The 230,686-nt window shown below is 68.3% G+C and carries 213 protein-coding genes and 1 pseudogene (1 of these 214 cut by a window edge); 79 read left to right on the top strand and 135 right to left on the bottom strand.

Annotation, left to right across the window (positions count from 1 at the left end; all coding sequences use genetic code 11):
• On the bottom strand, positions 1-259 hold the beginning of the coding sequence (gene pyrR, locus EV643_RS16730; RefSeq protein WP_202869580.1) for a bifunctional pyr operon transcriptional regulator/uracil phosphoribosyltransferase PyrR. 374 nt of this gene lie to the left of the window's left edge; the window shows 259 of its 633 coding nt (coding positions 1-259); the start codon lies at positions 257-259; its stop codon lies beyond the left edge, outside the window.
• Between the two features lie 204 nt (positions 260-463).
• On the opposite strand from pyrR, the gene bldD reads away from it, so the two are divergent.
• Entirely contained in the window at positions 464-982 is a 519-nt protein-coding gene (gene bldD, locus EV643_RS16725; protein WP_133800995.1) for a transcriptional regulator BldD, read from the top strand.
• A gap of 177 nt (positions 983-1,159) precedes the next feature.
• On the opposite strand, the gene nusB is transcribed toward bldD, so the two are convergent.
• Entirely contained in the window at positions 1,160-1,570 is a 411-nt protein-coding gene (gene nusB, locus EV643_RS16720; RefSeq protein WP_133800994.1) for a transcription antitermination factor NusB, read from the bottom strand.
• Between the two features lie 21 nt (positions 1,571-1,591).
• Complete coding sequence (efp, locus tag EV643_RS16715; protein ID WP_133800993.1) at positions 1,592-2,155, bottom strand: elongation factor P; 564 nt, start codon at positions 2,153-2,155, stop codon at positions 1,592-1,594.
• 134 nt (positions 2,156-2,289) lie between these two features.
• Here efp and EV643_RS16710 point away from each other — a divergent pair, with 134 nt between their 5' ends.
• Entirely contained in the window at positions 2,290-3,072 is a 783-nt protein-coding gene (locus EV643_RS16710; RefSeq protein WP_133800992.1) for a hypothetical protein, read from the top strand.
• 3 nt (positions 3,073-3,075) lie between these two features.
• On the opposite strand, the gene fxlM is transcribed toward EV643_RS16710, so the two are convergent.
• Complete coding sequence (gene fxlM / locus EV643_RS16705) at positions 3,076-4,290, bottom strand: methyltransferase, FxLD system (protein ID WP_133800991.1); 1,215 nt, start codon at positions 4,288-4,290, stop codon at positions 3,076-3,078.
• A gap of 4 nt (positions 4,291-4,294) precedes the next feature.
• Complete coding sequence (locus EV643_RS16700) at positions 4,295-4,792, bottom strand: MarR family winged helix-turn-helix transcriptional regulator (RefSeq protein WP_133800990.1); 498 nt, start codon at positions 4,790-4,792, stop codon at positions 4,295-4,297.
• Between the two features lie 45 nt (positions 4,793-4,837).
• Between EV643_RS16700 and EV643_RS16695 the strand changes: the two genes are divergently transcribed.
• Positions 4,838-5,752 (top strand): EamA family transporter, encoded by a 915-nt coding sequence (locus tag EV643_RS16695; RefSeq protein ID WP_133800989.1) that lies wholly within the window; start codon positions 4,838-4,840, stop codon positions 5,750-5,752.
• A 153-nt stretch (positions 5,753-5,905) separates the two neighbouring features.
• Here the strand turns inward: EV643_RS16695 and EV643_RS16690 are convergent, their stop codons facing one another.
• The 5 genes from EV643_RS16690 to aroC all read right to left on the bottom strand — a co-directional run bounded on the left by EV643_RS16690 (position 5,906) and on the right by aroC (position 10,035).
• A complete protein-coding gene (locus EV643_RS16690) occupies positions 5,906-6,574 on the bottom strand; it encodes a response regulator transcription factor (RefSeq protein ID WP_238165624.1) in 669 nt (222 codons plus the stop codon).
• A 192-nt stretch (positions 6,575-6,766) separates the two neighbouring features.
• Positions 6,767-7,213, bottom strand: a complete 447-nt coding sequence (gene aroQ / locus EV643_RS16685) for a type II 3-dehydroquinate dehydratase (RefSeq protein ID WP_133801141.1) — start codon at positions 7,211-7,213, stop codon at positions 6,767-6,769.
• A gap of 25 nt (positions 7,214-7,238) precedes the next feature.
• Positions 7,239-8,339 (bottom strand): 3-dehydroquinate synthase, encoded by a 1,101-nt coding sequence (gene aroB, locus EV643_RS16680; protein ID WP_133800988.1) that lies wholly within the window; start codon positions 8,337-8,339, stop codon positions 7,239-7,241.
• Positions 8,336-8,836, bottom strand: coding sequence for a shikimate kinase (locus EV643_RS16675; RefSeq protein ID WP_133800987.1), 501 nt, complete (start codon positions 8,834-8,836; stop codon positions 8,336-8,338). Before EV643_RS16675 ends, aroB begins: the two co-directional genes overlap by 4 nt.
• A complete protein-coding gene (gene aroC / locus EV643_RS16670) occupies positions 8,833-10,035 on the bottom strand; it encodes a chorismate synthase (RefSeq protein ID WP_133800986.1) in 1,203 nt (400 codons plus the stop codon). Before aroC ends, EV643_RS16675 begins: the two co-directional genes overlap by 4 nt.
• A gap of 215 nt (positions 10,036-10,250) precedes the next feature.
• Between aroC and EV643_RS16665 the strand changes: the two genes are divergently transcribed.
• Complete coding sequence (locus EV643_RS16665) at positions 10,251-11,405, top strand: ADP-ribosylglycohydrolase family protein (protein ID WP_133800985.1); 1,155 nt, start codon at positions 10,251-10,253, stop codon at positions 11,403-11,405.
• A 10-nt stretch (positions 11,406-11,415) separates the two neighbouring features.
• On the opposite strand, the gene EV643_RS16660 is transcribed toward EV643_RS16665, so the two are convergent.
• From EV643_RS16660 to EV643_RS16625, 8 genes are read right to left on the bottom strand one after another with little or no spacing between them, the layout of a single operon-like run.
• The gene (locus EV643_RS16660) at positions 11,416-12,105 is read right to left on the bottom strand and encodes a prepilin peptidase (protein WP_238165623.1); all 690 of its coding nucleotides are present in this window, start codon (positions 12,103-12,105) and stop codon (positions 11,416-11,418) included.
• A 5-nt stretch (positions 12,106-12,110) separates the two neighbouring features.
• Positions 12,111-13,145, bottom strand: a complete 1,035-nt coding sequence (locus EV643_RS16655) for a DUF2330 domain-containing protein (RefSeq protein WP_133800983.1) — start codon at positions 13,143-13,145, stop codon at positions 12,111-12,113.
• A gap of 45 nt (positions 13,146-13,190) precedes the next feature.
• Positions 13,191-14,030: a shikimate dehydrogenase gene (locus tag EV643_RS16650; protein WP_133800982.1), complete on the bottom strand. Its 840-nt coding sequence runs from the start codon at positions 14,028-14,030 to the stop codon at positions 13,191-13,193.
• A 1-nt stretch (position 14,031) separates the two neighbouring features.
• Positions 14,032-15,228: an endolytic transglycosylase MltG gene (gene mltG, locus EV643_RS16645; RefSeq protein ID WP_133800981.1), complete on the bottom strand. Its 1,197-nt coding sequence runs from the start codon at positions 15,226-15,228 to the stop codon at positions 14,032-14,034.
• Positions 15,225-15,683, bottom strand: coding sequence for a Holliday junction resolvase RuvX (ruvX, locus tag EV643_RS16640; RefSeq protein ID WP_133800980.1), 459 nt, complete (start codon positions 15,681-15,683; stop codon positions 15,225-15,227). The genes mltG and ruvX overlap by 4 nt, the downstream gene beginning before the upstream one ends.
• A gap of 1 nt (position 15,684) precedes the next feature.
• Positions 15,685-18,354 carry an alanine--tRNA ligase gene (alaS, locus tag EV643_RS16635; protein ID WP_133800979.1) on the bottom strand — a complete coding sequence of 890 codons (2,670 nt, stop codon included), beginning with the start codon at positions 18,352-18,354 and terminating at the stop codon, positions 15,685-15,687.
• Positions 18,355-18,359: 5 nt separating this feature from the next.
• Entirely contained in the window at positions 18,360-18,602 is a 243-nt protein-coding gene (locus tag EV643_RS16630; RefSeq protein WP_133800978.1) for a DUF6167 family protein, read from the bottom strand.
• Positions 18,599-19,021: a DUF948 domain-containing protein gene (locus tag EV643_RS16625; RefSeq protein WP_133800977.1), complete on the bottom strand. Its 423-nt coding sequence runs from the start codon at positions 19,019-19,021 to the stop codon at positions 18,599-18,601. The genes EV643_RS16630 and EV643_RS16625 overlap by 4 nt, the downstream gene beginning before the upstream one ends.
• A 174-nt stretch (positions 19,022-19,195) precedes the next feature.
• Between EV643_RS16625 and EV643_RS16620 the strand changes: the two genes are divergently transcribed.
• From EV643_RS16620 to EV643_RS16605, 4 genes are read left to right on the top strand one after another with little or no spacing between them, the layout of a single operon-like run.
• Positions 19,196-20,386, top strand: a complete 1,191-nt coding sequence (locus tag EV643_RS16620; protein WP_133800976.1) for an FAD-dependent oxidoreductase — start codon at positions 19,196-19,198, stop codon at positions 20,384-20,386.
• Positions 20,383-21,546: a carboxylate--amine ligase gene (locus EV643_RS16615; protein WP_238165622.1), complete on the top strand. Its 1,164-nt coding sequence runs from the start codon at positions 20,383-20,385 to the stop codon at positions 21,544-21,546. Before EV643_RS16620 ends, EV643_RS16615 begins: the two co-directional genes overlap by 4 nt.
• 2 nt (positions 21,547-21,548) lie before the next feature.
• A complete protein-coding gene (locus EV643_RS16610; RefSeq protein ID WP_133800974.1) occupies positions 21,549-22,961 on the top strand; it encodes a polysaccharide deacetylase family protein in 1,413 nt (470 codons plus the stop codon).
• 3 nt (positions 22,962-22,964) lie between these two features.
• Positions 22,965-24,122, top strand: coding sequence for a glycosyltransferase family 4 protein (locus EV643_RS16605; RefSeq protein WP_133800973.1), 1,158 nt, complete (start codon positions 22,965-22,967; stop codon positions 24,120-24,122).
• 3 nt (positions 24,123-24,125) lie between these two features.
• On the opposite strand, the gene EV643_RS16600 is transcribed toward EV643_RS16605, so the two are convergent.
• The 9 genes from EV643_RS16600 to EV643_RS16560 all read right to left on the bottom strand — a co-directional run bounded on the left by EV643_RS16600 (position 24,126) and on the right by EV643_RS16560 (position 34,595).
• Positions 24,126-25,088 (bottom strand): hypothetical protein, encoded by a 963-nt coding sequence (locus tag EV643_RS16600; RefSeq protein ID WP_133800972.1) that lies wholly within the window; start codon positions 25,086-25,088, stop codon positions 24,126-24,128.
• Complete coding sequence (locus EV643_RS16595; protein WP_133800971.1) at positions 25,075-26,439, bottom strand: hypothetical protein; 1,365 nt, start codon at positions 26,437-26,439, stop codon at positions 25,075-25,077. Before EV643_RS16595 ends, EV643_RS16600 begins: the two co-directional genes overlap by 14 nt.
• Positions 26,436-27,830, bottom strand: a complete 1,395-nt coding sequence (locus EV643_RS16590) for a hypothetical protein (RefSeq protein ID WP_133800970.1) — start codon at positions 27,828-27,830, stop codon at positions 26,436-26,438. Before EV643_RS16590 ends, EV643_RS16595 begins: the two co-directional genes overlap by 4 nt.
• A complete protein-coding gene (gene murJ / locus EV643_RS16585; protein ID WP_166665461.1) occupies positions 27,827-29,422 on the bottom strand; it encodes a murein biosynthesis integral membrane protein MurJ in 1,596 nt (531 codons plus the stop codon). The genes EV643_RS16590 and murJ overlap by 4 nt, the downstream gene beginning before the upstream one ends.
• Positions 29,419-30,009 (bottom strand): sugar transferase, encoded by a 591-nt coding sequence (locus EV643_RS16580; protein ID WP_238165621.1) that lies wholly within the window; start codon positions 30,007-30,009, stop codon positions 29,419-29,421. The genes murJ and EV643_RS16580 overlap by 4 nt, the downstream gene beginning before the upstream one ends.
• Before the next feature lie 95 nt (positions 30,010-30,104).
• Positions 30,105-30,758, bottom strand: a complete 654-nt coding sequence (locus EV643_RS16575) for an acyltransferase (protein ID WP_133800968.1) — start codon at positions 30,756-30,758, stop codon at positions 30,105-30,107.
• Complete coding sequence (locus EV643_RS16570; RefSeq protein ID WP_238165620.1) at positions 30,755-31,891, bottom strand: DegT/DnrJ/EryC1/StrS family aminotransferase; 1,137 nt, start codon at positions 31,889-31,891, stop codon at positions 30,755-30,757. Before EV643_RS16570 ends, EV643_RS16575 begins: the two co-directional genes overlap by 4 nt.
• Positions 31,888-32,937, bottom strand: a complete 1,050-nt coding sequence (locus EV643_RS16565; protein WP_133800967.1) for a Gfo/Idh/MocA family protein — start codon at positions 32,935-32,937, stop codon at positions 31,888-31,890. The genes EV643_RS16570 and EV643_RS16565 overlap by 4 nt, the downstream gene beginning before the upstream one ends.
• 278 nt (positions 32,938-33,215) lie before the next feature.
• Entirely contained in the window at positions 33,216-34,595 is a 1,380-nt protein-coding gene (locus EV643_RS16560; RefSeq protein WP_133800966.1) for a replication-associated recombination protein A, read from the bottom strand.
• Between the two features lie 122 nt (positions 34,596-34,717).
• Between EV643_RS16560 and EV643_RS16555 the strand changes: the two genes are divergently transcribed.
• Entirely contained in the window at positions 34,718-37,459 is a 2,742-nt protein-coding gene (locus tag EV643_RS16555; protein WP_133800965.1) for a helix-turn-helix transcriptional regulator, read from the top strand.
• Between the two features lie 18 nt (positions 37,460-37,477).
• Here EV643_RS16555 and EV643_RS16550 read toward each other — a convergent pair whose 3' ends face one another.
• The 3 genes from EV643_RS16550 to EV643_RS16535 form a co-directional block, all read right to left on the bottom strand.
• Positions 37,478-37,792, bottom strand: coding sequence for a hypothetical protein (locus tag EV643_RS16550; RefSeq protein WP_133800964.1), 315 nt, complete (start codon positions 37,790-37,792; stop codon positions 37,478-37,480).
• Positions 37,793-37,930: 138 nt separating this feature from the next.
• A complete protein-coding gene (gene secA2 / locus EV643_RS16540; protein WP_238165619.1) occupies positions 37,931-40,450 on the bottom strand; it encodes an accessory Sec system translocase SecA2 in 2,520 nt (839 codons plus the stop codon).
• Positions 40,451-40,731: 281 nt separating this feature from the next.
• A complete protein-coding gene (locus tag EV643_RS16535; RefSeq protein ID WP_133800963.1) occupies positions 40,732-41,535 on the bottom strand; it encodes a GNAT family N-acetyltransferase in 804 nt (267 codons plus the stop codon).
• A gap of 74 nt (positions 41,536-41,609) precedes the next feature.
• Here EV643_RS16535 and EV643_RS16530 point away from each other — a divergent pair, with 74 nt between their 5' ends.
• The 3 genes from EV643_RS16530 (at position 41,610) to EV643_RS16525 (ending at position 43,743) form a co-directional block, all read left to right on the top strand.
• On the top strand, positions 41,610-42,218 hold the full coding sequence (locus tag EV643_RS16530; RefSeq protein ID WP_133800962.1) for an AMIN-like domain-containing (lipo)protein: 609 nt from the start codon (positions 41,610-41,612) through the stop codon (positions 42,216-42,218).
• A gap of 61 nt (positions 42,219-42,279) precedes the next feature.
• The gene (locus tag EV643_RS46905) at positions 42,280-42,420 is read left to right on the top strand and encodes a putative leader peptide (protein WP_370452292.1); all 141 of its coding nucleotides are present in this window, start codon (positions 42,280-42,282) and stop codon (positions 42,418-42,420) included.
• A gap of 99 nt (positions 42,421-42,519) precedes the next feature.
• On the top strand, positions 42,520-43,743 hold the full coding sequence (locus EV643_RS16525) for a vanadium-dependent haloperoxidase (protein ID WP_133800961.1): 1,224 nt from the start codon (positions 42,520-42,522) through the stop codon (positions 43,741-43,743).
• 50 nt (positions 43,744-43,793) lie between these two features.
• Here the strand turns inward: EV643_RS16525 and EV643_RS16520 are convergent, their stop codons facing one another.
• The 4 genes from EV643_RS16520 to EV643_RS16505 all read right to left on the bottom strand — a co-directional run bounded on the left by EV643_RS16520 (position 43,794) and on the right by EV643_RS16505 (position 47,171).
• On the bottom strand, positions 43,794-45,794 hold the full coding sequence (locus tag EV643_RS16520; RefSeq protein WP_133800960.1) for a GxGYxYP domain-containing protein: 2,001 nt from the start codon (positions 45,792-45,794) through the stop codon (positions 43,794-43,796).
• A gap of 118 nt (positions 45,795-45,912) precedes the next feature.
• Entirely contained in the window at positions 45,913-46,266 is a 354-nt protein-coding gene (locus EV643_RS16515) for a GntR family transcriptional regulator (RefSeq protein ID WP_238165618.1), read from the bottom strand.
• Between the two features lie 15 nt (positions 46,267-46,281).
• On the bottom strand, positions 46,282-46,707 hold the full coding sequence (locus EV643_RS16510; RefSeq protein WP_133800959.1) for a VOC family protein: 426 nt from the start codon (positions 46,705-46,707) through the stop codon (positions 46,282-46,284).
• A complete protein-coding gene (locus EV643_RS16505; protein WP_133800958.1) occupies positions 46,704-47,171 on the bottom strand; it encodes a helix-turn-helix domain-containing protein in 468 nt (155 codons plus the stop codon). Before EV643_RS16505 ends, EV643_RS16510 begins: the two co-directional genes overlap by 4 nt.
• A gap of 99 nt (positions 47,172-47,270) precedes the next feature.
• Between EV643_RS16505 and EV643_RS16500 the strand changes: the two genes are divergently transcribed.
• Positions 47,271-48,572 carry a DUF2254 domain-containing protein gene (locus tag EV643_RS16500; RefSeq protein WP_133800957.1) on the top strand — a complete coding sequence of 434 codons (1,302 nt, stop codon included), beginning with the start codon at positions 47,271-47,273 and terminating at the stop codon, positions 48,570-48,572.
• Here the strand turns inward: EV643_RS16500 and EV643_RS16495 are convergent.
• From EV643_RS16495 to EV643_RS16475, 5 genes are all read right to left on the bottom strand, one after another.
• Positions 48,552-49,463, bottom strand: coding sequence for a proline iminopeptidase-family hydrolase (locus tag EV643_RS16495; RefSeq protein ID WP_133800956.1), 912 nt, complete (start codon positions 49,461-49,463; stop codon positions 48,552-48,554). The two genes, EV643_RS16500 and EV643_RS16495, sit on opposite strands and share 21 nt — an antisense overlap.
• Positions 49,464-49,491: 28 nt before the next feature.
• Positions 49,492-50,163, bottom strand: a complete 672-nt coding sequence (locus EV643_RS16490; RefSeq protein WP_133800955.1) for a GntR family transcriptional regulator — start codon at positions 50,161-50,163, stop codon at positions 49,492-49,494.
• A 105-nt stretch (positions 50,164-50,268) separates the two neighbouring features.
• A complete protein-coding gene (aspS, locus tag EV643_RS16485; RefSeq protein WP_133800954.1) occupies positions 50,269-52,041 on the bottom strand; it encodes an aspartate--tRNA ligase in 1,773 nt (590 codons plus the stop codon).
• Positions 52,038-53,384: a histidine--tRNA ligase gene (gene hisS, locus EV643_RS16480; RefSeq protein WP_133800953.1), complete on the bottom strand. Its 1,347-nt coding sequence runs from the start codon at positions 53,382-53,384 to the stop codon at positions 52,038-52,040. Before hisS ends, aspS begins: the two co-directional genes overlap by 4 nt.
• A gap of 21 nt (positions 53,385-53,405) precedes the next feature.
• Positions 53,406-54,086 carry an MBL fold metallo-hydrolase gene (locus EV643_RS16475; protein WP_133800952.1) on the bottom strand — a complete coding sequence of 227 codons (681 nt, stop codon included), beginning with the start codon at positions 54,084-54,086 and terminating at the stop codon, positions 53,406-53,408.
• Between the two features lie 242 nt (positions 54,087-54,328).
• Here EV643_RS16475 and EV643_RS16470 point away from each other — a divergent pair, with 242 nt between their 5' ends.
• Positions 54,329-55,555 carry a DUF349 domain-containing protein gene (locus EV643_RS16470; protein WP_133800951.1) on the top strand — a complete coding sequence of 409 codons (1,227 nt, stop codon included), beginning with the start codon at positions 54,329-54,331 and terminating at the stop codon, positions 55,553-55,555.
• A gap of 90 nt (positions 55,556-55,645) precedes the next feature.
• Positions 55,646-56,461 carry a type IV toxin-antitoxin system AbiEi family antitoxin gene (locus tag EV643_RS16465; protein WP_238165617.1) on the top strand — a complete coding sequence of 272 codons (816 nt, stop codon included), beginning with the start codon at positions 55,646-55,648 and terminating at the stop codon, positions 56,459-56,461.
• A 51-nt stretch (positions 56,462-56,512) separates the two neighbouring features.
• On the opposite strand, the gene EV643_RS16460 is transcribed toward EV643_RS16465, so the two are convergent.
• The 10 genes from EV643_RS16460 to EV643_RS16415 all read right to left on the bottom strand — a co-directional run bounded on the left by EV643_RS16460 (position 56,513) and on the right by EV643_RS16415 (position 67,401).
• Positions 56,513-58,894: a RelA/SpoT family protein gene (locus tag EV643_RS16460; RefSeq protein ID WP_370452291.1), complete on the bottom strand. Its 2,382-nt coding sequence runs from the start codon at positions 58,892-58,894 to the stop codon at positions 56,513-56,515.
• A gap of 131 nt (positions 58,895-59,025) precedes the next feature.
• Positions 59,026-59,565: an adenine phosphoribosyltransferase gene (locus EV643_RS16455; RefSeq protein WP_133800949.1), complete on the bottom strand. Its 540-nt coding sequence runs from the start codon at positions 59,563-59,565 to the stop codon at positions 59,026-59,028.
• 42 nt (positions 59,566-59,607) lie between these two features.
• Positions 59,608-60,825 (bottom strand): protein translocase subunit SecF, encoded by a 1,218-nt coding sequence (gene secF / locus EV643_RS16450; RefSeq protein ID WP_133800948.1) that lies wholly within the window; start codon positions 60,823-60,825, stop codon positions 59,608-59,610.
• Positions 60,825-62,597 carry a protein translocase subunit SecD gene (gene secD, locus EV643_RS16445; RefSeq protein ID WP_133800947.1) on the bottom strand — a complete coding sequence of 591 codons (1,773 nt, stop codon included), beginning with the start codon at positions 62,595-62,597 and terminating at the stop codon, positions 60,825-60,827. Before secD ends, secF begins: the two co-directional genes overlap by 1 nt.
• 79 nt (positions 62,598-62,676) lie before the next feature.
• A complete protein-coding gene (yajC, locus tag EV643_RS16440; protein ID WP_133800946.1) occupies positions 62,677-63,156 on the bottom strand; it encodes a preprotein translocase subunit YajC in 480 nt (159 codons plus the stop codon).
• A gap of 197 nt (positions 63,157-63,353) precedes the next feature.
• Positions 63,354-64,406 carry a Holliday junction branch migration DNA helicase RuvB gene (gene ruvB, locus EV643_RS16435; protein ID WP_133800945.1) on the bottom strand — a complete coding sequence of 351 codons (1,053 nt, stop codon included), beginning with the start codon at positions 64,404-64,406 and terminating at the stop codon, positions 63,354-63,356.
• Positions 64,407-64,409: 3 nt separating this feature from the next.
• On the bottom strand, positions 64,410-65,009 hold the full coding sequence (gene ruvA / locus EV643_RS16430; RefSeq protein WP_133800944.1) for a Holliday junction branch migration protein RuvA: 600 nt from the start codon (positions 65,007-65,009) through the stop codon (positions 64,410-64,412).
• A complete protein-coding gene (ruvC, locus tag EV643_RS16425; RefSeq protein WP_133800943.1) occupies positions 65,009-65,614 on the bottom strand; it encodes a crossover junction endodeoxyribonuclease RuvC in 606 nt (201 codons plus the stop codon). The genes ruvA and ruvC overlap by 1 nt, the downstream gene beginning before the upstream one ends.
• A gap of 104 nt (positions 65,615-65,718) precedes the next feature.
• Positions 65,719-66,891, bottom strand: coding sequence for a GNAT family N-acetyltransferase (locus EV643_RS16420; protein ID WP_133800942.1), 1,173 nt, complete (start codon positions 66,889-66,891; stop codon positions 65,719-65,721).
• A gap of 48 nt (positions 66,892-66,939) precedes the next feature.
• Positions 66,940-67,401, bottom strand: a complete 462-nt coding sequence (locus tag EV643_RS16415; RefSeq protein ID WP_133800941.1) for a hotdog fold domain-containing protein — start codon at positions 67,399-67,401, stop codon at positions 66,940-66,942.
• A 108-nt stretch (positions 67,402-67,509) separates the two neighbouring features.
• On the opposite strand from EV643_RS16415, the gene EV643_RS16410 reads away from it, so the two are divergent.
• From EV643_RS16410 to EV643_RS16375, 8 genes are all read left to right on the top strand, one after another.
• Positions 67,510-68,517 (top strand): LacI family DNA-binding transcriptional regulator, encoded by a 1,008-nt coding sequence (locus EV643_RS16410; RefSeq protein ID WP_133801137.1) that lies wholly within the window; start codon positions 67,510-67,512, stop codon positions 68,515-68,517.
• Positions 68,514-69,143, top strand: a complete 630-nt coding sequence (locus EV643_RS16405) for a DUF1961 family protein (RefSeq protein WP_133800940.1) — start codon at positions 68,514-68,516, stop codon at positions 69,141-69,143. The genes EV643_RS16410 and EV643_RS16405 overlap by 4 nt, the downstream gene beginning before the upstream one ends.
• 178 nt (positions 69,144-69,321) lie before the next feature.
• Positions 69,322-69,948, top strand: coding sequence for a YesL family protein (locus tag EV643_RS16400; protein ID WP_133800939.1), 627 nt, complete (start codon positions 69,322-69,324; stop codon positions 69,946-69,948).
• Positions 69,949-70,216: 268 nt separating this feature from the next.
• Positions 70,217-71,755 carry an extracellular solute-binding protein gene (locus tag EV643_RS16395; RefSeq protein ID WP_133800938.1) on the top strand — a complete coding sequence of 513 codons (1,539 nt, stop codon included), beginning with the start codon at positions 70,217-70,219 and terminating at the stop codon, positions 71,753-71,755.
• A gap of 66 nt (positions 71,756-71,821) precedes the next feature.
• A complete protein-coding gene (locus tag EV643_RS16390) occupies positions 71,822-72,817 on the top strand; it encodes an ABC transporter permease (protein WP_133800937.1) in 996 nt (331 codons plus the stop codon).
• A gap of 13 nt (positions 72,818-72,830) precedes the next feature.
• Entirely contained in the window at positions 72,831-73,748 is a 918-nt protein-coding gene (locus EV643_RS16385; protein ID WP_133800936.1) for a carbohydrate ABC transporter permease, read from the top strand.
• On the top strand, positions 73,745-76,291 hold the full coding sequence (locus tag EV643_RS16380; protein WP_133800935.1) for an exo-rhamnogalacturonan lyase family protein: 2,547 nt from the start codon (positions 73,745-73,747) through the stop codon (positions 76,289-76,291). The genes EV643_RS16385 and EV643_RS16380 overlap by 4 nt, the downstream gene beginning before the upstream one ends.
• A gap of 11 nt (positions 76,292-76,302) precedes the next feature.
• Complete coding sequence (locus EV643_RS16375; protein WP_133800934.1) at positions 76,303-78,996, top strand: exo-rhamnogalacturonan lyase family protein; 2,694 nt, start codon at positions 76,303-76,305, stop codon at positions 78,994-78,996.
• Positions 78,997-79,420: 424 nt separating this feature from the next.
• Here the strand turns inward: EV643_RS16375 and EV643_RS16370 are convergent, their stop codons facing one another.
• The 5 genes from EV643_RS16370 to EV643_RS16350 all read right to left on the bottom strand — a co-directional run bounded on the left by EV643_RS16370 (position 79,421) and on the right by EV643_RS16350 (position 83,778).
• Entirely contained in the window at positions 79,421-80,182 is a 762-nt protein-coding gene (locus tag EV643_RS16370; protein WP_133800933.1) for a YebC/PmpR family DNA-binding transcriptional regulator, read from the bottom strand.
• 33 nt (positions 80,183-80,215) lie between these two features.
• Complete coding sequence (gene pdxT, locus EV643_RS16365; RefSeq protein ID WP_133800932.1) at positions 80,216-80,851, bottom strand: pyridoxal 5'-phosphate synthase glutaminase subunit PdxT; 636 nt, start codon at positions 80,849-80,851, stop codon at positions 80,216-80,218.
• Positions 80,848-81,435, bottom strand: a complete 588-nt coding sequence (locus EV643_RS16360; RefSeq protein ID WP_133800931.1) for a DUF6891 domain-containing protein — start codon at positions 81,433-81,435, stop codon at positions 80,848-80,850. The genes pdxT and EV643_RS16360 overlap by 4 nt, the downstream gene beginning before the upstream one ends.
• Positions 81,432-82,337 (bottom strand): pyridoxal 5'-phosphate synthase lyase subunit PdxS, encoded by a 906-nt coding sequence (gene pdxS / locus EV643_RS16355; RefSeq protein WP_133801136.1) that lies wholly within the window; start codon positions 82,335-82,337, stop codon positions 81,432-81,434. The genes EV643_RS16360 and pdxS overlap by 4 nt, the downstream gene beginning before the upstream one ends.
• Positions 82,338-82,422: 85 nt before the next feature.
• Positions 82,423-83,778 carry an aminotransferase-like domain-containing protein gene (locus tag EV643_RS16350; protein WP_133800930.1) on the bottom strand — a complete coding sequence of 452 codons (1,356 nt, stop codon included), beginning with the start codon at positions 83,776-83,778 and terminating at the stop codon, positions 82,423-82,425.
• A 149-nt stretch (positions 83,779-83,927) separates the two neighbouring features.
• Between EV643_RS16350 and EV643_RS16345 the strand changes: the two genes are divergently transcribed.
• Complete coding sequence (locus EV643_RS16345; RefSeq protein WP_133800929.1) at positions 83,928-84,431, top strand: hypothetical protein; 504 nt, start codon at positions 83,928-83,930, stop codon at positions 84,429-84,431.
• Positions 84,432-84,629: 198 nt separating this feature from the next.
• A complete protein-coding gene (locus EV643_RS16340) occupies positions 84,630-86,285 on the top strand; it encodes a bifunctional 3'-5' exonuclease/DNA polymerase (protein ID WP_133800928.1) in 1,656 nt (551 codons plus the stop codon).
• On the opposite strand, the gene EV643_RS16335 is transcribed toward EV643_RS16340, so the two are convergent.
• The gene (locus EV643_RS16335) at positions 86,267-87,247 is read right to left on the bottom strand and encodes a sigma-70 family RNA polymerase sigma factor (RefSeq protein ID WP_133800927.1); all 981 of its coding nucleotides are present in this window, start codon (positions 87,245-87,247) and stop codon (positions 86,267-86,269) included. The genes EV643_RS16340 and EV643_RS16335 overlap by 19 nt on opposite strands.
• Positions 87,244-87,732, bottom strand: coding sequence for a hypothetical protein (locus tag EV643_RS16330; RefSeq protein ID WP_370452290.1), 489 nt, complete (start codon positions 87,730-87,732; stop codon positions 87,244-87,246). Before EV643_RS16330 ends, EV643_RS16335 begins: the two co-directional genes overlap by 4 nt.
• A gap of 87 nt (positions 87,733-87,819) precedes the next feature.
• On the opposite strand from EV643_RS16330, the gene EV643_RS16325 reads away from it, so the two are divergent.
• Together EV643_RS16325 and EV643_RS16320 are read left to right on the top strand one after the other, a co-directional pair.
• Entirely contained in the window at positions 87,820-88,614 is a 795-nt protein-coding gene (locus EV643_RS16325; protein WP_133800926.1) for an S-methyl-5'-thioadenosine phosphorylase, read from the top strand.
• Positions 88,611-89,666: an NAD-dependent epimerase/dehydratase family protein gene (locus EV643_RS16320; RefSeq protein WP_133800925.1), complete on the top strand. Its 1,056-nt coding sequence runs from the start codon at positions 88,611-88,613 to the stop codon at positions 89,664-89,666. Before EV643_RS16325 ends, EV643_RS16320 begins: the two co-directional genes overlap by 4 nt.
• Positions 89,667-89,960: 294 nt before the next feature.
• On the opposite strand, the gene EV643_RS16315 is transcribed toward EV643_RS16320, so the two are convergent.
• From EV643_RS16315 to EV643_RS16295, 5 genes are all read right to left on the bottom strand, one after another.
• Positions 89,961-90,242, bottom strand: coding sequence for a hypothetical protein (locus EV643_RS16315; protein WP_133800924.1), 282 nt, complete (start codon positions 90,240-90,242; stop codon positions 89,961-89,963).
• A gap of 1,261 nt (positions 90,243-91,503) precedes the next feature.
• Entirely contained in the window at positions 91,504-91,872 is a 369-nt protein-coding gene (locus EV643_RS16310) for a hypothetical protein (RefSeq protein ID WP_133800923.1), read from the bottom strand.
• A gap of 2 nt (positions 91,873-91,874) precedes the next feature.
• Entirely contained in the window at positions 91,875-98,531 is a 6,657-nt protein-coding gene (locus EV643_RS46700) for an RHS repeat-associated core domain-containing protein (protein WP_305000402.1), read from the bottom strand.
• A gap of 270 nt (positions 98,532-98,801) precedes the next feature.
• Positions 98,802-99,938, bottom strand: coding sequence for a sensor histidine kinase (locus EV643_RS16300; RefSeq protein ID WP_133800922.1), 1,137 nt, complete (start codon positions 99,936-99,938; stop codon positions 98,802-98,804).
• Complete coding sequence (locus tag EV643_RS16295; RefSeq protein WP_166665460.1) at positions 99,935-100,633, bottom strand: response regulator transcription factor; 699 nt, start codon at positions 100,631-100,633, stop codon at positions 99,935-99,937. Before EV643_RS16295 ends, EV643_RS16300 begins: the two co-directional genes overlap by 4 nt.
• Before the next feature lie 123 nt (positions 100,634-100,756).
• Here EV643_RS16295 and EV643_RS16290 point away from each other — a divergent pair, with 123 nt between their 5' ends.
• The 4 genes from EV643_RS16290 to EV643_RS16275 are packed head-to-tail and all read left to right on the top strand — an operon-like array spanning position 100,757 to position 104,981.
• Entirely contained in the window at positions 100,757-101,416 is a 660-nt protein-coding gene (locus EV643_RS16290) for a glycosyltransferase family 2 protein (RefSeq protein WP_133800921.1), read from the top strand.
• Positions 101,413-102,684 (top strand): DUF2064 domain-containing protein, encoded by a 1,272-nt coding sequence (locus EV643_RS16285; RefSeq protein ID WP_133800920.1) that lies wholly within the window; start codon positions 101,413-101,415, stop codon positions 102,682-102,684. Before EV643_RS16290 ends, EV643_RS16285 begins: the two co-directional genes overlap by 4 nt.
• Positions 102,684-104,060, top strand: a complete 1,377-nt coding sequence (locus EV643_RS46695; protein ID WP_133800919.1) for an MptA/MptB family glycosyltransferase — start codon at positions 102,684-102,686, stop codon at positions 104,058-104,060. The genes EV643_RS16285 and EV643_RS46695 overlap by 1 nt, the downstream gene beginning before the upstream one ends.
• A 48-nt stretch (positions 104,061-104,108) precedes the next feature.
• A complete protein-coding gene (locus EV643_RS16275) occupies positions 104,109-104,981 on the top strand; it encodes an ATP-grasp domain-containing protein (RefSeq protein WP_133800918.1) in 873 nt (290 codons plus the stop codon).
• 7 nt (positions 104,982-104,988) lie between these two features.
• On the opposite strand, the gene EV643_RS16270 is transcribed toward EV643_RS16275, so the two are convergent.
• Positions 104,989-105,483 carry a hypothetical protein gene (locus EV643_RS16270; RefSeq protein WP_133800917.1) on the bottom strand — a complete coding sequence of 165 codons (495 nt, stop codon included), beginning with the start codon at positions 105,481-105,483 and terminating at the stop codon, positions 104,989-104,991.
• Positions 105,484-105,516: 33 nt separating this feature from the next.
• On the opposite strand from EV643_RS16270, the gene EV643_RS16265 reads away from it, so the two are divergent.
• Positions 105,517-106,443, top strand: a complete 927-nt coding sequence (locus EV643_RS16265) for a threonine ammonia-lyase (RefSeq protein ID WP_133800916.1) — start codon at positions 105,517-105,519, stop codon at positions 106,441-106,443.
• Here EV643_RS16265 and EV643_RS16260 read toward each other — a convergent pair.
• Genes EV643_RS16260 through EV643_RS16220 form a run of 9 tightly spaced genes read right to left on the bottom strand, consistent with a single transcriptional unit; the run spans position 106,440 to position 116,155 of the window.
• The gene (locus EV643_RS16260; protein ID WP_133800915.1) at positions 106,440-107,915 is read right to left on the bottom strand and encodes an aldehyde dehydrogenase family protein; all 1,476 of its coding nucleotides are present in this window, start codon (positions 107,913-107,915) and stop codon (positions 106,440-106,442) included. The genes EV643_RS16265 and EV643_RS16260 overlap by 4 nt on opposite strands.
• Positions 107,893-108,933, bottom strand: coding sequence for an ABC transporter ATP-binding protein (locus EV643_RS16255; protein WP_133800914.1), 1,041 nt, complete (start codon positions 108,931-108,933; stop codon positions 107,893-107,895). Before EV643_RS16255 ends, EV643_RS16260 begins: the two co-directional genes overlap by 23 nt.
• Positions 108,930-109,928 (bottom strand): ABC transporter ATP-binding protein, encoded by a 999-nt coding sequence (locus EV643_RS16250; protein ID WP_133800913.1) that lies wholly within the window; start codon positions 109,926-109,928, stop codon positions 108,930-108,932. The genes EV643_RS16255 and EV643_RS16250 overlap by 4 nt, the downstream gene beginning before the upstream one ends.
• Positions 109,929-109,948: 20 nt before the next feature.
• Positions 109,949-110,716 carry a GntR family transcriptional regulator gene (locus EV643_RS16245; protein WP_238165615.1) on the bottom strand — a complete coding sequence of 256 codons (768 nt, stop codon included), beginning with the start codon at positions 110,714-110,716 and terminating at the stop codon, positions 109,949-109,951.
• Positions 110,713-111,618 (bottom strand): ABC transporter permease, encoded by a 906-nt coding sequence (locus tag EV643_RS16240; protein ID WP_133800912.1) that lies wholly within the window; start codon positions 111,616-111,618, stop codon positions 110,713-110,715. The genes EV643_RS16245 and EV643_RS16240 overlap by 4 nt, the downstream gene beginning before the upstream one ends.
• Positions 111,605-112,549: an ABC transporter permease gene (locus tag EV643_RS16235; protein ID WP_133800911.1), complete on the bottom strand. Its 945-nt coding sequence runs from the start codon at positions 112,547-112,549 to the stop codon at positions 111,605-111,607. The genes EV643_RS16240 and EV643_RS16235 overlap by 14 nt, the downstream gene beginning before the upstream one ends.
• A 26-nt stretch (positions 112,550-112,575) precedes the next feature.
• Entirely contained in the window at positions 112,576-113,853 is a 1,278-nt protein-coding gene (locus EV643_RS16230) for an NAD(P)/FAD-dependent oxidoreductase (protein ID WP_133800910.1), read from the bottom strand.
• A gap of 55 nt (positions 113,854-113,908) precedes the next feature.
• Positions 113,909-114,583: a haloacid dehalogenase type II gene (locus EV643_RS16225; RefSeq protein WP_133800909.1), complete on the bottom strand. Its 675-nt coding sequence runs from the start codon at positions 114,581-114,583 to the stop codon at positions 113,909-113,911.
• A gap of 27 nt (positions 114,584-114,610) precedes the next feature.
• Positions 114,611-116,155, bottom strand: a complete 1,545-nt coding sequence (locus EV643_RS16220) for an ABC transporter substrate-binding protein (protein WP_133800908.1) — start codon at positions 116,153-116,155, stop codon at positions 114,611-114,613.
• Between the two features lie 297 nt (positions 116,156-116,452).
• On the opposite strand from EV643_RS16220, the gene EV643_RS16215 reads away from it, so the two are divergent.
• Genes EV643_RS16215 through EV643_RS16195 form a run of 5 tightly spaced genes read left to right on the top strand, consistent with a single transcriptional unit; the run spans position 116,453 to position 121,331 of the window.
• Positions 116,453-117,016, top strand: coding sequence for a GNAT family N-acetyltransferase (locus EV643_RS16215; protein ID WP_133800907.1), 564 nt, complete (start codon positions 116,453-116,455; stop codon positions 117,014-117,016).
• A 57-nt stretch (positions 117,017-117,073) separates the two neighbouring features.
• Positions 117,074-117,517, top strand: coding sequence for an antibiotic biosynthesis monooxygenase family protein (locus EV643_RS16210; protein ID WP_133800906.1), 444 nt, complete (start codon positions 117,074-117,076; stop codon positions 117,515-117,517).
• Positions 117,518-117,529: 12 nt separating this feature from the next.
• Positions 117,530-118,789: an aminotransferase family protein gene (locus tag EV643_RS16205; RefSeq protein WP_238165614.1), complete on the top strand. Its 1,260-nt coding sequence runs from the start codon at positions 117,530-117,532 to the stop codon at positions 118,787-118,789.
• On the top strand, positions 118,786-120,258 hold the full coding sequence (locus EV643_RS16200; protein ID WP_133800905.1) for an NAD-dependent succinate-semialdehyde dehydrogenase: 1,473 nt from the start codon (positions 118,786-118,788) through the stop codon (positions 120,256-120,258). The genes EV643_RS16205 and EV643_RS16200 overlap by 4 nt, the downstream gene beginning before the upstream one ends.
• The gene (locus EV643_RS16195) at positions 120,258-121,331 is read left to right on the top strand and encodes a tartrate dehydrogenase (RefSeq protein ID WP_133800904.1); all 1,074 of its coding nucleotides are present in this window, start codon (positions 120,258-120,260) and stop codon (positions 121,329-121,331) included. The genes EV643_RS16200 and EV643_RS16195 overlap by 1 nt, the downstream gene beginning before the upstream one ends.
• Before the next feature lie 37 nt (positions 121,332-121,368).
• On the opposite strand, the gene EV643_RS16190 is transcribed toward EV643_RS16195, so the two are convergent.
• Positions 121,369-122,568 (bottom strand): RNA-guided endonuclease InsQ/TnpB family protein, encoded by a 1,200-nt coding sequence (locus EV643_RS16190; RefSeq protein WP_133800903.1) that lies wholly within the window; start codon positions 122,566-122,568, stop codon positions 121,369-121,371.
• A 101-nt stretch (positions 122,569-122,669) separates the two neighbouring features.
• Here EV643_RS16190 and solA point away from each other — a divergent pair, with 101 nt between their 5' ends.
• Entirely contained in the window at positions 122,670-123,821 is a 1,152-nt protein-coding gene (gene solA / locus EV643_RS16185) for an N-methyl-L-tryptophan oxidase (RefSeq protein ID WP_133800902.1), read from the top strand.
• Positions 123,822-124,051: 230 nt separating this feature from the next.
• Here the strand turns inward: solA and EV643_RS16180 are convergent, their stop codons facing one another.
• Positions 124,052-125,233 carry a trans-sulfuration enzyme family protein gene (locus EV643_RS16180; protein WP_166665459.1) on the bottom strand — a complete coding sequence of 394 codons (1,182 nt, stop codon included), beginning with the start codon at positions 125,231-125,233 and terminating at the stop codon, positions 124,052-124,054.
• Positions 125,234-125,299: 66 nt separating this feature from the next.
• Between EV643_RS16180 and EV643_RS16175 the strand changes: the two genes are divergently transcribed.
• On the top strand, positions 125,300-125,686 hold the full coding sequence (locus tag EV643_RS16175) for an ArsR/SmtB family transcription factor (RefSeq protein WP_133800900.1): 387 nt from the start codon (positions 125,300-125,302) through the stop codon (positions 125,684-125,686).
• Between the two features lie 24 nt (positions 125,687-125,710).
• A complete protein-coding gene (locus tag EV643_RS16170) occupies positions 125,711-126,859 on the top strand; it encodes a cation diffusion facilitator family transporter (protein WP_305000401.1) in 1,149 nt (382 codons plus the stop codon).
• Between the two features lie 97 nt (positions 126,860-126,956).
• On the opposite strand, the gene EV643_RS16165 is transcribed toward EV643_RS16170, so the two are convergent.
• Positions 126,957-127,730: an ABC transporter permease gene (locus EV643_RS16165; RefSeq protein WP_133800899.1), complete on the bottom strand. Its 774-nt coding sequence runs from the start codon at positions 127,728-127,730 to the stop codon at positions 126,957-126,959.
• On the bottom strand, positions 127,727-128,404 hold the full coding sequence (locus EV643_RS16160) for an ABC transporter ATP-binding protein (RefSeq protein WP_133800898.1): 678 nt from the start codon (positions 128,402-128,404) through the stop codon (positions 127,727-127,729). Before EV643_RS16160 ends, EV643_RS16165 begins: the two co-directional genes overlap by 4 nt.
• Before the next feature lie 128 nt (positions 128,405-128,532).
• On the opposite strand from EV643_RS16160, the gene EV643_RS16155 reads away from it, so the two are divergent.
• From EV643_RS16155 to chrA, 3 genes are read left to right on the top strand one after another with little or no spacing between them, the layout of a single operon-like run.
• Positions 128,533-129,033 (top strand): Chromate resistance protein ChrB, encoded by a 501-nt coding sequence (locus EV643_RS16155; RefSeq protein WP_133800897.1) that lies wholly within the window; start codon positions 128,533-128,535, stop codon positions 129,031-129,033.
• Positions 129,030-129,461, top strand: a complete 432-nt coding sequence (locus EV643_RS16150) for a chromate resistance protein ChrB domain-containing protein (protein ID WP_133800896.1) — start codon at positions 129,030-129,032, stop codon at positions 129,459-129,461. Before EV643_RS16155 ends, EV643_RS16150 begins: the two co-directional genes overlap by 4 nt.
• Complete coding sequence (chrA, locus tag EV643_RS16145; RefSeq protein WP_133800895.1) at positions 129,458-130,834, top strand: chromate efflux transporter; 1,377 nt, start codon at positions 129,458-129,460, stop codon at positions 130,832-130,834. Before EV643_RS16150 ends, chrA begins: the two co-directional genes overlap by 4 nt.
• A 16-nt stretch (positions 130,835-130,850) precedes the next feature.
• Here the strand turns inward: chrA and EV643_RS16140 are convergent, their stop codons facing one another.
• From EV643_RS16140 to EV643_RS44150, 4 genes are read right to left on the bottom strand one after another with little or no spacing between them, the layout of a single operon-like run.
• On the bottom strand, positions 130,851-131,516 hold the full coding sequence (locus tag EV643_RS16140) for a class I SAM-dependent methyltransferase (protein WP_133800894.1): 666 nt from the start codon (positions 131,514-131,516) through the stop codon (positions 130,851-130,853).
• Between the two features lie 25 nt (positions 131,517-131,541).
• Positions 131,542-133,986, bottom strand: coding sequence for an ABC transporter permease (locus EV643_RS16135; RefSeq protein WP_133800893.1), 2,445 nt, complete (start codon positions 133,984-133,986; stop codon positions 131,542-131,544).
• On the bottom strand, positions 133,983-134,684 hold the full coding sequence (locus EV643_RS16130; protein ID WP_238165613.1) for an ABC transporter ATP-binding protein: 702 nt from the start codon (positions 134,682-134,684) through the stop codon (positions 133,983-133,985). The genes EV643_RS16135 and EV643_RS16130 overlap by 4 nt, the downstream gene beginning before the upstream one ends.
• A gap of 31 nt (positions 134,685-134,715) precedes the next feature.
• On the bottom strand, positions 134,716-134,865 hold the full coding sequence (locus EV643_RS44150; RefSeq protein WP_166665458.1) for a hypothetical protein: 150 nt from the start codon (positions 134,863-134,865) through the stop codon (positions 134,716-134,718).
• 164 nt (positions 134,866-135,029) lie between these two features.
• Between EV643_RS44150 and EV643_RS16125 the strand changes: the two genes are divergently transcribed.
• Together EV643_RS16125 and EV643_RS16120 are read left to right on the top strand one after the other, a co-directional pair.
• On the top strand, positions 135,030-136,223 hold the full coding sequence (locus EV643_RS16125) for a sensor histidine kinase (RefSeq protein WP_133800891.1): 1,194 nt from the start codon (positions 135,030-135,032) through the stop codon (positions 136,221-136,223).
• Positions 136,220-136,894, top strand: a complete 675-nt coding sequence (locus EV643_RS16120; RefSeq protein WP_133800890.1) for a response regulator — start codon at positions 136,220-136,222, stop codon at positions 136,892-136,894. The genes EV643_RS16125 and EV643_RS16120 overlap by 4 nt, the downstream gene beginning before the upstream one ends.
• 6 nt (positions 136,895-136,900) lie before the next feature.
• Here EV643_RS16120 and EV643_RS16115 read toward each other — a convergent pair whose 3' ends face one another.
• Positions 136,901-137,911, bottom strand: a complete 1,011-nt coding sequence (locus tag EV643_RS16115; protein ID WP_202869577.1) for a cytochrome c oxidase assembly protein — start codon at positions 137,909-137,911, stop codon at positions 136,901-136,903.
• 185 nt (positions 137,912-138,096) lie between these two features.
• Here EV643_RS16115 and EV643_RS16105 point away from each other — a divergent pair, with 185 nt between their 5' ends.
• The 4 genes from EV643_RS16105 (at position 138,097) to EV643_RS16090 (ending at position 142,438) form a co-directional block, all read left to right on the top strand.
• Complete coding sequence (locus EV643_RS16105; protein ID WP_202869576.1) at positions 138,097-138,489, top strand: BlaI/MecI/CopY family transcriptional regulator; 393 nt, start codon at positions 138,097-138,099, stop codon at positions 138,487-138,489.
• Complete coding sequence (locus tag EV643_RS16100; protein WP_133800889.1) at positions 138,486-139,463, top strand: M56 family metallopeptidase; 978 nt, start codon at positions 138,486-138,488, stop codon at positions 139,461-139,463. Before EV643_RS16105 ends, EV643_RS16100 begins: the two co-directional genes overlap by 4 nt.
• A gap of 115 nt (positions 139,464-139,578) precedes the next feature.
• The gene (locus tag EV643_RS16095) at positions 139,579-140,916 is read left to right on the top strand and encodes a hypothetical protein (protein WP_133800888.1); all 1,338 of its coding nucleotides are present in this window, start codon (positions 139,579-139,581) and stop codon (positions 140,914-140,916) included.
• 49 nt (positions 140,917-140,965) lie between these two features.
• Entirely contained in the window at positions 140,966-142,438 is a 1,473-nt protein-coding gene (locus tag EV643_RS16090) for a GNAT family N-acetyltransferase (RefSeq protein WP_133800887.1), read from the top strand.
• A gap of 16 nt (positions 142,439-142,454) precedes the next feature.
• On the opposite strand, the gene EV643_RS16085 is transcribed toward EV643_RS16090, so the two are convergent.
• The 6 genes from EV643_RS16085 to EV643_RS16060 form a co-directional block, all read right to left on the bottom strand.
• The gene (locus EV643_RS16085) at positions 142,455-143,894 is read right to left on the bottom strand and encodes a glycosyltransferase family 87 protein (RefSeq protein ID WP_133800886.1); all 1,440 of its coding nucleotides are present in this window, start codon (positions 143,892-143,894) and stop codon (positions 142,455-142,457) included.
• A gap of 62 nt (positions 143,895-143,956) precedes the next feature.
• Positions 143,957-145,444: an arylsulfatase gene (locus EV643_RS16080; RefSeq protein WP_133800885.1), complete on the bottom strand. Its 1,488-nt coding sequence runs from the start codon at positions 145,442-145,444 to the stop codon at positions 143,957-143,959.
• The gene (locus EV643_RS16075; RefSeq protein ID WP_133800884.1) at positions 145,441-146,445 is read right to left on the bottom strand and encodes a LacI family DNA-binding transcriptional regulator; all 1,005 of its coding nucleotides are present in this window, start codon (positions 146,443-146,445) and stop codon (positions 145,441-145,443) included. Before EV643_RS16075 ends, EV643_RS16080 begins: the two co-directional genes overlap by 4 nt.
• 16 nt (positions 146,446-146,461) lie before the next feature.
• Entirely contained in the window at positions 146,462-147,343 is an 882-nt protein-coding gene (locus tag EV643_RS16070; protein WP_133800883.1) for a carbohydrate ABC transporter permease, read from the bottom strand.
• Positions 147,340-148,269, bottom strand: a complete 930-nt coding sequence (locus EV643_RS16065) for an ABC transporter permease (protein WP_133800882.1) — start codon at positions 148,267-148,269, stop codon at positions 147,340-147,342. Before EV643_RS16065 ends, EV643_RS16070 begins: the two co-directional genes overlap by 4 nt.
• Positions 148,270-148,341: 72 nt before the next feature.
• Complete coding sequence (locus tag EV643_RS16060; RefSeq protein ID WP_133800881.1) at positions 148,342-149,997, bottom strand: type 2 periplasmic-binding domain-containing protein; 1,656 nt, start codon at positions 149,995-149,997, stop codon at positions 148,342-148,344.
• Positions 149,998-150,168: 171 nt separating this feature from the next.
• Here EV643_RS16060 and EV643_RS16055 point away from each other — a divergent pair, with 171 nt between their 5' ends.
• Positions 150,169-151,020, top strand: coding sequence for an ACT domain-containing protein (locus tag EV643_RS16055; RefSeq protein ID WP_133800880.1), 852 nt, complete (start codon positions 150,169-150,171; stop codon positions 151,018-151,020).
• Here the strand turns inward: EV643_RS16055 and EV643_RS16050 are convergent.
• On the bottom strand, positions 150,986-151,729 hold the full coding sequence (locus tag EV643_RS16050; RefSeq protein WP_133800879.1) for a GAF and ANTAR domain-containing protein: 744 nt from the start codon (positions 151,727-151,729) through the stop codon (positions 150,986-150,988). The two genes, EV643_RS16055 and EV643_RS16050, sit on opposite strands and share 35 nt — an antisense overlap.
• A gap of 140 nt (positions 151,730-151,869) precedes the next feature.
• Between EV643_RS16050 and EV643_RS16045 the strand changes: the two genes are divergently transcribed.
• Both EV643_RS16045 and EV643_RS16040 read left to right on the top strand, forming a co-directional pair.
• Positions 151,870-152,052, top strand: coding sequence for a hypothetical protein (locus EV643_RS16045; protein ID WP_133800878.1), 183 nt, complete (start codon positions 151,870-151,872; stop codon positions 152,050-152,052).
• Positions 152,053-152,215: 163 nt separating this feature from the next.
• Positions 152,216-153,106 carry a hypothetical protein gene (locus EV643_RS16040; protein ID WP_133800877.1) on the top strand — a complete coding sequence of 297 codons (891 nt, stop codon included), beginning with the start codon at positions 152,216-152,218 and terminating at the stop codon, positions 153,104-153,106.
• Here the strand turns inward: EV643_RS16040 and EV643_RS16035 are convergent.
• Positions 153,103-154,110 carry a zinc-binding alcohol dehydrogenase family protein gene (locus EV643_RS16035; RefSeq protein WP_238165612.1) on the bottom strand — a complete coding sequence of 336 codons (1,008 nt, stop codon included), beginning with the start codon at positions 154,108-154,110 and terminating at the stop codon, positions 153,103-153,105. The two genes, EV643_RS16040 and EV643_RS16035, sit on opposite strands and share 4 nt — an antisense overlap.
• Before the next feature lie 86 nt (positions 154,111-154,196).
• On the opposite strand from EV643_RS16035, the gene EV643_RS16030 reads away from it, so the two are divergent.
• On the top strand, positions 154,197-154,397 hold the full coding sequence (locus EV643_RS16030; protein ID WP_133800876.1) for a DUF1918 domain-containing protein: 201 nt from the start codon (positions 154,197-154,199) through the stop codon (positions 154,395-154,397).
• 10 nt (positions 154,398-154,407) lie between these two features.
• Here the strand turns inward: EV643_RS16030 and EV643_RS16025 are convergent, their stop codons facing one another.
• The 6 genes from EV643_RS16025 to EV643_RS16000 form a co-directional block, all read right to left on the bottom strand.
• The gene (locus EV643_RS16025) at positions 154,408-155,064 is read right to left on the bottom strand and encodes an HAD family hydrolase (protein ID WP_133800875.1); all 657 of its coding nucleotides are present in this window, start codon (positions 155,062-155,064) and stop codon (positions 154,408-154,410) included.
• Positions 155,065-155,087: 23 nt separating this feature from the next.
• Positions 155,088-155,975, bottom strand: a complete 888-nt coding sequence (locus tag EV643_RS16020; RefSeq protein WP_133800874.1) for a universal stress protein — start codon at positions 155,973-155,975, stop codon at positions 155,088-155,090.
• Between the two features lie 15 nt (positions 155,976-155,990).
• On the bottom strand, positions 155,991-156,266 hold the full coding sequence (locus tag EV643_RS16015; protein WP_133800873.1) for a DUF1876 domain-containing protein: 276 nt from the start codon (positions 156,264-156,266) through the stop codon (positions 155,991-155,993).
• 88 nt (positions 156,267-156,354) lie between these two features.
• Positions 156,355-157,260 carry a zinc metalloprotease gene (locus tag EV643_RS16010; RefSeq protein ID WP_133800872.1) on the bottom strand — a complete coding sequence of 302 codons (906 nt, stop codon included), beginning with the start codon at positions 157,258-157,260 and terminating at the stop codon, positions 156,355-156,357.
• Between the two features lie 77 nt (positions 157,261-157,337).
• Positions 157,338-159,437 carry a hypothetical protein gene (locus EV643_RS16005; RefSeq protein WP_202869575.1) on the bottom strand — a complete coding sequence of 700 codons (2,100 nt, stop codon included), beginning with the start codon at positions 159,435-159,437 and terminating at the stop codon, positions 157,338-157,340.
• Between the two features lie 429 nt (positions 159,438-159,866).
• Positions 159,867-160,322: a MarR family winged helix-turn-helix transcriptional regulator gene (locus EV643_RS16000; protein ID WP_133800871.1), complete on the bottom strand. Its 456-nt coding sequence runs from the start codon at positions 160,320-160,322 to the stop codon at positions 159,867-159,869.
• Between the two features lie 87 nt (positions 160,323-160,409).
• On the opposite strand from EV643_RS16000, the gene EV643_RS15995 reads away from it, so the two are divergent.
• The 10 genes and pseudogenes from EV643_RS15995 to EV643_RS44145 all read left to right on the top strand — a co-directional run bounded on the left by EV643_RS15995 (position 160,410) and on the right by EV643_RS44145 (position 171,240).
• Positions 160,410-161,861, top strand: coding sequence for an aldehyde dehydrogenase family protein (locus tag EV643_RS15995; protein ID WP_133800870.1), 1,452 nt, complete (start codon positions 160,410-160,412; stop codon positions 161,859-161,861).
• 24 nt (positions 161,862-161,885) lie between these two features.
• Positions 161,886-162,992: an NAD(P)-dependent alcohol dehydrogenase gene (locus tag EV643_RS15990; RefSeq protein WP_133800869.1), complete on the top strand. Its 1,107-nt coding sequence runs from the start codon at positions 161,886-161,888 to the stop codon at positions 162,990-162,992.
• Positions 162,992-164,506, top strand: coding sequence for an acyl-CoA synthetase (locus tag EV643_RS15985; RefSeq protein WP_133800868.1), 1,515 nt, complete (start codon positions 162,992-162,994; stop codon positions 164,504-164,506). Before EV643_RS15990 ends, EV643_RS15985 begins: the two co-directional genes overlap by 1 nt.
• Positions 164,503-165,309 (top strand): crotonase/enoyl-CoA hydratase family protein, encoded by an 807-nt coding sequence (locus tag EV643_RS15980; RefSeq protein WP_133800867.1) that lies wholly within the window; start codon positions 164,503-164,505, stop codon positions 165,307-165,309. The genes EV643_RS15985 and EV643_RS15980 overlap by 4 nt, the downstream gene beginning before the upstream one ends.
• Positions 165,306-167,258, top strand: coding sequence for an acetoacetate--CoA ligase (locus EV643_RS15975; protein WP_133800866.1), 1,953 nt, complete (start codon positions 165,306-165,308; stop codon positions 167,256-167,258). The genes EV643_RS15980 and EV643_RS15975 overlap by 4 nt, the downstream gene beginning before the upstream one ends.
• Positions 167,259-167,272: 14 nt before the next feature.
• Positions 167,273-168,193, top strand: a complete 921-nt coding sequence (locus EV643_RS15970) for a 3-hydroxyacyl-CoA dehydrogenase NAD-binding domain-containing protein (RefSeq protein ID WP_202869574.1) — start codon at positions 167,273-167,275, stop codon at positions 168,191-168,193.
• Positions 168,180-169,067 carry an amidohydrolase family protein gene (locus tag EV643_RS15965; RefSeq protein ID WP_133800864.1) on the top strand — a complete coding sequence of 296 codons (888 nt, stop codon included), beginning with the start codon at positions 168,180-168,182 and terminating at the stop codon, positions 169,065-169,067. The genes EV643_RS15970 and EV643_RS15965 overlap by 14 nt, the downstream gene beginning before the upstream one ends.
• A gap of 101 nt (positions 169,068-169,168) precedes the next feature.
• Positions 169,169-169,591 (top strand): annotated as a pseudogene (locus EV643_RS15960) (IS607 family transposase); the annotation flags it as partial.
• Positions 169,588-170,916 (top strand): RNA-guided endonuclease InsQ/TnpB family protein, encoded by a 1,329-nt coding sequence (locus EV643_RS15955; protein ID WP_202869573.1) that lies wholly within the window; start codon positions 169,588-169,590, stop codon positions 170,914-170,916. The pseudogene EV643_RS15960 and the gene EV643_RS15955, both read left to right, overlap by 4 nt.
• Before the next feature lie 171 nt (positions 170,917-171,087).
• The gene (locus tag EV643_RS44145; protein WP_166665456.1) at positions 171,088-171,240 is read left to right on the top strand and encodes a hypothetical protein; all 153 of its coding nucleotides are present in this window, start codon (positions 171,088-171,090) and stop codon (positions 171,238-171,240) included.
• Here EV643_RS44145 and EV643_RS15950 read toward each other — a convergent pair.
• Positions 171,237-172,001: an IclR family transcriptional regulator gene (locus EV643_RS15950; protein ID WP_133800862.1), complete on the bottom strand. Its 765-nt coding sequence runs from the start codon at positions 171,999-172,001 to the stop codon at positions 171,237-171,239. The two genes, EV643_RS44145 and EV643_RS15950, sit on opposite strands and share 4 nt — an antisense overlap.
• A gap of 68 nt (positions 172,002-172,069) precedes the next feature.
• On the opposite strand from EV643_RS15950, the gene pcaH reads away from it, so the two are divergent.
• The 6 genes from pcaH to pcaC are packed head-to-tail and all read left to right on the top strand — an operon-like array spanning position 172,070 to position 176,891.
• Positions 172,070-172,843 carry a protocatechuate 3,4-dioxygenase subunit beta gene (gene pcaH, locus EV643_RS15945; protein ID WP_133800861.1) on the top strand — a complete coding sequence of 258 codons (774 nt, stop codon included), beginning with the start codon at positions 172,070-172,072 and terminating at the stop codon, positions 172,841-172,843.
• Positions 172,836-173,402 (top strand): protocatechuate 3,4-dioxygenase subunit alpha, encoded by a 567-nt coding sequence (gene pcaG, locus EV643_RS15940; RefSeq protein WP_133800860.1) that lies wholly within the window; start codon positions 172,836-172,838, stop codon positions 173,400-173,402. The genes pcaH and pcaG overlap by 8 nt, the downstream gene beginning before the upstream one ends.
• A gap of 4 nt (positions 173,403-173,406) precedes the next feature.
• Complete coding sequence (locus EV643_RS15935; RefSeq protein ID WP_238165611.1) at positions 173,407-174,585, top strand: lyase family protein; 1,179 nt, start codon at positions 173,407-173,409, stop codon at positions 174,583-174,585.
• The gene (locus EV643_RS15930; protein ID WP_133800858.1) at positions 174,578-175,345 is read left to right on the top strand and encodes an alpha/beta fold hydrolase; all 768 of its coding nucleotides are present in this window, start codon (positions 174,578-174,580) and stop codon (positions 175,343-175,345) included. Before EV643_RS15935 ends, EV643_RS15930 begins: the two co-directional genes overlap by 8 nt.
• Positions 175,342-176,532, top strand: coding sequence for a 4-hydroxybenzoate 3-monooxygenase (locus EV643_RS15925; protein WP_133800857.1), 1,191 nt, complete (start codon positions 175,342-175,344; stop codon positions 176,530-176,532). Before EV643_RS15930 ends, EV643_RS15925 begins: the two co-directional genes overlap by 4 nt.
• Positions 176,529-176,891 (top strand): 4-carboxymuconolactone decarboxylase, encoded by a 363-nt coding sequence (pcaC, locus tag EV643_RS15920; protein ID WP_133800856.1) that lies wholly within the window; start codon positions 176,529-176,531, stop codon positions 176,889-176,891. Before EV643_RS15925 ends, pcaC begins: the two co-directional genes overlap by 4 nt.
• 1 nt (position 176,892) lies before the next feature.
• Here pcaC and EV643_RS15915 read toward each other — a convergent pair whose 3' ends face one another.
• Positions 176,893-177,246: a UBP-type zinc finger domain-containing protein gene (locus EV643_RS15915; RefSeq protein ID WP_133800855.1), complete on the bottom strand. Its 354-nt coding sequence runs from the start codon at positions 177,244-177,246 to the stop codon at positions 176,893-176,895.
• 381 nt (positions 177,247-177,627) lie between these two features.
• Entirely contained in the window at positions 177,628-178,785 is a 1,158-nt protein-coding gene (locus EV643_RS15910) for an RNA-guided endonuclease InsQ/TnpB family protein (protein ID WP_133800854.1), read from the bottom strand.
• Positions 178,786-178,818: 33 nt separating this feature from the next.
• Between EV643_RS15910 and tnpA the strand changes: the two genes are divergently transcribed.
• On the top strand, positions 178,819-179,265 hold the full coding sequence (tnpA, locus tag EV643_RS15905) for an IS200/IS605 family transposase (protein ID WP_133800853.1): 447 nt from the start codon (positions 178,819-178,821) through the stop codon (positions 179,263-179,265).
• 207 nt (positions 179,266-179,472) lie between these two features.
• Here the strand turns inward: tnpA and EV643_RS15900 are convergent, their stop codons facing one another.
• From EV643_RS15900 to EV643_RS15855, 10 genes are all read right to left on the bottom strand, one after another.
• Complete coding sequence (locus EV643_RS15900; protein ID WP_133800852.1) at positions 179,473-180,435, bottom strand: RNA polymerase subunit sigma-70; 963 nt, start codon at positions 180,433-180,435, stop codon at positions 179,473-179,475.
• Entirely contained in the window at positions 180,432-180,857 is a 426-nt protein-coding gene (locus tag EV643_RS15895; RefSeq protein ID WP_133800851.1) for a VOC family protein, read from the bottom strand. Before EV643_RS15895 ends, EV643_RS15900 begins: the two co-directional genes overlap by 4 nt.
• Before the next feature lie 78 nt (positions 180,858-180,935).
• Positions 180,936-181,757, bottom strand: coding sequence for a hypothetical protein (locus tag EV643_RS15890; RefSeq protein WP_133800850.1), 822 nt, complete (start codon positions 181,755-181,757; stop codon positions 180,936-180,938).
• Positions 181,758-181,770: 13 nt separating this feature from the next.
• Entirely contained in the window at positions 181,771-182,121 is a 351-nt protein-coding gene (locus tag EV643_RS15885; protein ID WP_133800849.1) for an STAS domain-containing protein, read from the bottom strand.
• A complete protein-coding gene (locus EV643_RS15880) occupies positions 182,114-182,479 on the bottom strand; it encodes an STAS domain-containing protein (RefSeq protein WP_133800848.1) in 366 nt (121 codons plus the stop codon). The genes EV643_RS15885 and EV643_RS15880 overlap by 8 nt, the downstream gene beginning before the upstream one ends.
• Positions 182,466-184,091, bottom strand: a complete 1,626-nt coding sequence (locus EV643_RS15875) for an ATP-binding SpoIIE family protein phosphatase (RefSeq protein WP_166665455.1) — start codon at positions 184,089-184,091, stop codon at positions 182,466-182,468. The genes EV643_RS15880 and EV643_RS15875 overlap by 14 nt, the downstream gene beginning before the upstream one ends.
• Positions 184,092-184,112: 21 nt before the next feature.
• Positions 184,113-185,318: a hypothetical protein gene (locus EV643_RS15870; protein ID WP_133800846.1), complete on the bottom strand. Its 1,206-nt coding sequence runs from the start codon at positions 185,316-185,318 to the stop codon at positions 184,113-184,115.
• Positions 185,315-186,493 (bottom strand): hypothetical protein, encoded by a 1,179-nt coding sequence (locus EV643_RS15865; protein ID WP_133800845.1) that lies wholly within the window; start codon positions 186,491-186,493, stop codon positions 185,315-185,317. Before EV643_RS15865 ends, EV643_RS15870 begins: the two co-directional genes overlap by 4 nt.
• Entirely contained in the window at positions 186,490-187,692 is a 1,203-nt protein-coding gene (locus EV643_RS15860; protein ID WP_133800844.1) for a hypothetical protein, read from the bottom strand. The genes EV643_RS15865 and EV643_RS15860 overlap by 4 nt, the downstream gene beginning before the upstream one ends.
• Positions 187,689-188,900, bottom strand: coding sequence for a hypothetical protein (locus EV643_RS15855; RefSeq protein WP_133800843.1), 1,212 nt, complete (start codon positions 188,898-188,900; stop codon positions 187,689-187,691). The genes EV643_RS15860 and EV643_RS15855 overlap by 4 nt, the downstream gene beginning before the upstream one ends.
• 123 nt (positions 188,901-189,023) lie before the next feature.
• On the opposite strand from EV643_RS15855, the gene EV643_RS15850 reads away from it, so the two are divergent.
• Both EV643_RS15850 and EV643_RS15845 read left to right on the top strand, forming a co-directional pair.
• A complete protein-coding gene (locus EV643_RS15850) occupies positions 189,024-191,798 on the top strand; it encodes an ATP-binding protein (RefSeq protein WP_133800842.1) in 2,775 nt (924 codons plus the stop codon).
• Between the two features lie 217 nt (positions 191,799-192,015).
• Complete coding sequence (locus EV643_RS15845; protein ID WP_133800841.1) at positions 192,016-192,978, top strand: GNAT family N-acetyltransferase; 963 nt, start codon at positions 192,016-192,018, stop codon at positions 192,976-192,978.
• Between the two features lie 43 nt (positions 192,979-193,021).
• Here EV643_RS15845 and EV643_RS15840 read toward each other — a convergent pair whose 3' ends face one another.
• The 10 genes from EV643_RS15840 to EV643_RS15800 all read right to left on the bottom strand — a co-directional run bounded on the left by EV643_RS15840 (position 193,022) and on the right by EV643_RS15800 (position 201,032).
• Positions 193,022-194,035 carry an acetylxylan esterase gene (locus EV643_RS15840; protein WP_133800840.1) on the bottom strand — a complete coding sequence of 338 codons (1,014 nt, stop codon included), beginning with the start codon at positions 194,033-194,035 and terminating at the stop codon, positions 193,022-193,024.
• A gap of 69 nt (positions 194,036-194,104) precedes the next feature.
• Positions 194,105-195,013: an RNA polymerase sigma-70 factor gene (locus tag EV643_RS15835; RefSeq protein WP_133800839.1), complete on the bottom strand. Its 909-nt coding sequence runs from the start codon at positions 195,011-195,013 to the stop codon at positions 194,105-194,107.
• 35 nt (positions 195,014-195,048) lie between these two features.
• Positions 195,049-195,825 carry a class I SAM-dependent methyltransferase gene (locus tag EV643_RS15830; RefSeq protein WP_133800838.1) on the bottom strand — a complete coding sequence of 259 codons (777 nt, stop codon included), beginning with the start codon at positions 195,823-195,825 and terminating at the stop codon, positions 195,049-195,051.
• A 19-nt stretch (positions 195,826-195,844) separates the two neighbouring features.
• The gene (locus tag EV643_RS15825; RefSeq protein ID WP_133800837.1) at positions 195,845-196,600 is read right to left on the bottom strand and encodes an SDR family oxidoreductase; all 756 of its coding nucleotides are present in this window, start codon (positions 196,598-196,600) and stop codon (positions 195,845-195,847) included.
• 14 nt (positions 196,601-196,614) lie between these two features.
• Positions 196,615-197,334 carry an alpha/beta fold hydrolase gene (locus tag EV643_RS15820; RefSeq protein ID WP_133800836.1) on the bottom strand — a complete coding sequence of 240 codons (720 nt, stop codon included), beginning with the start codon at positions 197,332-197,334 and terminating at the stop codon, positions 196,615-196,617.
• A 160-nt stretch (positions 197,335-197,494) separates the two neighbouring features.
• Positions 197,495-197,620 carry a hypothetical protein gene (locus EV643_RS46460; protein WP_255512983.1) on the bottom strand — a complete coding sequence of 42 codons (126 nt, stop codon included), beginning with the start codon at positions 197,618-197,620 and terminating at the stop codon, positions 197,495-197,497.
• 115 nt (positions 197,621-197,735) lie between these two features.
• Positions 197,736-198,536 carry a GTP-binding protein LepA gene (locus EV643_RS15815; RefSeq protein ID WP_238165610.1) on the bottom strand — a complete coding sequence of 267 codons (801 nt, stop codon included), beginning with the start codon at positions 198,534-198,536 and terminating at the stop codon, positions 197,736-197,738.
• Positions 198,537-198,715: 179 nt separating this feature from the next.
• Complete coding sequence (locus EV643_RS15810) at positions 198,716-199,408, bottom strand: class I SAM-dependent methyltransferase (RefSeq protein ID WP_133800834.1); 693 nt, start codon at positions 199,406-199,408, stop codon at positions 198,716-198,718.
• Positions 199,405-200,226 carry an ABC transporter permease gene (locus EV643_RS15805; protein ID WP_133800833.1) on the bottom strand — a complete coding sequence of 274 codons (822 nt, stop codon included), beginning with the start codon at positions 200,224-200,226 and terminating at the stop codon, positions 199,405-199,407. Before EV643_RS15805 ends, EV643_RS15810 begins: the two co-directional genes overlap by 4 nt.
• Positions 200,223-201,032 (bottom strand): ABC transporter ATP-binding protein, encoded by an 810-nt coding sequence (locus EV643_RS15800; RefSeq protein WP_133800832.1) that lies wholly within the window; start codon positions 201,030-201,032, stop codon positions 200,223-200,225. Before EV643_RS15800 ends, EV643_RS15805 begins: the two co-directional genes overlap by 4 nt.
• Positions 201,033-201,228: 196 nt before the next feature.
• Here EV643_RS15800 and EV643_RS15795 point away from each other — a divergent pair, with 196 nt between their 5' ends.
• The 3 genes from EV643_RS15795 (at position 201,229) to EV643_RS15785 (ending at position 205,375) form a co-directional block, all read left to right on the top strand.
• Positions 201,229-202,377: a sensor histidine kinase gene (locus EV643_RS15795; RefSeq protein ID WP_133800831.1), complete on the top strand. Its 1,149-nt coding sequence runs from the start codon at positions 201,229-201,231 to the stop codon at positions 202,375-202,377.
• Positions 202,374-203,051 (top strand): response regulator, encoded by a 678-nt coding sequence (locus EV643_RS15790; RefSeq protein ID WP_133800830.1) that lies wholly within the window; start codon positions 202,374-202,376, stop codon positions 203,049-203,051. Before EV643_RS15795 ends, EV643_RS15790 begins: the two co-directional genes overlap by 4 nt.
• 86 nt (positions 203,052-203,137) lie before the next feature.
• A complete protein-coding gene (locus EV643_RS15785) occupies positions 203,138-205,375 on the top strand; it encodes a sulfatase-like hydrolase/transferase (RefSeq protein WP_133800829.1) in 2,238 nt (745 codons plus the stop codon).
• Here EV643_RS15785 and EV643_RS15780 read toward each other — a convergent pair.
• Positions 205,372-206,556, bottom strand: a complete 1,185-nt coding sequence (locus EV643_RS15780; protein ID WP_202869572.1) for a carbohydrate-binding protein — start codon at positions 206,554-206,556, stop codon at positions 205,372-205,374. The genes EV643_RS15785 and EV643_RS15780 overlap by 4 nt on opposite strands.
• A 164-nt stretch (positions 206,557-206,720) precedes the next feature.
• Here EV643_RS15780 and EV643_RS15775 point away from each other — a divergent pair, with 164 nt between their 5' ends.
• Positions 206,721-207,632 (top strand): MurR/RpiR family transcriptional regulator, encoded by a 912-nt coding sequence (locus tag EV643_RS15775; RefSeq protein WP_133800828.1) that lies wholly within the window; start codon positions 206,721-206,723, stop codon positions 207,630-207,632.
• Positions 207,633-207,842: 210 nt separating this feature from the next.
• Positions 207,843-208,652 carry an SAM-dependent methyltransferase gene (locus tag EV643_RS15770; RefSeq protein WP_133800827.1) on the top strand — a complete coding sequence of 270 codons (810 nt, stop codon included), beginning with the start codon at positions 207,843-207,845 and terminating at the stop codon, positions 208,650-208,652.
• Positions 208,653-208,717: 65 nt separating this feature from the next.
• Here the strand turns inward: EV643_RS15770 and EV643_RS15765 are convergent, their stop codons facing one another.
• Together EV643_RS15765 and EV643_RS15760 are read right to left on the bottom strand one after the other, a co-directional pair.
• Positions 208,718-209,929, bottom strand: a complete 1,212-nt coding sequence (locus tag EV643_RS15765) for an acyl-CoA dehydrogenase family protein (protein WP_133800826.1) — start codon at positions 209,927-209,929, stop codon at positions 208,718-208,720.
• Positions 209,929-211,245, bottom strand: coding sequence for an acyl-CoA dehydrogenase family protein (locus EV643_RS15760; RefSeq protein ID WP_133800825.1), 1,317 nt, complete (start codon positions 211,243-211,245; stop codon positions 209,929-209,931). Before EV643_RS15760 ends, EV643_RS15765 begins: the two co-directional genes overlap by 1 nt.
• 73 nt (positions 211,246-211,318) lie before the next feature.
• Between EV643_RS15760 and EV643_RS15755 the strand changes: the two genes are divergently transcribed.
• A complete protein-coding gene (locus tag EV643_RS15755; RefSeq protein WP_133800824.1) occupies positions 211,319-212,413 on the top strand; it encodes a class I SAM-dependent methyltransferase in 1,095 nt (364 codons plus the stop codon).
• Here EV643_RS15755 and EV643_RS15750 read toward each other — a convergent pair.
• From EV643_RS15750 to EV643_RS15680, 15 genes are all read right to left on the bottom strand, one after another.
• Positions 212,398-213,648, bottom strand: a complete 1,251-nt coding sequence (locus tag EV643_RS15750; protein WP_133800823.1) for an RNA polymerase sigma factor — start codon at positions 213,646-213,648, stop codon at positions 212,398-212,400. The genes EV643_RS15755 and EV643_RS15750 overlap by 16 nt on opposite strands.
• Positions 213,649-213,934: 286 nt before the next feature.
• Positions 213,935-215,521 (bottom strand): phytoene desaturase family protein, encoded by a 1,587-nt coding sequence (locus tag EV643_RS15745; protein ID WP_133800822.1) that lies wholly within the window; start codon positions 215,519-215,521, stop codon positions 213,935-213,937.
• Positions 215,522-215,538: 17 nt separating this feature from the next.
• Complete coding sequence (locus EV643_RS15740; RefSeq protein WP_133800821.1) at positions 215,539-216,366, bottom strand: HpcH/HpaI aldolase/citrate lyase family protein; 828 nt, start codon at positions 216,364-216,366, stop codon at positions 215,539-215,541.
• Positions 216,367-217,554, bottom strand: a complete 1,188-nt coding sequence (locus EV643_RS15735; protein WP_133800820.1) for a CaiB/BaiF CoA transferase family protein — start codon at positions 217,552-217,554, stop codon at positions 216,367-216,369.
• Positions 217,551-219,542, bottom strand: coding sequence for an SUMF1/EgtB/PvdO family nonheme iron enzyme (locus EV643_RS15730; RefSeq protein WP_133800819.1), 1,992 nt, complete (start codon positions 219,540-219,542; stop codon positions 217,551-217,553). Before EV643_RS15730 ends, EV643_RS15735 begins: the two co-directional genes overlap by 4 nt.
• Positions 219,539-220,435: a ribokinase gene (locus EV643_RS15725; RefSeq protein ID WP_133800818.1), complete on the bottom strand. Its 897-nt coding sequence runs from the start codon at positions 220,433-220,435 to the stop codon at positions 219,539-219,541. The genes EV643_RS15730 and EV643_RS15725 overlap by 4 nt, the downstream gene beginning before the upstream one ends.
• Positions 220,428-221,723: an ADP-ribosylglycohydrolase family protein gene (locus EV643_RS15720; protein ID WP_133800817.1), complete on the bottom strand. Its 1,296-nt coding sequence runs from the start codon at positions 221,721-221,723 to the stop codon at positions 220,428-220,430. Before EV643_RS15720 ends, EV643_RS15725 begins: the two co-directional genes overlap by 8 nt.
• Entirely contained in the window at positions 221,720-222,856 is a 1,137-nt protein-coding gene (locus EV643_RS15715) for an ADP-ribosylglycohydrolase family protein (RefSeq protein ID WP_133800816.1), read from the bottom strand. Before EV643_RS15715 ends, EV643_RS15720 begins: the two co-directional genes overlap by 4 nt.
• The gene (locus EV643_RS15710; RefSeq protein WP_238165609.1) at positions 222,856-224,136 is read right to left on the bottom strand and encodes an ABC transporter substrate-binding protein; all 1,281 of its coding nucleotides are present in this window, start codon (positions 224,134-224,136) and stop codon (positions 222,856-222,858) included. Before EV643_RS15710 ends, EV643_RS15715 begins: the two co-directional genes overlap by 1 nt.
• A 23-nt stretch (positions 224,137-224,159) precedes the next feature.
• The gene (locus EV643_RS15705) at positions 224,160-224,993 is read right to left on the bottom strand and encodes a carbohydrate ABC transporter permease (RefSeq protein ID WP_133800815.1); all 834 of its coding nucleotides are present in this window, start codon (positions 224,991-224,993) and stop codon (positions 224,160-224,162) included.
• Complete coding sequence (locus tag EV643_RS15700) at positions 224,990-225,922, bottom strand: carbohydrate ABC transporter permease (protein ID WP_133800814.1); 933 nt, start codon at positions 225,920-225,922, stop codon at positions 224,990-224,992. Before EV643_RS15700 ends, EV643_RS15705 begins: the two co-directional genes overlap by 4 nt.
• Entirely contained in the window at positions 225,919-226,926 is a 1,008-nt protein-coding gene (locus tag EV643_RS15695; protein WP_238165608.1) for a LacI family DNA-binding transcriptional regulator, read from the bottom strand. The genes EV643_RS15700 and EV643_RS15695 overlap by 4 nt, the downstream gene beginning before the upstream one ends.
• A gap of 191 nt (positions 226,927-227,117) precedes the next feature.
• Complete coding sequence (locus tag EV643_RS15690; RefSeq protein WP_133801122.1) at positions 227,118-228,068, bottom strand: potassium channel family protein; 951 nt, start codon at positions 228,066-228,068, stop codon at positions 227,118-227,120.
• The gene (locus EV643_RS15685; protein WP_133800813.1) at positions 228,040-229,155 is read right to left on the bottom strand and encodes a GNAT family N-acetyltransferase; all 1,116 of its coding nucleotides are present in this window, start codon (positions 229,153-229,155) and stop codon (positions 228,040-228,042) included. The genes EV643_RS15690 and EV643_RS15685 overlap by 29 nt, the downstream gene beginning before the upstream one ends.
• A gap of 121 nt (positions 229,156-229,276) precedes the next feature.
• The gene (locus EV643_RS15680) at positions 229,277-229,675 is read right to left on the bottom strand and encodes a hypothetical protein (protein WP_238165607.1); all 399 of its coding nucleotides are present in this window, start codon (positions 229,673-229,675) and stop codon (positions 229,277-229,279) included.
• Positions 229,676-229,741: 66 nt separating this feature from the next.
• On the opposite strand from EV643_RS15680, the gene EV643_RS15675 reads away from it, so the two are divergent.
• Positions 229,742-230,347 carry a hypothetical protein gene (locus EV643_RS15675; RefSeq protein WP_133800812.1) on the top strand — a complete coding sequence of 202 codons (606 nt, stop codon included), beginning with the start codon at positions 229,742-229,744 and terminating at the stop codon, positions 230,345-230,347.
• Positions 230,348-230,686: the final 339 nt, after the last annotated feature.

Here is a 230,686-nt window from a genome sequence, read left to right as displayed (position 1 = left end):
CGTCGCGGTACATCGTCACATCGAGTGACCCTGTCGGCACACTGCGCCCCTCCACCGCGGTGATCCGCTCGGAGATGCGGGCGGCCAGACCGACGCCGCGGGTGGGTATGCCGAGCAGGACGACGGGATCGGCGCCCTTGTTGCGCTCGAGGATCTCGTGCGCGATCCGGGTCAGTGCCCGGGAAATGTCGGAAGCATCCAGCACTGTGCGCGGCGCCGCTTGGGTGTCTGGTGACTGCGGCATCGGGGCAGGGCTCATCGCTACCGTTCCTCCTTTCCCGCCTCTCTGGACGGGTCTTTAAAGGACGTTCGGACCGCTTGACATGCTAGCGGATGTGACACGCCGTCTTGACGCTGGCCTCCGGCCCGGAATATTGTTACTCTGTGTAATCGAGGGGGGTTTCACCCAACGGCCCCACCCGGGCCACCAGGCAATGACCAAAAGTCGGAGGGAAGAACCAGCGTGCCTAGCGAATACGCGAAGACACTTGGCGGCAAGTTGCGCGCCATCCGCCAGCAGCAGGGCTTGTCGCTGCACGGCGTGGAAGAGAAATCCAAGGGTCGCTGGAAGGCGGTCGTCGTCGGCTCGTACGAGCGTGGCGATCGGGCCGTCACCGTCCAGAAGCTCGCCGAGCTCGCCGATTTCTACGGCGTGCCGATTCGTGAGTTGCTGCCCGGATCCGCGAGTGCGGCCGCCGCTGCCGCGGCACCGCCCAAGCTGATCCTTGATCTGGAGGCTCTGCAGCACCTGGATGCCGGCGAGGCCGGGCCACTGACCCGGTATGCGGCGACCATCCAGGCCCAGCGTGGGGACTACAACGGCAAGGTGCTGTCGATCCGGCAGGACGACATGCGGACCCTGGCCGTGATCTACGACGAGTCGCCGACGACACTGACCGAGCGTTTCATCTCCTGGGGCGTGCTGAACCCGGAGGCGAAGGGCGATGTCGAGGAGTCTTCGTCCGAGGCCGCCGGCGCCTGACCGCGCCGGCGTCACGATGGTGTGACAAGACGGTCGGGGCTCGTAGCAGCTTGCCCACGGCCGCCTGCCATCCTTCTCGATTCAACACCGCTACCTGCCAGCTGGACGTGCCCGTCGCGCGCCCAGCTGACTACACGCCCAACTGACCAAACGCCCAGCAGCCAAACGCCGATCTGACTAGACGCCCAGCGTCGGCTTGAGCTGGAGCAACCGGGCCAGCAGCCCGTTGACGAACGCCGGCGACTCGTCGGTGGACAGATCCCGGGCGAGTGCGACCGCCTCGCTCACCGCGACCACGTCCGGCACCTGGTCGTCGAACAGCAGCTCGTAGGCGCCGATCCGCAGCACGTTGCGGTCCACGGCCGGCATCCGGTCCAGCGTCCAGCCGACCGAGTGCGTGCTGAGCAGATCATCGATCGCGTCGATGTGTTTCGAGACGCCTTCGACCAGCGCCACGGTGAACTCGTTCACCGGCGGGTCGTTGTCGGCCACCCGGTCGGCCAGGGTGCCGCCGACCGGCAACCCCCGGACCTCCGACTCGTACAGCACGTCGAGTGCGCGCTTGCGGGCCTTGCTACGGGCAGACATGTTCTGTTGTCGACTCAGGTCTCAGGAGGTGACGCGGCCGAGGTAGTCCCCGGTCCGGGTGTCCACCTTGACCTTCTCGCCGGTGGTCAGGAACAGCGGGACCTGGATGGTGTACCCGGTCTCCAGCTTGGCCGGCTTGGTCCCGGCGCTGGACCGGTCGCCCTGCAGACCCGGCTCGGTGTACTCGACCAGGAGCTCGACCGAGGCCGGGAGCTCGACGTACAGCGGGAGGTCGTTGTGCACCGCGACGATGGCGTCCTGGTTCTCCAGCAGGAAGTGGGTGGCGTCACCGACCACGTCGGGCTCGATGTGCGTCTGCTCGTAGGTGCTCTTGTCCATGAACACGAACGACGAGCCGTCGTTGTACAGGTAGGTCATGTCGCGCTTGTCGACGTTCGCCACCTCGACCTTGACGTCGGCGTTGAAGGTCTTGTCGACCACCTTGCCGGACAGCACGGCCTTCAGCTTGGTCCGGACGACGGCACCGCCCTTGCCGGGCTTGTGGTGCTGGAACCACACGACGGACCACAGCTGTCCATCAAGGTCGAGGACCATGCCGTTCTTGAGGTCGTTCGTCGTCGCCACGCGTGGATACCCTTCGAGTCAGATCTGCGGTCCTGCGATTGTAGCGGTCGGCACGCTGAACCAACGATTCGAGCGAACCCCGCGGCCCTTACGCTGGATCCGGCAGGTTCGGTCACCGTCTCGGGAGGCAGTGCATGGACGTCATCTTTCCCGTGGTGGCCATCATCATCGGCCTGATCATCAAGCTGGCGAACGACAAGTCCAAGGCTGCCAAGCACGGCAACGAGGCCCGGCCGCCATCGGCCCGGGTCCAGCGCCTGATGGAACGCATCCAGGCCCAGCAGGCCACCTCCCAGCCGACCCCGCTCCAAGGTCAGTTCACCCAGCCCGCCCAGACCTTTCCGGCACCCCAGAACGTCCCGGTAGCGCAGCCCTTCATGCCCCCGAGCGCGCCCCCGATGCAGCCGGTGCCGCCGCCACCGGCGAATTTCCTGCCGCCGTCGACCTGGGTTCCGTCGTACGGGCCGCCGCCCGCGCGGCCGATGCCCGCGCACCGGCCGCCGCAGAACAAGCTGCCCACCCCGACGAACGACCTCGACAACCGGATCCGCAAGCTGATGTCGGCCGGCAACGAGGTCGGCGCGGTCCGCGTGCTCTGCGACGAGCGCGATATGAACATCATCGAAGCCCAGGCCTACGCCCGCTCCCTCGTCGCCCCGCCGCGCCCAAACACCAAGAAGAACCCAGACACCAACGCGCCAAGCACCTCCTCGACGAGCAACTCCACCGAGCCCCGCGTGGACGAGGAGACCCGGTACGTCGGCTCCGCCGCGTTCGCCGAGTCGATCTTCGACACCGACCGGGACGAGAACGTCTGGGCCAGCGGCTGGACCGAGCCCGTCGAGACCGACGACCGCACCGACATCACCGAACTCTGGGAAACCGTCCGCAACAGCGGCCGCCCCACCACCACCTGACGCTCACGGCCAGCTGATGGTCAGTTGGGTGTGGCGAGTGGTGATGTGGGTGCCGATGGGGAGTTCGTCGGCCGGCGTACTGCGTGGATGCGCGGTGAAGGTGGGACCCCGGCCGTGTCCGTAGTCCTTGTCCCACGCGCGGACCTGGGCGACGAGATTCGCGGCGAGCGCGGGCGCGGTCGGGCCGTGGGCGCGGGCGCCGAGTTCGACCAAGTGCTTGGCCGGGCCGGGACGTGAGCTGAGGTAGCCGAGGGTCTCGTCCTCGACGACTGCCGAACCACCCCAGCGCAACGCCGGACCGACCAGGCCGCTCTTGACCGCCGAGCGCTTCACCGACAGCACGCAGTACTCGGGGAAGTTGCAGGCGAGCCAGAGATCGAGGTTCGAGAAGGTCTCGTTGCGATCGAGCAGGATGCCGGACCACTCGACCGTCTGCGGTTTCAGCAGGACGCCCTCGAGTGGCTCGATGTCGATCGGCTGGTCCTCATCGGCTCGCAGTACCACCTTGTCCTCGTACAGCCGGAGCACCCGCTCGTAGTTGGCGCCTGCGCCCTGCATCGACACGAACCCACAGAGCACGTCCGACCGGCCGGTCAGGTGATCGCCGTTCTTGTCGAAGGCGATCGACCTCGTCTGCCCACGCAGCCGCAGCGGTACGACGAGACGGCCGGCCGCGCTGAGTTGGTCGAACCAGGCCGGTGCGATGTCCCCAGCCGTGACCGTGATCAGGATCAGGTCGTACGGCGCGCTCTCGGGGCAGCCGAACTCGCCGTCGGCACGGACCACCCGGACACGTGAGTACCCGGCTTCGGTCAGCGTCCGGCGAGCCCGTTCGGTCACTTCCGGGTCGATGTCGAGCGTGGTCACCGACCCGTCCAGGCCGGCCAGCTCGCTCATCAGCGCCGCGTTGTAGCCGCCGGACCCGATCTCCAGCACCCGGTCCCCGGGCTCGATCGCGGCTTGTTCCAGCATCATCGCGACCACGGCCGGCTGCGACACCGTACTGATCGCCGCACCAGTCGGGTCGCTCTTCATCAGCACGACGTCGTCGGTGTAGGCGACCTCGGGCGGTACGTTCGGGACGAAGACGTGCCGCGGCACCGTCCGGAACGCGGCCACGATCGGCCCGCTCCGCAGCGCGCCCTGGTCGATCAGCCGCGCGGTCAACGCCGAGCGCAACGAACCGGCGTACCTGGGATCGCTGCCCGACCAGTCCATCCGATCAGTCTGTCTTGTCGCCGAGGGATTCGAGCAGGGTCCGCAGGGTGCCCGCCAAGGTCTCGCGTTCTTTTGCCGAAAGCCCTTCGAGCAACTTGTTCTCGATCGCCACGTGGGTCGGCAGCACCGCGTCGATCAGCTTCAGGCCCTTATCGGTCAGCGTGACCTGGACGACGCGGCCGTCGGTCTCGCTGGGCCGCCGGGTCACGAGTCCGCGCGCCTCCAGCCGGTCGAGGCGCTGGGTGATCGCGCCGGAGGTGACCATCGCCGACCGCATCAGGCCGGCCGGGGTCAGCCGGTGCTCGGCGTTGCTCCGGCGGAGCGTGGCGAGTACGTCGAACGAGGCGGCGTCCAGATCGTGGGCGGCGAAGTTGCGGCGCAACTCGGTGTCGACCAGCTGGGCGAGCCGCTTCAGCCGGCCCATCACAGCCATCGGCGAGGCGTCCAGATCGGGACGCTGCTCACTCCACTGGGCGAGCACCAGGTCGACGTGGTCTGCCATGCCGACAGCCTAGCAAATTACTTAGCGCTGAGATATATTGTCTTAGTGCTAAGCAATCGACTCGCCCTGATCCTCACCACGGCCATCGCGCCGGCGCTGTGGGGAACCACCTATCTGGTCACGACGGAACTCCTCCCACCGGACCGTCCCCTCCTGGCGGGCGTGATCCGCGCGCTCCCGGCCGGCCTGCTGCTGGTCGCGTTCACCCGACGGCTTCCGCAGGGGATCTGGTGGTGGCGGGCCTTCGTCCTCGGCGCGCTCAACATCGGCGCGTTCTTCGCCCTGCTCTTCGTCGCGGCGTACCGGCTGCCTGGTGGCGTGGCCGCGACGGTCGGCGCGCTGCAGCCGCTGCTGGTCGCTGTGCTGGCGGCTGGCCTGCTCGCCCAGCGCATGACCTTGCGTACGACGATTGCCGCTGTGGCCGGTGTCTTCGGCGTCAGCCTGCTGGTACTACGCGCTGACGCGCGGCTGGACGCCTGGGGTGTCGCCGCGGCGCTCGGTGGTGCCGTGGTGATGGCGACCGGGGTCGTGCTCAGCAAGAGGTGGACCTCCCCCGCTCCCCTGCTAGCCACAACCGGATGGCAACTGGTCGCAGGTGGTCTGCTGCTGCTCCCGGTCGCCCTCATCGTCGAGGGAGCGCCACCCAGCTCGCTGACAGCGTCGAACCTCGCCGGTTACGCCTACCTGACCCTGATCGGCTCGGCACTGGCGTACGCACTCTGGTTCCGCGGCTTGCGCAGTCTGACCCCGACCGACGTCACATTCCTCGGCCTGCTCAGCCCGCTCGTGGCCACCCTCCTCGGCTGGCTCGCCCTCAACCAGCAACTGACCGCACCCCAACTCCTCGGCGCCCTAGTCGTCCTCACCGCCTTGCTAGCCGCCCAAACCAGACCGAAGACCATCACCCCGCCTCCCGCCCCAGCTCGCGTGCTGGTCTGCGCCGCCCAGGAGAGCCGATGAAGATCGCCGTGTTCGGAGCAAGGCGCTCATCGACGAAGCCGAACACAAGCGGCTCCCCCGTGCCCGCTTCACCGTCGGCTACTGAGCGACCTTGAGCACCCGCCGGGCACCGAATCGGTCGATCGGTGACCGGCCGGTGCTCAAGGTCGGTGCTCAGATGAGGCCTTCGCGGAGGGCGTAGGCGACTGCGTGGGAGCGGTTCCTCAGTTGGAGCCGGCTGGTCACGTCGTGCAGGACGTTCTTCACCGTGCGCTCCGAATACGACAGCTCGCGGGCGATCTCCTGCGTATCCCTGCCGTCGGCAACGAGTCGCAGGACCTGGGTCTCCCGGTCGGACAGGCCGGTCCGGGTGAGCCCACGCGGCGCGAGGACATGGCGCTGCATCCGCGACACCTGACCGAGCAGGCGGCCGAGCAGATCCGGTGGCAGGCTGCCGTCACCCGCGGCAGCGGCCTGGATCAGGTGCACGATCCGTTCGGCGGTGGCCTCCGCGCGTCGTAGTACGCCGGACACCCCCAGCTCGACCGCGGTCATCAGTGCCTCGTCGTCGATCGTGCTGCCGATCAGCACGGTACGGGTGCAGCCACGCTGGGCCGCGGCCCGCAGGACCTGGACGGCGGCACCGTCCAGAGTGTCGACTGCGACCAACGCGACCACTGGCGGGGCGGCGCGCTGATCAGCCTTCGACACTTGCAGCAGATCGGCCAGGTCGGCCTCGGAGATCAGGACGATCTCCGGCCGCTGCCGCAGCGCGTGGACCAGCCCGAACTGCGAGAGCGGATCGAGCGCCTTCACCCAGACCGGTATGCGCTGATGTTTCACAGACGTCACTCCCCCAGAGCGTTGATCGGAACGGACCATTTCCGCTGTCACGGCGAACCCCCAAGATCGTCGATTCCATCCTGGTCGCGGCCCTTAAGCCCTCCTTAAACCGAGCAGCGCAGACCCGTCGACCTACGACCCATGGTTACATCCCAGCATTTCACGGCCGTCTCACGCCACATTCTTTCCGCGTCAGCTTTCCAGCTGTGTGAGTGCGCGGAGGGCAAGACGATAGGAGTCGAGGCCGAACCCGGCGATGGTGCCGCTGGCAACCGCGGCGACCACGCTGGTGTGCCGGAACTCCTCCCGGGCGGCCGGGTTGCTGATGTGGATCTCGATCAACGGCGCGGTCCGCTGCGCGCAGGCGTCCCGCAGCGCGTACGAGTAGTGGGTGAACGCGGCCGGGTTGAGTATCACCGGGGTCTTCTGGTCCGCGGCCTCGTGTAGCCAGCCGACCAGTTCGGCCTCGTCGTCGGTCTGACGGACCTCGACGTCGAACCCCAGTTCGGCACCGGTCTTCTCGCAGTCCGCCACCAGATCGGCGAACGTGGTCGCGCCGTACACATCCGGCTCCCGCGACCCCAACCGCCCAAGGTTCGGCCCGTTCAACACCAGTACTTTCCGCCCAGCAGCGGCCACGTCAGTCACAGCCCAACCCTAGTGGTCAGCTGATTTCGGTGTAGGCGGCGATCAGGAGGCTTGGGTCCGGGGCCTCGAGGATGGTGGGCTTGGCGAGGCCGTCGAGGATGACGAAGCGGAGGCGGTCCGCGCGGGTCTTCTTGTCGAGCTTCATCGCGTCCTGCAGGTGCGGCCACGCGTCCGCCCTGTACGACACCGGCAACCCGAGTGCCGACAGAACCTCGTGGTGCCGGTCGGCGGTCACGTCGTCGAGGCGTCCCGCGGCCCGGGCCAGTTCGGCGACGAAGACCATGCCGATGCTGATCGCCGCTCCGTGCCGCCACTTGTACCGTTCGACCCGCTCGATCGCATGGCCGAGGGTGTGCCCGTAGTTCAGCGACTCCCGGCCGATCGCGCCGCCGGCCGTGGTGGTCCGCTCATGCAGATCCGCGCCGACCGTGTCCGCCTTGACCTGGATCGCCCGCGCGATCAGTTCCTCGGTGTGCTCGTACGCCGGGATCGCGGCGCCCCCCGGATCCTTCTCGACCAGATCGAGGATCACCGGGTCCGCGATGAACCCGCACTTCACCACTTCGGCCAGGCCGCTGACGTAATCGTTCTTCGGCAGCGTCTCCAGCGCGGCCAGGTCGCACAGCACCCCGGCCGGTTCCCAGAACGCGCCGACCAGGTTCTTCCCCTCGGCCGTGTTGATCCCGGTCTTCCCACCGACGGCCGCGTCGACCATGCCGAGCAGCGTGGTCGGGATGTGCACCACCCGGACCCCACGCAACCAGGTCGCCGCCACGAATCCGGCCAGGTCCGTCGTCGTACCGCCGCCGATCGACACGATCGCGTCGGACCGGGTGAACCCGGCCTGCCCGAGCACCGACCAGCAGTACGCGAGCACCTCCGCGGTCTTCGCCTCCTCGGCGTCCGGGATCTCGATCGCGTGCGCGGTGTACCCGGCCGCGGTCAGGTCGTCGCGGATCGCGTCCCCACTCGCCCGCAACGCACGCGGGTGGATCACCGCGACCCGTCGCACGTCGGAGCCGAGCAACCCGGGCAGCTCGCCGAGCAGGTTGTTGCCGATGACGACGTCGTACGGCGTACCGGCGTTGACGTGGATCTTCCGGGGCCCGTCCGTCATCCCAGGTGCTCCACGATCTCGGCGGCGATGTCCTCGGGGGCGCGGTCGTCCGTCGGCACGGTCCACTTCGCCACTTCGAGGTAGAACGGGCGGCGGGCGTCCATCAGGTTCTTCAACTGGGTGCGCACGTTGCCGAGCAGCAGCGGCCGGGCGACGCCGAGGCCGACCCGCTTGGCCGCCTCACCGAGCGACACGTCGAGGAAGACCACGGTGTGGCCGGCCAGATCCGCGCGCGTGTCCGGGTCGAGGATCGCGCCGCCGCCGAGCGACAGGACCACGTCGTCGGCCTGCAACGCGGCCACGATCGCGGCCCGCTCCATCGCGCGGAACGCGGGCTCGCCGGAGTCCACGAAGATGTCCGGGATCGGCTTGCCCGCCGCGGCCTCGATATCGGTGTCGGTGTCGCGGTGCGCCTTGCGGAGCCGGTCGGCCAGCAACGCGGCGACGGTCGACTTGCCCGAACCAGGCGGGCCGACCAGGACGACGACCGGGCTCACTGGTCCCACTCGCGCGGGGTGATCGTGGCCGGCAGGTTCGCCAGGTAGGTCTGGTGGTTGCGGGCCGTCTCGGTCACCGAGTCGCCGCCGAACTTCTCCAGCGCGACCTCGGCCAGTACCAGCGCGACCATCGCCTCCGCGACGATCCCGGCCGCCGGGACCGCGCACACGTCGGAACGCTGGTGGTGCGCCGACGCGGCCTCACCGGTGGACGTGTCGATCGTGCGGAGCGCCCGCGGCACGGTCGCGATCGGCTTCATCGCTGCGCGGACCCGCAGGGTCTCACCGGTGCTCATGCCGCCCTCGGTCCCACCCGAGCGCCCACTGGTACGCCGTACGGTCCCGTCCTCGGCGACGATCTCGTCGTGTGCCTTCGAGCCCGGCGTCCGGGCCAGCTCGAAGCCGTCGCCGAGCTCGACGCCCTTGATCGCTTGGATACCCATCAGCGCGCCGGCCAGCTTCGAGTCGAGCCGGCGATCCCAGTGCACGTAGCTGCCGAGGCCCGGCGGCAGGCCGTCGACGACCACCTCGACCACTCCGCCGAGGGTGTCGCCCGCCTTCTGCGCGAGGTCGATCTCCTCCACCATCGCCTTGCTCGCGTCCGCGTCCAGGCAGCGCACCGGATCCGCGTCCAGCTTGGCGACATCGTCGTACGACGGGATCACGCCGTACGGCGCCTTGACCGTGCCGAGCTCGACCACGTGGCTGACGATGGTCACGCCGTACGCCTGCTTCAGGAACCGGGCCACGACCTCGCCGAGCGCGACCCGGGCCGCCGTCTCCCGCGCACTCGCCCGCTCCAGCACCGGCCGGGCCTCGTCGAACCCGTACTTCTGCATGCCGGCCAGATCGGCGTGCCCCGGGCGGGGCCGGGTCAGCGGGGCGTTCCGGGCCAGCTCGGCCAGCGTCGCGGGGTCCACCGGATCCGCGGACATCACCTGCTCCCACTTCGGCCATTCGGTGTTGCCGACCTGGATCGCGACCGGGCTGCCGAGCGAAACCCCATGCCGGAAGCCCCCGACGAACGTCACCTCGTCCCGCTCGAACTTCATCCGCGCGCCCCGGCCATACCCCAGCCGACGACGAGCGAGGGCGTCGGCCACGTCATCCGTGGTGACCAGGACGCCTGCGGGAAGACCTTCGAGTACGGCGACGAGCGCTTGTCCGTGCGACTCGCCAGCGGTAAGCCAGCGCAGCATGCCGCCGATTCTTTCACGCCCCCAACACCGCCCGGCCCCCGGTCTCAGCGCAGGGCGCGGTCACAAAGCCGGGACCTCGGTCAACAAGCGGGGACCTTGAACATGACGTGCCGTGTTCAAGCTCCCCGTTTCTTGTTCAAGCCACCTGACGGACTGCGCCTTTGCCAGGACAGACTGAGCACCATGTTCCAGGAGATCGACGGCGGGGAGGCTTGGTGACGCGCGCGGAGGAGGAGGCTTTTCGGGCCCGGGTGCGGGGGTGTTTGCTGGGTGGGGCCCTTGGGGATGCGCTCGGGGGGCCGGTGGAGTTTCTGGGGGTGGGGGAGATTTTGGCGGGGCATCCGGAGGGGGTTCGGGGGTTTGTCAGCGGGGGTGCGGGGTGGCCGGCGGGGTCGGTTACTGATGACACCCAGATGACTTTGTTCACGGTGGAGGGGTTGATCCGGGCGGGGGTGCGGACGGATCGGGGATTGGGGTTCACCGTGGCGGTGACGCATCACGCGTATGACCGCTGGCTGGACACACAGTTGTTGCCGGGTCCCAGTGGGATGCGGGACGGGTGGTTGCAGGGCGAGCAGTGGTTGTACGCGCGCCGCGCACCGGGGAACACGTGTCTGTCGGCGCTGACCGAGGCCCGGCAGGGTGGGGACAGCATGCCGAAGTTCGGGGGGCAGGCGGTGAACGACTCCAAGGGGTGCGGTGGGGTGATGCGCGCGGCGCCGTTCGGGTTGTTGCCGGGGCGCTGGGTGGATGCGGGCTGGGCGTTCAACGCCGCGAGCGAGGCGGCCGGGTACACGCACGGGCATCCGACCGGGAAGCTCGCGTCCGGCGCGCTGGCCGCGATCGTGCACGAGATCTGCCGCGGCGCCGACCTGGACCAGGCCCTCGACTCCGCTCAGGACCTGCTGATCCAGCATCCCGGCCACGAGGAGACCAGTACAGCGCTGACCGCCGCGCGCGAGCTCGCCCAGGCAACCCAGCCCACGCCCGGCCAACCCACGCCCGGACCGGCGACACCCGGGCCGGCGGTGGTGGAGCGGCTCGGTGGTGGGTGGATCGCTGAGGAGGCGTTGGCGATCGGGGTGTACGCCGCGCTGGCGTATCCCGCGCCCGAGCAGTTCCTCGACGCACTCGCCCTGTCCGTGACGCACTCAGGCGACAGCGACTCCACCGGCTCGATCTGCGGCAACATCCTCGGCGTCCTGCACGGCGAGACCGCGCTGCCACCCGAACTGGTGTTCGCCGTCGAGGGGCGCGGCGTCATCCTCCAACTCGCCGACGACTTCGTCCTCGAGTGCACCCACGCCAGACAGCTGCACGACGAGTACGGCCCGGACACCGGCTGGCGGACCCGCTACCCCGGCTGGTAGCCCCGCACCGTCAGCCGAGGTAGAGCCCCTCCAGCTGACCGCCGAACAGTACTCCGGCAACCGCACCCGCCAGCATGAACGGGCCGAAGGGAAACATCTCCTTGCGCCGGAAGACCTTCGCCGCGGTCAACACGATCCCCAGCACCGCGCCGAGCAGGAACCCGCCGTACATTCCGGCGACCAGCTGACCCCAGCCGAGATACCCCAACGCCATGCTCAACAGCCCCGACAACCGCACGTCCCCGAACCCCACACCCCGCGGGATCAGCCACCACAAGAGGTAGAACACCCCGAACCCGACCACCCCGGCGATCGCGGCCCGCCGAAGTGAACCCCACTCCCCCGCCACCGCCGCGCCGACCACCAACGCCACGCCGACGACGAGGTACGTCGGCCAGATGATTGCCGACGGCAGGTACCGCGTCCGCGCGTCGATGTACCCGAGCACCGAACCCGAAACCACGAGAACCAGCCAAGCCACCAACGCGGCCGAGAACCCGAGCCGCCATCCGATCAGCCCACCCGAGACCGCCGCCAGCCCCGCACACCACCACGCCGCCCGCCGACGAGCGAGCTCGGCGTACAGGATCTTCGTCTGTCCCTCGTCCAACTCGGGCTCAGGTATCCGCCGGAGCAACCACGGCCCCAGCAAGAACGCCGCCGCCCCACACAGCACCACCCCAACGGCACCGGCGGCCACCGCGGTCAGCGCAACCTCCGGGCGATCAGCGCGGCACCACCGCCGAGGATCAACAGCCCACCGATCAGCACCCCGATCGTGCTCCAGAAGCCGTCGTTCTTGGTGACATACGTGACCCGCTCGAACTCCTCATCGGTCGCGGCCCGGGTGAAGTGGAAGTCGTCGGTGATCCGCGACGGCTCGGCGTAGGTGACCGAGTACGCCGTCAGGTACGACGCCGGCGCAGCCAGATCGTTCATGTCGCTGTCCATCGTCTCGACCCGTCCGGCGAACAACAGCTCCGGCTTCACCGACGGGTCGGGCAGCCGGGACGCATCCACGCGGTAGGGAGCGGCGACGTAGACCGTCACGGCCTGCTCGGTGCTCGCCCCCTTGCTCAGTCGCATCGGGTAGACGATCTCCGACGACGCGAACGACAAGCGCAATGGTGGTGTTGCCCCCGACAACGACCCGGACTTCTCCTTCGGTGCCAGCTTGACCGCGACGATCTCCCACTTCTCGGTCAGGTACGGCTGCAGGTTCTCCCCCAGCCCACCCGGTACGACGTACCCGTTGGTGCGCAGCCAATCGGTGACAGCGACCGAGCTGGTCCCGCCGAGCCGCACGACCTGGAACGGCCCGAGCACCATCTGCCCGCGCACCTCCACCCCGGCCCCAGGGGCAGGGGCACTGGCCGAGTCACGCCCACTGCCCATGATCCCGAGATCCCGGAACGGCCAATAAGTCTTCTTCACCACCACCCTCGGACGGGTCAACGAGATCAGCCGGTTGAACGTGTACTCCTCGCCGAGCGACACCTCGGCGGCCGCGGGGACCGGCATGATCCAGGCCGCCTTCTTCGACGAGCCCTGGATCGCCATCGACAGCACGATCTCCTCGGTCTTGCCGTCGAACCGGACGAGTGCGTTCTCGCCCCGCGCCCGGGCCTGCGACTCGGCGTCACTCATGTATCCACCGCACGCGCAGGCCCAAGCAGGCGCAACGCCGAAACCGAGCAGCACGAACGCCAACACACCGGCAACCATCCGCCATAACTTCATGGGCGGAAGGCTACTCACGCAAAGGTGTAGGCCGTGCGGAAGAAATCAGACCGGTCGTACTTCTTTTGACTCACGATCGTCGAGCTCCTCACGCGCGGCGGACCTCATGGCCGCCAAGGGAGCGGGCGACCTACCCGTCATCATCTCCACCTGCAGGGTCGCCTGATGCACGAGCAGATCAAGGCCGTTCAACAGCTCTGTACCGATCCGGTGCGCCGCGATCGCCAGCTGCGTCGGCCACGGGTGGTACGCCACGTCGAACACCACCGGCGCCACCGTGGCGAAGTGCTCGGCCCACGGATCGACGGCACCACCAGGCAGCGTGGAAACACACAGGTCGAACCCGCCGATCTGCTCCACCTGCCCGAAATCCGCCACGGACGTCTTCAGCCCCAGCTCGGCCGCGAGATCCAGCAACCGCTCGGCCCGCGCGACCTCCCGTACGACGACGGTCACCTCGCTGACCTTCAACCCGCGCAACGCCGCCAACGTGGACGCCGCCGTCGCCCCGCCACCCAGTACGACGGCCGTGTCCGCCCCGGTGATCCCGCGCTCCGCGAACGCCGCGACGAGCCCTGGTACGTCGGTGTTGTGGGCCGACCGGGTCCCGTCAGCCTCAATCAAAAGCGTGTTGGCAGCACCGATCAACGAGGCCACCGGGTCGACCGTGTCGGCCAGCTTCAGCGCGACCCGCTTCAGCGGCATCGTCAGCGACAACCCGCGCCACTCGTCACCCAGCCCAGTCAGGAATCCCGCGAGCTCGTCCTCGGCGACCTCGAACGCGTCGTACTGCCAGTCCAGCCCGAGTTCGGCGTACGCGGCGCGGTGCATCGCCGGGGACAGCGAGTGGGCGATCGGGCTGCCCAGCACAGCACATCGGATCATCTCAGCAACGGCCCTTGTGGGCGTTGCACCAGGCCCGCAGCTTGTTCACGTTCGCCTGGTGCTCGTCCGGGCTGGACGCGAACGCGGTCTCGCCGGTGTCCAGGTTGACCAGGGTGAAGTAGAGCCAGCCGCCCTGCGCCGGGTTCAGCGCCGCCCGCAGGGTGTCCTTGCCCGGCGAGTTGATCGGCGTCGGCGGCAGGTTGCGCGTCTTGTAGGTGTTGTACGGCGAGTCGATCTCGCGCTGCTCGTCGGTGGTGAAGACGCCGCCGTCCTTGCCGGTGACGTAGTGCACGGTCGAGTCCATCTGCAGCCGCATGTTCTTCTGCAGCCGGTTGTAGATGACCCGGGCGACCTTCGGGTAGTCCTCGGCCCGGTTGGTCTCCGCGCCGATGATGCTGGCCACGATCACCGCCTGGTACGGGTCGAGCTTCTTGCGCTGCGCCGTCTGCGGCAGCTTCAGCTCGGCCGAGGTCTTGGCGAACTGCGCGGTCATCAGCTTGAGCACCGTGTACGCCGTGGCGCCCTTCGGGATGTCGTAGGTGCCCGGGTAGAGGAAGCCCTCGGGGTTGTTCCGCGCGTACGACGGCAGGCCGAGCGACCACGGCTTGGCCATCGCCGCGTCGGCCGCCCCGGCCGGCAACTTCAGCGCCTTCGAGTCCTGCAACTGCTTGACCACCTCGGCCTTGGTCGAACCGGACCGGAACCCGATCCGCTGCACCAGCACCGACTTGGCCGGGTTCAGCATCAACTCCAGCGCTGCCTTGGCCGACATCTGCTTGCGCAGCGTGTACGTCGCGGCCTGGATCGAGCGGCTCCGCGGATCGTCCCGCGCGACCCGCTCGAACGCCTTGGCGCTCTTCACCACGCCCTTCTTCTCCAGCGTGTCCGCGATCGACTGGGCGCTCTGGCCCTTGCTGATCTCGACCGTGACGGCGGTGGTGCCGTCACCCTCGAAGTCGGGTGCGGCGAACATCTTCTCCAGGTAGTCGCGGCCCTTGCCGTAACCGACCACCAGGCCGGCGATCAGGGCACCCACGACCAGCAGCGAGATCAGGCCGGCGAAACACCCGAAGCCGCGCCGGGTCCGGGCCTTGCGCCGGTTCGCCCGCTGTTCGGACCTGCTCACCGTCCGCAGGCCGAGATGCGAGTCGAGGTCGTCGCTCTCGTCGACGTGTTGGTCCACCGATGTCCTGTTCACAGGGGCCTCCCGGGCGGGTTGCCGGTCTCGCGCTCGAAGTCGAGCGCGTGTTGCAGAATCACGACCGCCGCGGCCTGGTCGACCACGGCCCGCCGCTTGGAGCCCTTCTTCCCGCGTTCCCGCAGCATCCGCTCGGCGGTGACCGTGGTGAACCGCTCGTCCACCAGCCGCACCGCCGTCCCCGAGTTCATCGCCTGCACTTTCTGCCGGACCAGTTCCGCCGTCTCGCGAATCCGGATCGCGGCCGGGCCTTCTCCCCCGGACAACGAGCGAGGAAGTCCGACGACGATCTCGAACGCGTCGAGATCGGCTACGAGCGTAACTATCCGGTCAAGGTCGCCGGGACCCCGGTGCACCGTCTCCACCGGGGTCGCGAGGATCCCGTGCGGGTCACTGCTGGCGACCCCGATCCTGGCGTCGCCGATGTCCAGTGCCATCCGCACCCCACGGCGCATGTCAGCCCGTGACGAGCTGGCCGATGGAGTGCTCGACGGCCGCCAGCGCCTCGTCGGCACCGGCCGGATCCGTGCCGCCACCCTGGGCGACATCGTCCTTGCCGCCGCCCCGGCCGCCCACCTTCTCGGCCGCCACCCGGACCAGGTCGCCGGCCTTGAGCCGCCACTCGCGGGCCGTGTCGTTCAGCGCGACCACCACCGCGGGCTTGCCGTCGTTCACGCTGAGGACCGTGATCACGGCCGGCTTGTCCGCCACCATCCGGCCGCGGATGTCCAGCGCGAGCTTGCGCAGGTCGCCGCCGTTCACGCCGTCGGGCGCCCGGTGGCCGACGTACGAGACGCCGAAGACGTCCTTCGGGCTCGCGGCCAGCTCGGCGGCGGCAGCCAGCACCTGGCCGGCCCGGAGCCGCTCCAGCTCCTTCTCGGCCGTACGCAGCCGCTCGGCCAGGTCCGCGACCTTGGCCGGCAGTTCCTCCGGCCGGGCCTTCAGGTTCTCGCTCAGCAGCCGGACCAGGGCCCGCTCGCGGCCGAGGTAACGCAGTGCCTCCATCCCGACGAAGGCCTCCAGTCGGCGCACTCCCGCGCCGACCGACGATTCACTGGTCAGGGTCAGCGCGCCGACCTGCGAGGAACGCTTGACGTGCGTTCCACCGCACAGCTCGCGCGACCACGGGCCGCCGATCTCGACCACCCGGACGGACTCGTCGTACGTCTCGCCGAACAGCGCCAGCGCACCCCACTCGCGCGCCTCCGGCAGGGTCATGTACTGCGCGGAGACGGGCAGGTCCTTCCGGACGGCGAGGTTCGCGACCTCCTCGATCTCGCTCCGCGTCGTCTGGTCGAGCGACGAGGACCAGGCGAAGTCGAGCCGCAGGTAGCCGGGCTTGTTGTACGAACCGCTCTGCAGCGCGTTCGGGCCGAGCACCTGACGCAGCGCGGCGTGCACGACATGGGTGCCGGAGTGCGCCTGGCAGGCTTCGACCCGCCACTCGTGGTCGACCTCGGCGTGCACGTCGAGACCGGGCTGGACGACCCCCTCGACGACCTTCACCCTGTGCACGATCAGGCCCTTGACCGGGCGCTGCACGTCGAGCACCTGCAGCTTCACGCCGTCTGCGACGATCAGGCCCTCGTCGGCGATCTGACCACCCGACTCCGCGTAGAACGGGGTCTTCTCCAGCACCACCTCGACGGTCTCACCGGGCTCCGCCGCGGTCGCGATCGCACCTTGGCGGAGCACACCGCGGACCTGAGAGTCGGTGGCCAGCTCCTGGTACCCGGTGAACTCGGTGACGCCCTTCTCCCGCAGCTCGCGGTAGCCGGAGGTGTCCGCGTGGCCGGCCTTCTTGGCCCGCGCGTCCGCCTTGGCCCGCTCCCGCTGCTCGGTCATCAGCGACTTGAAGCCCGCGGTGTCCACCTGCAGACCCTGCTCGGCGGCCATCTCGACGGTCAGGTCGATCGGGAAGCCGTACGTGTCGTGCAGCTGGAACGCCTTCGCCCCGGCCAGTTCGACGCCGTCCGCCGCCTTGGTGTCGCGCACTGCCACATCGAAGATGCTCGTCCCGGCGGTGAGAGTACGACGGAACGCGTCCTCCTCGGCGTACGCGACCTGGCCGATCCGGCCGAAGTCGGGCTCCAGCTCCGGGTACGACTTCTTCATCTGCTCCAGGCTGACCGGCAGCAACTCGACCAGGCTGGGGTCCTCGTAGCCGAGTAGGCGCATCGAGCGGATCGCCCGGCGGAGCAGCCGGCGCAGGACGTAGCCGCCCTGCTCGTTGCCCGGGGTGACGCCGTCGCCGATCAGCATCAGCGCGCTGCGGACGTGGTCCGCGACCACCCGGAACCGGACGTCGTCGACGTGGTCGACGCCGTACTTACGGCCGCTCAGCTCCGAGGCCCGCTCGATCACCGGGTAGATCTCGTCGATCTCGTACATGTTGTCGACGCCCTGCAGCAGGTACGCGACCCGCTCCAGGCCGAGGCCGGTGTCGATGTTCTTCTTCGGCAGCTCGCCGAGGATCGGGTAGCCCTCCTTGCCGCCACCCTCACCGCGGATGTTCTGCATGAAGACCAGGTTCCAGAACTCCAGGTAGCGGTCGCCCGCCTCCCAGTCCCGGTCGGCGCCGAACTCCGGGCCGCGGTCGATCAGGATCTCCGAGCACGGACCGCACGGCCCGGGAACGCCCATCGACCAGAAGTTGTCCTTCATCCCGAGCCGGACGATCCGGTCGTCGGGCAGCCCGGCGATCCGCTTCCACAGCTCGATCGCCTCGTCGTCCTCGTAGTACACCGAGGCGTACAGGACCGACTCGTCGAAGCCGTAGCCACCCTCGCTCTGCGGCTTGGTGACCAGGTCCCAGGCGTACTCGATCGCCTTGTCCTTGAAATAGTCGCCGAACGAGAAGTTGCCGTTCATCTGGAAGAAGGTGCCGTGCCGGGTGGTCTTGCCGACCTCCTCGATGTCGAGGGTCCGGACGCACTTCTGCACACTGGTCGCGCGAGAGTACGGCGGGGTCTGCTGGCCGACGAAGTACGGCACGAACTGCGCCATCCCGGCGACGTTGAACAGCAGGTTCGGGTCCGGCGACGGCAGGGGTGCGCTCGGCACCACTGTGTGACCACGGTCCTCGAAGTACTGCAGGAACCGCCGCCTGATCTCGCTGGTCTCCATGGGTGTTACCGGTAGTCCTTACGATCGTCTGCTGCTTCTGTGTCGATACCGAGCGCGTCCCTCAGCTCGGTCTCCCGCTCGGCCATGCCTTCCCGGACCTCGTCGCCGAAGTGCCGGATCGCGGCCGCCACCTTCTCGGCCGAGGCCTGCAGGCTGTCCGGCGCGAGCAACTGGGCCCGCTTCTTCAGCCGGGTCACCGCGTACACACCGACGGCCGTGCCGATGATGAACCAAAGTATCCGCTTCACCGCAGATCACCGCGCTTGCGGGCCTTCCGCTCGGCCTTCATCTCTTCCTTCACCCGGCGGGACACGTCCTTGCGGTGGCTCTCGCCGAGCGCCCGGCGGACGCCGTAGGTGAACGCGGCCGCCTTCACCAGCGGGCCACCGGCGGTCGCCGCAAACAAAGACGCCAGGGCCGCCGCGTTGGTTGTCACGGTAGTCGCGTTGTCGGTGATGGTATCCACCTTCGCCAGCTGGGCGTTGGTGGTCGCCACGGTCTCGGTGACCTCGCCGAGCAGCGGCACGCTGGAGTCGGAGACGCCCTTGACCATGATCCGGGTCTCGTCCAGCACCTTGCCGAGCTTCAGGATCGGATAGGCCAGCAGGCCCACCAGGATGAGCAGCGCGCAGGCCGCTATCAGCCCCGCGACTTCACCGACGCTCATGGAAACGATCCACCTTCCCGTTCGACTGTCTGCCTGGACCCTATCGCGCGGTGAATCGCGAGCCACGGCGACGCTCAGTGTTCACCCGGAGTCTGTACACATCCGCGCCCGGATCGGTTTTACTGACCGAAGCTCCGGGGGGAGTTCAAGTTCAGGGGTGGGGGGAGACCACACATGGACGAGACAGCCGTTGCTGTCCTGGGCGCGGGCCCGCACGGGTTGGCCGCAGCCGCACATCTTCGCCGGGCCGGACAGGAAGTCCGCGTCTTCGGTGAACCGATGTCATTCTGGCGGACCATGCCGGCCGGGATGCTGCTCCGGTCCAACTGGACCGCGACCTGCATCGCGGAGTACGACGGTCCGCTGGCACTGGACGCGTATCAGGCCGAGACGAACGCCAAGCTCAGCCGGCCGGTGCCGCTCGACGAATTCATCCAGTACGGCGACTGGGTGCAGGCCAAGGTCGCGCCGGACGTGGATCGCCGCCGGGTCGCCAAAGCGGCCTCGAACGGCGACGGGTTCGTGCTCACGCTGGGCGACCAGACCCGGATCCGGGCGAGGCGGCTGGTGGTCGCCGCAGGGATCGCGGACTTCGTGAACCGGCCCGAGGTGGCGGCCGGGTTGCCGCAGCACCTGGCCTCGCACACCGGGGACCACGCCGACCTGAGCAGGTTCCGCGGCCAGGTGGTGCTGGTGATCGGCGGCGGCCAGAGCGCGCTCGAGTCGGCAGCGTTGATGAACGAGTCCGGCGCGGACGTCGAGGTGATCGCCCGCGCCGACAAGCTGAACTGGCTGCACGGCGGCAAGTACCACCGCAAGCTCGGCCGGCTCGCACCACTCGTGTACGCGCCGACCGACGTCGGCCCGATGGGGATCTCCAGGATCGTCGCCAAGCCGGGGCTGTTCACCAGCCTGCCGCGCGGGGTCCAGGACAAGATGGCCTATCGCGCGATCCGGCCGGCGGGTGCCGCCTGGCTCGGGCCGAGGCTGGTGGATGTGCCGATCAGCACCGGTATTCAGGTCACCAGCGCGAAGCCGGTCGGCGACCAGCTGCACGTCGAGCTCAGCGACGGCAGCTCACGGAAGGTCGACCACCTGCTCTTCGGGACCGGTTACAAGGTCGACATCAAGCGGTACCCGTTCCTCGATCCGGCGCTGGCGCTGCAGGTCAGAACGGTCGGCGGCTACCCGATCCTCGGGGCGGGGATGGAGTCGTCCGTGCCCGGCCTGCACTTCCTGGGTGCCCCGGCGGCGCGCAGCTTCGGGCCGATCATGCGGTTCGTCGCGGGCGGCTGGTACGGCGCGGAGTCGGTGGCCCGCCTGGCCAGCGCCGGCTGGCCGGCGACCGCAGGCGTCGCCGCGTGAACCCGTCGGCTGTTGTGGTCGGCGGTGACTATCAAGGCCTCGGGATCGTGCGCAGCCTCGGCCGGCGCGGCGTACGGGTCGTCGTCCTCGATGACGAGCCGTCGATCTCCCGCGTGTCCCGCTACACCTCCGCCTTCGAGCGGGTCCCCGAGCTGCGGGATGCCGAGGAGACCAAGCGGATCCTGATCGACACGTGCACCCGGCTCGGTCTGCAGGGCTCGGTCCTGTACCCGACCCGGGAGGAGACGGTGGCCACGATCGCGGCCCACCGCACCGAGCTCGCGGAGTACTTCCGCCTCCCGACGCCTGCCTGGGAGTCGGTGCAGCCCGCGTGGGACAAGCGGGAGACGTACCAGCGGGCGGAGCGGCTCGGCATCCCGATCCCCCGCTGCTGGTTCCCAACGTCTGCCGCGGACCTGGACCAGATCGATCTCAGCTCGCCGGTCATCCTCAAACCGGCGATCAAGGAGAACTTCTTCTACACCACCCGTGCCAAGGCCTGGCGGGTCGACACCCGCGCGGAACTGGCGGCGGCGTACCAGAAGGCGCTCGGCATCGTCGGCGCGGCCGAGGTGATCGTGCAGGAGCTGATCCCCGGCGGCGGTGAGCACCAGGTCGCGTACTGCGCGTTCTTCAAGGACGGCGACGCCGTGGCCGAGATGACGGTACGCCGGCGGCGGCAGCACCCGTCCGACTTCGGCCGGGCGAGCACATACGTCGAGACGATCGACCTGCCGGAACTCGGCAAGCACGCGCTGACCTTCCTCCGCGACATCGGGTACTACGGACTGGTCGAGCTCGAGTTCAAGGAGGACCGGCGGGACGGGTCGTACAAACTGCTCGACGTCAACGCCCGGACGTGGGGCTACCACTCGCTCGGCCAAGCCGCCGGAGTCGACTTCCCCTACCTGGTCTACCGCGACCAGATCGGGCAACCGGTCAGCTCGGCGCAGGCCCGTCACGGGGTCCGGTGGATCAGGCTGGCAACCGACCTCCCGAACGCCGCCCTGGACATCCGGGCCGGCCGGGCGCGGCTCGGGGCGTACCTGAAGACGCTGCGCGGCGTCGACACGGAGGCAGTGTTCAGCCTTCGCGATCCACTGCCTGCTTTGTACGAGCTGGCGCTACTCCCCTACTTGGCCGTCAAGCGGGGGCTGTGACCATGTTCGAGGCCACCCACCCGTTCGCCTTCTTCGACTACTTCCGCGTCCCGTACGACGTGACCGGGCCGGCCGGAGACCCACGGCTCGGCATGGTGACGGCAATCAGGTCCGGACAGACGCTGTACTGGCTCCGCTCGAACGCCGGGCGCTACCGGACCGGCCGCTACCGGATCGGCGACTTCACGATCGCCTGTCAGCTCGCCACCGGCGCGCCCCTTGTCGAGGGATCCGGCTGGCGGCAGTCCGAGTCGATCCTGGACGACCGCGGCAATGAGGTCGCGGCCGTCTGGCGGGACGACGACGGCAACGTGTTCCTGCCGTTCGACCCCGCCGAGGTGATGACCTTCCTCTGGTCCGAGCGGTACACCACTGTCGGCAGCGCCGGCGCGAAACGCCTGCTCCGGAAGGGAATGGTGCAGGGGTACTACGCCGTCCGGCCGCTACTGCCCCGACCGCTTCAGCTCCGGATGCGGCGGACCTTCGCCAAGCACCAGAACACGCCGTCGTTCCCGGCCTGGCCGATCGAGCACTGCCTGCACCTCTTCTATGAGTGGCTGCTGGACACCGCGACGCAGTTGGCCGGCGAGCCGGTGCCGTGGATCGACTTCTGGCCGGACGGTCGGTCGTGGGCGATGGTGCTCACGCACGACGTGGAGACGGCCGCGGGCCGCGACGAGATGGAGTTGCTGCGCGGCCCGGAGCGGGAGCGCGGCTACCGGTCCTCGTGGAACTTCGTCGCCGAGCGGTACGAGGTCACCGACGAGACGGTCGCCCGGGTCACCGCCGACGGGTGCGAGGTCGGCGTGCACGGGCTGCGGCATGACGGTCGTGATGTCGCCTCCCGACGGATGCTGGACCAGCGGCTGCCCGCGATGCGCAAGCACGCCGATCGCTGGGGCGCGGTCGGGTTCCGCTCCCCCGCGACCCAGCGCGACTGGGCACTGATGCCGACGATGGGCTTCGACTACGACTCGTCGTACACGGACACCGACCCGTACGAACCGCAGCCGGGTGGTTGCTGTACCTATCTGCCGTTCATCAACGGGGATCAGGTGGAGCTGCCGATCACGCTGCCGCAGGACCACACGCTGTTCGAGATCCTGCAGCACGACGACGGTGAACTGTGGGTCGGCAAGGCTCGCGAGATCCGCGACCGGCACGGCATGGTGCTGGTGCTCGCGCATCCGGACTACGCCCATGACGACCGGCTGCTCGGTGCGTGGAATCAGCTGCTGGACGAGTTCGCGAACGACGCCACGGTCTGGCAGGCGTTGCCGCGGGAGGTCTCCGCCTGGTGGCGCGACCGGGATGCCAGCCGACTGTCGATGGGACCAGATGGCTGGGCGCTGGAAGGTCCGGCGGAGGGCCGCGGCCGCGTTCGGCATGCGCTGCTCGCGGACCAGGGGGCCTGACCGATGCTGCACGTCGCGGTGATCGTCGAGAACGTCGCGCTCGGGGTCGACACCCGACTGCGCAAGCAGGTCGACGATCTGCTGGCCGCCGGTCACCGGGTCTCGGTGATCACCATGCGCGATGAGGACAACGCGCGCTATCGCGGCGTACCGAATCTGTCGGTCTTCGAGTACCCCGCGCCCGCGCAGCCGTCGGGACCACTGGGCTATGTCGCGGAGTACCTGCAGTCGTTTACGTGGGCGAGCTGGTACCTGCTGCGGTTGCGGTGGCGCGGGCGGATCGACGTACTGCAGATCTGCCAGCCACCCGACATCTACTTCCCGCTCGCCTGGCTGCTCCGGTGGGGCGGCACGCGCATCGTGGTGGACCAGCGCGACCTGATGCCCGAACTACTGGCCGGCCGGTACGACGAGCCGCCGGGGCTGATGTTGAAGGCATTGCACTGGTTGGAGCGACGGACTCAACGCGTCGCGCACCACAGCCTCACCGTCAACTCCTACCTGAAGGACCGGATGGTCGCCGCAGGGGCCGCACCGGAGGCGGTCTCACTGGTGCGCAACGGTCCGGTGCTGGCCCGTACCGAACGGATCGTGCCGGATCCGACCTTGCGCGGTGAACATCGGCAGCTGATCTGCTGGGCCGGGAAGATGGGCCGGCAGGACCGGGTCGAACTGGTGGTAAGGGTCGCCGAACACCTGGTCCGCGAGCTCGGCCGGGAGGACTGCGGCTTCGTCATCCTCGGCGACGGGGAATGCCTGGAGGAGCTGCGGGAGCTGACCCGCGAACTCGGGCTCGAGCGGTGGGTGAACTTCCCCGGCTGGTTGCCCGAGGCCGAGTTGTGGAGCTACCTGGCGACCGCCGATCTGGGGATCGACACGAGCCTGCAGGTCGAGGTCTCACCGGTGAAGGTGATGGAGTACATGGCACTCGGGCTGCCGGTCGCCTGTTTCGATCTGCAGGAGAGCACGTTGCTCGCGGCAGGCGCAGGGGTGTTCGTCCCGGCCGGTGATGTCCCGGCACTCGCGACCGCGGTCGTCGAACTGCTGGACGATCCGGTCGCTCGCAAGCAGCTCGGTGAGACCGGGCGGCGCCGGATCGTCGAGGAACTCGCCTGGGAGCGGCAGACGCCGACCTACCTGGCCAGCCTGTCAACCGAATGAGCCTCAGCCGAATGAGAGCCAGACCCGTTCTTCCATCGCCTTGTGCACCACGTCGATGTAGTCGTTCGCGGGCTCGGTCCGCCACGCACCCGCGAACCACGCGCCGACACAACCGTCGAGCCGTTCAGTCAGGTCGGCCGATCGAGCGGTACCGGGCATGCCGGTGAGCCACCAGGCCCAGCCCTCCACGCAGCCGCGGATGAACGAGCCGTAGTAGTCGAGCGCGAACGCCGTCGAGTCGCGGTTGAACGGGAACGTTCCGTTCTGGTTCTCGGCCATCACGCCCCAGGCCGGGTCCTGCCACGACATCACGCCGATGATCGAGAACGTCTTCGGGCAGAGCCTGGGGCCGTAGTCCCGCTGGTAGTCGTACCCGTGGGCCTTGAGCCCGGTACAGAATTCGGCCGACGCCGGCGACGCCTTGTCGAACAGGTCGCCGCAACCGCGCTTCTCCACGCAGGCACCGGATGCGTGACGCTCGTACTGGTACCAGGTCGACTCGGCGTCGGCGACTGCCCGGACCAGGTTGTCGGCGAGCCCCCACTTGCAGGCGGCCCACTGGATGTTCTCGTCCGTAGTACCGGTGTGGTGGCCGGTGACCCGCGCCAGCAGCCAGCTGTCCCACTGCGAGTCGTAGGCCTTGGCCTCCGTCGCACGTGGTCGTGTGGCCAGGGCGGTGTGCACGGACTGCACGTCCGGCATCGTCCGGTTCGGCCCGGCGTTGCTCGGTCGGGGCTCCCAGGTCGACCGCTCCACCTTGCGTGCGCAGGTGGCGTCGTCGGGCAGCTTCGACCAGGAACCGGTCGGAAGCGATTGGAAGTAACCGTCGGCGGGCGGCGGCTCTCCACCTGCAGGCACTTCCCCAGCCGACTTGGGTACCGCGAGCCAGATCACGAGAAGGGCCGGCAACGCCACGAGTGCCTTCGCGGCCCGCCAACGGGACCGGCCGCGGCTACTTGCTGACATGCTCGGTCTCAACTTGGTCGGCGTCAGGGGCGAGGCCTTCGGCGGGTCTTGGCGGGACCCGCACGGCTGTTGTCCTGCGGAGCCGGAGGAACTTCCGCGGATGCGGCGCGGTCGTCACACAGCCGACCAAGTTGCCGCCGACCCCCGACAACGCGGCCACCGCCTCAGCCGCCGCGGATCTCGTACCACGCTGCGCATCGACCACCAGCAACACGTGATCCGTCCGCCCGGCCAGCAACGCCGCATCGGCCGACCCGGCCACCGGACCGTCGATCACCACGAACGCCCGCTTCGACAACCCCTGGATCAGCAGCTCGAGATCCTCCGCGTTGAACCAGCCACTGGTCCGCGGTGTCCCGCTCGGCAGCACCCGAAGATCGACGAAGGCCGTCGCCTGCACGGCCCGCTCCTGCTTGGCCGAATCGGCGAGCACATCGGTGAGCCCCGGGATCAGCGGCAGCCCGAACAACGTGTGCACATCCGGAAGCCCGAGATCACCACCGATCAGTACGACGTCCCTCCCGGTGGCCGCCATCGCGATCGCCAGCCGCGCGGCCACGGTCGTCCGGCCCGCGCCCGCCGACGGGCTGGTGACCAGCACGGACGCGCCCTTGCCTCGGGTGGTGAGCGTGCTGAAGTGCGCGACGAGGTAACCGAAGACTTCCCGCGACGGCGACGGCAGTGCGTTCGCTGGGGTAAGCGGGAGCTGTTGCTCCCGGACGGCCGGGACGTGGGCGAGCACGCCGAGGCCGGTCTGGCGTTCGACGTCCGCCGCACCGCGGAGCCGGCCGCGGACCCGGTCCCAGACGAAGACGAAACCGATGCCGAGCATCAACCCCAGCACCAGACCGACCCCGATGACCAAGGCCAGGTTCGCCTGTTGCGGCTTGTCCGGCACGGTCGCCGGCGAGATCACCTCGGCGAGCCTCGTGGAACGCCGGAGGTTGCGGTAGTCGACGTACGCGCGGGTGAACGCGGTCGCGCCACGCAACGCCTCGACCTGGGTCGGAGCGGAGTACTTGAAGACCAGGACCTTCGCGTCGACCGGGACGGTGACAGAAAGGCCCTTGGTCGCGGTGGTGACGTCGGTGGCCAGCGTCTTGGCCGCGGTGGCGGCGACGATGCCGGAGTTCGCCACCTCGCGCTCGGTGCCCATGTCGGGGATCGCCGCCGAGTTCTGCGAGGTGTCGGCATGCACGACGACCTGGGCCGTGGCGCGGTACTCCGCCGGCCGGGTGAGCGCGGTCGCCCCCGCGGCGACCACGGTCAGCAGGGTCACGGCGACGATCACCCACAGATAGCTGAGGACGATGCCACGTGAACCCGGCATGCGCTGAGCGAATCGGCTCATCTAGTTACTCCTTTGCCCACCACAGACAGGGCTAGTAATGCGAACAGTAGATCGGCACAGCCCCGGTAGGTCAGGTGTGGATCGAAGTTCATCAACGCGACAATCACAATTACCGCCGTGAACGCGCCCACCGCCGCCACCGCGCTCCAGTCAGCCAACCCTTTGCTCCACACCCACAGATCGCGCAGGGACTCCCGGACGAACCAGCAGAACGCCGCGAACAATGGAATCCCACCGCCCCACAGCAACCAGGTGTAGCCGCTCTCGATCCAGACATATCCCGTGCCTTGACTGAGAACCACCACGCGGGCGGACGGCCGGACGCCGAGCAGCAGGTTGGAACCGTCGAGCAGATCCGGCCAGAAGTAGGTCGACAGGTTGTACCAGCGGACGATCCAGCTGTTCGGCAACCCGCTGGCGGACTGGAACCCCTCCAGCCGATGAGACACCGCCGGCCAGGCCGCGATCACCGCGATCGACAGGGCGACCGGTGCGTACTTCAACAGGTCGAGCCGCCGGAGCGCGGCCGAGATGCAGACCAGCGCCACCACCAGGCCGAGCACGCTGGAGAACTCGCCGGCCGCGAACGTGCCGATCACGAACACCAGCGCCGCGCCGGCCAAGAAGACGATGTGTCGCTGTGTCTTCCACAGCATCGCGACGGCCAATGCCAGGTTGAAGATCAGTACGTCGGCGGTTGCTGCGGGCAACGACAAGGTCGAGCCGCCGCGCGGGATCTCCAGCGCGTCCTCGTACCCGTACGGTGCCCAGAAAGTGAGCAGGAGTTCGCGGACACCGAGCAGGTCAAGGGTCTGCAGGATGCCGATCATGCCGAGTACGACCCCGGCGCCGACCGAGACCCACAGGCAGCGCATGACCTGCGGTTGCGTGTGCACAGTGGCCCGGACCAGCCCGTACACGGCCAGGAACTTCCACACCACCAGTGCGTATGAGATGTCGTCGGAGGCGATCTCGACACCTCGGAAGAACATCCAGGCCAGCGGTACGACGGAGCTCGTCACCGCGATCGCCACCAGCGACGCCTCGATCCGGGTGACGCGCAGGCGCAACGGCGTACCGGGGCGGTAACGCACGAAGAACCTGAGCGACAACAGGCCGATCAGGAACACCGCGAGCGCCTCGTTCGGGCGCAGGACGGGCACGATCCGCCCTCGGTCGATCCCGGCCAGCAGCGGGGTCAGACCGATGATCAGGTACGCCGCCGTCACCGGCCGGGCCCACACCAGCACCGCGAGCCCGACCCCTGCGGCGAGGACGAGCGCGTAGACGGCGGAGACGGCGACGAGTGCACCGGTCATTGTGGCGAGCCCGATTCCGGCCAGCGCCAGGAACACCAGATCCAGGCGCAGCCGTTCGCCCAAAGCGATCATCCGGCCCCCTTGGCGCGCAGTCCGGTGACGAGCCAGGCCAGCTCTGGCGCCCGTAGTACTCGTTGAAGAGCACCGAACACGAGCACACCAACGAGGGCTCCCGCGACCACTGCGAGCACCTGCCCGACTCGTCCATCGATCTGCGAGCCAACCAGCCGAGCGCAGAAGTACACCGGCGCCGCCATCACCGCCGAGCCGAACACGATCCGGCCGAGCGAAGCCCACAGTTGCCGTCGTTGCCACCCTCGGCTCAGCCGGAGGAACAGATGCGCGCCGCCGACCAGCGAGGCCACGGCGTACGCGGCGCCGAGGGCGGGGAGCAAGTGTTCCGGCTTGACGAAGATCGCGGTAACCGCGCACAAAGTCAGGCAGACAACGGCTTGGAGCGCCATCGACACCAATGGAGTGCGGGTGTCCCCGCGGGCATACGCGGCCTGCGTGGTGACGTAGAAGGTCGTCTCGCCCACCAGTCCCAGCGAGAGCGCGGCGAGACCGCCCGAGATCAAAACGAAGCCGATCGTGTGGCCGATCGGCTCAGCCAGTACGACGAACCCCGTCGCCGCGGGGATCGCGATGAACCAGGCCAGGCCCAGTCCCTGAGTGAACGTCCCGGCGAACTCGTGCGGGGTGTCGCCCTGGTGCAGCCGGGACAGCCGCGGCAGCAACGCCAGCGCCACCGGTGTCGCGGCCAGCGCGATCGGCAGGTAGTAGAAGTTCAGCGCCATCTGGGTGGCGACCGTGCCGCCCGCGACCCGGTTGGAGACGAGCAGCAGGGCTAGGATTTGGACGGCGAGCAGTCCTGCTTGTGCCAGCGAGCGCAGCGCCCGGCGGACGGTGACGATCACCTCCGGGTCTCGCCATCCGGCCCGTGGGCGCAGCAGCACCCCGGCTCGTCGTGCACCCCACCACTGGAGCGCGGCGTGGGCACCGACGGCCGCGGTCGAGCCGAGCCCGAGCAGGAGAACCTCGCCGGTCGAGTGCTCCCCCAGCTCCTGACCCCTGCCGTAGATGACACCGGCGAGGATCAGGACGGTGATGATCCCCGCGTTCTCGGCCACCGGCGCCGCGGCGGCGAGTGCGTACCGGCGATGCGCGTACATGACGGCCGTGGAGGCTCCCACCACCGCGAACAGGAACACCTGCGGGACAGTGAGCAGGACGAGCAGCCGGGCGACCTCGATCTGCTGACTGTCCTGTGCTGCTGTTCCGTTGAGACCGACAACCCGGAGCAGCTCCGGCAACAGCAGTACGGCCAACGGGGCGAGCAGGAGCAGCGAGACCAGGGCGATGCCCAGGAATCCACCACTCACCCGCGCGGTGTCCTCCGGCCGGCCGTTGTCGATGTGCTTGACCAGAGCCGGAACCAAGAGGGACACGAACAACGAGCCGGCCAGGAATCCGTAGTAGATGAGGCTCGGCAGCGAATTCGTCAGCTGGTAGGTGTTGCCGAGGAAGGTCGGGCCCAGCACAGCGCCGATGACGACGACCCGGATGACCCCGGTACCGCGGCTGATCGCAGTCCAGGCACCGACCGTGACCGAGTCACGGGCAGTGCCGCTGCCGCTGGTGAGGTCTTTCAGGTCCGCGGTCAACGGGCCGACCTCCCGAGGACTGCGGGGAGCGTCTTGATCATGATCAGCAGGTCGAGCCAGATGCTCTGGTGAGCGACGTACTCCAGGTCCAGCCGCAGGCCCTGCACCATGGTCAACTGGTTGCGGCCGCTCACCTGCCACAGACCGGTCAGCCCAGGCTGCACCTCGAACCGCCGCGCGGCCCAGTCCGGGAACAGCTCGACCTCGAACGACAGCACCGGCCGCGGCCCGACCAGCGACATGTCCCCGCGCAGTACGTTGAGCAGCTGCGGCAGCTCGTCAAGGCTCGTGCGGCGGAGAAACCGGCCCGCTCGAGTGATCCGCGCGTCGTTGTCGAGCTTGTACAAACCATCGACCGGTTTCACCTCCCCCGCCATCAACCGGCGAACGTAATCGGCGTGCACCTTCGGATCCGCGTCGGTCCGCATGGTCCGGAACTTGTACATCACGAACTCCCGCCGACCGGCCCCGACCCGGACCTGGCGGAACAGCCCCGGCCCCGGACTGGTGAGCCGGATCCACGCGTAGATCACCAGCAGCAGCGGCGCAGCCAGCACCACCCCGGTGAAGGCAAAGGTCAGGTCCATGGCCCTCTTGACCCGCCCCACCGGAATGGCGCGGCTCACTCCGCGGACTGGATCAGGCCGAGATACGGGGGCTTCCCGGCCACCGCGGAGGAGACTCATCGGCGGACCCGATGACTGTTGCCCAACGGCTCACCGGCGGCGAACCGGTACCGTGAGGCCGACTCGCCGTCCGCCTGGATCCGGCTGCCGATATCTGTCAGCCCGTCCACCGAACCGCGCACCCGCGCAGGGTTGCCGAAGGCAACGGATCCGGCCGGCAGGTCCCGAGTCACCACGGAGCCGGCGCCGACCAGGCAGCCGTCGCCGATCCGCACGAACGGCAGCACCGTGACGTTCACGCCGAGCTGGGCGCCGGCCCCGATCGACGGGCCCGACATCACCTCGGCCGAGTCCGCCTGCCCCGGGTAGAGATCGTTGGCGATCGTCACCCCGGGCGCGAGGAACGCACCGGCGCCGATCTCGGTGTACTGCGCGACGTAGCAGTTCGAGTGGATCTTCACACCGGCCCCGATCCGGCAGCCGTAGTCGATCACGGTGTTGCTCCAGACCGACACGTCGTCGCCGATCTCGCACTGCTCCCGGATCACGACATGGTGGCCCGTCTCGAACCGCGCGCCGATCCGCGAACCGGCGTACAGGATGGTGCCCTTGCGCAGCCGTGCCTCCGGTCCGAGGATCAGCTCGGCGTCGACGAGCCGTGCGGCCGGGTAGCCGATCTCCACCCCCGGATCAGCTTGTACGGCGGTCATCGGATCGGCTCCGTGACGGCTTTGTTCAGGGCCTCCGCTACCCGTTGTACGTCGGTCTTCCGCAGTTGCGGGAACATCGGCAGCGACAACTGCCGCCCCGCAGCCGCTTCGGCGACCGGCATCGGTCCGTCCGCGAACTGCGCGTACGGCGTCATCTGGTGACACGGAACCGGGTAGTGGATGCCGGTCCCGATCCCCTGTTCGGCAAGGCGTTCGCGGACCCCGTCCCGGTCGTTCACCTGGACCACGGCCAGGTGGAACACGCCTTCGGACTCCGGCAGCTGTTCGACCAGCCGGGCCTTGTCCGGATCGATCCAGTCCCGGTACGCCGCCATCAGCGTCCGGCGCGACTGGTTCCACCCGTCGAGCTGCCGCAGCTTGGCCGACAACACAACCGCCTGTACCCCGTCCAAGCGGCTGTTCATCCCGAGTACGTCGTGCCGGTAGTGGCCGTGTCCGCCCTGCATCCGCCCGTGGTCGCGCAGGGAGTTCAGCAACTCGGCCAGCGCCGGGTCGGAGGTGACCACCGCACCGGCGTCGCCGAAGGCACCGAGGTTCTTGCCCGGGTAGAAGCTGAAGCAGCCCGCCACCCCGAACGATCCGGCCCGGCGACCGGCCCAGGTCGCGCCCTGCGCCTGCGCCGCGTCCTCGAGCAGGATCAGGCCGAGGCTGTCGGTGCTGTCGATGATCGCGTCCATGTCCGGCATCTGCCCGTACAGGTGGACGACGAGGACCGCCTTGGTCGCGGACGTGACGGCCGCCTTGATCGTCTCCGGCGTGAGCAGCAACGTGCCGTCGTCGACATCGGCGAAACGCGGAGTCGCACCGGCGAGTACGACCGCCTCCACCGTTGCCACGAAGGTGTTGGCGGGCACGATCACCTCGTCACCGGGACCGATGCCGAGTCCCCGCAACGTGAGGTGCAACGCGTCCGTCCCGTTCGCCACCCCGACGGCGTACTCCGTACCGCAGTACGCCGACCACTCGGACTCGAAACGGCTGACCGCGGTACCGCCTACGAACTGGCCGGTCCTGAGCAGCTCACCCCAACCGGCCCACACCTCGGCCGCGACCTCTCTGGTCGCGCCCGCGATGTCCAGGAAGGGCACCTTTCCCATTGGCGCTTCGCTCACAGCAGCTCCCCGATCGGCTGGAGCTCGGACAGGCTGACCCGCCGGCCCTCGGTCGCCGCGCGCTGGGCGCACTCGAGCACCTCGACCACACCGAGCCCGTTCTCACCACCGGTCAACGGCTTCATCCCACTGATCACGCAGTCGGTGAAGTGCTGGTCCTCGACCATCAACGGCTCGTTCATTTCCAGGTACGGCGCGACCACATCGCCGTACCGGTAGGACATCGGCGGCTGGGTCAGGTCCTGGCCGAAGGTCGGTGCCTCGGATACGCCCTTGTCGTGGACCTTGATCCGTTCCTCGGTGGCCAGGTCGTTGAAGATCACCATCTTCTGGCTGCCGACCATGGTGACCCGGCGTACCTTGCACGGATCGAGCCAGCTGACGTGCACGTTCGCGGTGACGTCGGGGTCCTGGTAGTGCAGCCGCAGGTACCCGACGTCCTCCAGCCGACTGTTGGCGTGCCGGGACGACCAGCACTCGACGCTGACCGGCTTCGCCCCGAGGACGAAGTTGAGGATCGACACGTCGTGCGGCGCCAGGTCGAACAGCACGTTGCAGTCGTTCTGGTAGAGGCCGAGGTTCAGCCGTGCGGTGTCCAGGTAGTAGAGGTCACCGAGTTCCTTGTTCTGCACCATCTGCCGCAACTGCCAGACGGCCGAATGGAACTCGAACGTGTGGCCGACCATGAGTACGACGTTCTTCGCCTCGGCGGCCGCGATCATCACGCGGGCATCGGCCGCCGACGTCGCCAGCGGCTTCTCCACCATCACGTGAACGCCGGCCGCGATCGCCTTCAGCGCAAGCGGTTTGTGCGTGCTCGGCGGCGTCGCGATGATCACCGCGTCGAGGTACGGCAGCGCCGCGTCCAGATCCTGGTAGCTCTCGATTCCCGGGTAGTGCCGGGCCAGCTGGATCGCCCGGTCCGGATTCGGGTCGATCGCCGCGATGGAATCCACCGATTCCAGTGCGTGTAAAACCCTGATGTGTTTCGATCCCCAATATCCACAGCCAACAACTCCGACGCGCAGCCCAATGGCCTTCGTCATTCTCGCCCCCACTGTGAGATCCCACCCCTGACCGTGCCGGGGCAAGCGGCATCACAATTCCCCCTGCCCCCCTGACCGACCCCCCAGTCAGTACCGCCGGCTGAACCGACAAGCAAACCCTAGGCTCAGTTCACGATCCCGTACACCCCGGCAAAGATGAGCATTTCGTGAACTAACTCCGGCTTTTTCCGCTGTTCACCGGGAATTCATTTCAGGCATGATTGCCGGTAAATCACGCCGAAATTCATCAGAGACTCACTCGTCTCGCAAATAATTCCTCAGCGGTCGCGGAGGATCTTGCGGATGGCGGCGACGCGATCGGCGTACGCGGCTTCACCGCCCCGACGGGTGGGCTGGTAGTAGTCCGTGCCGTCGATGACGTCCGGCGCGTACTGCTGCGGGACGACGCCACGGGGATCGTCATGCGAGTACTGGTACGACGAACCGTGGCCGATCTTCTTGGCCCCGGCGTAGTGGGCGTCGCGCAGATGCGGCGGCACCGGACCGACCTTGCCCGCCTTCACATCCGCGATGGCGGCGTCGATCGCCGTAATCACCGCGTTCGACTTCGGCGCCAGGGCGAGCGCGACGACGGCCTGCGCCAGGTTGATCCGGCCCTCCGGCATGCCGATGAACTGCACCGCCTCGGCCGCGGCGACGGCGACCCCGAGCGCGGTCGGGTCGCCCATGCCGATGTCCTCGCTGGCCGAGATCACCAGCCGGCGCGCGATGAACCGCGGATCCTCACCGGCCTCGACCATCCGGGCCAGGTAGTGCATCGCGGCGTCCACGTCGGACCCGCGGATCGACTTGATCAACGCCGACGCCACGTCATAGTGCTGATCCCCAGCCCGGTCGTACCGCACCGCTGCCCGATCCACCGCCGTCTCCAGCGTCTTCAGGTCAATCACCGCCGGCCCACTCTGGCCGGCGTTCTTTGCGAGCGCCCCACCCGCAGCGGCTTCCAGGTAGGTCAACGCCCGCCGCGCATCTCCCCCGGCCATCCGCAGCAGGTGATCCCGGGCGTCCGCCGCCAGCTCGAACTCACCGTTCAACCCACGCTCATCGGCCAGCGCCCGATCCAGCAGTACGGCGATGTCGTCGTCCGTCAGTGATTCCAGCGTCAGCAGCAACGACCGCGACAACAGCGGCGAGATCACCGAGAAGAACGGATTCTCGGTCGTCGCCGCGACCAGCGTCACCCACCTGTTCTCCACCCCCGGCAGCAACGCGTCCTGCTGCGCCTTCGTGAACCGGTGCACCTCATCGATGAACAACACCGTCTCGACCGCCCCACCCGGACGCGACAACTCCCTCCGCGCGGCGTCGATCACCTGCCGAACGTCCTTGACCCCGGCCGTCACCGCCGACAACTCGACGAACTTCCGATTCGTCTGATGCGACACGACCGCCGCGATCGTCGTCTTCCCGGTCCCCGGCGGCCCCCACAACAGCAACGACATCGGCTGGTCCCCCTCGACCAGCCGGCGCAACGGCGACCCCGGCGCCAGCAAGTGCTGCTGCCCGACCAACTCGTCCAGACTCCTGGGCCGCATCCGCACAGCCAACGGCGCAGCCGTATGGTCGGCGTCCGCCAAACTCCCGCCCCCACGAGCAGGAGCAGCCGCCCCAGGAAGATCGAACAAGCCGTCACTCACCCGATGAGCCTACCTACGCCCACCGACAGTCCCTCCATCCGCCGCATCGGATCCGGTGTTTCGAGCGCTTGTACCGCGTTCCGCGTCACACCGCGGCGCCGATCGCGGCGCATCATGGGTGAGTGAGCACCGAGCTGATCGGGCGTGACGACGAAATCGCACTGCTGAGGGGACTGATCGGCGGCCTGACCACGACGTCCGCGGTCGCGATCGTCCGGGGCGAGGCGGGAATCGGCAAGACCGTCCTGGTTCGTGCTGTCCTCGAGGATGCGGATCGACTGCGAATCCTTCGCGGCGGCTGCGCACCGATGTCCGGCCGGCTGGCGTACGGCGGGCTCGACCGGGTGCTGACGCACGGGCCCGTCGACGGCGAGGCGTTCTCGTCCGTTGCGGCGGGCCGGGCCCGGACTGTCGAGGCAATGCTCACGACGCTGACCCATCTCGCCCATCAGGGCGCCATCCTGGTCGTCGAGGACGTGCACTGGGCGGACACCTCCACCCTGGACTTCCTGGCTTACGCAAGCCGGAACCTACCTGAGTCCGGACTCCTGATTCTGCTCACCTGGCGCGACGAACCGACCGACCTGGAGCACCAGCGGTGGCTCGGGGAACTGTTGCGTGCTCCGCCGGTCACGGATCTGCCACTGAGTCGGCTGACCATGGCGGAGACCGCGGAGCAGCTTTCCTGGTGTTCTCCGGCCGCGATCGCGGAGGTGTATCGACGGAGCGCCGGCAACCCGTACTTGAGCGTCGAGCTGGCTCAAGGTGGCCCGGAGCTGCCGGACTCGCTCCGGCAGGTCCTGCTATCGCGGCTGGAGTCGGTGTCACCGCCGGCCCGCGTCGCCGTCGCCGCAACAGCGACGCTCGGCCGACCGCTCGCCGATGATGAGCTGCTCGCTGCCGGGGCCGACGCGGATGCCCTCCAGGAGACCCGGGCGGCCGGACTGATGGTCAGGGATCCGGCCGGTGGGTGGGCCGCTCGCCATCCTGTCCTGGGCGAGGTCGCTTACGAGCTGCTGATCGCCCCCGAACGACGGCTTCTGCACCAGCGTCTAGCCGCCCGGCTGGAGGCGGCCCTTCCTCCGCATCCGACCGCCGCGGAGCTGGCCGAAGTCGCAGAACAGTACCAACGCACCGATGATCCGGACGCGACCCTCAGGTGGGCCGTCCGGGCAGCGGAATCCGCGGAACGCAGCTTCGCCATCGCCGAAGCCGGTGACTGGTACGCCGTTGCCGCCGCCGCGTGGGACACCGCGGCCGAGGCGCGGTCCGCCGTACCGGAGAAGCTGGCGTTGCTCATCTCCGCGGCAACTCATCTGAACGCCGCCGGTCAGGCTAGAAGAGCCATCGGCCTGCTGGCGGATGACCAGACCGGTTCGGATGATCTGGTCGTCCGGGCTGCGCTCACCCGCGGCTGGCTCTGGGTCGTCATCGGCGATACGGATCGGGCGCTGCGGGATGTCGAGCGTGCCGAGCAGCTGACCCCACGGCAGGACGAAGCAACCTGGGCTCGCATCCACGCGGCACGAGCCATGGCGCTGGGGACGGGCGCCCGGTGGGATGAGGCCCGGCAAGCCACGAAGGCTGCCTTCGAACTCGGCACCAGCTGCGGTGACCTCCGGACGGTCGGGACCGCCCACTTCCTGCTCGGTATCGTCGCGGCTCTCGAGGACAGACCCTCAGACGCCCTCGGGCACCACGAGGCCGCGTTGGCCATCGCCCGCAGGATCGCCGAGCCGGAAGACATCGCGATGGCGGCCGTCGGCCTGAGCGATCTCAGCTGGCGGCTCGGCGATGCGGACCGGGCCGTTGAGCTCGCGGCCCGGACCCGTTCGGAGCTTCGGCGGCTGATGCTCGGGCGGCACTGGCTCGAGGACCTGATCGACGTAAACGTGCTCCTCACGCTCTACGAGGCGGGACGGTGGGACGAGGCGCTCTCCTGGGCAGAGGACGCCGGCGAACACTCCGAGTTCGGGGTGCTCCAAGCCGCCATCGCTCAGGTCCAGCTCGCCCGTGGAGACGTCGCGGCCGCAGCGGAGATGATGCGCGTGGCCGCACCCCTGCACGAGCGAGACCAGCCGCAGTTCGTCGGGACGTACGGGCAGGTTCAGTGCAGGCTGCTGCTGCAGACCGATCGCCCGCGGGATGCTCTCGAGCTGGCCCTGACGATCGCGGAAACGGTGCACGGAGGTGAGGACGAGTTCGACGAGACAGAGCTCCTCATCGTCGGACTGGACGCCGCGGCGCGACTAGGAGCGGCAGATCAGGTCGAACGACTCGCGACTCTTCTCGGTCAGGCAGGGAAGAAGCGGACGGAGGCGGCGATGTCCGCCGTACTGCGGGGCGAGCGATCCCGGGCGTCAGGTGCGTCCGATCCCGGCGCCTGGCTCGATGCCGCGGCGGAGTGGGCAGCGGTCGGTCGGCCCTACGACGCTGCCCGCTCGCATCTTCGTGCCGGCGAGGCCATCCTCGCGAGTCAGGCCGGAACCCGTGCCCGACGTACCGCCGCTCAGGAGCTGCGTGCCGCCGATGAGCTCGCCACCGGGCTCGGCGCCGAGCCACTTCTTGGTGAGATCCGGAGCCTGGCCAAGCTCGCCCGGGTGGACCTGACGGCTCGCGAACACCGGGGGCGGGCCGGCGACGCCGACCGTCCGCTGCTGACCGATCGGGAGACGCAGGTTCTCGAGCTGCTGCTGGAAGGGCGCACCAACCGCGAGATCGGCCAGGAGCTGTACATGAGTCCCAAGACCGCCAGCGTGCACGTGACCCACATCCTCGAGAAGCTGGGGGTCCGGACCCGGGTGCAGGCTGCTGCCGCCGCCGTACGTCTTGGCCTCGGCGAACCGCGCCCCGGACCGGACTGACCCCGTCGCCGCCAAGCCCTAGGCGGCATGCAGTTGGTGATGGTGGCGCCGCCGGTACGTCCACGCGCCGGCGAGCGCCAGGGCCGCGCCACCCAGCGCGGACGCACCGGCCTGGAACGCCTCGCTGGTGGTGTCGTCCGCCGAAACGGTGACGGTCGGCGTGACCTCGTAGCGCGAGTCGTACTCCGGATAGTTAGGTGGATCGTGAGGCACGACCGCGGCGGGCAGCTGCCTGCTTTCCTCGGGAACTCCTGCCATCGCCTGCGTCGCGACTGCTGAACTTGCGGCGATCGCCAACATCGAACCGGCGACCAATGAACGGATGTGCGACATGATTTCTCCTCGTGCCGAAGCTGATTGATTCCCCATCAGCGTCGTCCGAGCAGGCACCCCACCACATCGGGCAGACACACCCGATTCCCAGTCCTCAAGTCCTTAGACAGGAGCTCCCAAACCCTTAGACGAAGGCTCCTACTTCTTCTTGCTGTCGTCCTCGGGCTCGTCGTCCGCCTCGCGAAGCTCTTCCGGAAGCTCGAGGTCCACGTCGTCCTCGGCGTCCGCGTCGTCCTCGGTGTCGAGGTCGTCCTCGTCGTCGAGGTCGCGGAGTTCCTCCGGGAGGTCGTCTTCGGCGAGTTCGACCGGTTCGTCGTCCTCGACCGGGACCAGTTCCTCACCGCGGATGGCGTTGCGCAGGCGGCCGAGGATTCGGTCGGCTTCGGTGCCGAACGGGTTGTCGTTGACCAGGTAGGTCCACGTCGCGGTCGGCCGGGGTACGCCAGAGGCCTCCTCGTCCAGGCCGTCGGGACCGAACTCGGCCTCCTCGAAGGTCTCGAGCGCGTCCTTCCAGGCGTCGTCGATCAGCGTGTTGAACGACGCGATGGCCGACTTGTTGAACTCGTCGATCGGCTTCAGGTGCACGATCCCGCCGGCCAGCGAACGCAGGTGGATCCCCTCACGCAGATCAGCCAGGTACGCCAGGTGGTCGGTCCACCGCCGGTCCAGATGGTTCACCGCGATCCGCCGGGCAGCGTCCTTCACGACGTCCTCGCCGAACTCCTCGACCAGTTCGTCGTACCGCTCCTTCGCGCCGTCCGAGAGCTTCGTCGCCGCGAGGTCCTCGGTCAGCACCTTCTCCCGGGCGTCGAGCAGGATGTCCCGCTGCTGACCGGTGAGCCGGTGATACGACCACGTCGTCCGGTGCAGCTCCGCGTTGGCGCCGTCGGCCACCCGCTGGGCGTGCTCCAGCATGCCGAGGGCCTTGCGGTCGGTCAGCCGTCCGTCCCCGTCCGGCGACGGGCGCAGGCCGGAGGTGATCGAGTACCGGGTCACGAGCTCGTCGCCCAGACTGGCGAAGAACAGCGAACCACCCGGGTCGCCCTGTCGCCCAGCGCGACCCCGCAGCTGGTCGTCGAGCCGGCGAGACGCGTGCAGACCGGTTCCGACGACGTAGAGGCCGCCCAGCTCGGCCGCGCGGTCCTTGCCGTGCGACCCGTCGCGCCCGCCCAGCCGAATGTCGGTACCGCGGCCGGCCATCTGCGTCGACACTGTCACCGTCTCCGGCACACCCGCCTCGGCCACGATCGCGGCCTCCTCGGCGTCGTTCTTCGCGTTCAGTACGACGTGCGGCACGTCCGCGGCCTCGAGCTTGTCGCTGAGCTGCTCTGACTCCTCCACACTGTGCGTCCCGATCAGGATCGGCCGGCCGGTCTCGTGGATCTCCTTGATGTGCTCGACCAGCGCCTTGTTCTTCTGGTCGACGGTCAGGTAGAGCCGGTCCGGGTCGTCGATTCGGATGTTCGGCTTGTTCGGCGGCACCACGGCCACCTCGACGTCGTAGAACTCCTGCAACTGCTCGCCCACCACGACCGCCGTACCGGTCATGCCGCACAGTGTCGGGAACCGCTTGATCAGCGCCTGCACGGTGATGCTGTCGAGCACCTCACCGCTCTCGCTGACCTGCACGGCCTCCTTCGCCTCGACCGCCGCCTGCAACCCGTCGGGCCAGCGCTGCAGCTTGGAGATCCGGCCACGGTTGATGTTGATCAGGTGGACCTTGCCGTCCCGGACCAGGTAGTCGACGTCCTTGCGGAGCAGTACTTCGGCGTGCAGCGCGACGTTGACCTGGGTCATCTTCTCCAGGTTCTCGTCGGCGTACAGGTCGATGTCACCGAGGTGCTCCTCGACGAAGTCGGTGCCCTTGTCGGTCAGCGCCACGGTCCGGCCGTCACCGTCGATCTCGAAGTCCACGCCCGCGCGCAACGTACGGACCAGCTGGACCACGTCGTCGTCGATCTCCTCCGACCGGGTCGCACCGGCGAGCACCAACGGCACCCTGGCCTCGTCGATCAGCACCGAGTCCGCCTCGTCGACCAGGGCCACGTCCGGCTTGGCCGAGACACGGTCCGCGACGTCCCCGACCAGGCGGTCGCGCAGTACGTCGAACCCGACCTCGCTCACCGGCGCGTAGCAGACCTCGGCCTGGTAGGCCTCGCGGCGCTGCTCCGGCGTGGATGCCTGGCCGACATGGCTGACGGTGACCCCGAGCAGCTCGTAGATCGGGCCCATCCACTCGGCGTCGCGCTGGGCCAGGTAGTCGTTCACCGCGAGCACCTGGACCTTGCGGCCGCCGATCGCGTACCCGGCGGCGGCGAACGCCCCGGCCAGGGTCTTGCCCTCACCGGTCGCCATCTCCACGACCCGGCCGCGCAGCAGCGCCAGCGCCCCGACGATCTGGCCGTCGAACGCCCGCTCCCCGATCGCCCGGTGGCCGGCCTCGCGGGCCAGCGCGAGGAACTCGATCAGGTCGTCCTCGTCCAGCCCGTCGGGCTTGCGCAACTCGGTGACGACCTCGGTCAGCTCCTCGTCGCTGAGCGCCTGAACCGACTCCTCCGCCTCGGCGACCGCCGTGGTCAGCTTCTCGTACGGTCCCAGGTCGATCGAGCCGGGTCGCTGCAGGAGCCGGCGGAAGCGCGACGTCAGTTTCAGTGCCATGATCTCCGCAACGTACAACGTCGGCCTCCCGTTCCGTACCCCACCCCGCGTGTTTCCCGCACCCCGCACCCCGTCCCCCGCCGCCGCCGCTGCCCAGCGCGCTCGCTCCGCGCCCGCCCCCGCCGGAATCTCGGAGGCTAACCTCCGAGGTGAATGGTTACCCCCTCGGATTCTGGTGGGGTAACCATGCGTCTCGGAGGTTGGCCTCTGAGATTTCCGGAGGTGGCAGGGCCGGGAGGTGGCGGGGGCCGGGAGGCGGCCGGGGGCCGGGGGCGGCGGGCTCAGGGCTCAGGGGTGAAGGTGTACGGCGTGGTGGTGGTGACCGCGTGCAGGCCGAGCTTCTGCAGGATCGGGCGGGAGTCGGGCGAAGCGTCCACCCGGAGGAACTCGTAGCCGCGTTCCTTCGCGAGCCGGGCGCGGTGGACCAGGATCGCGGAGTACAGGCCTTGCCGGCGCCACTCCGGGAGCGTGCCGCCGCCCCAGAGGCTGGCGAAGCCGGTGCCGGGGTGGAAGCGGATCCAGGCGGCCGTGAGGGCAGGACCGTCGGGGCCGCGGAGGGCATCCTCGATCAGGGAGACGATCAAGCGGTCGGGGAACATCCGCGCCTCGGCGGCCAGTCGGTCTTCGACGCGTTCCAGGCCGCTGTGCCACAGGGTGTCCATCAGTACGGCGATGCGGTGGAAGTCGGCGGGTTCCTCGACATCGCGCAGCACCACCTTCGAGGGCAGCGCGAGTGGTCGCTCCAGGATCCGGTCGACCTCCCCGAGGATCAGCGTCTCCGGGTCCTCCGCGACGAATCCGTGCCGCGCCAGCCGATCCCCGAGATCCGCCGGTTCGTCGTACGCGTACGTCTTCCACTCGAACGACAACCCCCGAGCCCGGAAGAACTCGACCTGCGCCGCGATCACCGCGTCCGGGTCGTCACCCAGTCCGCGCGGGGTCTCGACGAATCCGCCGCCGCCCGGACCCTCGTCGTACGAGCGGTGCACGAGACCGTCCAGCTCCTGTTTCCAGCCGGGGATGGTGTCCGCGTCCGGCAACCGGATGCGCCGGTGGAACACGTCGAGGAGTTCGTCAGGGCTCATCTGCTCATCGTGCCCTCTTCGGCCAACAAATTTCGTGGTTTCGGCATCTAACCAGTTGTCCAAAGGGGGACTTCATGAACACCATCCACAACCATCGCAGGTCGATCCGCACCGCACTGGCCGTACTGGCTGTCGCCGCCCTCCCGGCAGCCGCGGTCGCTGTACCAACGGCCTTCGCCAACCGCACCACCAACACCACCGCCTCGCAAACGGCCACCACCACGTCCTGCCCCACGGGCTGGGGCTCGTTGCGCGAGGCAAACAGCAGGTTCACCGCGGCAGCGGTCACGAACGTCCGCACCGGCAGGCATGCCTGCTTCGACCGGATCGTGATCGACCTGGCCGGCAAGCCCACCGGCTACGACGTGAGCTACGTGAGCAACGTCTACCAAGACGGTTCCGGCTTCCTTGTCCCGCTTCGCGGCGGCGCAAAGATCCAGCTGATCGTCCACGGTCCCGCGTACGACGACGCCGGCCGCTCGACCTACAACCCGGCCAACCACCGCGAGCTGACCAACGTCACCGGATACCGCACCTTGCGGCAGCTCGCCTCCGCGGGCAGCTTCGAGGGCCAGACCACGATCGGCGTCGGCGTCCGCGCCCGACTCCCGTTCCGCGTCTTCACCCTCACCGGCCCCGGCTCCGGCAGCCGCGTCGTAGTCGACGTCGCCCACACCTGGTGAAGTGAAGCACTCCGCCGCCCGTGTCTCCCCACGGGCGGCGGAGTGCTGTTCCCACGGATGAATGAATGTCTACCGTCCAGGTAGTAATACAAGCGGTCCGCGGCACGCCACGACGTGTCATGATCCTGCTATGACCTCGGATATCAGACTGGTGGCCCGCCGCCACATCGATCTGATGCGGGTTGCCAGCGCTGGCTGTTGATCACCTCCAGCCCGCGCCACCTCCGAACGTTCAGCCCGCAGATCCTTCCTCCGCGCAGTGCGGCCGCTCTGCCCTGCGCTCTTCCAATCGGAGTCCCCCATGAGATCACTTCGCCGTTCCCTGGCCCTGGCGATCACGCCCGTCCTTGCCTTCTCCACCGTCCAGGCCAGTGCCACAACCCAACAGCAAGTCGACGTCGCGCTCGAGTGGTTCGACGTCACGGCCACCACGATCACCGCCGCCGGCGCGCCCACTCAGGTAACCAACAACCGCACCTGGGCGATCGGCTGGCTGGCCGCCACCCGTGCCCTGCTCCGTACGCCGACTACGTCGCGGCCGAACGACTACCGCGACGCCGCCCTCGCCGGCGCGATCCACGAAACCCTCGTCACCCTGGTCCCGGCTCGCAAGACCGAGCTCGACCAGTCCCTCACGACCACCCTGGCCCGCATCCCCGACGGATCCTCCGAGTCGGCCGGTCTGACTGCGGGACGCCGTCAAGCGCAGACCGTCCTGGCCTCCCGTGCGAACGACGGACTCGACCCCGCCTCGGTCAACGTCCCCTTCACTCCGCCGCCGGCCACACCCGGGATCTGGCAACCCACTCCGCCGACCTTCAGCCCGGCAACGCAGTACGGGAATCGGCTGGCGAAGCCGTTCCTGCTGCGCCAGGCCGACCAGTACCGCCCAGGACCACCGCCCGCGCTGGATTCCAGCCGCTACCGCCGCGATCTGGCCGAGGTCCGCGCTGATGGTGCCGTCGACAGCACCACCCGAACCCAGGCCCAGACCGATACGGCGACCTTCTGGCTCGGCTCGTCGTACGTGCTCTACACCGCGCCGTCCCGGGTCGCACTGGCCGAGATCGCCCGCAAACCCCTGGTAGAGCGGGCGAAACTGATCGCGCTGTTCCACGTCGCGTCGGTGGACACGCAGATCGCGACGTCCGACACGAAGTACGCGTACCAACTCTGGCGCCCGGTCACCGCGATCCGCACCACCGCCGATCCGACGTGGACGCCCCTGCACACGACGCCCGCGCACCCTGACTACCCGAGCGGCCACAACACATACTCCGGCGCCGCCGAGCAGGTGCTGACCGCACTCGTCGGGGCGCGCACCGCCAAGCCGTACACGATCGGCAGCCCCACCGCGCCAGGCGTCACGCGCACCTACAGCGACTGGCGCCAACTGACCACCGAGAACGTCGACGCCCGCGTCTGGTCCGGCATCCACACCCGCACGGCCGACCTCGTCGGAGTGACGCTGGGCCGTCAGGTCGCGGCCAACACACTCCGCGAGGCCGACCGGTTGTTCCGCTGACCCACGCTCCGGCGGGAGGCCGGCGGACCCTCCCGCCGGAGCGTGCCCTGCTACAGAACGCGGTTGAGCAAGTCGAAGAAAGCGTTGCCCAGGACAAGCTCGTACGGCGGGGTCAGTAGTTTCGCCAGGTCCGCGACGTCCGACGGAGTCCAGGACCAGGCGTTGACCCCGCCGGCGATGAACATCGGCGCCGTACCGGTCCAGTCCTTCGTGTGGTTGTCGAGACCCGCCTTGTACTCCGCGGCCTTGCCGGGCGGGGAGAAGTTGCCGATCACGGGCAGCCCGCCCCGGCGTACGAGTAGGTCGCCGCCCTCCCACGACTGGATGATGCCGCGGACCGGCGTGTGCTCGGCGTACGACCGGCCGATGGTCTCCGAGAACGGCACCCACGCGTTGTTCTCGCGATGGTTGTAGGCGTAGACGAGGTTCATCCCGGTCCGGCGCATGTAGAGGCCGGAGAGCTTGAGGTATTCGTCCACCTCGTCGGCCGGCCAGGCACCCGGGTAGCTGTATCCCGCGCCGGACGGTCCGCAGATCAGCAGGTCGTACTTCGTCGCGGTCCGCTGGTAGTGGCTGAGCAGGGCGGGGCCGATGTCGGCGAGCAGCGGACTGACCGTCCAGTTGACCGGCGCCTCGCCGCGTCGCGGGTCGTCCCACAGATCACGCATCCGCCGTTGGCAGTACTGCACGTTGTCGCCCTCGCCGAAGGTCAGGGTGACGTAGATCTTGTTCGCCGGCTTGAGCGGCGTGAAGCTGCGGACCTTGTCGGAGATCGGCGCGACCACTCCGGAGTGGACCGTGCCGTTCATGTAGAAGTCGGCCGGCAGCACCTCGACCCCGCCCTGCGCGGCCAGGTCGACCCCGCTCCACTCCCCCGCGACGTCGTTGGAGAACCAGCCGGCGTACGGCGTGGTCGGCGGCACCGCGTCGAAGTGTGCCTTCAGGAGCTCACCCGTCGGCCCGTTCGGCGGAAGCCAGCTGACGAGTGACTTGGTGGCGACCACGTAGTCCCGGAAGTACGGGAACGGCTCGACCCGGGTCGGCGCGGTGTCCGTCGCGGTCACCAGGTACTGGTTCCACATCTCTACTGTCACGGTCAAAGAGGTGGTCCCGGCCGGTGGGGTAAACTTGTGGATGAAGTAGCCGCCGCCGTCACTGAACCGGTTGGCCTCACCACCGATCGAGGAGTTCAGCCCGTCGAAGAGATACGGCACCTCTTCCGGAGTGTTGACCAGGAAGCTCGCCAGCGGCGTACCGTTTGCGGCAGCCGACACCGACGTGACGGACGGGCCCCAGCCGTCGTCGCCGAAGGAGTCCTGGAAGCGGACGTACACGGCCTCCTTGCCGAGCGCCGGCGATACGTCGAGCGTGTAGCTGCCGCGGTTCGACGAGTCCCGGATCTGCCTGGTCTCCCGGGCGATCTCATGCCAGGTGAGGTTCTCGGCCTGCACCACCATGGTCGGCGGGAGGCCGGCGAGGAGTTGATGACTGCAGCGCGGGAACAGGTTCGCCAGTTGCCAGCGGTACGTCTTCACCCGGTCGCCGTCGAAGACGCCGCGCAGATCCTTGATCACCTTCAGCCCGTGGGTACGGGCCTGGGCCTCGTCCGCGACCACCGCGTTCTCCAGGCCCGCGAGGGTGGTGGCGATGTTGAGCGAGTCCGGTACGGCGGGATCGTGCAGGATCGCGCCACGAACACGGTTCTTGTACCGCGCAACCAGGTCCAGCGGATCGGCGTACTGGGTCGTCGGGACGCCGGTGTTGCGCAGCCAGCGCGCGTCGACACCGTCCGTGCCGCCGGGCGAGAAGAGGAAGTAGAGCTCGGGGCGACTGCGATTGACAACCCCTTGCAACGTGGTGAGCAGTGTCTGGTCGCCACCGCTCAGCTTGCTGACATCGCCGTAGTGCAAGTGCGTCGGGCGGTTGCAGCTCGGCAGCAGCCGCCGGGCCGTCTCACCAGTTGCGGCCGACGCGCTGCTCGACTGGACCCAGCCCAGTCCCCCGGCCGCCACCGCGCCGCTTCCCGCCAGGAACGTTCGTCTCGACACCATCGTGACCACTCCCCAGTCGTTGACATCGCTGTCAAATGACCGTGAGGTTAGCCACCGTCACCAGCCGTGTAAATAGCTCGGACAACGTTGTCCCCAAGCAATCTGGAATCGTTTCCGCCTACCAGCTGTCGTGCAGGATCCGGGTCGCCTCGGCCAGGCTCAGGTTGGCCCGATGGGCCGCCCGGGCGAGCGCCTTCGCGGCTGCCCGGGTCTCCTCGTCGTCCACCTGGCTGCGCGCCGCGAGGACGAAGGTCCCGTTCCGGCCGCGCGTCTCGACCAGCCGGTCCGCCTCGAGCTCCTTGTAGGCCCGGGCAACTGTGTTCACCGCCAGCCCGAGGTCGAGCGAAAGCTGCCGTACGGTCGGCAACCGGGTCCCGCGGGCGAGCTCGCCCCGCCGGGTCTGGTCCGCGATTTGGTCCTTCACCTGCTCGTACGGCGGCTGCACACCGACCGGGTCCACGGAGATCTCCACACCGGCAAAGGTAAGTCAGGCGAAGTCCTCCGGGCTGTACGGCTTCTGTTCGACCAGGACGAGCCAGTTGCCGGAGTTGTCCCGCAGTACCGCCTCCACGCCATACGGGCGGTCGGATGGTTCCTGGATGTACTCGACTCCCTTGGCGACGAGCTCGTCGAACGTCTTGCGGCAGTCGTCGGTGGCGATCCCGAACCCGTGCAGCGAGCCCTTCGCCATGATCCGGCGCATCCAGTCGGTCGACTCCTCGTCCAACGGCGGCCCGGGCAGCATCAACGCGAGCCGCAACTCCGGGTGGTCGGCTTGATAGACCGTACACCAGCGGAAGTCGGGCAGCGAGATGTCCTCCTTGAGCTTGAAGCCGAGCTTGTCGGTGTAGAACGCCTTCGCCTCGTCGATGTCGTTCACGTACACGGTGACCATGCTGACGTTGGTGATCACGGTTCCTCCTCGTCGTTGTCTTCGGTACGACGGTAGGTCTCCCCCGCCTCGGTCTGCTTCTCCGGGATTGCGGAGTTCAGCCCGAGCATGAACACGAAGCAGCCCGGGATCCGCGCGCCGACCTGGGTCCGCTGGTACTCCGACGGGCTGACCCCGACCAGCTCGGTGAACCGCTGGGAGAACGACCCGAGGCTGGTATAGCCGACCAGCCCGCACACCTCGGTGACGGTCAGGTTCGTCGCGCGGAGCAGATCGGCCGCCCGCTCGATCCGGCGCCGGGTCACGTACTGCATCGGCGTCTCGCCGTACGCCGCGGCGAAACACCGGAGGAAGTGGTACTTCGAAACCCCGGCGGCACGGGCCAGCTCGTCCAGGTCCAGTGGTTCGGCGTAGTTGCGATCGGCAACATCCCGCGCACGCCGCAGATGTGGCAACAACTCGACGGGAACCTGGACAGCCGTCACCCTCCCGACTGTGCCACATCCCCCGCCACATCCCCCGCCACATCCCGTTGACCCCCGACACGGACGGCGCGACAGTGAGCGCAAGGGAGGGAGCTACCCGTGCGACGTGACGCCACAGGCGAGTACCTGCGTGGTGCGCTGTGGGCGCTGCCTTCGCTTGCGGTCGTGCTCGCGCTGATCGCGGGCTCCGGGCTGTCCTTCGTCCAGGTGGCGCCGGGGTCCTGGGCGGACAACTTCGTGTTCCAGGGCACCGCCGACGACGCCCGCACCCTGCTGATCGCCATCGCCAGCACGATGGCCACCGTCATCGCGCTGGTTCTCGGCCTCACCGTCGTGGCACTCCAGCTCGCCTCGACCCAGTTCTCGCCCCGGTTGCTGCGGAACTTCCTCCGCGACCGGGTGAACCAGGTGGTGCTGAGCATCTTCGTCGCGACCTTCACCTACAGCACCGCGGGGCTCTACACGGTCGGGGTGGAGGCCCGGCAACGCGTCGACGAGTACCCACGGCTGGCTGTCACGGTCGCGTTGCTGCTGCTCTTCCTCAGCCTGCTGACCCTGGTCTTCTTCGTGCATCACCTGACCCACTCGATCCAGATCGACGAGGTCATGCGCACGGTGGAGCGACGGACTCTGCGGGTCATCGCGCACGATCTGCCGGTCGAAGCGTTCAACCCGGCGACGCGACCGGATCCGCCGCCGTGGGCGATTCCGGTACCGGCTTACGGGTCGGGCTACGTGCAGACCATCCATCCCGAATACCTCCTGCCCGCGGCGGTTTCGGCGGATGTGGTTGCCGCCGTCACCCGGATGGTCGGAGAGCACGTGATCGCCGGCTCGCCGCTCGTCCACGTGTGGCGGCCGGGCCCGGACCAGCCTCCCCCGGATCTCGACGGACTCCGGTCAGCCACGCGCGACGCCGTACGGATCGGCTTCGAACGGACCGCCGAGCAGGACGTGGCGTTCGGCGTACGGCAGCTCGCCGACATCGCGGTCAAGGCGCTGTCGCCGGCGATCAACGACCCGTACACCTCGATCCAGGCGATCGAGCACCTGTCGGTGGTGCTCGCCTCGCTGGCCGGGCGCAGGCTCGGCGATCAGCAGCTCAGTGATTCGTCCGGTGCGTTGCGGGTTGTCGTGCCGGGCCGGGATCTCGCCTACTACCTGGATCTCGCCACCGGCCAGGTCCGGCGGTACGGGAAGGCCGAACCCCGGGTGGTGCGGGCGCTGCTCCGGATCCTGCACAGCACCGGGCAGTTCTGCCTTGACGACGCCGATCGGAGGCTGGTCGCCCGACACGTGCAACTGGTGATGGCCGATGCCGAACACACCATCGCGCAGCAGGCCGACCTGGTCGCGATCCGCGAGCACGCCGACCGGGTGCTAGACGACCTTGTTGGATAGGAACGACTCGACCACGGACAGGTAGCGCGCGGGTTCTTCGACGTTCGGGAGGTGGCTGGACTCCTCGAAGATCTCCCAGCGCGCGCCGGGGATCAGGTCGGCGTACGGGTGGACCGCGACCGGCGCGGCCTCGTCGTACGCGCCGGAGATCACCAACGTCGGTACGGCGATCGCGGGCAGCCGGTCCACCACCGTCCACTCGCGCAGGCTGCCGATGACGTGGAACTCGCTCGGCCCGTTCATCGTGTGGTAGACGGTCGGGTTCTCGTCCATCGACTTGAAGGCCGCTGCCACCTCGGGCGGATTCGGGACCACGCGGCAGACGTGCCGGTCGTAGAAGACCTTCATCGCGGCCGCGTACTCCGCGGAGTCGGTGGTGCCGGCCTCCTCGTGGGCCAGCAGCGTCTTGTCCACTTCGGGCGGCAACTCCGCTCGGAGGGAGTTGGCCGCCTCCAGCCACAACGGCATCGACGCGGGCGAGTTGGAGATGACGAGCCGCTTCAGCCCGGCGGGACGTCGTACGGCGTGTTCGGCGGCGAGCATGCCGCCCCAGGACTGGCCGAGCAGGTGGTACTCGTCCGCGATGCCGAGCGTGGTCAGCAGGTTGTCGAGTTCGTTGAGAAAGAGGTCGACCGTCCAGTACGACGGGTCGGTGTCGGGCAGCTGGGTCGAGTTGCCGCAGCCGAGTTGGTCGTAGTGGATCACCGGCCGGTCGTCCCCGAGTGCGGTGAGCGACAACAGGTACTGGTGCGTCGCGCCGGGACCGCCATGGGCCACGACCAACGGGGTGACGCCACTGTCCAGGTCGCCGGTCACCCGGAACCAGGTCTCACCGGCGGAGTACGGGATCCGGCCTTCCCTGGTCGGCGGCAGGATGCGGTACGAGGTCATCCGGACTGTCCCTTCGTATACAAAACGGTCAGTCGTGATCCAGGAGTGGACGGAGGCTGTTGCGGACGCGGAGTACGTGGTGCCGGGCGGCGGCCTCGGCCAGATCGGCGTCGCCGGCCTCGATCGCGGCGAGTAGGCCGTGATGCTCGGACCAGGCGGCCGGGTTCTGCAGCGGCGCGCTCTGCCGGAGCAGCCATTGTCCGCGCTTCACCATGGGGATCGCGATGGCGATCAGATAGCTGTTCCTGGTCAGCTCGAAGATCAGCGAGTGCAGCTCGGAATGCAGATTGGACAGGGTGTCCTTGTCCTGCTCCGGCCCCGACTCGCGGACCAGGTCCATGATCGCCCAGGCGCGTGCCAGCAAGGCCGGATCACGGTCTTCCACCTCGGCGGCGAGTCGAGCTCCCAATGGCTCCAAAGCCATCCGGACATGGAACAGATCCTCGGCCTGCCGCGCCGACAGTTGGCACACGAACGCCCCGCGCCGAGCCGTCACGTCGAGGAACCCTTCGGCCTCGAGCACCCGCATCGCTTCCCTGAGTGGGTTCCGCGAGACCCCGAGCAGCTGGGCCACTCGGTCCTCCACCAGCCGCTCCCCCGGCTGCAACGTCCCGTCCAGGATCAACCGCCGCAGCTCCGCCGCCACCACATCCCGCAACGGCAGCTGCCCGTCCCCCACAACCACCCCTTGAGACGTCACCCCGCCAATCGTATACGGACCGTGTTTCCGCCGGGTGACGCTCAAGCCGGCAACGTCCGAAGAACCTTGCGCTATAACCCAAGGTTCTTCGGACGTAAGCGGCTGTTACGCCTTGGGCTCCGGGGTGGCGTCGACGCCGGCCTCTTTGCGTTGGGCGGGGGTAATGGGGGCCGGGGCGGACGTCAGGGGGTCGAAGCCGCCGCCGGACTTGGGGAAGGCGATGACGTCGCGGATGGACTCGCTGCCGGACAGCAGCGCCGTGATGCGGTCCCAGCCGAACGCGATCCCGCCGTGCGGCGGGGCGCCGAACTTGAAGGCGTCCAGCAGGAAGCCGAACTTCTCCGTCGCCTCCTCCTCGGTCAGCCCCATCACCGCGAACACCCGCTTCTGCACGTCCTCACGGTGGATACGGATCGACCCGCCGCCGATCTCGTTCCCGTTGCAGACGATGTCGTACGCGTACGCCAGCGCCGACCCCGGATCCGTGTCGAAGCTGTTCAGCGACTCCGGCTTCGGCGACGTGAACGCGTGGTGCACCGCCGTCCACGCACCCGAACCGACAGCTACTTCACCGGCCGCCGTCGCCTCATCGGCCGGCTCGAACAGCGGCGCGTCCACGATCCACACGAACGACCAGGTGGACTCGTCGATCAGCCCACCCCGGCGGCCGATCTCCAACCGGGCCGCGCCGAGCAGCGCCCGCGACGACTTCACCGGGCCGGCTGCGAAGAACACGCAGTCCCCCGGCTTCGCGCCCACGTGATCCGCCAGCCCGGCGCGCTCCTCCTCGGACAGGTTCTTCGCGACCGGACCGCCGAGCTCACCGTCCTGACCGACGAGCACGTACGCCAGACCGCGCGCACCACGCTGCTTGGCCCAGTCCTGCCACGCGTCCAGCTGCTTGCGCGGCTGATCCGCCCCGCCCGGCATCACCACCGCGCCGACGTACGGCGCCTGGAAGACCCGGAACGGCGTGTTCTTGAAGTACTCCGTGCACTCGACCAGCTCCAGGCCCATCCGCAGGTCCGGCTTGTCGCTGCCGAACCGCGCCATCGCCTCGGCGTACGTCATCCGCTGGATCGGCGTCTGGATCTCGTACCCGGCCAGCTTCCACAGCTCGGTCAGGACCTCTTCGGACAGCGCGATCACGTCGTCCTGGTCGACGAAGCTCATCTCGATGTCGAGCTGGGTGAACTCCGGCTGCCGGTCGGCCCGGAAGTCCTCGTCCCGGTAGCAACGGGCGATCTGGTAGTACCGCTCCATCCCGGCCACCATCAGCAGCTGCTTGAACAGCTGCGGCGACTGCGGCAGCGCGTACCACGATCCCGGCTGCAGGCGGGCAGGGACCAGGAAGTCGCGCGCGCCCTCCGGCGTGGACTTGGTCAGCGTCGGCGTCTCGATCTCGACGAAGTCGTGCCGCGCGAGCACGTCGCGGGCCGCCTTGTTCACCTTGCTGCGCAGCCGGAGCGCGGCCCCCGGACCCTGCCGGCGCAGGTCGAGGTACCGGTACTTCAGCCGGACCTCCTCGTTCACCGGGGTCGCGTGATGCTCCTCGACCGGGAACGGCAGCGGCGCGGCCTCGTTCAGCACCTCCACCCCGGTGGCGATCACCTCGATCTCACCGGTCGGCAGGTTCGGGTTCGCGTTGCCCTCCGGCCGCGCGTTCACCTCACCGACGATCTTCAGGCAGTACTCCGCGCGGAGCGGGTGCGCGACCTCCTCGTCCCGGATCACCACCTGGACGGCGCCGCTGGAGTCGCGCAGGTCGATGAACGCCACGCCGCCGTGATCTCGCCGCCGCGCCACCCAGCCCGCCAGCGTCACGGTCTGCCCGGTGTGCTCGGCCCGCAACGAGCCGGCGGAGTGGGTACGGATCACGAGTTCTCCTGAAGGGTTTCGAGCTGTGTCGTTTCGATCTGGGCACGTACGTCGTCTGCGGGCGGAGTCCAGGTCGCCGGGTCGGCCGGGACCTGCTCGCCACTGCGGATGTCCTTGACCTCGGCCCCGTTTTCGGTGCTGAACCATACGAACGGGATCCCGCGGCGATCCGCGAACCTGATCTGCTTGCCGAACTTCGCGGCCGCCGGCGCCACCTCGACCGGGATGCCCCGGTCCCGCAGTACGGCGGCGGTCCGCATCGCGTCGGCCCGGTCCTCTTCAGCGTTGAGAGCAACCAGTACGGCGGTCGGCGTACTGCGCGATGCCTTGAGCTGGCCTTGTCCCACCAGCCGGTGGACGAGCCGGGACACGCCGATCGAGATCCCGACCCCGGGGTACGTGGTCTTGCCGTCGGAGGCGAGCGCGTCGTACCGGCCGCCACCGCCAACGGAGCCGAACGACTCCTGCCCGACCAGGTAGATCTCGTAGACCGCGCCGGTGTAGTAGTCCAGACCGCGGGCGATCCGCAGGTCGGCCATCAACAGGCCGGGTGCGTGCTCGGCAGCCGCCGCCATCACCTGGCTCAGTTGCTCGAGGCCCTCATCGAGGATCTCGTGCTCGACACCGAGTGCGCGGACCTTCTCCACGAACGACGTGTCGGTGCTGGAGATGTCGGCCAGCTGGACCGCGAGCTTCGCCTGCGCGTCGGTCGCACCGGACTCGACCAGCCGCTCGATCACCTTGTCCGGGCCGATCTTGTCGATCTTGTCGACGATCCGCAGCACGGTGGCCACGTCGTCCAGGCCGAGGCCGCGGTAGAACCCCTCGGGGATCTTGCGGTTGTTCACCTTGATGACGAACTCGGGCACCGGCAGCTTGCGGAACACGTCGGCGATCACCAGCGGGAGCTCGACCTCGTAGTGGTTCGGCAGCTCGCCACTGTCGACGATGTCGATGTCGGCCTGGCTGAACTCGCGGTACCGGCCCTCCTGCGGCCGCTCACCCCGCCACACCTTCTGGATCTGGTAGCGCCGGAACGGGAAGACCAGCTTGCCGCTGTGCTCCAGCACGTACCGCGCGAACGGCACAGTCAGGTCGAAGTGCAGCCCCAGGCCCGGGCCGTCGTCATCGCCCGCCGCCAGCCGCTGGACGCCGTAGATCTCCTTGTCGGCGTCCTCGCCCTGGTTCGACAGCCGCTCGACCGGCTCGACAGCGCGAGTCTCGATCGAAGCGAAGCCGTGCAGCTCGAACGTCTCCCGGATCACGTCGAGGAACTTCTGCTCGACGATCCGGTCGGCGGGTAGGAACTCGGGGAACCCGCTGATGGGGCTGATCTTGCTCACGATTTGGCCTTGCTCATATGCCTATTTCTCCAGGTCCTGCAAGTAAGGGTTGGTCGCCTTCTCCCGGCCGATCGTGGTCTGGCCACCATGACCCGGCAGGACGACGATCTCGTCGCGCATCGGCAGGATCTTGGTGGCCAACGTATGCAGCATGGCCGAATGGTCGCCACCTGGCAGATCCGTCCGGCCGATCGACCCGGCGAACAACACATCACCGGAGAAAAGAACCGCGGGCACCTCTTCCGGCCCGTCGTACGGAGTGGTGAAGGTGACCGAGCCCTGGGTGTGGCCGGGAGTGTGGTCGACGGTGAACCGGAGTCCGGCGAGTTCGAGGCTCAGGCCGTCCTTCAGTTCGGCGACGTCGTCGGGCTCGGCGAAGGTGTGGTTTCCGCCGAGCAGCATCCGCGCCGTCTCGGGGCTGATGCCGGCCATCGGGTCGCTCAGCAGGTGCCGGTCGTCCGGGTGGATCCAGGCGGTGGAGTCGTACGTCCCGCAGACCGGGAGTACCGAGAACATGTGGTCGATGTGACCGTGCGTGAGCAGCACGGCGACCGGCTTCAGGTTGTTCTCCCGGACCACCTCATCGACGCCCGGCGCGGCGTCCTGGCCCGGGTCGATCACGATGCACTCAGCGCCCTGGCCGGTGGCGACGACGTAGCAGTTCGTACCCCACGACCCCGCGGGGAACCCGGCGATGAGCACGACAGACCTTCCTGGACAGTTCGGGACCACCCAAGGTTACCGGTCTCGGCGTACCGGAATGACCTCCGGCCCCGGATTGTGACGGCAACCCCGTTGCGTAGCGGCGGGGAGTTTGTGATTGTTCAGGGATAGATGGTCGGGATGGCTCTCGACGCGCCCGGACGGACCCTGTGCACCCGGATGGACCAGGGGCCTACCAGAATGGGCACGAGCGCAGTACATACCGCCGGAAGGGGCGAGTTGTGGCCGAGGAAAGCTGGGGCCGGGTAGCGGAAGACGGAACGGTGTTCGTCCGGACCAAGGACGGCGAACGGGCGGTCGGCCAGTGGCCGGACGCGAACCCGGAGGAGGCCCTCGCCTTCTACACCCGACGGTACGACGCGCTGGCGTTCGAGGTCGACCTGCTGGAGAAGCGGGTCCAGGCGGGCACGGTGTCCCCCGACGACGCCCGGGCCGCGGTGAAGAAGGTGACCGCGTCGATCGAGGAGGCCCAGGCGGTCGGCGACCTGGACGGCCTGCGGACCCGGCTCGAGGCGCTCACCCCGCTGGTGGCCCAGCAGCGCGAGAAGCGCAAGGCCGAGCGCGCCGCCAAGGTCGAGGAGGCCCGCGAGGCCAAGACCAAGATCGCCACCGAGGCCGAGGCGATCGCCGCCGGCACCGACTGGCGGCACGGCGTCACCCGGCTGCGCGAACTCCTCGACGAGTGGAAGGCGCTCCCCCGGCTGGACAAGTCCAGCGACGACGAACTGTGGCACCGGTTCTCCTCCGCCCGGACGACGTACACCCGGCACCGCAAGCAGCACTTCGCCGAGCTGTCCTCCAAGCGCGACGAGGCCGCCCGGATCAAGGAACGGCTGGCTGCCGAGGCCGAGTCACTCGCCGCCAACACCGACTGGGGCCCGACCTCGGGGCGCTTCCGCGACCTGATGCGCCAGTGGAAGGCGGCCGGCCCCGCGCCGCGCGAGGTGGACGACAAGCTGTGGGCCCGGTTCCGCAGCGCCCAGGACAGCTTCTTCGGCGCCCGCGACGCCATCCAGGCCGAGGAGAACCTCGAACAGGTGGCCAACCTCGAAGCCAAGGAAGCCCTGCTGGTCGAGATCGAGGCGATCCTGCCCGTCCACGACGCCAAGGCCGGCCGCGAACAGCTCCGCGACCTGCTCGACCGCTGGGACCAGATCGGCAAGGTCCCGCGCGACTCGATGCGCGCCATCGACGCCCGCCTCCGTGCCGTCGAGCAGGCCGTCAAGGCCGCCGAGGACGAGGTCTGGAACCGCAGCAACCCGGAGGCCCGCGCCCGCGCCGAGGCCACCGTCAAACAACTGCAGTCCCTGATCTCCGACCTGGAAAAACAAGCCGCGAAGGCCGAATCCCAGGGCAACACCCGCAAGGCCAACGAGGCCCGAGAAGCCATCGCCGCCCGCCGAGAATGGCTGACCCAAGCCCAAAACGCCCTAACCGACTTCAGCTGACCCCGATCCCCCTGCTCAGTCGGCCGCAGACATCCGCTCCCTGTGGATGAACTTCTGCGGGGGACGGGTTGTTTACGTCATCCTGCCGGGATGCTTCCGTACGACTTCCCGCTGTACTTCGCCGGCCTCCCCTTCCGAGCCCACCAGGTAGGCCGGAAACTCCGCTGGCTACTCGGCGGCGGCGAGATCAGGTGCGTATTTAGGGACGTGTACGTCGACTCTCGCGTGCCGGACTCCATCGAGCTGCGCGCGGCGGTGGTCGCCTTGCTGCTCGGCCCGGACAGGATCGCTTCCGGCAAGACCGCCGCTTGGGTCCACGGCATCGCTGTCACCGCTCTGGGCCCCACCGAACAGTTACCGCTCGAGTCGACCAGCGAAGCGTCGGGGACAGTCGAGATCGCGGGCCTGAAGGTGGCGACGCCGGTCACGACCGCGGTCGAGCTCGCCAGCAGACTCCCCCGCCCCTTCGCCCTGTCGAGCCTCGACGCCATGCTCCGCTCCGGAATTGTGCGCTTGGCAGACCTGCGTACCGCCGTCGCGGCGTACGACGGCAGGCCAGGGATCCGACAAGCTCGCCAGATCGTCAGCCACGCGGACCATCGTGCCGAGTCACCGGGGGAGTCGTGGTTGCGACTTCGGCTGCTCGATGCCGGGTTCGGGCGGCCGGAGCTGCAGTTCCGGGTGAAGGGCCCGCACCGTGACTACCGAATCGACGTCGCCTACCCAGATCCGGTCGACGACGGGCGCCGCCTAGGTCTGGAGTACGACAGCGACCGCTGGCACTCCCGCCCCCCCGCGAAATGGCCCGCGACGAAGCACGCCGAGACGAACTGGAAGCCCTTGGCTGGCGGATCATCTCCGTCCGCCGGACAGACCTCTGGGGCAGCTACCCCGCCCTCGAACTAGCCGTCGGCGACTTCCTCAGCACCATGCCACGACTGCCGCGACGCTGGTGAGCTACTGGGTTACGCGGTAGACGTCGAAGACGCCTTCTACGGAGCGGACTGCTTTGAGGACGTGGCCCAGGTGGGTGGGGTCGCCCATTTCGAAGGTGAAGCGGGACTTGGCGATGCGGTCGCGGGTGGTGGTGAGGGCGGCCGAGAGGATGTTGACGTGGTAGTCGGAAAGGACCCGGGTGATGTCTGAGAGGAGGCGGGCTCGGTCGAGGGCCTCTACCTGGATGGCTACCAGGAAGACCGACTGGGCGGTGGGGGCCCACTCGACCTCGACGATGCGCTCGGGCTGGGTCTGCAGGTTCTCGACGTTGGCGCAGTCGGCGCGGTGGACCGAGACGCCGGCGCCGCGGGTGATCCAGCCGATGATCTCGTCGCCCGGTACCGGCGTACAGCAGCGGGCCAGCTTCGACAGGATGTCCGTCGCGCCCTTGACGATGACGCCGGCGTCGCCGCGGGCAGTCCGCTTGCGCCGCTCACGAGAAGCCGGCAGCCGCACGCCCTCGGAGAGGTCCTCGGCCGCGCCCTCCTCACCGCCATACGTCTCGATCAGGCGCCGTACGACGGCCTGCGCGCTGACGTGGCTCTCGCCGACCGCAGCGTACAGACCGGTGACGTCGGGGTAGCGCAGTGAGTTCGCGACCGCGGTGAGGGTCTCGTGGGAGAGCAGGCGCTGCAGCGGCAGGCCCTCCTTGCGGAGCTGCTTGGCGATCGCGTCCTTGCCGTGCTCGATCGCCTCGTCGCGGCGCTCCTTGGAGAACCAGTGCTTGATCTTGTTCCGCGCGCGTGGGCTCTTGACGAACCCGAGCCAGTCGCGGGACGGACCCGCGCCCTGCGCCTTCGAGGTGAAGACCTCGACCACGTCGCCGTTCTCGAGGGTGCTCTCCAGCGGGACGAGCCGGCCGTTGACGCGGGCGCCGATACAGCGGTGCCCGACCTCGGTGTGGATCGCATACGCGAAGTCGACCGGTGACGAGCCGGTCGGCAGCGACATCACGTCACCGCGGGGGGTGAAGACGTAGACCTCGGAGTTGTTGATCTCGAACCGCAGCGAGTCGAGGAACTCCGACGGGTCAGACGTCTCCCGCTGCCAGTCGACCAGCTGCCGGACCCACGGCATCTCGTTCGGGCTGCCGATCTCGGTACTCGGCGGGCCGGCCACCTCGGGAACGGGCGAGTTCGGGTCTTCCTTGTACTTCCAGTGGGCGGCGATGCCGTACTCCGCGCGGCGGTGCATCGCGAACGACCGGATCTGCAGCTCCACCGGCTTGCCCTGCGGCCCGATCACGGTGGTGTGCAGCGACTGGTACATGTTGAACTTCGGCATCGCGATGTAGTCCTTGAACCGGCCGGGCACCGGATTCCAGCGCGCGTGCAGCACCCCGAGCGCGGCGTAGCAGTCCCGGACCGACTCGACCAGCACGCGGATGCCGACCAGGTCGTAGATGTCGCCGAACTCGCGGCCGCGGACGATCATCTTCTGGTAGATCGAGTAGTAGTGCTTCGGCCGGCCGGTGACGGTCGCCTTCACCTTGGCGGCGCGCAGGTCCTCGTGCACCTGGTCGATCACGGAGGCCAGATACTCGTCCCTCGACGGAGCTCGCTCGGCCACCAGCCGGACGATCTCGTCGTAGACCTTCGGGTGCAGGGTCGAGAAGGACAGGTCCTCGAGCTCCCACTTGATCGTGTTCATACCCAGCCGGTGGGCCAGCGGGGCGTAGATCTCCAGCGTCTCGCGGGCGATCCGCTCCTGCTTCTCCTGCCGGAGGAAGCCGAGGGTGCGCATGTTGTGCAGCCGGTCGGCGAGCTTGATCACCAGCACCCGGATGTCCTTGGCCATCGCGACGACCATCTTGCGGATCGTCTCGGCCTGCGCGGACTCGCCGTACTTGACCTTGTCCAGCTTGGTCACGCCGTCCACCAGCATGGCGATCTCTTCGCTGAAGTCCTTGGTCAGCTGGTCGATGGTGTAGTCGGTGTCCTCGACGGTGTCGTGCAGCAGCGCCGCGCACAAGGTCGGAGCCGTCATACCGAGCTCGGCAAGGATGGTCGCGACCGCGAGCGGGTGGGTGATGTAGGCGTCACCGCTCTTGCGGAGCTGGCCGGTGTGGTACTTCTCCGCGGTCCGGTAGGCGCGCTCGATCATGCCGAGGTCGGCCTTGGGGTGGGTCGCGCGGACCACCCGGAAGAGCGGCTCGAGCATCGGCGCGCGGTTCGGGTGCCGGGTGCCGCCGAGGCGGGCCAGCCGGGCGCGAACCCTGGCGGGCGCGGGCGCGATCCGGGGCGGTTGCGGGGTAGGCGGCGGCGAAGGAGTGACCGCCGGGCGCACCACTGCGGGCGCGCGCGGAGGCTCGAGCGGTGCTACGTCCGGCACCGCTGAGGTCATCGCCGGGTCTTCGCCCACGTGCTAACCGCCTTCCGCCGACAGACCACCAGTCTAGGGGGTAGCGGCGAACGAGGCGGACACGGCCTGTGGACAACACGCCGCACCGGCGACGATTCGACTCCGGAGAGTGGTCAGACGGTGACGAGGGCGGTGAGCTGCTCCCCCGCGAGACGCTCGCGGCCGGGCAGGAAGGACAGCTCGATCAGGACCGTCGTACCGAGCACCTCGGCACCGCAGCGGCGGACCAGCTTCAGGCAGGCCTCGACGGTGCCGCCGGTCGCCAGCACGTCGTCGATCACCAGCACCCGGTCGCCCGGCTGGAAGGCGTCCTGGTGGACCTCGATGGTGGCCTCGCCGTACTCCAGCGCATACGACTCCTCGTACGTCGCGGCCGGCAGCTTGCCCTTCTTCCGGACCGGGACGAACCCGGCGCCGAGGGCGAGCGCGACCGGTGCGGCCAGGATGAACCCGCGTGCCTCGATCCCGACCACCTTGTCGACCACCGGGTTGCCGTCGTCGTCCTTGCCGGTCGCAGCCAGCGCGTCGATCACCTGGGTGAACCCGGTGTGATCGGCGAGCAGCGGCGTGATGTCCTTGAACACCACGCCGGCCTGCGGATAGTCCGGAATGTCCCGGATGCCGTCCTTGAGGACCTCTTCCAGCGAACGCATCAGCAGCCTCTCCCGAACCCGAACCCGATCTTGCCGCGCTGGTTACTTGCCACGCTTGGACCGTGGCTTGCGGCTCGGTTGCGGCCGCCCGGACGACGCAGACGACTTCGGCCGGCTCGTCGCGGCCGGGGTCGTGCCCGTCGCGCCTGCACGGGTGGACTTCGGCCGGTCCTGCGGCCGGGCCGACTCGGCCACGACCGTCGCACCGCCACCCGCGCCGGCTCCGGCAGCGGCACCAGCGGCGGCCGGGATCGGCGTACCGGAAGCTGTGGTCAAGGTGGCACCTCGACGGGCGAGGACCCGCCGGCGCAGCGCCTGCATCCCCGGCTCGCGCTCCTTGAAGACCGCGAGCAACGCCGGGGCGATGAAGACCGAGGAGTACGCCCCGACCGCGATACCGACGAACAGCGCCAGCGACAGGTCCTTCAGCGGCCCGGTGCCCAGAACCGCCGTACCGACGACCAGGATCGATCCGACCGGCATCAACGCGATCAGCGTGGTGTTGATCGACCGTACGACGGTCTGGTTGACGGCCAGGTTCGCCGCGTCGCTGTAGGTGAACCGGTTCGACCCGGTGATCCCACGGGTGTTCTCCCGCACCTTGTCGAACACCACGACGGTGTCGTACAGCGAATAACCGAGGATCGTCAGTACGCCGATCACGGTGGCGGGCGTGACGTCGAACCCGATCAGCGCATACACGCCGATGGTGATCAGGACGTCGTGCACCAGCGCGATGAGCGCCGCCATCGACGCCTTGGGTTCTCGGAAGTAGGCCCAGATCACCAAGAAGACGAGGAACAGGAACACTCCGAGTGCCCAGAGCGCCTTGTTCGCGATCTGCTCACCCCAGGAGGCGCCGATCTGCGAGTTGCTCACCTGGTCCGGCTGGACGCCGGCCTCCTGGGCGATCGCGGTGCGGACCTTCGCGATGTCGTCCTGCGAGAGCGGCCGGGTCTGCACCCGGACCTTGTCGGTGCCGATCGTGGCGACGACCGGGTCGCCGAGATCCTGGGCGTTGGTCGCCTTCACCGCGGCGGTGAAGTCGCTGACGGTGTTGTCGGTGACCTTCACGTTCGCCTGGTATTCGACGCCACCCTTGAACTCGATGCCGAGCGCCAGGCCCCGGGCGAACAGCCCGATCAGCGAGATGGCCACCAGGGCGATGGAGACGCCGAACCAGATCTTGCGATGACCGACGAAGTCGTAGGAGATCTCGCCGCGGTGCAGCTTGGCACCGATGTTGCCGAGCTTCGACATCAGACCTCCCCTCCCACGGGCTTGCGCGTCGACGGTTTCGCCGGCCGGGCCGGTTTCATCTGGCCCGGCAGCCGTTCCACCCCGAGATGCTCGGGGTCGAGGCCGGACAGCTTGTGGCCGTGGCCGAAGAAGTCCGTCCGGGCCAGCAGCGTCACCAGCGGCTTGGTGAAGATGAACACCACCAGCAGGTCGATCAGAGTGGTCAGTCCGAGGGTGAAGGCGAAGCCCTTCACGCCGCCGACCGCGAGGACGTAGAGCACCATCGCGGCCAGCAGTGAGATCGAGTCGGCCGCGATGATCGTGTGCTTGGCCCGGGTCCAGCCGGTCTCCACCGAGGAGCGCAGGCTGCGGCCCTCGCGGACCTCGTCCCGGAGCCGTTCGAAGTAGATGACGAACGAGTCCGCGGTGATACCGATGGCCACGATCAGGCCGGCGATACCGGCCAGCGTCAGGGTGAAGCCGATCGCCTGGCCGAGCAGCACCACCGACGCGTAGGTCAGCAGCGCCGCGATGGCCAGCGAGCAGACCACCACGAGGCCCAGGCCGCGGTAGTACAGGAACGAGAAGATGATCACCAGGATCAGGCCGATGATGCCGGCCATGATGCCCGCGGACAGCTGGTCACCGCCGAGCTGCGGCGAGACCGTCTCGACCGAGGAGATGTCGAATGAGACCGGCAGCGCGCCGTACTTGAGCACGTTCGCCAGGTCGCGGGCCTCGGCCTCGGTGAAGGTGCCGGTGATCTGCGCCTGACCGCCGGCGATCGGGCTGTCCACGCTCGGGCTGGAGATCGTCTCGCCGTCCAGCACGATCGCGAACAGGTTCGAGCCCTGCGGCCGCTGCGAGATCGCGGTGGTCGCCTTGAGGAACTTGTCGCCGCCCTCGCCGCTGAAGTTCAGGTTGACCTGCCACTGGAAGCCGCCCTGCGGGATGCCGGCGCTGGCGTCGGTCAGGTCGGTGCCCTTGATGATCGCCGGGCCGAGCAGGTACTTCGTGGTCTTCGCCCGGTCGCAGGAGAACAGCGGCTTGTTCGGGTCGTCCTGCGGCACAGGCTTGTCACAGGTGTACGCCGCGTACGCCTGCTGGGTGGCCGCGTCCGGCGTCCAGGTCAGCGGGTCACCACTGGCCGCCGGGGTGGACGGGGTCGCTGCCGGCGTCGACGGAGTCGGAGTCGCGGCCGGGGTGCTCGGCTTGGCCGTCGGGGTCGGCGTGGGCGTCGGCGTCGCCTGCCCGAGCACGCTGCTCCAGGCCCGGCCGTTCGGCGTCGCCGTCGGGGTGCTGGACGGCTGGATCGTGGCGGTGCTCGTCGGCTTGGGCGTCGTGGACGGTTTCGGCGTCGTCGTGGCCTTGCCGGTCGGCGTCGGCGACGGGGTGGTGACCGGGACCGGTGTACCCGCCTGCGCGTCGTACACGATCCGGAAGTACAGCAGGGCGGTCTGGCCGACCTGCTTGACCAGGCTGTCCTGGCTGGCGCCCGGGACGGCCACGTTGATGTGGTTGCTGCCGGCCGTGGTGATCTCGGCCTCGCCGACACCCGCCCCGTTCACCCGCTGCGAAATGATGTTCTTCGCCTCGGACAGCTGCTCCGCGGTCACCGCGCCACCGCCGGCCAGCGATTTGGCCGTCAGCGTGATGGTGGTACCGCCCCGCAGGTCCAGCCCGAGCTTCGGGCTCCAGTTCCTGGTCAGTGCCATGATCCCGAACAGCAGGACCAGGATGACCGCCAAGACGATCAGGAGCCGCCCGGGGCGGGATGTCGTCGTCGTTGCCACGTCAGATTCAACCTTTGTGCTTCGGGGCGCGCCGGAGTGTCGTCAGACGCTCGGGCGCCGAAGGCCGATGGGAGACAGCTCAGCTCTCGGTGTGCGTCGGCGGCAGCTTCGGCTTGCCCTGCGCCTTGCTGTCACCGGTCTCCGGTACGTCGACCGTCGGGCGCGCCTCGTCGGCGACCGGGGTCTCGTCCTCGGCCTCGTCGTCCGCGACCTTGTCCTCAACCTTGTCGTCAGCGGCCGGCTCGTCGGTGCTGTCATCGACCTCGTCCGGAATCACCCGGCCGATCGCTGCCTTGGCGAACTGCACCAGCACCCCGTCGGAGATCTCGAGGGTGACGTAGTCGTCGTCGACCTCCTCGACGATGCCGACCATGCCGCTGGTGGTGACCACCTTGGTGCCCGGCTGCAGCGCTGCGACCGTGTCGGCCTGCCGCTGGCGCTGCTTGCGCTGGGTGCGGCTCATGAACCAGATCATCCCGACGATCAGGATCAGCGGGAGCAGGAGCGTGATGCCCGAGCCACCCCCGGAGGAGGCCATCGGTGCGGCGATCAGTTCCATCGGGATTCAGAATCCTTCGTCGAGATATACGGGGGCCCGGCACGCTCTGCACGAGCGCGCAGGACACGAACGGGATGGCCTGGGGTCAGGCCACCGGGGAGTCTAACCCTGAGTGCCAATAAGTGCCTCATGACACCGGGTCACGTTTGCGTTACTCGTTTCCTTATCTACGTGGTCGGATGCCGAACAGTTCCCGGCTAGTCGTCTTCGGTGTCGAAGAGAGTGTCCGCGAACGTGGCGCCCTTCGGGACCGTCAGGCCGAGGTGCCGCCAGGCCGCCGGAGTGGCGACGCGGCCGCGCGGCGTCCGGGCCAGATAGCCCGACCGGACCAGGAATGGTTCGGCCACTTCCTCCACGGTCTCACGTTCTTCGCCGACCGCAACCGCCAAGGTGGAAAGACCGACCGGGCCTCCGCCGAACCGGCGGCACAACGCGTCCAGGACGGACCGGTCCAGCCGGTCCAGGCCCATCTTGTCCACCTCGTACAGCTCGAGGGCGGCCTTCGACAGGGCGAGCGTGATGATGCCGTCGGCCCGTACCTCCGCGTAGTCGCGGACCCGGCGGAGCAACCGGTTCGCGATCCGCGGCGTCCCCCGGGAGCGGGACGCGATCTCGGCCGCGCTCTCCTTGGTGATGTCGACCTCGAGCAGCGCCGCCGACCGGTTGACGATCTTCTCCAGCTCGGCCGACTCGTAGAACTCCAGGTGCCCGGTGAAGCCGAACCGGTCCCGCAGCGGCCCGGGCAGCAGACCGGCCCGGGTGGTCGCACCGACCAGGGTGAACGGCGGGATCTCCAACGGGATCGCGGTCGCGCCCGGCCCCTTGCCGACGATCACGTCGACCCGGAAGTCCTCCATCGCCATGTAGAGCAGTTCCTCGGCCGGCCGGGACATCCGGTGGATCTCGTCCAGGAACAGGACTTCGCCCTCGTTCAACCCGGACAGGATCGCGGCCAGGTCACCCGCGTGCTGGATCGCCGGGCCACTCGTCACCCGCAACGGCGCCGACATCTCGCTCGCGATGATCATCGCCAGGGTGGTCTTGCCCAGGCCCGGCGGTCCGGACAGCAGCACGTGGTCCGGGGTGCGGTTCCGTCCCCGGGCGGCGTGCAGGACCAGCTCCAGCTGTTCGCTGACCCGGCGCTGGCCGCCGAACTCGGCCAGGGTCCGCGGCCGCAGGGCGGACTCGATCTTGCGTTCCTCGAGATCCACCGCGTCGGCGGACACCAGCGGCCTGACGTTGTCGTCCATGGATCACGCCTTCGAAAGCACGCGCAGGGCAGCGCGGAGCAGGTCCGGCACCGACGGCTCACCCTCGGCCGCCAGCGGTGACACGGCTACGACAGCGTCCTCGGCGTCGCGGGCCGACCAGCCCAGGTTGACCAGCCCTGCCTGCACCTGGTCCTTCCATGCCTCGGTGACCTGCAGCGGGCGCCCGGTCACCGTCCTTCTGGGTGCGCCGATCTTGTCCTTCAGCTCCAGCACGATCCGCTGGGCGCCCTTCTTACCGATGCCCGGCACCTTCACCAGCAAGTTCAGGTCCTCGGTCGCGACCGCCTGCCGCAACTGGTCAGGGCTCAGCACCGCGAGCGCCGCCTGGGCCAGCTTCGGACCGACCCCCGAGGCGGTCTGCAACAGCTCGAACAGGCTCTTCTCGTCGTCGTCGGAGAACCCGTAGAGCGTGAGCGAGTCCTCCCGGACCACCATCGAGGTCGCCACCCGGGCCTCCTGCCCCGGCCGCAGCCCCGCGAGCGTGCCGGGATGGCAGTACACCAGCAGGCCTACTCCCCCGACCTCGATCACCGCACTGTCGACCCCGATCGCAGCCACCAGGCCACGCACGAACGCGATCATCAGCTTCCTCCTCGGTTCGCATCCTGTGCCGCCACCGCGGCCCGCAATCGTGCGACCTGCAAGCGGGACTGGGCCTGCGCGAGAGCCTCGAGGTTGGCCCGGCTCCCTGCCGCCTCCTGCAGCCTGCTCGTCACGCCACCGCGCCACACCTGGCAGATGGCCAGCGCCAACGCGTCCGCGGCGTCGGCCGGGGTCGGGCGCTCGTCGAGCTTGAGGATCCGGGTCACCATGGTGGTCACCTGTTCCTTGCCGGCGCGGCCGGAGCCGGTGACCGCGGCCTTCACCTCACTCGGCGTGTGCAACGCGACCGGCAGCCCGCGCCGCGCGGCCACCACCATCGCCACCCCGGACGCCTGGGCCGTGCCCATCACGGTCCGCACGTTCTGCTGCGCGAACACCCGCTCGACGGCCACCGCGTCCGGCCGGTGCTCGGTGATCCACTCGTCGATCCCCGTCTCGATCAGGACCAGCCGCTCGGCCACGTCCAGGTCGGCGGGCGTCCGGATCACGCCTACGGCGACAAGTCTCGGCGGCCGGCCGGGTGTGCCCTCGACGATGCCGAGGCCACACCGGGTCAGCCCCGGGTCGACGCCGAGCACTCGCATGGACCACCTCCGAACGTTTGTTCGACAACCCTACGCAGGCAGTCCCCCGACCACGAAATCGACGCGCCGGGCCCAGAACGCGCCGGATTCAGAACGCGCCGGGCCTAGAAGTAGTCGAGCATGTACGGCGTGGGGCCGGTGAACGCCGTGTCGAGGAAGGTGTCCGAGTCGGCGGAACCACCTGATGCCAGCCCCGATCCACGCAGCGCGGCGACCGGCGTACCGGCGTAAAGGGCAGCTAGTCCGCGGGGGCCGACGCGGACGGCGTCGCCGGTGCCTTCCGAGGGGACCAGGCGACCGATGCCGTCGGCAACGGACAGGTGCCAGCGGCCGGTGTTCGCGGGCAGTTCCGGATCGTCCACTTGCAGGTCGACCTCGACGGCGATGCTCGGGGCGAATCCACGAGCAGCGATCGCGGCCGGCGCGTCGAGCAGGCGCAGCATCCATCGCTGGATCTGCGCGCTCTTCCCGGCCTCGTACGACGCCAGCAGGTGGACCGGGTCATGCGGAGAGACGTACGCGTTCACTGTCTCGGCGATCGACGACCCCGAACCGACCGTCGCCCACAGAGCCCGCGCGGTCGCCTCGGAGCCGGCCACCAGCTCTTCCACCCGCAGGTTCTCCCCGTCGTCCCATCGGTAGACGACGAACCCGTCGTCAGCGAGGTACGCGAAGGACTCGTCCTCGGCCAGCCATTCGGCGACCTTCTCGTCCGGCCAGGAGATCGGCCCGCCGACACGGCCGCTCTCGTGCACCTTGCCGACCAGCTCCAGGAACCGCGCCGCATCGTCCGGCCCCGCCCGGCGGACGCTCACCTCCTTGCCACCGAGGCCGCGCAGGTCGGCCGCCCGGAAGGAGAACCTGTACCGCCCGCCGCCGAACTCGTAGCCGAGGTGCCGGTAGATCACCGTCGTCGCCGGATACAGCGCGCTGATCGGGAACCCCTTGTCCAGACCGCGTTTCAGCACCCCACGCATCAGCATGCTGCCGACACCACGACCGCGGTACTCCGGCGACACGACCACCCCGGCGATGCCGGCCATCGGCACCTGGCGACCGCCCCACCACTGCCGGAAGTCCCAGATCCGCGCGGCCGCGACCACCTCGTCGCCGGCCACGACCCCGACATACCTGCCATCGGCGAGGAACACCTTCGCGTCCTTGACCCATTGCTCCCGGTCGCCGGACGCCAGCGGCCCGAACGCCCGGGTCCGGACCCGGATCACATCATCGAGCTGGTCTTCGGCGATATCGATGAACCGCAGCGCATCAGTCACACGCCGACCCTACGACGCCCGGTTCAGCCAAGCGACAGCATTACGGCGCTACTTCTTGTCCGTGACCCAGAGGTTGATGGTGCCTTCCACCACGACGGTTCCGTCCGTGCGCACCGCCTTCACCCGGACCGGTACGTCGGGGCCGGCGGTCCAGGCGGACGGGTCGGTTTCGGCGGAGCAGGTGAGGTCGGTGGTGGACTTCGCCAGGTACGCGACCTCCATGCCCTTCGGCAGCCACCGTTTACCATCCGGGACGGTCGCCTCGGCCAGCGCGCCCATCGCCGCCTCCAGACCGTTGCACACGGCAATCGCGTGCACTGTGCCGATGTGGTTCTGCACGGCCCGCCGCTTCGGCAGCACCAGGGCCGCGTAGTTCGGGCTGATCTGGACGAACCTCGGCCGGATCGACCGGAAGAACGGGGCCTTCCGGGTGAAGGCGTACGAGAACGCCCTGGTCCCGCCGGGAACCGCCCGCAACCGCTGCCACATCACCAGCACCTGGCTCGTCATGCCGGAGATGTTACCCGCGAGTCACATATTCGTCGAGACACCGGAAAGTCGCGGATTAAGACGATTCAACTAGACTGACGTCCCCACCGCGACGGACCCCGAGGGATGATGGCAGCGCCCAGCATCAAGGAGGTCGCGCAGCGCGCCGGCGTCTCCGTCGGCACGGTGAGCAACTTCCTCAACCGGCCATGGATCGTGGCCCCCACCACCCGGCAGCGCATCCAGGACAGCATCAGCACGCTCGGCTTCGTCCGTAACGAGGCTGCCCGGCACCTGCGCGCCGGGCACAGCCGGACCGTCGGCCTGGTGGTGCTCGACGTGGCCAACCCGTTCTTCACAGATGTGGCCGAGGGCGCCGAGTCGCTGGCCTACGAGCACGACACCGTGGTGATGCTCTGCAACAGCAAGACCGACCCGGTCCGCGAGGGCCATCACCTCGATCAGCTCGAGCAGCAACGTGTGATGGGCATCCTGATCACTCCTTGCGACAGCGCCGATCCCCGGCTCCTCGCGCTGACCGCTCGCGGTACGCCGGTCGTGCTGGTCGACCGCGCGGCCGACGGCGGACACTGCTCGGTCTCGGTCGACGACAAGCTCGGCGGACGGCTGGCCGGCAACCACTTGATCGAGACCGGCCACCAGCGGATCGCGTTCATCGGCGGGCCGCTCACGATGCAGCAGGTCAAGGATCGATTGGCCGGCATGACGGCCACGGTCGAGAAGGCCGGCGATGTCGAACTGCAGACGCACGAGGTCGACGTGATGGGCGTCGTCGAAGGCCGCGCGGCAGGCGAACGGATCGCCCAGTTGCCGAAGCGGTCCCGCCCGACGGCCGCCTTCTGCGCCAACGATCTGCTCGCGCTCGGCTTCCTCCAGGCGATGGCGGTCGCGGGTCTGCGAGTCCCCCAGGACATGGCGATCGTCGGCTACGACGACATCGACTTCGCCGCGGCCGCCGCCGTACCGCTGTCGTCGGTCCGGCAACCGGCGGAGCTGCTCGGCCGGACCGCGATGGAGCTGCTCCAGGAGGAGGTCGCCGCCGCCGAGCTGCACCGGCACCGCCAGGTCATCTTCCAGCCGGACCTGGTGATCCGGGAATCGAGCAGCCGCCCGTGATCTACCAGAATCCGCTGGCCTCACCAGCCGATCTCGACGGTTTCCGGCTCGAGGGCGACGGCGCCCTGTCCTTCCCGCTCGGCCGGATGCGGCTGGAGAGCGTGCGTCCGCCGGAGGACGGCCAGGATGCCAACATCGTGCTCTGGTGCCCCGAGGACTTCCCGGCTGACGTCACCATCGAGTGGGACTTCTGGCCGATCCGCGAGCCCGGACTGTGCATCCTGTTCTTCCACGCCGCCGGCCGCCACGGCGAGGACCTGTTCGACCTCGCACCACGGACAGGCCCGTACGAGCAGTACCACCACGGCGATCTGGACACGTACCACGTCTCGTACTTCCGTCGCCGCTGGCCCGCCGAGCGCAAACTGCACACCTGCAACCTGCGCAAGAGCCACGGCTTCCACCTCGTCGCCCAGGGACCTGATCCGCTGCCCGCGGTGATCGACGCACAAGGCCCGTACGCCCTGCGGCTGACCGTGAAGAACGGCGAGATCACCTTCTCCGTCGACGACCTGGTCACCTTCAGCTGGTCCGACGAGAACCCGCTGCCCGGCGGCAAGCTCGGCTTCCGGCAGATGGCCCCGATGATCGGCGACTACGCGAACCTGCGGATTTCGGCGTCCTGAGAGCGGCCCTGAACAGCGCGTGACTCAGGGCACGGCGCAGGGCACGGCGCACGGCTCGGCCGGGTGCGGTCACGGTTCCCGACAAGCGCTTTCCGAAGCGTTGACATTGAGACGATTCAACCCTACGCTCGCATCACTTTTTCACCCTTAACGCACTCGTCACAAGGCAGGGACGCCGATGAAACAGTCGTGGTCGATCCGCTTGTACGACGCTGCCGACGAGGTCGTCTGGGCGATCAAGCTGAACGCGTTGTGGATCGTCTTCACCCTGCTCGGCGGTGTCGCACTGGGTATCGGGCCGGCCACGGTCACGGCATATTCCCTGGCCAGACGGCGGTGCCTCGGTGAATCGTTTCATGCTCTCCCGGCGTTCTGGGCTGGTTTCAGGCGCGAGTTCGGCCGCGGCTCGCTGCTGGTGCTGCCGCTGGTCGGCATCGCCTCGGTCCTGTTCACCAACTACCTGTACTTCGCGTCGCTCGGCTCACGTGGATCGGCGGCCCGGCTGGTCAGCTTCGTCGCTCTGCTGGTGCTGGTGATCATCGGGTCCTACCTGCTCCCGATGGCCGTGCACTACGACCTGCGGGCGCGCGACCTGTTGCCCAAGGCATCACTGGTCGCGCTGACCCGGCCGGCCGCCTCGCTGCTGCTGCTCTTCGTCTTCGTGTCCGTCGCCTACGTCTCGCAGTCGTTCCCGGTGCTGGGAGCGGTGCTCGCCGCCGGCGGCTGGATCCAGCTCAACACCTGGCTCTGCCTGCGCTTCTTCGCCGAGAACGAGGCGCGTCTGCAACTGAAAGGGAACTCTTGACATCCTCCCACCGCCTGAATGCAGGGGATTCCAACCCTTGCGGGTTGAGGTTCGCGGTTCACAGCCGTGCCTTACTGCGCAAGAAGGCTCCCCGCGCTGCCACGGCCCGCCCGGCCGCGGTTGCTACTGGTACTGCAAGTGCAGGTTGCTTGGCTATCGCAACCAGCAAACATCTTATCCGCCTCCAACCCAACCGACAAAACCCGAAGGGAGGGAGATGGCGTTTCTTCCCCGCCGTGAACGATGGGGTTACAACGCCATCAAACCTATGACCATCGGCTCCCGACGGCGAATCGCTGCCGTCCTCGCCCTGTCGACGGCACTGCTCGTCTCCGCCTGTTCCGGTGGCGACGAAGAACAGGCCGCGAGCAACGAACTGACGATGATGACGACGCTGTTCGGCACCGCGCCGGATCCGAACGGCGAAGTGCAGCAGGCCGTCGAGAAGCTGATCGGCAAGAAACTCAAGATCACCTGGGTGCCGAACGCCGAGTACGGCGACAAGACCAACGTCACCCTTGCCTCGGACAACATTCCCGACGTGATGGTGGTGAACGAGAAGGGCCCGGGCTTCGTCAAGGCGGCCGAAGCCGGCGCGTTCTGGGACCTGACCGGCAAGCTGGACAAGTACCCGAACCTCAAGCCTGCCGACGAGCAGACCGCGAAGAACTCGATGACCAACGGCAAGACCTACGGCATCTACCGGGTCCGGCCGCTGCTGCGCTCCGGCATCGTGATCCGCAAGGACTGGCTGGCCAAGCTCGGCCTCAAGGAGCCGCAAACCACCGAGGATCTCTACGCCGTCGCCAAGGCGTTCACCGAGCGGGACCCGGACGGCAACGGCAAGAAGGACACCTACGGCCTGATCGTGCCGAAGTGGCCCGGCAACTACGCCAGCGCCAGCCCGTACGACGTCGTCGAGACCTGGTTCGGTGCGCCGAACGGCTGGGGTGAGCGCGACGGCAAGCTGGTCCCCGGCTTCGACACCCCGGAGTTCCTGGAGGCCAACCGCTGGATGCGCAAGTGGGTCACCGAGGGCCTGATCAACCCCGACTTCGCCACCCTGGACACCGCGAACTGGAACGACCCGTTCGTCCAGGGCAAGGGCGGCATGATCATCGACGTGAACGTGCGGGCGACACAGCTGCTCGACCTGTTCAAGGAGAAGACCCCGAAGGACTTCGACAAGGTCACCCTGGTCGGGAACCTGAAGCGTCCCGACGGCCAGAAGTTCTCCTATCCCTTCACCGGCTACAACATGGTGATGGCGATCTCCAAGCAGCACATCCGCACCGAGGAACAGCTCGACCAGACCCTGCAGACGCTCGACAAGCTCGCGTCCAAGGAAGGCTCGATCCTGCTCACCAACGGCATCGAGGGCCGCAATTTCGAGGTCGACGGTGAGTTCGCCGTACCGATCAACCAGGACGACGCCAAGGTCAAGGCGATCCAGAACGACGTCGACAAGGCCTTCATCCAGCTCGGCACCCGGGCCAGCGTCGGCCTGGGCGCGTACCGGCTGAAGCCGAACGACGAGGCCAGCCGGAAGATGCGGGACCGGTTCGACGTGCTGATGAACGAGGACCTCAAGACCGCCGTGTTCAATCCGGCGCTCGGCGTCGTCGCACCGACCGCGGTCTCGAAGGGCCAGACGCTCGACACCATCATCCCCGACGCCCGGATCAAGTACCTGTCCGGCGCGATCACCGAGGACCAGCTGAAGGCACAGATCAAGCGCTGGTACGACAGCGGCGGCACGCAGATCGCTCAGGAGGTCAATGACCTCGTCGCCAAGAACGGCGGCTGACCCCCCCCAATCCGTTGGCGGGCCCGGGCACGTCCCGGGCCCGCTCGAACCCGAAGGGAGGCCGCCGTGGCCACCGATCTGGTGCCCAACCAGGTGGTACCCCCCGCCGCGGAGGTGACGCCGCCGAGCCCGAAGCGCAAGCGGCGCGCCCGGCCGGTGCGGCTGTGGCGGGAACTGCTCCGCTACCGCTGGCTATATCTGTTACTGCTGCCCGGCCTGGTGTACTTCATCGTCTTCAAGTACCTGCCGATGTACGGCCTGACCATCGCCTTCAAGGACTACGTCCCCTTCGTCGGCTACTCGGGCAGTGAATGGGTGGGGCTCAAGCACTTTCAGGAGCTATTCACCGGGCCGGACTTCGGCCGGCTGATGTTCAACACGCTTCTACTGGCCCTGCTCACGATCGTGTTCGTGTTCCCAGCGCCGATCGTCGTCGCCCTGATGCTGAACGAGCTGCGCATCGGCCTGCTGAAGCGGTCTGTGCAGTCGCTGATCTATATCCCGCACTTCCTGTCCTGGACCATCGTCGCGTCGCTGACGTACCTGTTGTTCTCGGTGGACTTCGGCGTGATCGCCAACTGGATCCACGGCCTGATCGGCGGGCAGAAGGTCGACTACGTCGCGCAGGCCGACTGGTTCCGGCCGCTGATCGTGCTGCAGTTGCTGTGGAAGCAGACCGGCTGGGGCACGATCATCTACCTGGCCGCGCTGGCCGGGGTCGACTCGCAGCTGTACGAGGCGGCGCGGGTGGACGGTGCCGGTCGGTGGCGGCAGTTCTGGCACATCACCCTGCCCTCGATCGCCCCGACCGTCGTGGTGATGGCCATCCTCACCTCCGGCAATCTGATGGACTCCGGGTTCGAGCAGATCTGGCTGATGACCACCTCGCTCAACCGCGACGTGGCCGACGTGTTCGACACATTCGTCTACTACATCGGCATCACGCAGGGCGCGTTCAGCTACGCGACCGCGGTCGGCCTGTTCAAGGGTCTCGTCGGTGTCCTGCTGATCTTCGGCTCCAACTGGCTGGCCAAGCGCCTCGGCCAGCGGGGCCTGTTCTGAAAGGGCTGTGACCATGCCTGCGACCGCTCACCTGCGCAAGCCACGAAAGCGATCTGTCCGGTACTACGACTCGCCCGGCAGCCGTGCCTTCGACGTACTGAATGTCGTGCTGCTGACGGGGCTGGCGCTCGTCACCGTGCTGCCGCTGGTCTACGTCCTCGCCGGGTCGTTCGCGACCGAGTCCGAGATCAGCTCGCGGCCGTTCTTCCTGTGGCCGGAGAAGTTCGTCACCGACACCTACCGGTACATCTTCTCCACCGACACCTTCGTCCGCGCGTTGCTCACGACGATCTGCGTGACGGCGGTCGGCACGGTGGTGCAATTGTTGCTCACGCTGACCATGGCCTATCCGCTGGCCAAGCGGTACCTGCCGGGCCGGGCGCTGGTGCTGAACCTGGTCATCTTCACCCTGGTCTTCAGCGGCGGGATGATTCCGACGTACCTGGTGGTGCGCGACCTGGGCCTGCTGGACAGCTACCTCGCGCTGATCCTCCCGCTGGCGATCAACCCGTTCTACCTGATCGTCGTGAAGAGCTTCTTCCAGGAGCTGCCCGAGGCGCTGGAGGAGGCCGCCCGGATCGACGGCTGCAACGAGCTGAACGTGTTCCTGCGGATCGTGCTGCCGCTGTCGAAGCCGATCATCGCGACGTTCTCGTTGTTCTACGCGGTGGCGATCTGGAACGACTACATGTCTCCCCTGCTCTACATCGACGACAGCAGGAAGTGGACGCTGCAGGTGATCGTCCGCCAGCTCACCGCCGCGAACGCCGACTCGGCGAACGTGCTGCAGCAACTGGAGACCGTGGGCTTCCCCGAGCAGGGGCTGAAGTTCGCGGTGGTCGTCGTCGCGACGCTGCCGATCCTGCTCTTCTACCCCTTCCTGCAAAAGCACTTCGCCAAAGGCGTCCTGATCGGATCGGTCAAAGAATGACGACAGTGCACTGGCTCGAACAAGCGCGCAGCCAGGGCATTACGTGGGGTGTGCCCTGGCCCCGCGGCACCACTCCCGACGACACCACGTTCGCCCTGCGCGACGGGACTCCGGTGCAGAGCTGGACCACAGCGACCTGGCCGGACGGCTCGATCAAGTGGTCCGCCCATGCCATCGGACCAGTTGGGCACCCCGCCCCGTCGTACGAGCTGGTCGCCGGCCAGCCCGCACCACCCGAGCATCCAGTCAGCGTCGTCGAGGCTGATGAGGAGGTGCGGGTGACCTCCGGCGAGGTGAGCTGGGTGCTGACGAAACCGCACCTGATCAGCAAGATTCTGTACGGCGAACGCGAGGTGGCGCGGGAGGTCCGGCTGGTCAGCATCAAGCAGGACGGTCCCGATGAGGACGGCAGCCGGACAAGGCAGCAGACGACCGCGAGCGTCGACCAGATCGTCGTGGAGCAAGACGGGCCGGTGCGTGCCGTCGTCCGGCTCACGGGGAGGCACGGCGAATGGCTGCCGTTCTCCGTCCGGCTCTACTTCTATGCGGGCGCGACGGATGTCCGGATCGTGCACAGCTTCATCTGGGACGGCGATCCGTCGCGCGACTTCCTCGCCGGCCTCGGGCTCAGCGCGGACGTCCCGATGCACGACGAGCCGCACAACCGGCACATCCGCCTGGCCGGGCCGGAGGGCTTCCTCACCGAGGCGGTCCGCGGCCTGACGGGGTTGCGTCGCGATCCAGGCGAGCCGGTACGCCGGGCGCAGGTGGCTGGTGATCCCGTCGGCAAGATCCCGAACGACGAGGTCGCGCGGCGGCTTCACCTGATTCCGCGGTGGAACGACTACACCCTCGACCAGTCCAGCGCCGACGGGTTCACGCTGCGGAAGCGGACCGCCCCCGGCCACGCCTGGGTGACGATTCCGGCCGGCACCCGCTCCCCGGGGTACGGGTATGTCGGCGGGATCAGCGGCGGGCTCGGATTCGGCCTGCGCGATTTCTGGAAGCTCCACCCCACGCGGCTGGACATCCGCGGCGCCGCGACCGACTGCGCAAAGGCAACGGTTTGGATGTGGTCGCCCTCGGCGCCCGCGATGGACCTGCGCTACTGGCACGACGGAATGGGCCAGGAAACCTTCGCCGAACAACTCGAGGGCCTGGAGATCACCTACGAGGACTACGAACCAGGGTTCGGCAACGCGCACGGGATCGCCCGCACGCACGAGCTGACCCTGCGAGCCCACGACACCACCCCGTCCGCCGAGGAACTCGCCGAGCACGCGGCCATGCTCAACTCCCCCGCCCTGCTCACAGCCGCACCCGAGACGTTGCTCCAGGCAAACATCTTCGGCAGCTGGAGCCTGCCTGATCCCGCCAACCAAGACATCGAGGACCGGCTCGACTTCCTCTTCGACTACTACGTCGGCCAGCGGGAGCAACGTCGTTGGTACGGGTTCTGGGACTACGGCGACGTCATGCATACCTACGACCAGGATCGGCACACCTGGCGGTACGACGTCGGCGGGTACGCGTGGGACAACTCGGAACTCTCCCCCGACCTGTGGCTCTGGTATCAATTCCTGCGGACCGGGCGGGCCGACGTGTTCCGGTTCGCCGAGGCGATGACACGCCATACCGGCGAGGTCGACGTCCATCATCTCGGCCGGTGGAAGGGTCTGGGGTCGCGGCACAACGTGCAGCACTGGGGTTGTAGCTGTAAGCAACTACGCATCTCCAGCGCGATCTACCGGCGGTTCTACTACTACCTGACCGCCGACGAGCGCACCGGCGACCTGATGGACGAGCTGGCGCAGGCCGAGGAGACGTTCCTCGCGGTCGACCCGTTGCGCAAGGTGCGGACGGATGTCTACACGCCGGACCCGAGCGCGTTGTCGGTCGGGCTCGGCGTCGACTGGGGCGCGTTGGCCGCGGCCTGGCTCACTCGTTGGGAGCGGCACGGCGACGAGCAGGCCCGGGCGCGACTGGTCGGGACGATGGCCGACATCGCCGCACTGCACTACGGATTCCTGACCGGCCAGGCGTTGCTCGACCTGGCCAACGGCCGATTCGACACCGCGCGCGAGCAGATCTCCGTCTCCCACTTGTCCGCCGTCTTCGGGCTGCCCGAGATCTGTGCCGAGCTGATCGATCTCGACCTGGATGTCCCAGGGTTCGAGAAGGCCTGGCTCGACTACTGCCGGCTGTACCTCGCATCACCCGACCAGCAGACGGCCGAGGTAGGCCGTCCGCTGGCAGGAATCTCACTCCCCCAGGCACACAGCCGGCTCGCCGCGTGCGCCGCCGCGCGCACCGGCGATGCCGAGCTGGCGAAGGTTGCCTGGCGCAAGTTCTTCCACGACGAGGGCGACCAGCTGAACCGCAATCCGATGCAGCGCGTGGAGGACTGGCGGATCACCGAGATCCACGGTCCCGGCGTACTGATGCCGGTCGAGGAGGCCGCGTTCGTCAGCACCAACGGCGCATCGCAGTACGGGCTGGCCGCGATCCAGAACCTTGCCCTGATCCCCGAACACCGTCAGTGAGGTGGAACCGAATGGAAATCACCCGACGACAGATCCTGGCCGGAATGGCCGCCGTCCCAGTCGCGTCACTGCTGGACCCCCGTACCGCGGCCGCCGTACCCGCCGCCGTGCCTGAGGTGAAACTGACCTGGTTGGAGGGCCGGCCGGAGACGGCGGCCGTGACGACCTGGGGTACGCCGTGGCCGCGGGGCGTGGTCGGCGCGGACCAGACGTTCGCGCTTACCGCGGCCGACGGCAGCGCAGTACCGATGCAGAGTTGGCCGACGGCCTACTGGCCCGACGGTTCGCTGAAGTGGAGCGCCCACGCGATCGCCGCGGGGACGCCTGCTCACACGTACACACTCGGACCCGGTACGCCGGCCGCTCCCGCGCATGGCGTCACCGTCAAGAACGAGAAGAACTACGTCGACGTCGACACCGGCGTGATCAAGGCCCGGATCCGCAAGGACGGCCCCGAACTCATCAGCCAGATCTGGCGTGGCGGCGTGGAGATCGCGCGCAAGGGCCGGCTGGTCAGTCTCAAGCAGGACAAGATCGAGGACGACGAGGAGAAGTCGGCCGAGCGGGAACGGCTGGAGAGCGACATCACTGGCGTCAAGGTCGAGCAGGCCGGTCCGGTTCGTGCGGTCGTGCGGATCGACGGGCGACACGGCAAGGACGGCGAGGCGTGGCTGCCGTTCACGGTGCGGCTCTACTTCTACGCAGATGCTGAGAACATCCGGATGGTGCACACATTCGTGTACGACCGGGATGGGCAGCGCGACTACATCGCCGGGCTCGGCGTGCGGTTCCGGGTGCCGATGCGGGACGCGGCGTACGACCGGCATGTGCGGTTCGTCGGCGAGGGCCACGGGATGCTGGCCGAGGCGGTCAAGGGGATCACCGGGTTGCGCCGCGATCCGGGTGCGGTGGTCCGGTCGGCCCAGGTCGCGGGGACGAAGCTGCCCGATCCGGCGACCTGGGACCAGCGGGTCACCACGCGGTTGCAGTACATCCCCGAGTGGGGCGACTACACGTTGAGCCAGCTGACCTCGGACGGCTTCACGGTGAAGAAGCGGACCGCCAAGGGATACGGCTGGATCCCGGTCGATCAAGGCAAGCGCGCCTCCGGCCTCGGCTACGTCGGCGGGGTCAGCGGTGGTCTCGCCTTCGGGTTGCGCGACTTCTGGCAGCGACACCCGGCCCAGCTCGACATTCGCGGCGCCGCGACCGAGGAGGCAGAGGTCACAGTCTGGCTCTGGTCGCCCGAGGCCGGCGCGATGGACACGCGGTTCTACCACGGCGGAATGGGCCAGGACACGTATCCGGAACAGCTCGAAGGTCTGAACATCACCTACGAGGACTACGAGCCCGGCTTCGGTACGCCGTACGGGATCGCGCGGACCAGTGAGCTGACCTTCTGGGCGCTGGCCGCGACCCCGACGGCCGAACGGCTCGGCTCGATGGCCGACCAGGTCCGCACTCCCCCGCAGCTGATCAACCCGGTGGACCAACTGGTGACGACGAAGGTCTTCGGCGGACTGGTCACGCCGGTGGACCGGTCGCATCCGGCGAAGCAGGCGATCGAGGACCACCTGGACTTCCTGTTCGACTTCTACCGCGGTCAGGTCGAGCAGCGGCACTGGTACGGGTTCTGGGACTACGGCGACATCATGCACACGTACGACGAGGACCGGCTGGTCTGGCGGTACGACGTGGGCGGGTACGCGTGGGACAACTCGGAGCTGTCACCGGATCTGTGGCTCTGGTACGCGTTCCTGCGGTCGGGCCGCGCGGACATCTTCCGGTTCGCCGAGGCGATGACGCGGCATACCGGTGAAGTCGACGTGTATCACCTGGGGCAGTGGGCCGGGCTGGGGACGCGGCACGGCGTACAGCACTGGGCCGACAGCGCCAAGCAGCAGCGGATCAGTACGGCGATCTATCGGCGGTTCTACTACTACCTCACGGCCGACGAACGCACCGGCGACCTGCTGTCGGAGCTGGTCGACTCGGATCGGACCTTCCTGGTGCTGGATCCGATCCGGAAGATCCGGACTGAGCCGTACACGCCCGATCCGCGCGCGTTGTCGATCGGCCTCGGGACGGACTGGAGTGGGCTGGCCGCCGCGTGGCTCACCGAGTGGGAACGTCAAGGGCCGAAGGCGGCGACCGCCAAGGCGAAGCTGCTCGGCACGATGGAGACGATCGCGGCGATGCCGAACGGCTTCGTCACCGGTGGTGGACTGTACGACCTGGAGACCGGGCGGTTCGCGCCGGTGACGGCGAAGACGGTCAGCGTGTCGCACCTGAGCGCGATGTTCGGTCAGGTGGAGATCTGCGCCGAGGTCATCGACTTGGTCGACATGCCCGCCTTCGAGGCGGCCTGGTTGCAGTACTGCCGCCTCTACAACGCCACCCGGGCCGAGCAGACCGCCGAAGTCGGCGCCCACTTCGGCAACCTGATCCTTCGCCAAGGCCACGCCCGGCTCACGGCGTACGCCGCCGTCCGCCTCAACAGCAACGACCTGGCCGCCAGGGCCTGGCGCGAGTTCTACACCGGTGACGGCTACGGCCCCAACCTTCCCTGGACCGCCGAGCCCATCACCTCAACCCTCAACCCAACCCAATCAGCCAAGTGGGTCTCCACCAACACCACCGCCCTCTACGGCCTGGCCGCAATCCAAACCCTCGCCCTGGTCGGCGACCAAATCGTCAACCCCTGAGACGCCGACGCGGCTCCCACCCTGGTCAGGCGGGAGCCGCGTGCGGTGTGGATCGGCGGTACTAGTCCCCGATCCCCTGCTGGGCGGCCCGTTCGGGCTGAAAATAGGGGTGGTTGCCCGCTGATCCCGCAGCCCGCCAGGGCACATCCGCCAACGCAGTAGCACGGTAACGAATTGCCAGCGGCGGCACGCTGTGGGTCGACGCCACCAACGCCAGGCCCGTCCGCCTGGACTTTCCGGGCAGGTCCGGCACCGAGAGCCTCACCTTCAGCGAGTACAACCGGATCAAGGAGCCCAAGGCGCCGCCGGCCGCCCAGGTGATCGACAGCGAGGGCCTCGCCAGGTAACCCGTGAACAACAACTGGAGGGCTTGGACAGGTCCTGTACCTGTTCAAGCCCTCCACATGTTGTTCACACCCAGGGACTAGCCGACCTCGGCCATGACGTCGTCGGAGACGTCGAAGTTGGCGTAGACGTTCTGCACGTCGTCGCTGTCCTCGAGTGCGTCGATCAGGCGGAAGATCTTGCCGGCGCCCTCGGCGTCCAGCTCGATCGTCAAGGACGGGACGAACGACGCGTCAGCCGACTCGTAGTCGATGCCGGCGTCCTGCAGGGCGGTCCGGACCGTGACCAGGTCGGTCGCCTCGCTGATCACTTCCCAGGACTCGCCGAGGTCGTTGACCTCCTCGGCGCCCGCCTCCAGCACGGCCTCCATCACGTCGTCCTCGCTGAGCGTCTTGCCGTCCTGCTCCTTGGCGAGCACGATCACGCCCTTGCGGTTGAACATGTACGCGACCGAGTTCGGGTCGCCGAGCGAACCGCCGTTGCGGGTCATCGCGGTCCGGACGTCGGCCGCGGCGCGGTTGCGGTTGTCGGTCAGGCACTCGACCAGCATCGCCACGCCGTTCGGGCCGTAGCCCTCGTACATGATCGTCTGGTACTCCGCGCCGCCGGCCTCGGCGCCCGAGCCACGCTTGACCGCGCGGTCGATGTTGTCGTTCGGGACCGAGGACTTCTTCGCCTTCTGGATCGCGTCGTACAGGGTCGGGTTGCCGCCCACGTCGCCGCCGCCCATCCGGGCGGCCACCTCGATGTTCTTGATCAGCTTCGCGAAGAGCTTGCCGCGCCTCGCGTCGATGACGGCCTTCTTGTGCTTCGTGGTGGCCCATTTCGAGTGGCCTGACATGGCGAACCCAACCCTTCTACAGCTGCTACCGACTCAGAGGTCGCGGACCAGCTCGGCGAAGTAGCCGTGCAGCCTGGCGTCCCCGGTCATCTCCGGATGGAACGACGTGGCCAGCAGCCGATCGTGACGAACCGCGACGATCCTACTGTGCTCTGCCTCCGGCCCCACCCTGTCCCACCCAGTGTCAGGGCCCGACCTCACCGTCGAGAGTACCTCCACCTCCCGGCCGACCCGCTCCACCCACGGTGCCCGGATGAACACAGCGTGGTACGGCGTGTCGAAGGCGGCGAAGTCCAGGTCCGCCTCGAACGAGTCCACCTGCCGGCCGAACGCGTTCCGCCGGACCGTGACGTCAAGCCCGCCGAGCGTCTCCTGCCCGTCGATCCCGCCGGTGATCTCGTCGGCCAGCATGATCATCCCGGCGCAGGTGCCGAACACGGGCATCCCGTCCGCGATCCGCTTCTGCAACGGTTCGAACAGCTCGAACGCCCGGGCCAGCTTGTCCATCGTGGTCGACTCACCACCCGGCAGCACCAGAGCGTCCACCTCGGCCAGCTCCGACGGACGCCGTACCGGCCGGGCCACGACGCCCACCTGAGTCAGCATGGCGACGTGTTCGCGCACGTTCCCTTGCAGCGCGAACACCCCGATCACCGGCTTGCCTGTCACAGGGCGCTCCGGCGTTGCCAGGTGATGGTGACCTCGATGCGGCCCTCGTCGAAGACCGCGGGGAGGTCGTGGTCGTTGAGGAGCGCCAGGACGTCCTCGAGCAGCGGCTCCCCGGGCGCGACGTTGGCCGAGTCCGGGTGCCAGATCTTCAGCTCGAGCATGCCGAAGTCGACCGCGTGCCAGACGTCCGTGTCGGTGAAGAACACCAGACCTTTGGCATCCGCGGCAGCCTCCAACGCCTGCCGGGCGGCGTGGTGGTCCGACGTGTACCGAACCACCACCAGACCGCGCGACTCCAGCTCAGCCAGTACGGCGTCCAGTCGGTCCGGGCCGGTCTCGGTCGGCCAGGTGCTCGCGTCCTCGGCCAGGTCGGACTGCGCCTCGCCGATCAACTCCGGGACCAGCGTGCCGGCGTCGGCAGACGGCGCATCCTCCTGCACGGCCTCGGTCAACGCGGCCGTCACCGCGGCGCGGTCGGCGTACCCGGACCGCACCAGGACGCGGGCGAGGCCGCGCAGCTCCCTGGCCGTCCGCCGGTCGACGGTCGCGAGATCGGCCGGATCCGGCCCTGCTGTCGGCGTCACCAGCCGCGCTCGGCGAGGCGGTGCGGCTGGGGGATCTCGTCGACGTTGATGCCGACCATCGCCTCGCCCAGGCCGCGGGAGACCTTGGCGAGCACGTCCGGGTCGTCGTAGAAGGTGGTCGCCTTCACGATCGCCTCGGCGCGCTGGGCCGGGTTGCCGGACTTGAAGATGCCGGAGCCGACGAACACGCCCTCGGCGCCGAGTTGCATCATCATCGCGGCGTCAGCCGGGGTCGCGATGCCGCCCGCGGTGAACAGCACCACCGGCAGCTTGCCGAGCTGGGCGACCTCCTTGACCAGCTCGTACGGCGCCTGCAGCTCCTTCGCCGCGACGAACAGCTCGTCCTCGGGCAGGTTCTGCAGCTTGCGGATCTCCTGCCGGATCTGCCGCATGTGGGTGGTCGCGTTGGACACGTCACCGGTACCGGCCTCGCCCTTGGAGCGGATCATCGCCGCGCCCTCGGTGATCCGGCGCAGCGCCTCGCCCAGGTTGGTCGCACCGCAGACGAACGGCACGGTGAACTGCCACTTGTCGATGTGGTTGGCGTAGTCGGCCGGGGTGAGCACCTCGGACTCGTCGATGTAGTCGACGCCGAGGCTCTGCAGCACCTGGGCCTCGACGAAGTGACCGATCCGGGCCTTGGCCATCACCGGGATCGAGACGGTGCTGATGATGCCGTCGATCATGTCCGGGTCGCTCATCCGGGACACGCCGCCCTGGGCCCGGATGTCGGCCGGAACCCGCTCCAGTGCCATCACCGCGACGGCGCCGGCATCCTCGGCGATCTTCGCCTGCTCCGGCGTCACGACGTCCATGATCACGCCGCCCTTGAGCATCTCGGCCATGCCGCGCTTCACCTTGGCGGTGCCGGTCTGGTTCTGGGTGGTCGGGTTCTCGGTCACTGCTTCCTCCTGGCTTTCGTCCCAGCTGCGTCCCACGGGAACCAGCCTAGGGCGCGGACCCGCCGTACATTCAGTCCACCTCGGATCAACTGGACTGAGCCAGCGCCGTACCGAGCCGGGAGACCACCAGCCGGAGCGTGGCCGGGGGCGCGGTGAACGGGATCCGCAGGTGCCGCCGGTCGGTCCCGTCGGGCGTGAACAGGTCGCCGGCACCCAGCAGCAGGCCCTGCTCCCGGGCCGCCTCCAGCACCCGCCGGGCCCGGACATCGGTCAGCTCCAGCCACAAGGTCATCCCACCGGTCGGCGTCGGCCAGGCCACCCCGGGCAACGTCTTCAACCCGGTCTCCAGAGCGGCCAGGTTCGCCCGCAGCCGGGTCTTACGCCGGGAGATCACCCTGTCCAGCCGATCGAGGATCGCCAGCGCCAGCAGGTCGTCCAGGGCGCTCGGCGAGGTCACACTCAACTGCGCGGCGGTGTTGATCCTCCTGCGCAACTGCCGTCCCGTTCGCACCCAGCCAACTCGCAGCCCACCCCAGACCGTCTTGCTGAGCGAGCCCACACTCACGGTGCGCGGGTAGCGGCTCAGCGGGTCGGCCTGCTTCCCCCCGGCGAGCCACAACGGCCGCATGGTCTCGTCGCTGATCAGTGCGGCTCCGTACTTCCGCGCGATCTCGACGACCGCCGTACGACGGTCTGACGGCAGGCTCAACCCCGTCGGGTTGTGGTTGTCCGCCTGCAGGTAGATCACGCGGGGTTTGTGGCGGCGGCACAGATGCGCCAACTGATCCGTGTCCCACACCCCGGCCGGCCAGCCGACCACGTCCAGCCGGTGGTTGCGCAGCAGGTCGAAGGCGGCCGGGTACGTCGGGGTCTCGGTGATGGCGACTCCGGGACCGAGATCCAGTCCGGCCAGGGCCGCGTTGAGTCCAGCAGCCGCGCCGACGGTGAGGGTGAGTTGCCCCGGTTCGGTCGGCACCCCTTCGACGGTCAGCCGCTCCGCAAGCGCAGTACGGAGCTCGAGAGATCCACCCGGTGGTGGGCCGTCGCCACCCATTGCCTGCGGCAACCCATCCGCGATGATCTGCGCGGCGACCTCGGCAACGTCATGCGGAGCGGCCGTGGTCGCGAACCGCAGATCCAGCACCGGCTGATCCCCAGCCGTCACCGTCGACGCAGGCGCGATCGGATCCAGCAATCGATCGAGCGGCCGCACATGCGTTCCCGAACCGCGCCTGGTCTCCAGGACCCCGTCCGCCCTCAGTTGATCCAAAGCCCGTACGACGGTGACGCGGCTGACCTCGAGTCGTTCGGCCAGGACGCGTTCGGACGGCAGTCTCGAACCGATCGAGAGGTCGCCGCGCTCGATCCGGCGCAGTACCAGCGCCTCGACCTGCTCGGTCTTCGTCCCGTCCGCCGGGTCCAGATCACTCCCCCGCCACATGAGTCCAGTCTTCCACAACTGGCCTGACGGGCTCGTCGCCGGGTGGCGGATGAAGCCACTCTCATCAACCCTTCACGGTGCTCTCATGCTGGCCGCCGAGAGTGTTCCGTGAGCCGGCCGGAAGGGCCGGCCAGACCACGGAGGACATCATGAAACGCTCCATCATCGTGGCCGGCGCGGGCACCCTGGCACTGGCCGCCGGCGCGTTCACGGCGCCGGTCGCCCACGCGGAGGAACGTGTCTGCCGCGGCACCCTGGGTGCGGTCACCGTCGACAACGTCCGGGTCCCGGCCGGCGCCAGCTGCGTGCTGAACCGGACCACGGTCAAGGGCACGGTCAAGGTCGAGCGGACGGCCAAGCTCAGCACTGTGGCGGCCCGGGTGAACGGCAACGTCCAGGCCGAGGGCCACGCCCACGTCTACCTCTACGCCAGCACCGTCGGCGGCAGCGTCCAGCTCAAGCAGGGCCGGACCGCGTCGCTGCGCTCCAACCAGGTCAAGGGCGACATCCAGTCGTTCACCAACCGCGGCACGCAGAACTTCAGCTACAACCGCGTCAACGGCAACCTGCAGTGCAAGTCCAACATCCCCGCGCCGACCGGCACCGGCAACATCGTCGGCGGCAACAAGCAGGACCAGTGCAGCCGCCTCTGACCCCAATCCACCTTGAGCACCCACCAGCCACCTCCTGACCCACGCGGCGACCGGCCGGTGCCCAAAGTGCGCGGAGAGGCGGACCTTGGGCACGGGGTGGTCGTCCAGCGGCGGGAAATGTGGCTGGTGGGTGCTCAAAGTGCGGAGGCGCGGACCGCTCTGCGTGGAAAGGTCGGTGCCGGGTGTCAGGATGCGGGTGTGGACGAGAGGTGGGCGATCGCGCCGGTTGCGGGAGGTGGGGCTGAGCTGGTCGCGTTGCGGGCTGACGGCCGGCCCGCCGGCGCCGTACTGCGGGAGCCCGACCTCGCCACGTCCGTCGTGTCGCGGCCACACGTCAGTCGGTGGGTGTGGCGGTCGACGGCCGAGATCTACCCGCGGTTGCTCGCGGCCGGAGTACGGGTGGAGCGGTGTTACGACATCGAGTGCGCGGAGGTGTTGCTGCTCGGGCATGAAGGGCGGCTCGGGGAGCCCCGGTCGGCCGCTGCGGCGTGGGCACGGTTGACGGGTGCGCCGGTGCCGGTGGATCCGCCGATGCGGGGCATCGTACCGGGTGAGCAGTCGTCGTTGTTCGAGCTCGAGGCAGAGCCCATCGCGTTCGAGGCGATGCTCGAGGTGTACGCCGATCAGGTGCGCCGGCATCAGGAATCGGAGTACCCGGATCGGATGCGGCTGCTGACCGCCTCGGAGTCGTCCGGGATGCTGATCGCCGCCGAGATGGACCGGGCCGGGTTGCCGTGGAGCGCGGAGACGCATCGGGCCGTGCTGACCGAGATGCTCGGCGAGCGGTTCGGCGGGACGGGTGAACCGCGGCGGCTGACCGAGCTGGCCGACCAGGTGTCCGCGGCGTTCGGGCGGCGGGTGCGGCCCGATCTGCCGGCCGATGTGCTCAAGGCGTTCAAGCAGGCGGGGTACCAGCTGACCTCGACCCGGCGATGGGAGCTGGAGACGATCGACCATCCGGCGGTCGAGCCGCTGGTCGAGTACAAGAAGCTCTACCGGATCTACACCGCGAACGGCTGGAGCTGGTTGCACGACTGGGTCCACGACGGCCGGTTCCGTCCTGGGTTCGTGCCTGGCGGGACCGTGTCGGGGCGCTGGGTGACGAACGGTGGTGGCGGGCTGCAGATCCCGAAGGTGATCCGCCGCGCGGTGGTCGCCGATCCCGGCTGGCGGCTGGTCGTCGCGGACGCGTCCCAGCTGGAACCGCGGGTGCTGGCCGCGATCTCGCGGGATCCCGGGCTGATGGAGGTCGCGGGCGATTCCGGCGATCTGTACAAGGCCGTGTCGGACAAGGCGTTCTCGGGTGACCGCGCGATGGCCAAGCTCGCCGTCCTCGGCGCGATCTACGGGCAGACCTCGGGCGACGGGCTGAAGAACCTGGCCATGCTGCGGAAGCGGTTCCCGCTGGCGGTCGGGTTCGTGGACGACGCCGCCCGGGCCGGCGAAGAGGGCCGCCTGGTCCGGACCTGGCTCGGCCGGACGTGTCCGCCGAGCGGTTCCCGGCTGGACGAGGCGATGCTGGAGGGACCACCCGCCGACGAGCCGCAGGTGGACGGCCGACATGCCCGGGCCCGCGGCCGGTTCACCCGGAACTTCGTCGTCCAGGGCAGCGCCGCCGACTGGGCGCTGTTGATGATGGCCGCGCTCCGGCAGTCCATCACGACGCTGCAGGCCGAGCTGGTCTTCTTCCAGCACGACGAGGTCATCGTGCACTGCCCCGCGGCCGAGGCCGACCAGGTCGCCACCGCGATCCAGGCCGCCGGCGACCTGGCCGGCCGGATCACCTTCGGCGCGACGCCGACCCGCTTCCCGTTCAGCACCGCGATCGTGGAGAGCTACGCCGACGCCAAGTGATCCGGCAGGCCGAAGCGGGCGAAGTCGGTGATCTCGAAGGCGGTCAGCTCGGCGATCAGGCCGTCCTCGATCCGGAACACGTCGAAGCCGAACGGCCGGTACAGCGTGTCGCCCGGGACGCGCAGGTATCCCGCGAGCGCAGGCTGACGGTTGACGCCGGTGACCACGAACCGCCAGTCGCCGCGGTTGTCCGGTCCGCCCGGTTCGAAGTTGGCCGCCCAGACCTGCTCGGCCACGTCCCGCCCGAAGAACCAGAACGGGTACGGCGGCATCGTGATCCGCACGTCCTCATGCATCAACGCGGCCACAGCCGGAGCGTCCCCGTTCTCAAACGCTTCCATGTACTTCGCGAGCAACGCCTGCTCCTCCGCGGTCGGATCCCCGGAAGGAGCCCACTCGGTGCGATGCGGCGGCAGGTGGTCCCGTAGTACCGGGCGGGCGCGTTGCAGGGCACTGTTGACCGAGGCAACAGTCAGGTCGAGCAGTTCGGCGGTCTCCTTCGCCGGCCAGCCGAGCACGTCACGGAAGATCAGTACCGCCCGCTGCCGCGCCGGCAACTGCTGGATCGCGGTGAGGAAGGCGAGCTCGATCGTCTCCCGCTTGATCAGCTGCGCATCAGGCTCCTCGGCCCGGTCGAGGACGACGTCCGGGATCGGCTGCAACCACGGCAGGTCGTCGCGGGCCGGGAGTGCTTCCTTCGGGAACGACGCGGGCTCCAGCTGATGTGGCAGCACTCGCTTCGGCCGGCGGGCGTCGTCTATACAGGCGTTGGTCGCGATCCGGTACAGCCAGGCGCGGAAACTCGACCGCCCCTCGAACTCGTCCCGGGCGCGCCAGGCCCGCAGGAACGTCTCCTGCACCATGTCCTCGGCGTCGTCGAACGAGCCGAGCATCCGGTAGCAGTGCACCCGAAGTTCGTGCCGGTGCTTCTCCGCCTGCTCGGCGAACGCCTCGTCGATCAACTGCCGTCCTCCAGTTCGATCGTGGCCGGCATCGGCGCGTGCCCGGCCAACCGGAACCAGGTCACCAGCCGACGACGGCGCAAGTTCCGCGTCGACACCACGATGTCGTTGTGGAACCGCCGGGCCAGCTGAACACGCCGTACGGCGGCCGTCAGCTCTCCCGACCACGGTTGCACGTCCGTCCCGGTCGCCGCGATCGCCCGGGTCAGCGCGGACTCACACTGCTCGCGCTCGTCCTCCGTCGCGGTCCTGGCCCGATGCGCCGCGTCCAACAGCAGCAACGACGACGCAGGATCGAGCGCCCCACTGCCCGCCAGCTCGGCCACCAACGCCGACCGCCGGGACAGCTCCGTCTCCAGCCTGGCCCGGGCCGTCGCCACCCGATGATGCAACCGATCCAGCCGGCCCGCCGTCCAGCTCCCGTAGCAAACGAGCAGCAGCAACGTCATCGCGCCCACCAGCAGAAGCACCCCGGACAGTTCCACACCACCCATTCGACCATCGATTACGGAGCGCTGACGGTTCGGCTGGATCGGGTCACCGGACGGGTCGTCGCTTCTAGGGTCGGAAGCATGGCTGAGATCGGTGTGATCGGTGGTTCCGGCTTCTACTCCTTCCTCGACGGCGCTCGCACAGTGCCGGTCGAGACCCCGTTCGGCCCGCCGAGCGAGCCGCCTGTCGTCGGCCAGGTGAACGGCCGGGAGGTCGCCTTCATCCCCCGGCACGGCGCCGACCATCGGCTCCCACCACACCGGGTGAACTACCGCGCCAACCTCTGGGCTCTGCACTCGCTCGGCGTCCGCCAGGTCCTCGGCCCGTGCGCCGTCGGCTCGCTGCGCCCCGAGCTCGGCCCCGGCACGATCGTCGTCCCCGACCAGTACGTCGACCGCACCTGGGGCCGCGAGCACACCCTGTACGACGGTCCGCCGCGGCCCGTCGCGCACACTTCCCCCGCCGATCCGTACTGCGCTACCGGCCGGGCCGCTGTGATTGCCGCAGGCAACGGCTCCTTGGCTTCCAGCGGAACGATGGTGGTGATCAACGGGCCACGGTTCTCGACTCGCGCGGAATCCCAGTGGCATGCGGCCCAGGGGTGGTCCGTGGTCGGCATGACCGGTGCTCCGGAGGCGTCGATCGCTCGCGAGCTGGCGCTCTGCTACACGTCGATCGCGGTGGTCACCGACCACGATGCGGGGGTCGTCGCAGGCGAGGGTGTCACCCAGGCGGAGGTGTTCGAGGTGTTTGCCCGCAGCATCGACAAGCTCAAGGCGTTGCTTACCGACGTGATCGGTCAGTTGCCCAAGCCCGATACGGACTGCGCCTGCCGTCACTCGCTCGACGGCACGGCAGCGGAGAACCTCTGGTGAAGGTCCTGCTCACCGGTGGTGCCGGGTTCATCGGACGGCACGTGCGCACCCTGCTCGTTGCCGAGGGCCACGACGTCACGGTGTTGGATTCGCTCCGCTCTGACGTTCACCGCGAGACGGTCGTACTGGACGACCTGATCGTGGCCGACGTCCGGGACGCCGAGGCCGTGCGGAAGGCGTTGGCGGGTGTGGATGTGCTGGTCCATCTGGCGGCGAAGGTCGGGCTCGGGGTCGATCTCGACGACCTCGACGACTACGTCGGCAGCAACAGCCTCGGTACGGCGGTCCTGCTCAAGGAGATGGCGCACGAGAACGTCCGGCGACTGGTCTACGCCAGCTCGATGGTGGTGTACGGCGAGGGCCGGTACGAGTGCGCCGAGCACGGAGTCGTCGGGCCGGGACCGCGCCGGATCGCCGACCTGGAGGCGGGTAACTTCGAACCACCTTGCCCGCACTGTGGCGAATCGTTGCGGCCCGGGCTGGTCGACGAGGACGCCAGACTCGATCCGCGCAACGCGTACGCGGCGTCCAAGCTGACCGGGGAACACCTCGCCTCCGCCTGGGCCCGGGAGACCGGCGGCCGGGTCGCGTCGATGCGGTTCCACAACGTGTACGGACCAGGGATGCCACGCGATACGCCGTACGCGGGGGTGGCGGCGTTGTTCCGGTCCGCACTGGAACGCGGCGAGGCGCCGAAGGTGTTCGAGGACGGACGCCAGCGTCGCGATTTCGTCCACGTCCGTGATGTCGCCTCAGCCGTGACAGCTGCGGCGATCGCGGATCACCCCCAGGTCGCCGCGTACAACGTGGGGAGCGGAACGGTTCGGACGATCGGAGATCTGGCGGGCGAACTCTCGCGGGCCTACGGCGGTCCGGATCCGGTGGTCACCGGGCAGTACAGGCTCGGCGATGTCCGGCACATCACGGCGTCATCCGCGCGGATCCGACGGGAGCTCGGCTGGCGGCCACGCTACGACCTCGCCATGGGGATCGCGAATCTGGTCGGCCGACCGACCATCGATCGGCCTCCGCACCCGCTGCCGGCCAGCTGATGTAAGCAAAATCGGCAAGTACGGCGCGGCATCGGCTACCACGACGGTGTTGACCGGCAGGATGGTCGGAGCACGTGTATCGGGCGTCCCGCGAGGTGGGATGGCATTTGATTGCTTGAGTGGTCACGTGCAGTTCTGCGTGCTGGGTCATGTACAAGCTCCGGGAGCTTCGGGGCACCTCAAGGCATCAGATAGTTGTGGAGTGCTGGACGCAGACCTGAGTTGCTTCAGGCCGGTTCCAGCCGTCGGTCGACGCGCTCCTGGACCATGCGGCGATCTGCGAGACCCGCTGCCTCACCAGAAGCTGAACCACCGGCCTAGGAAGCCAACGGTCCAGCGGATGGCGTTCCCGAATCCCCGAGAGAGGCTTCGGTATAGGAACGAAAGCACCAGCGAGAGCAAGCCGTAAGCACCGATAAGCAGTCCCAGCACTATGACTGCGACCTGGACATCGACCGCGAAAGCGATGACCACGAGCAGCGCGACCAAGAGCGCTAGTCCAAACAGTGTGTCGCCACGATCCGGGGCGAGACCGAGGTTGCCCTTCGACTCGCCCGGATCGTCTTTGCTCGTCACCACTCGCCCCTAAGACCTCGCCGGAGTTTCCGACGATAGTGCCTGCGAGAGACCCCAGAGAAACTGGGTGGGGCGACAGCAGCTCTGTTTGAGACCTACCTGAAGCCCACCCACCACGCAGCCAGGCCAGCCACGAAAGCCAACAATAGGCCAGCGTAAGTCAAGGTACTGAACTTCCTCCACCATTGAGCATCCGACAATGCCAGCAAACCATTCAGAGAACCTCGCATACGCAGGACCGCAAGCCAGACGATCGTTGCTAGACCAATCATCGGACCTATCAGGCCAAATGCGAATCCCATGGCGTAGACAAGGTCCAGGGGCAGTGAGAACAGCCTTCCCAGCCCGATAGAAAATCCTAGTCCGACGATGAGAGCAGGCACGGTCCACAAGATCGCGTTCGGGACCATCCACGACAGCAAGACCTGCCTAGGCGTCGTATCTACACTTCTCACGTCATCGAGTAATGCTCGCTGCAGTTTGTCGCTCCCGTGGCCGTGACTTCTGGCACCTTGCCGCACCAACAGTTCCGCTAAACTTCGCGGCACGTCTCTCCTATTGCCAATCTCGCCCTCATGCAACGTACTCGCTCCACAATGTCCGAGATCGCCCCAATGGAGTCGCCGCTCCCACCGACTAATTCGGTGGTATCGCTTCTCAAACCGCTTGGCGCGATGCAGATATCACTTGTGTTGTTTGCCGCGTTTCGTCCGCACCTTTCTTGATCTTTCCACGCCAAACCTTCGACCCTGCCTTGGCACCTTTACCTGCATACCTCAGTTTCGTTCCCGCGCCAAAGCTTATTTCGCCGAGACCCTCCCACGCCGCAGCGCGGTAATTGCCCTTCCTGACATTCCGCGCCGTGTCGAAAGCACCCCAGGCGGCCAGACCAATCCCGCACATGAAGCATCCCATCACCACCTCAGCCGCCCAGCAACTCCGCACGCCGCGCCCTCGCGGAAGACCTACCCGCAGCCGCCATCGCCGGCCTATTCGACATGCACATCAACGCCGCCGTGCACTGGACCCGCCAAACCAAACCGACCGGACCACCTACATCGCCGAAGGAACGCGCCCGCCAGCACAGAACGCATGACCTAACGCCCTCGCCTGCGGGAATGGATTGCCAGCCAGCCAACACTCGCCCGCGGCGTCCTCAGGCGCGCCAATTCATGCCGCCAGGAGCGCTGCTCCTTCTAAATCTAAAAACAGCGTCTGCCACCTTCGGGGCCTGAGGTGCCCCGAAGGGGCAGTGAGGTCTCTACTTCCGCTTCTTGCTTCTCATCGGCACTGCGCTGTATCGGGAAACGACGGACTGGACGTACTCACGCGGGTCATCAGACCGCTTCGGTGGAGCACCATCGGTCCAGCGGTCGAAGAACGTTTCTACGCGCTCCCGCAGTTCGTTCAACTGAGGAGACGCAGCGACACCTTCGATCACTACCTCTTCGCCTGCGACGGAAAGGTGAACCGCGCGTCCGTTTGCGTCGGCCACGAAGACGACTTCGTCGATCGCCGGGTATTCAAGGTGGTCGAGCATGCGGCTGACTGAGTCATAGACATCTAGCCAATCGTCGTCGTCAAACAACAGGAGTGGTGGTTCCGCATCATGTCGCTCGGTGCCGCTCACAATCACAACCTGTCCCTCCAGCGCCTGTCAGTCTTGGACTGTTGCCATGGCCTGTGCCGTGCGATGCCGCCCTTCGCTCGACGGTGCCAGTGCACGATCTTCCAGCGGGAGTATCCCTTGATCCTGTGGCTGTGGAGACCGAAGCGGCGCGAGCCGTGTCGGAGGAAGTCGGTTCCTCGAGCGCCTCCCTTGCTGAAACGGACACCCCAACCTCGTGTGAGGCGGCTGCCACCCTGGAATCTCCATGCGGCTTTCCTTGCCGCGCCACCCCAGGCGGCACCAGAGAGAGCACCGAAAGCGGTGGCTCGGCCGAAGCCGCTCCAGCTCCAACTCTTTGTGCCAGCACGACTTGCTGCGTAGGCCCCGGCTGCGGCAGCTGCTCCAACCGCAATGCCACAGACAACTGAAGCACCACATGCGATGGCTCCTGCGATGCCTCCGACGATGGCGGCGCCCTTAAGCGCCTTACGCCACCAGGACTGACCCGTGACGTCGGACTGGTTTATCGGGTCGGTTGGATATGCGTAGGCGTTCGCGCCGCCGCCGTCGACCGGGTCGACCGTCGTGAAGAGCCCTGTGGCTTGGTTGTAGAGCCGAGAACCCATGAGTATTAGACCTGAGTCGGTGGTCGCGCGCTGCTTAGAGCCCAGCCAGCCGTAGTTCAAGACGCCGGTGCTTGTGCTGTTGGTCGAGTTGGGCTGCCCGTATTCGTCATAGCCGTTCCAGCTTGCGATTGCTGTCGCAGGCGTGTTGGGAGTCAAACTGACGGTCGTGACTGTGTCGCCATGATTGTTGGCGATTGTGAGGTCCCCGTGCCCGGCTTGGTCGACGGTGAGAGCGAGATCTGCACCGACCAGTTCGGTGTACCGCTGCGTGGTGGTCCCGTCTGTCACCCAGGTCGGATTGTCAGAGGTATCGCTGTAATGCCTCACTACCTGAACTGAGGTACTGCTGGTCGAGACTGTCTGAACGCTTCGTCGATCAAGCGCATCAAGCGTGAAAGCCGTGGTGGTGTCGGCTTGAGTGATGATGCGGGCTAGGTCGTTGTCGTAGTACCCGAGCGATATGTCCCCGTCGGTTGGCTTCGGTGCGTCGGAGGCGGGCAGGGTGGTCGTGCGGCCGAGCGCGTCATACACGTAGTTGCCTACACCGTTGGCACCGGTGACCGGCCGGTCGGCCGTATCGAACGCCCGTGCGATGGTGGCAGCGCCGGTGGTAGTGCAGGCGCCATCGGTTCCGCTGGTGGCGGTCGCCTTTGTGAGGCGGTTGTCGTTGCGGTCGAAGCCGTAGGTGCGGGTGACGCACGTTGCTGCGGTCGGATCGGTGATGTCGACCCCGGTGGCGGACGCGGTGCGGTCCTTGACAGTCACCAGCCGTCCGGCGTTGTCGTAGCTGTAGGCGCGGTCGTACGGGACGGCGTCACCGGGCGCATCGGCGGTGGGACCGGTGAAGGCGGCGCCATCGGGAGTCCACTCACGCGCTACCCGGCCGGTGACGTCGTTGTCGATCGACCAGGACAACCAGCCACCATTGGGGTCGACGGTGGTCGAGCCGTCCTCGTTAGTGGTGGTCACTTGGCCGGTGTAGCGCAGGCCGACGGGCTCGCCGGCGTTGTCGAGGTCGTTGTACTGGGTGATGCCGCCGGGTAGCTTCTGCACGGTCATGGACCCATCAGCGTCGTAGGCGCCCGTGGAGGTCCAGGTGGAGCCGGCAGTGGTGACCTCGACCTTGGTGGCCAGGCCGCGGCGTTCGGCCTTGCCCGCCGCGTCGGTGGCGTCGTAGGTGTAGGTGGTGGAGCCATTGGCGTCAGTCACCGTGGCGGTGCGGCCGGCTGCGTCGTACACGGTCGTGGTGACCTGTTCACCGGACGGCTGGTAGGTGGTTGGGCGGCCCCAGGTGTCGTAGCCAGTGGTGATGGTACCGGCGGTGGAGCCGTCTGCGTTCTTCGCCGTCACCACGGTCGGCTGGCCGGTGGCCGGGTCGTAGGTGGTGACCTTCTCGGTGTTCGGCGTCGAGCCCGCCAGGCCCGTGACGGTGGTCTTGGTGGACGCGGCACGGCCGTCGAGCAGGTAGGTCGTGGTGTTGGTGCGGGTCACCGCACCGGACGTCTCGACCACCGTCTTCGGCGCGAGCATGTAGGTGAAGCCACTGGTGGTGGTTGTCGGTAATGTGCCGGTGCCGCCCGAGGGCGAGGCGGCGGGCCCGGTCTGGCAGACCAGGCCGGCCCATTCCGGCTTGCCGCCGCAGGCCACGGGAGTGTTCGCGGCCGCGGTGTAGTAGACGGTCTTCGTGGTGCCGGCATCGGAACCGTTGGATTCGGGCTGCCGGGTCTCGACGGCGCGGCCTTCGGCGTCGTAGCGGGTGAGCTTGATGATGTCGGTGGCGGTGTCGATGACGCCGTTCAGGTTGACATCGGTCGCGGTCTTGCCGGCCTGGCTCAGGGCCCAGCCGTCGGCGTCGCCGTCAACAGGCGGGCCGTAGTTGGTTAGCGATTGCGCGGTCATCTCCAGATCGGCGCCGGTTCCGGGGTCTTGGGCCCAGGAGGTTTCCTTGGTGGCGAGCCGGTACGGCAGGGTCGTGTCGGGGTTGATGCCGGCGTTGGGGGCGTTCTCGTCGAAGGTGGTGTGGGTGTGCGTGCGGACCCACTTGACGCTGCCGTCCTTGAGGGCCGCGAACCGAGCGGGACCATAGGTGTCGGTGACGAGCGTGCCGGCCGGAGTGACAACCGTGATCTGGTCTGCGCCCAGGACGTCGTTGTTGTAGATCGTCAATGAGGCGAGCTGGTCGACGGTCGCACCGGAGGGCAGCTGGTTGTCGATGACCAGGCGGAGGGCGCGTTCGTCGAGTTCGCGGACCGTGTTGCCCTGGTCGTTGTAGTCGGTGGCGGTGTACTGCCAATCACCGGCGCCGTAGTTGGCGGTGTTGACCGTGTAGCCGGAGGCGTCGGTGTACTGCAGGTCGGCGTACTGCCAGTCACCCGAACCGGGTATGCCGGTGAGCTCGTGATCGGGCCCGAACACGGCGAACCCGTTCGTCGGGGCGGTCTTCTGGTTCCAGCGGGCCACAGAGGTCGCGGACAGGTCGGGCAGGCCGGTACCGGACAGCGGCACGTCGGGGGCGTAAACGAATTTGGCCAGGGTCGCGGTACCGCCCGCCGGGTCACCCGCGGGTCTGTCGCGTTTGACCGTGTCGAGCTTCTCGCGCTGATCGACACTGACGTAGTTCAACTGAAACGGCACCTGCCCGGCCGGCTTCACCGACGTGAGGTGGTTTGCGGCGTTGTAGCCGTACTCGGTGGACAGGTTCGACCGCGGGTCGGTGACCTTGGTCAGCCGGATCTCGCCCGTCTGTTCGTAGGTGTAGCTGGCGACCTTGATGGAGTCCATCCCGGCGCCGCCGGTCTTGTCCGGGTTGTAGATGTCCAGCCACGCCTCATTCAACCGGACTTGGCTGTTGATAGTGGCGTAGACGAACCGCAGGGCGCGGCAGCCGGGGTTCAGGGTCCCGTCCGCGGGGCAGGTGACGCCGGGCGGTGCCGGGGCGAGGATCCGCGTGATCCGGCCGGAGCCGTCGTAGGAGTAGGTGGTCTTGGACGCAACACCGGGCTCGGCGACGCCGGCAGCGCGGAACAGCGTGTCGGACGTCGCGGCCGGCGCGGCGGCCGGCGTCCAAGTGGTGACGGTGCCGTCGTCTTCGATGTAGGAGATCGTCGTCGACACTCCGGCACCGGTGACGGTGAGCCTGGAGCCGTCGAGCTCGGTCTCCTCGTCGGTCGGCACCCACGTGCCGGCCGTGTACGCCGCGGTGGTGCGGCGTTGCCCGGTCGGGGACTCATAGACCAGGGCGGAACCGTCGCCGTCGACCAGGGCGATGGTGCCGTCGACGCGGGTGGAGTCGACGACCTCGAGACCGGCAGCGCCGGCGTCCGCGCCGTCGAAGTGGGCGACCCAGCCGGGGCCGAAGACGCCGTTCACCGTGTTCGCGGGGCCGGCGTAGGTGGCGTGGGAGCGGGAGATCGACAGGCTGCCGGTGTAGCCGGGGACGGAGATGTCGGTGGTGTCGGTGTTGAACTCGCCGGTCCACAAAGCGACCTGGCCGGGGCCGGCCTCGGCGGTCGGGAAACCGTTGCCGAAGGCATGCGGCACCCGTTGGACGGTGGTGCCTGGGTTCTGCGACCAGCTGCACTGGGTGGAGGAGGCGTAGGTGAAGCAGACCTGGATGTCCAGCAGCGCCGGTACTCGGTCGTTCAGCGTCGTCGGTTCCACCTGCGGGGTGGACGGGTCGCTATCCAAGTGGGCGTCGGTGACCGCGTTCTTGGTGTTCCAGCTGGTCGACACGCTGACGCCGGCGGTGCCGTTGTCAGTCACGGGCAACTCGGTGCCATCCTCGTTCCAGCCGACGGTGTCGTACGCGCTGCCGCCGTAGCCGGAGACGCGCCAGCGCACCCTGGCGGTCGGGAGAGCGGACTGGCCCTTCGGCGGGCCCGAGGCCTCGATCTTGATCGTGTCAGTGCTCGTGACCCGCGGGTCAGCGGTCGGGGAGGTGATCCCGGAGCCACCCCAGCCGAAGCTGTGCGACGCGCTCCCGGACAACCGGCCGGCCGGCGACTCGGCCTGCGCGGTGATCCGATGCAGACCCGGCGTGTCCTTCCTGAACGTCACCGTCGTCTTGGCCAGCGCGGGATCGCTGGACGGGGTGATCTTGACCTGCCCCGCCGCGCCACCGATGAAGTTCGTCGCGACCGGCTTGCCGTCCACGGTCAGCCGGAGGTAACCGGGCGCGTTGAACCCGGTGCCCGTCGCGGTGACCGTGCACACCACATCGCTGGTGGGTTCGTTGTCCTGCCACGAATTGATCACATACGGGCTGGGGCACGAGATCACCGGCCCGGTCGGCTGCAGCGACCCGACCCGGACCGGGCTCCAGCCCGACCAGGCGGAGTCCTTGTGGCCGTCGTTGGCCTTCGCCTTCACGAAGATCGCGGTGTCCTCGGGCAGGTTCACGCTCGGCTGACAGCCCGCCGTACTGCCGGAGGCGTAGGTCGCGGACGTGCAGGTCGCCTTCAGGCTGCCCGGGCCCTCCGGGGAGGTGTGGAACTCGAAGACGTACTTCACCGTGTTCCCGTCAGCATCCGATGCCTTCGTGGACACCCACGGGTTCAGGTACGGCGAGTACAACGCACTCGAGCCGCTCGGCGGGGCGTAGGCGACAGCGGACACGAAGGTCGGGATCGCCGGCACCGCGGGCGCCCGGTTCCACGTCATCGTGATGTACGGGTCCGCAATCGCGACCGTGGAGTAGAACTTCTTGTACGTCGTCGCGTCCTGCTCGTTAGTCGCGACCAGCGCCATGCCACCGGTCGGGTACGTCGCGGTCGACCACGCTTGCGCCAGCCCCGTCATCGGGACCGTGATCCGCCCGCCCGGGCATGAGGCCGAGTAGCCCTTCGCCGACGACACCGACCCGTACGAGGAGCCCATCGCGGGCTGGTCGGTCCAGCGCGCCGCGGTCGTCGCCGCCTCCGCGCCCCGCACCGTCATCGAGGTCGGGGTGCAGGACAGCGACGAATGCTGCCACAGCGACAGGTTCGCCGAGATGATGTCCTTGCCGGCGAAGGTCGCGGTGGTGAAGTTCAGGAACGACCGGGCCCAAAACGACCCGTCGTAGCCGACCTGCAGATCCGTCGACGCCGACTGATCGGTGGTGACGCCGGAGCGGATCCAGGTGTCGAACACTGCCTTCGTCGTACCGGTCACGTAGGTCGGGTCCACCGTTATCGGGAAAATTCGCGACGAGTCCATTAACCACTCGCCCGGCTCGATCACCAGCGTCGCCCGACCGGCCGAGACCTGCTCGACGGTCACCTTCACCGTCACCCTGTTCTGCTGACCGTTCGGTGCGGAGTCCCACATGTAGCCGACCGGGATCCGGGACTGGACCACGTTCTTGGCGTCGACGAACTCGATCGTCCCATCCCCGAGCTGCCGCGGGGTGAGGCCTTTGGTGCGCAGCGGGATCCGCCATACCGGCGCGACCGCGGGGCGCTGCTTGACGATGAAGTCGTTCTCGAACCCGTTGCGGCGCGCGTCCAGGACCAGGTCCACGCCCGGCTGGACGTCAGCGTAGGTGGCCTTGGTGCCGTCCAGGGTCGGCTCGGGCAGCTTCCACGGCGCCAGCCACTCGACCTCACGGCCGGCACCCGAGTCAGCAGATGCGAACACCTGCCCGGTCGCGCTGTTGCGCTTGCCTAGCTTCAGGTCATATTGGTGTCCGCGCGGCGCGACCGTCCCGTCGATGCCCTGCTGCAGTGTCAGATCGATGTCGCGCCAGGCACCGGTCGTGCCCTTGAACCGGATCGGCGCGGCGTGCGCATCCGTGGTCATCGTCCCATCGGGGTTCGACCACGTGCTGGAGGTCTCGGTCCGCATCGACTCCACCTCGACCCGGGTGCCCTGCGCCCGCGCCGTCACCGCCGCCGACACCACATCCGGACGCGATACCACCGTCGCCACCGCCTGCTTCGGATCGTCCGCCAGTGCGGCCACCGCCGGTTGCCGTGCCTCCAACGCCGTCGCCACCAACGCCAACGACACCACCGCGGCAACGATCCGCGGGAACTTCTGAATCCGGGCACGCTGAGACCGATCCAGCACAAACACGGGCGACTCCCCACCTCATCACTGGCCGGGACGGAAGCACGGGTGACTAGGCGGGTCACGGGGCTGGCCAGCGACCGCTACATCGCTCACCGCCGCCCGGCGTTACGTGACGTGCACCATGTACTAGCTCGCGACCAAACCATTGACATGGCCGTCGACCATGCCGCTGGACTTCAGCTGGGGAAGGGGCAAGCCCGGCTACGAGCCAGCTCAACAACAACATCCAGTCGCACAGATAGTTGCGGCCAGGCCTGATCGGCTCGGCTGGCGTCAGCTGGTTGGCAGTTCGATTTCGAAGGTGCAGCCGCCGGTGACGTTGCTGACGGCGATGCTGCCTTCGTGGGACTCGACCACGCCGCGGGCGATCGCCAGGCCGAGGCCGCCGCCGGTGGTTCCGTTGGCGGGGGTGCGTTGCCGGTCGCCGCGCCAGCCGATGTCGAAGACGCGGTCCAGATCCTCGTCGGCGATCCCGCCGCAGCCGTCGGTGACCGCGAGCCGGACCCGTCCGTCCTGTTCGCGGCCGACGTCGAGCCGGACCGTCCCGCCGGGCTCGGTATGGCGGATCGCGTTGCCGACCAGGTTCGTCACCGCCCGGGTCAGCTCGTCCGCGTCACCGTGCACCGCGAGCCGATCGTCGTCGTCCGGCGTGGAGACCGCGAGCGTGACGCCTTCGGACCTCGCGTGTTCGGTCGTCTCACCGGCCACGTCCTCGGCGAGTTCGCGCAGGCTGACCGCGGTCCGCCGCCGTGGAGGTGGAGCCGTCGACAGCCGGGACAACTCGAACAGATCGTCCACCAGACCACTCATCCGATCCACCGTGGACCGCATCTGCCGAAGAGCTCCGGGTACGTCGTCGACCACGCCGTCCTCGAGCCCTTCGGCAACCGCGCGCAGCCCGGCCAGCGGCGTACGGAGGTCGTGGGACATGAAGGCAACCAGTTCGCGGCGGCTGGATTCGAGGGCCTGTTCGCGTTCGCGGGACGCGGCCAGCCGTTGCCGCGTCTGCTCAAGCTCATCGGTCAACGCGGCCAGCTCGGCCGGTACGCTGACCGACCCGCCGTCCGCGGCCGGCTCGTACGACGTACCGAGGTGGCGCAACCGGCGTCCGACGTCCCGGGATCCGGCGCTGATCCAGTGCGCGAGCAGGATCGACATCGCCAGCCCGAGCAGGCCGGAGAACGCCAACGTCCACAGCACCACCAACGAGTCGTGTGCGGAGATGAACATCGCCCGGACGCTCTGGCCGACCGCGGCGAGCGCGGCCGCCATCGGTGCGATCGCCACCACGATCATCGTGACCCGCAACGACCTGCGGCGGAACTGCCAGAGCACGAGGACACCGACCGCGGCGACGACCAGGGTCCAGAGCGCGGTCAGGCCGAGAATGGTGACGGTGTCGCGGTTCACGAGGACTCACCCACGAAGCGGTAGCCGGTCCGGGGCACGGTCAGCACCAGCCGTGGATCGGACGGATCCAGCTCGATCTTCTCCCGCAGCCGGCGGACGTGCACGGTGACGGTCGAGGAGTCGCCGAAGTCCCAGCCCCAGACCCGGCGGAGCAGCTCGGCCTTCGTGTACGCCTTGCCCGGATGCGCGACCAGGAACGCGAGCAGATCGAACTCGCGATGCGTCAGCGCGAGCTCCGCACCGTCCAGGAACGCGAGCCGGGCCGCGGTGTCGACGGTGATCGGTCCGGCGCTGAGCTTGGTCGGGGTGAGGTCGAGCCCGGCCAGGCGTTCCTCCCGGCGCAGCATCGCCTGCACCCGCAGGGTCAGCTCGCGCGGGCTGAACGGCTTGACCACGTAGTCGTCGGCGCCGACCTCCAACCCGACCAGCCGGTCCTCCTCCTCACCGCGGGCCGACAGCATGATCACGGCGGCGCCATCGTCGGCGGCCCGCATCCGGCGGAGTACCTCCAGCCCGGACAGGCCGGGCAGCATCACGTCGAGTACGACCACCGACGGCTTCCACTGCTGCCAGACCTCGACCGCCTTCACGCCGTCGGCGACCACCCGGGCCTCGTACCCGGCCTTGGTCAGGTACGCCGAGACCACGTTCGACACCGTCGGGTCGTCGTCCACCACGAGCACACGTGTAGCCACGGCACGAGCGTAGAACCTCCAGACCGTTTGGTAGCGCCTTGTCGTCCACCGCGTTGCGCGACGTAAGCGAGCCGTAGCCGCTCCCGGCCCCATCGGACCGCTGGACTTCCCTACGGTCGAAAGGTGGCTCCTGCAGAGGTGGATCTGGTCCTGCCGTGCCTGAACGAGGCGGCGGCGTTGCCCTGGGTGCTCGGCCGGCTGCCGGACGGAGTACGGGCTGTTGTCGTCGACAACGGGTCCACGGACGGCTCGGCCGAGATCGCCGGCAGGTTGGGGGCGACGGTGGTCTCGTGCGAGCTCCGCGGATATGGAGCCGCCTGCCACGCCGGGTTGCTGGCTGCGACGGCGTCGGTGGTGGCCTTTCTGGACGCTGATGCTTCGCTGGATCCGCGGCAACTCGTGCGAGTGACCGAGCCGGTGCTGTCCGGGCGGTTCGACCTGATGCTCGGACGACGTCGGCCGGTCTCGCGTGAGGTGTGGCCGTGGCACTTGCGCCTGGCGAATGCCGAGCTGGCCCGCCGCATCCGTCGGCGTACGGGTGTCCGGCTGTACGACCTCGGACCGATGCGGGCGGCGCGACGGGAGGCGTTGCTGGGGTTGGGACTGGTCGACCGGCGGTCCGGGTATCCGTTGGAGACCGTGGTGAAGGCGGCCGACGCGGGGTGGCGGATCGCGGAGGTCGAGGTGGACTACTTGCCGCGATCGGGTCGGTCGAAGGTGACGGGCACCCCGCTCGGCGCAGTACGGGCGGTCAAGGACATGACGAAGGTGTTGTCCGCATGACGGCCGGCACGCTGATCGTGATCGCGAAGGAGCCGCTGCCCGGGCGGGTGAAGACGCGGTTGCTAACCGAGTTCACCGCCGATGAAGCGGCCGCTATTGCTCGGGCGTCGCTGGTCGACACGTTGGCCGCCGTACGCCAGACGCCTGTACTGCGTCGGGTGCTGGCGTTGGACGGGATCGCGGGCCCTTGGTTGCCGCCCGGGTTCTCGGTCGTCGGGCAGCGGGGTGATGGGTTGGACGAGCGGTTGGCCGCGGCGTTCGAGGACGCGTATGACGGGTTGCCGATGATGCTGGTGGGGATGGATACGCCGCAGGTGACTCCCGAACTGCTCGGGGTCGACTGGTCGGGTCACGATGCCGTGCTGGGGTTGACCGAGGATGGAGGCTACTGGGGTTTGGGTCTGCGGGTGCCCGATCGGCACGTGCTGCTCGGCGTACCGATGTCGACTGACCACACTGGCGCGGATCAGCTGTCCAGGTTGGAGGCGCTCGGGTATCGGGTGAAGTTGTTGCCGACTCTGCGCGACATGGACACGCCTCAGGATGCGGCGGTCCTGGCTGCGCGGTTCCCTGCGTTGCGGATGTCGCGGCTGCATCGGCGGTTGCAGCACTCCGCGCATCCGTCGGTGCTGTTCGAGCGGGCGCTCGACGGGGTACAGGTGGTTGCTACCGGCACCGATGGGCGGACGGTCGCGGCGCTGTCCGAGGTGGATCGGTGGCGCGCGCCGGCGGATGCCGTTGACCGGTTGGCGTTGAGCCGGTGCGAGGGTCCGGTACTGGACATCGGCTGCGGTCCGGGGCGAATCGTCACAGCCCTTGCCGAACGAGGGATCCCGGCGCTCGGTGTCGACATCTCCGCCCACGCGGTCCGGCTCACCACCCGGCGTGGTGCGCCGGCGCTGCGACGGCCGGTTCAGGAACCGCTGCCCGGCGAGGGGCGCTGGGGCAGCGTCCTGCTGATGGACGGCAACATCGGCATCGGCGAGGCGGTGGGCGAGTTGCTGCAACGCTGTGCCGAACTGGTCCGCCCGGACGGCCTCGTCCTGGTCGAGGTCGATCTGGACGACTCTCTCGACGACACCCGCCCGATCGTCCTCCGCAGCGCCGCCGGCCGACGCTCGAAGCCGTTGCCCTGGGCAAGAGTAGGCGCCCGCGCCGTACTCCGCCACGCCCACACCGCCGGCCTCCTCCCCACCGAAGACTGGCGCACCCCCACCCGAGCCTTCCTAACCTTCCGCCGCGCAACTACCCAACAACAGGTGTCGTGATGCCGCTCTGGGTTGGTGGTTTGATCGCCGCCGGGGCAACCACCGTAGTCATAGCCTCAGCTTCTGCCAGCTGGTTTCCCAACCTCGCCCTCCTCGCAGCCTGCCTACTCCTGGTAGCGCTTGCCTGGCTGCTGACCCGCCGGCCCGCCGGGCCGCACGTAGTACTCGGCATCGTGTTGTTCGCGGCGGTCTGCCAACTACCGGGGCTCACCCAACCGCCGATCACCAGCACCGACGCCTACCGCTACGTCTGGGACGGCCGGGTGCAACTCTCCGGCAGTTCGCCCTACTCCCACGTCCCCCTCGACGACGCCCTCGCCAACCTCCGCGACCCGATCCTGTTCCCCGGCCTCTCCCCCACCGACCGCTCCGGCGTCACCGGCCCGCCGCGCCTCCCCCACGACCCCGCAGCCCTCGCCACCCTCTCCGCCGACGACCCCCGCACCCTCATCAACCGCCCCAGCGTCCCCACCATCTACCCACCGATCGCCCAGGCCTACTTCACCGTCGTCGCCCTCCTGACCCCGTGGTCCGCCGGCACCTTCGGCCTCCAGTTCGCGGCCGCCGCACTCGCCGTAGCCCTCACCGCACTCCTCGCCACCGAACTCCGGCGAAGGAACCGCGACCCCCGCTGGGCGATCCTGTGGGGTTGGTCACCGATCGTCGCCCTCGAAGCCGGCAGCGCGGCCCACGTCGACGTCCTCGCCACCGCCCTGATCGTCGCCGCCGTACTGACCGCCGCCCGCCGCAAACCAGTGCTCACCGGCCTACTCCTAGGCGCCGCCGGCAGCGTCAAACTCATCCCCCTCCTCCTACTCCCCGCCTTCACCTCACTCCGACGACAGCGAACGACTCCATCGGTTGCCCTCGGCACCTTCGCGGCCTCCTACCTCCTCCACCTCCTCGCCGCCGGCACCCTGGTGATCGGCTTCCTGCCCGGCTACCTCACCCAGGAAGGCTTCTCCGACGGCAGCTCCCGCTCGGCGATTCTCGCGCTCCTGTTGCCTCCTGAGACCCGTCAGCTCACGGCCGCGATCCTGGCCGTCGCGCTGGCGCTGCTCGCGATCCACCGGCACGGACGTGAGCCGATCGCGGTCACCTGCTGCTGGTTGTACGGCGCCGCTCTGCTCGTGACCACGCCGACCTACCCGTGGTACGGGCTCCCGCTCATCGCCCTCGCTGTACTGGCCGGCCGGTTCGAGTGGCTCGCCGTACCGGTCGCCGCCTATCTGGCCTACGCGAGCTTCGGGCACGACGTACGGCAGGGCCTGATCCACCTGACCGCGGCCCTCATCGTCGGCATCGCGATCACCGTGCGTCACCGTTCACCAGCTGAAAAGCAGTTTGACGCACGCGTACGGGCCCTCGGACACTGATTCGGGCTCGCGGTCGCGGGTCCGACCGGCTGAACGGAAAGGCCCAGCGTGACCGTACGTATCGCACTAGCGACCTGCGCCGCCCACCCGGACCTGCACGAGGACGACTTCCCGCTCGTCGACGCGCTCCGCGCCGCCGGCCTGGACCCGGTCGCCGAGGTCTGGACCGACCCGTCGGTGGACTGGTCCTCGTACGACGGGGTGCTGCTGCGGTCCGTCTGGGACTACCACAAGCGGTACGACGAGTTCACCGGCTGGCTCGACCTGCTCGACAAGGGCGGCGTCCAGGTGTTCAACGACACCGACCTGATCCGCTGGAACGCCGACAAGCGCTACCTCCTCGACCTCCGCGAACGCGGTGTCGCGATCGTCCCCTCCCAGGTCGCCGCCGGTGCCTGTCTGCGCGAGGTGGTCGCCGGCCTCACCGGCCAGGAGATCGTGATCAAGCCGACCGTGAGTGCTTTGGCCCACAACACGATCCGCGGCGTCGCCGGTTCCCCAGAACTGGACCAGGCCATCGACGGACTCCCCGACGCGGTCTACCTGGTCCAGCCCTTCCAGCCCGAGATCGTGACGGACGGCGAGTGCTCCCTGATCTACCTCGGTGGCACGTACTCGCACGCCGTCGTCCAGCGCCCGGCAGCTGGTGACTACCGGGTCCAGTTCGAACACGGCGGCTCGGTCGAACCAGTCGACCCGCCGGCCGCGGTACGCGAGGCCGCCGAAGCGGCCCTGACCGCCGCGCCGACCCGCACCACCCCCATCTACGCCCGGGTCGACGGCATCCTCAAGGCCGGCCGCTTCCTCCTGATGGAACTCGAACTCATCGAGCCCTACCTCTTCCTCCCCCAGCACCCATCGGCGACCAATCGTCTCGCGGCCGTCGTGGCTGAACGGGTCACCGCCGGATGCCGTTCCTGATAAGGACTCATCGCTTGACCGGCCAGCCGGAGTCGGCGATGTAGGTGGGGTAGTCCGGGGAGTCGGGGTGGGACAGGACGTGTTCCACCCAGGAGCGGCGCTCGTGGTCGACGACCAGCAGCTCCCAGACACACGCGGTCGGGCCGTCCGGTGGAACCAGCTCGAAGGAGGTGGTCCCGAGGGCGGCCCGCAGCGTGCGCTGATAGAGGATGTCCAGTTGCCACCAGCCGAGGATCCCCCACAACGCCTCGGTGCCGGCATGCAGGATCAGGAACGCCGCGCCGGGCAGGCCGTCGACAGCGGGAAGGTGTTTCTCCGCCGCGTCCACCCCCGCCGCGATCTCGGGCTCCCCCGGTAGTTCACTGCCCGCCGAGATACCGGTCAGCTTGATCGTCCAGCCTGCTCGCTCGCGCGCACCCAGCCCACGGGTGAGGCGCGGCTCGTACGTCGCTATCGGCAGCGGTTCGCCTCGCTTCACTGCAACCCCCAACTCGTCGTTCACACACCCCGGTGTGAACGTGGATAGGCTCCGAGTATGCCGAGTCTTGATGAAGTGCGCGCCGCTGCCAGCCGATTGGCGGGACGGATTCACCGGACTCCGGTGCTGACCTCGTCGGCGCTGAACACCCTGTTCGGTGCGGAGCTGGAACTGAAGGCCGAGTTGTTCCAGAAAACGGGCAGCTTCAAGGTCCGCGGTCTGCTGTACAAGACCCTGCGGCTGACGGCCGAGGAGCGCGACCGCGGCGTGATCACGGTGTCGGCGGGCAACGCGGCCGGTGCCCTCGCCTGGGCGGCCCGGGATGCCGGTGTGCCCGCGACGGTGGTGATGGCGAAGACCGCGGTACCGGCCAAGGTGGCGGCGGCCCGCTCGTACGGCGCTCAGGTGGAACTCGTGGAGGGCGACCTGATCGCGGCGTACGAGGCGATCCGGGACGACCGCAAGCTGACCGGCGTGCACCCGTTCGACGACCTCGACGTGATCACCGGCCACGGCACCCTCGGCCTCGAGCTGATCGAGGAGCGGCCGGACGTAGGGACCGTGCTCGTCCCGGTCGGTGGTGGCGGACTGATCTCCGGAGTCGCGCTCGCGGTCAAACTGCTGAACCCCGGGATCCGCGTGATCGGTATCGAGCCGGAGACCGCGGACGTGGTCAGCCGCAGCCTCGAAGCGGGTGCACCGCAGAAGCTGCCGACCGCGAAGAGCATCGCCGACGGCCTGGCCGCGCCGGTCTGCGGCACGCACAACTTCGGCATCATCCAGCAGTACGTCGACCAGGTGGTGCGCGTCAGCGAGAACGCGCTGCTGGACGCCACCCGATTGGTGATGTCGCGGACCAAGCTCGCCCTCGAACCAGCCGCCGCGGCACCCTTCGCCGCCTTGCTGGAAGGCAAGATCCAACTCACCGGCCCCACCGCAGCCATCATCAGCGGCGGGAACCTCGATGTAGCGAAGGTCTTCTAGGCCCTGGCGGCTCGGCGGATGGCCACGACCTTCGGCTCGGAGAACGACTCGACAGCGCTCGTGACACCTTCCCGTCCGACACCCGAGCTCTTGAAACCCCCGAACGGCATCGCGTCGATGCGGAAATCCGAGCTGGAGTTGATCAGTACCGCGCCGACACGGAGCCGTTCCGCCACGTCGAGTGCCTGGTCGATGTCTTGCGTGAACACTCCCGCCTGCAGGCCGGTGTCCGCGTCGTTGGCGGCCTCGATCGCTGACGTGACGTCATCCCAGGGTTCCATCATCACGACTGGCCCGAAGACCTCGTGGCGCCACAGATCCGAGTCGTGCGGCATGTCGATGAGCACGGTAGGCGTGACGAACGCGCCCTCCCGGCTGCCACCGGTCCGCAGTACGGCGCCGTCCTTGACGGCCGCGGCCACCCGATGGATCACCTCGACCGCCGCCTCCTCGGTGATCATCGGACCGAGATCCGTGGCCGGATCCGACTTGGTGCCCACGCGAAGGGCCGATGCCAACGCGACGACTCGATCCAGCACCTCGTCGTACAACGGTTCGGCAATGAGCGCACGCTGGACGGACAGGCAGTTCTGACCCGCCACCCCGAACGCACCATCCACGATGGCCGCCGCCACCTCGGCTGGATCCGCATCGGCGAATGCGATCAACGCGTTGTTGCCGCCTAGCTCCATCAGCAGTTTCCGGGCGCGGCCTTGCCCGGCGATCTTGTCGGCGGTACGGCGTCCTCCCGTGAACGAGACGACATCCACGCGGTCGTCCGCGACCAGTGCACGCGCTGCCTCGAGACCTGTGAGTACAGCCAGATGAGATCCCGGAACACCGGCCTCCAGGAGGATGCCGGCCAGAGCGAACGCCGAGAGTGGCGTGAGCTCCGAGGGCTTCAGCACCACGGCGTTGCCGGCGAGCAAGGCGGGCCCGAGCTTGTGGGCCACCAGGTTCAGCGGATCGTTGTAGGGCGTGATGGCTGCCACGATGCCGACTGGTTCGCGGGTGAACCAGCCGACCCAGCCGGCACCGCGTTCGCTGTTGTCGAACGGAACCGTCCGTCCCTCGAGAGTGGAGGCTGCTTCGCCGGACAGTCGAAGAGTCTCGGCCGCGCGCCGCACCTCCGAACGTGCCTCACGGATCGTCTTCGACGACTCCGATGCGATGACCTCCGCGAGCTCTGGAGCCCTCTCGACCACCAGCCGAGCGGCCGTCGCCAGAGCTTCCCGCCGCGCCCACAGCGGCCAACTGGACCGGGGATACTCGCGGGCCAGATAGGTGACGGCCCGATCTGCCTCCGCTGCGCCCGCCTCGCAGACAACGTCCACGACCCGGCCTGTTTCGGGATCGGTCACGTCGAGCGTCCAAGGTCCCGAGGTCCAGTGACCTTCGAGATAGGCCGCACCCGGTGGCACGAAGACTTCGGAGAGGTCCGAGTGAGGTTCACACGCCGTCATTGACGTCATGCGGCTCCGTTCCTGTGATCTCGGCGAGCAGCTCACGGCTCTCGCTCCAGCGATGGCAGCGGACCTGATGCCCCGGCGCCACCTCGGCCAGCTGCGGTGCCTCCTCCCGGCATCGGTCGGTCGCCAATGGACACCTTGTGTTGAAGCGGCACCCAGCCGGCGGATGCACTGGAGATGGCGGCTCGCCCTGGGCGACGACCTGCTCGTCCCCCTTGACGTGCGTTGCCGCCGCGAGAAGCGCCAACGTGTACGGATGGCGCGCCCCGGTGAAGAGTTCCTCACGATCCGCCGTCTCGACGATCTGGCCCAGGTACATCACCGCGACCCGATCACTGGTCAGCCGGACGACGCGGAGATCGTGCGAGATGAGGACCATGGTGAGCTCGCGTTCACGCCGCAACTGGCTGATGAGGTTGAGCACCTTGGCCTGGACGGACGCGTCGAGGGCAGATGTCGGCTCGTCACACACGAGCAACGTAGGCTCCAGCAGCAGTGCCCGGGCGATCACGATCCGCTGGAGCTGACCACCTGAGCAGTCGGCGGGATACCGGTCGAGATACTCGGCCTCGAGGCCGACCTCCCGGAGTGCCTGGACGATCCGGGCCTCCCGCTCCGGGCCGTCTCCGATCCGGTGCTGCGCCAGCACGGCGGTCAGGCTCTGCCGGACCGTCATGCGCGGATCCATCACGGAGTGCGGGTCCTGGAAGACGATCTGCGCCTTGCGCCGGAAGGCCTTGTCATCCTTGCGTTTGAGGCTCGTGACCTGGACGCCGGCCACATCGACCTGTCCCGAATCGGGCTCCTGCAGGCCCAGCATGATCCGTGCGAGCGTGCTCTTGCCCGATCCGGACTCGCCGACGATCCCCAGGGATCGGCCGCCCTCGAGACTGATGGTCACATCGTCGACGGAGTGGACGAACTCCCGGCGGCCGAAGCCGCGCCGGCGCAGCGGGAAATGCTTGACGACGTTCTCCAACTTCACCAGCTCGGCCGTGGGCGCGATGGCGGTATCGGTCATGCTCCCTCCCTTTCCTCGGCCGTTCCCCAGCAACGGCATTCGTGCTCGGCCGGGGACCTCCCGATCGACAGCAGCACGGGTTCCCGCGCGTCACACACCTGCTCCAGGTGAGCTTCCTGAGTGAGGCCGCAGCGCGGACGGAACCGGCATCCGTGATCGAGCTCCCGTGCGGTGTCACTGCCGCCCGGTATGACGTACAGCTGCCCACTCGCGTCGGTCCTCAGCGTCGAGCACTCGATAAGTGCCTTCGTATACGGGTGCTCGGGCTGGGTCAGGATCTCGTCTGCCGTGCCCACCTCGACGACGCGGCCGGCATACATCACCGCGATCCGGTCGGCGATCGAGGAGACGACGTTGAGGTCGTGGGAAATGAAGAGCACGCTCATACCGAGCTCGCGCTTCTTCTGCTTCAGCAGTTGCAGGATCTGCGCCTCGACGGTGACGTCGAGCGCCGTGGTCGGCTCGTCGGCGATCAGCAGCGGCGGGGAGGCCGCGAGCGCGGTCGCGATCATCACGCGCTGCGCGAGCCCACCGGACAACTGATGCGGATAGGCCTGCGCCCGGCGGGCCGGCTCGTCGATGCCGACGTCCGCCAGCAGCTCGAGCACCCGTCGGCGCGCTTCCCGTCGGCTCATCCGCAGGTGCCGGACGAGCGGCTCCGCCACCTGGCTGCCGACCGTGGCCGTGGGGTCGAGCATCCGTCGAGGCTGCTGGAACAGCATCCCGATCCGGCCGCCGTGCAGCGTGTCGATCTCCCGGCGCCGTAGCGACGTCAGGTCGGTGCCCGCCAGCGTCATCCTCCCGGCGGACATCTCCAGGACGCGCGGAAGCATCTGCATGATCGACAGCGCGGTGAGGCTCTTTCCCGATCCGGACTCGCCGACGACTGCGAGCACCTCCCCCGGCGCCACCCGCAGGCTGACTCCGTCCAGCAGGCGCTTGGACGTCGTACGGGTGCTGACAGTGAGGCTGTCGATCTCGAGCAGGGGCTCCATGGGTTCCTCGGTTCCGTCGATCAGGCCCGGTTGGTCACACCAGAGTGGTTGACGTGGTGGTGGTGACCCGCGCCGTCGGCGGCCAGGTCGTCGAGGGCGACATCGAAGTGCTCGTCGATCGCTGCCAGCAGCGCCTTCCGATCACCGGTCTTCAACTGCCGCACGATCGCCTTGTGCTCGGAGACCAGCTCCGCGCGCTCCACGTAGGTTTCGATCACGAGGTTCAGGCCCAGTCGCATCTGACCCACCAGCGCCTGGTACATCTGCATCAGCCTCGGACTGCCCGCGGCCGACACGAGCACCTCGTGGAAGTGCAGGTCGGCAGCAGCCACCGCCGCGGTGTCACCCTCGGCCATGGCGAGCTCCATCTCGCCCAGCACCTGGTCGAGGCTGGCGATGGTCGCCGCCGAGATGCCACGCTCGACGATGCGCAACATGGCCCCCCGCTCGAGCGCCGACCGGGCGAAATAGAGGTCCTCCACGTCGGCGGCCGACAGGACGGGAACGAAGATCCCACGATGCGGGCTGCTCACCAGTAAGCCCTCCTGCACCAGGCGCTGCATTCCTTCCCGGACCGGTCCGCGGCTGGTCGAGAACCGCGCTGCCAGTTCGACCTCGTTCATCTGGCTGCCCGGCGGAATCCTTCCACTGATGATCGCCTCCCGAAGCTCGCTGGTGACGACAGCTGCCAGGGTCGGCTTGGCCACCCGCGGCGGACGCTTGCGCACCTCTGAATTCTTGGCCATTCCGTCCTCTCTCCGGACCGCGACCGGTCGCGACTCGTTCATGACCGGCTCCCTCGACGCGCGTTGATGCCCTGGCCGATCATCGTCACACTCAGCGCGGTCACGAAGATGGCCAGACCCGGGTAGACGACCAGATGCGGGGCCTGGCTCAGGAACGGCTGCGCCGCCGCCAGCATGGAGCCCCAGTCCGCCGCCGGCGGCTGCACACCGAGTCCGAGGTAGGACAGCGCCCCGACCGTGATGAGCTTGTGCCCGAACCGGAGCGCCGCGTGAGCCATCAGCGGGTTCAGTGAGTTCGGCAGCAGATGTCGCAGCACGATGAAACTGCGCGAGCATCCCAGCGCCCGGGCGGCCTCGATGAAGCCACGCGCGTCGACCTCCATCGCGACACCGCGCGCCAGTTTCGCGAACGGCGTCCATCCGCCGACGACCAGCGCGAGGATCAACGTCGTCTTGCTGGCCCCGAGGATCGACACGACGAACATCGCCACGATCATCTCAGGGAAGGCCAGCAGTACGTCGCAGACGCGCATGACGAACTCGTCGAACGCGCCGCGCACCCGGGCGCAGAGGATGCCCAGCAGCGTGCCGAGGACAGCACAGATCGCGACCGTGGTGCCCGCGATCGTCACGGAGAACCGTCCGCCGTGCATCATCCGGGACAGCACGTCGCGTCCCAGTTGGTCCGTGCCCAACCAGTGCGCCGCGCTGCTACCGGCGAACCGCTGAGTGAGGTCCTGCTCTGCCGGGTCCGACGGAGCGATCCACGGCGTCAGCAGGAGCACCACGACGACAACGGTCAGAATCGCGCCACCAGCGACGAGCGGCCACGGCTGTCGCAGCAGCGCTCTCGTGCGGTTCCTGCGGGTGACTGTCCCGGCGGGCGCGCTGTCCGGGGTCAGCGTGGCCGGTGTGATGGTCTTGGGGCCGTCAAGAACCGACATGGCTCCCCCTCACGGTCGGGTTGATCACGGTGTAGAGGACGTCGGTCACGGTCGCCAGCAGCACGGTGATCGTGACGATGGTGACCATCGAGGCCTGGATCATCGGGATGTCCCCGTTGTGTACGGCGTTGAAGACCAGCCGGCCCATGCCCGGGATACCGAAGATCACCTCCACCACGACCGATCCGCCGAGCAACCCGCCGAGCCAGACCGAGAGCAGGGTGACGACGGGGATGAGGGCGTTCCGGATGCCGTGCCGCAGAATCGTCCGGTAGTAGCCGAGGCCGCGGGCCCGGGCACCCACGATGTACGGCGAGTCGAGTACCTCTGCCATCGATGCCCGGGTGATCTGGGTGAAGTAGCTGATCGGACGCAGCGCCAACGTGACGCACGGAAGGATCATCCACGCCGGCCCGGCCCATCCCGCCGACGGCAGCGCGCCGAACTTCACCGCGAAGACCAGGATCAGCAGCGGAGCCAGCCAGTACTCCGGGACGGCGACGAAGGCCTGCGTCACCGTGGTGATCGCCGTGTCGACCGGTCCGCCCCGCCGCATCGCTGCCAGGATGCCCGACGGCAGCGCCACGGCGATCGCGAGTCCGAGGGCCCCGACGGCCAGCACCAGCGTCACCATGGCGGCCGCGCCGATCTGCGGCATCACGGCCGCCTGGCTCGTGTACGAGTACCCGAAGTCACCACGGACTGCGGTGGCGAGCCAGTCGGCGTACTGGACCAGGACCGGCCGGTCGAGGCCGTACTGCGCTCGCAACGACTCCAACTGTGCCGGGTCGATGTCCATCGCGTTCACCCGGCCGCGCAGGATCTTCCGGGTCGGGTCGCCTGGCGTCAGATAGGGAATCAGGAACACCAGGAACGAGACCGCCAGGAGTGCGGCGACCAGTACCGTCAATCGCCTGACCAGAAATCGCATGCCGAACCTCCGATCCTTTCCCGGACCTACTTGACGAGATCCAGGAAGCGGAAATACGCGCCCACCGGCGGCAGGAACCACGGCGGGCCGACGTGGCCGGGAACCGCGTGGAACGGCAGCTCGCCCCACGGGTTGGCGCTGTGGTCACCCTCGAGCATCTGCGCGACGACCTTGCCCATGTGGGTGGCCATCTGTACGCCGTGTCCGCTGTAGCCCACCGAGTAGAACACTCCGTCCCGACGGCCCGCATGAACCATCTGGTCGAGTGACATGTCCACGAGGCCGCCCCAGCAGTAGTCGATGCCGACGCCGCGCAGCCGTGGGAAGACCTTCGTGATCGCCCGGCGGAGGATGTCCCCCGACCGCAGATCGGAGCCCGGGCTGGACATCGCGAACCTCGCCCGGCCGCCGAAGAGCAGACGGTTGTCCGGCGTGATCCTGAAGTAATAGACCAGGTTCTTGCTGTCGGAGGCGACCCGCCGGTGCGGCAGCAGTTCGTCGATCACCGCGCGGTCCAGGGGTTCCGTCACCACGATGAAGCTGCCGATCGGGACGATCCGACGGCGCAACCACGGGAGCAGCTTGCCCGAATACCCGCTGGTGCCGACCACCACGTCGTCGGCGAGCAACGAGCCCTGCGCGGTGACGACGCGATGGCGCCGCGTACCGAGCCGCTCCAGGGAGACGACCTCACAGTCCTCGTGCAGCGAAGCGCCGTACTGCGAGGCCGCCATCGCGAGCCCGCTGCACAGCTTGCCGACATGGACGCCGGCGGCCAGCGGGTCGACCATCGCGCCGTGGTAGAAGTCGCTGCCGATCTCGTCCCTGATGCGGTTGCGGGGGACGAGCGTCACCTCATGGTTCGCATGCAGGGCCAACAGATCGGCGGACCGCTGGAACTCTTCGTAGTGCGCCGGTTTGCTGGCGAGGTTCAGCTTGCCGACGCGCTCGAAATCACAGTCGATGCCCTCGGTCCGGACGACGTCCTCGACGGTGTCGATCGCGTCGTTGTACACGGTGAACATCCGCGTCGCACTGTCCAGTCCGTACCGCTTCACCGCCTTGGTGAAGTCGATCGCCAACCCGGTCGTCGCCATTCCCCCGTTGCGGCCGGATGCTCCCCAGCCCAGCGTGTGGGCCTCGAGAACGGCGACGCTCGCTCCTTGCCGGGCCAGGTGCAACGCGGTGGACAGGCCGGTCAGCCCGCCACCCACGACGGCGACATCCACGGACGCGGGCAACTCCTGGTGCCGGAAGTCTCCGGCCGGCTTGGCCGTGTCGAGCCAGTAGGAGGTCAGCTTCATGGCATCTCACCTTCGTCCGTGTCGTCGCGTGTCGTCCCCGTGTGGATGCCTGGTGTCACAGGCCCAGCAGGTCCGGTACGCCGGTCAGATCGGTGGTCTCGGCGTACTCGTAGTACGGCGTCGACGGGTCGTAGCCACGGTTGACGTAGACCTTGTGCTTGATCCCCAACTCGTGCGCGGGGATCACGTCGTACCAGATGTGCGACGACACGTGCAGGATCTCCTCGCGGTCCACGTCGAGCTGGTCGAGCATGTACTCGAACGCCTGGTAGCGCGGCTTGTAGGCGCCCGCCTGCTCCGCGGTGAAGACGCGGTGGAAGTCGACCCCGAGCTTCGCGACGTTGCCGGCCAGGATGTGGTCGACCGCGTTGGACAGGATCACCAGCGGATAGTGCGCGGCCAGCTTCGCCAGCGGTTCGGGTACGTCGGCGTGCGGGCCCCATGTCCCCACAGCCGCGACGATCGCGTCCACATCCGACGGCTTGAACTGGATCCGCCAGCGATTGCAGGTCCGTTGCCACGAGTCGCGCAGTACGAGCGGGTAGAGCTTGAACTCGCCGAGCACCTCGTCGATCCGGTAAGCCCGGAAGTCCTTCAGGAACCGGTCGGTGTGCTCCGGCGGGATCACACCTTCGATCAGCGGCCGGACGGTGTCGTTCATCTGGAAGTTGGTCAGCGTTCCGTAGCAGTCGAAGGTGATGTACTTCGGTCTGAACCCGAGGAGTTCCATCGTGTCGTTCCTCTTTCGTGAGCTAGGTCAGTCGGTCTGCGAGAGCTGGGGTGTCAGGGCGTACCGGGCCAGCGGGTCGTCGACGAAGTTCTGGACGCCGGCGCGCTTGGCCGCGATGGTCTTGTCGGTCACCAGGTACACGGTGATCGCCTGCTCGTGCAGCTGCTTGGCCAGCTCGGCGTAGATGGTGTAGCGAGCGGCGGGGTCCTTCTCGCTGTTGGCCTGCGCCAGCCGTGCGTCGAACGCCGGATCGCAGTAGTGGCTGATGTTGAAGGTGCCCTTGCAGGTGTAGTCGGCCTCGAGGAAGCCGATCGGGTCGGCGATGTCGGTCAGGTGGTTGCGAGACAGCAACGCGAGGTCGTAGGTGCCGCCGAGCAGGGCCGGCTCCATCCCCGCGTAGTCGGTCATCGTGACCTTGACGGTGATGCCGATCTGCTTGAGCTGCTCCTGGACCACCGCGGCGAGGTCGGCCATCTCCGGCCGCTCGGTGTAGGCACGCAGGGACAGCGACAGCTTGTCCGGACCGTATCCGGCCTTCTGCAGCAGGGCTTTCGCGGCTTCGACGTCACGGGCGGCCGGCTGGACGCCCTTCGGAGCCCAGGGCTCGTTCGCCGCGAACGGACCGGACGCCGGCTCGACGGTGCCCGAGTAGATCGTCTTCGCGATCGCGTCCAGGTCGACGGTCATCTGGATGGCCTTGCGGACATCGGGATTGTCGAACGGCGCCTTGCCGTAGTTGAGGTACAGGCCCGTGGTCCTCGGCGTGGCCGCCTCGGACACGACGATGCTCTTGTCGCCCGACAGTTCCTCCAGGCTCGCGGAGGGAATGCCGAGGCCGATCTGCGACTCACCGGTGCGGACCTGGGTCGCCCGCGCGTTGCCGTCCGGGAGGAACTTCGCCTCGGCCTTGGCCAGCGTCGCCTTGGTGCCCCAGTAGCTCTCGTTGCGCTCGAGCGACATCGACTGCTGCGGCTTCTGAGCGGTCACGGTGAACGGACCGGTGCAGTGCTTGATGACGTCCGTGCCGCGACCGGCGTACGCCGCCTTGGCCATGATGCCGGTGTTGACGCTGGCCACGCGGTACGGCAGCAACGTGCTCGGCTTCGGCGTGGTGATGCGTACCGTCGACGCGTCCACCGCCTGCACACCACTGACCACCTTGGGCGTGAAAGCACGCGGAGGTGTAGCGGACTTGAGCAGCTTGTTCAGGGCGAACGCGACGCCGTCCGCGTCGAGCGCGGTGCCGTCCTGGAACTTCACGCCCTCGCGGAGGGTGAAGTCCCAGGCTGTCGGACTGGTCTGCGTCCACTTGGTCGCGAGCAGGGGCTGCAGCTCGCCGGAGTCGAAGTCGTACGTGAGCAGGGTCTCCAGGCAGCCGACCTGGGCGAGCACGAAAGCGTCGTCGGTCTCGAGCGCGTAGCCGGCCTTGGGCGTGAACTGGAGGGCGATGGTCAGGCTGCTGGTCGCGGCGTTCGCGGAGCCACCGGAACTGGAGAAGCTTCCGCAGGCCGGGACCGTGAGAAGTGCGGCGATACAGAGCGCAGCGCCTTGCAGGGGACGAATCGGTCGCATGCGACACCACCTGGGTCGGTCGGGAGCCGTCGAATCGGCTCTGGTGCGTTCCCAGCAAGGTAGGAGCGGCTTGTCGCGATTGTCAACAACTCATGCAAATTGATTCCGCTGTTGACTCGACCGCGTGTCCTCGGCCCAGCGCTCGAAACATCTCAGATGTTGCCGTATTCCGTTGTTTTACAGGCCATTCGGCCTACTCGATCTGCCCGATGAACGCCACACATGTCGTGCCGATGACGGCAGTATTACGTGAATTGGGGGTTGTCAACAATCTCTCATGCGTTCATGATGCTGGACATGACGACTCACACAGACCCCGACGGCGTGGTCATCCGGGCACTGACGGAGGCCGACATCCCCGCCGCACAGGCGATCATGATGCGCTCCGTCATCGAGGACTTCGGGGACTCTTACGACCCGGTCGTCCACGCGGACGTCGACGACATCGCCGGGTGGTACATCGAGCCGGAGGGACCCTTCATGCTGGTGGCGGAGGACACGGCCATCGGTGAGGTGATCGCCACCTGCGGCATCCGCGCGGGCGCTCTCAAGGAGGGCTTGAGCCCGCGGCACCTGGTCGACCGCTACCGCGACGGGCGTACCGGCCAACTGGTGCGCGTGTACGTCCTGAAGGAGCACCGCCGGCGACACATCGCCAGGGCGCTCGTCCAGGCCGTCATCGACCGCGCCCGCCAGGAGTTCTACTACGACACCATCGCTCTCCACACCTACCCGCACTCGCCGGGAGCGCTGCCGTTCTGGCAATCACTCGGTTGTGAGCTCGTCGAAGACGATGTCGACGGCATCACCAAGGCCGTCTTCTTCGAACTCCCCCTCGACCGTCAGCCGGCCGACGCCTAGTCGCACCACCGCGCGGCGTCGTACCGCGCGTCATCCCCGATCCGAAAGGACATCGCTGTGAAACGACGCGACATCTTCATCTTCGTCCCGCAACCCGGCAAGGCCGCCGAGGCGAAGGAATACCTGGGCGACTGGTTGCGGTCGCTGGCAGACCACCCCGGCTACCTGGGCGGCTCCGTCCTCGAGGAAGTGGCCGGCGAGCTCATTCCGGACACCCTCGTCATGCTGCTGGAGTTCGAGTCGACCGAGGCGGCACGAGCCCTCTGGCCGAAGATCGAGACCACGATCAACCCGCTCTACCCCGACGACAAGAGCGACTCGTCGCCCGACCAGGGGACGGCGTTCTTCGACGACACCAAGGAAACGATCAAGAGCGGCGGCGACAACCCGCTGAGGTTCACCCGCGGCAACGGGCTGCTCGCGCGGATGCTGCACATCCACGCGGCGGTGGCGGACGAGTTCAGCGCCCAGACTGCTGCGCTCGGCGCCGGCACCCGCTGAAGGGCGCGGACCGTGAGCACGCCACCCGCCCTGTGGCACCCACAGGCGCACATGCCCACGACGATCAAGGAACGCGTCGTCATCGCCTCCGCGAGCGGTGCGTGGCTGACCACCGAGGACGGCCACCGGCTGCTCGACCTGCCGGCCGGGCTCTGGTACGCGAACATCGGTCACGGTCGTGAGCGGATCGCACAGGCGGCGGCCAAGCAGATGACGACCTTGGAGACCTACCATCTGTTCGGCATCCACGCCAACCGGCCGGCAATCGATCTCGCCGAGCGGTTGCGCGGCCTGGTTCCGGTCGCCGACGCGTCGTTCATCCTCACCTCCGGCGGGTCGGACTCGGTCGAGGTCGCCTGCAAGCTCGCACGCCGCTACTGGCAGCAGGTGGGACGAACGAGGAAGACCGTCGTCCTGAGCCGGACGGGTGGCTATCACGGTTTGCACGGCTTCGGTACGTCGATCGCCGGCCTGGACTTCAACCGGGCCGGCTACGGCACCGAGTCACTGATCCCCGAGACCGCACGAATCCCGCTCGCGGACCTCGCCGCCACGCGGACACTGATCGAGCGGATCGGCCCGGGGAACGTCGCCGCGCTGGTCGCCGAGCCGGTGGTCGGTACGGGCGGTGTCCATCCACCGCCGGACGGGTATCTGACCGGACTCCAGGCGCTGTGCCAGGAGTTCGACATCCTCCTCGTCGCCGACGAAGTCATCACAGGGTTCGGCCGGACCGGTGAATGGTTCGCGAGCCACCGCTGGGGTATCGAGCCCGATCTGATCACCATGGCGAAAGGCATCACCTCGGGCTACGCGCCGCTCGGTGCGGTGGCGGTCTCCGGGCGAGTGTCGGAGCCGTTCATGTCGGGGGACGACGCCCCGATCTTCCGGCAGGGCATCACCTACTCCGGGCACGCGACGGCCTGTGCGGTGGCCATGGAGAACCTCGACGTACTGGAGGAAGAGGACCTCGTCGCGCGGGTCCGGGCGCTCGAACCTGTGCTGGCCACGGCGTTCGGCTCACTCGCCGAGTCGCCGTTGGTCCACGAGGTCCGCGCGATCGGACTGATGGCGGGAGTTCAGTTGCTGCCCGACGTACCGGCCGACGAGGTGATCCGCGGCTGCCGCGAGCGAGGTGTGCTGACGCGCCTGCTGGCCGGCAACGCCTTGCACGTATGCCCTCCCTTCGTGATCACACCCGATGAGATCCGCTTCGCGGCGGACGTGATCGCGGCGGCGCTCGACGCCGTCGCGGAAAGGACAGCCGCATGACCGCGATCGTGTGGGGAACCGACGCGCTCGAGTCGGTTCCCACCGGGTTCCTGACGACCGACTGGCAACCGGCAGCCGCCGGTGCGACCTTCGATGTCTTCGACCCGTCGACCGAACGGCCGATCGCCGCCGTCGCCGACTGTGGGCCGGCCGATGCCTTGGCTGCTCTCGACGCCGCGGCCGGCGCGGCTTCGACGTGGGCGTCCTCGACGCTTCGAGAGCGGGCCGACGTGCTGCACCGGCTCGTTGATGGGCTCCTCGCGAACAACGAGCGTCTGGCTCAGCTCATCACTCTTGAGGTCGGCAAGACGATCCGAGAGGCACGTGGCGAGGTGGTCTATGCGGCCGACTACGTCCGGTGGTACGCCGAGGAGGCCGTTCGACCACATGGCCGGAGTACCGCCTCGCCCGACGGGCGCAACCACATCGTCACGGTCGCCGAACCGGTCGGCCCCTGTCTGCTCATCACGCCGTGGAATGTCCCACTCGCCATGGCGGCCAGGAAGGTGGCGCCCGCCGTGGCTGCCGGCTGCACCGCCGTACTGAAGCCCGCGGAACTGACGCCGCTCACCTCACTGGTTTTCGGGGAGTTGCTGCGCGAAGCCGGTGCTCCCCCGGGCGTGCTCTGTGTCGTGACGACGAGCAAGCCCGCGGATGTGAGCGGTCCACTGCTGGCGGACCCGCGCCTGCGCAAGGTCTCCTTCACCGGGTCGACCGCGGTCGGCCGGATCCTGCTCGAACAGAGCGGTCGCCGCGTCCTGAGAACCTCGATGGAGCTGGGCGGCAACGCTCCCTTCGTGGTGTTCGACGACGCGGACCTCGAGGTCGCCGTCCGCGAGGCGATGATCGCCAAGATGCGGCTGGGCGGACAGTCCTGTGTCGCGGCCAACCGCTTCCTTGTTGCCGACGGCATCGCTGACGCGTTCGTCGACGCCTTCGCCGCACGGATGGCAGCCGTTGTCGTGGGCAACCCTGCCGACGAGGACACCGACCTCGGCCCTCTGGTCGACCACCGCGCGGTCGAGAAGGCGAACCGCCTGATCGACGACGCCGTCGCCAAGGGCGCGGTCGTGGTCGTCCGCGCACCGATCCCGGACGGGCCGGGCCACTACGTCGCGCCGACCGTCCTCGATCAGGTGCCCGCGGATGCCGACATCCTGCGCGAGGAGGTGTTCGGGCCGGTGGCGGCGATCCGGCGATTCTCGACCGAGGCCGAAGCGGTTGCTGCTGGCAACGACACCGAGCACGGCCTGGCGGCGTTCGTGATCACCCGCGACACGGAGCGCGCCCGGCGGGTGAGCTCCGGCCTCCAGACCGGGATGGTCGGGATCAACCGCGGGCTGGTGTCCGATGTGGCGGCGCCGTTCGGCGGCGTGAAGCAGTCCGGGCTCGGGCGCGAGGGCGGGCCTGAGGGACTGCACGAATACCTGCAGTTCAAGTACCTCTCCTCGCCCGGCTTCCAGCTCTGATGGCCGTCGTCAGTCTTGCTCTCATCCCCGGTGACGGCATCGGGGTCGAGGTGATGGAGTCCGCGAAGCAGATCCTCGACGCGGTCCAGGCGACGTACGACGTGACGTTCACGATGACCGAACTGGACTGGTCCTGCGAGCGATACCACCGTACGGGTGCGATGATGCCCGCCGACGGTCTCGACGTCCTCGGCCGGCACGATGCCATCCTGCTGGGTGCCGTCGGCTGGCCCGGGGTCCCCGATCATGTGTCGTTGTGGGGTCTGCTCATTCCGATCCGCAGAACCTTCGGTCAGTACGTGAACCTGCGGCCGATGCGGGTCTTCGAGGGAGTGCCGACGCCGGTGCGTCCGGAGTTGTCCGCCGGCACGGACTTCGTCGTCGTACGGGAGAACTCCGAGGGCGAGTACAGCGAGGTCGGCGGCCGGATCGGTCGGGGCTCGTCCGAAGTCGCGCTGCAGCAGAGCACATTCTCCCGCGTAGCGGTGGAACGGATCGCCGAGTACGCGATGACGACGGCGGAGAGTCGTCGCGGTCACGTCCGGTCCGCCACCAAGTCCAACGGCATCATCCACACCATGACGTTGTGGGACGAGGTCGTCGACGACGTCGCCGTGCGCCACCCGGACGTGACGATGTCGCGCGAGCACGTGGACGCGATGGCGGCACGGATGGTGATGCACCCGTCGGACTTCGACGTCGTGGTGGCGTCGAACCTCCTCGGCGACATCCTGTCGGACCTGGCGGCCGCCGTCTGCGGCAGCATCGGGATCGCGCCGTCCGCGAACCTGGCCCCTGATGGTCCGGGGCCGTCGATGTTCGAGCCCGTCCACGGTTCGGCGCCGGACATCGCGGGCAAAGGGCTGGCCAACCCGATCGGCATGCTCTGGTCCGTGGTGCTGATGTTGGAGCACCTTCGGCTTCAGGAGCCCGCCGCAGCCCTCATGAGTGCCATCGAGGAGTCGCTGCGCGATCCACGGACCCGCACGGCAGATCTCGGCGGTACGGCGTCGACCGGCGAGGTCACCGAATTCGTCGCAGCCCTGCTACTGAAGGAAAGAGTCAGCAGTTGACGTCCTCCCCGCCCTCAAGGGACAGGGATTCCAACCACTACGCGGAGGTAGCGAGTTGAGGTTCACGCTTCGGCGAGACCCGTACTGGCGGCGTCTCTCGGCGTGCGCTGACGGCCCGTCCGGCCGCGATGTTGACTGCCGCGTTCACGTCCGCGTTCGCCTGGTGTCCGCAGGCTGCGCACCGGAACACCGCTTGGTTCTCGCGATTCTCCGGTGCGCAGTGCCCACAGGCGCTACAGGTTTGCGACGTGTACGCAGGATTCACTCTCTCGACCCGTCCGGCGGCCTTGTGCTCCAGGCGCTGCACGAGCAGCCCCCACCCGTTGGCGAGAATGCCGCGATTCAGACCGGCCTTGGCGCGGCGACGATTCGGCAGGTACCCGCCCGGCTGTTCCGGATCGGGCTTGGGCTTGGGTCGCCTGGTCATCGGCGCGACCCGCAGGTCCTCGACCCGGATGACGTCGAACCGTCGGGCGAGGTCGGTGCTGGTCTTCTCCACCCAGTCCTTGCGCCGGTCACCGGCCCGGGCGTGCAGCTTCGCGATCGCGGCCCTCACCCGCTGCCGGCGCTTGGAGCCCGGATGAGCGCGGGCCAGGCGGCGTTGCAGGTGCTTGAGCCGTTCCTGCTCACGGTCCGACAGCCCGGTGCAGGTCAGAAGTTCACCGGTGGACAGGGCCGCCGACACGGTGACGCCGCGGTCCACCCCGACGACCTCGCCCGTACCCGGTGCCGGAATCGGCTCCGGGATCGCGGCGAACGCGATGTGCCAGCGACCCACCCGGTCGCGGGTGATGCGGTACGACTTCGCGTCGGGCACGGCACGGGACAGCCGGAACTGCACCCGGCCGACCTTGGGCACGTTGACCGCGGCCCACTTGCGGTTCAGCTTGACGATCCGGGACGCCTGGGAGCCGACGATCCGGAACCCCTCGTGCACCCCCGCTCTGCGCCAGGTCGGCCGCCGATGGGTCCCTGCGTAGAAGTTCCGGACCGCCTGGTCGAAGTCGCGCAGCGCCTGCTGCTGCACGGTCTGCGACCCGGCCCGCAACCAGCCGAACGCGCCCCGCGCCTCGGTCAACTGCCGGGCCTGCTCGACGTACCCGGGCGTCGGACCCTTGTCGGGGGTCCACATCGACCACTGCTCCAGAGCCAGGTTCCACACGTACCGGGCGTGCCCGCACTGCGCCAGCAACGCAGCCTGCTGCGCGGGAGTCGGGTCCAGCCGGTATCGGGACATGCCAATGATCCAATCAGCCGGGACCGACAGTCCCCAGTTTCCGAAGGGAGGGAGTCGCGGTTCCTCCCCGCCATGAAGGACGGGTTCCCGCGACCTAACAGATGAGCCGAGCAGAGGTCGCTGTCATCGGACTGGGTGCCATCGGGTCGATGACCCTGTGGCGGCTCGCCGAGCGTGGAGTGAGCGTGCACGGCTACGAGCGGTTCGGCGTCGCGCACGACCGCGGAGCATCGGCCGGTCAGACCCGGCGGTTCTCCGTCCAGAGTCAGCGCGAGCCTCGCCTCACACCTCTGGCGATGGAGGCGTTCGATCTGTGGCGCGAGCTCGCCGATCTCTCCGGCCGCGAACTGTTCCGGCAAACCGGTGGCGTGATCATCGGGCCGGAAGGTAGGCCGTCCATCGTCTCGGCGATCGCGTCCGCGCGGGAATACGAGCTCCCCCACGAGTCACTCGGGCCGGACGCGCTGCGATCGCGGTTCCCGCAACACGTCGTACGCGACAGTGATGTCGGCGTCACCGATCCGTTCGCGGGATACCTGCGGCCTGAGGCAAGCGTCGCGTCTGCCGTCGAACGCGCCACAGCTCTCGGTGCGGAAGTGAGCCTCTACACCGAGGTCATCGGCATAGAGCCACGGGCTGACGGAGTTGCCGTCATCACCAGGGACGGCGAGGTGACCTACGAGCGGGTGGTCCTGGCACCGGGTGCGTGGGCGGGCGATCTCGTTCCGGGTGCGGCCCAGCTCGTCGTACCACGACGGCTGGTTCAGGCGTGGTACCTGGCCCGGCGACCGGCTGACTACCGCCCCGAGACCTTCTGCGTCTTCGAGCGGGTGGGCGACGTTTCTGCCTACGGATTCCCTTCCCTCGACGGTCTGACAATCAAGATCGGGGTCAAGTTCGAGGCACATCCGGTGATCGACGATCTCGGCAATGTCCAGCGGTCGGTGGACGTCGGCCATGCGGTCCGGCTCGCCGGCGTGATCCGGGAGTTCTTCCCCGGGCTGTACCCCGATCCGGTCACGCTGGTGACCGGGATCGAGGGCTACAGCCCGGACGACCAGCCACTCGTCGGACTCGCGCCGGCGGACCCACGGCTCGTGATCGCGTGCGGATTCTCCGGCGCGGGCTTCAAGTTCGCACCGGTGATGGGAGACATCGTCGCCGACTTCGCCACCACCGGCTCGACCACCCGCGACGCGTCATTCCTGACGCCGGGACGGCACCTTGCTGCGACGTCACTCGGTGCAAGCTGACGCGGCTCAGGCATCGTCGCTCCACCTGGGTGCTTCTCGGTCGACATGAGGCCGCGCACCGACGCGGCCACAGTACCCAGCGGAAGACCTATTCCGAGATGCACGCCGATCATCCGCCGTACGTCGTTCGTCACCCCGGCAGCCAGCATCGTCAGCGCTCCGCGGACACCCTCTTCGGCCGAGCTCGGGACGCGCGTGCAAGGTGCGGCGCAGGTCGACGAGACGGGACCTCAAGGTGTCTCGTCCAGCGCACGCAGGAAGTCCGCGATCAGTACGTCCGCCGGCTCGACACCGCAGGACACGCGAATCATGCCGTCATCGATGCGTGCTGCCCTGCGCTCTTCGGGCGTCAGCGAGAAGTGTGACGAATTGAACGGCGTACTCACCAGTGTCTCGACACCGCCGAGGCTGGTGGCCTCACAGGCGACCTGCAACCGCCGCATCACTCGCAATGCCCGGTCGTCACCGCCGGCGACGGTGAACGAGACCATGCCACCTGCGCGCAGATCGTCGTCGTCACGACGGAGCACTCGCGCGGCGACCTCAGCGCGCTCGTAGTCCGGCAACGACGGATGACGCACGCGTACGACGTCATCACGCGCAGCCAATGCCGTGGCCAGGGTCCGGGCAGTCGCACACGAATGCGCCAAGCGCACCTGGAAGGTCTGCAGACCACGCCAGACGAGGTACGCCGCATGCGGATCCAGGCAGGTGCCCAACGTGATGACGCGGCGCTGCACCTCGCGCACGAGGTCGAACGAGCCGGCCACCACCCCCGCGATCGCGTCCGAGTGACCGTTCAGGAACTTGGTTGCCGAGTGCAACACAACGTCCGCACCGAGCGCCAGCGGCTGCACGCAGTACGGCGTGGCGAAGGTGTTGTCGACGACGAGGCGCGCGCCCGCGTCGTGCGCGATCCGCGCAATGGCTGGCAGGTCTGCGAGGTCCAACTGTGGATTCGCCAGCGTCTCGACGTAGACGACACTGGTCGGTCTGTCCGCCACCGCCGCCCGCCACTCGTCCAGGTTCATCGCATCTACCTGTACGACGTCGAAGCCCCACGCCGGCAGATCGCGGACCAGGAGGTCCCGCGTATCGCCGTACACCTGCCTCGCGGCGACCACCCGGTCACCCGCGGACAACAGGGTGAGCAGCGTCGTGGCGATCGCCCCCATGCCGGACGACGTCATGAACGCCGCCTCCGCTTCCTCGAGGCGTCGTACCTCGTCGGCCGCGACATCGACGGTGGGATTGCGGAACCGCCCGTACCAGATCTCGTCCAGTCCGCCGTCCTGGACGTCCTTGTACGCCTCGTCGTCCAGGAAGTAGGTCACCGACTGGTGGATCGGCGGAACCACCGGGCGGGTTCTGGGACTGAACCGCTCGGACTGGGCTGGTCTGCCCTCGATCATCGGGTCCTCCTCGTCGTCCGTCCCAGGGCCTTGCCGGGACGTGGGGTACTTGCTTAGTATCTGCATATGCGCGCAGATACGCAATCACGCAGACCTACACCGGGCGACGAACAGGTCGCGCTGGCCGTGGAGGTCTTCCGGATGCTGTCCGACCCCACCCGGGTCCGGCTGCTCTGGGCGCTGCTGGACGGCGAGATGGCGGTGAACGAACTGGCCGAAGCGGTCGGCAAGTCACAGGCCGGGGTATCCCAGCACTTGGCCAAGCTGCGGCTGGCACGGCTCGTCCGGACCCGGAAGCAGGGAAACCAGGTCTTCTACCGGATCGAGAACTCCCATGCCAGCCAGTTGGTCCAGGACGCGATCTACCACGCCGAGCACTCCAGCGGGGGCTTTCCCGATCACCACCGGGCAGCCGACGCGGTAAGCCATCTCGATCCAGCCACCGGCACCTGACAGAGCAGAGGACATAGACAGCCGATGAGCACCACAGAGCACGAGCACAACCACCCCCACCCAACCGAGCACGACGCTGAGCACGGGCACGGGCACGGTCACGGGCATCACGCGAAGCCCGACGGCGAGCACGCTGCTGAGCAAGGTCATGGGCACGGTCATGGGCACGGTCACGGCGACCGCGACCATGGCGATCATGACCACGGCAGCGGGGTGTGGGCGAAGGTCAAGCACGCCCTCGTGCCGCACGCTCACGACTCGAACGAAGCGATTCAGTCCGCCCAGGAAGCCAGCAAGGAAGGCATTCGCACCGCCTGGATCGGGCTGGCCGGCATGATGCTGACCGCGTTGCTCCAGGTCGTCATCGTCTGGGCGTCCGGCTCCATCGCCCTCCTGGCCGACACCCTGCACAACCTCGGCCATGCCGCCACGACCATCCCGCTGGTGATCGCCTTCAAGATCGGGCAGCGCGCCGCAAGCAAGCGCTACCCGTACGGCTATCGCCGCGCGGAGGACCTGGTCGGACTCTTCATCTCCCTCGTGATCGCGGCCTCGGCCGGCCTCATCATCTGGGAATCCATCGACGCGCTGGTCAATCCCCACCCGCTGACCAACCTCGGCTGGGTCTTCGCCGCCGGGATCGTCGGCGCTGCCGGAAACGAGGTCGTGGCGGTCTATCGCATCCGGGCGGGCAAGCGCATCGGCTCGGCTGCCCTCGTCGCCGAAGGGCAGCACGCCCGGGTCGACGGGTTCACCTCGATCGCCGTCGTACTCGGTGTCATCGGGGTCTGGCTCGGGTTCGCGCGTGCCGACGCCATCGTCGGTCTGTTCATCGCCGTCGCGATCCTCGGCGTCCTGGTCAGCTCGCTGCGGATCACGATTCGCCGGCTGATGGACGGCGTGGACGACGGCGTCATCGATCAGATGACGCAGACCGCTCGTACGGCAGAAGGTGTCACCGGTGTCGAGACCATGCGCGCCCGGTGGAGTGGCCACCGCCTCGTGGCCGACGCCGAAATCACCGTAGAGCCCGGACTCTCGGTGGCCGATGCACACAGCATCGCCGAGTTCGTGGAGCACCGGCTCCTCACGAAAACGCCGCACCTGCAGGAGGTCAGCGTCCATGTCCATCCAGCCGGCGTCACACACCCACTGACCGGGAGCCTGGTCTGACTGCGGTGATGGACGGCCGCTAGCTCTGACGTTGTCCCGAAGGGCTCGACCCTCCGGGACAACGTCATGTCGAGCCAGACGCCGATGCGTACGGCGACTACGGGGTGGCGACTTGGCGCAGGCGGTGGGCTTGATCGAAGAGGGCTCGTTCGGACAGGCGGGCGGCGATCAGAGCGGCCAAGGCGTCCGCGGCCAGGAGCATGTACATGACGACGATCTGGTAGCGGATCGCGGTCAGCGGGTCGACGCCGGCGAGGATCAGACCGGTCATCGCGCCCGGGAGGCTGATCAGCCCGACGACCCGGGTGGAGTCGACCGCCGGAATCAGTGCATAGCGAAGCGTGGAGCGATGATGCGGAGCGAACGCCTCGCGAGCAGGCAGGCCGAGCGCCAGGCGTGCCTCGATCGCGGGCCGCGCCGTCCGGGCTTCCTCGCGGAGCCGACTGAGAACCAGAGCGGCCGTCTGCATCGCGTTCGCCACGACCATGCCACCGACCGGGATCACGACCCGCGTTTCGATCGCGATCACGCCGGTGGCGAGCAGAACGCCCAACGTGGCGGCCGTGCCCACCCCGACCGCGGCCGTGGCAATCCAAGTTGCCTGTGGCAACCCTCGAGCACGACGGCCGGCCACCTGTCCCGCGATGACCACCATGAGTGCAAGCCAGCCGATGGCGCCCGGCAGTCCGGTATGCCTGAACAGGAGCAGCAGTACGGCGCCGATGGCAACCAATTGGATCGCGGCCTGCACCGCAGCGACCAGCACATCGCGGGACAGCCCGAGGCGTTGCCGCCAGACCACCAGGACGCAGACGACCACCAGTGCGGCGGAGGTCGCGACACCAGCCCACGACGGAACCTGAGCGTTCATACGGCATCACCTTGCAGATAGGCGACCTGAGCCACCGGACCATGTTCGACCAGCCGCCCGGCGGTCAGTACGACGGCCTCGTCGGCTATCCGGCGCGCCTGGGCCGCATCGTGGCTGACCAGGACGACCGTCATCCCATCCGCGGCCAACTGCTTGAACACTGCCTCCACCGCCGCGGTGCTGGCCGGATCCAGCGCTGACGTCGACTCGTCCGCCAAGAGGACCTCAGGTTTCACCGCCAGAGTTCGCGCCAGGCACACCCGCTGCGCCTCACCGCCCGACAGCCCCGCGGTCGGCCGCTCGAGCATCGAGTCCGGCAGGCCGACACGTTCGAGCAGTTTCGCGGCTTCGTCTTCGGTGAGCTCCTGTCGGCCGACTCGCAGGTCGTCCAGGACCCGCTCGGTCAACAGGGTCGGCGCCTGCGCGACCAACCCGACCCGGCGTCTCAGAGCCAGTACGTCGAACTCCGGCAGCGGACGGCCGTGCAGCAGGACCCGCCCACCGGTCGGTTCACCGAGACGATTGAGGAGCCTAAGCAGGGTCGACTTCCCGGCTCCCGACGGCCCGACCAGCGCCGTACAACTGCCCGCGCGGATCTCGATGCCGACCGAGTCCAGCAAGAGCGCCTGCCCACGCCGAACGGAGACCTCCTCCAAGGTAAAGACCGCTACCACGATCACCTCCAACTGTAATGACCGCTACCGCGACTCATCATCGCATCCGTTCATCAGGTGGACTGTGCGAGCATGTGGCCGACGGCGATGCAACCATGGTTACATCAGATCGTGAACGAGGAGGAGTGATGGGCGCCGAACGTTCGCCTGGCACGTGGGTGCTGTTGTCCTACCGGATGCCCCGGGAGCCGTCGACGCCGAGGATCGCGGTCTGGCGGAAGCTGAAGCGGCTCGGCGTGGCCCAGCTGTCCGACGGCCTCGTCGCGCTGCCGGCCGATGCGAGGACCCGGGAGCACCTGGAATGGATCGCCGATGAGGTCATGGAGCACGGCGGAATGGCCGGCATCTGGCTTGCTTCACCGGCGACACAAGCCCAGGAACGGCAGCTCGCCGAGTCCATGGCCGCAGCCCGCGCCGACGAGTACCGGGCACTGACTGCGGCTGCCGCCGATGCCACCGACCTGCCGGCCGCCGAGCAGTCGCGACTCAGTACCCGGCTCCGCGCCGACCTGCGCCGAGCGAACCGGCGTGACTACTTTCCGCCGCCCGAGCGCGAAGAGGCCCGGGCCGCCATCGACGGGCTGCAGTCGCCTGTGCACTCTGCCGGAAAGGGAACAGCGAAGCGATGATCTGGACCACCAGGGCGGGCATTCACATCGACCGCGCCGCGTGCGCGTGGCTGATCCGCCGCTTCGTCGACGCCGACGCGGACTTCACCTTCGTGTCCGACCCGGACGATGTACCGCCGAGCGCGACACCGTTCGACATGCGCGGCGTGGAACTGGGCCACCACGACGGCGACTGCAGCTTCGAGACAATCCTGCGCCGTTACGAGCTGACCGATTCCGTGCTGTGGCGCATCGCCGAGATCATCCATGAAGCCGATCTCGACGACGAGCGGTACGACGCCCCCGAGGCACCCGGTCTCGACACCGCGTTGCGCGGACTGTCCATGGTGTGCGACGACCTCGAGATCCTCACGGTCACCGGGCCGCTGTTCGACGGTTTGTACGAGTTCTACCGCCGCGCGCTGCTGCTCGGCCACGAGCCGGCATGAGCCGAGAGCACGCGACCCCGGCCGCCCACGGTGATGTGATTCCCTTCCGGAAGGCACTGCGGGTCTGGCTGACGATCTCCCTGCAGACGTTCGGTGGACCGGCCGGTCAGATCGCGGTCATGCAACGAACGCTGGTGGACGAGAAGCGCTGGATCGGCCAGCGACGGTTCCTGCACGCACTGAACTACTGCATGCTCCTGCCCGGCCCCGAGGCGCAGCAACTCGCCGTCTACATCGGCTGGCTGCTGAACGGAACCCGTGGTGGTCTCGCCGCCGGCACGCTGTTCGTGCTCCCGGGTGTCATCGCTCTCTTGATCCTTTCGGCGATCTATGTGGCCTTCGGCGAGAGCGGGGTTGTCACAGCCTTGTTCGCGGGCCTGGCGCCGGCGGTACTGGCCGTCGTCGCCCAGGCCGTCGTCCGGGTCGGCCGACGCGCACTCACCCATCGTCTGCTGGTCGTGGTCGCGGTCGCCGCATTCGTCGCTCTGGCCGTCTTCGGCCTACCGTTCCCGGCCGTGGTCGCTGCGGCCGCAGTCATCGGCTGGGCACTCGGGCGGCTCGCTCCCAGCGTCTTCGCCCATCGCGCGGAGGACGACGTCTTGACCGAAGCGCCCCCGCTCATCGCCGACGACGCGCTGCACGCTGAGCCACCCAGCCGCACACGGGCCGTCCGCATCCTCGTGACAGGCGTGTTCCTCTGGTTCGCGCCGGTCGTCGCTGTTTCCACCATCTTCGGCACGAACAGTATCTTCACGACCCAGGGCACGTTCTTCGCCGGCGCCGCGGTCGTCACCTTCGGTGGCGCCTACGCCGTACTCGCGTACGTCGCCCAGCGTGCGGTCGAGGTGTACGGCTGGCTCGCCCCCGGCGAGATGGCCCGAGGACTCGCACTCGCCGAAAGCACGCCCGGTCCCCTCATCATGGTCGTCCAATTCGTCGCGTTCGTCGGCGCCTACCGGCACCCGGGCGACCTTGACCCGTGGGCGGCCGCTTTGCTCGGGGCGTTCCTGACCACCTGGGTGACCTTCATTCCCTGCTTCCTGTTCGTGCTGCTGGGAGCGCCGTACATCGAACGACTCCGCGGCAACCACGCCCTGACCACCGCACTCACCGGCATCACCGCCGCCGTGGTCGGCGTCATCGCCAACCACGCGCTCTACTTCGCGCTCAACACTCTGTTCGAGTCGACGACTCTGACGGAGTGGGGTCCGGTTCACCTCCGACTGCCCGAGCTCGCCTCGATACGGCCACTCGAGTTGAGCATCACGGTGATCGCCGCGGCGCTGATCTTCTGGCGCCGCTGGTCGGTACTCCGGACTCTCGGCGCTTGCGCCATCCTGGGCCTGGCGTTCTCCGCCCTCGCGGCGATCTGATGAATGCTCATGGCCCCTAAGTGTCCTGCGGCCGTTGTGCGCGGACGAAGGCGATGAACGGGCGCCGGTTGCCTGTCTCGATTTTCTGGAAGCGGGCGGCGGTTGCGAGCTTCGGAAGCTGGTCGATGGGGTTGTGCTGCATGGCGTGGCCGCTCAGTGCGCCGATCGCATGACTCAGGAGCCGATTGGTCGATGGGCGGAAGTCCGCGACAAGGAGGCGACCGCCGGGCCTGAGGACGCGGTACATCTCGTCGAACGCGCGGCCGCGGTCCGCGGGCGGGATGTGATGGATCGCGAGGCTCGTGATCACCACATCGAAGGTAGCGTCGTCGTACGGCAGCTGCTCGGCGCCGGCCACCTGGAACGCGGCGTTCGACGGCGCGTGGTCGTTGGCGTAGGCAACGACCACGGGTGAGGGATCGATGCCCTCCACCTGCCCCGATGGGCCGACGGCCCGAGCGGCGCGGCCGGCGAAGTATCCCGTTCCGCAGCCGACATCGAGCACTTGATCGCCTTCACGGGCGTCGCTCAACCGGACCAGCTCGTCGTACACGCGACGTCTCTGACCGGCGAAGCCGACCGCCGCGGCGAGCTCGTAGCGGTGTGCGTGCTCGATGTGCCCACCGCTCCCGTCGTCGGCATGGCCGTGCCCGCTGCCGAGGAAGCGCTGTCCGAGTCCCATCTCTCCTCCTGAGAATCCGTCGTGGTCAGAGGTACGCAAGTGCTTCCCGGACAGTGATCCGGGATGCGCGGGTCGCCGCCGCCTCGGTCGCCAGCACCGCTCCGAGGACGGCGAGCGCGGTCCAGAGCACCACCGCCGTGCCCGAAACCCGGAACGGCAACGGCGCGGACATGAACAGATTGCCCAATCCGTTCCCCAGTACGGCGGTCAGCACCAGCGCCGGTCCGATGGCCAGCAAACAGCTCGCGACAGCCAGCGCGACCGACTCGACGATGACGATCCGCCGTACCGACCTCGGCCTGGCACCGATCGCGTGCAGTACGCCGAACTCCCGGATCCGGTCCAGCACGTTCGCGGACGTCGTACTGCCGAGGCCGATGACACCGATGATGCCGAGCGGCAACGCGACGCCAACGAGGACGAGCACCACCGGTCCCGTGTGGCCGGCGCCGATCGCGTCACTGCGACTGACCGACGCGGACGATGCCACCGAAAGACCAGCGCTGGTCAGGGCCTTGCCGACGGCGTCGGCGGTCGCGCCGCGCGCGGCCTCGTCGTGCCGATCGGTGACGACCCGCAGTTGGTTGGCCTCGACCGGCCGGGCACTTGCCGCCGCGAAACCCTCGGATGTGGCGTAGACGGCCGCGTCACCACGCTCTTCGACGATGCCTACGACCCGCCAGCTCGTGGTCGTACCGTCGGTGACGAGCTGCACCGAGTCGCCGACAGTGAGATCAGGGATCGTGTTCTTCCGGGTGATCTGGTTCAGCACGACCGCGCCGGTCTCGCCCGGATTGAGCCAGCGACCCTCGAGCAGCTTCCTCGCCGCCGCTCCCCCGCCCGGCATGGTGATCAGCCGGATGCTGCCGTGCCCCTGATCCGGATAGGTACGGGTCACCGGGAGTCCTCCCGGCAGCGACAGCGAGGTTTGTTCGACGTCCAGGTTCGTCACCCTTACGACACCTGGCACGGCGCGCACCACCTCCGCGACCTTGTCCACCGGCGCGGGTTCCGCCAACCGCACGTCCACGTCCCAATCGCGTCCTGCTGTCTGTTCATCGTTGACCGCGTTGGTCCCTGCGGTCAACGACATGCCGCTGACGAAGACCGCTCCCGCACTGGCCAGCAAGCCGACCGACAACCAGAACCTGACCGGGCGGCGGACCGTGTTGCGCAGTGCCATCAGCAGCCCGCGGTTGATCCGGCGGCTGCGGCTCAGCCGGGCGAGCATCCCGGTCGCACGACCGGCAGCCCGGCCTGTGCCGCTGTGATCGATCGCCGCACGCACCGTGATCCGGCTCGCTCTCACCAGCGGCACCAACGCGATCACGGGTGGCAAGCCGACTCCCACGGCGATCGCGGTCGAGGTCGCCCACCATGGTGCGGCCAAACTCGCCGGCACGATGCCCAGCATGTCCAGCAGCATGCGCAGGAAGGTCCGGCCGATCAGCACCGCCGGGCCAAGGGCGATCAGCGTCGCCGTGGCGGAGATCAGCACGGTCAACGTCAGGTACCCACGGCCGATCCGGCTGGATCGCGCCCCGACTGCCTTGAGGATCCCGATCTGCGGGATTTGCTGGGTGAACAGGTTGTTCAGCATCGTCGCGACCAGGATCGCGCTCAGCAACAGCGCCGCCCCCGCACCGGTCAGCAGAGTCAGGAGGAGTACGTCGGCCTGCCATTGATGCGGATGTGCGTACGGCTCCGGCACCTGGATCTCGGCAACCTGTACGCCGTACTGGCGCTGCAGGAGCTCGCCGACGTCATTGGCGACCGCGACGACGCGATCACGATCGCGACTGGCCGTCGTGTCACCGGGATCGGAGACCTGGAGCTTGAGCTGGTCGAGAAGGGCCGGTCCCCCGGCATCGGCGAGTGTGGTCAGTGAGAGGTAACCGCGGCCGCGTTGCTCCTGCGGAGACGGCGCCAGGCTCGGGTCGTAGACCGTTCCGGCAACGCGGAGGCTGACCGTCCGGCCGCTCGGCAGCCGCACACTGACCGAGTCGCCGATTGCGACACCGACCAGCGACAACGAGTCGCGGCCAAGGCGGATCTCCCCTGCGGCTGGTGGCCAGGCGGATCCGGTCAGATCGAACCTCACCAGCCGCATCGGATCGTCCGGCGCGGCCACGAAGACCTGCAAGGGGTACGGGCGCGTGTTGCCCGCCACCGTTACCTCGGTGTCGAACTGGCTCCGCCCGGTCGCCGCGATCACGCCGGGCCGACCACGAGCAGCGTTCGCCACGGCGGACATCTCGGCGGCGTCAAGGCCCTGGCGGAACACGATCGTCGCCGACGCCGGCTCGGTCGCTGTGTAGGCGCCGCTGGTTTCCCGGCCGATCGAGCTCCAGGCGAACAGCATCCCGCCGAACACCGTGATGCTCACCGTCAGGGCGATGACCATGAGGACGAACCGCGACCAGCCGGCCCGGACGTCGCGTCGCAGCTTGCGCCCGAGCAACCCGTTCATCGGATCACTCCGGCGGCATTGACATCGCTGACGACCAGGCCGTCCTGGATCGTGATCTCACGGCTCACCAGGGACCGAATGTCGGTCTCGTGGGTCACCACGACGATGGTCCGGCCCTCGGCATTCAGTTCCGCGAACAGTCGCAGTACAGCGTCGGCTGTCGCCGAGTCCAGGTTCCCGGTGGGCTCGTCAGCCAGCAGCAGTGGAGGATCGTTGGCCAGCGCCCGGGCGATCGCCGCGCGCTGCTGCTGACCACCGGACAGTGCCATCGGCAACTTGTCCGCCTGGTCGACGATGCCGACCAGGTCCAGCAGCTCACGCGCCCGGTCGTACCGCTCGACGGAGGTGAGCCGGGCCGCGAAGTCCATCGGCAGCATCACGTTCTCCAGCACCGTCAGCGTGGGCAGCAACTGGAAGAACTGGAAGACCAGCCCCACACTCGCCCCTCGCCACGAAGCCAGATCGGACTCCGACAGCTTGCCCAACTCGGTCCCGGCGACCCGGACGGTGCCGGTGGTCGCCCGGTCGATCCCGGCCAGCAGGTTCAGTAATGTCGTCTTCCCACTCCCCGATCTGCCGACCACCGCGACGAATTCACCGCTCGCAACCTGGAGGTCGATCGCCCTCAGCGCGGTGAAGTCGCCCGCGCTGGTGGAATACGTCTTGCTGACGGCGCTCAGGCCGATTGCCTCGGACACGGTCTTCTCCCTCTCCTTCGGATCGACGGACTCAGCCATGCCGCCCGGGCCCGTGTCCACCGCCGCCGGCACCGGCGAGCATCATGATCACGACGAGCAGCAAGACCAGAGCGAGTACGACGAGCGCGATCGTCAGCCATCGCCTGGATCGGTCCCGGCGCTCTGGAGGCGGAACACTCATCAGCTGATCCCTTCACGAGGTCTTGTCGTCGGCCAAGACTCGTCCGACGCCGTCGTCGCCGGAATCTCCTCCCAGGGGGATCTCTCGCCGTACTCACGGAGTCCACGAACATCGCCCTCGAGGGTGACGCCGGCACCCTCGGTCGCCGATAAGCTCGACAGACCATGTCCGGCCTGACCGCGCACCACAGATTGACCGGGAGCCTGTGGGTTCCGCGGTCGATGGATCTCGCCGTCGCCGTGGTAGCGACCGCGGCAGCCCTCATACAGCTGCGACACGGCATCGGACCGGTCACCGAGCCACCCGCCGAGATCAGCGGATCGGACATCTTCCTGACTGCCGGATCGACGCTGCCGCTGATCGCCTGGCGGCGTTCGACCGTGGGTGTCTTCGTCATCACGGCGGTCTTCGGCACCCTGCTGGCGGCCACCGGCCAATCGATCGAGCTCAACCCGGGTCCCGCTGCCGCACTGTTCCTGATGGCGACGACGCGGACCAACGAGAACCGCTGGGCCGGACGACACACCCTGATCACAGTGGCGCTTCTGACGTCGCACCTGCTCGCGGCCGGGCTGTCGCGGCAGCAGATCCCGGTGAGCGAGCTGTTGCACACCGGTCTGCTATGGGGCGCGGCCTGGTTCGCCGGCGACCGGCACCGGCTCCGGCGCGAGCAACTGGACGAACTCCGCGATCGCGCCGACCGGATCGAACGCGAGGCGGTCCGCGAGCGCCAGCTCGCCGTCGCGGAGGAGCGGGCCCGGATCGCCCGGGATCTGCACGACTCCGCCGGCCACGCCATCACCCTGATCGCGGTTCGCGCAGGTGCCGCACGGCTCCGGCACCCAACTGATCCGGACCGCTCCCTCACCGCCCTCCAGACGATCGAAGAGCTTGCCCGGCAGACCGCCGCCGAGATCGACCAGACCGTCCGCTCGCTCCGCGCGCCCGAGGGCGCCGAGGTCGAGCCGGCGGGTGGGGTGGCCTCGCTGGACCTGCTCGTCTCCCGGCACACCCGGTCCGGCCGCCCGGTGACACTGCGGCAGTCCGGCGAGCCGAAGCCATTGCCTCCAGCAACCGATAGGGCGGCGTACCGGATCACGCAGGAGGCGCTCACCAACGCGGCCAAGCACGGTGTCGGGCCGGCCGACGTACTGGTGGCCTATGGCAACGACGCTCTCGAGCTCATCGTCACCAACCCCGTCGCCCGGGACCACCAGCCGACCCGGAACGCGGGTGGTCACGGTCTGATCGGGATTCGCGAGCGAGCCGACCTCGTCGGCGGCAGCCTGGTCACCCGCCGGAACGCGGACGAATTCGTGCTCACGGTCCGCCTGCCGATCGGGGATCCGCCGGCATGACGCGGGTACTCATCGCCGACGACGAGGACCTGATGCGCGCCGGGCTGGCCGAGCTGCTGACGGCCGATCCGACGATCGAGGTCGCCGGTCAGGCCGCGACGGGACGACAGGCGATCGAACAGGCCGCCGCCATCGTGCCGGACGTCGTCCTCATGGACGTCCGGATGCCCGACATCGACGGCATCACCGCGACTCGCGAGCTACTGCGCCTCGCACCCGAGATCAAGGTCCTCATCCTCACCACGTTCGAGCACGACGAATACGTCCTCGGCGCACTCCGGGCCGGCGCATCCGGTTTCCTGGTCAAACGAACCCGGCCCGAAGACCTGATCGCTGCCGTACACACGGTTCATGCCGGCGACGCCCTGCTCTCCCCGTCGGTCACCCGACTGCTCATCCAGCAAGTCACCCGGAAACAAGAACCTTCGGTCGTCGACCACACTGCGCTCGACCAGCTCGGTGCGCTCACTCCGCGCGAGCGAGAAGTCCTGACTCAGATCGCCCGTGGCCTCACCAACCGCGAGATCGCCGCCGAACTCGTCGTCGAGGAATCCACCATCCGCACCCACGTCAAACGCCTGCTGATGAAACTCGGCCTCCGCGACCGCATCCAGGTCGTGATCCTCGCCTACGAAACCGGTCTCATCCGCCCCGGCCGGCTCGAACCCTGAACGACGTCACCGGGCCGACGACGACTCGTGCAGGAGTTGGAGTTTTGCGTTGTAGGCGGCCAGGGCGGCGTCGCCGTCGCGGGCTGCCTGGCGGTCGAGTCTGGCGGCCTCGCGGCGGTCGGAGCGGAGCCACTGGACGAACACGACCAGGGTGACCAGGACGATCGGCGCCTCGCCGAATCCCCAGGCTACGCCGCCGCCGGTCGCCTGGTCGGCCAGCGGATCGACGCCCAGGCGGTACGCGGATTCGGCCATCGTCGCGCTGAGTGGAGCCGCGGCCTGCATGACGATGACACCGAAGAACGCATGGAACGGTACGGCGATCAGCATCTCCACCAACCGGAGGCCGGGCGCCGTACGACGGGGCCACGGGTCGACGCGCAGGATCGGGCCGAAGAACAGCAACCCGACCAGCAGGAAGTGGATCAGCATCAGGTGGTGGCCGACGTGGCTGGACATGGCGAGGTCGAACAGGCCGGTGAAGTACAGGCCGAACAGGCTGACGACGAACGTCGGCACCGTTACCCCTGGATACGACATCAGCCGGGCAAGCCGGGAATGCAGCACAGTCAGCACCCCCCGGCGTACCGCACTCCTGGCGGGGAGGGCGCGCAGGGCAAGCGTGATAGGTGCCCCGAGCAACAACAGGATCGGGGTGAGCATCGACAGCACCATGTGCTGGGCCATATGCACGCTGAACAGAACCATGCCCAGCTGACCCACGCCCGTACAGGTCGTCGCCAGCATGGTCAGCAATCCCAGGAACCATCCGACGGTTCGGCCGATCGGCCAGTGGATCCCGCCACTTCGCAGTAGAGCCACTCCGACCGCGTACGCGATCCCGAGCACGACGATCGCGACCAGCCATCCGGCGCTGGGCTGCCAGGACGCCAGATCGTCGAAGCCCACCACTTGGCCGACCGGGCCAGGATCGGAAGCCGCGGGCATCTCCATCCCGCCGTGGTGGCCCGCGTGCGGGTCAGACGGTGGCGGCGTCGGGTCGGCCAGCTTGAACAACGTGCGTCCTTCTCAGTTGTGGGGTGGTTCGCCGGTCACAGTGTGGTCGGCATGGAACAGAGCTTCCGCGATCACCCGGCGGAGATGGCCACCGCGGATCGAGGCCACGACCATAACCCGCCACAGCACCCTCGATCATCATCGCGAAGCCGCCGTGCGATAACGCCACTCAGTACGATCGTCGCGTGACTCAGCGACCGGGGGAACGCATGCGCCGACTGGGCGAGCTCGAAGCCGGTGTGATGGTGGCTGTCTGGAAGCACGACGAACCCGTCACCGTCCGGACCATCCTGGACGAACTCGACCGCGATCCCGCGCCCGCCTACACGACGGTGATCACGATCGTCGAGCGGTTGCGCGCCAAGGGGTGGTTGCGGCGTGAACGTGTCGGCCGGTCCTTCCAGTACGCCGCCGTACGTACGGCGGCGACGTACACAGCCGAACTGATGGGCGATGTCCTGGAGTCGTCGGCCGATCGCGGCGCGGCACTGCAGCGGTTCGCCGGACGGCTGTCCGTCGAGGAGATCGCCGACCTTCGTGCCGCACTCGACGAACGCCGCAGGTCGGGTCCGGAATGAGCGCCTTCGTCGCAGCCGTCCTGATCATGTACTGCGTCCTCCTCGGACGTGGCGCCGACCGGTTCCTGAGCCGGTCGGCATGGTGCAGGGAGCATCCGCACCAAGCTCTGCGCCTCTGGCAGGCCTGCGGCATCGGCACCCTGTCCGCGCTCGCCGGAGCCGGGTTGGTGGTGGCTCACGACATCTGGGAGCACCTCGTCGTGTGGCTCTTCCACGCGGACAAGCGCAGCGTTCACCACCTCTACGCCGCCCACGAATCAGTGTCGCCCTGGTGGAACACAACAGCCGCGATCATCGCGCTCCTGATAGCCGGCATCGTTCTCGACGCCGTACGCCGTTCGATCGCGACTGCCAGGATCCGTGCCCGGCACCGGCTGCTGGTGCGTGTGTGCGGCCGCCCGACCGGCGAGCCGGACCTCTACCTCCTCGACGTCCCCGAGGTGGCCGCTTACTGCGTCCCCGGGCCGCGCCGATCTGGCCGGGTGATCGTCACTTCGGCGAGCCGGGAGCTGCTGACCGACGAGGAGATGACCGCGACCGTCGAGCACGAACGCGCGCACCTGGACCAGCGTCATCACGCCAAGATCCTGGTGGCCGAGACTGTCACGCGGCTGCTCGCACCGCTCGGACTGCTCCGCAATTACGCCACCCAGATTCACCAGCTGACCGAGATGGCGGCGGACGACCGGGCGGCCAAGCGCTGTGGTGCGGAGACCGTTGCCCGCGCGCTCCTCCGGATCGGCTCCGCCGGCGGGCCGGCGCCGGGCGCATCACCGTTCCTCGCCATGGCGGGCTCGCTCACCGCCGAGCGGATCCGCCGCCTGCTCCAACCCCGACGGCGGGCCGTGCGCTACCCCTCGATCATCGTCACCTGTGTCGTGATGGCCTTTGGCCTCGTCCCGTTCGGGCTTGTCGTCGGACCGGCCGCGTCCCTCGCCGGAACCCACCATTGCGCCGCAGCCTGCCGGAACTGACTGGAGCGAGCTTCGTTTCTACATCGTGTAGAAAATTCACCGTCGCTCCCGGCCGCTGATCCGAAAGGCATCCCGTGCACGACCCGCTTCCCCACTCCGCACCGGCGGCTTGCCGATGAGCGCCGTGGTGGCCCAACTGGTTCCGTTGCATGGTCTGGGCAGCCGCCAGGACCTGCCGATCGACTTCAGCTACGCCGTCGTGGGTGCCGGCATCGCCATCGCCGCGTCGTTCCTCGTCCTGGCGTTCGCCTGGCAATCCCCGAAGTACCGCGGCAACGCGTCCGGCCGGGCGCTTCCGGCCGGCGTCACGAAGACGATCGATTCGGCCTGGTTCCGCTGGATCGTGCGCCTGTTCGGGCTGTTCGTAGGCCTCTACGCTCTGATGGCTTTACTGTTCGGTCCCGACCGGCTCACCAACCCGATCTTCGGCTTCGTCTATGTGCTGATCTGGGTCGGGCTCGTGCCCGTTTCACTCCTCTTCGGTCCGGTCTGGCGCACGCTGAACCCGCTACGAACGCTCCATCTGTTGTTCTGCCGCGCCGCCCGGCTGAATCCATCCGCCGGACTCCTCACCCTCTCCCCCAAGGTCGGTCTCTGGCCGGCAGCCGTCGGATTGCTCGCCTTCGCCTGGCTGGAGCTCGTCGCGCCGGATCGCGCTACGCTGCCCGTCCTCCAAGTCTGGCTGGCCCTGTACGTCGTCATCGTGGGTATCGGCGCCATGCTCTTCGGCGACCGCTGGTTCTCATCCACCGATCCGTTCGAGGTCTACGCGACCCTGATCGCGCGGCTGTCGCCGTTCGGTCGCCGAGTCGACGGCGCCATCGTCGTACGGCGACCACTCGAGAACCTGGACGGTCTCCGGCCACGGCCCGGCCTGGTCGCCGTCGTCGCGGTTCTCCTCGGTTCGACGGGGTACGACGGCTTCTCGAGCTCCGGTTCGTGGATCGGCTGGGCCCAGAACACCGACTACTCGATGCCCCTCCTCGGCACCGGGATGTTGCTGCTGTTCGTCGCGTTCGTCTTCGCCACGTACAGCTCCGCGACTGTTCTTGCGGGCCGGTTGTCCGGTGCACGCCGTTCCGAGCTGCCGGGCCGATTCGCGCACTCGGTGGTCCCGATCGCGCTGGGCTATGTCCTCGCCCACTACGCGACGTTGCTCATCCTCGAAGGTCAGCGCACGCTGATCCTGCTGAGCGACCCACTCAATCGCGGCTGGAACGTGTTCGGCACCGCGAACCTCAGCCTGAACACCGCGATCACCAACCACACTTCCATCATCTCCACCGGCCTGGTCCTCGCCGTTGTCGGCGGCCACCTGCTCGGCGTCGTCTCCGCCCACGACCGCGCGGTCGCCTTGTTCCCGCGCGCCCGAGCGTTGGCCGGGCAAATCCCACTGCTCATCGTCATGGTCGCCTACACCGTCGGAGGCCTCGGACTGCTCTTCGCCGAGTGACATCGCGGACCACCGCCGTTGTTTCTACATTGTGTAGTAGATTGGCGGTATGCCGGACGAGCATCTCGACATCCGCAAGATGACGCGGGGCGACTTGGACCAGGCCGCCCGCTGGCACGCTGAGGAATTTCCGGAGGGGTTCTATCCCCAACTGGGCGTTCGGTTTCTGGCCGGGTACTACCGGACGTTCCTGAACACGCCATACGCCGTCGCGTTGGTGGCGGTGGCTGCTGACGGTCGAGTGGTTGGCTATCTGACCGGGATTGTCGACGAACGACGGCATGTGAGGCGCGTTCTTGTCCGGCACACCCTTGAACTGGTCGTCGTCGGGCTACTCTGCCTGCTTCGCCGGCCGACGCTGTGGCGAGACTTCCTGCAACGCCGGGCGGTTTGGTACCTGCGCCGGCTGGCACGAGCAACACTCGACTGCGTGGCGCCGCGGCCGGACGGCGCCACCGGGGAGCTGTCGTACATCGTCACGGCTCGGGAAGACCGTGGGGCTGGTGTGGGCGGTCGCCTCCTCGGCGAGTTCCGCGACCGAGCCGTGCGCGCGGGAACGGGCGAACTACGTCTCGTCACAGCGGCTGACGTACCTCGGTTGAGCTCCTTCTATCAGCGCCATGGCTGGCTGCCGGCGGGCCGGCGTACGACGCTCGACGGGCGCGCGCTGGCAAGTTTCCAGCTACCGCTGGCCGGCCGACGTCCCGCCGTCGTCCGTGACGCACTCCGCGACCGGCCGCGGTTGCCCTGGTCATTGGCAGCCATCACGACGGTGGCGGTCTTCGCGGTTGCCTGCGGCGTGCAGACCGAGACGGCCCACACACCCACCCCCTCGGAGAAGCCTCCACTCCCGGCTGTGACACCGGCCCTAACTCCGACGCCGAGCGCCACGCCGACCAACCGGCCAAGCGCGCTACCCGTGAGGCCGACCGCGGATCCCGTCATCCGGCCGATCCCCTCGACACAGTGGAAGCGGATCGTTGCCACCGGCACCTGGCGCGCCGGATGCCCGGTCGGCCAAGCCGATTTGCGGCGAGTGGAGGTCAACCACTACGACTTCTCCGGCCGGGTCAAGCGCGGTGTCCTTGTCGTGCATCGCGACACGGCGGCGGAGATCGCAACCGTGTTCACCGCGCTGTTCAACGCACGCTTTCCGATTCGGCAGATGCGTCCGGTCGAGGAGTTCGGCGGTGACAACACCGTCAGCATGGCGGCCGACAACACCTCGGCGTACAACTGCAGGCGGCCCGGCCAGATCAACGCGCCGGTGCTCAAGTCACCACACGCCAACGGACGGGCGGTGGACATCAACCCGGCAGAAAACCCCTGGGTCGATCTGCGCTGCAAGTGCTGGCAACCCAGCGCCCGGAACAGTGCCCGGAAGGCCGCTCCCGGCGTGATCACGAAGGGCGGCACGGTGTGGCGGCTCTTCACCGGCCGCGGCTGGATCTGGCAGAACATCGACACACCTGACTACATGCACTTCGACACCGGCTACCCCTCAGCACCACTCGGACGCTGAACGAGACACCGGTGCACTAGGCCTTGGCCAGCTCGCGGGGTGGGGCGTCCGAGGCGACGCCGTCGCTCGGATCGTCGACGACGTCACCATGCCGGACCGGATCCTTCTCCGGTAGCAGGATGTCGCGCGCCACCACCAGCATCAGCCACAGCGTCCCGGCCATCCGCAGCACCACCGAGAACCAGTAGACCTTGTCCGGCGCGTCCGGCTGCCCCGGCGCCAGGAACTGGGCCAGATGCAACCAGACCATCATCCAGTAGAAGCATTCGCAGGCCTGCCAGATCAGCCAGTCCCGCAACTTCGGCCGGGCCAGCGCGACCAGCGGCAGCAACCAGAGCACGTACTGCGGCGAGTACACCTTGTTCACCAGCAGGAACGCGGCCACCACCAGGAAGGCCAGCTGGGCGAACCGCGGTGGTCGCGGCGCCATCAACCCGAGGATCGCGATCGACAGACAGAGCCCGGCGAAGATCACGATGTTCAGCTGATTGACGTCGGCCACTTCGCGATTGGCGAGTTTCAGCACGTACCAGATCGAGCCGTAGTCGCTCTCCCGCTCGTCGTTGAAGACCCAGAACGACATCCATTCGTTCTTCGCCAGCAGGTAGATCGGCGCGTTCACCACACCCCAGGCGAAGATCGCCGCGACCACGGCCTGGAACCACGGCCACAGCTTCCGCCCGCGCAGGCACACGATCAGCAGCGGCCCGAGCAGCAGGAACGGGTAGAACTTCGCCGCCGTACCAAGGCCGAGCAGGATGCCGAACCAGATCGGTTTGCCCCGCGACCACGCGAATATCGCCCCCGCGGTCAGTACGACGGCGAACAGGTCCCAGTTGATCGTCGAGGTCAGGGCCAGCGCCGGAGCGGCAGCGACGTACAGGGCGTCGAGTGGTTGCCCACGAGCCGCACCGGGACGTGACGCGACCCCGCGCGCCGTGGCGACGGTCAGGCCGACCAGGAGGAGTGCGCAGATGAACAGCAACACCACGTTGACGACGAAGAACACTCCGGCGGTGTCGCGCTTCTGCTCGACGGTGAGGTCCTGTTTCGGGTCACCGGTGATCACCCAGGTGATCTGGGCCGCGACCTCCATGAAGCCGCCGGTGAGCACCGGGTACTCCAGCACCGGGTAGTTGCCGGTGTCCAGGAACGGCCGGTTACCCTCCGCGAAGCCACGCTCCTGGTAGAGGTAGCCGATATCCGAGTAGCACAGCGCCTTGAACGGACGCCAGCTCTGCCGGTCCCAGCCGGCGTCCATACACGGTGCCTTCTGCAGCACGCCGAGCGCGAAGGTGACCGTGCAGACCGCGAGCGCGATCCGCAGCGGCGTCCACCACGACGAACTCAGCCGGGCGAACCGGCCGGTCGGACCTCCGAGGCCAACAGTCAGTCCCGCGACCGCCGGATCGCGTTTCTGGGAGTCCTGGGCGTTTCGTGAGGTCACGGTGGACATCGTCTCCTATCCGCTCGGCCGCCGGGCAGCTGGCGCCCGCCAGGTTACCCAGGTTGTCCAGCTCAGTCAGCAGGACCGGCCGCGATCCGCTCCCGGGTGTGGGCGAGGATCGTCGTCACCGGGCGGCCGGTGACCAGTTCGCCGTCGACGACGAAGCCTTCCTCGCGCCCGGTCAGGGACTGGATCAGGCGCCCGCGCCACAGCCTCAGCAGCGCCGCAGCCTCCGGATCACCGGCCAGGTTGTGCAACTCCCCCGGGTCGGCCTCCAGATCGAAGAACTGTTCCACCCCCTTGGCCGACCCCCAGACGTATTTGATCAGCCCGTCGGTCACCCACTGCAACGACTGACCCCAGTACACGTGTTCGCCGTGCAACCACTCCCGCACGGGCTCGGCCGGTTCCTCGCCTCGCACGTACGCCGCCAACGACTTCCCGTCCACCGACGACGGAATCGGCAGCCCGGCGAGATCGAGCAACGTCGGCATCAGATCGCGCAGTTCCACGACCTGGTCGACCACCCGTCCCCGAGCCACAGTCTGGTCTGCGGCCGCACCGGCGACGATGAACGGCACCCGGGCCGACCCCTCGTACGGCACGGCCTTGCGGAACATCCGGTGATCGCCCATCATCTCGCCGTGATCGGAGGTGAACGCGATCACCGTGTCGTCGTACACGCCGAAGTCGACCAGCGCCTCGCGGATCCGGTTGACCTGCAGGTCGAGCTGCGCCATCAGCCCGTAGTACCCGGCGCGGGCCCGATGGACGACGCGATTCGGGAGATCGCCGATCGCCGCCTGGTAGTCGCCGTCGCGGCGGAACTCGTCCCAGTCGTCCTCCCAGTTCCCGAGGACCTGCTGGTACGCCGGGAGGTCGGCGTACTGGTCGAACGCCCACTGCGGCGGGTCGTACGGCGGATGCGGCCGGTGGAACGACAAGTAGAGGAAGAACGGCTTCGTCGGATCCCGGCGGTACAGCCAGTCGACTGTCTGGGTGCCGAGCCAGTGGGTCGGGTGCAGGTGCTCGGGTTTGTCCCACGGCCGGGCGACGACCGAGTTGCAGTTCACCCCGTGGTCGTAGTACTCCGCGTCCGGGCCGACGCCGGGCTGGCGGCGCAACCAGGGCACGTAGTCGTCGAAGAAGGCGAACTGCTGACGGTACGACTTCCGCGAGTGGTGCAGGAATCCGTCGTGCAGGATCACGTCGTCGAACCCGAGCCGCGCCCGCTCCGGCCAGACGTGCATCTTGCCGATCGCCTGCGTGTGGTACCCGGCCCGCTTGAACTCGCCCTGGACGGTGATCGGGTGCGCGACCTCGAACGGCACACCGTCCTCGTATCCGACCCGGCCGTGTGCCTCCTGCGACTGCCCGGTGAACAACGCGACCCGCGCCGGAACGCAGGTGGGCGTCGCGGAGTAAGCATGAGAGAACCGGACCCCGTTGCGCGCGAGCTCGTCCAGATGCGGCGTCTCGACGTACGGGTGGCCCGCGCACGACAACGCGTCGCCCCGCCACTCGTCGACGCAGATCAGGATCACGTTGCGCCGGGTCATCGGCCGCCTCCGGTGGACTCGCGAACGATGAGCTGCCAGGGGAAGTCGAACACCTTGCCCGGCGCACCCTCCCGATCGGTCAACCGGCTGGCGATGATGCCCGCCAGCGTCTCGTTGAACCCGACCGGACCGACCGTGGACAGCGGCGGATCGAGATGTTCGCCGTCGGGCGTGTTGCCGACCCCGATCACGGCCACATCACCCGGTACGTCGAGACGCAGCCGGTGGGCGGCCCGGACAGCGGCGATCGCGGCGAAGTCGGTCGTGCAGTAGAGCGCCGTCGGCCGATCCGCCTTGGTCAGCAGCGACATCGCCGCGCGGTACGCGTCCTCGGGGTGCCGTTCGAACACGGCCACGTCGTCGTCGCGAACCTCCAGTCCGGCCGCCGCCATCGAGCGTTGGTACGCCGCGAACCGGGTCGGGCGATGGTTTTCCGACGTGAGTGCTCCGATCCGGGTGTGCTTCTCGAGCAGGTGTTCCACGGCGAGGTGGCACCGTGGTTCGGCGCCGGAGCGGACCACGTCGAAGCCACGGGGTTCGAGCACCTCGCTGAACACCACGATCTGCACGCCCTGCGCCGCGAACGCCTCCAGCTCGGCGATCACGACCAGTTCCGGGCCGACGTGGTCGATGAAGATCACGTCCGGCGTACGGTTCGACAGCACGGTCCGCCAGTCGCCGTCCGCGACGATCAGCGCGGTCTTGCCGAGCGGCGTCACCCGGGCGCTGACGGTCGCGGCGACGGCCTGCGACCACGGATCCGCGAGCACGTTGAGAGACAGCAACACCAGGTCGGACTTGCCGGTCCGGATCGCCCGGGCCGCGTCGTTGCGCCGGTAACCGAGCCGGGTGGCGACCCCGCGCACCCGCTCGGCGGTGGCGTCCGAAATGGTCTGGCCGCGCGCGTGCCCGGACAGCACGTACGACACCGTGGCGATCGATACTCCGGCCTCGGCCGCGATCGTCCGCAAGGTCGGGCGCTCGGACATCCCCGCTGACATGTGGGTAATCCTTGCACTACCCCTTGATCGCACCGGTGATGACGCCCTTGTTGAAGTGGCGCTGCAGGAACGGGTAGACCATCGCGATCGGAACCAGCGCGACCACCACGACGGCCATCTGCAACGACTGCGGCTGCGGCAGCGGTTCGACCCCGAGCTGATCGGCCGACAACGACTTGCCCTGCAGCACGTAGGTCCGCAGGATCACCTGGACCGGCCACTTCGCGGTGTCGTTGATGTAGAGCAGCGCGTTGAAGAAGGCGTTCCAGAACCCGACCGCGTAGAACAGCCCGACCACCGCGATCACCGCCTTCGACAGCGGGATGATGATCCGGCGCAGGATGGTGAAGTCGCTCGCGCCGTCGATCCGGGCACTCTCCAGCAGTTCGGCCGGCACGTTCATGAAGAACGTCCGCATCACCACGAAGTTGAACGCCCCGAGCGCCCCCGGCAGGATCAGCGACCACAGGCTGTCGATCAGGCCGAGTTGCTTGACCATCAGGAACATCGGGATGATCCCGGGCGCGAACAGCAACGTGAACAACACCATCAGCAGCACCGGCCGCCCGAACAGCACCGGCCGCGAGGTCGCATACGCCAACGCGATCGTGGTGGCGAGCGCGATCGCGGTACCGACCACGGTGACGAAGACGCTGACCATGATCGCCCGGCCCATCAGCCCACCGCTGAACAACGTGTCGTACGCCTTCAGCGTCGGGTGTTTCGGCCAGAGCACGTAGCCACCGGCCTCGATGATGTCCTGGTCGCTGGCCAGCGAGGTGGAGACCACCACCATGATCGGGACGATGATCGCCAGCGCGAACCCGCCGAGCACCACCGCCTTCACAGTCTGGTACCCCGGCGCCGCCGGCTCTTTCCAGATCGGGCGGCGGCTCATGACTGGCCTCTCTTCTGGAAGATCCCCGGTTCGCCGAGCCGGTGGGCGATCGAGTTCGCGCCCCACAGCAACAGCGCGCTGATCACGCCTTTGGCCAGACCGGCCGCGGCTCCACTGCTCCAGTCACCACCGACCACGCCCGCGTAGTACGTGAACGTGTCGAGCACTTCCGCGGCGCCCGGGCCGACCGAGTCGCGCTGCAGGATGAACTGCTCGAAGCCGACGCTGAGCACGTCACCGATCCGCAGGATGAGCAGCAGCACGATGACCGTTCGCATCGACGGCAGCGTGATGTGCCAGAGCCGGCGCCACCGGCCCGCCCCGTCGGCCGCGGCCGCTTCGTACAGCGCCACGTCCACACTCGACAGCGCGGCCAGGAAGATGATCATCGCCCAGCCGGCGTCCTTCCAGACCAGTTGCCCGACCACCAGCAACGGGAACGTGTCCGGGTTCGTCATGAACGGGATCGGGTCGAACCCGGCCTGCCGGAGCAGGTTGTTGACGAACCCGGCGCCGCCGAGCGACTGCTGGAAGAGCGCGATGACGAGCACCCAGGACAGGAAGTGCGGCAGATAGGCGATGGTCTGGAAGGCACGCCGGATCCGGTTGCTCACCAGCGAGTCCACGATCAGCGCGAGCGCCAGCGGGACCGGGAAGAACAGCACCAACTGGGCGAGCGCGAGGATCAGGGTGTTGCGCAACGCGTCCCAGAAGTCCGGGTTCGCGTACAGGTTGACGAAGTTCTGTACGCCGTTCCACTCGCTGTGCATGATGCCCAGGTACGGCTGGAAGTCCTGGAACGCGACCAGGTTGCCGAGGATCGGCACGTAGAAGAACAGCAGCAGGAAGACCACACCGGGGATCATCAGCACGACCATCTGCCAGTCGCGCCGCCACCGGACCCGGAACGGCAGGTTCCTCGCCACCTGCCGTTCCCGTACGGACGAAGCTTTCTCGACCGGGGCGGTGGGGTGGGGAAGGAGTCTGTTCAGCATCGATCAGGACCCGGTGACCGGAACGCTCGCCGGCAGCACGGCCTCGAACTCGCCGCGCATCTTGTCACCGCCGCCGCTCTTCCAGCGCCGCAGTGCCTCGTCGTAGGCGTCGATCTTCTGCCGGCCGGTGACGATGTCGACGATCGTGTCCCGGAACGCCGCGGTCAGCTTCGGGCCGACCTTGCTGCTGGTGTCGGAGTACGTGCCGGCGGTCGGGTTGCGCATCGCAATCTTCAGCAGTTCCTGCTCGGTCGCGTGGATCTTCTTGGTGTCGTCGGGGAACGCCGGGTTGAAGATCACGCTCTCCGGCGCCGTCATGATCTGCAGCGCGCTGACCAGCCCCGGACCCTGCTGAGTACCGGCCGGGGTGAACACCGGGTTCTTCTGCCCGTCCAGCTTGTACTGCGCGCCCTCGGTGCCGAAGTTCTTCTGCAGGAACTCCTTCGTCCCGAACGGCGCGGACAGGTAGTTCATCAGCGCCAGCAGTTCGCGGATCCGGCCCTCGTCGGTCTTCTTGAACGGGGTGAACCCGACCGTGCCGTAGCCCATGTCGTAGATCGGCTTGGCCTTGCCGTCGTGGCCGAACGGGATCAGCGTGTCCACGAACAGGGTCGGGTCGAGCGCCCGGAAGTCGGCCGTCGCCCGCGGCCCGACCACGACCTGCGCGGCGATCTGGCCGTTCACCGTCTTCGGGGTCGCGTCGGCCAGGTTGAGGTCGGGGTAGAAGACCTTCGCGGCCCACAGTTTGGCGGCGTACTCGACCGCGGCCTTGTAGTTGTCGGTCTCGTACAGGTGGGTGAGCGAGCGGTCCTGGTTCACCCGCCAGCCGGTCGGGGCGCCGAACCACTCGCCGAACATGTGCAGCATGTTGATGATCGCGGGCTCGAGCGCGTAGTTCGTGCCCTGGCTGAGTTCCTTGCACTTGGCGAAGAACTCGTCGGCGGTCTCGCACTGCAGGCCGCCGACCTTCGCCCAGGTCTTCGGGTTGCCCATCATCACCTGGCCGAACGGCGTGGACGGGATCGGCGCGCCCCAGATCTTGCCGTTGACGACCGCGGTCCGCCAGGAGGCCGGCTTGAGCGCGGCCAGGTTCGGGTACTCCAGCACCGCGTCACCGGACAGGTACGTGGTCAGGTCCTGGAACTTCGCCTCCAGCATCGGGCCGATGTTCGGGATGCCCTGGTTCGGCGGCAGCCACATCAGGTCCGGCAGCGAGTCGCTCGCCAGCAGGGTGGCGAACTTCTCCGGGTACCCCGGGTCGGTGCCGATGGTGAGCCGCAGTTCCGCGCCGAGCGCCGCGTTCAGCGCCTGCCACATCGGGTTGCTGCCCATCGGCGGCGGTGGGGTCGCGAACGTCTCGGTCAGCGCGCTGACCGAGTTCTTCAGCGGTGCCGCCTGAACGCTGGCGATCGCGTTCTCGGGGAACCGAAGGAAACCGGGCTCGAGCCCGGACTCCGCACCCGGCAGGTCCGGCTGGAAGCCTTCGAACGGCCGGTACGTTGGCAGCTTGAGCTCGCCGGACGCCTTCGCGCCGCCGCCCTGCGCGCCCCCGTCGCCGCAGGACGTCAGCATCGGTCCGAACGCGGCCGCGCCCGCCACGGCCCCGGTCAGCCCGAGGAATCGCCGCCTGCCGACCCTGCTCTCCGTGAACCCCGACATCGCGTCCTCCTCGTCACATAGTGACTGTTGTTGATCTTTATTGGCATGAACTGCTCACTAAAGAGCACTTAAACGTTAACCGGGACCGTAAACCCCTCGACCCGGCCGGCGCAAGAGAGAACTTCATGTCGGTGCAACAGCCGGGCAACAGCCGGACCTCACCCTGATGGCATGGATCAGCTACGTGCGGCGGTCACCGGCGGTACGGCGTGCGGCGAGTGCGGGCAGTGGCCGCATCCACCAAGACTGCGGCTGACAGTGGCCAAGTTGCTTGCGATCTTCCCGGTCGAGCTGGCCCTGCACGCCGCCGTCCTCGCCCTCCACCCGCCGTTGCTGGTCGCCGTCTCGCTGCTTGTCGTCACCACGACCGCGCTGGTGATCTGGGTGGTGGAGCCGTCGACCATGCGGTTGCTGGCCTCCTGGCTGCACGCCCCCGGCCGGCGCGCCCGGGCGCGGGTCGAGCAGGCGTCCGCGCTCTGGCAGTTGCGCGTCACGCTCGACGACCGCGCCGGCCAGCTGGAGCGCCTGACGCACGAGCTGACCCGATTGGACGTGAACATCCTCGGCCTGCACGTCCACCCGGTTGAGGAAGGCGTCCGCGACGAACTCGTCGTCAGTACGCCGGACGGCGTCGGCCCGGACGATCTGCTCGAGGCGGCCGCGATCGCGGGCGGACAGAACCCACACGTCCAGTCGACCTCGGCACTCGCCCTCGTCGACGGCCAGACCAAGGCGCTGAACCTGTCCGCCCGGGTCGTCGCCGATCCGGCCGAACTGCCGCAAGCGGTCGCCGAGTTGCTGGGCGCCCGGTTGATCACCGACCAGGCTGCGATCACCGGCAGCAGGTTGCCGAGCGACGGCACGGTGCTGAAGATCCCGTCCCCTTGGTCCGGTCTGTTCGCCTTCACCCGCCCCGGCGAACCCTTCACCCCGGCCGAGTCCGCCCGCGCCCACCGTCTCGCCCAACTCGCCGAACTGGCCCGGCCGGTTACTTGCTACAGCCGGCCTCGGCATCACGGATGAGCTCGGCCGCCACGTCGCGGAGCTTGCGGTTGGATTGGCGGCTGAACCGGACGAGCGTGGTGAAGGACCGGTCGGAGGTGATCGAGTAACGCTCCATCAGCAGGCCGACGGCCTGGCCGATCAGATCGCGGGTCTCGATCGCGGCCAACAGGTTCTCCTCCCGCTGCGCGCCCGAATAGGCCACCGCGGCATGCGCGGCCAGCAGCCGGCCGACATGCTCGGACTCGTCGGTGAACGCGTCGGCGGTCTCGGCGTACAGGTTGAGGGCGCAGAGGCTGTCGTCCTTCACGACCATCGGAAACGCCAGCATGCTCAGGGCTCCGAGCTCGGCCGCGCGCGGAGCGAACCGCGGCCAGCGCTCGTCGGAACGCATGTCGTCGACCCGGATGATCCGGCGTTGAAGCACTGCGTCGAGACATGGGCCCTCCTGCAGCTCCGACATCACCGTGTCGACGCGAGCCGGCAGTGAACCCGACGCGGCCTTGTGCTCGAACCGTCGCCGGCCGACGAGTTCCGTGACGGAACCGTCCTGGGTCCCCGGCACCAAGTCGATCGCGGCCTGCACGACCTCCCGCAGTACGTCGTCCGGATCGTCGGCATGGTGCAGGTCACGGGCGAGCTCGCTCAGGTCGTGCGCAAGCTGGTCCGGTCCGGCCTCGATAGGCTGCGACTCCGGCCCCACGCTCCGCAACTTGCGCTGATCGGTCACCAGGCCTGTCCCAACATCCCTTGGTACCACCCGCGCGACCCGCGGCGCTAGGTCTTGATTAGGCCGCGCCCAGCGGTCATAGTGATTGAGCCTCGGACAGCTTGGGCACCGGATCCTTAATCCGACCTGTCGAGGCTGCCATGAGCGATTCAGACATCAGCACCGTCCGCCGGCTGATCGCTGCCCTGCACGCCGTCGAGGACGAGCTGCGCGACGCCCGCCGTACCGCGGACTTTGAGGCACTGACAACCCTTGTCCGGCGCAAACAGACCCTTTTGCGGCAAATACGCCGACGCCGCCTGCTCCGGGACCGCGTGGCCTGACGGCACCCACCGACCGATTGCGGGCCCGTCCCTCAGCAGAGGGGCCAGGGGAGCGGGCCCGCAATCGCCTTCTGGGGTTGAGATGTGGTAACAACCGCGGCTGCTGTTCTTGCCGACCGCATCGACGCGAGCGCACCGTGGAAGGGACGGGAAGGGGGCGCGTATGAACGTGCTGCTTGCCCCGTGGCGTGCGATCGAGCTGGTGTTCCTGAAGCTCGCGTTGGTGGTGCTCACAGTCGTCGAGTTCTTCGCCAGACTGTTCCGGCGGCGACCGGCCCGCGCCCCGCAGTACGGGCCTCGTCGGGTGACGCCGCGGCGCGTTCTGAGGGTGTTCGTCGGGACGCTGTTGATCGTGGTCGGGTTGGGTGCTTTGCCCGTCGGCGCGGTCGGACTGTGGCTGGACCTGACCGGGCGTGATTCCAGCGGTTTCATCGGGACCGATCTCAAACGCTTCAGCAGCACCGGGCACGCGATCGTCACCGAGCCGGGTGCGTTGCGGCTCGACGGGCCGGCCGGGGTGACGAACCAACTGCTGGGCGAGATCCGGGTCACCGGAGTCAGCGGGACCACGGCGCCGCTGTTCATCGGGATCGCGACCAGCCAGAACGCCGCGAACTACCTCGCGCCGGTCGAGCACACCGTCATCCCCCGGCTGGACCAGAACTCCCCCGAACCCGTGTCGGACGAACGCGCCGGTCGGGCACCTGCGGAGCGGCCGGGTCCGCAGTGGATCTGGGCCGCTCAGGCCAGCGGTCCAGGACTACAGGCAGTTCACTGGCGGCCGCGCGTGGGCGACTGGTCTGTCGTCGTGATGAACGCCGACGGCAGCCGCGGAGTAGAGGCCGATCTCGCTGTCTCCGTGAGCGTCCCGTGGCTCGACGATGCGGCGTACGGCCTCCTCGGCGGCGGCACCCTCGCGCTGCTGATCGGGACCCTCCTGGCTGCTCGCCGCCCGCCACGCGAACGCCGCTTCATCAAGTATCAACGCCGCCTCGCCAAGGAACGGCGCCTCCACCAGGAAACGACACCGCGCGGGGAAACGACGTCTCGCTAGAGAACGGCGACCGTCGACCCGCTGACCCGGCTGTGGGCGACGTCCGCCAGGGCGCGGTCGAGCTGGCCGAACGGTACGACGGTCGTGTGCGCGGCGATCCGCAGCCGCGACGCCAGCCGGAACAGCTCCTCCCCGTCCCGCCGGGTGTTCGACGTGACACTGCGCAGATCCCGCTCGTGGAAGAGGTGCCGCTGGTAGTTGAGCACCGGTACGTCGGACAGGTGGATCCCCGCGACGGCCAGAGTCCCACCGGGCTTGAGCGCCTCCATCGCGATCGGAACGAGCTCGCCCGCCGGCGCGAACAGGATCGCCGAGTCCAGCCCGACCGGTGGAACGTCCCGGGCGTCCCCCACGAACGACGCGCCCAAGTCCCGCGCGAGAGCCTGATTCCGCTCGCCCCGGGTCAGCACGAACAACTCCGCACCCTGAGCAAGCGCGAGCTGCGCGGTCAGGTGCGCGGACGACCCGAACCCATAGATCCCGAGTCGTCCGCCCGGCGGCAGGTTCGACCGCAGCAGGGACCGATAGCCGATGATCCCGGCACACAGGAGCGGGGCGAGCTCCTCGACCGGACGATCCGCCGGCAGCACATACGCGTAGTCCTGCGGCACGGCCGCGTACTCGGCGAACCCGCCGTCGGCGTCCCAGCCCGTGTACGCCGATCGTGGGCACAGGTTCTCCGACCCGGCGCGGCAGAATTCGCAGTACCCGCAGGTGCTTCGCAACCAGGCGATCCCGATCCGGGCGCCGAGCTCGAACCGGCCGGCCCCGGATCCACGCGCGACCACCTCGCCGACCACCTGGTGGCCGGGGACGACACCCGGCCGGCGTGGTTCGAGGTCACCCTCGCTCAGATGCAGGTCGGTCCGGCAGATCCCGCAGGCCAGCACCCGGACCAGGACCTCACCGGGTGCGGGCTCCGGCACAGCCCGGGTGATCCGGCGCAGTGGGCCTTCGTCGATCGGACCGGGCCGTTCCACCGCCCAGACAGCCATCTCATCCATACCCCGACCTTCTCAGACCCTTCCCGAAGTGACCGCCCGAGTGTTGTGCTGGAGATAGCACAAACAGGCAGCAGAAGGAGGTGCCCATGAAGGCCACAGCAGGTGACCAGGTAGTCGTGGAAGCCAGCCATCTGATGGCCCATCGGCGAGAAGGCGTCGTGGTGAAGGTGGACGACCCGGCCGGCGCGCCGCCGTACCTGGTGCACTGGACCGATACGGACACCGAGACCCTGTTCTTCCCCGGTCCCGACTGTCACGTGGTACCGGGACGACACGAGGGGTCGTAGCCGCCCCGCGCTAGCGCTCGAGCAGTTGGAGGGCCTCGGTTATCGAGTCGGCCACCGGGACACCGGTCCGTTCGAGCGCCGCGCGACTCATCGCGCCCGTGGCGACCAGGATGGAGCGCGCTCCGGCGGCCTCGGCGGCCAGCGCGTCATCCACGACGTCGCCGATCACCAGCACCTCGGTGGGGTCGAGGTCCTGTGCCCGCAGGTGGTTCACCAGGTGCTCGGCCTTCGAATCGCCACCGACCTCGGTGGTCAGCCCGTCCACCCGGCGGAACAACTCGGTCAGCCCGAACCGCTCGACCGTCGGGACCAGCTGCGCGTGGAACCACATCGACAACAGCGACTGGGTGCGGCCGCTCGCACTCCACGCGTGCAACTGATCCGGGACGCCCTTGGCCAATCCGCAGGTGTGCAGCTGCAGGTCGTACCGCTCGTGGTACAGGCGGTCGATCAGCGCCCAGTCCTCGTCGGTCAGCACCCGGTCGAGCAAGTGCTCGTACGTCCGCCGCAACGGTCGCGCGTACAGCTCGCGCCACTCGTCCCAGGTCAACGCCGTGCGCCCGAATCCCACGCACACTTCGTTGACCGCGGCAAGCACCACGTCGTTGTCGTCCAGCAGGGTCCCGTTCCAGTCCCACACGATGTGGGACGTCCTCACGTCAGTCACCCCCGCACCCTATCCGGGCCTCCTCAGCGGGGTTCGTGGACGATGGCGATCGGGCAGGTGGCGTGGTGCAGTACGCCGCGAGCCGTCGAGCCGAGCAGGATCGACACCAGGCGACTGTGGTTGCGACCGCCCAGGACGAGCAACTGCGCAGCCGAATCCGTCACCGCGTCGGCCAGCGCGTACACGGGATGGCCGCGCCGGGTCTCGGTCTGGATGGTCGTGTCGGGGTACTTCTCCCGCCACAACTGCGCGGTGTGCTCGAGCTGTGCCGCGTGGTGCTCCTGCCACTCGGTGACGGTCCCGGCGGACGGCCCGACGTCCCACGAGTAGATGCCGCCGACGTCCCAGACGTGCACGAGCCGGACCGGCACCCACCGCTCGACAGCGAGACCGATCCCGAACTCGATGGCCGCCTCGCACTGCTCGGACTCGTCCACGCCGATCGCGATCGGAGCGTCCGTCGTGCCGGGCGTCCACGGCGTGGGCACGACCACCACCGGAGCCTTGGCCTCGTGCGCGACCGCTTCGGCGGTGGAACCGATCAGCAGCCTGCCGAGCAGCCCGTGTTGGTGCCGATGGCCGTGTCCGTGCCGGCCGACCACGAGCATCCGGAGGCCGTCCGCGGCCCGGGCCAGTGTCTGCGCCGGCGGACCGGCCGCGACGTGCGCCGTGTGCCGGAGTTGCCCTCCATGCGCGCCGAGGTAGTCGTCGACCTCGGCCACCAGCCGCTGAGCGGCCTGATCGACGTCGACCGTCGCGAAGTGCGGTCCGGACGACGGTTTCGTGTCGACGACGTGGATCGCCCTGATCGGTTGCGAACTGAACCGGGATTCCTGCAGAGCCCAGTCGACAGCGCCCGCCAGGGCCCACGAGCTGTCGACACCTACTGCGATGATGGATCTGGAGTTCATCACGACCTCCGGGGTTCAGCTGCGCAGATGCACCCGCCGCTTGGTGATCTGCTCGATGTCGGTCGCCGCGGCGTGGATCAGCTCGTGCGACAGATTCGCCAGCGCCCGGGCCACCGCCAGCTCGTCACCGATCTCGGCGACCTCCACGTCGTCCGGGTGCCGGTGCGCGGTCCCCTGACCGACCAGCTCGGACTCGCTGTCCTTGTGCAACCGGGCCTCCGCCCGGGTGACCCGATCCTCTTCGTGCTCGTCGATGAAGATATCGACGCTCCACTCCCGGCTGGCGCCCATCGCCCTCACCTTCCCACTCGGAAACCCTCTACTCCCAGCGGTACTCCCCCGAACCCTCCTGGTCAACGGGGACGTCACGGCTGGAACGTCAGGAGCGGTAGAACTGCCAGGCGTCGGCCATTCGCTGGGCCTGGCCGGGGGTGAACTCGGTGTAGCAGGAGTCGAACGAGTAGTCCATGTAGTTGTGGATCGGGTCGAGCCCGGGTGCCTTGCAGGTGTCCTTGCCTTCGGGGCAGCCGCTGGTCGGGACCTTCTGCGCCGGTGTGTCGTCGACGAAATCGCCCTTCGCGCTGCAACCGCCGAAGAAGGTGTGCTCGAGGTTCAGCCAGTGCCCGACCTCGTGCGTGCCCGTCTCGCCCTGGTCGAAGCGCCCGGCGTACGTCGTCGAGGTGCCCAGCATCGACTCCCAGTCGACGACCACGCCATCGAGGTAGGCCTGCCCGGGCTTCGTCACGATGTCCGGCAGGTAGGCCCAGCCGAGGAAGTCGCCCGCTGTCGTCGAGTAATAGTTCAGGTCGCCCGGTCCACCGGTGTGCAGGGCCCGCTTCATGCTGTGTTCGTTCGTGCCGCCGGGGTTGGCGTAGAACCACGCGGCGTTGTCCGTCCGGGTCACACCGGCGAGCTCGAACTCGAATCCGGTGTCCGCGCCGCCCTCACCACCGGCGAACGTGTTGTTCAGTACGGTGATCTGGGCCCGGATCTGGTTCGCTGTGACCGCTCCGATCGAACCGTCGGTGACCACGTGGAAGTAGACCGGGACGGTCACCGTGGCGCCACTCTTCGCCTTCCCCTTCGCCGAGGCCGGCAGATCCTCGTGCACCTGGCCGAGCACCGGCTCGCGGTGTTCCCCACCCCGCCCCAAAGCGCTGCTGTGTAACTGATCGCATCCATCCGACCACTCGTTGGCCGGCACCCGCGCCTGACTCGGCGCCGCCGTACCAGCAAGCACCATGACGGCGACCGCAACGACTCGAACTGACCTGTTCCTCTTCATAACTGCCCCCTGACCTCTGGCAATTCCTGACTCTAGGCACCCCGACTGCAGGGCACCAGAGGACAGGACTGTCCGGATCAGGTACGGCGGCGGTGGACCATGATCAGGACGAGGGCGAGGAGCAGGATGGCCGCGGCGGCGAGGGTTGCCGGGAGCCAGAGGGAGTTGTCGGCAGCGGTCGTGGTGGTTGCCGAGGGCGTGTTGTCCTCGGCCGGCTGCTTGGGGACTACCTTTGCCGCGGCTGGCTTCAGCGTGACGTCGTTGCCGTCGCCGCCCTTGTAGGTGAGCTGGTACGCCGCGACCCGGGCGCCTTCGGGGAGGTTGGTGAAGGCGCCGGCGATCGGGTCGGTGCCGTCGTTGGTGATGAGCGGGACTTCCTTGGTGAGCTTGGCCGGTGGGGTGAGCTCGAGGTTCCCGGCCAGCGATACCTTGCCGGTCACGCGGATCGGCGTACCGGTCGCGCGGGTGGACAGTCGACCCTCGGCGGTCTGCTCGAAATCGCCCTTGACGGTGAACGTGCCACCGGCGGTGCCGATGTTGACGAGTCGGCCGCCCTGGAAGGTGCCGGACAGTTTGGCCTGGCGGCTCAAGGTGAGCGTGGCGCGGTCGCCGTACAGGACTGTGGTGCCGGAGGCCTGGCTGAGGTTGCGGAGAGTCTGGTTGCCGGTCTTGGTCAGGTCCAGCTTCGCGCCGGATTTGGTGAGCATCACGGCGCTGCTGGACTTCAGGGTGCCGCCGGTGAGCGCCAGGACTCCGCGCGTGATCACCGTCTTGCCCGTGTAGGTCTGCGCCCCGGCGAGGCGAGTGGTCGCCGCACCGGCCTGGGTCAGCGAACCGGTGCCGCTGATCTTCGACAGCGTGATCGCCTTGTCGGTATTGCTGACCACCAGCGCGCCGTCGTTGACGATCTGGAACAACGCGGCCTTACTCAACAGGCTGCCGTCGCCGCCGGGCCGTCCACTTCCGAGGCGCAGGATCGCGCCCTTCTCGATCGTGGTCGAGCCGTCGTAGTACTGGTCGGCGGCGAACGTCACGTCGTTGCCGCGGACGGACTTGATCACGACGTCCCCGGCACCCGGCGATTTCAGGGTGTCGTGGAACACACCGCCACCGATCGGGGCGCCGAGCGTCACCGGGCCGTTGTAGGCGAAGGTGAGTTTGGAGCGGAACCGCGCGGCCAGCAGGTTGATGTAGACGGTGTCCGCGGTGCCCGGCATGAAGATCTTGTTGGTGCTGCCGTCGCCCCACTGGACGTCGGCGCCCTTGATGTTGGTGCCGCGCTTGTTCAGGTCGTGCGGGATCTTCCGCCAGTTGATCGCCGGGTCGCTGAGCGACGGGTCGGTGTTGCCGCCGCGATCCGAGTAGCTGTACTGGCCGGTGAGGATCACCTTGCCGCCGGGGCGGGACTGGACGTTGATGTCGCTGCCGTACTCGCGCTGGTAGAAGTTCTGCCGGATCGTGACGGTCTGGTGCAACGGAGTGTCGATCGTCCAGGTGCCCTGGTTGAGGATGGCCCGGGCATTCGGCAGCGCGACCGTGGTCTCCGGTTTCCCGGCGGCCGCCCCGGTGCCGTTGTCGATCACTCCCGAGAACGGATTGGTGCCGGCCAGATCGAGGGTGCCCCAGAGGAACCGCGGCTGGCTGATCAGCCCGGAGCCGCTGATCGTGCCGAGGTTGAAGGACCGGGTGAGCGACAGCCGCAGGGTGCCGTTGACCTCGATGTTGTCCTGGTTGAGCTGGTAGCCGGGCGTGTTGTAGGGGAATCTGCCGATCAGCCCGGTGCCGCCGCCGTTGCCGTACTGCAGGGTCGCGCCCTGGTCGACGATGATCGCCGGTGGATCGGGGCGCGTGACCACGACGTACGGGTGGTTGCCGCCGAGGATGCGGACCGCCTGCCGTTGTCTTGCCTTGGGCAACGAGAAGTCGCTGTCCCTGGTCAGGATCAGGGTGCCGCTGCCGGCAATCCGCAGCGTTCCTTCGCCAGTGATCACCCCGTCGTACGTCGTGGTCCCCTCGGGCACGTTCACCACGGCGTCACCGGTCAAGGTGATGTTCCGATTCGCCAGGACATCGAGCGTGATGTCGCCGCTCCCGGCTGCGACCGCCGACGCGGGGATCAGCAGCGCGGCCAGTACGACCAGCGCCCCGATCATTGCGGCCGGGCGTGTTCCCGTCACTTTGTGGTCCTCCTCGAATCAGCCGGCGCCCACCCTAGTCGGCGGGCGGCCCGGCTCCGAGGCATTCGGCGAAGGCTTTGGACAGGCTTGATGTGCGGCCGTAACCTATCGGTCGCTTACCCGTCAGCGCCCGAGGCGCGGCCCCCGCTGGCGGGTTGTTTTCGCCACTGGCAGGTCATTGCACCACTGGCGGGTTGCAACAGGCCAGCGGAGCCACAACCCGATAGCGGTCCAACAACCCGGGACCTTGAACAACAACCCGGGACCGTGAACTGGCTATGTGATGTTCAAGCCCCCCACTTCTTGACCGAGGTCCCCACCGGAGCCCCGACTCGGCCCCCATGACCCGTTCACCGCCGGCTGCTCGACCGATCGACGCTCGCTACCCCCCGACCGGACCACTGGTCGCCATACCTCCCGGCGGCGCGGTCAGTGGGGCGGGTGGTCGGCCAGGGCTGCGCGGCAGTGGTTGAGGGCGTCGCGTAGGTCGCGGACCTGCTTGGCGGTCAGGTCGGCGACCATCCGGTCCTCCAGTTCGCGCACCGGCTGGTCGTAGCGCCGGAGCAGGAGCCGGCCCTTCTCGGTGAGGCTGATCAGGATCCGCCGGTTGTCCGACGGGTCCCGTCGCCGGCTGATCAGCCCGCCGTTCTCCAGCGCCGTCACGATGTCGGCCATCGACTGCGTCTTGACGAACGAGTTGCGCGCCAGCTGCGCCGAGGTCAGCCCGTCGCGCCGGCGCAGTACGGTCAACGCGGTGAACTGAACCGCGGTCACACCGGATTCCTTCAAGATGTCGTCCAGATGTGCGCGCACGGCGAGCTCGACCTGCTTGACGGCGTACAGCAACGACGGCTGGGTGCCGGCTCTCGAATCCACTTCTCGCATCTGCACCGGGCTCCAACCGTTGACAGGAAACCTGTTGATCCCCAGGATAGCAATCAACAGGAAACCTGATGAATACGCAGGAGACACATGACCACCGAGAAGATCGAGCGCGAGCTTTACATCGCGGGTGAGTGGGTGCCGGCCGGGTCCGGTGCGCGGTTCGACGTGGTGGATCCTGCCACGGGCACCGTGGTCGGGAGTGTGGCCGAAGGCGACGCCGGCGACATCGACCGCGCGGTCGCCGCCGCCCGGAAGGCGTTCGACGAGGGACCCTGGCCGCGGCTCAGCGGACGTGAGCGGGCGCGGATCCTGAACCGGGTCGCGGTGCTGCTCCGGGAGAACGCGCAGGAGCTGGCCGAGCTGGAGAGCCTCGACGTCGGCAAGCCGATCGGCCTGTGCCTGCCGGTCGACGTGATGACCACCGTCGAGCAATACGAGTACTACGCTGCGCTCGCGCAGACGCTGGACGGCTCGACCCGCGAAACCCCGCTCAACACCTTTGCCTACACCCGCCGCGAGCCGCTCGGAGTCGTCGGGGCGATCACCCCGTTCAACTTCCCCCTGATTCTGTCCAACTCAAAGCTCGCACCCGCGCTGGCCGCCGGGAACACCATCGTCCACAAGCCGGCCGACGACACCCCGCTGACGGCACTCCGTATCGCCGAACTGCTCACCGAGGCAGGCGTTCCGGACGGAGTCGTTAACGTCGTCACGGGCAGTGGCGCTATCGCCGGCGACGCCCTGCTCCGCCATCCGGGGGTCGACAAGATCGCCTTCACCGGTTCGACCGCGATCGGCCGGCGTGCGGCGAGCGTGGCCGGTGAATCCCTCGTACCCGTCACCATGGAGCTCGGCGGAAACGCCGCCAACCTCGTGTTCGAGGACGCCGATGTCGACAAGGCGGTCGGCGCCGCGATCAAGGGCTTCATCTTCAACACCGGCCAGTTCTGCATGGCCGGTCCACGGCTGCTGGTGGCGCGTCCCCTGTACGACACGTTCGTACAGATCCTGGCCGGTGCGGTTCCCACGGTCCCGATCGGTGACCCGAGGGATCCGCAGACGGTGATCGGGCCGATGACGTCGGACCGGCACGTCAAGAAGGTCGAGGACTTCGTCGCCGCTGCCCGCGCGGATGGTGGCCGCGTGGTCTGTGGTGGGGAACGACTCGACCTGGACGGTGGCTTCTACTACCAGCCGACGGTAATCGCCGACCTGCCCAACGACTCCAGGGTGATCCAGGAGGAGATCTTCGGTCCGGTCCTGACCGTTCAGCCGTTCGACGACGAGGACGAGGCGATCGCGCTGGCCAACAGTACGGCGTACGGGCTGGCGGCCGGCATTCAGACGACCAACCTGGCCCGGGCCCATCGGGTCGCGGCCCGGTTGGAGGCGGGCATCGTCTTCGTCAACGACTGGGCGATGCTCGACCCGGCCGTCCCGTTCGGCGGCGTCAAGGCGTCCGGCTTCGGCCGTGAGTACGGCCCCGAGGCCCTGGACGCCTACACCCGCACCAAGTCCGTGATCATCTCGCTCGACTGAGCGGCCAATTCCGAGAAGGTGACCATGAACACCACCACCGCGAAGGCAGCGGTCGTCGAGTCCGGCGGCAGCCCCTTCACCCTCAGCGTGATCGAGCTCGACGAACCCCGCGCGGACGAAGTACTGGTCAAGATGACCGCCGCGGGTCTGTGCCACACGGACCTGGGGGTGGCGAGCGGCGGGCTGCCGTTCCCGCTGCCTGGCGTTCTGGGCCACGAGGGCGCCGGCGAAGTACTTGCCGTCGGCAACAGCGCGACCAGGGTGTCGCCCGGCGACCAGGTGCTGCTGTCGTTCACGTCCTGCGGCAGCTGCGCGAACTGCCGGGACGGACATCCGGCGTACTGCGCGACCTGGCTCCCCTTGAACCTCCTCGGCGGGGCCCGGCCGGACGGCAGTCCCACAATCACCCGCGACGGCGACCCGCTCGGCGGTCACTTCTTCGGACAGTCCTCGTTCGCCGAGTTCGCCCTGGTCGACGAACGCAGCCTGGTCAAGCTCCCCGCGGACGCGCCGCTGGAGAAACTCGCCCCGCTCGGCTGCGGCGTACAGACCGGGGTCGGAGCGGTATGGAACGTCCTGAAGCCTCGGCCCGGCGACTCGGTCGTGGTCCTCGGCGCAGGCGCGGTCGGCCTCTCGGCTGTGATGGCGGCGACCCTCTCGCCGGCCACCACGATCGTCGCGGTGGACAAGGTCGCGAACCGCCTCGACCTGGCCCGCGACCTGGGAGCGACTCACGTCATCGAAGCCGGCAGCGGCGATCTCACCGCACAACTGGTGGAGGCCACCGGAGGCGGCGCGTCGGGCCTGGTCGAGACGACCGGCAACGTGAACGTCCTCCGTGCCGGTGTAGATGCCCTCGCGGCTCGCGGTACGGCGGTGATCGTGGGCGCGCCGCCGTTCGGTACCGAAGTCGCCCTGGACGTGAACGGCATGCTCGGCGGCAAGCAAGTCGTCGGGCTGACCCTGGGCGACAGCGAGACCCAACGCCTGATCCCGGCCCTGGTCGAGCTCGTCAAACAGGGCCGGCTGCCGGTGGACCGGCTCATCACCGAGTACCCGTTCGCCGACATCCAGCAGGCGGTCGAAGACGTCACCGCCGGGAAGACGATCAAGCCGGTGTTGAGATTCTGATGATTGGCAACCAGGGCGGCAACCAGGGGCTGGGGAGCTGGCCGCGGCGTCGGGCCCGCCTCTCCCCCGGCGCCGTGGCCTTGTCCCAGGGGGCTCGCGAGCTGACCTACGCCGAGCTGGCCGATCGGGTCGACCGCTGGGCCAGTGCGCTGACCCGGCTCGGCGTACGACGCGGTGACCGGGTGGCGTGGCTCGGCGCCAACGACATCGCCACGTTCGAGGCCTTCTTCGCCACCACTCTGCTGGGGGCCGTCTTCGTACCGCTCAACACGCGGCTGGCACCTGTCGAACTGCGTTACCTGCTCGAGGACTGCGAACCGACGGTCGTGGTGATCGGCGGCGGTGTGGACCAACTCGAAGGCTATTCGCTCTCGCGGATGGCAGAGCTCGTCGAGGCAGCCGATCCGCTGGTCGACGAGCCGGAGGTCGCCCTGGACCACCCGGCGCTGATCCTCTACACCTCCGGTACGACGGGCAAGCCGAAGGGCGCCGTACTGACGCACGCCAATCTCACCTGGAACACCGTCAACCAGCTCGTTCAGTTCGATCTGCACGAGCCCGATCGTGCGCTCTGTATCGCGCCGTTGTTCCATGCCGTCGGCCTGGGCCAGATCACCCTGCCAACGCTGCTCAAGGGCGGCCGGGTCGAGGTGGTCACGAAGTTCGACGCGGGCACGATCCTGGAGCTGATCCACCGGCTGCGGATCACGAGTTTCTCCTGCGTCCCGACGATGCTGCAGCTGATGGCGGAACACCCGAGCTGGCCCGATGTCGACCTCTCGTCGCTGGAGCACGTGATCTACGGCGGGTCGTCGATCAAGGCGAGTGTCGCGCTGGAGTGGCTCGATCGTGGCGTCGCCGTACTCCAGGGGTACGGGATGACCGAAGCCAGTCCGGGTGTCTACATGGCGGTCCACGACGGCGCGACCGAGCACCCGACCTCGATCGGGGTGCCGCATTTCTTCACGGATGTCGCGCACCGCAGCGACGACGGCAAGGTCGCCGAGATCGAGCTCGGCGGACCGGGGCGCGAACTCCTGATCAGGGGTCCGCACGTCTTCGCCGGCTACTGGAACCGTCCTGACGAGACGAACGACAGCCTCGTCGACGAGCAGTGGTTCCGGACCGGGGACGTCGTCCGCAGCGATCCGGACGGCTGGTCGTACGTCGTCGATCGGGTCAAGGACGTGATCATCTCGGGCGGCGAGAACATCTACCCAGCCGAGGTCGAGGCCGTCGCCGTCACCTTCGAAGGGGTCCGGTCCGCGGCCGTGGTCGGCACTCCCGACGAACGCTGGGGTGAGGTCGGCGTGGCGTTCGTCGAACCCTTCGCCGGCGCCCGGATCGACGAGCAGGCCCTCCGTCGCCACTTCGAGACGCACCTGGCGCGTTTCAAGGTGCCGCGAGACATCGAGATCGTCGGCGAACTGCCCCGGAACGCCACCGGCAAGGTGCTCCGCTCGGCCTTGCGCAACAACCTCCGCCCCTCCGACAGCCCACGAGAGAACAAATGACAGCCCTAGACCACACCGACCTCGACTTCCAGTTGCCCGACTCCCTGGTCGTCGAGCGCCACGACCAGGTTGCCGTCGTACGGCTGTCGCGCGAGTCCAAACGCAACGCCCTCGACGACGCGACCGTGCTCGGCCTGGAGCGCTTCTTCTCAGCTCCGCCAAGATGGGCGCGCGTCGTCGTCCTCGATGCTGCCGGAGCGCATTTCTCAGCCGGGCTGGACCTGTCCGAGCTCACCGAGCGCAGCACCTTCGAGGGCCTCGAACACTCGATGATGTGGCACCGCGCCTTCGCCCATATCGAACAGGGCCGGCTCCCGGTCGTCGCCGTACTCCGCGGCGCGGTGATCGGTGGCGGCCTGGAGTTGGCGTCGGCCACTCACATCCGGGTGGCCGAATCCACCGCGTTCTACGCACTACCCGAAGGGCAACGCGGTCTGTTCACCGGCGGCGGCGCCTCTGTCCGGGTGCCGCGGTTGATCGGTGTGCACCGGATGGCCGACATGATGCTCACCGGTCGCGTGCTGGACGCCGCCGAAGGGCAGGCACTCGGCCTCTCGCACTACCTCGTCGAACCCGGTGCCGGACTGCCGAAGGCGCTCGAACTCGCCGAGAAGATCGCCGGCAACGCTGCGGTGACGAACTTCGCCGTACTCCAGGCACTCCCCCGGATCGCCGACGCGAGCCCCAGTCAGGGGTACCTGCTCGAAGCCCTGATGGCATCCGTCGCCTCCGGCAGCGACGAGGCGAAGGCCCGGATGAACGCCTTCCTCGAAGGCCGGGCGTCGAAGGTCGACCCCGCATGAGCGCACCCCTCTGGACACCACCCGCCGACTGGCGCGCCAGCACCCGCATCGGCCACTTCGTCCAGTACGCCGAATTGCGGACCGGCCGCACCTTCACGTCGTACGACGAACTCTGGCGGTGGTCGGTCACGTCGCCCGACGAGTTCTGGGGATCGATCTGGGACCACTTCGGGGTGGACAGCGAATACGACAAGGTCCTTGCCGACGACAACATGCCGGGTGCCAACTGGTTCCCGGGTGCACGACTGAACTTCGCCAGGCACCTGCTCGACTTCCGTCAGGTCGGGGCCGCCGACACCGCGGTGATCGGCGTCTCGCAGACCCGCGACCAGGTGTCGCTGACGTTCGCGGAGCTGACCGAACAGGTCGGCCGTGCCCGCGAAGCCCTTCAGCGGTTGGGTGTGCGGCGTGGTGACCGGGTCGTGGCCTATCTGCCGAACATCCCCGAGACGCTGATCGCATTCCTGGCGACGGCAAGCCTGGGTGCTGTCTGGGCCAGCTGCGCGCCGGAGTTCGGCAGCCGGAGCGTGCTCGACCGGTTCCGGCAACTCGAGCCCACCGTCCTGCTCGCGGTCTCGGGCTACACCTATGGAACGAAGCCCGTCGACCGCAGTACCGAGGTCGCCGCGATCCGGGACGGACTGCCCTCGCTGACGAGCGTGATCGAGGTCGAGTACGGCGCCGCCCGGCTGACCGACGCCGTGTCCTGGGGAGACCTGCTGGCCGAGTCGACTGGCGCTGGTCCCGAGTTCGACAGTCTGCCGTTCGACCATCCGCTGTTCGTCCTCTTCTCCTCGGGGACGACGGGGCAGCCGAAGGCGATCGTGCACAGTCATGGCGGCGTACTGCTCGAACACCTGAAGAATCACGCGCTCAGCTGGGACCTCGGTCCGGGCGATCGACTGCTCTGGTTCACCACCACGGCGTGGATGATGTGGAACGCGCTGATCTCTGCGCTCCTGGTGGACAGCTCGATAGTGATGATCGACGGCAACCCACTGCACCCGGGGCTCGAGTTCCAGTGGCGGCTCGCCGAGGAGACAGGGGCAACGTTCATGGGTGCCAGTCCTGGCTTCCTGATGGCGACGCGGCGGAGCGGGCTGCGACCGGCCGAGGAGTTCGACCTCTCCCGGGTCCGGCAGATCGGCGCCGCCGGGAGTCCGCTGCCGGCCGAGGGATACCACTGGGTGCGGGAGGTCTTCGGTCCCGAGGTCCTGCTCAACGTGGGATCGGGCGGGACCGACGTGTGCAGCGGCATCGTCCAGGGCAGCCCCCTCCAGCCGGTCGTCGCCGGTGAGATCTCCGGACCGTGTCTCGGCTTCGACGCGCAGGCCTGGGACGACGAGGGCCGACCCGTCGTCGGCGAACTCGGCGAGCTGGTGATCACCCGTCCGGTCCCCTCGATGCCGATCGGTTTCTGGGGTGATTCGACCGGCGAGCGGTATCGCACGACGTACTTCGACCGGTGGCCTGGCGTCTGGCGGCACGGGGACTGGATCCGGTTCTCCGAGTCGGGCAGTTGCGTGATCGCCGGTCGCTCCGACGCCACGCTGAACCGAGGCGGAGTACGACTCGGGACGGCCGAGTTCTATCAGGTACTCGAGGAACTGCCGGAGGTGGAGGACTCGCTCGTCGTTCACCTCGAGGACCCACAGGGCGGTAACGGCGAGCTGGTGTTGTTCGTCGTCCTTGCCCAGGGCAACAGCCTGGACGAGGACCTCGAACGGCGGCTGGCCGGTGAGCTGAAGCAGGCGCTGTCACCCCGGCACGTGCCGGACCTGGTCGTGGCTGTTCCGGCCGTCCCCCGGAATCGGACCGGCAAGAAGCTGGAACTGCCCGTGAAGCGCATCCTGCAAGGACGGCCGGCGAGCGAGGTCGCCGCCATCGATTCGCTGGCCGACCCACACTCGCTTGACGCGTTCGCGCAATTCGCCCGGGGCCGGACGTGAAGCAGGTAGCGGTTGTGGGAGCTGGCGTCATCGGCGCCGGCTGGGTCGTTCAATTCCTCAGCCGCGGGCTGACCGTCTCCGCGTTCGACCCAGCACCGACGGCCCGCGAACGCCTCAGCGCGCAGGTCGAAGCGGCGGCCGAAGTCGTCACGGCACTCGGCGGCGACCTCACTGGATGGGAGAGCCGCCTGACCGTGGCCGACACGGTCCAACAGGCCGTCGATCGCGCGGACTTCGTCCAGGAGAACGGGCCGGAATCGGCACCGTCAAAGGCCGCCCTGTTGAAAGAGTTGGACGATGCGGCTCCCCCTGGCGTCGTGATCGCGAGCAGTACGTCGAGTCTGCAGCCCAGCACTCTCGCCGACATGTGTGAACGGCATCCCGAGCGCGTTCTGGTAGGTCATCCGTTCAACCCCGTCCACCTGATTCCGCTGGTCGAGGTGGTCGGCGGCGTCCGTACCGATCCGCGGCTCGTCGATCACGCCATGTCGTTCTACGCCAGCGTCGGCAAGAAGCCGGTCCGGCTGCGGGCCGAGCTCCCCGGTCACCTTGCGAACCGGTTGCAGGCGGCGCTCTGGCGGGAGGCGTACTCATTGGTCGAACGTGGAGTCGCGAGCGTCGCCGACATCGACACCGCCATCGCCCACGGACCAGGCCTGCGCTGGGCGCTGCTGGGTCCGTTGGTGAACCAGCATCTCTCCGGTGGGCAAGGCGGACTGGCACACGTACTGGAGCACCTCGGCCCGCCGACCCAGGTGCTGATGGACGACCTCGGCGCACCGCAACTGACACCACAGCTTGCGGAACTGCTCGTTCGTGGGGTGAACGAGGAGCTCGCGGACTGCGACCAGGACGACCTGATCCGGCAGCGGGACTCCTTGCTCGTTCAGTTGCTGACAGCAAAGAAGGAGGTCCGCACGAATGGTCCGCTATGAGCCGGCGATCGACCTCGACGCGATCGACGCCATCGACATGCACACCCACGTGGAGGCCGATGCCCACGGTCACTTCTCCCTCGACCAGGAGCTGATGGACGCCTCAGCGGCGTACTTCAAGGCCGGCCAGCCGCGGACGCCGACGATCGACGACATCGCGGAGCACTATCGGTCCCGGCGGATCGCCGCCGTGGTCTTCACGGTGGACTCGGAGACGGCGACCGGACACCCGGCGCTGTCGAGCGAGGAGATCATCGAAGGTGCGGCCCGGCACAACGACATCCTGATCCCGTTCGGGTCCGTCGATCCGCGCGCCGGCGAGGCCGCGATCCAGAAGGCTCAACACCTGATCGAGGACTGCGGTGCACTGGGTCTGAAGTTCCATCCCAGCCTGCAGGCCTTCCGGCCCAACGACGAGCGGTTCTATCCGCTCTACCAGACGCTGAGCGATCTCGGTGTGGTTGCGCTCTTCCACACCGGGCAGACCGGGATCGGGGCCGGCCTGCCCGGCGGACGCGGGATCAAGCTCCGGTACTCCGATCCGATGCTGCTGGACGACGTGGCGGCCGACTTCCCCGACCTCAAGATCGTGATGGCGCACCCGGGTGTCCCCTGGGCGGACGCCGCCATCTCCGTCGCGACACACAAGGCCAACGTGCACATGGATCTGTCCGGCTGGTTGCCGAAGTACTTCCCGGCACAGCTCGTCCGGCAGCTCAGCACCCTGCTGCGGACCAAGGTGATGTTCGGATCGGACTTCCCGGTGATCACGCCGGATCGCTGGCTCCAATCGTTCGCCGAACTGCCGGTCACGGACGACGCCAAACCCCTGATCTACAAGGAGAACGCGGCCCGACTGCTCGGCCTGAGGTGACCATGTCCCTGCGTTCATTCGTCGCGTTTTGACCGCTCGGCCGCGGTCCGATTGACCGCTGACTCACACTGGCGGTCAAAACGCGACCGGCCGGTGCGGTTGCCGCCTTGTACGCGCGGGTATCCTCCGCCGACCAGCAGCCGAATCTTGACCGGCAGGTTGCCCGGTTGATCGATCGGGCGACATCCAGCGGTCTGCCGGTCACCCGCGTGGTGTGCGAAGTGGGCTCGGCAGTCCACGGTGCCCGGCCGAAGCTCAAGCGGCTTCTCTCGGATCCGGACGGGTCCGTGATCGTGGTTGAGCACCGTGATCGGCCGACCCGGTTCGGGGTGGACTACATCGAGGCCGCTTTGTCGGCGCAGGGCCGTACCGTGCGTGTCGTGGACGAAGGCGAAGTCGAAGACGACCTGGTGCGTGACATGACCGACGCGCTCACCTCGTTCTGCGTCCGCCTGTACGGCAAGCGCGCCGCCCGGAACCGGGCGATGAAGGCCCTCGCCGCTGCGGCCGGTGAGGGCGGGTGAGTCATAAGCAAGGCTTCCGAGTTGAACTCGCTCCCGACGCCGATCAGTCCGTACTCATGGGCCGGCACTGTGGCCTGTCGCGGGTGGTGGAGAACTTCTGCCTGGAGACCGTCGTCAAGAAGTGGTCGCAGCGCAAAGCGGAGGAGTCCTACGGCATCACGGGCGACGACCTGACCGAGGTTCCGTGGTCGGCGCCTGCGCTGGAGAAGGAGTGGCGCGCCGCCCACCCCAAGCGGTTCCCGTGGTTCGCCGAGAACAAGCTTTCGTCTCGTGTACCGAAGGAGGCGTGCCGGGTTCGTGCCGCCGGGTTCTCCAACTATCTCATGTCGAAGAAGGGCGTACGCCGGGGCGCGAGGATGGGCTTCCCCACGTGGCGCAAACGCAAGCACGGCTCCCGGTTCCGCTACGACGCCGACCGGGCCAAGCCGCTGGATGCCCGCACCGTGCGCCTGCCCGCCATCGGCGATGTCGCAACCCGTGAAGACATGTCCTGGCTCACCGGCCGCATCGCCACAGGTCAGGCGCGGATCCTCGGGGCGACTGTCCGGGAGCAGGCCGGGCGCTGGTGGATCTCGTTCCAGATCGAGGTGGACCGCGACGACCTCAACAAGCACCGTCAGGCCGACGCCGAGGCTCCCGCGTGCGGGATCGACCTGGGCCTGAAGACGTTCGCCGTCATCAAGAACAGTGACGGCACCACCGAGGAGGTCCACGCACCCAAACCACTCAAGGCCGCACAGCGCGCGTTGAAACGCGCCAACCGCAAGCTCGCCCGCAGCGCGAACGACTCCAAGAACCGGGCCAAAGCCCGTCAGCGTGTCGGCCGACTCCATTTGAGGGTGGCCGACCGCCGGCGGGATTTCCTGCACAAGACCACCACGAGGCTGACGAGAACCAAGTCGGCTATCGCGGTGGAGACCCTGCACATCAGGGGCATGGTGAAGAACCGCCGGCTCGCCCGCGCCATCAGTGATGCCGGGTTCGGCGAGTTCGTTCGCCAGTTGGACTACAAGGCCGACTGGTACGGCTCGACCGTATGGAAAGCGGACCGGTGGTTCCCGTCGTCCAAGACCTGCGGGGACTGCGGACGCATCAACCGCGCCCTGGTCCTCGCCGACCGCACCTGGGTGTGTCCCGGCTGCGGCGTCCTGCACGACCGAGACCAGAACGCGGCAGGCAACCTGCTCGCCGCTATGCTCGCAGACCGAACAAGTACGACCTCGCCGGGAAGTTGCCCGGAGAACCGAAACGCCTGTGGAGACCACGTAAGACCTGACTCTCCGGAGTCGGCAGCGGTCGATGAAGCAGGAAGAATCTTGGTGTGAGAATCGCTGAGGTTCACTCAACGGACGAAGAAGGAGTACCACGGAAAAAAGAAATGGGCCGACCCCGACGCCGCCCGGGCCCAGCTCGGCCAGCACCTCGAGTACTGGTCCAACCATCTCGCCCTGCTGAAGCGGACCCGGCAGTCGCTCCTCGACGAGACTCATCCGACGTTGAGGTACCGGCTCGACAAGTTCCCGGCGGAGGAGCATGCGCGGATCGTGCGCTACAAGGTGTTCGCGTACGACGGGCTGATCGACCAGGCGTCGAACGAGGTGTCCTGGGCTAAGCGCGGCCTCGCACTGATCGACGAACTGGAGTCCTAGCGCGGCGCTGTCAGGCTGCGGCCGATTCCCTGCGCCGCGACCTGCAGCGCGGCCAGCAGCCGGGCCCGGTCCCGGCGCAGGTTCGGTACGACGACGCCGACCGAAGCGACCACGGACTCGTCACCGGCCGCAGCCCGGATGGGAACAGCGATCGAGCAGGCTCCCAGGCTCATCTCCTCGACCGTGGTCGCATAGCCCTCGCGCCGGACCTTTTCCAACTGCTGATCCAGCCGCCTCGGTTCGGTGATCGTGTACGTCGTGATCCGAGGCAGGTGGGCGAGAACGGCGGCTCGGACCTCATCGGGAGCGTGTGCCAGCAAGACCTTCCCCACGCCGGTCGCATGAAGGGGCAGTCGTGAGCCGATGGTGCTGACGACCGGGACGGACGCACGGCCCGACAGCCGGTCGAGGTAGAGGGCCTGCATACCGTCGCGGACGGCGAGGTGAACGGTCGCCCGGGTGGCGGCGTGGATGTCGTTCAGGAACGGGGAAGCGGTCTCGCGGAGTCCACTCTGCACCGGCGCGACCATGCCGAGGTCCCACAGTCGGCGGCCGACGACGTACTCGCCGGACGGCCGCCGTACCAGCGCTCCCCCGGCGACCAGTTCACCCACCAGCCGGTGTGCCGTCGGCAGTGCGAGACCGGCGCGACCGGCGAGTTCGGTGAGGGTCAGCCGGCGGTGGTGCTCGTCGAACGCGTAGAGCAGGGCAAGGACCCGGGATGTGACCGTGGCCCCCGGTGCCGAGGAGTTCCCAGCCATGCGCTGTCCTTTCGCTCAGTGAAAGTCTGCCATCGCCTCGACCAGCCCGTGAACTTAGTGTCGAAGTCGTGACGAGCCTTCGGACCCCGGTACCTGCCGACCTGGAGAGTCAGGCGGACCTCACCGCGGAGATCAAGCAGCTCCAGGCCGAGACACGCCCCGGCGACGCGCAACCGCGACTGGACTGGCCGCCGTACCGCAGCTCACTCCTGCGGCACCCGACCAAGACCCTCCGGTACGCCGACCCCGAGGGCGCCGAACTGGTCGCGCCCGTCTTCGGCCAGACCGACATCGGCGAGCTCGAATCCGATCTGACCGTCCAGCCGGGCGGCGAACCGATCGGCGAGCGGATCAAGGTGACCGGCCGGGTCCTCGACGGAGACGGCCGGCCGGTCCGCGGGCAACTCGTGGAGATCTGGCAGGCCAACGCGTCCGGCCGGTACATCCACCAACGCGACCAGCATCCGGCGCCGATCGACCCGAACTTCACCGGTGTCGGCCGCTGCCTCACCGATGACGACGGCTGGTACTCGTTCACCTCGATCAAGCCCGGTCCCTACCCCTGGCGCAATCACCGCAACGCCTGGCGGCCTGCGCACATCCACTTCTCCTTGTTCGGCACGGAGTTCACCCAACGGTTGATCACCCAGATGTACTTTCCCGGCGATCAGCTGTTCGCGCTGGACCCGATCCTCCAGTCGATCACCGATCAACGGGCACGCGACCGCTTGGTGGCGACGTGCGAGCATGAGCTTTCGGAGCACGAGTGGCTCCTCGGCTATCGATGGGACATCGTGCTGACCGGCACCCACGCGACGTATCTGGAGCCCGGCGATGAGTGAGCTCGGTGTCACGCCTGGGCAGACGATCGGCCCGTTCTTCCACTATGCGATGCCCATGCCCGACGACCGGGTGCTGGTGCCGCTGGACAGCCCGGGCTCGGTCCGCCTGCACGGTCATGTGTACGACGGCGGAGGCAACGTGGTCCCGGACGCGATGCTCGAGATCCGGCAGTGTGATGCATCAGGAGTTGTTCCAAGAGTCGAAGGATCCTTGCGCCGCGATGGATCGTCGTTCACCGGTTGGGGGCGCAGCGGCACGGACTCGGAAGGTCACTATTGGTTCAGCACCGTCGAGCCCGGTCCGACCCATCCGGGGGCCGCACCGTTCTTCGCCGTCACCGTCTTCGCCCGTGGCCTGCTCGACCGGCTCTTCACGAGGATCTACCTCCCCGCGGACCCCGAGGTTCTGGCCGCGGATCCGCTGCTGGCCACGCTCGACGCCGAGTTGCGGCGCCGGATGATCGCGGTTCGCGACGACGACGGCAGTCTGCGCTTCGACCTTCACCTGCAGGGCGACCAGGAATCCGTCTTCCTGGCATATCCACGGCATGTGGGGTGAATCGGTGTCGCTGCTCGAACCCGGCCGGCATCGCGTCGCTCACCTCGCCGACGACGCGGCGCTGCTGACCGCGATGGTGCGGGTGGAGCTCGCGTGGTTGCGGGCTCTGTCCGGAGCGGGCTTGCTCAAGCCCGAGCAGGTGGCCGCGGCCGAGCAGCAACTGCCAAGCCCCGTTATAGATCCTGCTGCGGTCGAGTCGTCCGGAAACCCGGTCAAACCTCTCGTCGACGCCCTCCGTGCGGCGCTTCCCGAAGTGAGCGCACAGCTGCACCGCGGCCTCACCAGCCAGGATGTCCTCGACACCGCATTGATGCTGATGGCAAGGAACGTGCTGGACCACGTCACCGGCTCACTCACCGCGGCGGCCGCCGACCTGGCCCGCCTGGCCGACGATCATCGTGGCTCGGTCATGCCCGGACGGACGCTCACCCGGTACGCCGTACCCGTCACCTTCGGACTCACGGCGGCCCAGTGGCTCGCCGGCATACTCGATGCTCGTGACGCCGTCGCCACTGTGCGGTCTGCTCTCCCGATCCAGTGCGGTGGCGCTGCCGGAACGCTGTCCCTCGCCGGTGAGTTGGTGGCTGATCCGGTGGCGCTCGCTGAAGACTTCGCCCGGCAGCTCGACCTGAGATGGCCCGGCCTTCCGTGGCACACCCGCCGTACGCCGGTCACGCGGCTCGGCGATGCGCTCACCCAGACCGTGGACGCGCTCGGTGTGATCGCCGCGGACATCCTGATGCTCGGACGTCCCGAGATCGCCGAGGTCCGGGAACGCGCAGTCGAGGGTCGTGGCGGATCCTCGACGATGCCGCACAAGCAGAATCCGGTGCTCGCCGTCCTGATCCGCAGTGCTGCTCTCCAGGCACCGGGTCTCGGTGCGCAACTGCACTTGTGCGCCGCGCAGGCGGTCGACCAGCGTCCCGACGGCGCGTGGCATGCCGAGTGGGCGTCCTGTCGGCAGCTGCTGCTCCTGACGGCAACCGCAGCCTCCCAGACCGCCGAGCTCGTGGCCGGGCTTGAGGTCGACCCCGACACGATGACCCGACATGCAGAGTCAGCGGCAACTCATCTGCTGGCCGAGCGTGGGGAGGTTGGCGGTGGGCCGGCGTCGTACCTCGGGGCTTCCGACGCGTTCGTCGACGCTGTGCTGGTTCGCTGGCGGGGGTCTCGCGATGCTTGAGCTCACCTTCACCCGGCTCGCCGGCGGCGACAACAGCCGGCGTCTGCTCGTCGTCGGCCCGTCACTGGGAACGTCGGTCGAAGCTCTCTGGGGCGAATGCGCCCGACTGCTGGCGCCGGAGTGGGAGGTCGTCGGCTGGGATCTGCCCGGTCACGGTCGAAGCGGGCCTGCGCTCAGCCCTTTCACCATTGATGATCTCGCCGATGCTGTCCGCGGCTTTTCTGCCGACCTGGCCCGCGACCGGCCCACGGCGTACGCGGGGGTCTCGGTCGGGGGTGCGGTCGGCTTCCAGCTCACGCTCGATCCCGGGCCGTTCGCCGCCACGGTCGCGATTGCCTCCGCGCCGAAGATCGGCCAAACATCCGATTGGCTCGAGCGGGCCGAACTGGTCCGGCGGGCCGGCACTCCGGTGCTGGTGGCCGGCTCCGTACTGCGATGGTTCGCTCCCGGCTTCACCGACCGAGCCCCTAGAACGGTAGACACCTTGTTGCGTTCCCTCTCCGACACCGACAAGTTCTCCTACGCCTGGGTCTGCGAGGCACTCGCGTACTTCGACCTCCGGGACCAGCTTGTTCGTGGCCGGGTCCCCGTCGCCGTCATGGCGGGTGGACACGACCAGGTGGTCACCCCCGAGCTCGCCAGGACTGCCACCGGGACTGCCCACGTCCTGCAGAGCTGTGCGCATCTGCCACCCGCCGAGGACCCGGCAGCGACGGCCGAGCTCCTGACCACCCTCCTGAGCGCAAAGGCCGCGCTGTGACCGACCACAGGACGACCCGGACCCAGGTCGCAATCGTCGGCGGCGGTCCCGCCGGGCTGATGCTGTCCCATCTCCTGCACCTTGCGGGCGTCGAGTCCGTCGTGGTCGACCACCGCACGGTGGAGCAGATCGAGACCACCCATCGGGCCGGCATCCTCGAGGCGGGCAGCGTCCGGCTGCTCAACGACTCGGGGGCGTCCGACCGGGTACTGAAGGACGGCCACGAACACGAAGGCATCGCACTGCGCTTCGGCGGTGTGAGTCATCGCATCGACTTCCAGAAACTGGTCGGCGCATCGGTCTGGCTCTACCCGCAGACCGCGGTCTTCGCCGACTTGTACCGGACTCGATCCCGTGCCGGCGCCGACCTGCGGTATGGGATCGCCGGCACGCGGATCGACGGTGTTCTCGATCGGCCGAACGTCCGGTACGTGGCCGACGGCGCGACGTACGAGATCCAGGCGGACCTGGTGATCGGGTGCGACGGCTCCCGCAGTATCTGCCGCGAACTCGTTGCCGATCGCAATCAGTACTTCCGGGAGTATCCGTACGCCTGGTTCGGCGTACTCGTCGAAGCTCCGCCGAGTGCGCCCGAGCTGATCTACACCCGTTCACCACAAGGGTTCGCGTTGATCAGCCAGCGCACCGAGGACGTGCAGCGGATGTACTTCCAGTGCGACCCGAACGAGCAGCCGGAGGACTGGTCCGACGACCGGATCTGGGACCAACTGCACTCGCGGCTCAGTGGCGAGGACGGGTTCCAGCTCAAGGAGGGACCGGTGATCGAGCGAACCGTCCTGCCGTTCCGCAGCTTCGTACAGAGCCCGATGCGGCACGGTCGCCTCCTGCTGGCGGGAGATGCCGCCCACACCGTCCCACCGACCGGGGCGAAGGGCCTCAACCTCGCGCTGGCCGACGCCCGTGTGCTCGCCGACATCGTCGTGGATGCATTGGGGCGCCAGGACCTCGACGTACTCGACGCCTACACCCCACGCGCGCTGGACCGGGTGTGGAAGGCTCAGCACTTCTCCTACTGGATGACCACGATGCTCCACCGTGAGGCCAACGGCAGCGACTTCGACGAGCGCAGGCAACTGGGCGAACTCAGCTGGCTGGTGTCGTCCGCGGCCGGATCCGCCTACCTGGCCGAGGGCTACACCGGCTGGCCCGACGAGAGGGTGCTATGAGTTACGAAGACGGCCTGCGGGTACGCCGCGAGGTGCTCGGCGACGCCCATGTCGACCGGGCGCTCGCCGAGCGGACCGACCTGACCCGCGACTTCCAGGACTTCATCACCGAGTACGCCTGGGGTGGGATCTGGACGCGGCCAGGGCTCGACCGACGGACCCGCTCGATCGTGACCCTGACCGCGTTGGTTGCCCGAGGCCACCATGAGGAACTCGCGATGCACCTGCGCGCCGCACTGACCAACGGCGTCACCATCGAGGAGATCACCGAGGTACTCCTGCAGACCGCGGTCTACTGCGGCGTACCGGACGCGAACACGGCCTTCCGGATCGCCCGCTCGGTACTGGAAGACGACTGACTCAGCGGTTGATGTGCTGCTTCCAGTCCTCGGGGACGCGCCCCGCGGGTCCCGGTGACGGCTGGTCCTCCGGGCGGGCGAGGGGCGGCGCCAGCTCCGGACCGTCCAGGATCTCGCCGGTCTCGTAGTCGTAGAACCAGTCCTCACCGGGCTCGAAGCTCCGGATGTAGCGATGACCGGTCGACTTCGCATGTGCCGTCGCGTGCTGCGCGGGCGAGGTGTCGCAGCAGCCGACGTGCCCACACTCGGCGCAGCGACGCAGGTGCACCCACCATCCGGGCGGCTGTTCGTTGTCGCAGTCCCCGCACCCAGGCCCACTAGGCGCTACCTTCGGATCGATCCCCACACTGGACATCTTCGCTCCTCCGGGCGACTCGGTGGTCGAGCCGCCACTCCACGGGTGCCGGCCCAGTCGGTCATCCTGCACATCTTGGCATGACCGGACGACACCAGCCGAGTGGTCCTGGTCAGAGGGCCGGACCCGACCGGTCAGGAACGAGGCGCGGGTCTTCTGGGGGTCGCCTCCGGGTGCGAGCAGGGTGAGTGTCGGCCGTCTGGTGAGCGGGCCTCTTCGCCACGCTGCTGCTCGGCCTCGCCGGCTCCGTGATCGGCGGCATGATCGCCAACCCCCTCGGCACCGGCAGCATCTTCGAAGTCATCTTGACCCGGCCGTGAGGGCTGGGCTTGGAGGTAGGGCACCACTGGGTGTGGTGTGGCCTCCTCCGTCCGGACACCCCTATGGGGTGGCGGGGACGCGTGACTCACGCCCCGCTATCCACGCGGTCTCGCCGCGGGCGGCGATGTTGCGGGAGGCGTTCCGGTCGGCGTGGGCAACGACCCCGCACGCCCGGCAGACGAAGAGGGCCTGGGTGGCCCGGTTGTTCTTGTCGATGTGATGGCACTCGGCGCATTCCTGGCTGGTGTAGGCCGGGTCGACGTACTCCAGTGGGACACCGGCCCGTCGGGCCTTGTACTCGATGAAGGCGCCGAGCTGGTGGAAGGCCCAGGAGTGGAGTGTGACCCGTTGGGGCTTGCGGAGCCGTACCCTCTGCCGGATGCCGCCCAGGTCTTCCAGGGCGATACCGGACGAGGTGCGTTCAGCCTCGGTCACGATCTGTTTGGCGATGATGTGGTTGACGTTCGCGGCGTGCCGCCGTTCCTTGCGGCGGCGGTTCTTCAGCCGTCGCTTCGCGGACTTGGTGTGCTTGGCCTGGAGCTTCTTGCGCAGGTCGAGCTGCCGCGTGCGGTGCCGGTTCAGGCTGCGACCGGCGGCCCGGTAGCCGGTGGACGTGGTGGCGATGTTGACGATGCCGAGGTCCACACCGACAAACCCATCCGGGGTGTACTGCTCGGCCTCGGGGACCTCGCACACGGCGATCAGGAAGAACACGCCATCGCGCTCGAGCAGATCGGACTCGCCTTGCCGGTACTCGCGCAGCGTCTTGAGCTGGTCGGCGGAGCAGGCGAACCGCAGGTTCTTGAGCCGCCCGGCCACCGTCCAGATGCTGACGGTCTGCGCGTCGTACTGCCAGGACAGACACCGGTCGTCGTAGGGGTGTGCGGCATCTGGCCGGAAGACGATGGGCCTGGATTCGGCCCTGGTCCGGCGCTTCGATCCCGGCTTGCCGAGGTTCCCAGCGCGGATGTTCGCCGTCAGCGTGGTGTAGGCGTCGCGGACCTTCTTGATCGTCTGCTGCGCGGCCTGGGCTCCCAGCCCGGCCACCTTCAGCTCGGCATAGGTGTGCTTGCGCAGCTCATACTCCCGCGGAACACCCCGCTCGAACGCCACGCCCGACACCCAGTTCGCCCGCTCGTTGACCGTGCGCAGGGTCGCGCCGAGTACCGGCGCCTGCCCGGCATCCGGGATCAGTTTGACCTGCACGACGAGCTTCACGACGCGATCGTAACATCACTCTCTGTTACCTCGATGGGACCAAACACCGGCATTCGCAGGCGACGAACGATCGCCTCCATCCTCCACGCGCATTTGGTCTTCACACCCAAGCACCGGCACGGACCGTTCACCGACGAGATCCTGACCCGGTGCGAGGAGGTCATGCGGAACGTGTGCGCGGACCCCGACACAGAGCGGCTCGAGTTCAACGGCGGACGGGATCACGTCCACCTCCTCGGCCACTGCCCGCCGAAAGTCGGCCTGTCCAAGCTGGTCGGTTCACTCAAGGGCGTGTCCGCCCGACGGCTCCGCTTGGACTACCCCGACCACATCCACAAGTACCTGTCGGGCGAACACTTCTGGTCACCCTCCTGCGGCGGCGCCCCCCTGTCGATCATCAACGAGTACATCGAGCAGCAGAAACACCCTCATAGGCTCCGGGTCAAAGCAGACCACAGACGCGACTTCCCCAGCGCGTGAACACCCGGGGTTCCTCGCTAGACCATGCTGAACGTCCTCAGCGTCGTCGTCGCCGTCATCGCCTCCGTCATGCCGGTAGGCACCGCGGAAGGCCTGGCGGCCCGTACCAAGCGCTGACAGCCGCCTTCGTAAGCGGGCCCGCACGAGAAGTGCGGGCCTGCCAGTTTGCTCAAAGTTGCCGCGGAGGTTGCTCACAGCCGCAGTTGCTCAGAGGGTCTGCGGTAGGCCGAAGGCTGGGAAGCGCGAGTAGCCGAACGTCGTGATCTCGGCGACCTCGCCGTCGGCGATCCGGAGTACGTCGAGTTTGAACGCCCGGAACACCGTGTCCCCCGGCCGGCGCAGGTAGCTGGCCGCGGCCGGCAGCCGGTTGGCCGAGGTCGCCACCAACCGCCAGTCGCCGTCCCGGTCCGGCCCGAACGCCCGCTCCATCAACGGACGGACCGCGTCGAGCCCTTCGAAGGTCAGCTGGTCCGGCGGCATGGAGACCCGGATGTCCTCGGCCGCGATCGCGATCGCCGCCGCCGCGTCGCACCGCTCGTGCGCCTCGATGAACCGATCCAGGAGTTCCCGCTCCTCGGCACTCGGCCGCGGCGCACTCCAGTCCGTACGACGAGCCGGCAGTTGCTGCTGCATCGTCGTACGGGCTCGTTGCAAGGCACTGTTCGCCGCCGCCACGCTGGTTTCCAGCAGCGCGGCCGTGTCACCGGCCGGCCAGCCGAGCACGTCCCGGGCGATCAGCGCGGCCCGCTGCCGAGGCGGCAACGACTGCAGCGCGACCAGGAAGGCGAGTTCGATCGTCTCCCGATCAACCGCCACCGCGTCCGGCTGATCGGTCGGCGGTGCGATCTCGTCCAGCAACTGGTCCGGGTACGGCTGCAGCCACACCATCTCCCCCGGCGACGCGGCCTGCCGTCTGGCGTGCCGCCGGGACACGTCCAGGCAGACGTTGGTGGCGATCCGGTAGAGCCAAGCGCGGAAGTAGGTCCGGCCGTCGTAAGAGTCCCGGCCGCGCCAGGCCTTCAACAGCGTCTCCTGTACGGCGTCCTCCGCATCGTCGAAGGACGCCAGCATCCGGTAACAGTGCACGTGGAGCTCCCGCCGATGCCGGCCGGCCAGATCGGCGAACGCGGCCTCGTCACCCGCGAACGCCGCCTCCTCGAGCGTTCTCACAGCCGGTCGGGGTTGGTCTTATGGACCTCCTGAACCGTCCAGCCGTTGCCGTCCGGGTCCTCGAAGGACAAGAACGTCCCGTAGTCGGCCCGGTTCGGGTCCAGCCCGTTCTGCTGCCCTTCGGCGGTGAAGTGGAACGGCTCGCTCACCTCGACCCCGCGCTCGACCAGTTCCGCCCGGGCGGCCTCGATGTCGTTCACCACCAGATGGGTGCCCTGGTACGTCCCGGGCGCCGCCTTGGTCAGGCCGGTGCCGATCGTGATCGAGCAGGCCGAGCCCGGTGGGGTCAGCTGCACCACCCGGAACGAGTCGCCGGCGCGATGGTCGACGTCCTCACGAAAGCCGAGCTGCTCGGTGTAGAACTTCTTGGCCCGGTCCACATCCGACACCGGGACGATGACGAGTTCGAGCTTCCAGTCCATTTGCGGCCTCCCGCGGTTCGGGTCGGTCACAGTCTGACCGACGCTGTCGAATGGTGAAACGACAGCGCCGGCCAAAACTCATCGGTCCACCGATGACGGCCTTCCCTTGCCGGCCCGTTGCCGGTGTGCGAGGTCCCGGGCGCCGCGGACGGGGGCGTCCAGCAGGTAGATCGTGGAGCGGATCGCCGAGGAGTGCCAGACGTTGCGCCACCTCGACCATTGGCGCCTCTTGTCCACGCAGACGACCTTGGTGTCGACAGCTGCCCCCGGATGGCCGAAGTGCGCCGCCAGGTTGCCGAGTGTCCGGCCCCAGAATCGGTCCTCCTGGCCGTGGCCGCCCATCATCATGGCCAGTTCGAAGATCGGGTCGGAGGCGCGCATCAGCACCTGCGTCTGTACGACGGTCGCGCCGTCGTGCTGCGCTGCGCTGAACGTGATCCAGCCGGCGAACATGTGCCCCTGCGGCGTCATCAGCGTGAACGACTCCTCGTCGGCGTACAGCACCATCACGCCGGTCGACAGCTTGCTGCCGCCGGGCATCCGCATGTTGAGGAGAGCGACGTCACCGGGCTCGATGCCGGTGAGCGGTGCGTAGAAGTAGTTGCCCGGTGGCCAGAACTCCCCGAAGTGCTGACGCCAGGTGGCGATCAGCTCGGTCGGTGCGACCCGCTCACCCGGCAGCCGCACCTCGTAGGTCTTCTGCCACATCTTCCCGAAGCCCTGGATCGGGCTGGTGAGCTGCCGGCCGTCCACGTTGAGGTTCATGGCGCCTTCGGGCACCTGCGAGACCTTCAGCCGCGAGACCGTCTTGGCCCAGTTGGCCGCGTCACGGTTGGCCGCTGCCGCGGGCTTGTCGTCGTCGTTGCTGCCGGCGGGCTTGTCATCGCTGCCCTTGGTCATGGCGTGCGCTCCTTCATGCCGCGCCGGCCGCGGCCAGCGCATCCTGCTCGGTGTCGTGGATGCCGATCGCCTCGTCGAGGCGGGTCAGCTCGAAGATCTGGCGGTAGTGCTCGGACAGGCCGAACGCCAGCAGCCGTTGCGAACGCCGCCTGGCGCGCACCAGCAGGGTGACCAGCAGGCCGATGCCGCCGCTGTTCATGTACGACAGTCCCGCGAAGTTGAGGATCACCGCCGTGACATCGCCGGTGCTCTCGTAGGCGTTCATGAGCACCTCCTCCGAGCCTGCCGTGACGTCGCCTTGGATGTCGACCACGCCGGCCGTCCCTTTCCGGCGTACGTCGAACGTCGCTGTTGCCTCAGCCATCTCTGTCCCCTCCCGCGCCCTGTACTGCGCTGTCCTCGTCGGTGTCGATCGCCATGAAGTCGGCCAGCCGGGTGATCTCGAAGATCTCGCGGTAGTGGTCGGTGAGGCCGTACGCCCGGATCGGGATGCGGTGTAGCCGCGCGCTGGCGAGCAGGCCGACCACGAGGGCGATGCCGGTCGAGTTGATGTAGCCGCTGTTCTCGAAGCTGAGCACCACGGCATCGGGCCGCACGGACGTCGCGGCGGTCCAGGCTTCGTCCAGTGCGGACTCGGCAGCGGCGTTGAGATCACCGACCAGTTCGATGACCGCTACGCCGTCCCGCCGGCGTACGTGGGCGAGCGCTTCACGTGTCGTCATCGTCGTCTCCTTCCTTCAGCTTCGGTTCGAGGTGCATGACGAGCTCGACGGTGTGGCGTTCCCCGTCGCCGGACTCGCGCGCCTCGTCGACCATGTTCTTGATCAGGAACAGTCCCCAGCCGCGCGGCCGTTGGAGGCCTGCGAGCTTCGCCTCCAGGTCCGGCACCTCGACCTGGTCGGGGGCCGACCGGGCACCACCGAGGTCGGCGACCTCGACGCGGATCCTGCCGGGCTCGGCGTACACACGGACCGTGACCGGGCGGTCGGCGCGGTAGGAGTTGCCGTGCTCCATCGCGTTCATCGTGGCCTCGGCGACCGCGGTCTCCAGGCGGCGGAGCCGGGCGGGTGCGAGGCCGAGCGGAGCCACCGTGGCGGCGACTCGTTCGAGAGCCATCCGCTCGTTGCCCTGGACACTCGGCACCTCGAACTCGGCGAGCAGCTTCCCGATGACCTTGCCGTTGGGGCTGTCGCCGTGAGCCGGCTCCCGTTGCAGCACGACCATGGTGATGTCGTCCTCCTGCTCGGCATCAGGTCCGGTATGGACATGCAGGTCCGCAAGCACGAGGTCGATGAGCTCGCCACCGCCCGGGTACCGCGCCACCGCCTCCTTGAGGCGCGGGAAGCCGAACATCTGTCCCTGTGGATCGTGCGCCTCGACGATGCCGTCGGAGTGCAGCAGCAACGAGTCGCCGGGCGCAAGCATCGTCTCTCGCTCCTCGTACTTCATCCCGGTCATCAGACCCAGCGGCATGCCGCGGGCGCGCAGCTCGACCGAGCCCAGGGCTGTCTTGACGTACGGCAGGTCGTGCCCGGCATTGGCGAACCGGAAGTGGCCGGTGGCCGGGTCGAGAACGCCGTACAGGCAGGTGACGAACATCTTTGCGGGCATGTCCGGGCAGAGGTGCTCGTTCACCCGCTCGAGCACCTCGCCGGGGTCGACCAGTCGCTGGGCGGAGGCACGCAGCACGCTGCGGGTGGCGGCCATCACCAGCGCTGCCGGTACGCCCTTGTCGGTGACATCGCCGATGACGAAGCCGACCTGGCCGCCGGCCAGAGCGATCACGTCATAGAAGTCGCCGCCCACCTCGCGCGCAGGCTGGTAGCAGGCCGCGACCTGCCAGCCGGACAGCTCAGGAAGTTGTTTGGGCAGGAAGTTCTGCTGGATCAGCCGGGCGACCTCGAGCTCTTGTTCGAAGCGCTGGCGGGTGCGGGCCTCGGCCTGTTGCTGGCGGACCAACTGGCCGACCCGCAGGGCCGGCGCAGCCTGCGCGGCGAGGTTGTCGAGCAGTTTGCGGTCGTCGCTGGAGTACTCCTGCTCGGACCGGCGCGGCCCGAGGTTCAGCACGCCGATCAGCTCGCCCTGGCTCACCAGCGGCACGGCGAGCTTGACGCCCGCGGCCTTGAGCTCTGCCAGGGCCGGCGAGTCGAGCTCCAGCGCCTCCACGTCCACCGCGCCGCTCGCGCTCTGCAGGTACGCCAGGAGCGGATCGTTGGGTGCGATGTCGACCGGCGACGCCTCGTCGCCCTGAGCCGGTTGCGCGCGGTGCTCGGGCATCGGGTTACCGGCCCCGGCGGCGGTTCGCCTGCGGAGGCGGCGGAAAGTGCTGCTCAATGCGACCATCACAAGCCCTTTCTACTGATGCGTCGTCCGGGAATCGTTACGGTCGTCGGTTCGCAGCCACAGCGACACATGGGTCGGCTGCATGGTGTCGTGAACGACGTTGCGCAGATCGGCGGCCAGCGCCTGCAAGTCGAGCTCGTGGCGCAGCCGTACGCCGAACGCAGCCAGCGTCCGCGCCGCGTCGTACCGGCGTCGGAAGAAGCGCCGGTCGACCCCCGCCTGGATCCGCGACCGCACGGGGCGGAACAGTCCCGCCACTGCCAGCGTCGACACCGCCACAGCCAGACCCGAGCCCTGTGTCACCGGCCGCAACACCAATTGCAGCAGCAGGACACTCCCGAGGTATGCCGTACCCAGCGTCACCGTCAGGGCGCCGTACACCAACGTTCTGTTGATCACCACGTCGATGTCGTAGAGGCGGTATCGCAGGATCGCCAGCCCGGCGGCGACCGGCAGCCCTGCCACAGCCAGCAGCCCGGCAAGGAAGGCGGCGTCCGCCGCCGACCCGGCAGGGATTGCGCTGCCGCCGCCGAGCCCCACGCCGGCGATCAAGGCGGCGTAGGTGAACCATTTGAGCTGTTGGCGTTCGACGCCTCGCGATCGTCGCAGGCGTACGACCAAGGCGGCCGCGGCGGTCACCAGCACCGGAAGAGCGAGCAGGTCGGTGATGTCCAACAGCCAGCGGACGAGCTCGGCTCCCTCGCCCGCAGGCGTGACCGGGTTGTCGTAGCCGGTGTCGATCTCGTCCGGTGCGAGTGCCACGGCGACCGTCGCCAGGGTGATGCAGACAGCGACGAACCAACCGGCCCAACGCCATCGTCGCGACGGCAGCCGGCCGGTGGGGAAGAGCAAGAACAGGAAGGTGGTGAGCCCGAAGATCACCGGAACGCCGGCCCAACTGCCGACCCATGCTGCCCACTGGGCGCCCGGCAGCGGACCGGCCTCCCTGACCCGGCTCAGCTCGGCATAGGCCTCCGGCGCGAACAGCCACCCGACCCCGGCACCGAGTGCGAGCAGGATCCAGCCCACGGCGTTGTGCGGAATACGGCTCGCGACAACCGCCCCCGTGCTGGCCGAGGCGAGGCCGAGGAGTCCGAAGGCGATCGCCCACGCCAGGTCCGCCGGACCGCTCCAGGTCGTGACCGTGAGCCCAACGGTGCCCAGCAGTACGAGCAGGATCGTCGGGGCCCACACCAACCAAGGCAGCCGGCGTCTCATCGCCGACTCCGCAGCCACAGCGTCACCTGGGTCGGCTGCATCGTGTCACGCACCACGACTTGCAGGTCGTTGCCCAGTGCATCGAGATCCAGTTGCTCACGCAACCGTACCCCGAACGCCTCGAGGGTCCGCGCCGCGTCGTACCGGCGCCGGAAGAAGCGTCGGTCGACCCCCGCCTGGATCCGCGAGCGCACCGGGCGGAACAGGGCCGCGACCGCCAGAGTCGACACCGCCACGGCCGGTCCCGAGCCCTGCGTCACCGGACGCAACAGCAGTTGGAGCAGCAGCACACTGCCCAGATATCCGGCGGCCAGCGTCACGGTCAGGGCGCCGTACACGATCGTGCGGTTGATCACCACGTCGACGTCGTACAGGCGATGGCGCAGGATGCCGATACCTGTCGCGACGGGCAGACCGAGAACGCTGAGCAGGATCGCGGCGTTGGCCACTGCGGGAGTGAGAAGCTCGTAGCCGGCTGTGCCGATCGCGATCGTCGCGGCAGCCAGGGCGCCGGCCCAGACCAGCCATTTGATCTGCTGGCGCTGCTCGTAGCCGGCTCTGCGGAACCGCAGGATCAGCGACAGCGACGAGGCGACGAGGACGCCCAGTACCGTCAGCGCGGTCACACCCTCGCTGATCGTTCGTACCACGCTGTCGACCGCGTACGGGTTCGTCAGGGTGGGGAAATCCTCGAGCGCACCCGGCCTCGTGGCGCTGGCAACGAAGAGTCCGGCGATACCAAGCACGCCACACCACGCCACCGGTCGCCATCGTCCGGAGAGCAGCCGGCCGTCCGGGAACAGCAAGGGCAGGTACGTCGCCGGCACCAGGATTGCCGGAATCCACGAGACGGTGGCGTACGACGCCGCAGCCTCCGCCAAGGAGCCGGCCGAACCTGCCCCGGCCTGCCGGTAGTCCGCGTAGCTCCTGGCCAAGGATCCGAGGCCGTTGACCACCGCGGACGCGCAGAAGATCCAGCCGATCGGATTCCGCGGATGCCGTCGCGCGATCAGGATCCCGACGGTGCAGAACACCAGCACCATCACAACAGTCAGGTCTCCCCAGCCCAACCCGATCGTCCCGGCGGCGGCAGTCAGACCGATGGCGATCGCGGTCAGCGCCACGGCCACGCCACCGAGACTCCAGGCCAGGAGCGCTGCGGTACGGGCGCTCATCGGTCGGCCCTCCGCAGCCAGAGGGACACGTGAGCCGGTTGCATGGTGTCGCGCACCACGACTTGCAGATCGTTGCCCAGCGCATCGACATCCAGCTGGTCTCGCAGCCGGGATCCGAAGGCCTGCAGGGTCCGCGCGGCGTCGTACTTGTGCCGGAAGAACCGCCGATCCACCACCAGCTGGATCCGGCGCCGCGCCGGACGGAACAAGCCCGCCACCGCCAGGGTCGACACCGCCACGGCCAGACCCGACCCCTGCGTCAACGGGTTCAGCACCACTTGGAGGAGCAGCACGCTCCCGAGGTACGACGCACCGAGTGTCAGGGTCAGGGCGCCGTACACGAGGGTCCGGTTGATGACGACGGCGATGTCGTACAGCTGATGACGCAGGATCGCGATGCCGATGGCCGACGGCAGGCCGACCAGGATCAGGACGACGAGTGACCACCAGGCGATCAGGGCGAGTGCGTTCAGCCATGGAGCGTCCTGATCGCCGGCGAGCACGCTGACCCACACGAGGACGACGAACGGGACGAGCGCCAGCATGCAGACATAGGCGAACCAAGTGACCTGCTGACGCTCGCGCCCGCGCGATCGCCGCAGTCGCAGGACAAGACAGAGCCCACCGAGAACGAGTGCGGCGCCGGCGAGCACCTCGCCCGCCCCGGACACCCAGGGAAGCGCACGGCCGACCGGTCCTTCGACGCCGAGCGGGTTGCGGATCGGGCGGTCGGCGCTGATATCGAGAACGCCCGGGGCGAAGGCGGTGCCGACGACGTTGGCCGCGACAGCGCCCACCCCGAGCCAGACGACTGTCCGCCACCGGCGCGACAGCAGCCGGCCCGCCGGGAACACCAGGGTGAGGAACAGCGCGGGGAGATAGAGCCATACGAAGAGCAACCAACTGCTGAACCACCCCGCGAACGCCGCGCCGGGCAACGACGCCCGGCTGACGTAGACGGTCATGAACGTGTCCAGGCCCAGGGCGACAGCGGCAACGAGAAGCAGCCATCCCACCGCGTTCGTGGGGTGCCGTGACGCCACCAGCGCACCGACGAGTGCGAAGCCGATCCCGATCGCGACCAGCGCGTCGGACGCGTTGCCGTGGCGAACCGCCACGAGCACAGGCGTTGCCGCGGCCAGCCCGACGAAGAGCCCGAACAGGCTCCAGGCGAGCCACTTGGCGACCCGGGCGCTCATCGGTCGCCGCTCCGCAGCCACAGCGACACGTGGACCGGCTGCATGGTGTCCCGCGCCACGGCCTGCAGATCAGTGCCGAGGGCATCGAGATCCAACTGCTCTCGCAACCGTGCACCGAACGCCTCCAGGGTCCTGGTCGCGTCGTACCGGCGCCGGAAGAATCGCCGGTCGACCATTGCCTGGATCCGTGACCGCGCCGGGCGGAACAGCCCCGCCACCACGAGCGTCGACACCGCCACCGCCAGGCCCGATCCCCGCGTCACCGGACTCAACACCAGCTGCAGCAACAAGACACTGCCGATGTACGCCGCACCCAGTGTCACGGACAGAGCGCCGTACACCAGTGTCCGGTTGACGACGACGTCCACGTCGTACAGGCGATAACGAAGGATCGCAATACCGACGGCCAGGGGGATGGCCAGCACCAAACCCGCGAGAGCCAGTTCGGATACCGGGATGCCGCCGACGTGAAGGTTGGTGAAGGACAGCGCCGTCGTGACGGGAAATGACCCGATCAGCAGGGCTCCGAGGTAGAACATCCAGGAGATCTGCTGTCGTTCCACCCCGCGCGATCGCCGGAAGCGCACCGCCAGTGCCACCAGCCCGAAGACGAGCCCGACGGCCAGGGCGGGTGCGGCGAGACCGCCGACCACCGACAGGATGGGGACGGATACCGGGAACGGGTTCGAGACCGTCGGGAAGTAGTGCAGCTCCCCCGGTGCGAGGAATGTCCCGGCAACGTAGGCCGCTACGTCGATCGCCACCGCCCACACGAGCCACCGCCACCTTCGCGACGGCACGTGCCCGGTCGGGAAGAGCACGAACACCAGGAGCGAGGTAGCCGCGACAGCGGGCCAGATCACCGCCTGGGCGACGATGCCGGCCCAGGCGCCGCCAGGGACCGTACCCGGCGCCCGGAGCAGGGCGTAGGCGCCGTACTCGAGCAGGGCCTGCCCGAGGCTGTTGCCCAGCCCGGTGGCGAGGAACAGCCAGCCGATCGCGTTGCCCGGTTGCCGTAGCGTTATCGCCACGCCGACCGTCGGAAAGCCCAGGATCGCCACGTCGATGACGGCATCCAAGGAGCCGTAAGACCCGTCCGGCCTGGCATCCCCGTTGATGACGAAGAGTACGAGCGCAACTGCGGTGAGCGCGACACACAGCCCCCACACAGGCCAGGCCAGGCGGGCAGCACCCACTCGAACCCCCATGGACTCCCCTCCCCCTTCACGCACGATCCACCTGTGGAGACATGTTCGCGCTCCACCGTGCAAGAATCGTTACGGTTTCGGTGCGCTGTCCGCCGCGCAGCCGGCACGCGGGGTGGGGGTGCGGTGATCGAGGTCAGCCTGTTGGGTCCGCCTCGGGTCGAGCGGGCGGGAACGCTTGTCGGGTTCGACACCCGGAAGGCGGTGGCGCTGCTCGCCCATCTGGCGCTGGCCGACCGGCCGCGCCCACGGGACGCCCTGGCTGATCTGCTGTGGCCGGACAACGACATCGAGCACGCCCGCGGTGCGCTACGGCGGACCCTGTCCACGCTGCGCGCCGCGATCGGGCCCGAGTCCCTGGAGACCACCCGCGATCACGTCCGCCTGATCAAAAGCCCGGGCCTGTACGTCGATGTCGACCGCTTCCGGGACCTGGTGACCGAAGGCGACCTGGACACGGCGGTCGGTCTGTTCCGCGGCGATTTCCTGGAGGGCTTCGGTCTGCGGGACGCCCCCGACTTCGAGGATTGGGCACGTAACCAGGCCGACACGCTCCGCCGCGAGCTGACGGGCGCCCTTGCACGACTGGCGGCCGGCTTGGAAGAGGCCGGCAACCATCCGGCCGCGCTTGTTCACGTACGCCGCTGGCTGTCGCTCGATCCCCTGCACGAGCCGGCGCATAGCGCGCTCATCCGGTTGTACGCGCTCACCGGGGATCGGGCCGCGGCACTGGTCCAGTACCGCCAGTGCGTCCGCACGCTCTCACGCGAGCTGGGGGTTTCGCCGCTCCCCGAGACCACCAAGCTCTACGAGGCCGTCAACACGGGCACACTGGTCGCGGCCGGGTCGCTGCCTACCGCGGAGACCGCGGAGACTGCGGAGCAGGAGACCGAGCCGCCCCAGACACCGTTCGTCGGACGGTACGACGACATCCGTGCCGTCCGGGCGGTCTACGACGCGATCGATCACGACGGCCGGCTGGTCGTGGTCGAGGGCGAGGCCGGCATCGGCAAGACCCGCCTGGTCGAGGAGCTGCTCCTCGACCTACACAAGAACGGCGCCGCCGTACTGGCCGGCCGGGCGTACGAGGACGAGGCAGCGCTGGCGTACGCGCCACTGGTCGATGCGCTGCGGGCCCGGCTGCGCGAGAACGCCCGCTGGGTCGACGACGTACCGGCGCAGACGATCGCCGAGGTGTCCCGGCTCCTGCCAGAGATCGCGGACGCCCGCTCCGAACCCCGGGCCGAAGGCCCGGGCGCCGAAGCCAGGTTCCTGGCCGCCGTGTGGGACACCCTCGCGGCGGCGGTGTCCGGGCCGGTCCCCGGCGTGATCCACATCGACAACGCGCACTGGCTGGACGAGGCGTCCTTGGTACTGCTCAGGTACGGCCTCCGCCGGCTCGCGGGCCGGACTCTGCTGATCACGCTCACCTGGCGAACCCCCGCCGAGCACCCGGTCGGCAGTGTTGTCGCGGAGGTCGCGCGAGGCGGTGGCGCCGTACGCCGGCTCGGACGGCTGGACGTGGACGCGATAGCTGAGCTGCTCGCCACCACGCGACCCTCGATGGACCACGAGCTGTCGCGCAGGTTGTATGACGAGACGGAGGGCGTGCCGCTGCTGGTCGTCGAATACCTCAACGCCCTCACAACAGGTGCCGATGAGAACTGGCCGGTGCCGACCGGCGTCAACGACCTCCTGCGCGCACGCCTCGACAGGGTGAGCGACCCCGGCAGCCAAGTACTGGCCGCCGCGGCAGTCCTCGGGCGATCGTTCGACGTCGACACGGTCCGTGCGGTCAGCGGGCGCACTGACGAGGAGACCGTCGCGTCGCTGGAGGAACTGGTACGCCGCGGGCTGATCCGCGAAGGGGCCCTCGACTACGACTTCGTCCACGACCAACTGCGAAGGCTCGTATCCGACGACACCAGCCTCGCCCGGCGCCGACTGTTGCACGCCCGGGCGGCCCGCGCCGTCCACGGCCCGGCAGCAGTCGTTGCCCACCACCTCCAACTCGCCGGCCATGACGAGGAAGCCGCCCAGGCCTACGCTGCCGCCGCCGAGCAAGCCCGCAAGGTTTACGCCAACGCTGAGGCCCTCGAACACCTGCACGCGGCGCTGGCGCTCGGGCACGACAAGCCGTCCACCCTGCACGCCTCGATCGGAGACCTCGAGACGCTTGCCGGGGACTACGCCGCCGCGGTGAGCAGCTACGAGCTCGCGGCCGCCGACGCACCCACGGCCGACCTGCCGGGGATCGAACACCGGCTGGGGCGTCTGCGTCACCGGCGCGGGGAGTGGGCACTCGCGGAGGCACACTTCCGCGCCGCACTGGAAACCCTGCCTCCCGACCAGCCCACCGAGCACGCCCGCGTCACTGCCGACCTGAGCCTCACCCGCCACGACGCCGGTGACGCGGCAGGTGCAACGGAACTCGCCCGCCAGGCACTCATGTTCGCCACCGAGTCAGGCGACAGGCGAGCCCTTGGCCAGGCACACAACATGCTCGGGATGCTCGCGACCGCCGACGGCCGCATCGACGACGCCTTCCAGCATCTGCGGGCCGGCCGCGACCTCGCTGAGCAGATCGGCGATCTGCCCGGCCGGGTGGCGGCCCTGAACAACCTCGCCCTCGCCCATCGCGCCCACGGGGAACTGGAGCCCGCGCTCGAACTCGCCACCACCGCTCTCGCCCTCTGTACCGAGGAGGGCGACCGCCACCGCGAGGCCGCGCTGCACAACAACCTCGCCGACCTGCACCACGCCCTGGGCCACCCCGACGAGACGATGCGGCACCTGAAGTCGGCCGTGGCGATCTTCGCCGAGGTGGGCGCCCCGCACGGCACGGACATCGGCAGCGGTGACGAACCCCGTCCGGAGGTGTGGAAGCTCGTCCGCTGGTAAGCGCCCGGACTCGCGTCGTTCGTTGCCAGCCGCAACCACTTCAGCCTGCCGATGAGGCTTGGTCCTGCGAGGCCCGCGGCTGGAGCCCGCCGTTGACATCGGCCGTCCTCCGGACGATGGAGTGCAGCCTAGGGTGCCGACCAGGCCCACGTCGACGGTCACGCAGCCGTTGGGGTCAAGCACTGGACTATTCGGCAGGGTGCGACCACTGTGAGGTGTGAATACCACCGCTGTACTGCCGCACGGCTACACCGTCCGTCCACCTGAGCCAACTGACGCCGAGGCACTGTTCGATATGCTCGCGGCCTACAACACGGCGTTGATCGGGATCGCAGACGGCACGGTGGACGACGTTGCCGACCGCATCGTCGAGCCCGGCTTCGACCGCCGCTCCGACGGTTTCCTCGTGCTCGCCGGGGACGGCCTGCCGGTCGGATACGGGACAGCGTTCGGCAGAGGCGACCGTCAGGTCGTCGGAATCCAGGTGTGGTCGCAGAAGCCCACGGTGGCCGACTGGCTGTTCGAGCAGACATTGCAACGCGCCCGGGAGATGGGACGTGAGCGCGGCCATGCCGAGATCACCGTCGACTCCGACGTGTACCGCGCCGACGAATCATTACGCGCACTGTTGGCCGATCATGATTTCACCGCGAGTACGACGTACCAGCGGATGCGGATCGATCACACCGGCCCGGTCGCCACCCCGGAGGAGCCGGCAGACGTCGTAGTCCGACGCGGGGCCTTCGATGATGCCACCCGCTGGACTGCTCACGAGATCATCATCGACAGCTTCCGCGGCCAGCTCGGCTTCGTCGCCCGCCCACACGAGGAGTGGATCGAGTACCTCGAGGCCACTGCCAGCTTCGACTGGTCCCAGATCACCCTGCTCGAGATCGACGGGCGCGCGGTCGCGATTCGCATCTGCAACAACGAGTTCGTCGAGACAGAGAACTGCGGCTCGATCGGCATGCTCGCCGTACTCGACGAGTTCCGCGGGCGTGGTCTTGCGAAATTCCTGCTGCGCGAAGCCTTCGCCCGCGACGCCGCTGATGGGCGGGCAGGCACCATCCTCAACGTCGACACCGACAACTCAGCCCCAGCCCTTGGCCTCTATCTGTCGGTCGGCATGAACCCCACCCTCGTCTCTGACGGCTGGTGCCGCATCCTCCCGGTCAACTGAAACGACAGCGGCGGCCAAACTCATCGGGCAGGCGATGATCCTGTCAGGACGTCGTGCCGAACACGCTCGCGAACCAGTCGAGCTGGGCGTCCTGCTGGTAGGTCTGGCCGCCCTCGTGGTTGTTGTGGCTGTAGACCTTCATGTCCTTGCCGACCTCGACGCCCGACGAGGTTCCGTACGAGTTGTAGGCGGCGTAGACCGTCGACGGCGGGCAGGTCTGGTCCATCAGGGCGACCGAGAAGAGGGCCGGCGCGGTGGCGAGGCTGCCGAGGTTGACACCGTCGAAGTAGCCGAGGGTGCGGTAGACCGGTTCGACCTGGTCGCGGAAGCCCTTCAGGTACCGGGTGATCTCGGCGTACGGCTCCTTGTCGGTGATCTCCACGGCGCGCTGGAAATGGCACAGGAACGGGACGTCCGGCGCGCAGCCGAGCAGGTTGATGCCGGCCAGGCCCGCGAGGCCGGCCGCCGCGATCGAGATGCCGCCGCCCTGGCTGCCGCCGGTGACGACGATTTTGTCCGGATCCACGAACGGGGAGGTCCGCACCGCTTCGAGTGCGCGGACGGCGTCGATGTAGACCCGGCGGTAGTAGTACGTCTCTGGGTCGCTGATGCCGGCGGTCATGAAGCCGGGCGTGTGGTTGAGGCCGGCGTACGCGCTGTCGTCGGCCGTGTTGCTCGGTCCGCCGGCGCTGTAGCCCTGCCCGCGGGTGTCCATCACGAAGTGGGCGTATCCGGCCTGCGCCCACAGGTTCGTGGCGTGCGGGAAGCCGCGGCCGCCGGAGTAGCCGTGGTACTGGACGACGGTCGGCAGCGGGCCGGTCGCACCCGCCGGAACGTGCAGCCAGCCCTTGATCGGCGCACCGCCGAAGCCCGCATACGTCACGTCGTAGGTGTCGATGACGGCCAGCTTGTTGTCCACCTCGGTGAACGACGCGGCGAGCTCGTCGGTACGCGCCTTCTCGATGGACCGGCGCCAGAAGTCGACCAGGTCGGCGGGGGCGGCCACGTCGGGCCGGTACTCGCGGAGCTTGTCGAGGGAGAGATCGAACATAGCCATGAGCAGTCAACCTATGCCAGATCCGGCCGGTCCGTCGTCAATATTGTCCGATGCTGGACAGCGGCCGGGTCAGGTCGCGACGGAGACGGCGCCGAACTTGGCTGGGTTCATCATCCAGAGCAGACGGTCGATTCCGTCCGCCGTGGCGTCGACCGTGACCACGGCGAAGACGACGCCGTCGCGACTCAGGACCGCTGCCGTCTGTCCGTTCTCCTGCGCCCACTCGATGTCGGCGCCGACCCAGAACCAGCGCGCGATGGCCGTCACGAACTTCGCCACCCGCTGCCCGCCGACCAAGGGGAAGCGAGCAGCCGTGACGACACCACCACCGTCGGAGAGGCTGACCACATCCGCGGCGAACAGCTTCTCCAGCGCCGACAGATCGCCCGAGCGAGCCGCGGTGACGAAGGCGGTCAGCAGCCGGCGCTGTTCGGATCCCTTCACCGGCGCCCGCCGCTCGGCGACCACGTGCTTACGCGCACGGCTGACCAGTTGACGGACCGCGGCCCCGCTCGTCTGGAGGATGTCGGCGATCTGCGCGTACGGGTAGTCGAACGCCTCCCGCAGCACGTACGCCGCCCGCTCGTTGGGTGAGAGTTTTTCCAGCAGGAGCAGGACCGCGAATCCCAGGGCCTCACCCCGTTCGGCACCGAGGTGCGGGTCCGCACTTGTGTCGACCGGTTCGGGAAGCCATTGGCCGACGTAGGTCTCCCGGCGTACCCGGGCGGACTGGGCAGCGTTGATTGCCAGCCTCGTGGTCGTGGTCGCGAGGTACGCCGCCGGGTTGACCACCGCGCTGCGATCACAGAGCTGCCAGCGCACCCAGACTTCCTGGACCAGGTCCTCGGCCTCGGTGGCGCTCGCCAGCATCCGGTAGGCGATCCCGAACAGCCGCGGCCGCACCTCCGCGAACACCGCCACAGCCTGCTCGAGATCCTCCAAGTCGCCGGAATCGTTCGCCGTGACGCCGTCCGTCATCGCCATCGCTCCTACCCCGTCTGTCTGCTCGTCGCTCAATAGGACCAGACAGCCTCCCGTTCTGTGACAACCGCGTGGATCAGTTGCATCGAGATCTGGTCCGTGGCCAACAGGTGGTTGAGGCGCCGGCCCTGACGAGCGGCCAGCTTGTAGGCGCGAGTCGCACGGTGCGTGGCCGTGACCAGCGCAGTGACTTCCTCGGCACGCCGTGACCAGGACAGCGGTGCGTCACCAGGTCGGTTGGTCTGCTCCGTCAATCTGAACCCAGCGCGGGTGAGCAAGCTCACGAGTTCACGCTGAGTCGGGAAGTAGTTGCCGTCCGGAGCGGCCTGACTCGCCGGTCCTCGAGCAACAGCCACCAGGAGACCCAGCGAGGCACCGGGCCTCAGGACCCGGTGGATCTCGCCGAGCAGAACAGCCTTGTCCTCGACCGTACAAAGCACCCCCAGGCACCAGGCAGCGTCGATCGAACCCGTCCGCAGTGGGATCCGCGCTCCGTCAGCGGTGATGACCGGCAGTCCGAAGAGCCGTGCGGCCGCTCGGCAGGCGGTCTGCATCGGTTCCAGCAAGAGCGGCCGGACGCCGAACCGCTCGGCCGCCCACGCTGCCGGACCGCCGACACCCGCGCCGACGTCCAGCAGCCGGGTGCCGGCCGAGAGCTCACAGGCCTCGGCCAGCCAGGCGAGCGCGGCCGGACTCGAACTGCCGCGACAGGCGGCAGGTATCGCGTACCGGTCCCCGAGCTGCTCCACCGCGTCCGCGGTCCACCCCGCAACATCGTTGAACTCAGCAACCATCGCCACTGCGGTCACAACGCACCCCCCGTTCGGTTCAGTGCTTGCGGCTGGAGTCCCCGATCCAGTCCGCGTAGTGGGTTTCGCCGAGGGTCGCGCCGTCGCCGGGCACCAGCGCACTCTCGGACGGTGAGACTCCGAAGTACACGGCCTTCGGGTCTGTGACGAGCTCACGGGGATCGTTGTGGGCGGCAAGTGCCTTCCGGAAGAACTCGTCCATTCGGTACCGGTCGGGGCCTGCGACCTCGACCCGCCCGTTCACAGGCGTACCGACCGCGGTCCGGCCGACTGCCTGCGCCACATCATCGCCGGCCATGGGCTGGAAGAGCACGTGGGCCAGCCGCACCGTCGTACCGTCCGTGGCCGCGTCCGCGATGGCCGGCACGAACTCGAAGAACTGGGTCGCACGCACGATCGAGTACGGCATCGGCGAGCTCTCGATCAGCTTCTCCTGCGCGAGTTTCGCCCGGAAGTACCCGCTCTCGAGCAGCAGTTCGGTACCGACCACCGACAACGCGACGTGGTGGCCCACACCGGCCGCCTCTTCGGCCGCGAGCAGATTGCGGGTGGACGTGTCGAAGAACTCCATGACCGCCGCGTCTTCCCAGGATGGTGAGTTCGACACGTCGATGACCACCGACGCACCTTCCAGGGCCTCGGCCAGTCCTTCGCCGGTCAGGGTGTTGACCCCGGTGTTGGGCGAGGCCGCGACCGCGTCGTGGCCGTGCTCGCCGAGCTTGGTCACGAGTTTCGACCCGATCAGGCCGGTACCGCCGATAACCACGATCTTCATGACAATCCTTCCGATCAGGATACTGCGTTGATGGCGTCGAGGATGGTGGCCGCGACCGCGGCGGGCTGGGACACGCTGAGCGCATGCGAGGCGCCCGCTACCTCGCGGACGTCCTTGGAACCGGCGCGCTCGGCGAAGAAGCGGTGCAAGGCGACCGGGATGTTGAGGTCCTGGTCGCTGATCACGAACCACGAGGGGATGGTCTTCCACGCGGGTGTGTCGGTGGGCAGTCCGTCCGTCAGTGCCGTCTGGGTGACGGGACGCTGCGTGGCGGCCATCAGCGCGGCCTGCTCCGCGGGGACATCGGCCGCGAACTGCTGGTGGAACACGTCCTGCCTGATCGCGAGCTCGACCCCGCCGGTCGCGACCGGGTACGCGGTGAGGGCATCACCGAGGGTGCTGCCGGGGAACTTGGCGGACAGCTCGAAGGCGTTCTCACCATGATCGGGGACGAACGCGTCGACGTAGACGAGGCCGAGCACGGACTCGTTGCCGGCCGCGGCCTCGGTGATCACCATGCCGCCGTACGAGTGCGCGACGAGCACCACCGGCCGGCCGATTCCGGCGATCACATCCTTTACGTACGCCGCGTCGCCGGCGACACTGCGCAACGGGTTGGCGGCTGCGACGACGTACAGGGACTGTTCTTGCAACTGCTCGATGACGCCGTTCCAACTCGCCGACTCCGCGAACGCCCCGTGGACGAGTACGACGGCCGGCTTCTGCTCACTCATGGCTCTGCTCTTTCTGCTTGGCGGTCTGTTCACCAGACATAGACAGGACAGCCGCCTGCTCTGTGACACCCGCTGTGGTCGGCCGAAGCGCTGACGTAGGTGATGCAACTCCAGCCCGGCATGCGTGTGCTCACCCGCGTCCTGGCCCACCGCAAGATCGCTACTGTTTGAGGCCGCCGGGACGCTCGGACGGGCCCATCACCCGCAAGGCGATCAACAGCAGCGCGAGCACCGGCAACACCAGCCCACCATCACCACTCACGAAGACGCGAATGGTCTCCGCCACGCCGAGCAGAACAAAGACCGCCCCAAGGCAAATCCCAAGCCACCGAGTGAAAACCTGACGGCGCATGGCGGTCCCCCTTGGGATCACCGTACGTCTGACCCGCTCCGACGGTTCGTCAGAACTCGAGTCCCGCTCTCCGGACGGTACCCAGCCTGATCGCTTCGTTGAGCGCCGCAAGGATGTAACCGGGGACCTTCATCCCCTGCTGTTGAGCCCAGAGGAGTTCCCGTTCCACCAGGCTGATCTGTCGTGCGACGGTCAGGAGATCCCGGTCGAACTCGAGTGCATGAGCGACTTCACCGAAGTCAGCCAGCTGCCGGCGATTGGTCACGCCGACGAGGTCGAACGTCCGGCGGCGCAGGATCCGCGCGAGCTGGAGCTGCCAGTCGCTCAGTCCTTCCTCGCCCACCAGCACCTCGGCCGACATACGGTAGAACGCGAAGTGCCCTGGCTCCTGCCGCCGGATGGGTGCGATGACCGTCTCCGCGATCGCGTGCTCGCCCATCGTGCGAAGCCCGTCGACCAGGCGCGAGTACGCGATCACCGCCGACCGCTCGGTGGCCGCGCCGGTCAGGTAGTAGAGCAGCCGGACGACGCCGAGCATGCCGGGCAGATGCGAGAGCACCCCGACCAGCCGGATCCTGGCGCTGACCGCCAGATCGGTCGCCGCCGGCGCCATCCCGAAACCCTGTTGGACCGCATCGAGAAGAATGCCGTGCTGCAATTCCTGTGGCGACCACACGTCCTGGTAGAAGAACCGGTCCGTCTCGGTGGCGTCGGGCATGAGCGCGCGCAACTCCAGCACGTTCCGCTCGACCTCAAGCTCGACCCGGGTCAGATAGTTGAACACCTCGCCGTACCGGCCGCGGACCCGGTCCGGATCCTTGATCGTCAGATCGGCGGCACCCAACGACAACGGCGGATGCTCCTCGGCAAATGTCTCGACAAACCGCCGAAGCCCTTCCCTGGAAGCCCGCTTGGGCGCAACACTCTCTTCCAACTTGGTATGCAATTGGGTCACCTCCCTCCGCCGTTCAATCAGATCACCACTAAAGACAGCCCAGGTTCCCGAACTGTGACACCTACAGGAATTCCTCACACATACCGGGCCACGTAGCGGATGCCGGTGGCACGGATCTCGCCGGTGTCGATCGCGGCCTGCTCGTCGGTGTACGTCGTACCGTCGAGCTCGGCGAAGAAGTACGGTTCCGGGGTGACCTGCAGGGCCTGGAACCGTGTGTCCAGTGCGTGCTGGATGGCCTTGGCGGTGTGAATGCCGTTCTCCCGCGCCCACCGTCCGAGGTAGAAATCCCAGGGGCCACCAGAGTTCCACCAAGCCTCTCGGTGTCGCTGCAGCCAGTTCGTCTCGTCGTCCACGTCGCTGAGGCGGTCGAAACACCAGCGGGCGGTCGGTTCGTCGAACAGTTCGACGGCCCACTCGACCACGATCAGAGCACCACCAGGGACCAGTGCTGCTGCCATCCGGTCGGCGACGTCATCCAGATCGGCAACGTGATGAAGAGACGTGCAGGCGATGATCGCGTCCACCGGCCGGCGCACGACGTACAGCTCGAAATCGGTGCGATGGAAGCCGGGCTCGCCCGGCGCCTCGGGATCGACGCCGACCGCTTCGTACCCAGCCGCATTGAGCATCGGGACGAAGCCGCCTCGAGGACCGCAGCCGATTTCGACGACCCGGGCCGGCGCCGCAGGGAGGTGCGACCGCACCCACGGCCACAAGGTACCGAGCCACGTATCGGCCGCGGTCATCACGATCGGCGGCGTCATCGCTGACTCCGGTACAGGTACATGGTCAACGGCGCGAACACCGCGGTCACTGCCGCTGCCGCCAGCAGTACGCCGACCACCTGTCCGGTGGTCGCGGTCCCGTCCATCAACGCTCGCTCGGTGGTCACCAGATGGCTGACCGGATTCGCCTCGACGAAGGTCCGCAGCCAGCCCGGCATGGTTGCCGGGTCGACGAACACGTTGCTCATGAAGGTCAGCGGGAACTGGACCAGGAAGCTTGCCATCGTCAAGGTGGCGGGGGTCCGTACCAGCAGCGCCAGCGTCGTCCAGATCCAGGACAGGCTGTAGGCGAACAGCAATACAAGCGCGATCCCGGACAGGACGCCGGTGATCCCGCCTGCGGGTCGGAAACCCATCAGCAGGCCGAGGCCGATCACGATCGTGGTGGAGACCAGGTAGCGTCCGGCGTCACCGAGCAGGCTGCCGGCGATGAGCGCTGGCCGCCACATCGGCATGGACCGGAACCGGTCGAGTACGCCGCGGTCGAGGTCGGTCTTCAGCACCAGGCCGGTGTAGACGGTGACCAGCAAGGCGGTGAACACCAGCGTGCCGGGTAGCAACTCGTGGAGGTAAGCGCCCGTGGATCCCGACAGCGCCGAGCCGAACAGGTAGGTGAACATGAGGGTGAAGAGGACCGGGAGGACGATCGCGTCAGTCATCTGCTCGGGCACGCGCCTGAGCTTCACCAACGCGCGCCAAGCGAATACTCCAGTGGTCGACAGCCGACCGGGTAGCGTCTGCCGCGCGATCGGTGAGAGGGCGTCATGAAGGTTGCCGGTGGCAAGAGATGCGGTCACAGTGCGAACTCCTTGTCGGCTGGGTGCCCGGTGAGCGCCAGGAACACATCGTCGAGAGTGGGCTGCGCATCGGAGTCGGCTGCGACCGAGACCTTCAGCTGGGCGGGTGTGCCCTCGGCGATCACGCGTCCGTGGTCGATCACGGCGATCAGGTCGGCGAGCCGGTCCGCCTCGTCCATGTGCTGGGTCGTCAGCAGCACGGTCGAGCCGTGTTCGACCAGCGTCGCGACGATCTCCCAGACCTGATTCCGGCTGCGTGGGTCCAGGCCGGTGGTGGGTTCGTCGAGAAAGAGCAGGTCGGGCGTGACGACGATGCTGGCGGCGACGTCGAGCCGTCGCTTCATCCCGCCGGAATATCCCTTCACCTGCTTGCCGGCCGCGTCGGTCAGATCGAAGGCGTCGAGCAGCTCGTCGGCCCGGGTTCGCGCGAATCGACGCGAGAAGCCGAGCAGCCGTGCCTGCAGCACCAGGTTCTCGACACCGGTGAGGTCCTCGTCGATCGAGGCGAACTGCCCCGTCAGGCTGATCCGGTGACGGACCGCGTCGGCGTCGGCCACCACGTCGTGACCGAACACTTCCGCGGTTCCGGAGTCCGGGCGCAACAAGGTCGCCAGCATCCGGATCGTGGTCGTCTTGCCCGCGCCGTTCGGACCGAGGAAACCGTAGACTCCGCCGGCCGGTACCGCGAGGTCGAGGGCGTCCACCGCCCGGGTCCCGCCGAACGACTTCACCAGGCCGGTCGTGCGGATCGCCCATTCACTCGTACCTACCTCGGTGGCTGGAATGCCGTGCTGCGAACGTGTCATCGTGAGGACCTCCTGGTCGTCGGGCTCTCGCGGTTAGATGTTGTCCGCACCAGCCCCTCGCGGTCGTCGTCCAGCCGGAGGCTCTTCGGCGTACCGTGCCCGGGGCAAGCGGCCGCCGGCGTACCACGCTGGGAGTAGGGCAGAAGCACCACCAGCGGAGGACGCGGACGATCGCCTGCCGGTCTACTGTGCTGGCATGACCATCGGGGACGGCGCGCGTGTGCAACGGCAGGATCTCGCTGTCGCGGCCGGGGCAGTCGTGCTCGTGCTCGCCGGGACCCTGCTCCAGACACCGTCTCGTCATCCGCTCGATCTCGTCGGATATCTGATCCCGCTGTCCACAGCCCTCGCGCTCGTCGTTCGGCGCGTTTGGCCGGTGCCGGTGCTGGTCGTGGCTGCCGCCGGCCTGCTCCTCTACCCGTTGATCGGGTATCCGGGCGTGACTCCGGCCTTCCCACTGCTCGTGGCGCTCTACACCTCCGTCGACGCCGGCTATCGCAAGACCACGCTGCTCGTCTCCACGACGGCCCTGTCCGGCAGTCTCGGCATCAACCTCGCGTTGCCAGGGGCCGAGACGAGTCGCGAGATCATCCAGCGGTGGGCATTGCTGGCCGGCTGGCTGATCTCGGCGAAAATCCTCGCCGAGGTCATGCGGCACCGCCGCGGCTATCTCCGCGAGGTCGAACAGCGCGCACTGGACGCCGAACGGACCCGGGAGGAGGCGGCGCTGCGCCGGGCCGGCGAGGAACGGCTGCGGATCGCCCGGGACCTGCACGACTCGCTCACCCACAACATCTCGGTGATCAAGGTGCACGCCGGGGTCGCGGTTCACCTGGCTCAGAAGCGTGGCGAGGCGGTGCCCGAGGCGCTGCTGGCCATCCAGGAGGCGAGCCGGGAGGCGATGCGCGAGTTGCGGTCGACGCTGGAGGTATTACGGGCCGACAGCACCGACACCTGCAATGGGCTGGCCCGGCTGCCCGAACTTGTTGATCGAGCCAGATCCGCCGGCGTGCCCGCGACCGTCGAGATCAGTGGGCCGCCGCGACCGCTGCCGCCGGACGTCGACCAGGCCGCCTACCGGATCGTCCAGGAGGCGCTGACGAACGTCACCCGGCACGCTGGTTCCGCCTCGGCCGCCGTCCACATCCGGTACGACGAATCCGCGGTCACCGTGCAGATCGACGACGACGGCCACGCGACGCCGGACGCCGTACCGGTCCCCGGCGTCGGGCTGACCGGAATGCAGGAGCGGGTCACCGCACTCGGTGGGCGGCTGCGGGCGGCACCGCGACCCGACGGCGGTTTCACCGTGCGGGCCGAGCTACCAGTGGAGCTGCCGACATGACCGGGACACCGATCCGGGTGCTGCTCGTCGACGATCAGGCCCTGATCCGGGCGGGATTCCGCGCCCTGCTCGAGGCCGAGGACGACATCGAGGTGGTCGCCGAGGCAGGCGATGGGCGGCGCGGAGTCGAGCTCGCCTCGGAGCACCTCCCCGACGTCGCGCTGTTCGACGTGCAGATGCCGGTGCTCGACGGGATCGAGGCGACCCGGCTGATCGCGGCCGACCCGGCGCTGGCCGGCGTACACGTGGTGATCCTGACCAACTACGGCCTCGACGAGTACGTCTTCGAGGCGCTCCGGGCGGGCGCGGGCGGATTCATGGTCAAGGACACCGAGCCGGCCGACCTCCTGCACGGCGTACGAGTCGCCGCTCGGGGCGATGCGCTGCTCTCCCCCGGCATCACCCGCCGGCTCATCGGCGAGTTCGTCGCCCGCGGCCCAGCGCCCGGCAAGACCGGACCGGAAGTGCTGACGAACCGGGAGCGCGAAGTGGTCACCCTGGTCGCCCGCGGCCTGTCCAACGACGAGATCGCCCGCAAGATGGTGATCAGCCCAGCGACGGCGAAGACCCACGTCAGCCGGGCGATGACCAAAGTCCAGGCGCGCGACCGAGCCCAGCTAGTCGTCCTCGCCTACGAGTCCGGCCTGGTCCAACCCGCCATCAACGGCACTTGACACCGGCACGCGGCGGAGAAATCCTGGGCATCTGTCGCTGCTGAGTGCACTGGTCGGACCAGTAGCGCCGGTCGAGCTGGAGGGTCATGAGTGAGAGCCAGGGGTTTCAGGGGCGGATCGGGCTGACGCATCTGGAGTCGGTGCCGTACTGGGCGCCTGTCCGGACACCGGGAGCGTCGGCGCCGAACGTTGTCTACGTGGTTCTCGATGACGTCGGGTTCGCGGATCTCGGGTGCTTCGGGTCGGAGATCAACACGCCGACGATCAACGGTCTCGCCGCCGAGGGGCTGCGGTACGTCAACTTCCACGCGACGCCGTTGTGCTCGCCGACCCGGGCGTCGCTGCTGACCGGGCGGAACCACCACTCGGTCGGCATGCGCCTGCTCTCGAACCTCGACACCGGCTACCCGAACGGGCGTGGCCACGTGACGAAGGCCGCCGCGACCTTGGCCGAGATGCTGGTCGACACCGGCTACAACACGATGTGCGTCGGGAAGTGGCACCTCGCACCGACGGAGCACACCACCGCTTCCGGTCCGTACGATCAGTGGCCGCTCGGGCGGGGCTTCGAGCGGTACTACGGCTTCCTCGAGGCCGAGACCGACTGCTTCTACCCCGAGCTCTACTCCGACAACCACGCGATCGAGGCTCCGGGGCGGCCGGAAGACGGCTATCACCTGACCACCGACCTGGTCGACCAGGCGATCTCCTTCGTCCGGGCCCAGACCTCGGTGACGCCGGACAGGCCGTTCTTCCTCCATCTCGCGTTCGCCGCCGCGCACGCACCCCATCAGGCCCCGCAGGAGTACCTCGACAAGTACCGCGGTCGCTATGACGAGGGCTGGGACGTCGTCCGGGAGGCCCGGTTCGCCCGGCAGAAGGAGCTCGGTGTCATTCCGCCCGAGACCCGGCTGCCACCTCGCAACGACGGGGTTGAGCCATGGGTGGATCTCACCGCCGACGAGCGCCGGCTGTTCGCTCGCCTGCAGGAGGCGTACGCCGCGATGCTCGAACACACCGATGCCCAGCTGCGACGGTTCGTCGACGCCTTGGCGGCACTCGGCCGGCTCGACAACACGATGATCGTGGTCCTGTCCGACAACGGTGCTAGCCAGGAGGGCGGCCGGCGGGGATCGCTCAACCCGGCCGCCTTCCAGAACGGCATCGAACCGGACTTCGCCTGGAACCTGGACCACCTCGACGAGATCGGCGGACCACGCGGTCACTCGAACTACCCATGGGGCTGGGCGCAGGCGGGGAACACACCGTTCCGTCGGTACAAACAGAACACGCACGAGGGCGGCGTACGGGTACCGCTGATCGTGCGGCACCCCTCGACGATCGCCGAGCCCGGCGGGATCCGGTCCCAGTTCCACCACGTCATCGACATCACTCCGACGGTGCTCGACGTCGTCGGAGTCGAGGCGCCGGCGGCGTACCGGGGTGTGCCGCAGCTCCCCATCCACGGCACTCCGCTGACGTACACCTTCAACGAGGGCACGGCGCCGACCCGTCACCGCACCCAGTACTTCGAGATGTTCGGTCACCGCGCGATCTGGCACGACGGGTGGAAAGCCGTCGCCTACCACCAGCGCGGCACGCAGTACGACGACGACCGGTGGGAGCTGTTCGACACTACGGCCGACTGGTCCGAGTCCGACGACGTCGCCGCCCGTAATCCGGAGAAGCTCATCGAGCTCCAGCAGCGGTTCTGGGCCGAGGCAGGTAAGTACGACGTGTTGCCGCTCGATGACCGTGGTTTCGCCGTACGGGCCAAGGTGGCCAGGCCGGGATCGGTCCGCGCGCGCCGCCGGTTCGTCTACTACCGCGGGATGCCTCACCTGCCGGCCGCTGCGTGCCCGCCGACGATGAATCGCTCGCACCGCATCACTGCCTTCGTCGAGCGATCCGCGTCGGACGGTGACGGAGTGCTGGTGGCCCTGGGCGGCGTGGCCACCGGGTTCTCCTTGTTCGTCAAGGACGGCTGTCTGGTGTTCGACCACAACTACCTTGGTCAGCACACCGTCATCCGCTCCCCCTCGCCCACTCCAGTGGGTACGACGGAGCTCGCGGTGAGCATCGAGAAAGCCGGCGAGTGCGCCGCATCCGTACGGCTGTTGATGGACGCGAAGGAGGTTGCCGCCGGCAAGCTCGACGCCGTACTCCCCAACTTCCACGGATGGGAGGGCCTCGACGTCGGCCAGGACGGCGCATCCCCGGTCTCATCGGAGTACGACGACACCTTCCCCTACCAGGGACACCTCGACCGTGTCGTGATCGAACTCGACGACGACGAGGTGCCCCTGTTCGAAACCGTCGATTAGCTGCAGGCGCCGAGGTCCTTCCATTGGGCGGTGAGACCGGGCTCCGAGCCTTGCGTCCACCAGTTCGCCTGCCAGAGGTGACCGTTGTGCTTGCTGCGCTGGCCTTCCAGGTAGACCGTGGACCAATTCCACGCCGTCGCCGACGCACAATCCGCGGGCGGCGTGGTGGGTGGGGTCGTCGGCGGCGTGGTCGGCGGCGTCGTGGGCGGGGTGGTCGGCGGGGTTGTGCAGTTGCCGTCAGCAACCAGCGTGTCGCGGAAGTCGGTCCCTTCGGCGCGCAGGGCAGCAGCCCGGGCGGTGGCGTCGGCCGGGGCGACCACCTCGTTCTTGGCGTAGTAGGTCCAGTCGATCTGCTGGTGGTACACGCTGGTTCCGGCCGAGTGACCATTCAGGTCGATGAACCATTGGTTGTAGTTGAGCGACATGTCCTGGCGCGGATAGACCGTGTTGCCCTGGTCGTCCACGGTGTGATCGGCGATCAGTACGCCGTCCACGTAGTACTTCACATGCCCATCGGCGACCTGGGTCACCAAGTCACGCCAGCCGGCCACGGACCTACGGTCGGTCGTGGTCGCCCGCAACCCGTCCCAAGGCTCCGGACGATAGGTGTACCAACTCGTGTGGAAGTTGACCGGGCCCGTCTCACCCCAACCGCCGTTCGGCAGGTACTCCGAGAAGTCCAGTTCGCTGTACAGCGGGTCGTAGTCGTAGCGCAGCGGCGTGATCGTGAACGCCGTCTGGTTGATGTGATCGCCGTCCGGCCCGCTCGCCGGTGCGTCCGTGAACCGCACCCGGGTCGCATACGTCCCTTCCCGGAACCGGCGCTGGGTCGTCCGCAACTCGGCATGCGTCGTACCGGCCGCGGTGCCGTCGGTCGACGCCCGCAACTGAGCGACCTGGTCGCCGTCCGAACTGCTGAAGGTGATGTTGCCGGCCGGCCAGGACGCTCCTGGCACCCCTGGTCCGCCGGCCTCGGTACGGGCGTTCCAGCCATGGGACTGGAAGTCCGCATCGTTGATGGAGTCGTAGTGGAAGTCGTCGAACAGCACGCCGCAGTCGGCGACCGTAGTGGTTGTCGTGGCGGCTGTCGTGGCGGAGGAGAAGGCTGCCGCGCCGGTCGTCATTGCCGCGGCGGCTGCCAGGGCGGAGACGATCGCGGCGACTTTTCGTGGTCTGGACATGCTTGTCGAACTCCTTCGGGGGCGGGAAGTCCTGGCCACCGATGATGGGCCCCGGCCGAGCGGCTTGACAAGAACTCGCCGAGTATTTTTTCCAGATCCTTCCGAAATCTCGTCCGCTCGTGATAATTCTTTTGACGACCGATCGTCGTTGCGTGAGGTGGCCGATGACCAGTACTGAGGCTGCGCCGGGTGTGCTCCGGCGGCTCGAAGGGCCGGCCGATGCCTTCCCGGGTGCGCTGCGCGCGATCGCGGACTTCGTCCTGGCCGATCCCGCGGCCGCCGCCCGGATGACCATCGTCGAACTGGCCGACCGCACCGGCACCTCCCCCGGCACGATCACCCGGTTCAGCCGGGCTTGCGGCCTGACCGGGTACGCCGACCTCCGGGTCGCGATCGCGGAGGAAGCCGCGGGCCGGACCACCGCGAACCGTTGGGCGAGCGACATCGGCCACGAGATCCACCCCGAAGATCCGCTCGACCGAGTCCTCCAGGTGCTGGTGTCGGCCAACAGCCACGCAATGTTCAGTACGGCGGAGCGCCTCGACCCGCAGATTGTCGACAACGTGAGCGCGGCCCTGATCGGCGCACGTCACTGCCACTTCTTCGGAGTCGGCACCAGCGCAATCACCGCGGAGGAACTCGCCATCAGACTCCGCCGGATCGAGATCCCCTGCTGGGTCTGGCCCGACGTCCACTCAGCCCTCATCGCGGCAGCCCAGTCCGACAACCGCGACGTAGTGGTCGGAGTCTCCTTCTCCGGCCGCGTAACCGAGACCATCGAGGTCATCACCGCCGCAGCCACCCGAGGTGCCACCACCGTCGTAATCACCCACGACGCCGCATCACCCCTGGCAGAACACGCGGACCTACTCCTCACCACCGCCGCCCCCACCGGCGACCAACCAGCCCAATCCATGGCCGACCGCCACGCCCAGTTCCTCCTGGTCGACGTCATCTACGCCCGAATCGCCCAACTAACCCACCCCGGCATCGTCGACGTACTGGAACGAACCGCCGACGCCCTCCAGTCCCACCGCCTCCCACCCCGTCCCACCCGCAAGCGGGGACGCCAGTAATCCCTTCCGGAAAAGGGCTACTTTCAGCTCCGCAGACGTTTTCCCAGCAGCCGCCGCGTCCCTCCGGAGGAAGAGAAACAGGTGCTTGTCGATCGGTAGCCAAGTATCTTGTATTGTCACAGTCTGCCGACGCGGCAGCCACTTTGTGCGATGACTACTGCGCTCCGCCGCGTGGCGTCGTACGCCTCTATGACCGAGGAGCTCGCGCCTATGCCCGACGACTTCAGCCCAGTCATCCGAACGGACATTCCACACTCGGCACGGATCTGGAACTACTGGATGGGAGGGAAGGACAACTTTGATATCGACCGGGTCGCGGGAGACGCCGGCGCGGAAGTCGATCCGGACATCGTGACGATGGCTGTGGAATCTCGGCAGTTCCTGGTTCGTGCTGTGCGCTACCTGGCCGCCGAGGAAGGTATCCGCCAGTTCCTCGACATCGGAACGGGCCTGCCAACGATGCAGAACACCCATGAAGTCGCCCAGAGCGTGGCACAAGACTCGAAGATCGTCTACGTCGACAATGACCCGATGGTTCTTGCGCACGCCCGCGCATTGTTGGTCAACACCACGCCTGAGGGGGTGACCACCTACATCGACTGTGACTACCACCAGCCCGAGCAGATCATCGCCGATGCCCATAACGTGCTGAACTTCAGTCAGCCGATCGGCGTCATGTTCATGGGAGTGCTCGGCCACGCCCGCACCTACGAGGACATGCGCCGAATCGTTTCCACGGTGATGGACGCTGTCCCTTCGGGGAGCTACCTCACCTTGTGGGATGGCACCATCGACAGCCAGGCATACGTGACGCTCTGCGAGAACTACGCCAAGACGGGCGGTGTTCCCTACATACCTCGGCCGCGGGAGGAGATCCGCGCGGTGTTCGATGGCCTGGAGATGGTGTCGCCTGGCTTTGTGTCGCTCACTCAGTGGTGGGCCGACGGCACTGATGAGGACGACGAAGCGAGCGAAGCAAGACCGATCTCGGCCTACTGCGCCGTCGCCCGAAAGCCCTAGCCCAGGCAGCGACCAGATGGCTACCGCTCCCGTTGTGCCAACCGGCGCAACGGGAGCGCGCCCTGCTACTTCAGTTCGGCTGAGGTCTTGCCCAGCAAGCGGCGAGCGACGATCAACTGCTGGATCTGCTGGGTGCCTTCGAAGATGTCCAAGATTTTGGAGTCTCGGGACCACTTTTCCAGCAGGTGGTGTTCGGAGTAGCCGAGGGTGCCGGCCAACTCGATGCAGCGGAGGGTGATGTCGTTGCCTGCTCGGCCGGCTTTGGCTTTGGCCATGGAGGCCTGCAACGAATTCGGCTTGCCGTTGTCGGCCATCCAGGCCGCCTGCAGGGTGAGCAGGTGGGCGGCTTCCCAGTCGGCTTCCATCTGCAGGTACGACGCAGCCGCGGCCGGCTGGAGGTGGATCGGACGGTCATAGTCGACCGTGACCCCGGCCTCGGCCAGCAGGTCGCGGGTCGCCTCCAGCGATGCGCGGGCGACGCCGACGGCCATCGCGGCGACCAGTGGACGGGTGTTGTCGAAGGTCTGCATGACCCCGGCAAAACCCTTCTCACCATCGACTTCCGGCGATCCAAGCAGGTTCGAGGCCGGCACCCGGCAGTTCTCGAACCGGATCGTCGCGGTGTCGGACGAACGGATGCCGAGCTTGTGTTCCAGCCGCTCGACCGTCATCCCCGGCGTGTCCTTGAACACCACGAACGACTTGATCGCGGCCCGCCCCAGCGACTTGTCCAGCGTCGCCCACACCACCACGGCGTCGCACCGACCGCCCGCGGTGACGAAGATCTTCTCGCCGTCGATCACATACACATCACCATCGCGGCGCGCGGTGGTCTGGATGTTCGCCGAATCCGACCCACATCCCGGCTCGGTGATCGCCATCCCGGCCCAAACCCCGTCGAACCGCCGCAGCTGCTCATCCGACGCGACCGACGCGATCGCGGAGTTGCCGAGTCCCTGCCGCGGCATCGACAGCAGCAGCCCGACATCGCCCCACGACATCTCCGTGACCGACAGCACCGACGAGAGATTGGACCCGTTCTTCACCTTGCCGTCTTCGTCAGCCTCAGGACGCCGTACGCCGCCCGCTCCCGCACCCGAGCCCGTCCCGCTCGCGCCGAGCCCGTCGACCATCGCCGCGAGCATGTCGAGTTCCTTCGGATAAGCGTGCTCCGCGAGGTCGTAACGCCGCGAGTTCGGCCGCAGCATCTCAGCCGCGACCTGGTGGGCCTGGTGGACGAAGGCACGAAACTTCCGCGGCGTCTCCAGGTTAATCATCAGACGAGCACCCCGCCTTCCATCACGCCGATCGCCCGGAGATCGCGGTACCACCGCTCGACCGGATGCTCCTTCACGAACCCATGCCCGCCGAGCAATTGCACCCCGTCGGTCCCGATCTTCATCCCGTACTCAGTGCAGAGCCGCCGGGCCAAGGCGACCTCGCGGGCGAACGGAAGCCCTTGTTCCGCACGCGATCCGGCCCGATATGTGACGAGCCGCATCCCCTCGAGCTCGATCCCGATGTTCGCCACCATGAACGCCACCGACTGCCGATGACTGATCGGCTCGCCAAAGGCCACACGCGAGTTCACGTACGGCGTGACGTAGTCGAGCACCGCCTTCGCAGTACCGAGGGACAACGCACACCACCCGAGCCGGGACAGTCGTACACAGTCCGCGTAGTCCGCAAGAGTGCCGAGCTGCACGGCCGGTACGTCGGCCAGCAACACCCGCGCAAGCGAGGCCGCACGGAGACCCATCGACGGCTCGGCCTCGATCGTCACGCCCGGATGCCCGGACTCGACCAGGAACAACGCCGGCCCGTCCGCCGATCGGGCCGCGATCACGAACAACTCGGCCGCGGCGCCCCGTGGTACCAGGGACTTCACACCGTTGAGCAGGTATCCGCCACCGTGCGGGGTCGCGCGAGTCCGCAAGTCGAACGGGTCGAAGAGCGGCCGCGGTTCCAGGATCGCCAACGCAGCCGCCGGCACCGACGAGCCGGTGAAGGCAGGCAGGTACGTCGCCTGCTGGGTCTCGTCGCCCCACAACGAGATCGCCGTACTCACCGCCGATGGCGCGAGACACGCGACCGCCTGCCCCAGATCGCCGTGCGCCATCGCCTCGGCGACCAGTACGCCGGTCATGGCGGACCGCTCGGTGACGATGCCGCCCAGTTCCTCGGGGACCTCGATCAGGCTGAGCCCGAGCTCGGCAGACTGCGCCAGCACACGCGCGTCCGTCGTACAGGCTGTGTCGGCTGCGGCGGACGCGGGACGCAGTACTTCGGCCGCGAACTCGCTGACCACCCCGACCATCAACTGCTGGTCCTCGGTCGGCGTCAGGTCGAACCGGCCGGTCGATCGCGTCGCCGGCAACCGGGCGGGCTTGCCCAGCTTGCTCGCCGCGGTGAAGCTCCTGGTCAGCGCGCCCGCGGTCCGGAACCCGGTCTTGGTCGCCTCGAACACCACCCGCTCGGTCCGCTTCCGCAACCCGAACCGGTCGATCGCCCGGGACCGCGCCACCCGGTTCAGCAACGCGACGCCCACCCCGATCGCGTCCCGCCGGCTCCTCGTCCCTACCTGCCCGCTCATACCGGCAACTGTAAACCGAAGTTACAACCCAAGTCACGTGACCCAGCCCACACCCCGGCCGTACGATCCCTCCATGGGCACCACGGGGGACAACAGGAGCCGACCCGACCGGACACGGGAACTGGCCGATCGACTCTTCAAGGACTCCGGCGCGGCCCTCGAGCTCTACACCATCTACCTCGGCGAACGGCTCGGCCTGTACCGGGCGCTCGCCGAGCATGGTCCCGCCACCTCGTCGGAGCTCGCCGAACGCACCGGTACGGCGGAGCGCTACGTGCGGGAGTGGCTCGAGCACCACGCCGCGAGCGAACTGCTCGAGGTCGACGACACAAAGGCGGAGCCGGGACTCCGGCGGTACCGCCTGCCGCCTGAGTACGTCCCAGTCCTGGCCGATCCGGACGACCTCAGCTACGAGGCCTATAAGGGCGTGGAGATCGCCCGCGCCGCACGCCGGCTCCCCCAGTTGGTCGAGGCCTTCAGGACCGGTGGCGCACCGCCTCCCCAGGTCTGGGAACCGGAAGGACGGGCAGAGTTCAACAGGCCGCAGTTCGTGAACCTCCTGGGGAAGCAGTGGCTTCCGGCGATCCCGGACGTCGACCGGCGGCTCCGCGCCGAGCCACCGGCCCGAGTGGCCGACGTGGCCTGTGGGACCGGGTGGGCTGCCATCGCCATCGCCCAGGCCTATCCCCGAGTCACGGTGCACGGTTTCGACCTCGACGAGGACGCCATCGCCGCGGCGCGCGGGCATGCCGAGGAGACGGGTCTGGCCGACCGGGTGAGCTTCTCGGTCGTGGACGCCGCCGACCCGGCGCAGACCGCCCGATACGACCTGGTGACGATCTTCGAGGCCTTGCACGACATGTCGCGTCCGGTTGAGGCGCTCCGGAGCGCCCGGCAGATGCTGGCTGAGGGTGGCACCCTGCTGATCGCCGACGAAAACGTCGAAGAAGAGTTCACCGTGCCGACCACAGAGGTCGAGCGGCAGGTCTACAGCTGGAGCGTCCTGTCGTGCCTGCCCGACGCGATGGGAGATCCTCAGACGGCGGCGACGGGAGCGGTGATGCGTCCGTCAACCCTTCGCCGGTACGCGATCGAGGCGGGCTTCCGCGACCTGCAGGTCCTCCCGCTCCGAACCGACTTCTGGCGCTTCTATCAGCTGCTCCCCTGAGAGAGCCCGGCGGCTTTGGCGGTGAGGTAGCGCTGTTCGGGGAGGCTCGTCGTACGGCGGGCCGCGGCGAGGTAGTGATCGCGGGCGGCGGGGAGGTCGCCGGCGCGTTCGAGCAGGTGCGCGCGGACGGCGTCCAGCCGGTGGGTCTCGGTGAGGTTCTTGTCGTCGTCGAGGGTGGCGAGCAGCTCGAGGCCGGCCTGCGGACCCGCCACCTGAGCCAGGGCGATCGCGCGGTTGAGCGTCACCATCGGGTTCGGTGCGAGCCTCTCCAGCAGGAGATAGAGGCCGAGGATCTGCCGCCAGTCGGTCTCCTCGGTCGTCGGCGCCTCGGCGTGGATCGCCCCGATCGCCGCCTGCACCTGGTACGGCCCGACGGCGCCGCGCGCGAGGGTCCGCAGGATGAGTTCGGCCCCTTCCTCGATCTGCTTGCGGTCCCACAACGATCGATCCTGCTCGTCGATCGGGACCAGACTGCCGTCCGCGGTCGTTCGCGCCGTACGGCGGGAGTCCGTCAGCAGCATCAACGCCAGCAGACCCGCGACCTCACCGTCGTCGGGCAGCAGTTCGTGCAGCATACGGGTCAGCCGGATCGCCTCGGCGGTCAGCTCCACCCGCTGCAACTCTTCGCCCGAGCTCGCGGTGTAGCCCTCGTTGAAGATCAAGTACAGCACTTGCAGTACGACGCGCAGCCGGTCGGCGCGTTCCTCCTCGGGCGGCAGGACGAACCGGCTGCCGGCCGCCTTGATGCTCTTCTTCGCCCGGCTGATCCGCGGCGCCATCGTTGCCTCCGGCACCATGAACGCCCGCGCGATCTCGGCCGTCGTCAAACCACCGACCGCCCGGAGCGTCAGCGCGACCTGGGACGCTGGCGTGACCGCGGGATGGCAGCACAGGAAGAGCAACGTGAGCGTGTCATCGGACTCCGGCTGCTGATCGTGATCGGCGGCCGGCGCGACCAATTCCTCCGCACCGCCCATCGCGGCCACGCTGTCCTCACGCCGCCGGCGAGCACTCTCACTACGGAACGCATCGGTCAACTTCCGGCTCGCGACCGTGATCAGCCAGCCCCGCGGATTCGATGGCACCCCATCGACCGGCCACTGCGTCGCCGCCGCGAGCAGCGCCTCCTGCACGGCGTCCTCACACAGATCGAACTGCCCGTTCCGCCGAGCCAGATACCCCAGCACCTGCGGCGCCAACTCCCGCAGCAGCCCCTCCACCCGCTCCTCGCTCACCCCACCACCCTCTCACCCCTTCCACCCCGCAGTACCCCTCCCGGGACCGTGAACAACCTCGCGGGACCTCGGACAGGCTTGCAACCTGTTCAAGGTCCCGCGTTGGGGCTCACGGTCCCGGCAACTGACCGGTAGGACAGCGTTGACGCGGCGGAGGAGCGTGGTGGCAGGTCCGGCTCGGACGGTCAGCGTTGGAGGCGGCTGCCGGCGGTGGTAGGGAGGAGGATCCGGGCCGGGTCAGCGTTGGAGGCGGCTGCCGACGGTGGTGGGGAGGATCCGGGCCGGGTCAGCGCTGAAGACGGCGGAGGGCTGTGGTAGGGAGAACTCGGGTGAGCGGGCCGACCAGGGAAGCGTCGCGGAGGGCGGTCCGGGCCGCGAGGTGCCCGCAAGCGCCGTGTACGCCGGGTCCCGGGTGGATCGCGGAGCTGCCGAGGTACAACCCGGAGACATACGTCCGCGGACTGCCGAGCCCGACCGTCGGCCGGAAGATCAACTGCTGATGCAGCTGCGAGGTCCCGCCGCCGAGCGCCCCCAACCCGAGCGCCGAGTTGCCCCGGGTGAAGTCGCTCGGCTTCTGCAGATCCCGATCGACCACCAGCGCTGAGTACCCGGGCGCGAACCGCTCGATCAACCGCTCCATCCGATCGCCGAGCTTCTCCGCCGCCGCGTCGTCGGCGACACCCCGCGGCAGGTGCGAGTACGCCCAGACGGCCTCACTCCCCTCCGGCGACCGGGACGAGTCCGACTTGCTGGTCTGCCCGATCAGCAGGAAAGGTGCCGACGGCAACCGTCCGGTGTCCAGATCGGCCGACGTGTGCACCAGCTCGTCCGCGGTCCCACCGAGATGTACGACGCCCGCCGTGTGCGCGTCCTTCGCCTGCCACGGGATCGGCCCGCTCAGCCGGAAGTTCAGCTTCACCGTCGGGTAGTCCCATTCGAACCGATCCAGGTCGCGCCGCAGCCCCGACGGAACAGTCGCGCTCGGCAACAGTTCGCCGTACATGGACTCGGCGGAGACGTCGGCGATGACCGCGCGGCTGACGGAGACGCGTTCGCCCGAAGCGGCCCGGACCCCGGTGACCTTCCCGCCGGACACCTCGATCCCAGTCACCGGCGTACCGGTGACGAACAGGGCGCCCGCACGTTCGGCGCGGCGTACCAGCGCACCCGAGAGCGAACTCGAACCACCTTCCGCCACGGGGAAGCCGACGTCCTGGGCCAGCATCGCGAGCAGCCAGCCCATCGTCCCGCTCACGCTGCCGGTCAACGACGCGTCGGCATGGAACGCGTTCCCCGCGAGCAACGCGCGTCCGGCCGGCCCCTCGAACAGCTCCTGGCCCATCCGATGCATCGGCATCGCCATGAACCGCGCGAACCTGACCAGCTCCCCCGCCGACCCGAGCCGACGGGCCAGCCGTACACCAGGGACCACCGGCGGCCAAGACGTCAGCAACGCCTGGAGCAACGGCTCCCGGATCTTCACGTACGCCGAGTAGAGCTCCAGCCACGCATCCCCGTCGGCCGGGTACTCGGCGGAGATCGAGGCGGCCGTGTCGTTCGGGTCCGGGTGGATCGTCGCCGACGTCTCCGGATCGAGCAGGTGGGACAACGGCAACGGCGCATGGGACCAGCGCAGACCGTAGTTCTCCAGTTCCAGCGCGCGCAGTACCGGCGAGGCCACGCCGAGTGGGTAATTCGAACTGAACCGGTCGCTCACCCAGCCGTCGGACTCGGTCGACCGCACCGCGCCGCCGAGGGTGTCCGACGCCTCCAGCACCAGCACGTCCCAGCCCGCGTCGGCCAGTGCGGCCGCGCTCACCAGCCCGTTCGGCCCCGACCCGACCACGACGGCATCCACCCTGCGAGGAAGCATGCCTCGACACTAACCGATCAGCTTTGGCGGGACTCGATCTCCTGCATCAGCGTGGTCAACTCGCGCGCCCGGCCGAGCATCGCGGGATCGACCATCCTGCCGTCGGGCAAGACGATCACTCCGCCTTCGGAGACGCCCGCCTTTTCGACAGCAGCCAACAGATCGGCAGCCTTGGACAACTCCACTGCGGTCGGGGTGAAGGACTCGACGATCGGTACCAGCTGCCGCGGGTGAATCGCGGTCCGTCCAACGAAGCCCAGCGCACGCCCTTCCAGGCAGGTCCGCCGCAGCCCGTCCTCGTCGTTGACGTGCGGATAGACCGAGAGCATCGGCGCACCGAGCCCCGCCGCCCGGGAAGCCGACACCAGCCGCCCCCGCGCCCATGCGAGCCCTTCCGGACCATCCACACCCAACGAGCTGGCCAGATCCGCCTCGCCGAGCGCGACCGCGACCACCCGCGGATCCGCCGACGCGATCTCGAAGGCGCGTTCCAGCCCGAGCGGTGACTCGATCAGCGCCGTGATCCTTGCCGTCGGCACCTGGTCGAGCACGGCCCGGATGTCGTCCGCGCTCTCCACCTTCGGCACCCGCACCCGGATCGCCGGTACGGCGGCCAGCGCGGCCAGGTCGTCCTCGATCCACGGCGACCCCGGCGCGTTCACCCGTACCTCGAACGCTCCCGACGACCGCGCCGCGATCCACGCCACTGCCCACCCACGGGCCTCCGCCTTGTCCCCCACCGGTACGGCGTCCTCGAGGTCGAACACCACCAGATCGGGGCCTGCGGCAACGGCTTTCGCAAACCGATCCGGCCGATTCGCCGGCACATAAAGCGCAGTCAACACCTAGACCACGCCGGCCTCACGCAAGGCGGCCAACTGTTCCGGCGTCACGCCGATCTCGGCCAGCACCTCGTCCGTGTTCGCGCCGTGCGGCCGGCCGGCCCAGCGGATCGAGCCAGGCGATTCCGACAGGCGGAACAACACGTTCTGCATCTGCACCGATCCCCCGAGCTCTTCGTCGTCCACGGCAACGATCGTGCCGAGCGCCGCGTACTGCGGGTCGGTCATGATCCCGCGAATGTCGTGCACCGGCCCGACCGCGGCCTCGGCCTTCTCGAAGGCGAGCATCACCTCGTCGAGCGACCGCTCGCTGATCCACGACCCGACAGCCTCGTCCAGCTCGTCCGCGTGCTGGGCCCGCTCCCGCCCGGTCGCGAACCACGGCTGCTCGACCAGATCCGGCCGGCCCACCAGCGTGACCACGCGTTCCGCGATGCTTTGCGAGCTGGTCGAGACGGCGACCCATCGGCCGTCAGCGGTCTGGTAGACGTTCCGCGGCGCGTTGTTCGACGACCGGTTGCCCAGCCGCGGCTGCACGTAGCCGGTCTGCTGGTACGCCGTGATCTGCCCGCCGAGCATCATCAGGATCGGCTCGATGATCGCCAGGTCGATCACCTGTCCCTGGCCCGACCGATCCCGTTCGCGCAGCGCCACCAGTACGGCGTACGCGGTCGCGAGGGCGGTGATCCCGTCGGCCAGTCCGAACGGCGGCAACGTCGGCGGCCCGTCCGGTTCACCGGTGACCGCGGCGAACCCGCTCATCGCCTCGGCCAGCGAGCCGAACCCCGGCCGGTTCGACCACGGCCCGACCTGACCGAACGCCGTCACCCGGGCGATGACGAGTCGCGGGTTGGCAGCAAGCAACACCTCCGGCCCGAGCCCCCAACGCTCCAGCGTCCCCGGGCGGAAGTTCTCCACCAGCACGTCATGCGTGCGCACCAAGTCGAGGAAGACCTCGCGGCCACGGGACAGATCAAGAGTCGCCAGCCGCTTGTTCCGGCCGAGCGTCTTGAACCACAGCCCGACCCCGTCCTTCGCGGCGCCGTGCGTGCGAGCCGCGTCCGGCCGGGCCGGGTGCTCGATCTTCGTCACGTCCGCGCCGAAGTCCGCCAGGAACGTCGCCGCCAGCGGCCCCGCGAACAACGTCGCCGCTTCGAGAACCTTGACGCCCTCCAGCGGTGCAGGTCTCATCTCGCACACCGGAAACCGATGGTCTCCGAGCGATCCAGCCCACCACCGGTCAGTACCAGCTTGAAACTCACCTCGGGCTCCTTCGGCCCGCCGTCGGCATACCAGTCCGATCCCTCGGCGGCGTACCACGAGCCGCCCTTGAGGATGCAGAACCGGCTCCGGCCGTCGCGGTGCTCGCTCTCGGTCCAGTTCCAGACCAGCGGCTCGCCGCGGGTGAAGCCGTCCAGCCCGGCGGCCACCTGCCACTCGTCCTCGGTCGGCAACCGCCCACCCCGCCAGTCGGCGTACGCCCGCGCGTCGACCAGGTCGACATACGTCACCGGCTGGTCCTCGGTCCCCGCCGCCGGAGCCCCGTCGACCCAGTGCGCGAGGAACCGGTTCGGGATCCGCGGCCGGTACCCCGTTGCCGCCAGGAACTCAGCGTACTCCGCGTTCGTCACCTCCCGGATCGCGACCGAAACCTCGGCCAGCGACACCTCACGCACGAGGCTCTGCTCGTCGTGCAGGCGCGGCGGCAACGGCTTCCACTCCTCCACGTACGGCGCCTGGTCGTACAACCCGGTCTCGCGCCGCCGGTGCTTGACCACCAACTTCCGCTCCCCGGCCGGGACAACGACCACGGGACCGAACGATGCCTCCCCAGCTACCTCCCGTACGGCGACCCGCTCGGCCGGCGCCATCGGGAATGCCCACTCCCGCACATGCGGCCGCGGCATCGTCCCCAACCGTCGAGCGGTCGCGCGACACGAAGCACCCGCAGTCGCGCCGACCCGGACGATCCCGGCCACCCCACGGCCCGGTACGACGAGATGCACCCCGTCGTCGTCCGCCGTGATCGGCACGCCCGAGGTCACGTCGTACCAGTCGCCCACCTGATCCTCGGAGCGCAGTACGACGCCTTCGAAGTCCTCGTCGTCACGGTTGATCAGGGTCCAGAAGGTGATGTCGGCCAGCTCGAACCGCGAGCCGTACACGCCATGCGTGCGGGCCTTGTCCGGGATCTCCGGGGTGAGCGGGATCCAGTCGCCGTTGATCAGCACCGGCGAGAACGCCCGCTGGGCCGCGACCATCCGGCGGAGCGTGGCCCGGTCCCGGGCGTTCCACCCGACCCAGGCGGAGAAGACACTCTCCCAGACGAGGATGCCGACGCCGTTCACCCAGGCGGACTGCAGTTCGTCGCTGTGGTCGCGGTTCCATCGGCGGGTGTGGTGCATCATGTGCCGGCGCTCGAACAGGTGTGCCCGCAGGACTCCGGGCGCCTCCGTGTCGGCGAACCACTGCGCCCAGGACAGCGCGTGATCCGAGATCCTTGCCAGCGGCAACCGCGACTCGCCCTCGAAGGCGATCGCCGGATTCGCCTTGCGCAGCGCCTTGGTGAAGGCCGGGTCGCCCTCCTTCAGCGTGTCCAGGAAGACCCCGTCGACGTCGTAGTCGGCCACCAATGCGGCGAACTCCGCGGCATCCGGTCGCGCGGCCCGGCGGGTCCCGACGTCCCACGGGTTGTAGTCGAAGAACACCTTCAGCCCGAGCCGGTGCAGGTCGGCGACCAATTCGGCCAGGCCCGGTACGTCGCGGTAGAAGTCGAACTGGTTCCGCGAGTCGATCCCGATCACCGGGTACGCATGCCAGAGCACCACCGCGTCGTACCCGCCGAAGTCGGAGTCCGCTCGCTGGACGAACTCGTCCGGCGTGAACCGGCCGGTCCGCACGTCGTACAGCAGGTCGTCCCAGAGCCAGACCAGGGCCACCGAGTACGCCGTCTGGGTCCACTCGCGGCCGGGCTCGGTGTAGTGCGAGCCACCGTCGTACCCGGTCCGGTCGTAGGCCCCCATCAGCCACTCGGCCAGCTTGCCCCGCCAGCGCGGCAGGTCGGCCGGGTCGTCGGGCGCACCGAGGATCTTGGCGTCGTCCAGGAACGACAGATCGGCGCGCAGGCCGAGATCCACCCTCGCGGGCAGATCGATCGGCCTCGGCTCCAACGGGTTCACAGGTATACCTCCGCACAACGCGCGTCGATTGCATCCCCGTGAGGCACCGAAGGGATGGCCCCCGCGGCTTGAACACTCAATGAAGCAGCAACGTTAGCGCGTCGGACCGCATTCGTCAGATCGCTTTCCGTAACTGGGCCTGTTCTTGACGAGGTGGCCAGCGTGGCCGCCAGCACCCCACAGAAAGTATCCCCGGCGGCGGTCGTGTCGACCACCTCCACCCGCACGCCCGGCACCCGGATCTCGTCGGCCGTCCGGGTCAGGATCACCGCGCCTTCCGCGCCCAGGGTCACCACCGCTGCTGGTACCCGATCCAGCAGTGACGCCAGTTTCGGTCCACCAACCGCCTCGGCCTCCGTCTCGTTCACGACCAGCAGGTCGACGTGCCCCAGCAACTCGTCGGACAGCTCGGCCGCCGGCGCGGCGTTCAGGATGAAGTACCCGCTCGCCTCGGCCGCCGCCTGTACGGTGCCGAACGGGATCTCCAGTTGGGAAAGGACAATTTTCGCCTCGCGTACGGCCGTCCGCGCGGCCTCGGACAGCGTCAGCGTCGCGTTCGCCGAGGGTGCCACTGTGATCGCGTTCTCGCCGGCCGCGTCGACCGTGATGATGGCCGTCCCGGTCGGCGCGTCGACCGACGAGACCAGCGACAGGTCGACCCCCGACCCGCTCAGCGCCTCCCGGAGCAACGCGCCGCCATCGTCCTTGCCGAGCGCGGCGACGAACGCGGTGGCGGCGCCCGCCCGGGCCGAGGCGACCGCCTGGTTCGCACCCTTGCCACCCGGTCCGCGGGTCAGTCCGCTGGCCAGCACGGTCTCGCCGGGTCGTGGGATCCGCTGGACCGGCAACACCAGGTCCACATTCGCGCTACCCACGACTACGACGTCAGCCACGTCTGGCCACCTCCAGGGTCCGTCTTGCCAGCTCGCTGATCGCGACCTGATCCATCCCCGGCAAGCTTGTGGCCAGCCGGTCGTTCAGTGGTCTGGTCCACTCTGCCGGAACACCGAGCACAGCGCCAAACACAGCGCCGACAGTCGCGCCGACCGAGTCGGTGTCCCACCCGCCCATCACCGCCTGACCGACCGCCGTGGCGAAGTCCGGGGCAGTCAGCGCGTACGCCGTGAGCGCGCTGTTGTTGACCGCGTGCACCCAGTGCAAATGCCCGTACTCCGCGTGCAGCGCGTCCAACGCGTTGTCCAGAGCAACATCTTTCAGCGACAACCCGAACCGTACGGCGCGCGCCAGCTCACCATCAGCGGCGATCACGTCCAGACCGGCCTCCGCCACCGCGACGGGATCGTCGAGCACCACCGCGGCAGCGGACATCGCGGCCACCCAGAGGGCGCCGTCCACGCCGACACCGGTGTGACTCAACCGTGCGTCGACCAGCGCGAGCCGAGCGGCCGCAGTACGGTCGCCCGGGTTGGCCCAGCCGTAGATGTCGGTCCGGATCTGCGCGCCGATCCACCAGCGGAACGGGTTCCGCACCACTGCCGCCCGCTCCGGCGGGACCCCGTCGAGAAGGTTGCGGTAGGCAACCCGCTCGGCGGTGAACACCCGGCCCGCAGGCAGATCGCTCAGCCACGCCTGCGCGACGTCCTCCGTAGTCAGTCCAGAGCCGTGCTTCTCCACCAGTTGCAGGGCGAGGATCGCGAAGTTGAGGTCGTCGTCCTCGGGCATCCCGTCGATGACCTCGCGCAGGCTGGTCGGCTTCGACCGCCGGTTCCACGGCCAGCGGGCCTGGACCTCGTCCGGTACGCCGACCGCGGTGATGTACTGCGTCAGCGGCCACTGCCCGGAGCTCGCCAGGATCTCCCTGATCCCTTCCCGCGGGATCTTCTCGACCGGCTTCCCCAGCAGGTTCCCCGCGGCCCGGCCGAACCAGCCGTTCAGCACGCGCTGATCCAGGTCGGCCGCCTCACCGAGCTGGTCCACCACTGGGATCACCGGCTCTGGCCACTCCCCCGATCGAGTGTCCAGTTCCTCGAGCAACTCCCGCGCCAGGGCCCGGAGCTCGGCCGAGGCCGGTTTGTCCGAGGCACCCGAGGCCGGAGCGTCCGTCGTACCGCCGGCTTCCTGCCAGCGGGCGGCGACGTCGGCGACGTCGACTCCTTCGGCCGCGGATTGGACCAGTTGGTGCGGCAGCAGGTCCTCCGGCTGCACCCAGGTCATTCTCATTCGGCGAGTCTCTCCATTGCTTCGCTCCGCCGGGTCCAGCGCTCCGCGTCGGCCGTTCGCAAGTCCTTCGCGACGTCGGCCATGACCCGGCCGGGCTGTTCCAGATCTGTCTTGCTGGCGGCGGCGATCTCGGTCGCCCACTCCGCCGGTACGCCGGCCTGCCCGCTCAGCGCACCGGTGATGGCACCCGCCATCGACGCGATCGAGTCGGCGTCGCGGCCGTAGTTCGTCCCGCCGAGCACCGCCTCGCGGACGTCGCCACCGGACACCAGGACGAATCCCAGTGCCACCGGCAGTTCCTCGATCGCCTTCGTCCGGCTCGGGCGGCGCGCGTCCAGCGACTGGTTCCGGTAGTCCGGGCCGACCGTGTCGAACGGCTCGATCGCCTTCCGCAGCAGCGGAATCGCCGCCTCCCAGTCGGTCACCCCGTCAGCCGCCGACGCGACCGCCTCGACGGCATCCCGAGTGCCGTCCTTGGCCAACTCCAACGCCGCTGCCACCGCCCACGGAGCCGTTGCCTCCGGCATCATCGCGGCGGCGACGGCGGCCGCGAACACGCCCGCCGCCTCCCGCCCGAAACTCGACTGGTGCGCGCCGGCCAGGTCGATCGCCTCGGCGTAGGCCCCGGCGGGATCACCGGCATTGGCGATCCCGACCGGCGCCACGTACATCGCCGCACCGCAGTTCACGATGTTGCCGACACCCGCCTCGCGCGGGTCGACGTGCCCGTAGTGCAACCGTGCCACCAGCCATTTCTCGGCCAGGAAGACCCGTTGCAGCAACAGCGCATCCGCCTCGAGCTCGGGGACCCAGCGGCGGCCGGTCAGCATCTTCGGGACCAGCGACTCGGCGATCGCATACGCGTCCAGGTGCTCGCGGCGTTCGTCGTACACCTCGACCAGCGCGTGCGTCATCAACGTGTCGTCGGTGATGTGCCCGTCGCCCTTGTGGTACGGCGCGATCGGGCGTGCGTTGCGCCAGTCGTCGTACCACGGGCCGACGATGCCGGTCACCCAGCCGCCGTGCCGCTCCCGGATCGCCTCCGGGGTCCAGCCCTCGACGGCACCGCCGATCGCGTCACCGACCGCCGAGCCGACGAGGGCTCCTACCGACTTCTCTTCGAGCAGGGGCATCAGCTGTTGACCTGACCCCATCCGTCGCTCAGCTTCTTGCCCAGGGCCGCGAGGTCGATCTTGTTCGCCAGGAACTCCTGCAGCGCCGGCGTCGCGATCTGGTCCTTCCACTTCGGGTAGTTCTCCACGCTCTGGAACGGCGCCTTGGTCAGCTCCGTACCGCTGGCCAGCGTCTGCGCCCAGCCGTTCTTGCCACCGGTCTGCTGCGAGATGACGTCGCGGGCCGCCTGGGTGGTCGGGATCAGCCAGTCACCCTGACCGACCGCGGCCAGGTTGTCAGCCTTCATGAAGTAGTCGATGAACTTCGCCGCCTGCTCGATGTGCTTGCCCTCGGCCGGCACCGACAGCGTCTGCGGGTTGGCCGCCTGCTTGCTGGACGTACCCTTCAGCGGCGGAAGCACCTCCCACTGGAAGCCCTTCGGCGCCTGCTCGACCATCTGCTGGGCGGTGAAGTTGCCCGCGACAACCATCGCGTACTTGCCGCCGAAGAATCCGGGCAGCGCGTCCGAACCGCTCTGGGTCAGCGAGGTCGGGTCGATCGACTTGTCGGTATAGGCCATCGCGTGGATCCGCTTCGGCACCTCCAGCTCGGCGTCGCCGATCTTCGCGGTGGCGTCCTTGCCGGACCCCTCGAAGAACTGCGCGTCGAAGTTCATTCCGAGGTTCAGCACGGTCGCGGTCGGGCTCTTCAGGCCCCAGCCGAGCCCGTACTTGCCGCCCGCCGTCAGCTTCTTGGCGTCCGCGGCCAGCTGATCCCAGCTGAGCGAGTCACCCGTCGTCGAGACACCCGCCTGCTTGAGCAACGCGGAGTTGCCGAACACGACGTACGACTGCAGCAGCGTCGGCGCTGCGTACACCTTGCCGTCGCTGGAGACGCTGTCCCAGACGCCCTGCGGGACGGCGTCCTTGGTTTCCTGGCTCAGGTACGGCGAGAGGTCGGCGAGGTAGCCCTGGTTCGCGAAGCCGGTGATGTCGGCGGACTCGTCGTGGATGATGTCCGGCGCGGTGCCGCCCTGGAACTGGGTGACCAGCTGGTCGTGCACCGAGTCCCAGCTGCCCTGGACGTACTCGACCTGGATGTTCGGGTTGGCCGCGTTCCAGTCCGCGACGATCTTCTTGGTCGCGGCCACGGTCGACTTCTGGAAGGCGAGGCTCTGGAACTTCAGCGTCACCTTCTCGCCCGAAGCGCCACCGCCCGAGCTGTCGTCACTACCTCCGCCACAGGCCGCGAGTGCCACCAGAGCACCCGCCGCCATCAGAGCGGTCACTACTTTCTTCATAATTCTCTCCTCAGGGGATGGGCTCAGCCCTTCACGGCGCCGCTCAGCAGGCCGGATGTCAACCGGCGCTGCAAGAAGGCGAAGAACACCAGGCTCGGCACGGTGGCCAGTACGGACGCGGCCGCGAGTGGTCCGAACTGGACCTGGCCCTCGGCCCCGACGAAGCGGGCGAGCACCAACGGCAGCGTCTTGAGTTCCGGGTCCTGCAACAGGACCAGGGCGAAGAAGAATTCGTTCCACGCCGAGATGAAGGTGAACATCGCGGTCGCGATCAGCCCCGGCCGCAGCAGCGGCATCACGATCGACACGATGGTTCGCAGCCGGCTCGCGCCATCAACCGACGCGGCTTCCTCCAGCTCCCGCGGTACTGCGGCGACGTAGCCCTGCAGCATCCACAGCGCGAACGGCATCGACCAGACCATGTAGACGATCACCACGCCGGGGATCGTGTTGGTCAGGTGCAGCGGCCGCAGGATCATGAACAGCGGGATCACGATCAGGATCACCGGGAACACCTGGCTGACCAGGATCCAGCCGTTGGTGATCGGCCGCAGCCGGCTGCGGAACCGGGCCAGCGCGTAGGACACCGGCAACGACACGACCAGCACCAGGATGGTCGAGGCGACCGAGATCTGCAGGCTGTTCATCAGTCCGCGGACCAGCCCTTGTTCCTCCAGCGCGTCCGTGTAGTTGGAGAAGTCCACGTTCTTCGGCAGGAACGACGGCGTGATGCTGGCGAACTCCTGCGGCGACTTCAGCGAACTGGAGATCAGCCAGAGCAACGGGAAGCCGAGGAAGATCAGGTAACACACCACCGCGACGTACTGCGCGGCGCGGGCCGCCGGTCGGGTCCTCATGCCTGGCTCCTCAACCGGTTCCGCAGGTAGAAGGCGAGGAACACGATGATGATCACGACCATCACGTCACCCATCGCCGCCGCCATCCCGAAGTTCCCGTACCGGAACGCCTCGTTGTAGGCGAACAGCATCGGCAGCATCGTCTTGCCGCCCGGACCGCCGGCTGTGAGCACGTAGACCAGGCCGAACGAGTTGAAGTTCCAGATCATGTCCAGGCTGGTGATCGCGACGATCACGGTCCTCAGCTGCGGCAGCGTGATGTTCCAGAACTGGCTCCACGCGCTCGCGCCGTCCACCGCGGCCGCCTCGTACAGGGACCGGTCGATCCCTTGCAACCCGGCGAGCAGGGTGACCGTCGTCATCGGCATACCGACCCAGATGCCGACCACGATCACCGCCGGCAGCGCCGTACTGAAGTCGCCGAGGAAGTTGATCGGCTGGCTGGTCAGGTTCAGGTTCTGCAGGATCTCGTTGACCGGGCCGTTGGTCGGGTGCAGCAACAGGCGCCACATGATCGCGACCACCACCGGCGGCATCGCCCACGGGATCAGCGCCAGCGTCCGGGCGACACCGCGGAACTTGATGTCGGTGTTCAGCAGCAACGCCAGGCCGAGCGCCGCGACGAACTGCAGGATGGTGACCGACAGGGTCCAGATGATGCCGATCCGGAACGAGTCCCAGAACAGGTCGTTCTGCAACAGCTTGCCGAAGTTGCCGAAGCCGATGAAGTTCGTGTCGACGTTCAGGCCGGCCCGGGCGTCGGTGAAGCCGAGCGCTATACCCCTCACCAGTGGGTAAACGCTGAGCAACAGCACCGGCAGCAACGCGGGCAGGAACAGGATGATCGCTTCCCGGTTCTGCTTCGGCCGGCCGCGATTGGGCGGCTTCCCGGCCGCCCGTTCCGGCGCGGCCGCGACTTGCGTGGTCATGTCGAACTCCGAACACTCAGGGTCGGCTGAACGACGATCCGCCGCGGCGGCCGGCTGTCGTCCTCGATCCTTGCCAGCAGCAACTCCGCGGCCCGCCGCCCCCGCTCGGCCGAACCGAGGTTCACACTCGTCAGCGGCGGAAACGACTGCTCCGCCAGCTCACTGTCATCCATCCCGATCACCGCAACCTCAGCCGGTACGGCGAGACCGCGCGCGCCCAGCTCGTGCATGATGCCCACGGCAAGCAAGTCATTCGCACAGATCACCGCATCCAACCTCGCCGTCGCAGCCGGACCATCTCCGCGCGAGCCCGCCTCGTACGCGCTCTCCCCGAGCAGTTCCTTCCCGGCGGCGCGCCCGGCGGCGAAGGTGAAATCGGCAGCCTCGACCTCGCCCACCGCCTGCAACTCATTCGCCTTCATCGCCTCGCGGAACCCCTTCGCCCGCGCCGAACCCGGCACGGTGTCCACCGGCCCGTTCACGAACGCGATCCGCCGCCGCCCCTTCGCCAGTAGATGCTCGACCGCGAGCAACATCCCCTTCGGCGAGTTCGCCCGCACCGTGTCCACCCCAGCCCGGGCCGGCACGTTACCCGCGACGACCACCGGTACGTCGCACTCGCGGATCGACTTGATCAGGTCGTCATCCACCCGCAACGGACTGATCACCAACCCGTCGGCATACCCGCGCGCCATCCCCCGAACCAGCGCGACCTCATCGACGACATCAGGCCCGGTCGTCGTCACCACCAGCCGATACCCGGCCGCCGAGACCACTTCCTCCACCGCCCGCATCATCGTCACGTACACCGGGTTCCCGACGTCCGCGACCGCCAGCGTCAACTGAAACGTCCGCCCCACCTTCAGCGACCGAGCCCGGGCGTCCGGCACGTACCCCAGCTCTTCAACCGCCCGCCGAACCCGCTCCGCCATCTCCTCCGTCGCCGGCAACCCGTTCAGCACCCGCGACACCGAGGCCACCGAAACCCCCGCAGCCCGGGCCACCCTAGCGATCGTCGGCCGACTCACAAGCACCCCTGTAATCGTTCTTGTAATCGTTTACAAGTCAGACACTAGGACGCCATCCCCCACCGGTCAAGACCACCGGTCGACGAACCCCACCCGCTCCGTCCCCGCCCAACCACTCGTATCGGGTGCCGAGCGCTACCCGGGACCGTCCGCCGTACAGCGGGGCCTTACTCGTCGTCTTCGTCGGCGCCGGGCCGCTCGGCCCAGGGGGTCTCCTTCGCCGGCCGGACCACGATGAGTTTGTCGCCCGCGGCCAGCACCGACACGGACGAGTCGTAGTACCGGTGGACCTTGCCGTCGCGGACGACTGAGACGACCCGGTCCGGCACCGCCGACGGGGGCTTGCCGACCTCGCGGCCGAGAACCGGCCGTTCGGCCACCTCAAGACCCTCGCCGTACGTCAGCAGGTCCTCCATCACCTCGCCCAGATTCGGGCTGACAGCCGACAGCCCCATCAACCGACCAACCGCCTCCGACGACGTAACCACCGCGTCCGCGCCGCTCTGCCGCAGCAGGGGAACGTTGTCCTCCTCCCGGACCGCGACCACGATGTGCGCGTTCGGATTCAACTGCCGCACGGCCAACGTCACCAGAACAGCCGCGTCGTCCCGATCCGTCGTCACGATCACCTCGCGGGCCAGCCCCACCTCGGCGCGCCGCAGTACGGTCCGGTTGGTCGCGTCACCGTGGAACGCGGCCATCTGGTCGTTGCCCGCATCCCCGATCGCCGTGGCGCGCGGGTCGATCACCACGATGTTCTCGCGCTTCACCCCGTTGCTGAGCAGGGTCTGCACGGCCGACCTGCCCTTGGTGCCGTAGCCGATGACGACTGTGTGATCCTTCATGCGCTTCCTCCATCGCGAGTCGCGCATGATGCGTCGACCTTCGGTCGCCAATACTTCCAGGGTCGTGCCGACCAGTACCACCAGGAACGCGATCCGCAGCGGTGTGACGATGAAGGCGTTCACCAGCCGGGCGGCCGGCGTCACCGGGGTGATGTCGCCGTAGCCCGTGGTGGTGAGCGTGACGGTTGCGTAGTAGATGCTGTCGATCAGGTCGACGCGGCCGTCATAACTGTCGCGGTAACCATCACGGTCGACCACCACGATGAGCACCATCACGGTCAGCAGTCCCAGCGCGAGCAGGAAGCGCTGGAACAGCTGCAAGGCCGGCGAGCGAGTGGTCGCGGGCAGGTTGACCAGAAGACCGTGTGGATGGCGTCCGGTGGGCAGGGAGGGCACGGTTCTGACGATAGGCCACCGGCGGCCGATCCACGGAATGCGACAAGCTCTCGTCGGACAGAGCCACCGTGACCATCAGGTTGTCGCCGTCCTGGACGACCCGGGTCCGCATCCGCAGTCCTTCGATCGTGCGGAGCATCGCCAGGTTCTCGGGCTGGACCATGCACACCACGCGGTCGGCCCCGAGCAGCTGCGCCTCGCGGATGACCTTCCGCAGCAACTGCGAGCCCAGACCCTGCCGCTGCCAGCCGTCCTCGATCAGTACCGCGACCTCCATCGCGGTGCCGTCCAGCTCCTCCCACGGAGCGGCCGTCGCCATCCCGATCACAGCGTCATCGACAGCGGCGACGAGGGAGACCCCTCCGGCCGGTGCGGACAGGTGGCGCGCGGTCCGGGCGGTCAGCTTCGGCATCGGCACGTGGTACCGGCGGGTGCGGCTCTCGTACGAACAGCGCTCGTGCATGTCGACAACCGCCTGCGCATCGTCCACGGTCGCCTTACGCAGCTCCGGTACGGCGCTGCCAGGGCGCGGGCCCTCGACCACGGTCCCGTCGAACCGCTCGGCCAGCCGGCCCGCGATCTCGACCAGGGCGTCGGCGCGGGCCCACTCGGCCGGGGTGTACTCCTCGAACCCCTGCAGGCTCTCCAGTTCCTCGTCGACGGCGATCGGGTCGTCGATCAGCCGGAGCACGGCCCGCAGATACCGGGTCGGGGCGTCGCTCAGTACGTCGGCCTGACACGGGCGGACCGTCGTACGGCCGCAGCCGGCTTCGGCGATCAGCGCGGTCAGGGCTTCGGCGGTCCAGTTGACTCCGGTGGACACGACCAGTTCGTCGACCGCTCCGGTTTCGGCGGTGAAGACCTCGAGGCTGAGGATGTTGATGTCGTCCGCACCACACCGTGCAGCGAGTTCGGCCAGGGCACCGGGCCGGTCGGCGAGTTCGGTCCTGATCTTCCAGAGCATGCGGAACGCCCTCCCTCGTGAAAACGTGCTTCCACTGTGCGATGAGGGTGTTGCCCAACCGGGTCCGGAATGTTACGCACGCGTCAACCTTCAAGCTGAAACGCGTGGGAAAGCCGTGAGCTCAGCTGCGGCGGCGCGGTTTCGGCAGCCGGGCTGTGAGCTTCCGGCGCTGGGCGGCGAGGACCACGGCGGGCTCGCGGCGATCCAGGTCGGCGTGCCGGAGCAGCTCCGGATAGGTGGCCTGTGGGACGGGCGGATAGGTGGTGACGATGGCGTCGCCGCTGAACACGAAGAAGATCGCCTGGCCGTCCTTGATCACCTTGAGCAGCGACCCCTCGCGCACGGTGAGAGCGTGCTCGACGGCCTTCTTCCGGGCGGTCCGCTTGGCCAGCGCGGCCTGGATCGCCTGCTGGGCCGGTTCCCGTCCGTGCTTCACCGCCTCGAACGCCACCGGCCCGTACCGCACGCCGTACTTGACCAGATTCTTCGCCAACCGACCCCGCCCGCCACCTGCTGCCATAAATCGAGGGTACTGACCCCGCCGGGTCGAAATGGGGTGTTCACAGCTGTCAGGGATCATGGCTTCGTGAGCGCTTCCAGTCCGCGCCGGCCGATCCTGCCCGGCAACCAGCTGTTCGAGTCGCTGCCCGGCGCAGTCGATCCGGCCACCGCGGCCGAGGTCGCGCACCGGACCGCGGAGCTGCTGGTGCGCGGCGCCCGGTCGAGCGAGGACGAGGACGTGGTCGCCCGGGTGGTGAAGCTGGCCGACGACTACGGCCTGGACGAGCTCGCCGACCTGTGGTCCGACGCTCCCGCCGACTCGCTGCCAGGCACACTCTGGCGGCTCTATCTCCTCCGGTCCTGGGTGCACGGGAGCGCCGAGGACGTCTCCCGCGAGTACGCCACCGGCCGCGACTACGCCGAAGTGCATGCCGTGGTCGCCGGCGTCGCCGATCCGCCCGGCCCGACCGAGGTCAAGGACATGGTCGACGCCGTACTGCGAGGCGTGGCGACGGGTGACTTCGCCACGACTCTGGATCGGGCCGCGGCGTTCGCCAGGATCGTCGCGACCGGTCGCGCCCATCTCGCCGACGACGGGCACGACCAGGTCCGGTCGGCGTCCAAACTGGTCGAGATGGCGGACCAGTTGCAGACCGCCGCGCGCACGGAGCGGGCCGGCCAACTCTGGTAGTTCGCTGGCAGTTCGGTAAGGCCTCTTGCGCTCGACCGGGTGTTGATGCTACGGCTGCCACGATCCGAAACGTCAACAGGACAAGGCATTTGGACACCCGCTACACTGTTCGAGGTGTCGGACCGCGGTAGCCCCGGGTCCCAAATTAAGCCGCTACGAGCGGCCACGCGCCGTGAGGCGCTCCCGGTCCGACGCCACAATCTTGCTGAACGGGGCGCCACAATGGTGGCGCCCCGTTTGGTTTCTAGGAGGCCGCTGAAATAGGTGCGTTTCCGGGTCGGTCTCGACGGACGGGTTTGGGTCGAGCGGGTCGGTTTCAGTGGTTTGGGGTCGTCGCAG

The organism is Kribbella caucasensis (assembly GCF_004361855.1).
GTDB lineage: Bacteria > Actinomycetota > Actinomycetes > Propionibacteriales > Kribbellaceae > Kribbella > Kribbella caucasensis.
The sequence above is the reverse complement of the archived record's forward strand: the minus strand, read 5'-3'. Positions and strand labels throughout refer to the sequence as shown.

Bases quoted from the DNA above. Each gene is read 5' to 3' on its own strand.
- EV643_RS46695 (WP_133800919.1), top strand. From the start codon at position 102,684: ATGCCGCTCTGGGTTGGTGGTTTGATCGCCGCCGGGGCAACCACCGTA.
- EV643_RS15775 (WP_133800828.1), top strand. From the start codon at position 206,721: ATGACCAGTACTGAGGCTGCGCCGGGTGTGCTCCGGCGGCTCGAAGGG.
- EV643_RS15975 (WP_133800866.1), top strand. From the start codon at position 165,306: ATGAGCGCACCCCTCTGGACACCACCCGCCGACTGGCGCGCCAGCACC.
- EV643_RS16010 (WP_133800872.1), bottom strand. From the start codon at position 157,260: ATGAAGAGGAACAGGTCAGTTCGAGTCGTTGCGGTCGCCGTCATGGTG.
- EV643_RS16255 (WP_133800914.1), bottom strand. From the start codon at position 108,933: ATGACCGATACCGCCATCGCGCCCACGGCCGAGCTGGTGAAGTTGGAG.
- yajC (WP_133800946.1), bottom strand. From the start codon at position 63,156: ATGGAACTGATCGCCGCACCGATGGCCTCCTCCGGGGGTGGCTCGGGC.
- EV643_RS15780 (WP_202869572.1), bottom strand. From the start codon at position 206,556: ATGTCCAGACCACGAAAAGTCGCCGCGATCGTCTCCGCCCTGGCAGCC.
- EV643_RS16620 (WP_133800976.1), top strand. From the start codon at position 19,196: ATGGACGAGACAGCCGTTGCTGTCCTGGGCGCGGGCCCGCACGGGTTG.
- EV643_RS16195 (WP_133800904.1), top strand. From the start codon at position 120,258: ATGGCCGTCGTCAGTCTTGCTCTCATCCCCGGTGACGGCATCGGGGTC.
- EV643_RS16535 (WP_133800963.1), bottom strand. From the start codon at position 41,535: ATGAGCCCTGACGAACTCCTCGACGTGTTCCACCGGCGCATCCGGTTG.
- EV643_RS16040 (WP_133800877.1), top strand. From the start codon at position 152,216: ATGAACGTGCTGCTTGCCCCGTGGCGTGCGATCGAGCTGGTGTTCCTG.
- EV643_RS15765 (WP_133800826.1), bottom strand. From the start codon at position 209,929: ATGATTAACCTGGAGACGCCGCGGAAGTTTCGTGCCTTCGTCCACCAG.
- EV643_RS16625 (WP_133800977.1), bottom strand. From the start codon at position 19,021: ATGAGCGTCGGTGAAGTCGCGGGGCTGATAGCGGCCTGCGCGCTGCTC.
- fxlM (WP_133800991.1), bottom strand. From the start codon at position 4,290: ATGGACTGGTCGGGCAGCGATCCCAGGTACGCCGGTTCGTTGCGCTCG.
- EV643_RS16410 (WP_133801137.1), top strand. From the start codon at position 67,510: ATGGCAGCGCCCAGCATCAAGGAGGTCGCGCAGCGCGCCGGCGTCTCC.
- EV643_RS15690 (WP_133801122.1), bottom strand. From the start codon at position 228,068: ATGGTGCTCATCGTGGTGGTCGACCGTGATGGTTACCGCGACAGTTAT.
- EV643_RS15965 (WP_133800864.1), top strand. From the start codon at position 168,180: ATGGTCCGCTATGAGCCGGCGATCGACCTCGACGCGATCGACGCCATC.
- EV643_RS15705 (WP_133800815.1), bottom strand. From the start codon at position 224,993: ATGAGGACCCGACCGGCGGCCCGCGCCGCGCAGTACGTCGCGGTGGTG.
- EV643_RS15985 (WP_133800868.1), top strand. From the start codon at position 162,992: ATGATTGGCAACCAGGGCGGCAACCAGGGGCTGGGGAGCTGGCCGCGG.
- EV643_RS15825 (WP_133800837.1), bottom strand. From the start codon at position 196,600: ATGAAGATCGTGGTTATCGGCGGTACCGGCCTGATCGGGTCGAAACTC.
- EV643_RS15685 (WP_133800813.1), bottom strand. From the start codon at position 229,155: ATGCTCTGGAAGATCAGGACCGAACTCGCCGACCGGCCCGGTGCCCTG.
- EV643_RS15950 (WP_133800862.1), bottom strand. From the start codon at position 172,001: ATGGCTGGGAACTCCTCGGCACCGGGGGCCACGGTCACATCCCGGGTC.
- EV643_RS16370 (WP_133800933.1), bottom strand. From the start codon at position 80,182: ATGTCAGGCCACTCGAAATGGGCCACCACGAAGCACAAGAAGGCCGTC.
- EV643_RS15885 (WP_133800849.1), bottom strand. From the start codon at position 182,121: ATGGCTGAGGCAACAGCGACGTTCGACGTACGCCGGAAAGGGACGGCC.
- EV643_RS15755 (WP_133800824.1), top strand. From the start codon at position 211,319: ATGGGCACCACGGGGGACAACAGGAGCCGACCCGACCGGACACGGGAA.
- EV643_RS16095 (WP_133800888.1), top strand. From the start codon at position 139,579: ATGAGCGCCGTGGTGGCCCAACTGGTTCCGTTGCATGGTCTGGGCAGC.
- EV643_RS16575 (WP_133800968.1), bottom strand. From the start codon at position 30,758: ATGACCGCCGTACAAGCTGATCCGGGGGTGGAGATCGGCTACCCGGCC.
- chrA (WP_133800895.1), top strand. From the start codon at position 129,458: ATGAGCCGAGAGCACGCGACCCCGGCCGCCCACGGTGATGTGATTCCC.
- EV643_RS16590 (WP_133800970.1), bottom strand. From the start codon at position 27,830: ATGATCGCTTTGGGCGAACGGCTGCGCCTGGATCTGGTGTTCCTGGCG.
- EV643_RS16700 (WP_133800990.1), bottom strand. From the start codon at position 4,792: ATGGCAGACCACGTCGACCTGGTGCTCGCCCAGTGGAGTGAGCAGCGT.
- EV643_RS16565 (WP_133800967.1), bottom strand. From the start codon at position 32,937: ATGACGAAGGCCATTGGGCTGCGCGTCGGAGTTGTTGGCTGTGGATAT.
- EV643_RS16650 (WP_133800982.1), bottom strand. From the start codon at position 14,030: ATGATCCGATGTGCTGTGCTGGGCAGCCCGATCGCCCACTCGCTGTCC.
- solA (WP_133800902.1), top strand. From the start codon at position 122,670: ATGAGCCGAGCAGAGGTCGCTGTCATCGGACTGGGTGCCATCGGGTCG.
- EV643_RS16150 (WP_133800896.1), top strand. From the start codon at position 129,030: ATGATCTGGACCACCAGGGCGGGCATTCACATCGACCGCGCCGCGTGC.
- EV643_RS16020 (WP_133800874.1), bottom strand. From the start codon at position 155,975: ATGAACTCCAGATCCATCATCGCAGTAGGTGTCGACAGCTCGTGGGCC.
- EV643_RS16120 (WP_133800890.1), top strand. From the start codon at position 136,220: ATGACGCGGGTACTCATCGCCGACGACGAGGACCTGATGCGCGCCGGG.
- EV643_RS16465 (WP_238165617.1), top strand. From the start codon at position 55,646: ATGCTTCCGTACGACTTCCCGCTGTACTTCGCCGGCCTCCCCTTCCGA.
- EV643_RS16180 (WP_166665459.1), bottom strand. From the start codon at position 125,233: ATGATCGAGGGCAGACCAGCCCAGTCCGAGCGGTTCAGTCCCAGAACC.
- aroB (WP_133800988.1), bottom strand. From the start codon at position 8,339: ATGACGGACGGGCCCCGGAAGATCCACGTCAACGCCGGTACGCCGTAC.
- EV643_RS16530 (WP_133800962.1), top strand. From the start codon at position 41,610: ATGAACACCATCCACAACCATCGCAGGTCGATCCGCACCGCACTGGCC.
- secF (WP_133800948.1), bottom strand. From the start codon at position 60,825: ATGTCGAAGCTCGGCAACATCGGTGCCAAGCTGCACCGCGGCGAGATC.
- EV643_RS16155 (WP_133800897.1), top strand. From the start codon at position 128,533: ATGGGCGCCGAACGTTCGCCTGGCACGTGGGTGCTGTTGTCCTACCGG.
- EV643_RS15870 (WP_133800846.1), bottom strand. From the start codon at position 185,318: ATGAGACGCCGGCTGCCTTGGTTGGTGTGGGCCCCGACGATCCTGCTC.
- EV643_RS15990 (WP_133800869.1), top strand. From the start codon at position 161,886: ATGAACACCACCACCGCGAAGGCAGCGGTCGTCGAGTCCGGCGGCAGC.
- EV643_RS16415 (WP_133800941.1), bottom strand. From the start codon at position 67,401: ATGACGAGCCAGGTGCTGGTGATGTGGCAGCGGTTGCGGGCGGTTCCC.
- EV643_RS16225 (WP_133800909.1), bottom strand. From the start codon at position 114,583: ATGGAACTCCTCGGGTTCAGACCGAAGTACATCACCTTCGACTGCTAC.
- ruvX (WP_133800980.1), bottom strand. From the start codon at position 15,683: ATGCGCCGTGGGGTGCGGATGGCACTGGACATCGGCGACGCCAGGATC.
- EV643_RS16125 (WP_133800891.1), top strand. From the start codon at position 135,030: ATGTCCGGCCTGACCGCGCACCACAGATTGACCGGGAGCCTGTGGGTT.
- EV643_RS16605 (WP_133800973.1), top strand. From the start codon at position 22,965: ATGCTGCACGTCGCGGTGATCGTCGAGAACGTCGCGCTCGGGGTCGAC.
- EV643_RS16460 (WP_370452291.1), bottom strand. From the start codon at position 58,894: ATGACCTCAGCGGTGCCGGACGTAGCACCGCTCGAGCCTCCGCGCGCG.
- EV643_RS15785 (WP_133800829.1), top strand. From the start codon at position 203,138: ATGAGTGAGAGCCAGGGGTTTCAGGGGCGGATCGGGCTGACGCATCTG.
- EV643_RS16350 (WP_133800930.1), bottom strand. From the start codon at position 83,778: ATGTGGCGGGGGAGTGATCTGGACCCGGCGGACGGGACGAAGACCGAG.
- EV643_RS16135 (WP_133800893.1), bottom strand. From the start codon at position 133,986: ATGAACGGGTTGCTCGGGCGCAAGCTGCGACGCGACGTCCGGGCCGGC.
- EV643_RS16345 (WP_133800929.1), top strand. From the start codon at position 83,928: ATGAAACGCTCCATCATCGTGGCCGGCGCGGGCACCCTGGCACTGGCC.
- EV643_RS16595 (WP_133800971.1), bottom strand. From the start codon at position 26,439: ATGAGCCGATTCGCTCAGCGCATGCCGGGTTCACGTGGCATCGTCCTC.
- tnpA (WP_133800853.1), top strand. From the start codon at position 178,819: ATGGGACCAAACACCGGCATTCGCAGGCGACGAACGATCGCCTCCATC.
- EV643_RS16655 (WP_133800983.1), bottom strand. From the start codon at position 13,145: ATGAAGTTATGGCGGATGGTTGCCGGTGTGTTGGCGTTCGTGCTGCTC.
- EV643_RS16015 (WP_133800873.1), bottom strand. From the start codon at position 156,266: ATGGGCGCCAGCCGGGAGTGGAGCGTCGATATCTTCATCGACGAGCAC.
- EV643_RS16090 (WP_133800887.1), top strand. From the start codon at position 140,966: ATGCCGGACGAGCATCTCGACATCCGCAAGATGACGCGGGGCGACTTG.
- EV643_RS16380 (WP_133800935.1), top strand. From the start codon at position 73,745: ATGACGACAGTGCACTGGCTCGAACAAGCGCGCAGCCAGGGCATTACG.
- EV643_RS16230 (WP_133800910.1), bottom strand. From the start codon at position 113,853: ATGAAGCTGACCTCCTACTGGCTCGACACGGCCAAGCCGGCCGGAGAC.
- EV643_RS16060 (WP_133800881.1), bottom strand. From the start codon at position 149,997: ATGTCGGGGTTCACGGAGAGCAGGGTCGGCAGGCGGCGATTCCTCGGG.
- EV643_RS16600 (WP_133800972.1), bottom strand. From the start codon at position 25,088: ATGTCAGCAAGTAGCCGCGGCCGGTCCCGTTGGCGGGCCGCGAAGGCA.
- EV643_RS16265 (WP_133800916.1), top strand. From the start codon at position 105,517: ATGCCGAGTCTTGATGAAGTGCGCGCCGCTGCCAGCCGATTGGCGGGA.
- EV643_RS15980 (WP_133800867.1), top strand. From the start codon at position 164,503: ATGACAGCCCTAGACCACACCGACCTCGACTTCCAGTTGCCCGACTCC.
- EV643_RS15700 (WP_133800814.1), bottom strand. From the start codon at position 225,922: ATGACCACGCAAGTCGCGGCCGCGCCGGAACGGGCGGCCGGGAAGCCG.
- ruvA (WP_133800944.1), bottom strand. From the start codon at position 65,009: ATGATCGCGTTCGTGCGTGGCCTGGTGGCTGCGATCGGGGTCGACAGT.
- EV643_RS16220 (WP_133800908.1), bottom strand. From the start codon at position 116,155: ATGCGACCGATTCGTCCCCTGCAAGGCGCTGCGCTCTGTATCGCCGCA.
- EV643_RS16240 (WP_133800912.1), bottom strand. From the start codon at position 111,618: ATGTCGGTTCTTGACGGCCCCAAGACCATCACACCGGCCACGCTGACC.
- EV643_RS15790 (WP_133800830.1), top strand. From the start codon at position 202,374: ATGACCGGGACACCGATCCGGGTGCTGCTCGTCGACGATCAGGCCCTG.
- EV643_RS15915 (WP_133800855.1), bottom strand. From the start codon at position 177,246: ATGTCCAGTGTGGGGATCGATCCGAAGGTAGCGCCTAGTGGGCCTGGG.
- aroC (WP_133800986.1), bottom strand. From the start codon at position 10,035: ATGCTGCGCTGGCTTACCGCTGGCGAGTCGCACGGACAAGCGCTCGTC.
- EV643_RS16610 (WP_133800974.1), top strand. From the start codon at position 21,549: ATGTTCGAGGCCACCCACCCGTTCGCCTTCTTCGACTACTTCCGCGTC.
- EV643_RS15890 (WP_133800850.1), bottom strand. From the start codon at position 181,757: ATGACCAAGGGCAGCGATGACAAGCCCGCCGGCAGCAACGACGACGAC.
- EV643_RS15770 (WP_133800827.1), top strand. From the start codon at position 207,843: ATGCCCGACGACTTCAGCCCAGTCATCCGAACGGACATTCCACACTCG.
- nusB (WP_133800994.1), bottom strand. From the start codon at position 1,570: ATGTCTGCCCGTAGCAAGGCCCGCAAGCGCGCACTCGACGTGCTGTAC.
- EV643_RS16100 (WP_133800889.1), top strand. From the start codon at position 138,486: ATGAGCGCCTTCGTCGCAGCCGTCCTGATCATGTACTGCGTCCTCCTC.
- EV643_RS15865 (WP_133800845.1), bottom strand. From the start codon at position 186,493: ATGAGCGCCCGTACCGCAGCGCTCCTGGCCTGGAGTCTCGGTGGCGTG.
- ruvB (WP_133800945.1), bottom strand. From the start codon at position 64,406: ATGGACGACAACGTCAGGCCGCTGGTGTCCGCCGACGCGGTGGATCTC.
- EV643_RS16580 (WP_238165621.1), bottom strand. From the start codon at position 30,009: ATGGACCTGACCTTTGCCTTCACCGGGGTGGTGCTGGCTGCGCCGCTG.
- EV643_RS16325 (WP_133800926.1), top strand. From the start codon at position 87,820: ATGGCTGAGATCGGTGTGATCGGTGGTTCCGGCTTCTACTCCTTCCTC.
- pcaG (WP_133800860.1), top strand. From the start codon at position 172,836: ATGAGTGAGCTCGGTGTCACGCCTGGGCAGACGATCGGCCCGTTCTTC.
- EV643_RS15995 (WP_133800870.1), top strand. From the start codon at position 160,410: ATGACCACCGAGAAGATCGAGCGCGAGCTTTACATCGCGGGTGAGTGG.
- EV643_RS15880 (WP_133800848.1), bottom strand. From the start codon at position 182,479: ATGACGACACGTGAAGCGCTCGCCCACGTACGCCGGCGGGACGGCGTA.
- EV643_RS16190 (WP_133800903.1), bottom strand. From the start codon at position 122,568: ATGTCCCGATACCGGCTGGACCCGACTCCCGCGCAGCAGGCTGCGTTG.
- EV643_RS46905 (WP_370452292.1), top strand. From the start codon at position 42,280: ATGAATGTCTACCGTCCAGGTAGTAATACAAGCGGTCCGCGGCACGCC.
- EV643_RS16495 (WP_133800956.1), bottom strand. From the start codon at position 49,463: ATGACCTCGTACCGCATCCTGCCGCCGACCAGGGAAGGCCGGATCCCG.
- EV643_RS15840 (WP_133800840.1), bottom strand. From the start codon at position 194,035: ATGGCTATGTTCGATCTCTCCCTCGACAAGCTCCGCGAGTACCGGCCC.
- EV643_RS16385 (WP_133800936.1), top strand. From the start codon at position 72,831: ATGCCTGCGACCGCTCACCTGCGCAAGCCACGAAAGCGATCTGTCCGG.
- EV643_RS16170 (WP_305000401.1), top strand. From the start codon at position 125,711: ATGAGCACCACAGAGCACGAGCACAACCACCCCCACCCAACCGAGCAC.
- EV643_RS15820 (WP_133800836.1), bottom strand. From the start codon at position 197,334: ATGAGTGAGCAGAAGCCGGCCGTCGTACTCGTCCACGGGGCGTTCGCG.
- EV643_RS15680 (WP_238165607.1), bottom strand. From the start codon at position 229,675: ATGGCAGCAGGTGGCGGGCGGGGTCGGTTGGCGAAGAATCTGGTCAAG.
- EV643_RS16375 (WP_133800934.1), top strand. From the start codon at position 76,303: ATGGAAATCACCCGACGACAGATCCTGGCCGGAATGGCCGCCGTCCCA.
- EV643_RS16400 (WP_133800939.1), top strand. From the start codon at position 69,322: ATGAAACAGTCGTGGTCGATCCGCTTGTACGACGCTGCCGACGAGGTC.
- EV643_RS15745 (WP_133800822.1), bottom strand. From the start codon at position 215,521: ATGCTTCCTCGCAGGGTGGATGCCGTCGTGGTCGGGTCGGGGCCGAAC.
- ruvC (WP_133800943.1), bottom strand. From the start codon at position 65,614: ATGCGAGTGCTCGGCGTCGACCCGGGGCTGACCCGGTGTGGCCTCGGC.
- EV643_RS15760 (WP_133800825.1), bottom strand. From the start codon at position 211,245: ATGAGCGGGCAGGTAGGGACGAGGAGCCGGCGGGACGCGATCGGGGTG.
- EV643_RS15720 (WP_133800817.1), bottom strand. From the start codon at position 221,723: ATGAGAATGACCTGGGTGCAGCCGGAGGACCTGCTGCCGCACCAACTG.
- EV643_RS16075 (WP_133800884.1), bottom strand. From the start codon at position 146,445: ATGTCAGCGGGGATGTCCGAGCGCCCGACCTTGCGGACGATCGCGGCC.
- pcaC (WP_133800856.1), top strand. From the start codon at position 176,529: ATGAGTTACGAAGACGGCCTGCGGGTACGCCGCGAGGTGCTCGGCGAC.
- EV643_RS15860 (WP_133800844.1), bottom strand. From the start codon at position 187,692: ATGAGCGCCCGGGTCGCCAAGTGGCTCGCCTGGAGCCTGTTCGGGCTC.
- EV643_RS15895 (WP_133800851.1), bottom strand. From the start codon at position 180,857: ATGGACTGGAAGCTCGAACTCGTCATCGTCCCGGTGTCGGATGTGGAC.
- EV643_RS16250 (WP_133800913.1), bottom strand. From the start codon at position 109,928: ATGGAGCCCCTGCTCGAGATCGACAGCCTCACTGTCAGCACCCGTACG.
- EV643_RS16525 (WP_133800961.1), top strand. From the start codon at position 42,520: ATGAGATCACTTCGCCGTTCCCTGGCCCTGGCGATCACGCCCGTCCTT.
- EV643_RS16165 (WP_133800899.1), bottom strand. From the start codon at position 127,730: ATGAACGCTCAGGTTCCGTCGTGGGCTGGTGTCGCGACCTCCGCCGCA.
- EV643_RS16175 (WP_133800900.1), top strand. From the start codon at position 125,300: ATGCGCGCAGATACGCAATCACGCAGACCTACACCGGGCGACGAACAG.
- EV643_RS16260 (WP_133800915.1), bottom strand. From the start codon at position 107,915: ATGACGTCAATGACGGCGTGTGAACCTCACTCGGACCTCTCCGAAGTC.
- EV643_RS16215 (WP_133800907.1), top strand. From the start codon at position 116,453: ATGACGACTCACACAGACCCCGACGGCGTGGTCATCCGGGCACTGACG.
- EV643_RS16200 (WP_133800905.1), top strand. From the start codon at position 118,786: ATGACCGCGATCGTGTGGGGAACCGACGCGCTCGAGTCGGTTCCCACC.
- EV643_RS16140 (WP_133800894.1), bottom strand. From the start codon at position 131,516: ATGGGACTCGGACAGCGCTTCCTCGGCAGCGGGCACGGCCATGCCGAC.
- EV643_RS16030 (WP_133800876.1), top strand. From the start codon at position 154,197: ATGAAGGCCACAGCAGGTGACCAGGTAGTCGTGGAAGCCAGCCATCTG.
- EV643_RS15835 (WP_133800839.1), bottom strand. From the start codon at position 195,013: ATGACGGACGGCGTCACGGCGAACGATTCCGGCGACTTGGAGGATCTC.
- EV643_RS16085 (WP_133800886.1), bottom strand. From the start codon at position 143,894: ATGTCCACCGTGACCTCACGAAACGCCCAGGACTCCCAGAAACGCGAT.
- EV643_RS15930 (WP_133800858.1), top strand. From the start codon at position 174,578: ATGCTTGAGCTCACCTTCACCCGGCTCGCCGGCGGCGACAACAGCCGG.
- EV643_RS16550 (WP_133800964.1), bottom strand. From the start codon at position 37,792: ATGTCGCACATCCGTTCATTGGTCGCCGGTTCGATGTTGGCGATCGCC.
- secA2 (WP_238165619.1), bottom strand. From the start codon at position 40,450: ATGGCACTGAAACTGACGTCGCGCTTCCGCCGGCTCCTGCAGCGACCC.
- EV643_RS16710 (WP_133800992.1), top strand. From the start codon at position 2,290: ATGGACGTCATCTTTCCCGTGGTGGCCATCATCATCGGCCTGATCATC.
- EV643_RS15855 (WP_133800843.1), bottom strand. From the start codon at position 188,900: ATGGGGGTTCGAGTGGGTGCTGCCCGCCTGGCCTGGCCTGTGTGGGGG.
- EV643_RS44150 (WP_166665458.1), bottom strand. From the start codon at position 134,865: ATGAGTGTTCCGCCTCCAGAGCGCCGGGACCGATCCAGGCGATGGCTG.
- EV643_RS15795 (WP_133800831.1), top strand. From the start codon at position 201,229: ATGACCATCGGGGACGGCGCGCGTGTGCAACGGCAGGATCTCGCTGTC.
- EV643_RS16055 (WP_133800880.1), top strand. From the start codon at position 150,169: ATGGATCAGCTACGTGCGGCGGTCACCGGCGGTACGGCGTGCGGCGAG.
- EV643_RS16455 (WP_133800949.1), bottom strand. From the start codon at position 59,565: ATGCGTTCGCTGGAAGAGGTCCTCAAGGACGGCATCCGGGACATTCCG.
- EV643_RS16395 (WP_133800938.1), top strand. From the start codon at position 70,217: ATGACCATCGGCTCCCGACGGCGAATCGCTGCCGTCCTCGCCCTGTCG.
- EV643_RS16245 (WP_238165615.1), bottom strand. From the start codon at position 110,716: ATGAACGAGTCGCGACCGGTCGCGGTCCGGAGAGAGGACGGAATGGCC.
- EV643_RS15800 (WP_133800832.1), bottom strand. From the start codon at position 201,032: ATGACACGTTCGCAGCACGGCATTCCAGCCACCGAGGTAGGTACGAGT.
- EV643_RS16000 (WP_133800871.1), bottom strand. From the start codon at position 160,322: ATGCGAGAAGTGGATTCGAGAGCCGGCACCCAGCCGTCGTTGCTGTAC.
- EV643_RS16045 (WP_133800878.1), top strand. From the start codon at position 151,870: ATGAGCGATTCAGACATCAGCACCGTCCGCCGGCTGATCGCTGCCCTG.
- EV643_RS15810 (WP_133800834.1), bottom strand. From the start codon at position 199,408: ATGACGCCGCCGATCGTGATGACCGCGGCCGATACGTGGCTCGGTACC.
- EV643_RS15710 (WP_238165609.1), bottom strand. From the start codon at position 224,136: ATGAAGAAAGTAGTGACCGCTCTGATGGCGGCGGGTGCTCTGGTGGCA.
- alaS (WP_133800979.1), bottom strand. From the start codon at position 18,354: ATGGAGACCAGCGAGATCAGGCGGCGGTTCCTGCAGTACTTCGAGGAC.
- EV643_RS16520 (WP_133800960.1), bottom strand. From the start codon at position 45,794: ATGGTGTCGAGACGAACGTTCCTGGCGGGAAGCGGCGCGGTGGCGGCC.
- EV643_RS15735 (WP_133800820.1), bottom strand. From the start codon at position 217,554: ATGAGACCTGCACCGCTGGAGGGCGTCAAGGTTCTCGAAGCGGCGACG.
- EV643_RS16285 (WP_133800920.1), top strand. From the start codon at position 101,413: ATGACGGCCGGCACGCTGATCGTGATCGCGAAGGAGCCGCTGCCCGGG.
- EV643_RS16035 (WP_238165612.1), bottom strand. From the start codon at position 154,110: ATGGATGAGATGGCTGTCTGGGCGGTGGAACGGCCCGGTCCGATCGAC.
- EV643_RS16080 (WP_133800885.1), bottom strand. From the start codon at position 145,444: ATGACCCGGCGCAACGTGATCCTGATCTGCGTCGACGAGTGGCGGGGC.
- EV643_RS16070 (WP_133800883.1), bottom strand. From the start codon at position 147,343: ATGAGCCGCCGCCCGATCTGGAAAGAGCCGGCGGCGCCGGGGTACCAG.
- EV643_RS15715 (WP_133800816.1), bottom strand. From the start codon at position 222,856: ATGCCCCTGCTCGAAGAGAAGTCGGTAGGAGCCCTCGTCGGCTCGGCG.
- EV643_RS16235 (WP_133800911.1), bottom strand. From the start codon at position 112,549: ATGCGATTTCTGGTCAGGCGATTGACGGTACTGGTCGCCGCACTCCTG.